Genomic DNA, 170586 nt, shown 5'->3' with positions numbered 1-170586 from the left:
CGACGTGACGACATGGAAGCTCGTGGCCGGCGTCGACGGTCTTCTGCACGAGAGCGAGGCCGGCGTTCTGATCGGTGGGATCACCGCCCAATATGGAACCGCTTCGTCAGACATATCCTCGATCTTCGGCACAGGCTCGATCGCAGCCACCGGCTACGGCGTCGGCGGCACGCTGACCTGGTACGGCAACAGCGGCTTCTATGTCGACACCCAGACGCAGGCAACATGGTATGACAGCGATATCCGCTCGGCCACGCTCGGCGCACTGGCCGATGGCAACAATGGCTTCGGTTATGCGCTGAGCATCGAGAGCGGTCAGAAGATCGCGCTGTCCAGCAAATGGTCGCTGACTCCGCAGGCGCAGCTTGCTTATTCCGACGTCCGCTTCGACACCTTCACCGACCAGTTCGGCACCAGGGTGTCGCCCGGCAGCGGCGACAGCCTGGTCGGACGTCTGGGCCTGTCGGCAGACTACGAGGACCAGTGGGCCGATGCTGCGGGGCAGGTCAGCCGCACGCACATATACGGCATCGCCAACCTCTATTACGACTTCCTCGACGGAACCGATGTCGACGTCTCGGGCGTCAAGCTGGTCAGCCAGAACCAGGCGCTGTGGGGTGGTGTCGGCCTCGGCGGCTCGCTCGACTTCGCCGACGGCAAATACGCGGTCTTCGGCGAGGCGATCGCCAAGACCAGTCTGGAGAAGTTCGGCGACAGCAACTCCATCGGCGCCAAGCTCGGCTTCAGCGTGCGCTGGTAGCTGCGAGCCCTGCTGTAGGCTGATATATTGCCAGCCAAAGATCCGGGGCGATGCACGCTCGCGGACCGGTGTTTGATAGAATGGACAAGAACATGAATCGGAAGAATTGGGGCAGAAGCATTCTGCCGGTGGCCACCGCGCTGTTGGTCATGGGCTTTGCCATCTCGGCGTTCGCGCAGGAGGCTGGGCTGCCGGGGGGAGCAACCTCGCTGAGGGAGGGGCATGGCGACTGGACGGTGTCCTGCAACATCACCACGCAGAACGGCGCCGCGGCCAAAGCCTGCGCACTCTCGCAGGAGCAGACAGACGCCCAGTCGCGCCAGCGGGTGCTGGCCATCGAATTGCGTCCCAACGGCGAGACTGTCCAAGGAACGCTGGTGCTGCCGTTCGGCCTCGCGCTGGACCAGGGCGTGACGCTGCAGATCGATGACGGCGCCACGCTGCCGCCGCTCCGCTTCCGCACCTGCCTTCCCGGCGGCTGTCTCGTAGACCTGAGCTTCGAGGGCGACACCTTGGCGGCTCTGCGCAACGGAACCAGCCTCAAGGTCAAGGTCGTCGCCGATGGCGGCAAGGAAACCAACCTCGCCCTCTCGCTGAAAGGCTTCCCCAGCGCGCTCGACAGGACAGCCGCGCTGCTGAAGTGAGCCATGACTAGCGCGTCGAAGCGTGTCTTGAAACGTCAGGGCGGGTAAGCGGGTAAGCTGTCGGGCTAAACGATCTCTGAGCGGTCCGAAGATGTACTGCCGCGCTGCCTCATCGACCTTCTCAGCGAGCGCGCGTTGCTGCTGATTGACGGAGGGCAGGGCGGCGATGTCCGCTTCCAGCGGGACATGCAGATCAGCTTTGTACATGCCGATGTCGATGTCCTCGGAGAACCGGCGCACCAATCCATACGCCTTGCTCAGGCTGGTGCCGCCCTTGAAATATAGACCAACCGGATCGTTCGGCCGGCGGTTGAACAGAAAATCGAGCACCCAGCAGACGTAGAGGTCCTTTTCGATATTTGGCGCTTGGGTGCCCAAATGGGCGGCGACCGTCTCGAAGAGCGTACGGCGTTCGTCGACGCTCGAGGGCAGGATCTCAATGAACGTCTTCTGCATGATCGCCCTTCGTGGGTTCTGAGTTCGGCGCGCTTTCGGTTTGATCCTCGACGATCCTGCGCGTGATTGTCTCCACCAGCGGATACATCCACGCGGGGACCGCATGAATGTTGTCGCGCAGGTCCTGAGCGATCTTGTCTCGATCGGGATTGCGCGACAGATGTCGGATGATCCCGTTGACGGCCCATCGAAGCTCGATCGTTCATCCCGAAACCACGTCAGCGCCTGGATCACGCGCATGGCGGGCCGGCCGGCCCAGAATGCCGTCTTTGCCGAGATGCGTTTGAAGTCGAGTTTGTAGATGACCGGCCTGGTCGCCAGCGGATCGCCTGCGCTCCCTTCGATCTCGATCGTTCGCGGATAGGTGTCGGCATAGATCGTCGAGCGCGCCGGGACGGCTGTCGTCAGGCCGAGGTCGTTCGCAGCGGTCATCCCATCGACCAGCACGCGCAGCTTGTCGCGCCGGGCGATAGCGTCGATGAACGAGGCGCGGGGCGGAAACACCATCTTGCCGGTCAGCTTGCTGACGCTGGGTTTGTCGTAGAGGCCGCGATAGGGCCGGCGGATGTCACCCCGCAGGGTCAGCCGTTGCAGCGCCTTCTCGACGGCATTAGGTGTCCCAATGTCGAAAAAGTCTGCGCGCGACTCGGCCTTGAGCAGTTGCGACAGGATCGGAATGGCGGCTTCAAACGCTGGCGCTCCCTGTTCGGTGAGTTCGCCCACAGCTTGTGCCATGCCGTGCATCTTCAGGCTCCGGAGCATGATGACGATTGCGCCGCTGGCAGGGTTATGACGCATGGCGCACCTCCAGGGCCTTCCTCAAAGCATCGTAGCGTTCGACATTTGCTTTCGGCTCATTGGTGAGCGTCAAAGCCTGGGGAGCGCTGATGGTCGGGGGCGTGAGCGATTTGCCGTCGACGAGCCGATGGAGAAGGTTCAGCACATGGGTTTTGGTTGGAACGCCGGCCTCCAACGCCATCTCCACGGCCAGGAGCACGGCCTGCTCGTCGTGTTGCAGCACAAGTGCCAGGATCTCGACCATCTCGCGATCGCCGCCCGGCTTCTTGAGCAAATGCTGCTGCAACGACCTGAATGCATCGGGAAGTTCGGCAAAGGGTGCTCCGTTGCGTAGGGCGCCTGGCTTGCGCTGAACGACAGCCAGATAGTGCCGCCAGTCATAGATCGTCTGCCCTGGCCGATCATGCGAGCGATCGATGATGCGGCGATGCTCGCAGACAGTCAGACCCTCCGCAGCGACAACGACACGATCCGGATAGACCCGAAGGCTCACGGGCCGATTGGCAAAGGACGCCGGAACGCTGTAGCGGTTGCGCTCCAGATGCACGAGGCAGGTTGGGGAGACCCGCTTGGTGTATTCGACGAAGCCGTCGAAGAGACGGGACGCCGGCATGAGAGCCTGGGCTTCCTCAGCCCAGATATCGGCAATGGTGCCGCGCATTTTGCCATGCGGGGTCTTGTGCCAAAACTCTTGGCATCGAAGCTCCAGCCAGTCGTTCAGGGCTTCCAGGGATGGAAAGCGTGGAATCGGTTGAAAGAACCGATGACGCGCATCCTGCACATTCTTCTCGACCTGTCCCTTCTCCCAGCCGGACGCGGGATTGCAGAACTCAGGCTCGTAGAGGTAGTGGCTGGCCATGGCCATGAAGCGGACATTGACGTCGCGCTCCTTGCCGCGGCCGACCTTGTCGATCGCTGTCCGCATATTGTCGTAGATGCCGCGCCGGGGAACGCCGCCAAAGACACGGAAGGCATGATATGGGCGTCAAACAGCATCTCATGCGTCTGCAACAGATAGGCCCGGACGATGAAGGCCCTGGAGTAGCTGAGCTTGGTATGGGCCACCTGCAGCTTGGTGCGTTCATGGCCGATGATCGCCCAGTCCTCGGACCAGTCGAACTGGAACGCTTCACCAGGATCAAACGAAAGCGGCACGAATGTCCCGCGCCCTGTCGTCTGTAACTCCCTCTGCAGATCAGCCTTCCACTCCCGAGCGAAAGCCGCAACACGACCGTATGACCCGTCATAGCCAAGGCTCAGCAGATCGGCATGAAGCTGCTTGATCGTGCGTTTCTGTTTGCGGTTCTTTTTGGCCTCCGTCCTCAGCCAGGCTGACAAGCGGTCGGCAAATGCGTCAAGCCTGCTCGGCCGCTCTGGAACCTTGAACTTCGGCTCCACCTCGTCCACCCGCAGGTATTTGCGCACCGTATTCCGAGACAGGCCGGTCCTGCGGCTAATCTCTCGGATCGATAAACGCTCTCGATAATGCCAGCGTCGGATCACGCTCAATAATGCCATGTCGATCACTCCGTAATCCCCGCTGAAAAAACGCAGGGTAAGGATCAAACATGGGTCAATTCTCGGTGGAAATATCCTGGGTTGCCGGGTCAGTTCTCAGTGGCAATCAACAGGTCCGTAATTCCGAAGAAACCGGATCCAGTTGTTGGCCGGCATGCGCTATCCCCCCACGACTGCCGCCTTGCGCTGACGACCGTCCTGGAATTCCAGCGCAGCCCCATGAAAATCAGTCAGTTGCAGACTACTGTAGAACTGGTGAAACGCAACAATACAACCCCAATGCTGGCGCGGGTCGCTTCTGAGGAGCCGGCTAGAAAGCGTGTGACGATGATTCCTGAATCGGCCGGAGCCACTCCCTACGGAATTTTCCTACTGGCAGATGACTACCTGTCTGCCGCTAAGCTCGCCTTTCGAGATCCAAGAATAGGCACAGGGCCTGTGAGATTGATGACCTACCATGCGGCTGAGCTCTTCCTAAAAACCTACATGCGTTCCGCGGGGGAAACCGTCGATGCCTTGCGGGCCTTGGGCCATGACCTCGAGAAGATGGTCATTCGCGCCAAATCGTTGGGTTTGAAGTTGCCCGCGCAGATTTTAGCCCAATCCCGCAAGCTGTCGGCAAATAACGACTACGTACGGGCGCGCTACGTGGTGGTCCGAGAACCGACCGACATCTCCGACCAGAGCGTTCTTCGATACTGCCAAACGATCAGGTCGAGCGTCATCGAGGCGCTCAATATGGACGAGCAAGGTGTGCCCCAGGGAGAGCATTGGCTTGGCGCTCTGCCAAGTGACTACCCGATACAAGCGCCAACGGAGGCGCCATGACCAAGTAGTGTCGACGAGAAGGCCCATCGAGGTTTCCCAGAACCGAGCACCTGGTTCAAACGTGAGCAAGCCATTGTCGATTGCGGCGCGTGGTCAAACATGAGCGATAGCAAGCCAACTTCGAACGGAAACGATCGTCCCGGCGCGGCGGCGGCATTTCCGTATGACCGCATGACGGTCGAGCGTTTTCGAAAGACATTTCCGCGCGCCCGCTGGAACGATGATCTGAAGGCGTGGTTCGTCCCGGGAAAACCGCGGCGCGGCGTTTCGATCGATGGCTCGAACTGGAGCGTTCGCAGACGGAAACGCATGCCGACATCCAAGGCCGCGACGCCTTTGTCTTTGATCCCATTGCCTCGAAATATCTTCGGCGCCTTGATAGTCATTTGGAAGTGGTGACGCCCCATTCCCGCACTGTCGTTGATGAGATGCGCCAGGTGCCGTTTGCCTCCTGGGATGCCGATCGCCGTGTGTGGACGGTCCCCTACCGGTCATATGAGGCCCTGCGCCGGCACTGGAGTCGCATCGAGGAGGCTGCCAAGCGAAACGAGCCGGACGAGCGCAAAAAACGCCGAGAAGCCAATCGCGGGTCTGCAGAAGAACGGGCCGCACGTGTGCGCGCCACCGAACGCCGCCGCCGCCGCTATCCGCTCGATCCGGAGAATCTGCCGCCCCTTGGTCGGCCGGTGATCACGTCGACCTATGGGGTAGTCGTTTTCGTCGGTTGCGATGGCGAGCCGGTCGATCCAGAGGTCATTCGCACTTCCTACGCCGATATCCCAACCTCGGCCGACAGCGTTTGGGGGCAATGGCGCCCGGCTACGCTGGCGGAACTCGTGAAAACTTGGCCCTCGCGTGCCGGATCCAACATTGATCACGGGATCTGGAGGCAGCCCATGATCGAGGAGTTGCGCGTGGCAAGAAAGACTGCCGCCAGCAGGGAGCGACAACGCTCTAGCACCGGCGCCTAAGCGTGGTTGTTCAGGTCACGCTCGATCTGTTGTGCCGAGGCGAGAATTTCATCGAAGCTCGGCGGTGCGCCGAAGATCATGGCGGTTGTGTGGCGTAGTCGCGCGCCAGCGCATCGACCATCTTGGGCACTGGTTCGATCGCAAAGGTTCCCGGCACTGCCGATGCGAGATCATAGTCTGACCGATCGAAAAACATGCGCGCATGACGCACGCAGTCGGCGCCGAGATCGTGGTCGGCCAGCGCGGCCTTGCCGGTTTCCGACTGCATGAGACAGTGCAGGTCGTAGTAGTGGCGCGAAACCCGCTGCCCCGCCTGCCGCAATTCACCGCGCCGCTCATACCAGCGACGCAGTCCATGAGCGATCACTACCTTGTCCCAGAAGGTGCGCGTCGCTTCGATCGTGGTGACGTCCGGGACGGCGAGCTCAATGCCGGCTGTGTCACCGGCCACATAGGGCGTTATCGTCAGCGGCCCGTGGGGATCGAGCGCTGACTTTGCGCCGGATTCGAGACGTATCGCCGGTCGGACATAAGCCCCATCGCGCGGTTCCACCTCGGGATACCAAAGCAGCAGGGTCTGCCCATCAGGATCGGCATCGTCAATTTCCACGCGACCCGCCCCGTCGGTCACGTCCGCCAACTGGGCGGCGAGGAACGCATTGAGCGGGCCGGTAATATAGGCGCGACAGGCATCTCGGATCGCGTCCAGTTTGGCGCGGCGCTTCTTGTTTGACAGCGCTTCGAGCTCTTCGACCGACGCCGGCTCCTCGAGGTCATCACGGAACACCGTGACGTCGATATCCTCGGAAAAGCGCTTGATGAGGTCATAACCCTTCGACAGCGACGTGCCGCCCTTGAACAGCAGCCGCGGCTCTCCTGCCGGCCGTTCGTGATAAAGCGCATTGAGCGTCCAGCAGACCCAGAAGTCCTTTTCGACGTTTCCGACCGGGGCGCCAATACGGTTTGCCGTGGCGAGGAATAGATCGAGCCGGTCCCGCGGCGGTGCGGCAATAATCTGACGGTAGGCGGCGGTCGTCATGGCTTGCCCTCCGGCCCAGCGGTTGAGCTGAGGAGTTGGCGCAGGAACTCCTGCATCCAGATCGGCACGGCGGAAAGACCGGCGCGCAGATCTTCGCGGATCGCCTCACCGTGCTTGGGATCGGAAAGCAGGCGGCGCAATATGGTCGCGATCCGCTTGCGCTCGCTGTCCTGGGTCAGCATGTCCTGCATCCAATGTAGCGCTTGGACGACCCGCATCCCCGGCCGATCCGCCCAATAGAGACGACTCGGCGCGGCGTATTTGAAGTGGATTTCCTGGCTGCCGAGTTTGATCGGCTTCAATCTCGCATCGACCAGCACCTCGATCCGCGCTGGTACGGCCGTCGTAAGCCCAAGATCGTTGGCGGCCGTCATGCCATCGATCACGGCGCGCGCGTTGTCGCGGCGTGTCACCGCCCGGATCACGGCGCGATAGTCCGGCACGGTGGCGCGACCGGTCAGAGTATTGGTCCGCGGGCGGTCATAGAGACCGCGGTCGATCCGGCGAAGCTCTTGAGCCGCAGCCAATCGCTGCAGGGTCTTGTCCACCGCGGCGCGCGCGCCGAGATCGGCGAAGTCGCCCGGGGTCCAGACCTCCTCCGGCTTGGACTCGATGCGCGCGAGCACGCGGGAGCGAATATCGGTGTCGTCTTCAACCGGCGTCATGTCCGAAATATGCGACAAGTTTCGGACATAGGCAAGAGGATGACGTCCGAAGAATGCTACAAACTTCGGACACGCGAACTCTGGAGCCACAGTCGCTCAAACTCGGCTACTCAAGCTCGATCCATGCCGGCGCATGATCGCTCGGCTTCTCCCACCCACGCGTTTCAACATCCACCCCCGCACCGCGAAGCTTGGGCGACAACGAGGGACTGACCAGCAGATGGTCCATTCGCAAGCCAGAACGCTTGTCGTAGCCGCCGCCGTATGAGTGATTCCAATACGTGTAGACTCCTTTTTCAGGATGGATGCGCCTGACCGCATCGATCCAGCCATCCTCGAGCATCTCGGCATAGGCTTGGCGACTCTCGGGAAAGTAAACCGCATCGCCGATCCATCGTCGCGGGACGACGGCATCAATCGGAGTTGGGACGACGTTATAGTCGCCGCACAGCACTGTCAGCGCGCCCTCCTGGAGAAGAGTTTGGCCGTAGCCGATCAGACGGTCGAACCAGCGCAACTTGTAGTCAAACTTGGGACCCGGGGCGGGATTTCCGTTTGGCAGGTAAAGACAGCCGACAACGAGCCCGCTGACCTCCGCCTCGATATAGCGGCTATGGCTGTCGTCAGGGTCGCCAGGGCTGATCTGTGATCGGGACGCTGTCCATGCCTTCCAAGGATGACAGCGTCACACCCAGCAAGCGGATGCCCTTCACGACCGGGAACAGGTCGGCGAGCATGGTCTGTGCCACCTCAAGCATTTCATCGGCGCCCAGCACGAGCCTTGGAAGGGTACGGCCGCGTGTTACCTGCTGGAAATCGGTGAACTTAACCTTCAGCGTCACCGTCCTGCCGGAGAGGTGCTTGGCCTCGCAATGGCGCCAAACCTTTTCGGTCAACGGTGCCAGCTCGGCGCGCGCCGCATCAAGGGCGAAGATATCGACCGCAAAGGTATCTTCGGCGCCGACGGATTTCCGTGGACGGTCGGCCTGAACCGACCGCTCATCGATCCCCCGGGCGATCTGATAATACCAGATTCCCGACTTGCCGAAATGTTGCTGCAGGAAAGCCAGCGGCTTCTCGCGCAGATCGCCGCCCGTCTCTATGCCCAACCTCTCCATCTTCGCAGCCGTCGCCGGGCCCACGCCGTGGAACTTCTTTACCGGCAGCCTGGCCACGAAGTCGGGCCCCATCGTCGGCGTGATGAGCGCCTGGCCGTTGGGCTTATTGAGGTCGCTCGCAATCTTCGCCAGGAATTTGCAATAGGAGATCCCCGCCGAGGCATTGAGCCCGGTCACCTCCTTGATCCGCGCGCGGATCAGCGTTGCTATCTCGGTTGCAAAGGGGATGTGCTGCTTGTTTTGCGTTACGTCGAGATAAGCCTCGTCCAACGACAGTGGCTCAATCAGGTCCGTATGCTCGGCGAAGATCTGGTGAATCTGTCCCGAGACCGCCCGATAGACGTCGAACCGCGGTGTGACAAAGATGAGCTCCGGGCAGCGCCGTTTGGCGGTGACAGAGGGCAGTGCCGACCGCACCCCAAAGGTGCGCGCTTCGTAGCTTGCTGCCGCAACGACGCCACGAGCGGCTGAACCACCAACCGCCACCGGTTTGCCTCTGAGCTCCGGATTATCGCGTTGCTCGACCGAAGCGTAAAACGCATCCATATCCACGTGAATGATCTTGCGCAAAACGGCCGGACCGGTCGGCGCCTCCACATCCCGATTACCGTCCCCGACCGCATTCACTGCGCACACTCCGAACATGCCATGCCGTCAGACTGCAACTCGATCGAGCGCAGTCTGCGATCAACTCTCGAAGTGGCGCAACGAGTCGGATTGACTCATGAGGGCCAAAGAGAACAAATAAGGAACATACCAGCCCCGAAATCCATTGGGAAGACTGTTTGAGAGTGATTTGTCCATGGGTCAGCCGGCCGCAAGCCCTGCCATCGCTGCGCTTCGGGAGCAAGTCGCGCGCCTCGAAGGCGGACCGGCGCGCAACCGTGCAACGCTTCCTTTCGGCGTGCCGGCAATCGACAAGGTGCTACCGGGAGGAGGGCTGGCGCTTGGGGCGCTGCATGAGGTTGCTGGTGGCCGTAATGGGGCGATCGATGGTGCGGCGGCGGCGCTCTTTGCCGCCGGTATTGCCGCCCGTACCAAGGGCAAGGTGCTGTGGTGCGTCACCCGGCAAGATCTTTTTGCCCCCGCGCTCGCCCAGGCGGGGCTGCTGCCTGGTCGCGTTGTTTATGTCGAGGCCGGCGACGAGGCCGCGGTGCTTGCCTGTTTCGAGGAAGGGCTTCGTCATTGCGGCTTAGGGGCCGTCGTTGCCGAACTGGCCCGTCTCTCCATGACCGCCTCCCGCCGCCTGCAGCTTGCCGCCGAAACCACCGGCGCCATCGGCATCGCTATTCGCCGCTGGCGACGTCAAACCGAAGCGACCGATTTTGGACAACCCACCGCCGCGGTCACCCGCTGGCGGGTCACCGCGCTCCCCTCCCGCCCCTTGCCGGTCCCCGGCGTCGGCCGCGCTCGCTGGCAGCTTGAGCTGATCCGGGTCCGGGCTGGAGAAAGCGCCGATTTTGAAGTGGAAGCCTGCGATGCCAAGGGTCGTCTCGCTCTATTTTCCAGCCTGGCCGACCGATCGCCTGCGACGCGCACTGGGCCAGTCCGCGCCATCGGCTGAAACCCCGATCGTCATGCTAGGCCGGCAGGGAAACCGGCGGCTCGTGCTGGCCGCCGATGGCGCCGCCCGCGCGGCCGGTCTGCGCGTCGGCATGCCGGCAAGCAAGGCCCAAGTCCTGCTTCCGGGGCTGCAGAGCTTCGATCTTGATCCGGCGGGTGACGCAGAAGCTCTCGATAGAATGGCGCTCTGGTCGCTGCGCTACGCGCCGATCGTCGCCGCCGATCCACCCGATGGCCTCATCATCGACACAACCGGGACCGACCACCTGCATGGCGGTGAGGAAGCCATGCTTTCGGGACTGGTATCGCGCATAGCTGCCTCCGGGATCGAGGCCCGCGCGGCCGTAGCCGATAGCTGGGGCGCTGCCCATGCCTGCGCGCGGTTTCTCGCTCGCCCGACCTTCGTCGGGCCGGCCGGCCAAGCGGTGCGATCGTGCGTGACCTCCCTATCAGCGCGCTCCGTCTTCCCCCCGACATCGTCGATGGTCTCCATACACTGGGTTTCGAGCGGATCGGTGAAATGGAGGCGGCGCCGCGTGCCTCTCTCACGCTACGGTTCGGACCGGAGCTCGGCCGCCGCCTCGACCAGGCCATGGGCCGCCGTAGCGAGCCCTTCGAGCCCATCCGCTCAGCCGAATTGGTCGCGGTTCGTCGCGCCTTCGGCGAGCCGATCAGCGCGGCCGAGACGATCGCCCGCTATACCAGCAAGCTCGTCTTGATGCTCTGCGAAGTCCTCGAGGCCAAAGGGCTCGGCGCGCGCCGGCTCGACCTGCTGTTCCATCGCGTCGACAATCACCTCGAGGCAATTCGCGTCGGTACGGCGGTGCCGGTACGGGACGTCAAACGACTGACGCGACTTCTGACCGACCGCATCGAGACCGTGGACCCCGGCTTCGGCATCGAACTGATGACGCTGACCGCAACCCTCGCCGAGCCCTTCGGCGCTAAGCAGATCATCTCTTCGCTGGTAGAGGAGCCGGAGCCCGACATCAGCGATCTCATCGACGTGCTTGCCAACCGGATTGGCGAGCAACGCCTCTATCGCTTCGCCCCGGTCGAAAGCGATGTGCCCGAACGCTCCGTCCGGCGCATTGCCCCGACCGCCCCCGATGATGGGATGAGTTGGCCAGGCGAATGGCCGCGCCCGCTGCGGCTGCTCACCCACCCCGAGCCCATCGAAACCATGGCCCTGCTGCCGGATCACCCGCCGGTCTGGTTCAGTTGGCGGGGCATCCGGCGCCGGGTCACACGCGCCGACGGGCCCGAGCGCGTGTTCGGCGAATGGTGGCGGCGCGATGCCGAAGTGATCGCAGTCCGCGATTATTTCCAGGTCGAGGACGAGGCCGGTGACCGCTTCTGGATTTACCGCGCCGGCGATGGAGAGGATCCCGAGACCGGCTCACATAAATGGTTCATGCATGGAGTCTTCGCATGACCACCCCGCGCTATGCCGAATTGCAGGTGACCAGCCATTTCTCGTTCCTGCGCGGCGCAAGCTCTTGTGAGGACCTCTTTGCCCAGGCGGCGGCGCTCGGCATCGAGGCGCTGGCGGTTGTTGATCGCAATTCTCTCGCTGGCATTGTCCGCGCCCATCAGGCCGCCAAGGACACCGGGGTCAGGCTTATCGTCGGCTGCCGCCTCGATCTGGTCGACGGCATGTCCCTGCTCGTCTATCCGACTGATCGCGCCGCCTATTCGCGCCTGTGCCGGCTGCTGACCCTGGGCAAGAAGCGCGGCGGCAAGGCGAAATGCCACCTCGAATGGAGCGATCTGGCTGATTATGCCGAGGGCCTGATCGCTGTCCTTGTTCCCGATCGCGCCGACGACACCTGTGCCCTGCAATTGCGTCGCCTGCGGGAAACCTTCAGCAATCGCGCCTACCTGGCGCTGACCTTGCGCCGGCGACCCAATGACCAGGTGCGGCTGCATGAGCTTTCCAACCTCGCGACCCAAATGCAGGTGCCGACGGTGGTGACGAACGACGTCCTGTTCCACGAACCCGGCCGTCGCATTCTGCAGGACGTGGTGACCGCCATTCGCCAGAACATCACCATCGACGAGCTGGGGTTCCGGCGGGAACGCCATGCCGACCGCTATCTCAAGCCGCCCGAGGAGATGGCGCGGTTGTTTTCGCGCTACCCGGAAGCGCTCGAGCGGACGACCGAGATCGCCCGGCAGTGCCGGTTCTCGCTCGACGAACTGGCCTACCAATACCCCGAAGAGAAGATGCTGCCGGGGCTGACCGCCCAGCAGGCGCTCGAGCAGCTGGCTTGGGAAGGCGCGACCCGGCGCTATCCCGAAGGCGTGCCCGACAAGGTGTTGGGGCTCATCAAGCACGAACTGCGCCTGATCGAGATCCTGCAATACGCGCCGTACTTCCTCACCGTGAGCGCCATCGTGCAGTTCGCGCGGAGCAGGAATATCCTTTGCCAGGGGCGAGGCTCGGCCGCCAATTCCGCCGTCTGCTATGTCCTAGGCATCACCAGCATCGATCCCGAGCGCAACAATCTCCTGTTCGAGCGCTTCGTCTCGCAGGAGCGGAACGAACCCCCTGATATCGATGTCGACTTCGAGCACGAGCGGCGCGAGATCGTCATGCAGTGGGTCTATGAGACCTACGGGCGAGACCACAGTGCGCTGTGCTCGACAGTGATGCGCTATCACACCAAAGGCGCCTGCGTGACATCGGCAAGGCTCTCGGCCTTCCCGAGGACGTGACGAAGATGCTGTCCTCTCAGGTCTGGGGTCACGGCGAAGGCATCGACGAGACGCGCGCCCGAGAGCTCAATTTCAACCTGGCCGATCGCCGGCTGCGGCTGACGCTCGAACTTGCGCACCAATTGGAGGGCACGCCGCGGCATCTGTCGCAGCATCCAGGCGGCTTCGTCCTGACCAATGACCGGCTCGACGATCTCGCGCCGATCGAGCCTGCCCGCATGGTCGACCGCCAAGTGATCGAATGGGACAAGGACGATATCGACATCCTCAAATTCATGAAGGTCGACGTCCTGGCGCTCGGGATGCTCACCTGCATGAAACGCAGCTTTGACCTCTTGGCCGAGCACAAGGGCGTGACCCTCGACCTGGCCACCATCCCGGCCGAGGATCCGGCGACCTATGCCATGATCCGCAAGGCGGACACGATCGGAGTGTTCCAGATCGAGAGCCGCGCCCAAATGTCGATGCTGCCGCGGATCCAGCCGCGCACCTTCTATGACCTCGTCGTCGAGGTCGCCATCGTGCGGCCCGGTCCAATCCAGGGCGACATGGTCCACCCCTATCTCCGGCGCCGGGAGGGCAAGGAGCCAGTCGAGTTTCCAACCCCTGAGCTAGAGCGCGTGCTCGGCAAGACCTTGGGCGTGCCCCTGTTCCAGGAACAGGCCATGCAGGTCGCCATGGTCTGCGCCGGCTTTTCCGCCGGCGAGGCCGATCAGCTGCGCCGCGCCATGGCCACCTTCAAGCACACCGGCGGCGTCAGCAAGTTCAGGGACAAGCTGATCGGCGGGATGATCGCCAATGGCTATACGCCGGAATTTGCGGCCACCACCTTCAAGCAGCTCGAAGGTTTCGGCAGCTACGGCTTCCCCGAGAGCCATGCGGCCAGCTTCGCGCTCATCGCCTATGCGTCGAGCTGGATGAAATGCCACCATCCCGATGTTTTCTGCGCCGCGCTGCTCAATTCGCAGCCCATGGGCTTTTACCTGCCGGCCCAGATCGTGCGCGACGCCCAAGCCCATGGCGTCGAGATCCGACCTGTCTGCATCAATGCCAGCCGCTGGGACTGCACGCTTGAACCGATTGGCGAGGAGGGACGCTTCGCCGTTCGCCTTGGTTTGCGCCTGGTCAAGGGACTGGCCAATGTCGACGCGGCCGCCATCGTAACGGCCAGGACCGACGATCCCTTCGCCTCGATCGACGATCTTTGGCAGCGCGCCGGCGTGCCGGCGGCCTCACTCGTGCAACTGGCCGAGGCCGATGCCTTCCGTCCCAGCCTCGGCTTGGCGCGGCGCGAAGCCTTGTGGGCGCTCAAGGGACTGCGCGATGAGCCCCTGCCGCTGTTTGCCGCCGCTTCGGCGCGTGAACGGCAGACCGTCTCGGAAATTCACGAGCCTGCCGTGGCGCTACGGCCGATGACGACCGGAAGGGAAGTTGTCGAGGACTATGGTCACGTTGGTCTCACCCTACGCAATCATCCGCTGTCTTTCCTGCGGGCTGACCTTGCCCGGCGTCGCATCGTCACCTGCACGGAGGCGATGCAGGCACGCGACGGTCGCTGGCTTGAGGCGGCGGGCCTGGTTCTCGTCCGCCAGCGACCCGGCTCGGCCAAGGGCGTGATGTTTCTGACCATGGAGGACGAGACCGGCGCGGCCAATGTCGTGGTCTGGGTGAAGGTGTTCGAGAAGTTCCGCCGGGTGCTGCTCTCCTCCTCGATGCTCGCTGTCCGGGGCAAGATTCAGCGTGAGGGCGACGTGGTGCATCTCGTCGCCCACTCCCTCACCGACCTTTCGGGTGAACTCGCCAGCGTCGGCAACCGAGAAGCGCCCTTTCCGCTCCCGCATGGCCGAGGCGATGAGGCCCATCATGGCGGCCCGGGCCTTGATCCCCGCAGCCTGCCGAAAGGGTTCAGGCCTCGCGATCTTGCCGACCCGACCTTGGTCGTCGAACCGATCAAAGTGAAGACACGCGATTTTAAGTAGATCGTCGCCTGGCTTTGGATGCACGTTTGGGGCCTTCCGCGATCAAAACGCCACAATGCATGGGGCAACATGGCCAAGTCGTTGGCCCACATCGACGGCACAGGATATGCTCGATCTCCAGGAGATAGTCATGGCTGTGCCCGCCGAGATCGAGACAGTAATCCAAGCTCTGGACCAAGGGGGTCCGATCGCTGCGCAGGATATTGAAAATGCGCTGACCAAGGCCAGGGCAGAACTTGGTGAGATTGGTGAGGAGGCTCACAACAGCATCTGGGGCGAGATTGTCGCCTGGTCGCTGATGACCGACGCATGGTCGTCAGAACCTTGGCGATGCTACTTTGGACCGGTCGGGCAGGGGAGAAATGAGGACGGGTCTGCCGCTTATATTCCAGACGTGACCGCGGTTAGCGGCCCGATTTTGGATGGTTGGATCGCTCGCGTCGCTGATTTGAAACATCCCGTGCTCAGGGCACGCTATGCCGATCTCTGCTGGGAGCTCGCTCGGCGGATCGCCGGCAGAAAACCAAGCTTCCATCATGCGCTCGCGGCGATCAACTCCTACCTGGAATCGGTGGAAAGCCATCTCACCGCCGATTTCTATCATCAGATGGCGCAAGTCTTGCGGGCGTTCGACCTGGCGCTTTCCATCAAGAACCTTGAGCTGATCGTCAGGGCCCGCGATATGCTTTTACGTCTCCATGACCGCGCGGTCGCTGGTGAGGGCCTATGGTGGAAGTCGTTTGACCGGCTTATTGGCGAGCGAAACGCCGAATTGACGGATGACCATCGTGCTCGGCTCGTCCAAAGCCTGGAAGCGTTGGCCGAGAGGTACGCCAACAAGAACGATCCACAGGTCTTTAGCCCGTTCCAGCTCGATGACATTACCCGCCGCTTGGTGACCTATTATCGCCGGAAGGGCAGCCGAGCGGACGTGCATCGCTTGAGCGAGTCGCTGGGGCGAGCGTTCGAGCACGCCGCTTCGCTGGGCAACGCCATGCAGTCGTCGTCGAGTCTTCAGTCTGCCGAGAACGCTTACCTTGACGCGGGGCTCGCTGACGACGCCAAAAGGGCCAGGATAGGTCGTGCAGCCGCTATCCGGCAGTCCCAGGCGGAAATGCAGGAATATTCATTCTCGAGCACCATTACGTTCGACGACATGGACGCCTTCCTGGCTGGCCTAGTCGTTGACGATCCGCACACCACCTTTGTGCGAATAGCGGACCACTTCCTATGGCGCACTGCTGAACTTGAGAAATGGGTCAGGGACCTGGCCGAGCATGCGCCTGTGATGTCGATGATCTCGATGCAGATCATGACGGGCGACCACGTGGCTGCCCACATCGGCGGCGTTGAGGACGATTTGGACGGCCGTGTTTGCCATCAGGCAGTTCAAGACATCCAGTACCGCGCGATATTTCTGCAGGAAGCTCTCACCAGAGCGATCGAGAAGCATAACCTGAACCCCCACCACTTCACGACATGGGCAGGTCGCACCGATCTGTTTGATGATCTGACCTTCGTGCTCGAGGGTGTCGGCGCCTGGTTCGCCGGCGATTATGTGAAAGCGATCTTTGTGCTCACCCCGCAGGTTGAAACGGCGTTGCGCAAGCTCACTGGCAACCTGGGTGAAGCTGTCACACGCAAACACCCGACGATGCAGGACCGAGAGGTGGCCATCGGCATGGGAGAGATCCTGGGGAATGCAAAGGTGAAGGAGGCGCTGGGGCCCGACCTGCTTCTTTTCTTCAAGGTTCTGTTCTCCGATCCCCGAGGGCTAAACTTGAGGAACTCGGTCGCGCACGGACTGCTCGAACGAGGGCTGGTCAACTCCGTCGTCGGGGATCGCCTCATCCATACGCTACTGGTCCTGGGACTGTGGTCGGACATCGCCCGCTACCGAAACAAGAAGGAAGAGGCGTCGTCGATTGAAGAAGCACCAGCGAAATGAATCGGTGTTGCGTCAATGCTCTCTATGGTGATGAGGGACGAGCTAAGAGCCGCTGGAGCAGGCCGCTTATGATGACCAGTGCCTTCTCACCGAGAGAGTTCCTTCGATGCCGCCAAGCGGTTCTGGTACATTTCTCCACTCTCATGGCTTCTCGGGTTGATCTGGCGTTCCCCGACGACATGGGACAGGCGATGACCTTGACGGGTGTGCCTCTGTCGTTCTCGACCATCCAAGTTGGCGACACAACCCCTCAGATGCAGGGACGTGGCGGTGCTGAGGGTAGCGTCGGCATGTTGGTCGATATTGGGCCCGGAACCCTGATTCACTCGGTATCTTCGGGCGATAGCGGAAGCAGTCTGCTGGGCCCACTTGAGCTTCCGCCGACTGAGCAAAACTGCATCGACTCGATCGACAAGCGAGCAACCAGCAACGAGTGGCACGTTCAGGATTACGTGCCAGTCGGGATATTCGTTCTGCCCCCCATTTGGGTTCGGCAGATATTTGATGTGGATGGTGCCAAGACGCCGGTTGAGGTGCAATTGGACCTTGCTCAGGCAATCGCACCGTTCGGCGCTCGTCGCATCTTCAGCGCCAATACAAAAACATTTCTTGAATACGATCGTGGCACCGGGCAATGGCTAGCCGTTACCTGCGACCAAGCTGGAGCACGACCACCTGCCGGTCGTGATAGGGCTCGATGTCGGGTCCCGGCGAGGTGGTCAGCATTGTAAAGCTCACCGGGTGACTGCCCTGTGCCTCCCGCCACAGCCCTGCAATGGCGAGGAAAGGCGCGCCTGCCAGCGTAAACCGGTGCTTGGTCTTGGGATATTTCTTGCCCGTGAATTCGAAGAAACCTGAGGCCGGTATCAGGCACCTGCCGCTCTTGGAGAAATCGCGGCCCTCAGAGCGAAAATTGAAGACTGGGCCGCCTTTGGGCCCATTGGGCGCAAAGCTGAAGTTCATCGGCACCATCTCGATCCCGTTGCCGGCGGCGCGCATCACTGGCGCCATATCGTTGATCCGCACCAGATCGGATTGCGGCAGGTCGAGCTCGGTCTGCTGCGTCGGAATCCCGAGTTCGAGATCCTGCATCATCTGGCTGTATTCGACCCAGCGGACGTGTTGTTCGTAAGCGTTGCACATGAGCAGAATGATAGTGCACGGACGAAGCATTTTCGAGGGGTGGGGCGTCCTCGCTGAAACCGGGCTGTCGGCCAGCCGAAGCCCCGCTATGCGATCTTCGTCCTTCGGGCATTCATCCTTGACATAGGCGCCGTGATCTTCGGACCCGTCCCGAATTTCGACTTAGTCATCGAGAGCGTCCAACGGCAGGAAACCCCTGTTGACTTGGCCATGAACCTGACATCTTGCCTCTCGCGTGTTCGCCATTTGTGCTCCTACAGTCGCATAATTGGCAGTCTGGAATTTGCCAAGTAGGCGTCGCACGAGCCTTTTCTGACATCCAGTCTGAGCATGCGGCGAACCGCATTTTGGCGCGCAATCCCCGCGGGGCCATTCACCGCTTCAAAGCAGGCATCATGGATAACCACGCTTAAGATCGTTGCTGTGCACTATAAGCCAGGCACACGGCGAATGATGGCCAGCACAGCCATCAAGCTACAGGCAGTTGCGCCAATAGGGTATCCCTTAGCAGAATGAAGGCTTCGGCTTGTGGTATATTACCGCAGCACCCCACGAGGTAATTCACGGATATTTGTCCACTGCCCTTGTTCCAAGTATCAGCCGAAGCTCATAACACCGTTGGCTTACCTGCAGGTTCCTTTCAGCTCGCCTGCCTGGCGGAGGGTGTTACGTGGCGCGGCTTTTGGTCGTTGAGGATGAGCGCGTTCTGGCGCGGCATATCCATGTCACGCTGGAGCGGGCGGGCTATGCGGTCGACATCGTCGATAGCATAACCGACGGTATGCATGCTCTCGGCGCGGCCGCCTTTGATCTATTGGTTCTCGACAGGCAATTGCCGGATGGTGACGGCTTGCTGTTACTGGACTTTGCCCGACAAACCAAACTGGCCATTCCAGTGCTGTTCTTGACGGCGCGATCGAGCCTCGCCGACCGCATCGGGGCGCTCAACCGGGGGGCGGACGACTATCTTTGCAAACCTTTCGAAGGCGCCGAACTTGTTGCGCGTGTGGCTGCGCTGCTGCGTCGCCCGCGCGAGGTAGTCGCCTCGACGGTTGAGGCCGGAAACATCGTCCTCGACAAGGCGACGCATTCGGCGTCGGTCGGCGGCAAACCGCTGATGATTGCGCGAAGGGAAAGCATGCTTCTCGAGCAACTGGTCTGCCGCTCCGGCCAGGTCGTCACCCGGGAAATTCTGGACGCCAAGCTTTTCGGCTTCGGCGACAGTGCCTCGCCTAATGCGATAGAGGCGAGCGTCTACCGGCTGCGTACCGCACTCGGCAACCTGGGGGCGGACCGGCAGATACACACTGTCCGCGGCATCGGGTATTGCCTTGCGCCTTAGCGAGCGCCTGTTTGGCTCGATCGGGTTTCGCCTGAGCCTGCAGCTCTCGCTGCTGTTCGTACTCTTCGCGGCGGCTTGCGCCTTGCTGATCGGCTATCAGTTGTCCAACATCGACGAGACGGCGAGGTCGCTTCGTCTGCAGCGCCAGGCGGGTGAAATTAGTCAAGCCTTCCGCCTTGGTGATGGAACAAGCCCTGCCGTACACTTGCCCGCGGATCGCATGGCTCCTTATCAGGGCGATGCACCGACTTTCTTATACGCACTGCGTGATGGAGCCGGCAATATCATCATGACTTCCTCGGCGGCTATGCAGAACAGGCTCGGGCTGCAGTTTATCCGCCAGCTGCCCTTTGGCGAAACCGACACGGAAGGCAGGGATGGGCTCAACAACGCCTTCTACTTCCTGGTGCGGCCGCTGAGTGCGAAGGGTGAGAACCTGGTTCTGATCGTCGGGCAGCATTCCTCGCCGATAGACGCGCTGCTGCGTGACGTGGAGTGGCGGTTGCTGACCGGGACACTGCTCGCGGCCATCCCGATCTGCCTTATTGTGTTCGGGGCGAGCCTGGCCATCGTCCGTTCCGGCTTCGCGCCGGTGCGAAGGCTATCGCAGGCAACCGACAGGATCGGACCAGGCGATCCAGAGGCGCGTATCGCGGAGGCCTACCTGCCGGTGGAGTTGCGCGGCCTCGCCGAGGCTGCGAATGCGGCGGCGGGCCGGCTGCAGCAGGCCATTACCAGCCAGCGCCGGTTCACCGCGGATACGGCGCATCAGCTTCTGACGCCATTGGCGCTACTGTCTGCCCGGATCGAGCAAAGCGCGGTGCCCCACCCGGATCCCGGTCTGCGCGGCGACATCATGCGCATGCAGAACCTCGTCAGACAATTGCTCAACCTGTCGCGGCTTGCCGCAGTGCCGCTGCCTCAGGAAAAAGTAGATCTCAGGACAGTTGCCAAGGATGTCGTCGCAGCCATGGCTCCCCTCGCCATCGCGGAAGGCAAGAGCCTCTCCTACGAGGCGTCCGAAGCACCTTGCCTGACGACGGGGGACGCGTCGGCGATCGGCGAGGCGCTTGCCAACGTCATTCGCAACGGTCTCCGCCACACCGCGCTCGGCACCTGTGTCGAAATAGCGGTCGAATTGCCCGCCGTCATCGCTGTCGCCGACAAAGGAGACGGCATAGCCGAGGCCTATCGGCAACGCCTGTTGGAGCCGTTCTTTACAACCGAAGCCGACAAAGGTGGCTCGGGCCTCGGCCTGGCTATTGTCGACGAGATCATGCGCCAGCATGGCGGCGCCGTGGAGGTGGAAAATCGTCTGGAAGGCGGCGCCCTGTTCCGCCTGAGGTTCAAAACTGCATAGAAATTTCACGGCAGGCGAGTTCGCCGAGCATCGGTTGACGCTGAACCTACACAATAAAGTTCATGGAAAGATGCGTATCGGCCGAAGTTCGTCAGGTTGCCGTCAGGTTCTTTTTGTAGAGTGACAGTGCTAGGACGCACACCGACAATTCTGGCCTCCTTGACTCATGGATTGCAGCATTACCTTGAGACAGCTCACAATGATTGATCCGGCAAAGCGGACGATAATAACCCTGGCTGCGGCTTGCGTAGGGATACTGATTTTTATTCCTTCGTCACCCTCTAACGCAGGAGAGTTCATTATCACCCCCCAATTGACATGTGGAGCGCTGGGAGATTCTGCCGCAAAGCAACAGGAATGGGAAAATGACGCCGCCTTAGGCAAGGCGGCAGCGCTCAACAATCTCGGATTTATGTACGTAATGGGTTGCGGCGTGAAGCAGGACGCCCAGCGCGCAAGGAAGTATTTCGAGCAGGCCGCCGACAAGGGCGACGCGCAAGCAGAGCACAATCTAGGATACCTCTACGACAGAGGCGTTGGCGTGGCTCAGAACAGCGCTCTCGCTTTTGCCTGGTATACCAAGGCAGCCGCCAAGGGATTTGCCCAATCGGAATTGAGCCTGGCCACAATGTATCAGATCGGCCAAGGAATACCAAAGGACCCAGTTAAGGCCGCCGAGCTCCTCCGTCAGGCAGCGGACCAAGGGCTTGCCGCTGCCCAATATCAGCTCGGTGCGGCCTACGATAGTGGCGAAGGCGTTGGGCGAGACTATGCGCAGGCGATGTTGTGGTATCAGAAGGGGGTAGCCCAGAACGATCCCACGGCGCTGGCAGCAATTGGCTATTTGTATGAAACCGGTCGGGGTGTCCCACAGGACTTCACCGCTGCCATGCACTGGTATCGGGCTGCTGCAGCGATAGGCAGTCCTATCGGGGAAAACAATCTAGGCGGACTTTATGAGAACGGGAAAGGCATCGCACCCGATGCCGCACAGGCCGCCATTTGGTACGCGAAGGCAGCGGCGCAAGGACTGCCTCCGGCCAATGTGAATCTTGGTGGCCTCTATGCAAGTGGCCGGGGGGTGTCGCAAGATTATCGGCGCGCTACCGAACTCTTCTCGATTGCAGCTCACAGCGGGGATGCAAGCGGTGAGTTTTATCTCGGGGTGGCCTACTTAACCGGCAAAGGTGTGGGGCAAGACTACGCCCTCGCTCGCTATTGGCTTGAGAAATCGTCAGAGCAGAACAACTCGTTGGCGCAGTATGATTTAGGTATTGTGTACTTAAAAGGGATAGGAATAGAAAAGAATTTTGACAAAGCAATAAATTCGTTTGAGCAGAGTTCCACTAATGGCAACAGCGACGCCCAAACAGAGCTTGGTGTAATATTTGAATATGGCATAGGAGTAAAGCAAGATCGCTCAAAAGCTATGACTTTCTACAAAATGGCCGCAGACTCCGGCAACGAAAAAGCGAAGTCTGCACTTAAGCGCCTTTCCGACTGATTACAAGAAGTTGTTTTCGTTACCACAAGTTCACCGCGACGGAGGAAGTTATGGGAAAGTTTTCATTTGGCGTCGGGGTGGCAGCGGATGCTAACATAGATGGTCTCGGGCCCTCCGCCCAGCAGGAGGTTAACGAAGATGGGACCGAAGGCGAAATCGGAGGAACTGGTCCCGGGATAGAGGCGTCCAGCCCTCCGGGTACTCCACCCACTCCAAGTATAAGCTTGGGTGCAATCGAGGGTGCTGGATTTGAAGTACAAGTTGGTTCGGATGGTAGTGTCAAGGTCTCGCCTGGGGTGGGGTTAGATGAAGGGCTAGGACCCTTGAATATCGGGTTGAAAGCTTATGGTTATGTTCAATATACTCCTGATCTCGATCTCGTTGATACTCCCCATGTATATCGAGAGCCTGACCCGGTTGCAAAGTATCCTGATTGGACATTCGGCACCCCCATAGACAATCCCAACGATCCGAATCTCCCCGACACAGAAGACCCATTTTCGTCGAACTATGACGCCAATAATTTAGGAGGCGCTGCCAACAGCACTGCTGCTGTCGATGGCGCTAACTATGGCTATAGCCCAGGCTACGGCGTCGGCGCGGCCACCCCGGCTGACACTGGTTCCACTCGCTACGATGGTAATTTTAGCGAAGATGATAATGCGGCCGCTGCCGCTGCCGCAGCCAATGCCGCGGCGGTCGACGCCGAAACGAGAGACGCGCTCGACGGTGCGCTCTCCTACTCGGCGCCCGCCGACAGTACGATGGCCGACGCCGGCGACGGAAGTACTGACGACGGCAGTAGCGGCACCGACAGTACCACAGGTAACGACAACGGGGACCCGAACGATGGGCCAGGCAGCGACAATGGTGGTGAAGAGGACGCCCCGATCTTGCTTGACCTGTCTGGCAAGGGGATCAAGCTCACGGAGCTGAACCGCTCAGATACATTCATGGATACGACGGGGTCTGGGCTTTCGCACAGAACAGCCTGGGCTGGGGCGGGGACGGCGGTGCTGTTCTACGATCCGAACAACCTGAACAAGATCGTCGACAAGAACCAGTACATTTTCACGCAGTGGGATCCGACCGCCAAGGACGACATGCAGGCGCTGCGGGATGTCTTCGACAGCAATGGCGACGGGGTGTTCAATGCCTCTGACACCAAGTGGTCGCAGTTCAAGCTGATGGTCACCAATGCCGATGGGAGCACGACGGTGGAGACGCTGGCGCAAGCCGGGATCACGTCGATCAACCTGACCGGGGACACGACCGATATCCAATATGCGGATGGCTCGGCCATCACGAGCGAGACGACGTTTACGAAGAGCGACGGCACGACGGGAACGGTGGCCGCCAGCAGTCTTGCATATGATGCAAGTGGCCATGCGGTCAGTACCAGCACCAATACATCGACGGTGGGTGGCGTCACTACCACGGCGATCACCAATACCGGGACCAATGCCGACGGTTCCGTCGCCTTCGTGGACGTGCAGACGACGGTGGTGAATGGCAGCAGCGTGACCAGAACCACAACCTATGACGACAACGGCGATGGGGTCATAGACCGGAAGCAGGTGATCGCCACGACGGTGGGTGTCTCTGGCAACACAACGGAACTGTGGACCAACTACAATGGCGGCGGTACCAAGCTCTCGGCGGTGCAGACGGTGACGTCGGCCGATGGCAAGACCATTACGATCTCGCGGGATGCAACAGGTGGCGGCTGGTTCGGCCAGTTGGAACTGCAGGCCACGGCTGGCGACGGCTCGCGCACCGATACGATCACCAATCTCAATGCCGATGGCAGCGAAATCAACAAGAGCACGACCAGCTATTCGGCCAACGGCCTGACCAAGACCGTGGCTACCGACATAGACGGCAATGGCACCACCGACCGGACTGTTACAGACAGCCTTGTGGTCAACGGCGACGGCTCGCGCAACGAGACCGTGACCACCACTTCGAATAATGGATCGGACCTGGGGACGGTGTGGACGGCCACAAGTGTGAACGGCAAGTCCCAGACGGTTTCGACCGACTATATGGGAAGCGGTACAGTGGATCGCGTTGTCGACACCGCAATCACAATCAATGCCGATGGAACTTCGACCTCCACACTTCAAAACTATGGTGGCAACGGCAGCTATATCGATGGTCAGACCGTCACCAAGAGCGCCGATGGACTGTCCACCACCACGGTGCAGGACCTCAATGGCACGCATGGCGCGGACCGTACCACCACCGACACGATGACGCTCAATGCCGATAGCAGCCGCGACGAGGTGGTGACTGTCACTTCGCTCAATGGCAGCCTGGTCAGCCAGATCACCACCCATTTGGGCGCCGACCAGATCAGCAAGACAGTCTCCATCGACGGCATGGGCATTGGCCACGCCACGAGCACCGAGACGGTGAGCATCAACGGTACGACCGGCGTCAAGACCGACACGACCTCCAACCTGGCCGCCAATGGCTCGCTGCTCAACCAAAGTGTGGTCACCACCTCGTCGGATGGCTTGTCCAGGACCACGACAACGGATGTGAATGGCGATGGCGCCATCGATACCAAGGTAACCGATGTCACGGTCAAGAACGCCGATGGCAGCGCCACGGAGACCATTGGAAACTATGCCAGCAATGGCACCCTACTGGATCAGACCATCATCACCACCAGCGCCGATGGCCTGACAGTGACCACGGCCACTGATGTCAATGGCGACGGGATGACCGATACCACGGTCAAGGACCAGAAGGTCAACAATGCCGACGGCTCGGTGACAGAAACGGTGACCGAGACCAGCGCCAATGGCAGCCTGCTGCATCAGGCGGTGACGGTGACCTCGGCCGACCGGCGCACGCAAACGATCACCGACTATGGCGTGCATACGGTGAGCGGAACCAATACGGCCTATGTCGATGAGACCGAGTCCATCACCACGGCTTCCAGCGGGACGGTGACGGATCTCACCAGTCGGTTTGCCATCAATGGCAGCCTGGTCAACCGGGTTGAGACGGTGACCTCCGCCAATGGGCTCACAACCACCACCAATATTGACGCGACCGGCCATGGCAATGCCTGGGACAGCACGACAACTGAGACCACGACCTACAATACGGACGGTTCGATCGGGACCGACCAAGCGGCCTGGGCACCCAATGGCACGCTGCTCGATCGTGCCGATACATCTGTGAATGGCACCGGAACGTCGAACAACGCCACCAAGGACGTTAATGGCGATGGCAGCAACGATCTCGATACCAAGAGGTCAGAAACCTATTCGACGAATGGCAGCCTGACCACCACCGTTGGCAACTACAATGGTTCAGGATCGACACTGCTCGACCAAACCCAGACTCTGATCTCCGCGAACGGTCTGAGCAAGACCATTAGCCATGACTTCAATGGCGATGGGACCATCGACCAAACCACGACCTACAATCTGCAGTACAATGCCAATGGCAGCACCACCGAGACTGTCACGGACTACACCGGAATGAGTTCCGGCACGGTGCGCGATGTTAGCACCACCACCGCCAATGTCCTGGTGTCCGGCGTCGGCCGGCAAACCACGACGACCTTGCAGTCCAAGGGCTCGGTGCCGTTCTATTCCACCGACACTGTGACCCCTTTGGCCACCGGCGAGGTCGACGAGATCGTGCAGATTTATGCCTCACAGGGTGGCGCCCTGCTGCGGCAGGCCAAGCAAGCGGTAAGCGGCAACGATCTGACCACCACGCTCTATACCGATGTGAACGGGGATGGCACCTGGGACTTCTGGAAGACCGACACCAAGACCATCGATGCCGATGGCAGCGCCACGGACACGGCTTCACTGACTAACGCCGGTGGCCTGGTCTCGGAGAAAGCCACGACCGTCTCCGGCAATGGTCTTTCAACCACCACGTCCTATGACCAGAATGGCGCGGTCAGCGGGGGTGCCGCGGTGTTCAACAAGGTCGTCACCGATGTGACAGCCGTCAATGCCGATGGCAGCGAGACGGAAACCGTTACCGCCAAGGCCCAGAACGGATCGACCGAGACCCAGTCCGTCACCACCACCAGCGCCGACCGCCTTACGGTGACCACCAACCGCTATCTCGATGAAACGGGAACGATCACCCATCTGGACCAGTCCGATGTCGACCAGACCAATGCCGATGGCTCGCTTACCGAAACCTTGACCAGTTGGGGAACCACTGCCGTGCTCCTCAGCACGATCGTGACGGCGACCACCGCCAATGGTCTGGCCAGCACCATGACCTACAAGAACGGGTCAGGGACGGTCACCGATACCCAAAGCACCACCAAGACCCTCAACACCGATGGCAGCGCGACCACAGTCTTCAGCGACAATGATGTGGTGGTTTCGGGCACGACGCTCGCTACATCCCGCACCACGAATGTGAGCGGCAATGGTCTCACATCCACCACGTCCCTGACGCTCAGCGGCCGCTTGAACTCAGCCATGGCCGCAAGCACCACCGCCTCGGAGACCAGCAGCACGGTGATTGCGGCCACCGGTACTGAAACCACCACCGATGCCGATACGGTGGGTGGCACGGCAGCTGACACCGAGACCATCACGGTCTCCGGTAATGGTCTTTCCACCACCACGTCGCTGCAGCAGCAGGGCGCGGCCAGCGCCCTCTATACAGACCAGAAGACCATCAATCTCGACGGCTCCACCACCGAGACCGAGACCTATTACGACCAAAGCGCGCTTAGCGTGATCCTGGCGCAAACCACCACCAATGTGAGCTGGGACGGGCGCACTACCACGACGACGACCAAGAGCGCCTATGATGGGTCCGGGCAGACCATCACCGCCGATGCTGCCGATCTGGGGGAAGGGGATTCTCCTCCGGCCACCTATACGCCCAGCTTTGCCACACCCTACAATCTCACAACGGATGTCTATGTTCGAAATGCCGACGGCACGACGACCGAGACCAGGAGCGGTACTGGTGCGTTTGGGGCTCCTGCTTACGAACAGACCTTCAATTGGTCGACCACGGCCGATGCCGGACAACTGCTCGCAATCACCGACCAGGACGCGCGTGGCCTGACGGTCAGCCAGAGTGCGCAGGAGGTGTCGGCCGCGGGCTTGAATACTGGCTTTGCCTTCGACACGACCGGGCTTGAATCGAAATCGACACTGACCACGGCAGCCTCGGATATCAAATCCGGATCCAGCCTGCCGGGCTCCATGCTGGCCACCGACATTATAGGTTCCGCCGCCACAGTGCTCAATGTCGATGGCAGCCAGACCACCACGACACAAAGCGCTTTCGGCAACAGCTTCAGCAATCTTCGCCAGAAGATCCTCACGACGGTCAGCGCCAATGGGCTGGTGACCGTCAAGCAGGTCGACAATGATGGGAATGGCGTCGTCGAACAGGTTGACACCACAACTGTCAACCCGGATGGCTCCTCCACCACGGTTGACAACTACTACAGCAATACCACGGGGCCGGGCGGAGCGGTCACCGGCAGCAATACTTACACCCGCAGCGCCAATGGCCTGATCACGACCCTGGTCGCCTCGACCGGCATAACCGATACCACGGCGGGCTTTGCCAATGCCTATGGCAGCTATCAATGGTCGCGCAGTGTGACGGCGGGCAGTGTGGCCGCCAGCAACGGTTCGGCCTCCGGTTGGTCAACCCACAGCATTGACGCCAACGGCATGGACACCTGGACGATAAATGATGGCCTGGGCGATGCTCAGAAAACCATCACCATCTCGGTGGGACTTGAAAACCAATATATCGCCCAGGCGAACGAATTGTACCGCGTGATGATGGGTCACGCGATGGACGATTCTGAAACCCAATACCTATCGGAATACATCACCAACGGCGTCTTCAACGAAGAACAACTGGCCTATAAAATCTACCTCGACTCACCAGAATATCACGCGAACTTCGCTTTATGGCAAACCTATCAGGGCATAGCCGGCTATATGAACAGCCCTATTCCATTCTATGAAAACGCTTTCGGTCGACTGCCAACGGCAGAAGAAATGGCCAATACGGGGTATTATATCGCGCAAGAAAACTCCCAAGGCGTTCAAGGCATTTCTGACGATTGGGCACAAGCCGCCGTGCAGGTGGCTCAGTATGCGGCGGACTACGATTTCAACACTAGTCGCACCGCCACGGATCCCAATGTCAGCCTGCTCTTTGCCGGTGCGGGTACCAGTGCGACCTCACCCAACTGGATCAGTCCCGGTTCAAGCTCGATCCAGGTCGGAACCGCCGGCACTTATTCCTATTCGCATGACTTCATTGTCGACATGAACGCGACGTCTGGTAACGCGGTGGCGATGACGATCAATGGCAGCGACGATCTCGTCCAGATACAGGGAGAGGGCGGCAGCGTCACCATAAACGGCTTCAACGATTCGGTGGAAGTCATGGGATACACGGTAACGGTGACGGCCTCAAATGCCGATGTTCTGCTTGATTACAACAGCATCGCTACGGTGACCGGCAATTATGACCAGATCGCCCAAGCCGGGCCGTCGAAACTGACGCTTAATGTGGGCTCCACGAACGACGTCATCGCTATTGGTGCTGGACCGTCGGGCTTTGGGGACTATCCAAACAGCGATACTTATTCGACCACCATCGCCTCGAATGCTTCCATCACGCTCGCGGCCGGCGCCGCGGACGTGCTGACCGGTTCGGGCAACCAGATATCGCTCGCCAACAGCGACACGTTGACGGCTTCAAGCAATACGATTGCCATTGCGGCGGGTACCACCGTGACGCTCACCGGCAGCAGCGACACGATCAATGTCAGCAGCGGCTCGGTCATCAACTTCGGAGCGAGTTCAACCGACACTTTGTCGACCACGGGTCTTACGCTCAATCTGACGAACGGCGATGTGATCACGGCGAACTCAGAAGCGATCGGTGTCGCCGCATCCGCCACAGTGACGGTGACCGGGTCTGGCAACACCATCACCCTCGCGAATGGCGCCAAGCTGACGGCTTCAAACGATGCAGTTTCAGCTGCTGCCGCGGCGTCGGTAACGGTGACCGGGAATGGCGACACGATTACCGGCGGCAGCGCCGCGGTCATTAATCTCGGTGCCAGTTCGACCGCTACGGTCGCAACGACGGGCTTGACCGTGAAGTTGGCGGCGGGCGACAGTCTGGCGGCGTCAAGTGACACCGTCAGCGTTGCAGCAAGTGCCACTGTTACCATTACCGGCAACAGCGATACGATCACGGGTGGCAGCGGCACGGTGATCAATCTTGGCGCCAATTCGACGGATACGGTGTCCACCACCGGTCTGACTGTGAAGCTGGTCGGAGGCGACAGCCTGACAGCGTCTTCCGACACTATCAATGTTGCCGCCGCAGCCTCCGCAACGGTTACCGGCAACAGCAACACCATCACTGGCGGCTCCGGCTCGGTCATCAATTTCGGAGCCAGTTCGACCGACACCGTCTCGACGACAGGGCTCGCCCTCAATCTCGCCAACAGCGATACGATTACCGCGAGTTCCGACACCGTGGGCGTGGCGAACGGATCGACGGACAAAGTCACCGGCAATTCGAACGTGTTCAACGTGGGCTCCAGTGACATCCTGACGCTGTCCGGCACATCCGAAACTGTTCAATATGGCACTGTTACGGGCGCGGACACGCTGAGCGGTTTCGCCTCCAGTGACATCATCCAGCTCTCTCATCTCGACTTTGCCAACTGGACGGCATTGCAGGCCGCAATGACTCAATCGGGTTCCAACACAGTGATCAGGCTCGATGCCAGCGACACGATCACTTTGACAGGAGTGACCAAGACAAATCTGACCTCGAGCGAGTTTCGCTTCGCCTAGATCTCAGACGGATAGGGGATTGGAGCGACTATGAGGGTCGGTTTGGCACGGGAACAGAGCTGTTCCTCCCCTGCAGGGTTGCGCGCGTGGGCGACATCCCGGCGCGGGCTGGTCTTCATTTCAGTTTGATCTGTTCAAGGCGGGTTTGATCCTGTGAAGCATGCTGACGCGCCCGAGCCTGGTACTGCTTTCGATATTGGCTTGGCCAATCTCTGCTTGATCGCAGGTTACTACCGCATCCCTGCCGATCAGAGCCAGCTGCGCCACCAATTGGCACTCTCGGTTCCTTCTGAGCCTGAGGATCTGATCCGCGGCGCCAAGCTGCTGGGTCTGAGGGCCCGGACTGTGAAACTGGCCAGGGCGGAGCGCCTAGGAGCCATTCCGTTGCCCGCCGTGCTGTTCCTCAAGGACGGAGGCAGCGCGGTATTGGCGGCTGCTTCGGAAAAAGGAAAAGTGCGGCTGGTCGATCCATTGCGCCGTTCGGCCCATGAGGCAGAACTCGAGGAGGCATTTGAGCTTTCCACAGGCAAGGCGCTTCTGGTCACCCGCAGACTGGGAGGTGCTGGCAGCGATCCCGACCATTTCGGGTTCTTCTGGTTTTTGCCGTCGCTGTGGCGCTACCGCAAAGCTCTGACGCAAGTCTTCACCGCCTCGCTCTTCATCCAGTTCTTCGCGCTGATCACGCCCCTATTCTTCCAGCTAGTGGTCGACAAGGTACTGGTACACAAGGGGGTTTCCACCTTGACAATGCTAGTGGTTGGCCTTCTCACTTTGGGACTATTTGAATCTATCCTGCAATTCCTTCGAAGCTATACCCTCAATCATACGACTAACCGCATCGACGTCGAGTTGGGACGGCGGCTGTTCCACCATCTGTTTCGCCTGCCAGTTGGCTATTTTGAAACACGACCCGCCGGCCAAACGGTAGCGCGAATGCGCGAACTGGAAACTATCCGAAGCTTCCTGACGGGGCAGGGGCTGACGGCGGCGCTGGATTTCTTGTTCACCCTCGTCTTCGTCGCCGTTCTCTTTGTCTATTCCAGCACTTTGACGTTCGTCATTCTCGCTTCCGTCCCGGTCTACCTCCTCATTGCCCTGCTGCTACGACCGCTTCTGCGGCGTCAGATCGATGAGAAATTCAACAGGGGGGCAAGATCCCAGCAGTTCCTGGTCGAATCGATCGTTGGCGCCCAGACGCTGAAGGCGGCCAGCGTGGAACCGATGATGCAGGCGCAATGGGAGGAGCGCCTTGCCTCTTATGTCAGCACCTCGTTCGATGCGACCGTGACAGGTTCTCTGGGCCAAGGGCTGATCCAATATGTGAGCAAGGCGGTCAATGCGCTGATCCTGTTCCTTGGCGCTAGCGAAGTGATGTCTGGCAACATGTCGGTGGGTGAGCTCATTGCTTTCAATATGATCGCGGGCCAGGTGGTTCAACCCGTGTTGCGGCTTTCGCAATTGTGGCAGGACTTCCAACAGGTCCAGGTGTCGGTGGCAAGATTGGGGGACATTCTCAATGCCCCACCCGAGCCCAGCCCGCAGAGTGTGCTGACGCTCCCGCCCATTCGCGGCCACATCGAGTTCCGAAATGTCACTATGCGCTACCGTCCCGATGCGCCGGATGTTTTGCGTAGCATCACACTTGGCATTGCAGCCGGTGAAGTAGTCGGGGTTGTCGGCCTTTCAGGCTCCGGAAAATCCACACTGTCCAAGATGGTTCAGCGTCTCTACAGCCCGGCTAGTGGGCAGATTCTCCTGGACGGCGTCGATATTGCTCAGCTCGATCCTGGCTGGCTGCGTCGGCAGATCGGTGTGGTGTTGCAAGAGAATGTCCTCTTCAACCGCACCATTCATGAGAATATTGCGCTCAGCGATCCTGCGATGCCGCGTGCCCAGGTAATACAGGCGGCGTGTCTTGCAGGCGCGGACGAGTTTATCGCCCAGCTGCCCCAAGGCTATGACACAATGATCGAAGAGAGAGGTGCTAATCTCTCTGGAGGGCAGAGGCAGCGCATAGCGATTGCCCGGGCCCTTTCCACGAATCCGAGGATATTGATCCTGGACGAGGCCACGTCGGCTCTCGATTACGAGAGCGAGCGCATAATTCAGGACAATATGCGGGCCATCGCGCAAGGGAGGACGGTGCTGATCATCGCCCATCGCCTAGCGGCCTTGCGACCCTGCAACCGAATTGTCGGCATGGCCAAAGGCGAGCTCATAGAGAGCGGCACGCATAGCCAGCTCCTGAGCAACCCAAAGGGGCTGTATGCGGGGCTCTGGGCGCTGCAAATAGAGCAGGCAAGACCAGCATGAAGCGCAATCTGGTATCGGGGGCCAAGGAGAGGACCGGTCAGACGCACCAGTCAGGGCAAATCAGGGGGCGTGACCTGCAGTTCCTGCCGGCTGCTTTGGAGATTCTGGAGACACCGACGCCGCCAGTGGCAACCACCTTCATGATGACCATCTGTGCCTTTGCGGCGGCAGCCATTCTCTGGTCCTTCATCGGCCATCTCGATGTAGATGCGGTTGCCCCAGGCAAAATTGAGGCTTTGGGACATGCCAAGGTCGTTGAAGCTATCGATCCGGGCAAGCTTGCTTTCATCCATGTGGAGCCTGGATCAAATGTTCATTCCGGTGATCTTCTTGTGGAATTCGACCCCGCTGAGAGCCGGGCAGAACTCGACGCGGCGCAAAGCGAACTCTACGCAGCCCAGGCTGAGATAGTCCGCAGGCGCTTCGCCATCGGACAGGTTCAGGGATTGGCGGTGAAGTTGCAGGCTGATTCGGACCAAACGGCGCCCGCCGCTGCTTTGGTTCCAATCATTCAAACCTCAGCAGATGTGGGATGGACGGCCCCTATTCCATCGGAGACCCGTCAACGGGAGCAGGCTGTGCTTCAAGCCGATTTTGCGGTTTTGGCCTCGACATTGGAAAGTCTCGACAAGCAGTCAATGGGCAGACACGCCAGCCTGACACGCCTGCATATGAGTATCGCCCATGAGAATGACCTGATTGAAACCCTTTCGCAGGCCGCCGCAATGCGCCAAGAGTCTGTGGTTAGGGAGGTCGATAGCAAGATCAATCTTTATGATGCCCAAGCGGAGCTGGAGAAATCTCAATCACAACTGGCTTCCGACACAGGCCAGCTGGCAGAAGGACAGGCGGCGCTTGACGAGACTTCCAGTGACAAGCGCAAGGCGGTGGAACAATTCCTAGCCGATTATGCCGGCAAGTTGGCTGACGCCGAGAAGCACGGCGATGACGAAGCCCAGGCCGTCAACAAAGCCGAAGCGCAGTTGGCGCACACAAGACTTACCGCGCCGGTCGACGGGATCGTTCAAGATCTCGCCGCCACCACAATCGGCCAAGTCTTTACCACCGGCCAGCAGATCATGACGATAGCCCCCGCCAAACCCAGCCTCCAGGTGGAGGCCTTGGTTCCCAACACCGACATCGGATTCCTGAAACTTGGCCAGGGCGCTGTTATCAAGGTAGATGCATTCCCGTTTACCCGCTTCGGCACAGTCCGCGGTCATATCGTCCGGATCGCTGCGGGAGCCGTTGAAGAACAGGAGGCCAAGCGGCAGTTGGCCGACGCCGTCGCAGCGGCCAATGAGGCCACATCTTCCGCCGGTGTATCGCCTGGGTCGGCCCCAAGCTTTGTGTTCCCCATCACCATTGCACTGGATCAGAACAGCATTGCCGTCGACGGCGCCGATATCCCGCTCGCCTCCGGCATGAGCGTGGTCGCCGAAGTTCGTACCGGCGAGCGCCGCATCATCGATTATCTGGTCTCGCCTTTGTCTAAAATTTCCAGCGAGGCGTTCAAGGAGAGATGATGTGGCAGCAGCGGCAGCACGCGTCTCCAACTCCTCACCAACACGAGGTCCATTCGATCCGCCAAACGTGAGCCAGAGAAAATACTGACAGTACGTTCTGCCTGCTCCATCGACACCAGCCGGAAAGCTCTATCCCATGAGGTCTAACAAACTTGCTATCCTCCTCACCTTGGCCGGCTTTCTAAGTCTGGGCCTTGCATCTCTTGCGAATGCCGATCCGTGTCCGTGGCGACTGCATATCTATTTCGGCCAAGAGACCACCGGCAGCGCAATGGCGCATAGCGGCCAACAATGCGTATTCCCTGTCTACGCCCATGGCAGTAGCTACTCGAGCCTGAAAATTATTTCCGCTCCTCAACACGGCGTCACTAAGGCCACGAGCCGATCAAGCTTCACTTATCAATCCGAAAGTGGTTACAAGGGCACCGACACCTTTGTTTTCGCCGTTACGGGAAAGAGTGCCGCGCGCTCGGGTACCTCGAAAATCACGATGAACATCAAAGTTGACTAAGCCGCGGTCAACTCCGGTACTTGATTGCGCTGTCAGGTGGTTCATGAAAGGCCCAGTCTTGTGGCGAATCTTTCCGTAAGCGCGCATTTCCGTGCCTTTTCAGTCAGTGCTAGTCTAAATTACGGAACTGCGGAGTGAATGGCAGGCCAATGACGTCAGAAACGTTCAACGCCCTTCTTCGAAAGTCGCATACAAGGGCAGCCTGGAATTGCCAGTAGTTTGTCTCAACCGCCTCTCTGCGCTGCGGTCCCTGCCTCGATTCTTAACTGCTCCATTCGGTGGCGGCAGATTGATTCAATGCGATCTATGAGATCCGAGACGCGTTCTGCAAGCCACTGAAGCGCTTCATCCGTGATTGCGAAGTGCCGCGAATAGCGCGCCTTGACATAGGCCTCATTGAGGATGTTGAACCACGCAACGAAACGCTGTTGCTCACGAGGCCATGCTTCGGCCAGTTCTTGGACCTGATCCTCGGCGAGGCTGCGCAGGAATTTTATGTTGTGAGAGGCGGGGCTGTAGTTCGTCAGCACCAGCAACAATGCCGCATAGGCTTGCTCGATCGACTGATGAAGGAGGAACGCGCTCTCCTTAAGCCTCCCCTTGGTAGCGAAGAATTCCGCACCCTCGGCAAACGTTCTAGCCTGAGGAAGACGCTCCGCAACATAGTCCCCTGCCAGCCGAAAAGCCTCCGCAGGGCCTGAAGGCACGGGATTGGCGAGAGGCTCTTCGTCGAGCTCGTAAAGGACAATCCCGTCCCGACGGATATCGACAAAGAAATACTGCCCTTCGCGCAGTGCGGTGTTTACCTCGCGGCGTGAGTGCACGATGAAGCTTACCGGAGTGTCGATCTCTCGCATCAACCGGTCGGCTGCTGCCTGCCAGTAGCTGGCGAAATCGGTAAGCTTTCGATTGTTGACCACCACCAGGAGATCGAAATCTGAACGGTAGCCTTTCTTGGTATGCGGCTCGTCGACCCAGTCGCCACGGGCGTAGGACCCGAAGAGGATGATCTTCAGGATGCGGCCGCGCTTCTTGAAATCGGCCGTTCCGCCTTTTAGCGCGTCTTCGAGCTCCTCAAGAAGGACCTCGACAGTCCTGGTCAGCTCACGCTGCTTTGGCGGTGGGAGATGATCGATGCTGGATTTCATAAACAAGGGTCGGCTGCCTACTACATATGCATAGCCGGGGAAAGCTACGAATCCCCATAATGATCCACCGGATCATGTGAAGCAACGCTAATGTCATTTTTGTATTGTGATGATTTTGTTGCGCCTATGTGAAGAGCATTGCAACGCGCAAATTCTGCAATGGACGATCCCGTTTTTCCTGGCCCGGGCGACTTTCATCCGCGCTCCGTTCTCGTGGTCCCCGACGAAGCCCAGAACTGCCTCGACTTGGCCGCCGGCGACAAGCCGCCGTGCTATGGCCATAGTCGGCGATAAGTCCGTTGCGGTACCAGTAGATGGCCTCCTCTGCGGCGCCGGTGCATTCCGTTGCGGCTGAAATCACTTTCACCACCTCGCGCATCCGACCCTGCAGTCGATCCAATGACGGGCTACGGAGCGTGTTGCGGTGAACATCTGTCAATCGCGCCAGGTTGGTCAATTTTACCCCCAGCGCCTGCGATAGGTGCTTCGAGGCGATATGGGGCGTGCCGGGTTCCTGCAAGCTATAGATGAAACCTGAGAGCTCTTTCGATTGCGCGAGCCGTGCGTGGGTCACGACAAATCTCCGAATGTTCTCCTAGGCACGACATATCCATATTTCAGTTCATAGCAAGTGGACAGCGCTAACACCTTGTAGGGCATTCAACGCCTACCCATTATTGAATTGATGGTACCGGGCGCAACGCGCCGCATGTCGTCGGTAGAAGTCCGCCTGTCTAGCCAGCGTCTCGTGATGTTCGACTGCCGGCGGCCAGACGTGACAGGCTGCCCATTGAAGTTATCAGGACGAATGCCGTGCGGCACACCTTGCCGGGGGCGGTCTGCCCCGCGTCCCGCCTGCGTCGGCGCTATGCTGACGCTCCTTAGGCCGCCCTGTTAAACCGGTCTCGGCGTCACGAACCGGCCCGACGATGAAATGACAATGTCCGTGCGGCGGACATTTCATCGTCTGCGCTTTGTACGCCCTCAGTTGCTTGGGCCGCTGCGCGGCGCAGCCGACACCGATGGAGACCTCCTGGGAGGAATGCGACGCGTTGAGATCTTAAAAGTTGCTGAAGGCGGCCGGGATTTGTGTCGGGCCAAGATAGCGTGGTTTGGTGAATCCAATACAGTATTCTATATCACAACTTTCTGGTGATCATTATGCTATATCGTTCGATTGACAGAGACTGAGGAGGTCGGTAGATATAATATCCTGATCACTTTGCCCTTTTGATCCGGATTCTACATCATGGCCTACCAGAGCGAAAACCTGATCGCGCAAGCGCGCGAAATCCGCGAGGCATCCCGCGTCAGTCAACGCGCGCTCAGCGAGCGGGCTGGGCTGACGCAGAGCCACATTTCCCAAATCGAGAGCGGCAAGATGGAGCCGGGACTGTCGAGCTTCATCGACTTGACCCGCGCGCTTGATCTCGAGGTCATGCTTGTCCCGAAGAAGCTCGTGCCTGCCGTGTTGGGTCTGGTGAAGGCCCAGGCAACGCCCGACATGCATATCCATGCCGGTCAGCCAAACGACAAGCGCTTTGCCCGTGCCGAGCGCTTGGTCAAGAAAATGAAGCACCTTTACGGCAGCTCAGCCGACCTCGATCGCATCGAGGATACGCTTCGGTTTCTGCGGCGGGTGAATCTCAGAGATCAAGAGATGCAGTTGGTGCGCGAGCTGATCGCCCGCCTTGAGCGCTATCAGGCGAGCGCCCAAGCAGCACCTGTTGTGCGTGACATCGCACAGAACCTGCAGCGCCTGCGCAACTCGATCGCCCACCCCGCTCCGTCGGAACCACGACCCGCCTATTCGCTGGATGATGGAGATGCGGATGCCTGATGTCTCGGTTCTGGATGTACGGCTCTACGATGAGTCTATTGGCACGCTGACCCACCTGCAGGGCGATCGGACGATCTTTGCGTTCAACGAAGCCTACGTCGAGAATCCGCATCGACCGACCCTCAGCCTGTCGTTCAAGGATGACCTGGGCGGCCTCATTACCAAAAGTCGACCTACGCAGCGGGTGGTGCCGCCGTTCTTCTCGAACCTTTTGCCGGAGGGCGGCCTGCGCCGCTATCTCGCTGAGCGGGCCGGGGTCAATCAGCAGCGCGAATTCTTCCTGCTCTGGGTGCTGGGGCTCGACCTGCCCGGAGCACTCTCGATCCATCCCGCGGCCGGTGAAGGCCTCCCACCTGGTAATGAGGAGGATCTTCCGAAGAACGCCAAACCCAATGCGCTGCGCTTTTCGCTCGCCGGTGTGCAGCTCAAATTCTCCGCGTTTCAGAACGCAGGGAAGGGCGGCGGCCTGACCATTCCCGCCGAGGGCGTCGGCGGATCGTGGATCGTTAAGCTCCCGTCCCAGCAGTACACCGGCGTTCCGGAAAACGAATTTTCGATGATGACGATCGCCGGAATGATCGGCATGGAGGTGCCCATCATCAACCTGGTCGATCTCGATGCAATCGCCGGCATTCCCGAAGGAGTGGGTGAGTTAAGAGGGCAGGCGCTTGCTATCAGCCGCTTCGACCGATCCGGTGACGGTCCTATCCACACCGAAGATTTCGCGCAGGTGTTCGGGGTCTTCCCGGACGACAAGTACAGGCGTGCAAATTACGCCAACGTCGCGCGCGTGATCGGCACCGAAGCGGGCAATGGTGGCGCGGCCGAGTTCATTCGCCGCCTCGTGTTTAGCGCGCTGATCGGCAATGGCGACATGCACCTCAAGAACTGGTCGCTGATCTATCCGGACCGGCGTTCGGCCGCGCTCTCGCCGGCCTATGACCTGGTGTCGACCATTCCCTATATTAAGGGCGAGGACACGGCTGCGCTTAATTACTCTCGGACCAAGAAGATGGCCAAGCTCGATACCGATGAGCTTCGGCATCTGGCGGCCAAGGCACTTCTGCCAGAAAAGCTTGTCGTCAACACCGCCGCCGAAACCGTCCGACGATTTCGGCAAGTCTGGGAGGCTGAGAAAACGCATCTTCCTCTCGCCGATACCGTCGTGAAGGCAATCGATGCGCACGCTCCGACCGTGCCACTATTTAGCGAACTCGCATGATCAACACACGCCTCGGCACGCCGTCGCCTTGAGAGCATTCGATCTGGGCTTTCTATCGGGTCTCCGAGGGTTTAGGTAAGCCTCTTCTATGTTTTGCGCGTCTGAATGTAGGGTGTGCCGCAGTTTTCAGTCTCGAAGTTGTGCATCGGCGAATGGGTACCGTAAAAATAAAACGCAGCAGCGCGCCGCGCTCAAATTTGGCATCATCTGACGTTTGTCCGGGGACATCGATTTGCCTTCCCGCCTTGCCGAGGAGCATGGGCCATCATATCTGGACCCCCTCCGTTGCCCAACGCTGTCGGGTTTTGCTAACGAGGCTTTGACCTGGTCGCTGTGGTTTGAACGAACTGGACTTCAACAGAGCTGGCCTGAGCTTCGGTTCCAGCCGGGAGAGCGCCTGCAATGGCATTTCGATTTGTTCATACGGCCGACATCCGTCTCGATTCCCCTTTGCGCTCACTTGCGCTGCGCAATCCGGAGCTTGCCGAGTTCGTCGGGGATGCCAGCCGCCAGGCGTTCACCGCGATCGTGAATGCCTGGAGGAGCGTGTCGACGCTCTCGTTGTTGCCGGCGATCTTTACGATGGTGACCAGACCTCGATGAAGACGGCACGTTTTCTGGCCTCGCAGATGACGCGCCTGCACCAGGCCGGCGTCAGGGTCTACATGATCCGCGGCAACCACGACGCCATGTCGCGAATTGCGAAGCAGCTAGTCTCGCCAGACACGGCGACCATCTTTGGCGGTCGCTGCCAATCCGTGATCCAGCCTGGCGCTGGAATGGACGTCGCGTTCCATGGGTTGAGCTTCGCCAGTCCGAAGGCGCCCGAAAGCCTGCTGCCCCCGGCCCACGGGAGGGAGCTGTCAACATCGGCATCGTGCACACGAGCCTGGCCGGCTCCCCAGGCCATGACGTCTACGCACGCGAGCACGCTCGTTATGCCAGGGATTCCTCAGGGGAGAGATATCAACGAAGCCGGCGAGAAGTCGGTCACGCTGGTGACCATTCGCGATGAGCGCTCTGTCGAGATTGAGGAGAGGCTCACTAGTGTCGCGCAGTTCGAGCGCGTGAGCGTCGACTTGACCGGGGCGTTGGGAATGGAGCGAGGCCATCGCCCGCATCCGATCAGGGCTTGATCAATGTTGGTTGTCGCCGAAGCCGAACCAGATCCCGCTACCTTGTTGCCCTGGAGCTTGATCTTTCGACTCCCGCTGTCGGAGACTCGGGAAATGTTGCCGATCCAACCTTGGAACTCGCTCAGTCAATGCGGGCCATACGAGCTCGACTTTATCGAACCGACGGCATTTCGGCATCCTCCGGGGCCGTGCCGCCCGGCGACGCGCTTCGCCTGGGTCGAGACCGTGGTCCGAGACCCCAGCTAGGCTTTTTGCCCGTAGCTCGCCCGAGGTGAGTGTCCGAAAAGGGCATGAAGCTGCCAGTCCGCTTCCGGCCCCAAAGTCGCCGGACTGGAATGCGCCTGAAGTCGGGCGTTGAGGTCGGCTTTGCATCTGCCCGAAAGCAGACATTCCCGACGACCACGGGCTTATTTTGGTTGACGTCGTCAAGGCGCCGGTTCATGGCTGCCCTCAGCAGCACGCCGGACGGATCGCGAGATGACCACGCCCTTCCTCAGTCGAGTCGCCCATCCGGACCATCTCAGCGCGGCAGGTCAATTTCATCGCCTCGCGTCCAAACAAACTCGGCGGGCGCGGCTATGTCACTTAGACCGTGGACGGAATGCGCCGACCGTCGATGTTGAACAGATGGAGCTGCGTCAGGTCCGGCGCGAGGAAAACATGCTGACCTGGCGCTACACGAATCCGCTCGCGCAGCAGTGCGCTTAGCGTGTTGTTGCCGGCTTTGGCAACGATCAGGGTTTCCGCGCCGGTCGGCTCGACCACTTCGACCACGGCCGGCACACCGCTGTCGGCCAGCCTGAGATGTTCGGGCCGGATGCCCCACGCGAGGGCAGTTTCCGTCTTTTCGAATAACGGCAGAGGGAAAACCGTGCCGTCGCTGGCGGTAAAGCCCTCCGCTGTGGTGCTGCCCTGCAAAATGTTCATCGACGGCGAGCCGATGAACTGTGCAACGAACAGATTGGCCGGCCGATCATATAGGTCGAGCGGGGCGCCAACCTGTTCGACGACACCGCAATTCATGACGACGATCTTGTCGGCCATGGTCATGGCTTCGACCTGGTCGTGGGTGACATAGACGATGGTGGTTCCCAGGCGCTGGTGCAGCGCCTTGATCTCGGAGCGCATCTGCACCCGCAGCTTGGCGTCGAGATTGGAGAGCGGCTCGTCGAACAGGAAGACTTTCGGGTCGCGTACGATGGCGCGCCCCATGGCGACACGCTGGCGCTGGCCGCCGGAAAGCTGGCGGGGATAGCGCTCCAGCAGATCTTGCAGTCCAAGAATCGTGGCGGCGCGCATGATCTTGGCGTCGATGTCGCCCTTGTCGGTCTTCTTCAGCGTCAGGGCGAAAGCCATGTTCTCGCGGACCGTCATATGCGGGTAGAGCGCATAGTTCTGGAATACCATAGCGATATCGCGCGATTTTGGCGCGATGTCGTTGATAACCTTGCCGTCGAGCGCGATCTCGCCGGCGCTGATGTCTTCAAGGCCGGCGATCATCCTTAGCAAGGTCGACTTGCCGCAACCGGACGGCCCGACAAGGATGACGAACTCGCCCGCCGCGATTTCCACCGACACGCCGTGGATAACCCGCGCCTTGCCATAGGCCTTATCGACACCCGATATGGTTACCGCACTCATTGGTGTTTTCCCTCAAAAAGAGACCTTATCGCCGCCCTTGAGCTGCAGGATCTGCCGCGCCTCATCGGGGGTGGCGACCGAGGCGCCGAGCCCCTCGATGATCTGGCGAACCTTCTTCACTTGCTCGGCGTTGGATTCTGCCAGCTGGCCCTTGCCGATCCACAGCGAATCCTCCAGCCCGACGCGCACATTGCCACCCAGCGCGATGGCCTGGGTGGCGATCGGCAATTGACTGCGGCCGGCGCCCAGCACGGACCAATGATAGTCATTGCCGAACAGGCGGTCGGCGGTGCGCTTCATATGCGCGACGTCCTCCGGATGGGTGCCGATGCCGCCCAGTATGCCGAACACGCTCTGGACGAAGAACGGCGCCTTGACCAGGCCGCGCTCGACGAAATGGGCAAGCGTATAAAGGTGGCCGATGTCGTAACACTCGATCTCGAAACGCGTGCCGTTTTCCGAGCAGGTGCGCAGAATGTGCTCGATGTCACCAAAGGTGTTGCGGAAGATGCGGTCGCGGGAGCCTTCCAGATAGGGGCGCTCCCAATCATGCTCGAATGTCTTGAAGCGCTCCAGCATCGGATAGAGTCCGAAATTCATCGAGCCCATGTTGAGCGAGGCAACCTCCGGCGCGAAGGTCGACGCCGGCTTGACCCGCTCCTCGACGGTCATCGTCGCGGCTCCGCCGGTGGTGATGTTGACCACGCAGTCCGAGCGCTGCTTGATCACTTTCAGGAAGGGTGCGAAGGCTTCGGTCGACTGGTCGGGCCGGCCATCGGCGGGATTGCGCGCATGCAGATGGACGATGGCCGCACCCGCCTCGGCCGCGCCGATCGCGGCATCGGCGATCTCCTGCGCGCTCACCGGCAGATGCGGCGACATTGACGGCGTGTGGATCGAGCCGGTAACCGCGCAGGTGATGATGATCTTGTTCTGGTTCGCCATTTCAAAGGATCCTGTTTGACGCGCGCCTATTTAACCGCGCCTTGGGTGATGCCGGAGATGAACTGCTTCGACAGCACGATATAGAGCAGGGTGATCGGCAGGGCGGCCAGCGTCAGCCCAGTGAACAGCACCCCCCAGTCGGTGGTGAATTCCCCGACGAAAACCGTGAGGCCCTGCGGCAGCGTCTTGAACTTGTCCGACGTGATCAGCACGAGCGGAAAGAAGAAGTCGTTCCAGATCGGCACCGCATTCTGGATTGCGACGATGACCAGGGCCGGGCGCGCCAGCGGCAGCATGATCGAGCGCATGATGCGAAATTCGCTGGCGCCGTCCATGCGCGCCGACTCCTCCAGTTCGCGCGGCAAGGTCCTGAGAAAGCCGGTCATGATGAACACCGCGGAGGGAATGCCCATGGCAACATAGACCAGCACCAGGCCGGCATAGCTGTCGACCAGGCCAAGCGAATCCAGCTGGATGAACAATGGAATGATCGCCAGTTTCAGCGGCACCGTCATGCCGCTCAGGAAGAACATCAGCACCAGCGCGCTCAGCCTGAACTGGTAGCGGGCGATGGCATAGGCGGCCATGGTGCTGAACAGAAGGATCAACGCTACCGCGGCCAGGGTGATGCCGAGGGAATTGGCGAGGTAGCGGACGAAGTTGGTTTCGCTCCACACACGCTCGGCATTGGCCAGCGAAAAGTGCGCGGGCAGGGCGAAGGGCGAGCTGAAGATCTCGGCATTGGTCTTGAAGGACGACATCACCATGACGAACAGCGGATAGATCATAATGATGGCGTTGATTGCCAGCATCAGCTGGATGGCGCCGTTCTTCAACAGCTCGCCGCGTTCCCTGGTGCCGACCGCTGCGCTCACAGTTCGATCTCGCGACGGCGCAGATAGCGAAGCGCGATTGCTGTGACGCCGGCAACGATGATGAACATCATCACGGCCAGCGCGCTGCCTTGGCCAAAATCCTGGATGCCAGTCGTCGTCGAGCCGAAGGCGGTGCGGTAGAAATAGAGGCCGAGGACATCCGTAGCGCCGCCGGGCGAACCAGTGAGGCCGGCCATGACATAGGGAATTTCGAACCAGTTGAAGCTGCCGATGAAGGTCAGGATGGTGACGATGGTGACGCTCGGTGCAATGAGCGGCCAGATGATGCGCGTCATCAGCACATAGTCGCCGGCGCCGTCGAGACGAGCGGCCTCGATCACTTCCTTGCCGACGCGCTGCATGCCGGCGAGCAACACCAGTGTCGGGAAGCCGAGCCAGTGCCAGACATTGGCGAACAGGACGCTGCCGAGCGCGGTGTTTTCATTGCCGAGCCACGGGATGGCGCCGATGCCGACAAGCGCCAGCGTCTGGTTCACCAAACCAAACAACGGATGCAGGAACAGTTTCCACAGGAAGCCGACGATGACGGCCGACAGCACGACAGGCAGAAAGACGATGACCTGGTGGATCCGGTGACCGGGCAGCGCCTTCAGCAATGCGTAGGCAAGCAGGAAGGCGGTGCCGTTCTCGAACACCATCAGGGCCACGAAGGCGATGATGTTGTGTTTCAGCGCATTGTAAGTCCAGCCGCTATAAGGCTGTTCGAACAGCACCTTGCGGAAGTTTTCGAAGCCGATGAATCCGGTCGGCTGCAGGCCGTTGAACTCATAGAAGGCAAGGCGGAAGGCCGAGAGCAGCGGCCAGAGCACGAACAGCACCATGACCACCAGGGCCGGTGTCAGCAGGGACGCGATCCAAAGTGACCGGCGCCACGGAAAGGCTTTTTTCGTGTGGCGCCGGCCGCTGTTCATGTCACTTGCCCTGGAAAGGCTTGTACCATTTGGCGAGGCCGTTGGTCAGGTCGGCGGCCAACTGGTCCGGGGTGATCGAACCCGACATCATCTTGGTGATGTCGCCCTGCAGCAGCTCCGATCCTGTCGGCTTCTCGAAACGGAAGTAGACGACATTGATATGCGGCATGGCGGTTTCGTTCAACTTGGCGACGTGGGCAAGGAGCTCGTCCTTGATGACGACGCCCTTGATCGGCGAGATGTTGCCGAGCAAGGCGGAGAACTTGTCACCGAACTCCTTGGTGCCCATCCAGTTGACCAGCTTGAGCGCGGCCTCCTTGTTGGCCGACTTGGCGTTGACGGCATAGCCGCCGTCGAAGAACTTGGTCACCTGCGGCGTATCGCCGGCCTTGGCCATGGGGGGCGCGACGAAGTCCATGTTGATGGCCGGGTTCTGGGTCCGATAGCTGGCGATATCAAAGCTACCGCCGGCCAACATCGCCGCCTTGCCGCTGATGAACAGCTGGCCGGCGGTGTCGTAGTCAATGCCTTCGAAACCGGGCGGCATGTAGTCGCGCAGTTCGAGCAGCTTGCCGAGGGCCGCGACATAGCGCGGGTCCTTGAAGGTGGTCTTGCCCGATGTCAGGTCGCTCACAAAGTCCTGGCCGAGGAACGGGTTGGTGAAGATGGCCACGAACATCTCGTTGAACCAGCTGGTGCCCATGCCGTTGGCCAGTGGGTAAATACCCTTGTCCTTCAGCGCCTTGCTGACGGTGATGAACTCATCCCAGGAGGTCGGCGGCGTCAGTCCGGCCTTGGTGAAGACGTCCTTGTTGATGAACAGGCCGAGCGTCTGCGAGGCGAAGGGCAGGGAATAGACCTTCTTGTCGGCGCGGTAGGTGCCGGCTACCAGCGCATCGGCGGGCTGGTTGGCGAGCGAAGGCACCGTGGTCAGATCCTGCGGCTCGAAATAACCCGCCTTCACGAACTGCTCCAGCCAACCGTAAGCGTGGGTGTGGATGACGTCGCCGCCCTTGCCGGCGGCCAGCGCCGTCGAGACGATGGTCGGATAGTTCTCGTCCGGGAAGGACTCGAACTTCACATGGATGTCCGGGTTGGCCTTGGTGAAATCGGCGAAAAGTTCGTTGTAGGCGGCCTTGTCTTCCTGGCGCCAGGTCCAGAACGAGATGTCGGTGGCATGCGCCACGCTGGCTGCCAATCCCCATGCCAAAGACGCGGCCGCGAGAGCCAGCCCAATCCTTCTCCTGCTCATGTTGCAATCTCCCAATCGCGCTTGATGCGCTTTTTACGACGATTATCAAATCATAGTTCTTGCCGTCTGGAAAGATAGTTTGTAAAGTTTCCTAACTAATTGGGATCGGACGCGGCAACCTCGCTTCGTCCCGGCTTGCGCGATGGCTATCGGTGACCCAGAAGATCATTGCAGGCGTTGATATAGGCGGCACCAAGACACGCATCATGGCGTGCCTGGGCGAGCGCATGATCGCCGACGAGGTGCTGGTGACGGAGAGCTGGCGCATTCGCCAGATGGAGACCGATGCCGATACGCTGGCTGGGATCGTTGCCGGGTTGTGCGGCGGCGTCGCCCCCGCTGCGCTAGCCGTCGGCGCGCATGGCTGCGACACGGATGAACAGTGCCTTCGTTTCCAGGCGTTGCTCTCCGGCAGGACCGGCGGTGCAGTGCAGGTGGTCAACGATGCCGAGCTGATGGTTCCCGCCGCCGGCTATATCGATGGCATCGGCGTCGTCTCCGGCACAGGCTCCATCGCGGTGGCACGGACAGTCGATGGCAAGATGCTGGCAGCCGGGGGCTGGGGCTGGATCCTTGGCGACGAGGGCAGCGCGCCGGCCCTGGTGCGCGAGGCGGCCAAGGCGATCCGCCATAGCCTCGACCGGGGCAAGGATGGCGACCCGCTGATCGCCGCGCTGATGCGCGAACTCGATACCGACGACCAGACCAAGCTTGGCATCCTGCTCAATGAAACACGCGGTGCGGCGGTCTGGGGCCGTTACGCCAATGCCGTGTTCGACGCGGCGTTCGCCGGCTCGGCTCTGGCTGTCCGGGTCATCAGGGAAGGCGGGGCAGGGTTGGCCGCATTGGTCGAACTCTTGATCGACCGCGGCGCCAATCCCGCCCTTGTCGTGGCTGGGGGCGGTGTCATCTCGGAGCAGCCAATGCTGATGGCGGCATTCGTCGAGGCCATGGCAAAGGTCTCGCCGTCGAGCCAGATCGTGCTGCTGCGCGAGCCGCCGGTGCTCGGCGGCGTCGCCTTGGCCCGGCGGCTGCTCGTCGGCCAGGGGCTATCCTCGCACATTGGAGTTGTTTGAATGATGAAGCGTATCGGCTATCGCCCGGCGGTGGCGCGCCAGACGGAAAGTCTCGAGATTGGCCGACGCTCGGTAGCAGAGGCGCTGGAGAGCCTCGATCTCGCTACCTTTGTCGGCAAGACGATAGGGCTTGCCGGCATCGGCGCCAGCTATCAGGCGGCCCTCGCCGGCGCGCTTTATCTGCGCGCCTCCGGCATCAGGGCCTTCGCCTATACGCCGACCGATCTCTATGGTCGCACGGACGCGGCCGCCGATGCCTTTATCGCGCTGTCAGCCTCCGGGCAGAGCCGCGAGATCTCCGATGTCATGCGCGAGGCGTCGGGCTCGCCGCGCCTGGCGATCTGCCGTGGCAGCGACAATCCGCTGGCTGATCTGACTGGCGCGGTGCTCGCCACGGATTCGGGCGCCGACAATGGCGCCAGCTCGACCGGCTATACCGGGACCTTGCTGGCACTTGGCATGCTGATCGACCGGCTGGCCGGCAACAGCTTCGACTGGACTCGTTTGCCCGGCGCGGTCGCCACCCTTCTCTCCGGTGCGGAACACGTTGCCGGACAGGCGGCACGGCTGCTGCAGGGCAGAACGTCGATCGATATCGTCGGTGCCGACACCGGCTTCGCCAATGCCGGCGAGGCGGCGATGCTGGTCCGTGAGGCGGTCCGCGTGCCGGCCTCGGGATGGGATACCCTTAACTATCTGCATGGACCGATGGAATCGCAGGATGCGGCGACCGGATTGATCGCCATCGGCGATGGCCGCGAGGTCAAGATCGCGCAGGACATGTCCGGCTTCGGCTGTCCTTCCGCGCTGGTGACGAGGCGCACCGATGTCGCCGGCGCCGAAATGCTGGTGGTGATCTCCCTTCCGACCCTCGGCAACGCCATGGCGGACGCCATATTGGAAATCATCGCCATCCAGCTTGTCGTCGGCGACATGCAGGACGCGGCCGGCCTTACCGACATCACTTTCCGCTATCGCCAAACCGACACCAAGCTTAAGCCGTGGTCGCCGACGGAAGTCTGACGTCCCTATCCGGACAGGTGGAAATTGCCAAACCGGCTAGCAATGGGGCATTGAGAGAGGAATACGGCTTTCGAGTCGGGGCGGTGATCGCGCTTTCTCCGACTGAGACAGGATTTCAGGCAAAGGTCGAACGGCTGAGATGGCGGCTGCGGAAATCCCCAATCTGACCGAGAGCGCCCGCGCCGTGCTGCGCCTGCTCGCTTCGCATGGGCCGGTGACACGGCCGAAGCTCGGCGCCATGCTCGACCTGTCGAAGCCGACCATGTCGGCCGCCGTGTCGGAACTGAGCACGCTCGGCCTCGTTGCCTCCCGCGGTCTGGAACGCGGCGCCATTGGCCGCACGGCGACGATCTACGGCATCGGTCCGGGTGCGGGCTACGCGATTGGCATCGATGTCGGCGCCGCCCAGGTGCGGGCGATTGCCTATTCGATGGACACACAGAAGCTTGCGTCGGCGGAAGAACCCATTCCAGACGGCAAGGCCGGCGATGCCGACCAGGTGGGCGCCATCGTCCTGTCGGTGGCGCATGCCACAATGGCCAAGGTCGGCAAGAGTTTTCGCGCGCTGCGCGCCATTGCCGTGGCAGTGCCGCGCATTGTCTCCAACGATCGTTTCGATCGCCCTGGCGGGCCGTCCGCAGTGCTTGGCCTGCTGCGCCGCAGCATCGCGGTCCCGATCATACTGGAAAACAACGTCAACTGCGCGGCCATTGGCGAAATGCATTTCGGCGCCGCGAAAGGCCACCAGACCTTCGCCTTCCTGCAGGTTGGCGTGCGGGTCGGCCTCGGCTTCATCACCGAGGGGCGTCTGTTTCGCGGCGCCGGCGGTGCGGCCGGCGAAATTGGCCGCATGCCGTTCCCGTGGTCAGCCAGCGAGACGCCCTATCGTGAGGGGCTCGAACATTATCTCGGCTCACGGGCGCTGATCGAGCGCTGCCGTGCCGACTGGCCCGCCGGGGAGGGCGCACCGCCGGACTCGGCCAAAGGTCTGTTCGCGCGCGCGCTTGAGGGGTCACGGCCGGCCATGATGGCCGTCGAGCGTCATGCCGCCGATATCGGCAGGCTGGCGGCCGGCTGCATCGGCATGCTTGACCCCGGGTTGATCGTGCTTGGCGGCGGCGTAGGCCGAAACCCGTTGATAACGGAAAGCGTTGGAAACGTTGCGGCGGAACTCGCATGGCCCACACGGATCGCCGTCAGTTCGCTTGAAGATGGCGGCACGGCGCTGGGTGCCATGAAACTGGCCGTCGACTACAGTCTCGGACTGATGTTGCGCGAAGGCCGCCATCCGGCTGTCGTTCTGCCGCCATTGTCCGGGTTGCAGGCGGACGCAAGGGATAGTTGAGGAGAAGGCAGGCGCGGAGCGCCTGCCTTCGATGCGGGATTACGCAGTGCCCATACGCGGCCGCAGCGACTTCGCGCGTCCGGGAAGCCACGGCATTGACCTTGGCGGTTGCCTTGGGGGATGCTTCGGTGACCGCGTCAGGTCCCTTTGGAGACGCCTTCGATGCGGATGACGTCGATATCGGTCATACCGACAAACCGAGTACGCTGGGCAGGTGAGGAACGGCATGGTCGAATTGGACGGCAGCGCCTTTGGAATAGATTCCGCCGGAATCCAGCACGAATAGACCTTCTTGCCGGTGAGGCCCTTGGGACCGTGCTCGCTATGGACGAAGCTCTTGCCGGAGCGGGGGTGCCCTTGCCTGGCGCTAACCCGCGATACGGGGCAGGCGGTCATTTCGGCGCGAATAGGAATGTATCGGTCCGTGAGATTGGTGAGCGCTAGCGCGCTATCATCGAGGTCGTCGCGGAAAACATCGAGCCGGTAGCCAACTGCGTGGGAGATCGAAAAGGCCTTGCGCCTGCAACTTACCTCAAACAAGAGGAGACAATTCACATGAAAGCCATCGTAGTGACGGACCAGGCTGCGGGAATGGCCGGAATGACGCTGGTGGAGCGGACCGAACCACAGGCGGCCATAAACGACGTCGTGGTACAGGTTCATGCGGCGGGTTTCGTCAACACTGAACTGGAGTGGCCTTCGACCTGGGCGGATCGGGCCTTCCGTGACCGGACGCCGTCGATCCTCGGCCATGAGCTGGCCGGAGTGGTCACTGCACTGGGTTATGGCACGACGGGGCTGTCAATCGGTCAGCGGGTGTTCGGCCTATCAGACTGGCATCGCGACGGCACACTTGCTGAGTACGTCGCCATGGAAGCACGCAATCTCGCGCCATTGCCCAGTGATGTCGACTTCGAGGTGGGGGCCAGTCTGCCGATCTCGGGCCTGACGGCATGGCAGGGCCTGTTTCAGCACGGCCACCTTCAGTCAGGACAGAGCGTGCTCGCGCATGGCGCCGCCGGCGCCGTCGGCTCGGTGGTGACGCAGCTTGCGCGGGAGGCCGGCGCCTATGTCATTGGCACCGGTCGCGCCGCCGATCGCCGGAAGGCGCTCGACTTCGGCGCAAACGAATTTGTTGACCTCGGGAACGACGCCCTGGAAGACATTGGCGGCGTCGATCTGGTGTTCGATGTCATCGGTGGCGATGTCCAGAAGCGGTCCGCCGCGCTGATCCGGGCCGGAGGAACGCTTGTGACAGTCGTCGGCCCGACGAATATTCGACCAGCAGATGGCCAGGCGATCGACTTCGTCGTCGAGGCTGATCGCGCGCAGCTATCCGAAATGGTTCACCGAATTCGGGACGGAAGACTGCGGACGAACATCGGCAAGGTCTCAGCCCTGGGCGATGCCGTGGACACGTTCAACTCGGCTGAGCGGCGCACGGGGAAAACGATCATCCGCGTCCGTCCGTGAGGACTCGGGGAGAGAGCGCGTTCTCCCGCACGCTTTACCTCGCCGCAAGAGGCTCGGAACAGGTCCGAGTTTAATGTGCAATCAGAACCGCAAGCTAAGATCGATCTTGGTGCCTTGGTCGACCACGCTGCCGCCGAACTCCGCGGAATAGGAGAAGCCGAGCGTCGCGTTGTCCGACATCTGCATCTCGATGCCTGCGTCGATCACCGCTGCGTCTCCGGCGATCGGCACGCCGGCGATAGTGAAGGCCTCGCCACCGGCGAAGGCCACGGTTGACAGGGGCGTGGTATCGCCAAAGGCATGACGCCAGCCGAGCATGGCGCGTGCGGTGGCGCTGACGTTGCCCAGCATCAGTTCGGTCGAGCCGCGCAAGCCGAGCGTCGTGAAGGTGGCATCCATGGTCGAGCCGGTGCTGGTCAGCGCCGCCGGGCCACCGGTCTCGGTGAAGTCGTCGCTGTGCACGCCGACATAAGCGAGGTTGGCGAACGGCTCGAGCTTGAAGCCGTTGCTGATATCGACCTTGTAGGCGAGTTCGCCAAAGACTTGCGCGATGCCGGCATCGTAGTCGGACGACAGGCCATCGGCAAAACCGTTGAACGCAATGGAACGATGTGTCGATAGACTGCTCCAGCTATATGCGGCACCGCTGCGGAAGGCGATGGCACCCCAATTGGTGCCGCCATAGAGGCCGAGATGGTAGCTGTCGGCGTTGCCGGAGGAATTGCGGTTGCCGGCATCGAAGGAGGAATGGCTGTACCCGCCGAGCAAACCGACACGCCAGCCGCCCACCAGCGTGTCGGCGCCAGCCAGCAGGCCGCCGGTGGAGCGGTCGAGGGCGGCGGCATTGCCGTCGCCATCGGTCTTGCCCCAGGAGCCAAAGGCCTGGCCCCAGACGGCGAACCGGTCAGTGTCGGCGGCAGCCATTTCGAGACCGCCTTCGCCATAGGTCATCACCGGCAGCGCGGCGGAGCCGGCATCCCCGAAAGCGGCACGAATGCGGCTGTTTGCGGCGTCGCGGACAAAGCGGCTGTCCTCGACTAACATGCCTTTGGCGGATGCGACGATCTCGCCCGACAACTGGTCGAAGGCATCGCGGGCGGCCGCCACCGTCGGCAGCACTACGATAGCGTCATGGATGGGATTGCCACTGCCCACGCTTTCAGCGCCATTGCCTGCGGCGATCTGATTGAGCGTCTGACCCGCATCGGCGAAATCGCGCACCTTCGTCACATCGAGATAGGCGTTATCGGCGTCGTAGCTGTCCGTCATCGACAGGAACGCGGTGTTGGTGATGCCGGTGATCGAGGCGAACTCCGTGCCGCCGAGGCCGCCAGCGGCGGTCAGCACCTTGAATTGCCCCACACGGGGGCCGTTGACGCTAATCGCCAACGTGGCCCCGCTCAGATCGGCCACGCCGGTCACCCTGGCGAACGACGACGTCACGGGATCGACGAACACCTGGTAAATGCCACCGTTAAAGTTGAGATCGCCGGAAACCGTAACGAAGCTTCCCGGCACGCCCGACCCCGGCGCGAACACCCCACCGCTAATGAGAGCGTCGCCGACTGCGCCGGTTCCCTTCAGTGCCCCGCCTTCATTGACGGTAATCAGCGACGATGATCCGAGCGAGCCATTTACGATTAGCGTGCCGCCATTGACATTCGTCGCGCCGGTGAAGCCCGAACTGTCGGCGGTCAGCATGGTGGTGCCGCTGTAATGGTCAAGGCTGTGCGTGCCGACACCAGTGCTGGCTAGGGCTGCGGAGAATTCGTAGGCGGCGCCGGCATGGTTGAAGACCAAACTGCCGACGCCGTCGCCAAAATTCAACAGCGCGGCATCCAGCGTTCCCGGTGCTGCGGCCGGATTGCCCGCCGCTGCCCCGATCACAAGCGTGCCGGTGCTGGTAGCGTGGTCAGCTATCGAGACCGCGCCCGCGCCGCTGGTGCCCACGCGAACCGTTCCGCCATCAGAGATAGCGAGTACGCCGGTGCCGGCATCACCGACATGGAGCTCAAGAGAATTCTCCCACAGCGCGCCGGCCCCCGAGACCATTCCCCCACCAATGCCGCCACTGTTGGTGCCGATATAGCCAGACTTGTTCTTGACGGTGCCGCCCGCGCCGACATTGAGCGCGCCGGTTCCGGAAACGCCAACAATGAGAATGTTGGAATTCTGCCACAGCGCACCTGCTCCCGCGACCGTCATGGTTCCATTGCCGGTGCCTGCCTGACCGATATTACCAAACGTACTCTTGACGGTGCCGCCCGCCCCGATTGTGAGGGCGCCAGTGCCCACATAGCCGACACGAAGACCCGTGGAAATGTACCACAGCGCGCCTGTCCCCGCGACCGTCGCGAGCCCATCGCCGGTACTGCTTGTGCCGATATAGCCATCCCCGCTCTTGACCGTGCCGCCGGCCCCGACACCAAGCCCGCCGGTGCCGTTATTACCGACATTGAGATCGAGAGAACTCTCCCATAACGCGCCTGTCCCGGCGACTGTCACAGTGCCGTTACTGGTGCTACCGGTACCGATAAAGCCGTACGTATTCTTGACCGTGCCACCTGCGCCGACGTTGAGCGCGCCGGTTCCGGAAAAGCCGACATTGAGAGCGTGGTAATTCTCCCAAAGCGCGCCCACACCAGCAACCGTCGCAGTGCCACTGCCGGTGCTGCCGGAGCCGATATAGCCATAGCGGTTCGTGACCGTGGCGCCCGCCTCGACATTCAGCGCCCCGATGCCGTCATGTCCCACGTGAAGATCGTAGGAATTTTCCCAACGCGCGCCAACGCCTGAGACCGTTGCCATGCCATTGCCGGTGGAGCCCCAGCCTATGTAGCCATAAGTATTGGTGACGGTACCGCCCGCCGCGACATCGAGCGTGCCGGTGCCATGATTGCCGACACTGAGTTCCTGGGAATTCTGCCACAGCGCCCCAGCCCCTGAGATCGTTGCGGTACCATAGCCGGTAGTGCCCCAGCCAATATAGCCATACGAATTCTTGACCGTGCCATCCGCCCCCACATTGAGCGTGCCGGTCCCGGAAATACCCACACTGAGTTCCTGGGAATTCTCCCACAGGGCACCCGCGCCCGACACAGTTACCGTACCATTGCCGGTGCCGCTGCTGCCGATATTGCCGAACCCGTTCGTGACCGTGCCACCCGCCCCGACGGTGAGAGCGCCGACGCCGTGCGTACCAACGTAGAGATCACCTGCGACGTGCAGATCAGGCGGAGCTGTCACGGTCGTATCGTCGATGATCATCTGGGCGATGGCGGATGTTGGCGCGAGCGCCGCCGCGACCGCCAGCACCAAACACCAGCCGTGACGTCGCCCATAGACGCTTGGCCAGCGGACCATCCATGCGTCCGCAGGGTGGAGGATGCAGCCGTACCCCTCGCGCATAGTCTCGTCGGCCATTTGATGCGATCTCCGATTGAGAAAAGAACCTGGCTTGCAGCAATGCGTCTGAGGCGGCCCGCTATGGCTTGACCTTCCCAGGCTCGACGACGAGTGACGGTGCCTTGGGTGGAGGACCGGAGCCGGCGGGCTTGACCGGAACGGCAGCAGGCGTCTCCGGGGCTTGCGGGCCGCCTGGCGTGAGGTTGACCGAGACGCCGTAGATTTTCCATTGCCGGTTGACGGGCTCAAACAGCAGCTCGAAATTTACCTTTAGCGGAGCTGACGGGAAGAAGCCCGCCATGTGCAGCATGCCGTTCCGTTCGATCTGCGGCAGCAGGGTCAGTTGCGGCTCGAGCACCGCGACGGCGCTGAAATCGAGCCCCTGGTTGCGCTGGCTGGCGAAGATATCGCCGAGCTTGGCAGCACTGTTTGCCTGGAAGTTCGGCGAGCCGAGATCGCGCAGCACGGTGTAATTGCCGGTCTTGTTCGCCTGGTCCAAGGCCAGCAACGCACTCCTTGTCAGAATCAGCACACCATTGCGATCGATGTCGGCGGCCTGAGCCGCCTTCTGGCCGACGCGCTTTTCCTTGGCCTGCGCGTGGGCGGGGAACGGCGGCCCAGCGATCGTCGCGAGTGCCAGAATGGCGCCGGCAACGATCGCCCCCCGCCCAAGACAGCTTGGCCGCACGCCGGTCCGCCATATGCGTGCGATCGGCACTGTCGAAGCCAAGGTCAGTTGAGGGTCCAGGACGCGCCGAGGCTGACACCGACATCGCCATGGTTCGTGGTTGCCGAGATCGCGCTGTTGAGGCGGAAGTCGAGGCTCGGGTTGTAGCCCAGTCCAAGCGCCAGGCCCGACTGCCCCTTGAAGTTGCCGAATCCGCCGGCAAGTGACAGCTTGCCAGCACGATCGTCATAGCGCAGTCCAGCTGTCGCCAGCGCCAGGGCTGTTCCGGCCCGCGCCTCGGTGCGGTTCTCGCTGATCTGACCGCCGAGATGCTGGAAGCTGGATTCCAACGCGCCGACCCGTCCATCGAGCTGCGCGATGTTGGTGGTGTTGGCGGTGACCCGCGTGTCGAGACCGGAAATCTGGACGGTATTTACAGCGATAGCATCGGTGTTGCTGGTGATCCGCCTCTCGTGGTCGGCAAGCTCGGTCGTGTTGTTGGTGATGCGCGTCTCGTGATCGGCGAGTTCGGTGGTATTGGCGGTGATCTGTGTTGTGTGACTGTTCACTGTGGTGTTCAGAGCGGTGATGTCGGTGCTGTTTTGGGCAACCTGGGCCGGCAGGGCCTCAAGCGTCGCGGTATCGAACGTCGAGGCTGCGAGGTTGCCGCTGCCATCCGTCGTCATCAGATAGGTCTGGCCGCCTTGGGCATCTTTGCTCGCCTGCGAATTGACGCCTGCCAGCGTATAAGTGTTTCCGCCGGTGCCGATCGCCACCTGGTTGTCGCGGGCGGTTGATGTGCCTTGGCCGAGTGCGGTAGAGCCTGTAAAGTTGGCTGTCGAGCCGGCGCCCAGCGCGGTGGCATTCAGGGCATTTGCGGTTGAATTATGGCCGAGTGCGGTGGCTTCATCTTGGCCCGAGGCACCCATGCCAGCTTCCGCACCCATCCCCACGGCCGTGTCACCGCTGCTCAATATGCCGGGAGCAAACCCCGCTTTCGCGTAGGCACCAAACGCGGCCCCTTGGGCCCTGGCACCCGCGCTATAACCAACAGCGGAACCTTCTACACCGGCCACCGACGCATTCGGGCCGATTGCGACGCCGAACGGGTCCGGAGTGAAGGCAAATCCCAGTGGCAGATTTGTATCATCGCCGCAGGCAAGGCTGTTGGCATTGCCGCCGTCGTGGCCGCCGGCGCACTCGCCGGCCGACGCATCCTCTAGAGCGAATGTCGCGATGACAAACCCCATCGAAGCAACCAAAGCCATCGTTGAAACCCGATAGCTTCGGTCAGGTCGCTGCGTTACCGCAGCTCCGCCCAGAATGCCCGTCAACGCTCGAATGTCCATGATAGCCCCCGATTCCAAGTCCCCGTTGAGACCGGAAGAGCCGATCCGAGGACATCCATGGCGGGAGCTTTGCCGGGCGACTGCTGCTTTGCCTACCTGTCATATGGCAGGGGTGTGGGCATTTTTTTCCGCCTGTTGCGCCGGAACTTCGGGTTGGCCCTCACCTTTGGCGGCCGAGGGGCGTGGCACTTTTGAGCAGCGCGACGAGCTGGCTCTGCTGGCTTGTTCCGGTCTTGCGAAAAATTTGCTCCAGATAGTAGCGCGCGGTCGTGGGTTGAATGCCGCAGATCAACGCTGTCTGCTTCAATGACTTGCCTGAGGTGAGCGTCGCGGCAAGTCGGGCCTCGGCCGGCGTCAGATCGAACAGGCCGTTCAGCACACTCGGCGACGGCACCATGTTGCTGGCGCTAACCGCTGTCGCGGCTACCAGGATGTCGCCACCTGAAAAGATGTCGTGCGCCGCTCGCCGCAACGGTACCAGATGAATGACCAGCCCAGGCTCTTCCTCCTTCGCTGGGATGGGGATCGAGCGCACGACCTGACTGTGCCTGTTGTGAGTGATTGCTTCCTGAAAAAGCGCATTGGCGACTGTGTTGGTGAGTGCCATGCCTCCCTGAGCGGTAGCGAGGACAACCGACCCCATGTCTTCCAGAAGGGCATTGGTGGTCAAGGTCCGCCCCGACGCGGTCAGCACCGCCGCAGGCAACCCGATAGCGTCCAGCGCCGAAACGGTAGCCTTGGCTTGTTCCATTCCCAATCGCGCGGACACCAAGCCAGCGCGCGCAAAATGCGGACGAAGCAGGTTGAGCCGGTCCACCGAGGCCTGATCTGGAATGCCTTGGTCGGTCCATCGCTGGAATACAAACGTTACCAGTTCGCCGGTCGGCATTGAAACCGCTGAACAGAGGTGAGCGCCAATTCCCGCCGCCCGCAGCCGCATCCGCACCGCATCCTGTTCGATTTCTTCCTCGCTCATGAAGGCTTCGACATGGACGAAGCTCGATGGGTTCATGTCGTACATGCGCATGACGCCAGGAGACATTTTCCAGTTGTGACCGATCAAAAATTCTTCAAACAGGGGCCGGATCTGGTCGTAGGCGGCGTTTTGACCCAAGGAATTGTCGCTTATTCTGCCGCGTGTTGGAGAACTATCGCTGATGACGAAAATAGAGCCGCTGACTAAGCTCAAAATGCCGCTGGCCGCCTCGAGGACGCCGGCCCACAGATCGGGGATAAAAGCAGCCTCGTAGATCTCGTCTGTAAGATCATCGAACATCGGCCTTACCTTTTTCGGGCGAGCGTCAGGGATGGACAACCGCACTCGTGTCAACCGACCCTCCTCCGAACATGCCACGCTTAAACCTGTGGTCAACCAGAAGATGTTCTTGAGCGGAAGTATTGTTAGCCTGAAGGCCGATACCGGGCAGCATTCTCCTCACCGCCGCACGATTGCAGGCGGCTCTCCAAACACGATCCGGCCACGACCAAAAGCAGAGTGAAGGAGGCCGACGCGGTGCCTGAGAGCTACTGCGCCCGCCATGCGACCCGCAGGACCACCAGGCGCTGACAGAGAGCGAGGGCGACGCCGTCAATGTGATGGCTCGATTCGCTATCTGCCCCAACAGGGAATACAGTGCCTTGGTCGTCTGTGACGGTTTCCGGCAATCGGACGCTTGGAAGTGAACATCATGCTTTCGCCCCGAACAGGGGGAGCATGAGCACCGTCCGATCATATCTTCTCAAAGTCGTTCACTACTATGAGAAAGCTCTGTCCATCCAAGATAGGGCCATCGAGCGAGAGCGGGCAAAGGGTCGCCCTGTGGAGCAGGACCAGCGCCTGCTTGAGAGCATTCGCGAGAGCATGAAGAGGGCGCTTGAAGCACTCCGGCGCGTCGAGCACCGTTAGGCGCGCCCCGCGTCGAAAGGAGTCTCTCTCCTAAAGACTGAACGTGTATTCGAAGATGTGGCCTCGCTTCTCGTCGGCCACCCTGATCCAAATCTGCTCGGTCGTGCGCAATGTCACGTCGCGCTCCGTCGCTTCGCGTGCGGCTCTGATCGGCGTCGTTGCGTTGACGACGTGAGTGGCGGTGACCGTCTCTCCGTCCATCTCTTCGACCTGATATTTCGGCACCCTCAATCTCCCGGAGCATCCATTCCGATGCGCAACGTGAATCCGTGCCCTTCGTTGCACTGCGCAGGAATTCCCAGGTTTGGAACCATTTTAGCGCAAGCTGATTGAATCGCGTTGGTAGCAATCGCGGGGCGCGAGGTGCCGCAATATCGGGTTGAGGTCATGGCGGCCGGATTGGTTGTGTCGTCGAGCATGGTCACTGCCCAGCTACCGTTCAAAGCGGCAGAGGCACACATCGGCCAGCCCGTCACATTCAGGCGACAGGAAGAAAACTGGTTCCGTGTCACCGAGATGAAGGGCGAGAAACGAACCTTTGCTTACGTTGCCCGGATGAGGACTACATGAGTACGCGCGGCGTCAATTTCCTCGACAAGTGGCTAAGCAGCAATGTGTCTGGCATGGCCAGTTCAGACGTGCTCTCCGTCGCCGAGGCGATCCAGAAGCTTTTTGCCGACGGAAAGGCAATCGGGATCAGCAGTACCGAGATCGAGGAGGAGACCGGGAGCGTCTATGAAGCGGTGTCCGATGCCATCGTGCATCATGATGCTGGTCTTCTGGACTGAGGAATTCGCAGGTCGACACGCGGTGCGCGCTCTCGCTTCTCTGTACCAATCCGTACGCGTAAGCGCAGGTGAGGAACAAACGCGACGCACCTATGTTCGAGGGGCATGGCGCTCTATAATTTCGACCTGAACGACAACGGAACTCTATACCCGGACACCGAAGGTACCGACCTTCCGAGCCTGGAAGCCGCTGAAGATGAGGCATCACGGGCGCTGATAGAAATAGCAAGGGGCCGGATGCCGGACGGCACATTCGCAGAGGTCGCCCTGCATGTCGGTCTTCAATCACAAACCGGTGAGCGCCGAACGAAGCGGACGGCGGCGCGCTCACGGCGTCGCTGTCAAGTTCATGAAGAACTGATCCGAATTTCCCCAGCAGAAATGATTTTTGCCGCCTGCGAAGCTTACCCCTTGTCGACCCGTCGGAGAGCTTTGAGCGCGACTTTCAAGCTCTCTCGCATGCTCTCAAATATGGTCTCGTCCTGCTCCACGGGCCGACCCTTTTCCCGCTCATGCTCGACGATCCGGTGCGACCGCAATTGAATATGGTCTCATCGCGCGTTGATCGCGCTTGCCATCATTACCGGTGCAGGCGCGCTTGGAAATTCGGTCAACACCAAGTTCACCAAGACCGGCAAACGTTGAAGCGCAGCGGGTCTTAATCCGCGTGTCTCCTCGGCCAATCCTAGCTCGTAGTAACGGGTGAGGCGCCGCGGACCATCACCGAGTCGCAAGATTCCCGCCTTGGGCTCAGACATTGACCGGGATTCAATGAACGCGGGCCTGCCAGCTATTTCAGCCGTGTCTTCCGTCAGCAGACCGGCATAACGCCGACCCATCTGAGGCATCCGGACCGGACGGAGGCGAATGCGTTGCCAATTCAGCTCGGCAAGCTCGGCATCTATGCCGATGGCCGGATCAATGATGGCCGGCCGTTACGTTACCGCGATGACCTTGCCCGTTGCATCAAGGCGACACAGGACTTTCGCCTGTCGCAGTTGTACGCCACCCCGGAGCGCATACTTTATTCGCACCTCGATCGGCGCCGCCAGACCAGCGTTGCGTTGGCGCATCGGGCCGCCGCTGACGGCGGATACGCGCACGGCGCCAAGCGGCGTCGCGGCAGACGCGATAGCCGCGCGGCACGCATTCACAACTTTGGGCGGCGTGCCTGGCTCCGCTTTCAGCGACACCAATGGCGCAAAGGGATAGCCCACCTGAGATCGCCCAGGTTCGCCACCACGTGTGCTGAAAGGCTTCAGGAGGGATGGGAGGCTGACAGCGGTTGTTGCGCTTTTCGCGGAGAAAACCGCGAGGTTGTGGGCGGGCGCGGTGTCCGCAGTGCCCGACGTTGCTGTGCCGGCACCTGTCGAAACGCCTGCGCTGGTGGTTCCCGCAGTGTCACCAGCCGAAACGCCTGCGCCGACTGACCCGGTGCCAGCGTTCGCGGTCGCGCCAATGCTTGCGCCACCCACACTTGCCGACGCGCCAACGCTAACGCCGCCTGTACCCACTGACGCGCCAGCGCTTGCGCCTCCCGACCCGCCGACACTTGTACCCACCCCAGCGGAAACGCCTTGCGAACCGACGCTGACTCCAGCGCCCGCGCCAAGGCCGCCGACCTTGCCACCTCCACCGACATCGAGGGCCGCTGCTGGTCCGGCGGCGGCTACGATCATCAAAGCGGCTGCCAGGTATTTGCCCATTTCGGAAACCTCTGCGGCATGCGTTAGCGCCAGCTTAGATGCGCTCCTGGCCATCGTCATCTAGCCGGGGTCGGAAGCAATGCATCGGGGAGAGTAATCGTTGTCGCCACCAGAACCCGCTTCGGCGATCTTGCAATCTTTGCTTTGTTTTTGTCCTGCAAACCTGTTTGACGGGCGGGTTGGCCATTACGGCCGGCAAGGGAAACTGTGGTGGAACGCGTCCTCGGCGCGTGCTCGATCTGCGCCGTGCGGCGCGCGATTTGCACCTTGACAAGGTCGATCGCCTTTCGCGCGGCGGTAAGGACAACCGACATGTCGGTCACTTTTTGACGCTCTTGCTCCAATGCGGCGCTCAAGTCGGCAGATGTGTGCCTTGCCGCGTCTCTTTCTTGACGGGCAACGTCGACATCACTTGCGGCCGAAGCGGCGCGCGCGCGTTCCAGGTCCAATGCCTCGTTGGCATGCTTTGCAGCAGCGACAGCCAACTGGAGGTCGGCGGCTCGCTCGGTCACAGCCAAATCTGCGCGTCTCGCATTGGCATCGCCGACCTGACGGGCCATTGCGAGTTCGTGTTCGGATTGTTCGACCTTATCCCGCTTTTCGGCAAGCGATTGATTTGCCACGGCCAGCGACGCTTCCATTGCGTTGCGTGTTTCGTTCGAGGAAATGACTTGTGCATTCAAGCCTTTGATGACGCGCCGCGCGGCCTCCAGATCGAGCTTGAGAGCTTCGTTGGTTTGGTTCGCCTCATTCAAGGCGTTTGCTTGCTCCGCTGAGGTGCCGGCCAGCACTCTTGCCTGCGCGCTTGCTGTACGCTCGGCGTGCTGGCTCTGGACCAACTGGGCCTTTGTCGACGCCAGTTCACCTCGCGCAGCAACGATCTGCTGCTGCATTTCGGCGCCATTGTCCGTCGGAGATATCAGCGCCAAGAGGAAGATGCCTCCGGGAACGGCGCTCCACCTCCAATGGCGGATGCTGAAGCGAACCCACGCCGGGCGAATATCGAACTCCTCATAATCTTCATGTGTGGGTGTCACTGGGCACGGTCCTCTGTCTACTAGGCACCCCTCGCGGTGCTCAAGAAAAACGCCATAATGGATGCGCGTGCGTGAATTAGGGTTATTTTCGTTGCAGCAGTCTGCCTCATGTTGGAGCGAATCAAAAGCCATGAATAACTTGCTTTTTTTAGAATTGTTCCGGCCGTTTATACCGTATACGTCTTCTGACGTAGAAAGCATCGTTCAAATGGACTAGGTATCCTGCCTGGTCGCCTCGGAACGGAGCTTGTCGGCGCTATGACCAATGTCGGACGGTCTAGGCGAGATTGCGCTCCGCGTCATTCGTTGCGCGGGCCTTCACCGAGAGCCGTGGTCGGGTCCCATGCCCGGTGGTGTTCTATTCCGACAAGCACACGGTGTTTCGGGTGGCGTCCCTGAGTCATGGAGTTATAAGAGAAAAGCGTTTTTCTTATAACGGAACCGACGCATGAAGGCGATCGATGGCGCGCTGACCGAGGCGCTGCGCCAGGGCCTAGGTGACCTCTGCGCTGATCGGCGCCTGCTGGCCGGAAAGGTCGGGACAGCGTCGCTGCGTTCATAGCGTCGACCAAGCGATGCCAAACTCGCCGAGATCGGTACGTGCGCACATCCAACATCAATCAGTGGGCTCAGATCTCGGCAGGCAAGCGACGTTCTGTGGACATAATTTCCCAGGCATCATCGGTTGGCGGATCAAGCCGTCTCCCGCACGAAATGCGTGGGTGAAACAGCGTTCATTGCTAGGCGTATCGGAACGAAATCGATTCCGCGTAGCGCGCTTGGAATCTCGTCTGACATCGGCTCTCGTCCAACCGATCGTTGTGCCGGATCAGCAACCGGAACCGTTGAAAGCAGCTTGCGGGTATAGGGGTGCTGCGGGTTGCCGAAGACCGAACGACGGTCGCCGATTTCCACGATCTCGCCCAGATACATTACGGCAACCCGATGTGCGATGCGCTCCACCACAGCCATATCATGGCTGATAAAGAGGATCGCGATGCTCATATCGCGCTGCAGGTCCATCAGAAGATTGATGACCTGCGCCTGGATCGTCACGTCGAGCGACGCGACCGCTTCATCTGCAATGAGCAGGCGAGGATCAAGCGCCAGCGCCCTGGCGATGCAGATGCGCTGCCGCTGCCCGCCGGAAAACGCATGTGGATAGCGGTCGAGATACTCAGGGGGCAGATGCACTTTGGCAAGCAATTCTGCTGCTCTTTTCTGCAGCGCACCGCGTGGTGCAATGCGGTGGACGCGCATGGGATCGGTCAGCGCCTGCCCGATCGTCATGCGTGGGTTGAGAGACGAGAACGGGTCCTGGAAGACCATTTGCACTTCGCGCCGAAACCGCGCGAGCGCCGCTCGCCGCGCACCGACCATCTCATTGCCATCATAGCGAATGGAGCCCGACAGGGGCTTGTCCAATTGCATTATGCTGCGCGCCACCGTCGACTTGCCGCATCCGGATTCTCCCACCAGCGCCAGCGTCTCACCGGGCAAAATATCGAAGGAAACGCCCTCCACGGCATGAACCCTCCCGGTGACGCGGCCAAAGGCCCCACCTTTCAGGTCGAACCGGGTTATAAGGTCGCGGACTTCGACCAGGGGCTTGCGGTCCGTCGCTTGCGACCCGGCGCTCATGCTGCAGCCTCAGGCTCGGAGGCTTCCGCATCGCATAAGACGAGCGGGAATTTTTCGGGCGCATCCTTGTCGGCCATGCTACCCAGTCGCGGCACCGCGGAGATCAACGCGCGAGTGTAACGATGGCGGGGAGCCGCAAAGATTTGGCCCACGGAATCCGACTCGACGATTTCCCCTTTCAACATCACGCAGACACGGTCGGCGATTTCGGCGACCACGCCCATGTCGTGGGTGATGAAAAGAACCGACATGCCGATCTCACGCTGCAGGGCGCGCACGAGATCCAGTATCTGAGCCTGGATAGTCACATCAAGCGCGGTTGTCGGTTCGTCGAGGATCATTAGCGAGGGCCGGCACGCCATGGCAATGGCGATCATGACGCGCTGGCGCATGCCGCCAGACAGCTGGTGCGGATACTGATCGAGCCGTCGGGCAGCGTCGGGAACGCGTACCAGCTTGAGCATATTCAACGCGATGTCGCGCGCTTCGCGCGGTGACTTGCCCTGGTGGCGAATGACCACCTCAGCGATCTGGTCGCCGATGGGAAACACAGGATTTAGGCTCGACATCGGGTCCTGAAAGACAATCGAGAACTCGAAGCCGCGAAGGCGCTCCATGCGCTTCTCCGAAAGCTGCGTCAGATCGGCTACCTGGCCATCCTTCAACCGCATTAGGACCCGCCCTGCCGTGATCCTGGCGCCGTCATATTCGGTGAGTCGCATGACCGTCATGGCGGTTACGGATTTGCCCGAGCCCGATTCACCAACCAGTGCCAGCGTCTCACCGCGCCGGATCTGAAAGGAAACTCCTTGAACTGCCCGTACAGCCTTTGTCGCGCCCGCCCCAAAGCAGACTTCGAGGTTTTCGACCGACAGGACAACATTGTCGGGAAGGTTGGCTGTGGCGGCGGACTTGGCTGTCAAAAAAATGGGCTCCACGTGCAAACGCTGATCCACATCGAACGCGGTGAGCTCGCGGGCTGTCAATAGGGCCACTCGCCGGCGGGCCTTGTGAGCAACCCCACCGGAAGGCCTCCGGGCGTTTTCGAGCACGACGCCAGCCTTACAATGTCCGGCTTACAGCCGTGCTGCGCAGCGTTATGCAATTTCTGCATGTGTCCATCGGATTTCGCATTATGTGCGAGATCGGTTCGTTCAACCGTCTCAGCGCATGGTGAGTGTTGGATCAAGTGTGTTGCGCCCGCGCGTTTGCTCGGCGGTCCGCAGGAGATATTTCCAAAGCGCGTCGCCTTCTCTATTGCGCGCGCCGACGCGACGAAAGATCCTGATCTCGATCTCCAGCGACATCTGCTGACCGCCGATCTGCACTAGTTCGCCGTGGGCGATCGATTTCTGGACGCAGATCTGCGGCAGCCACACGACGCCTTGTCCCGCGATCGCCATCTGCTTGAGGCCTTCGGCAAGCGACGACTGGTAGACGATGCTGAGATTGAGAGGGCGGCGCCAGCGGGACTGGATGAGCGAGATCAGCTTTCCCAGATAGCCGTCGCTCCAGGAATAGGCGAGATATGGAATGACGGTCCCTTCGGGCACATCGATGTCGAAGAGCGGCGCTCCGTCTTGGTCGACACCTGAGACCAGAACCAAGCGATCCTTGCCGATCTGCAAGGATTCGAACGGGCCTCCCTCAAGCACAGGCGGACCGTCGGGGTGATCGTAAGTGATGGCAAAGTCGCACTTGTCCGATGACAGATGTTCGACGCATTCCAGAAAGTCGCCAGTGTGCATGCTGCTGCGGACCGGCGCATTGGGCATGTCCGGCTGGCTGATCCACTTGGGGAAAAAATAGATAGCCAGCGTATGAAGTGCTGCGAAGGTCAGGAGTCTTGAGCTGGCGCCCGCGGCGTTGCGGCAATCGGTGCGCAGCCGATACATGTCACGAACCATTTCCTGGCAGCGCGGATAAAAAACGTTGCCCGCGCTGGTGAGACGCACCGGGTATGTGCTGCGGTCGACCAGTTCAATGCCGACCCATGCTTCCAGCGACTTGATGCGCCGGCTGAAGGCAGGCTGCGAGATGTTGCGGGACGCCGCCGCGGTCGAAAAATTCCGCGTTGCGGCGATCTCGAGGAAATCTTCAAACCACGCCAGCTCCATGATCAGCCCCATGCATTATTCGCATAACTGATCCTATCTACGCATTGGACACCAGCGCAAGGCTCCTCCTACCTTCCCTCGCAACGATAAAAAACGACTCGGGTCGAAAAGGCCCTAGGCCAATTGTGGGAACAACACCATGAAAATGAAACGCGCCCTGGCCATAGCCTTCTGCATGGGAATTGGCGCTGTTGCGGCGCCTGCCGCGGCAGAAACCAAAAACCCCGGAACCTTCGTTTTCCTTTGGACCGATGACGTTCAGTCCTTCGATCCGGCCTATATCGCCAATACTCCGAGTTCGTACGGCGTATTAAACGTCTACAGCCGCCTGCTGAATTACAACGGCTCCCAGATTTCCGAGTTCGTACCTTCACTGTCGTCGCAAGTGCCCAGCCTCGAAAACGGCCTGATCAAACAGAATGCCGACGGCTCGGTCAGCTATACATTCCCGATCCGCAAGGGCGTCCACACCCACAAGGTCGGCATCAAGGGAGACGACGGCAAAATCACCTGGCAGTATTTCGACGGGCTGAGCGCAGAGCAGAAGGCCAAGATCGAACCCGGCTTCGGAGAGATCACGCCCGAAGACGTGCGCTACTCGCTGCTGCGCGCCATTTTCATGGGCCAGTCCTGGATGTCCAACGCCATCACCGAAGTGGTGACGGCCAGCAAATACACAGACGTCGCCAAATGGGTCGAAGCTGAAGGCAAGGTCTCGGATATCAAGGCTGCCAGCCCTGAAGCGCTTCGAAAGGTCTATGACGAACTCGCTTCGCAGATCACCGTCGAGGGCGACAATGTCACACTGAAGCTGCCGAAATCCTTCCCTGCAACGCTTGGCGTCCTAGCCTTGCCGTTCGGCGCCTCGATCGTCGACAAGGAATGGGTCTCCTCCGTCGGAGGCTGGGATGGCAATGGCGACACCTGGAAGAAATACTACCGCCCTGAACTCGGCGACGATCCGCTGTTTGCCGAGGAAAACGGCTCCGGTCCGTTCATGCTCGATGAGTGGGACAGGACGGACCGCCGCATCACACTGAAGCGTTTCGACAATTATTTCATGGGGCCGGCTTCGCTCGAGCGCGTGGTCATGCGCACCGTTCCGGAATGGACGACGCGTCGCTTGCAATTGCTTTCGGGCGATGCCGATTTCGTCGCTACACCGGTGGAATTCCTGGACGAGCTCAGCAAGACCGACGGGGTCAAGGTCATCGATGGCCTGCCCAAGGTTTTCAGTCGTGGCCTCTATTTCGCCTGGCCGATCGACGATGCCGACAACGCCGCCATCGGCAGCGGCCAGCTGGACGGCAACGGCATTCCCCCTGACTTCTTCTCCGACATCGATGTCAGGCAGGGTTTCAACTATGCTCAGAACTACGATGCGCTGATAAAGCAGGCGCTGCTTGGCAAAACCGTGCAGGCACGCGGCCCGACCGTGCGCGGCATCATGGGCTACCGTGCGGACTCGCCGATCTACACCTACGACCCGGCCAAGGCCGCGGAGCACTTCAAGAAGGCTTTCGGCGGCAAGCTGTGGGATACCGGCTTCACCTTCACGGCCTTCGTGCAGGAAGGCACGCCGCAAGGCACGGCCGCGCTTTCGGCGCTCCAGCAGGGATTGCAGCGCATCAACCCGAAGTTCAAGATGAAGATCCAGTCGCTGCCCTGGTCATCGATCTCCGACAAGCTCAACAATCGTGAGAAGCCCGCCGCACCGCTAACCTATATGGGCTGGGGACCGGACTATTCCGATCCTGGTGGTCCGCTTGGGGCTGCAACCTACTACCTGTCGCCGACCGGACTCGTCGGCGGCATGCTGGGCCAGGGCTACCGCGACCTGATGGCGGAAAAGTTCAAGCCGCTTCTCGACCAGGCCTGGGCCTCGAGCGATCCGGCCGTGCGCGAGCCGATCTACGCCAAGCTGCAAGAAATGTCCTACGACTACGCCACCACACAATTCCTCTGGGAGGACTTCGGTTACATCGTCACCCGCAGCAACATCGACGGCTACGTCCACAACATGATCCTGTACGGCGCCTGGGACTTCTATCCCGTCAAGAAAAAGGCCGACTGAGTTTCGCGTCTGCCGGGCGGCATCGCCCGCCCGGCAGACGATCCATTCCTCATGGCTCGGATGCTGATGTGCTGAACTACGCCTTGCGGCGGCTCCTGATGTTGCCCTTCGTTCTGTTTGCCCTGTCGCTGATGCTTTTTGCGCTGCAGATGTCGCTGTCGCCAACGCAGCGGCTGGCCGCCTACGCTCCGTCGCCGGACTTCCTGAAGGGCGGTCAGGAGAGCATTCGCAAGATGATCGAACAATACGGGCTCAACGACCCCTTCTACCTCCAATACGGACGCTGGATCGGCAATGTCCTGACCGGCAATATGGGCTGGTCCGAGACCGCGCGCCAGCCCGTCGCGCATGCCCTGGCGTCGCTCCTGCCGGCGACGCTGGAGCTGGTCCTGCTGGCATTCATTCCGGGGTTCCTGCTTGCCATTTATCTGGGATCGCGGGCCGGCATCCATCTCAACCGCTGGCCGGACCATTTGATCCGCATCTTCACCATATTGGGCTGGTCGTTCCCGGTGTATGTCTTCGGGCTCCTGATGCTGCTGATTTTCTATTCGGCGCTCGACTGGTTCCCGCCGGGCCGCCTCAGCCAATGGGCGCAGGCTGCCGTCACTTCGCCGGGCTTCACCCGCTACACCGGCGCGAACACGATTGACGCGCTGCTCAACGGCAATCTGGCAATCTTCGGGGATTCGTTGAGGCATCTTGCTGCCCCCGTGATCACGCTGACTTATGTCAACCTTGCCAACATGACGCGGGTGATGCGCACCTCGATGCTGGAGACCCTGCGCCAGGATTATGTCCGGACCGCACGGGCAAAGGGCATGCCCCGGCGAGTGGTGGAGCTGCATCACGCCCGGCGCAACGCGCTCCTTCCTGTCACGACCATCGCAGGCATGGAGCTCGCAGCCATGATGGGCGGCGTCGTCATCACCGAGACCATTTTCGACTATGCGGGCCTTGGCCAGTTCGCGGCCAAGACGGCGGCCAATCTGGATTTTCCCGCAGTGCTTGGCTTCGGCCTCTATTTTGCGGTCGTACTCGTGGTGCTGAACCTTGCAGTCGACCTGATCTATCCCTTGCTTGATCCAAGGGTGAAGACGCGATGAGGGCGCTTGGCTATCTGAAGCGCAATCCGATGTCGCTGGTCGGCGTGCTCCTGCTTACAGCCTTCGTGCTGGTAGCGATTTTCGCACCTGTCCTTGCACCGCCCCAGGAATTCCAGATGTCGGTCTACGACACCCCGCGCGCGGGCTTCCTGGCAACCCCGCAGCCGCCATCGCCAGAAGCGATTTTTGGGACGACTGAAGGACAGTACGACATCTATTACGCCGTCATTTGGGGGACCCGCACGGCCTTCAAGATCGGCCTCGGCGTCGTTGCCATCTCCGTCCTGATCGGAACGGTCGTAGGGTCGATCGCAGCCTTCTACGGCGGTGTCGTCGAAGAGGTGTTGATGCGCATCGTCGACGTCTTCATGGCGGTGCCATTCCTCATCGCCGCAATGGTGCTCACTGCTCTGCTGGGGAAGGGCCTTGGCCCGATAACGGTCGCGCTGACGACCTTCGGATGGATGGGCTATGCGCGTGTTGTGCGCAGCGAAATCCTGCGCATCCGCGAGATGGATTTCGTCAATGCGGCCAGATGCTATGGCGCCGGCGACTTCAGGCTGATCGTGTTCCACATCCTGCCCAACGCATTCTTTCCCGTGCTCGTCCTGGCAACCATGGCCACCGGTTCAATGGTGCTCACTGCCTCAGCGCTCAGCTTCCTCGGCGTCGGCACGGAAGAGGGCTACGCCGATTGGGGGCAGTTCATCGCCTACGCCCGCAACTGGATCGTTGGACAACCCGGCAATCCGTTCCAGTACTGGTATACGCTGGCCTTTCCAGGCGCCGCGATCTTCCTGTTCGTGCTGGCATGGAACCTAGTCGGCGATGCGTTGCGCGACATTCTCGATCCCCGCCATACAGATTGAAAATCAGGGAGTATCTTTCCGTGTCTTCGCTTTCCCCCAGCGCCATCGAGCTTCTCGAAGACCTTATCCGCCATGAGGTGGAGGACAAGGCGATCCCGTCCATCTCCTATGCCCTTGTCGACAGGGAAGGTCTGATATCGCAGGGCCACATACAGCGGCATGATCGTCACTTCGACATGAAGAGCGATACGTGTTTCCGCATCGGCTCGATCACAAAGACCTTTACATCGGTTGCCATCATGCAGCTTGTCGAGAAGGGCCTGGTCGACCTTGATGTCGATGTCTCGGAATACCTGCCAGGATTCCATCCGGTCAATCCGTTCGCCGGCCGCGAAAGCGGACCGCACGGTTCTCAGATAAGCCTGTCCAAGCTGTTGAGCCACACTGCCGGTATCGTGCGCGAGCCCAAGAGCGGCCACTACCTGGATTCGCACAAGCCGCCGCTCGCCGACACAGTCGCCGAACTTGCGACGTCGACGTTGAAGCAGGACCCCAGCACCGGCATCATGCACTATTCCAATGCCGGCATTGCAATTGTCGGCATGGTGATCGAGCGTGTGACGCGAAAGAGCTATTCCGACTACATCACCGAAAACATCCTCAAACCGCTGGGCATGAAGGACACGTCGTCCGGGATGGCTCCGGGCATCCGCGAAAGGCTGGCGCCCGCCGACATGTGGACGCTGGACGGGGATAGTCCAGCGCCGGTGTTCAACCTCGGCGGTTCGCCTGCCGGCAATATTTTCTCCACCACATCGGACATGGCCAGCTACACGCAGTGCCTGCTGCGCGGCGGCTTTGCCCCCAATGGTGATCCCATCGTCAGTCCCGCATCGCTGCGCAAGATGTGGACCCCGATCGGCAAGCGCCCTGAAGGTCACAACAAAGACCTGAACGGTTATGGCCTCTGCTTCGGCGTCGGCGATATGGACGGATGGACGTCCGTCGGTCATGGCGGCGCCGTTTATGGTTACGCATCTCAGATGATGCTTTTGCCCAGCGCCGGTTTCGGTATCCTGATCTTCGCGACGCTTGATTTCGCCAATCAGATCGCCTCGCGGCTGGCCAGCGACGGCCTGCGGATCGCACTTGCCGATCGCGGCATGGGACGCATGCCGTCTCGCAACCAGAACCCGCCATCCATTACGCAAGATCAGTTCGCGGCGCTGCCTGGCCTCTATCGCCAAGAGGCAAGCGGCGAGGTGGTTGAGGTCAAGAACAAGGACGGTAAGCTCTATCTGATGGGCGAGGGCGTGCCGCTTCAGATCCGCCCGGTCTCGGGCAATGACTTTGTCATCGACGGACGCATCTATGGGCGCGGCGCCGACTACGCGCATATGAACCTGTCCTTCTCCAAGGCGAACGAGCTGACCTGGAAAGGAGCCAATTGGTCGCGTGTCGACACGCTTCCTGTCGAAAAGGTGCCGCCCGAGATCGCGCCGCATCTGGGCGAATACGGACCGGATTTCAACATCACTTATCTCAGCTACAGCCACGGTCAGTTGAAATGCCTGATCGAATATTTCTGCACCCATAGATGCGAGCCGGTTGATGCTGGCCGCTTCCGCATGCACGGCCTTCTCTACGAGGAAGAGATCCTCGAACTGGACGCCGTCGACGACAATGGCCGCCGGGGCATTCGGGTCGGGCCGATGTTCCTGGTGCGCCGGCAGGCTGAAATGGCGGCCTGAGGAACAGACACTGAGCATGTGAGGTCGGGCCATGTGAGGTCGGACCTTGCGAAGCGCGTGTCATGGACCGCACGGCCGGCAAGAAATACAGACGCCGCGTGAGCGGCGACACGACGACCACTGCGAAATCGAAAGGCAGGAACATGAAGGTCTTCATCAGCGCCGACATCGAAGGCACGGCGGGCATTACCAACTGGGACGAGGCGCGCAAGGGCAATCCCGACTATGCGGAATTCCGCGAGCTGATGACCGACGAATTGGTCGCAGCCTGCGAAGGCGCCAAAGCGGCAGGCGCTACCGAAGTCGTCGTCAAGGACGCCCACTCGACGGCCCGCAACCTCATCTTGTCCAGGCTTCCCGACTATGTGCGCATCGTGCGCGGCTGGAGTGGACACCCCGATGCGATGATGTTCGGCATTGACGAAAGCTTCGATGCCGCTCTCTACACGGGTTATCACAACAAGGCCGGAACCGACACGAACCCGCTGGCACATACGTTGACCGGCACCGTGTCCAGAATGCTAATCAACGGGGAGGTGGCGTCCGAATATACCCTCAATGCGCACTGCGCTGCTCGTTACGGTGTGCCCTCGGTCTTCCTGTCGGGCGACGCCGGCATGTGCGGTGAGGCAAGGGCACTGGTGCCCGAGATATCAACGGTTGCGACCAGCGAAGGCTTCGGACCGGCCACGTCCTCCCTGTCGCCGCAAGGCGCCGTCAAGGCCATCCGCGGGACCGTGGAAGCCTCGCTGTCGCGCGATCTGTCGAAATGCCTGCCGAAACTGGCCGACAGGTTCGAACTCATAGTCGAGTATACCACGCCGATCGAAGCTTACCGGGGAAGCTGGTATCCCGGCATCGAGCACCCTGCGGCGCGCACGCTTCGCTTCGAGGCAGACAATTTCTTCGACATCCTGCGCGCCATACGGTTTGTCGTGTGAACCAACAGGGCGCCGTGACAAGGATTTTGATCAGAAATAGGTCTTAACCGCACCAATGATGTCGTAGTCGTCATTGACGAGGAACAGCACATCCCATTTGTCGAACGTCGTGCAGGGATGAGAGATGCCGAGGCCGATGCGGTCGCCAATCCGCACAGCCGCCGCGGCGGGGTAGTGCATATAGGCGTGCTGGTCGTTGCTGGCAAAAATCTCGCATCCGGTCAATGGTTCGGGCAACCCGCCGCCGCGCGAAATCAGAAGCGGGGCGGGCAGGCCGGAATCGGTACCGAAATCGCGCTTGCCGGCGGTCAGTATGGCAAGGCCAGGCTCAGGACATGACTGCACATGGGCCCACACTTCCAGCGCATTGACCAGTCCGACAGGCTCTCCGGTCGCGGCAAGAATGCGCTGCTGCTCGGCTTGGTAGACGCCTGAATCATGGCTGACATAGCAGCCACTGCGTGTGACGATCTGCGCGTTGCTGCCGGCCAGGCCCTTGACCACGACATCATAGAAGGAGGAGCCGCCGGCGGTGACGATTGGCGGGGTGCGTTCGAAAAGACCTTCCAGAACGCAGCTGTCGAAAAGAGTGACGATCTCGTCGATGAAGGTGCTGACCGTATCGGCGGGGCCGCCATTCCCAGTCCTCAACAACCCTTCGAATGCCTCGATGCCGCAGAGCTTCAGTTCCGGCGCTGCACGGCTCGCGCGCGCTATTTCGAGTGCGGTCTCATTGTCGCGGCACCCCGTCCTGCCGCCCGCATATCCGCGCTCGACCAGAACCTGGATAGGAGGAGCCTTCGCCCCGCCCCGCCCGACGGCTTCGGAGGCTGCCCTGACGCCATCCAGGCTGTCGACCAGCATGAAGAAATCGAAGGCGGGCGACGCGGTCAATTCGGCAACCAGGATGTCGAGCTCGAGCCTCCCGATAAGCTGGTTGGCCAGCACAATGCGATCGATGCCGAAGCGGCGGCAGACTTTCAGTTGATGGAGCGTGGCTACCGTGACACCCCAGGCGCCGTCGCGCAGCTGGCGCTGCATGATCTGCGGCGCCATGGTCGTCTTCACATGCGGTGCGATGACCGCATTGCGCTTGCCGACAAAGGTCTGCATCCAGCGCGAATTGTGATCGAGTGCCGACTCCCGGACGATGGCCGCAGGCAACGGGACATCTCCACGGACAAGGTTCCAACCCATAGATCCTATGTCCAGCAGACGCGCCGAAACGCCTGGTGGAATGCCTTTTGTAGTCTCGTCGAGGATCAGATCGTCCAGTGGGTCCAGGTTCATTGGCTTTGCGCTCCCTACTGCGCTCCTGGCGGGTGAATTTCCGGCGCCATCGGCCGGCTCGCGTCTTGTTTTCCGCCTTCAAGGTGCTTGCATGAATCATACAATGGTTTGATGATGAGAAAAGACTTTTTCTTAAACGAAAGAACGGAAAGAGGGCACGATGCGGATTTTCATAGCCGGGATGGATACGGAGACCAACACCTTCGCGCCCATTCCCACGGGCTACAATAGCTTCGAGGAAATGGGGATCGCGCGCGGCGACGCGACCAGCAAGGCGCTCAACGAGCCTTCATGCCAGCTGTTCGTCTGGCGCCAGCGCGGCGAGGAAGATGGGCATGAGATCATCGAAAGCCTTTGCGTGTGCGCCGAGCCTGGCGGCATCACCATCCGCAACGTCTACGAGCAGTTCCGCGACGAGATTCTGGCCGAGCTGAAGGCAGCCATGCCCGTCGATTGCGTCCTGCTTGCCTTGCACGGAGCGTTTGTAGCGGAAGGTTATGACGATACGGAAGGCGACTTTCTGGCCCATGTGCGCGCCGTTGTTGGCCCCGACATCCCCGTTGGCGCCGAACTCGATCTGCATTGCCACACAACTCGGCAGATGGTCGACAGCGCCACCGCGATCGTCGCCTACAAAGAGTATCCTCACACCGATATCATGGACCGCGCCGGCGAGCTCTACCGCATCATCGTCGACACAGTGGAAGGCAAGGTTCGGCCGGTCATGGCGCTCTACGACTGCCGCATGATAAGCACCTTTCGGGTGCAGGAGGAGCCGATGCGCGGGTTTGTCGATGCCATGACCGCAGCCGAGAAGGAGGACGGCATCCTGTCTGTCTCTCTCGGGCACGGCTTCCCTCACGGCGATGTCGAGGATGTCGGCGCCAGGATGCTGGTTGTGACTGACGGCGACACGGCGCTGGCCGAAAGGACAGCGCAGAAATTCGGCAGACAACTCTTTGCCCTTCGCCACGAACTCAGCCCTAACTTCCTCGGCATCGACGAGGCGCTCGATCTCGCGCTCGCCGAGCTGGAAGGGCCGGTGGTGATTGCCGATGTGTCCGACAATGCCGGAGGCGGCGCGCCTGGCGATTCAACCTACATCCTGCGGCGACTGGTCGAGCGCGGCATCACGAACGTCGCCAGCGCCATGTATTGGGACCCGATCGCCTACCGCTTCTGCGTCGAGGCAGGCGTTGGCGGAACCATCGACCTTCGCGTCGGTGGCAAATGCGGCGTCTTTTCCGGTATGCCGGTGGATTTGCGCGTTACCGTGAAGGGCCTTGGACGTGACCTGACGCAGCGCTTCGGCACCATGCCGTGGCCGCTCGGCGACGCTGTCTGGGTCACGACAGACAGTGGCATCGACCTGGTCATCAACACCGTGCGCACGCAGGTCTTCCATCCCGAATGCATGACCGCACTTGGCCTTGATCCCGCACGCAAACGCATCATCATCGTGAAGTCGAACTATCACTTCCAGGCAGGCTTCGCCCCGATCGCCAGGCGCATCCTGTTTTGCGCGCCGCCCGGTGCGACCCAACCGAACTTCGCATCCATACCCTATACGAAGCTCAAGACGCCCTACTGGCCCAAGGTAGAAGACCCGTTCGCCACAGAGGCGGCTTAAGCCGTCGCATCGCTGGGGAAGGCCGGACGCGGCGCTGAGCGCGGCCGGCCCATCCCGTGGACGTTTGTGACGAGGTGACAACGCACCTTTCGCAAGCCGTCGGCCGCGACCAGAAGCTGCGGCTGCTCGCAGCCGGCCGTCGCAGACGGGCATCGCTCCCGAAAGAAGCAACCGGTCGGCAGCGTGCGGTTGCTCGGCAACTCGCCGGCGCGCGGTGCAATTGAGGCCAATGGACGGTCGAAACGCGGAACGGCATCGAGCAGCGTCCTGGTATAGGGGTGGCTTGGCGCATCAAGCACGTCGAGCGTCGGACCTTCTTCAACGATCTGGCCGAGATACATGACGGCGACACGATCGGCCACGTGACGCACCAGCGACACGTCATGCGAGATGAGCACATAAGAGAGCTTGCGCTGCGCCTGCAACGACAGCAGCAGATTGACGATCTGCGCCTGCACCGACACGTCGAGCGCGGAGGTCGGCTCATCGAGGACCAGCAGCGCCGGTTCGACGGCGAGCGCCCTGGCAATCGCGATGCGCTGGCGCTGGCCGCCCGAGAACTCATGGGGATAGCGATCGACGTGTTCCGGCCGCAAGCCGACCGAGACGGCGAGTTCGCTCGCGCGGTCGATCAGTTGCTTGTTTGCATAACCACCGCGAATGTGGAGGGGCTCGGTGATCAGGCGCCAGACGGGGAGGCGCGGATCAAGCGAGGATTGCGGATCCTGGAAGATGATCTGGATCTGGGTGCGCCGTGCCCGATCGCGTTCCGTCCCCCTGAGTTTGACCGCGCCCGCGGAGATATCGGTCAGACCCAGGATTGCCTGGCCAAGCGTGGTTTTTCCACAACCCGATTCGCCGACAATGCCGATCGTCTCGCCTTCAGCCACACTGAACGACACGCCGTTGACGGCATGAACGTCGGAGCCGCCGAACCAGCCCGACGTGACGCGGTAGCGGACTTCCAGGTCTTCAACGGAGAGGAGAGGCGGCTCGGTCACGCGGATTGCGTCTCCTCGATACGGCGCCAGCAGGCGGCGCGCCGGGCAGCACCTATCGCGGCAAGCGGCGGCACCGCCTTGCAGCGTTCATCGGCTTCGCGGCAGCGAGCTTTGAAAAGGCAGCCAGCGGGCGGGTCAAGCAGGTCGGGCAAGGTGCCCAGGATTTGTTCCAGCGGCTGTTTGGGTGCGACAAGCCCCGGCAGGCAGCGGATCAGGGCGCGCGTATAGGGATGCGCTGGCGCTGCCAGCACCGAGGCGGTCGTGCCTGCTTCCGCGACCCGTCCAGCGTAGAGAACGTAAAGGCGGTCGCAAAGCTGCGACACCACGGCCATGTCGTGCGAGATGAAAACAACCGCCGTGCCGGTGCTTGCCGCCTTGTGCTTGATGAGGCTCAAGATCAGCGCCTGCACGGTGACATCGAGTGCCGTCGTCGGTTCATCGGCGATGATAAGCTTTGGTTCGCACGAGAAGGCCATGGCAATCAGGACACGCTGCCGCATGCCCCCGGAAAGCTCAAACGGATAGGCCTGCATGATGCGTTCAGGCTCGCTGATCAGCATGTCGCGCAGCAGGCCTATGGCTTTGCTAGTTGCGGCCTTGGCGTCGAGGCGCTGGTGACGGCGGATGATCTCGACGATCTGCTCGCCGATCCGCCGGGTCGGGTTCAGCGCATTCATCGGTTCCTGGAAGATCGTCGATACAAGCTTTCCGCGCACATGCTGGAGCTCGCGTTCGCTGAGCTTCATGGGATCGTTGCCAAACAGCCGGATGCCGCCAGCGGTGATGTGCGCGCTGCCCTTGGGCAGCAGCCGTGTCGCCGCCATCATAGTCACCGACTTGCCGCAGCCGGACTCGCCGACAATGCCGACAATCTCGCCGGCGCGGACATTGAGGCTGACGCCATTCAGCGCCTTGATCGGCCCGCGAGAGGTGCGGAACACAAGCGACAGATCGGAGATTTCGAGCAGGACATCGCCAGACGGTTCGCTCATCGTCCACCCAGCCTCGGGTCGAGCATGTCGCGCAATCCGTCGCCAAGCAGATTGAAGCCCATGGCGCTGATCAGGATGGCGAGGCCCGGAAAGGTGATATACCACCACTGGTCGAGGAAATAATTGCGCCCGCTCGACACCATGGATCCCCATTCTGAAGTTGGCGGTTGTGCACCGAGCCCGATGAAGCTGAGGGCTGCCGCCGTCAAGATGGTGCCGCCAAGGTCAAGCGTTGCCTGGACGATAATAGGCGATAGCGCGTTGGGCAGAATGTGCCAGCGCAAGAGATAGGCAGGCGAGGCGCCAAAACTGCGCGATGCCTTCACATAGGTGCGGTTGCGCAAGGACAGCGTCTGCCCGCGCGCCAGCCTGACATAGGCGGGCACCCGTACCACGGCAACGGCCAGCATGGCGTTGAAGAGGCTTGGCCCCAATGCCGCCGACAGTGCCATGGCGAGGATCAGTGCGGGCAGCGCCAGGAAGACATCCATCAACCGCATGATGGCGGTGTCGACTATGCCGCCGATGACGCCGGAGAGGCAGCCGATGATCGAGCCGATGACGGTCGAAAGAATGACGATGGCAAAGGCGATGCCGCAGGATGCACGAGCTCCGAAGAGCACCCGCGAAAACAGGTCGCGCCCGACCTCATCGGTGCCGAAGACATGCTGCAGGCTTGGCGCGGCAAGCCTCGCCGACAGCGAGATCTTGTCGGGCGGATAGGGTGCCAGGAGAGGCGCTGCGATGATGACGAACAACACCACCAGCGCTATCGCAGCGCCGACCAGGGTGAGGGGACTTCCCTTCACGCGGTACCACAAGCGGCCCTCGCGAAACCGCGATACAGCCTGCCGCGGTGCGCCGATCCCATCCACCGCCATCAGCCGAGTTCCCTGATCTGTGGATCGAGCATCATATAGGTCAGGTCGACCGCCAGATTGATCAGCACGTAGCCCAGCGAGGCAACGATGGTGAAGCCCATGATGGCTGGAAAATCGAGCGTCTGGATGGACGATACGACGTAGCTGCCCATGCCCGGCCAAGCAAAGATCGTCTCGGTCAACACCGCTCCATAGAGCAGGTCGCCGAAGGCCAGACCAAGCAGCGTCACCGACGGGATCAGGGCGTTGGGCAGTGCGTGCCGCAGGATGACCGCCGAACGCGACAGGCCGTTGGCACGTGCGGTCCTGACATAGTCCTCCTGCAGGACGTCCAGCATCGAAGCCCGTATCTGACGCGTGATGATGCCCAGATTGGCGAAGGCAAGAACGAAGGCCGGCAGGACGAGATGATAGAGCGAAGACCAGAAGGCCTTCATATTGCCGGCTACAAGAGAGTCGACCAGGAAGAAGCCGGTGATGCGCACTGGGGCCGCGATGCCAAGCGTGATACGGCCGCTGCCGGGCAGGATGGGTATCTTCACATAGAACAGCAGAATGAGAGCCAGTCCAAACCAGAATACCGGCATCGATATGCCGGCAACGGAAACGACGCGCGCTGCCTGGTCGATCGGACCGTCCTTGTAGATCGCCGAAAGCACGCCGAGCGGCACGCCGATCATGATCGCCATCACCAGCGCGGTGATGCCGAGCTCAAGTGTGGCGGGCAAAAACAGTGCGATGTCGCCGGCAACCGGACGTCGTGTGCGCAAGGACTGGCCGAGATCGCCCGACAGGAGCTGCCTGACGTAAATGACAAACTGCTGGGTGACGGGTTTGTCCAGGCCAAGGTCCTGGCGCACATGCGCCAGCGTTTCGGCGGACGCCTTGTCCCCGGCAATCAGCTGTGCCGGGTCGCCGGGGATCAGATGCGAAATCGTGAACGTGACGACAGCCACACCGGCCACGACGAAGACCAGCAGGACCAGGCGCCGAAGGATCGTTGAGATAAGCGGCATACCTTCGGCGCCGATTTCTTATTCAGACTTCGACATATCGGCGATGTTGTAGACTTGGATCAGCATGGGATTGTAGACATATCCCTTCACCGAGGATCGCATGGCGAAGATGTCGTTCTTCTGGAACAGAAGGACGTAAGGCGCATCCTCGTTGGTGATCTTCTGCGCGTCGATATAGAGCTTCTCGCGCTCCTTCTGATCGACCGTCTGGAGCGCCTTGGTGATGAGGTCGGTGACCTTCGGGTTCTCGTAGAAGGCGCGGTTGCCGGGTGCGCCCATCTTGGTGGGATCGAACCAGATGTTCATGAACATGAAGGGATCGGCGAAATCGGGCGTCCAGGCGCCGGTCGCGATGTCGTAATCGCCCTTGGCGACCAGCTCGCGCTTGGTCGTGTCGGCGACGTTCTTCATGTCCAGCGTGACGCCGATTTCGGCGAGCGAAGCCTGTAGCGCGAGACCCACCGGCTCCCACGCGGAGTCCGCCTGCGAATAGGTGTAGCTGATGTGCAGATTGGAAACACCAGCCTCGGCAAGCAGCTGCTTGGCCTTCTCCAGGTCATAAGTGTACTGCATGCCCTGCGGGTCATGGCCCCACATGCCGTCCGGGACAGCCCCGCGCATCTGCTCGGCCTGGCCCTGCATGACGCCATCGACGAGGCCCTTGTAGTCGGCGGCATAGGAAATGGCCTGACGGACCTTCGGATTGTCGAAGGGCGCCTTCTTGTTGTTCAGATAGAGGTAAATGACATAGAGGCTGGGATTGCTCTCGATGGCCACCCCCGCGCTCGTCTTCATCGCCTCGGCCTGATCGACCGGAACCTGGTCGATGAGATCGGCGTCGCCGTTCTCCAGCTGCAACCGGCGCCCCGACATCTCGCGCACGATCTTGAAGATGACCTGCTTGAACGCGGGAGCCTTGCCCGCAAAATGCGGGTTGGGATCGAGCGTGATCTGCTGGTTGCGCTCCCAGCTCGCGATCTTGAAGGCCCCGCTGCCGGCGCTGTGCTCGGCCAGCCAAGCGCGCGCATCGTCACCATTGACCGCGTGGTCCTGCGCTTTCGGATTGATGATCGAGCCGGCCGACGTGGCGAGCGCGGACAGGAACGGCGCAAATGGCGCCGACAGTTCGAATTTCACGGTTTGCGGGTCGACGACGACAACATCTTTGACGGTCGGGAACATGTCGCCAGGGCCAGCTGCCAGCTTCCTGACGCGGTCGAATGAATATTTGACGGCCGCGGCATCGACCGGCGAGCCATCGTCGAACATGTGTCCCGACGCCAGTTTGAACGTCCAGCTGAGATTGTCGGGCGCAATGGTCCAGCTCTCGGCAAGCTCGGGAATGACGTCGGTCTTGGCGCCGTCGTACTTCACCAGACGTTCGTAGGCCGGAAAGATCAGCGTATAGCCGTTGTTGGAGACCTCCACACCTGGGTCGGCGGTGGGCGGATCCTCGGCCTTGTCGATAACCAGAACATCCTTGTCGGTGGCCCAGCCCGGTGCGGTGTGGGTGAAGACGGCCAGCGCGGCGAATGCCGCAAGGGTCGGCAGGCGACGTAACAACATGATGCGCTCCCCTCGAGCTTGTGTTTTGCACCTCGACGGGATGGCCCGAAGGATGCATTTCGCACACGCTAACATCCGCATTCGGGATGGCAAGCCGATTTTTCGGATAGGAAAGATATTTTTCTAATTAGCCAAGTGTCATTTCAGCTTCGCGGGGCTGCTGGCCGTCATCGAGCCGCATGCCTTGGACGCCCTTGATCAATGTCTGCTCCGATTGGCCAGATGCCGATGTGCACACGCATAGGATCCGGGCAGGCTTGTCGCCGACGCTGACATAGGCGTGCCCCATGGTGCTTTCGAAATAAACCGACTCTCCGGTCTTCAACCTCAGTGTTTCATAGACATCGGTATGCAATTCGACTTCGCCTTCAAGAACGTATGTGAACTCCTGACCGGGATGACTGATCAGTTCGCCGAAGGTGTCGATGCTCTGCTGGGTGATTGCTCCCAGCATCGGGATCATCTCCTTGCGCGACAGCTCGGTGCATAGGAAACGGTAGACATAATTGGGGGTTTCGACGATCCGGCCGTCCTCGATCCGGCTTACCGCCCGCGCGCCGTGAGCTATGGGAGATGCGCTGGCCTTCTTGACGCCGAAGAGTTCAGTTATGTCGACCTTCAGCCCTTGGGCAAGCTGAAGCAGCTTGTCATAAGTCAGCGACATCTGATTGTTCTCGACTTTCGACAAGGTCGAGATGGCCAGGCCCGACATCTGGCTGACCTGCGTCAGCGTCAAGCCTCGTTCCCGCCGCAGCTCTTTGAGGCATTCCCCCAGACTTGGCTTCGAATCGCTCATGGCGCACCCCTTTTTGACGTTGGCCGCACTTTAGGGTTGAGACCGGGCAAAGTCGACTCGCAGGCGATGACGCATTTATCATAGGAAAGATATTTGACCGATCGGAAATCTTCTGCTTGGTTGCCGGCGCTTGGTTTGAGAGTGGCAATGCAGGACGTTCTTATCATCGGCGGCGGCATGGCTGGCGCTTCGGCGGCCTTCTTCCTGGCGTCTGGTAGTCGAGTGACCGTGCTTGAAGCCGAAGCCCATTGCGGCATGCACACGACAGGACGTTCCGCCGCCCTCTTCAGCGAGGGCTACGGGAACGCCGCCATCCGCGCCTTCACCCGCGCCAGCCGCCAGTTCTTACTTGAACCGCCCTCCGGCTTCTGTGATGTCCCTTTGCTGACTCCTCGCGGCGTAATGGTCATCGGCACGGACGCGCAAAGGCCAAGACTGCAGGCGCTGTTTGCCGAGACGTCCACGGAATCGGCGGCGCCCTTGGACTGGCTTGACACCGACGCTTCCCGATCGGTCATTCCAATCCTGCGACCTGATTACATCGGGTCTGCGTATCTCGATCACTCGGCGATGGACATCGATGTCGACGCTCTTCACCAAGGCTTTTTGCGGGGCGCACGCCGTCACGGCGCGCGGATCGTCACCAACGCACGGGTCGAGGCGATCGAGCGTGTCGGCGGCACCTGGATTGTGACGACCCCGGTCGGCGTCTTTGACGCGCGTATCCTTGTCGACGCCGCCGGCGCCTGGGCGGACCAGGTGGCTGCCATGGCCGGCGCCACGCCGCTTGGGCTGGTGCCGAAACGACGAACCGCGATGCTTGTCGATGCGCCGCCCGGCGTCAACGCCAGGGATTGGCCAGGCGTAATCGATGTCGACGAGATGTTCTATTTCAAACCATCTTCGGGAATGCTGTTGCTCTCGCCAGCCGACGAGACGCCAAGCGAAGCTGGCGATGCGCAGCCCGAAGAGATCGACATCGCCATCGCGGTCGACCGCATTCAACAGGCCGCTGACCTGCCGGTAACGCGCATCTCACGCAGTTGGGCCGGATTGCGGTCATTCTTTGCCGACAAGACGCCGGCCGTCGGATGGGATAGCCAAGTTGAAGGTTTCTTCTGGCTGGCCGGACAAGGCGGCTACGGCATCCAGACCGCTCCCGCGCTCGGTCAGCTGACCGCAGGGCTGGTGGCCGCGAGCGCCATGCCTGACACATTTGCTGTCGAAGGCGCCGACCCCGACATTTTGTCACCCGCGCGCCTTCGAGGAGCAATTTCCGAATGACAATCGACGCCACCATGTTGCCGGACACAATACCGCGACCGGGTTTTGTCAAGCCTACTTCTCTGGAGCCGAAGCCGATCAGCGGCGATCAGTAATTGCCGTCGTAATAACGGTCGTCGCAGGGAGCGGTGTAGATGCCGCGGCGATCCTGGTAGCGGCACATCTGTTCGCCGCGGGGCTGCGGGGTGGTGGCGGAACCTACGACGGCGCCGAGCAGCGCGCCGCTGGCCGCGCCGATAACCGTGCTCTTGGTGTTGCCACCGATCGCCTGACCGACGAGGGCGCCACCGGCGCCGCCGAGCAGGGCGCCGGTGGTGGCGCGCTGCTGGCCTTCGGTCTGCGTTTCGCAGCCGGCGAGCGCTGCGGTCATGAGGACGGCCAAAATCGCTTTCTTGAGTAGCATCTGAAGAACCTCCTTTGAGGCCACGCGGGCCGATGACCAGCCAAGTGAGATTGCATTGCGGCGGAACGGCGGCGCGCCTTCTCACCAAGTGATTCAAGGTTTCCCGGTAATTGAAAGCCATGGTTTCTAAAGCGGAAAGCTGGCCGGACGGACGCTTCGACCCAGTATTGACTGGAATTGCCATGCGGTACGCGCTAGATTTTCCGTTCGTCCTGATGGTGCTAGGCGATGGACAAGGTTGCTGCGGCTCGCGAACCTCCCAAGGAGAGGCGCAGAGTGCGCGCGGCCCAATACGTACGAATGTCCACAGAGCACCAGGCTTATTCCCTTGAGAATCAGAAAGATGCGATCCGCGCTTATGCCGAGCTCATGGGGTACGACATCGTCGCAACCTATGCAGACCCCGGACGTAGCGGGTTGCACATGGAAGGCCGGCCCGGCCTTAAGAAGCTGCTGTTCGACATTGAACACGGACTGGCCGACTACGAGACGGTCGTCGTCTACGACGTCAGCAGATGGGGCCGGTTCCAGAGCGTCGATGAAAGCGCTTCCTACGAATATCGATGTCAGATGGCGGGCGTGCGGATCGAGTTTTGCGCCGAGCAATTCGCGAACGATGGCACCGTAGGATCCGATGTCCTCAAATCCATAAAGCGTAGCATGGCCGCAGAGTACAGCCGGATGTTGTCACAGAGGGTCTTCTCGGGCCAGGTCAGGATGGCCCGCATGGGCTTCCACGTCGGCGGCATCCAGGGGCTCGGACTGAGGCGCCTTATGGTCGACCAGTTCGGACAGCCCAAACTCATCCTCGCCCGCTATGAACACAAGAACTTCCAGACAGACCGGGTGATCATCGTACCCGGGCCACCGGAAGAGATAGCTACCGTTCGTTTGATCTTTCGCCTGTTCGTCAGGTCCCGCAAAAGCGAGCCTCAAATCGCAAAATATCTGAATGACCGGGGAATTCTCAACGACTTCGGTCGGCCTTGGAAGACCCACAGCGTACGCCGCGTCCTGACCAATGAGAAATATATCGGCAACAACGTCTGGAACAGGCGCTGCACGAAGCTGAAAACCAAAGTTGCGTACAATCCCCCGGAACAATGGGTCAGAGCGGACAACGCCTTTGAGCCCATCATCAGTCGTCAATTATTCGACAGAGCCCAGCAAATATTGAAATCGCTTTATCTCCGCATGAGCGATGAAGAGATGCTGGCAGCCCTGCGAAAGCTCCACCAGCGGCATGGGAAACTGTCATGGGGCATCATCAACGCAGCGCCCGAATGCCCGTCGGCCTATCGCTACAGCGCCCATTTCGGAGGTCTGCTCGGCGCATACAAGCTGATCGGTTGCCTGCCGCCCAGAAAGTCTTATTTCATCGATATTGGCGCGCGGCTCAAGGCTATCCGCCATGGCGCGTTGGAAGACCTCAAGGTCGCGATCGAACAGGCAGGCGGCCGCGCTTCCCAGGATCCTGAAACGGAGAACATCCGCATCAACGGCGAGTCGACTGTAGCACTCGCAATCGCCAGGTGCCGCGTTTCGCATTGCGCCTTCCCGCGCTGGTCTTCGAGGGCCGTTCGAGAAGCCAAGTCGGATATTTTCGTCTTGATCCGAATGCAGCCAGGCAATCTGACCATTCGCGACTACCTGATTGCTCCGATGAATGAAATTGCCGGGTTCAAAGGAGATTTTCATGTCAACGATGGAATGAAGCTGGATGCGTTTCTTTTCCCATCGCTGGATCCGCTCGTTGCCCTGGCTGAGCGAAAATTCGTCGGGAACGCCACATGAAGGAGCGCCGCAAGGTTCTGGGCCTGGAAGCGGCCGACCGGCTTTTGCAAAACAGCCGCACAAGACACGCGGCGCTTTTGGAAACGATGCACGAGCCCAACAGATGGTTCACCGGTCCCTGGCTGTGCAAGACCTATCAGGATGAATGCCGAAGAACGCGGGACATGATCGCCGAAGCGACTATCTCCCGGAAGCTACTGGAGACGATTGCCGAGGTGTTTCGATATCCGATCAAACAGGAATCCTTTCGTCGCCTGCTGTCGGCCGAAAGCCTGGCTTCTGTGCCGAAGGCCCTGATCGAAGGACCTACCTTGAACCTGCTTGTGGAGAGTCCCGCGCCAAGGCCGTTGGTCAATGGTGTTTCTCCCGAAGTCATCGAGCTATTGCAGGATTGGAGGGTGCCGCCCCAAGTCTTCGCGTCCTTGCGCAAGATGGTTCCGGAAAGGCAGCTCAAAGCGGCAAGGCTCATGATTGCCCTAAAGAGAGTGAGCTTCCACTATGCGCAGCTCCTCTCAACGCTTACCCCGGCGTCGCAGTTGGTTGACCCTTCCAGGCCGAGAAAGAAGTTTGTCGGGGTGACAGCCGACGATCTTGCCATCATGGAAGGCGAACTTGAGTTGTTGAACGAAGAATTCCTCTACTGCGCCAGCCTTCGTGGCATGTGGGCGCTGGAGTTGACGGCGGCGAGGCTATATCTCGACCGGCTCTTGGACAATGGACGGGTGGTCAGACACCTTGCGCGGGATTTCCCGCAGCATCTCGCAAGGTTTCAAACGGTACTGGACATTCCAGCCGGTCAGGAAGCTTTGACGAGCCAACCAGGAAAAACCGGGTTAAGGCGCCCCCATTTTGTCTTCTGAGTTGTCAAGTCGATGACCTTCTCGCAACACCCGCAGCTTGAAAGTGGTATCGCATCATGGGTTACGGGGCGCCTGAGCTTGACTGCAATGGCAACACATTCGAGCATCGGGCTAGAGAAGAAGTGGCAGATAAGAGGTCTCCTGCGCCCCCTGCTGCTTCCTGAGGAGAACCTCAGTGGAGCCTGAGGGGGTGCTGATCAACCGTCACTCACTCCATGTCCGGCACGTCGCCTCCTACAAAGAGTGTTGTCGGCTCACCGTATTCACCAAGCGAAGGGTTGGCATCGCGTGACCACGCAATGACCCCAGCATGTTTTCCCGCCAATCCCTTTGCGGTCCTAATCGCGCGATCCTCGGTCTGCTGCTCGGCTGGCCCAAACACAGGCTGAAGGTCGCCTGTCTCATCGCGGTCGAAGGCGGTGACGACGATTAGTTTCGGTGCCTTGTGCTGAGGCTGTAAGTTATCCGGCATGAACGTCATCTCTCCGTTGGACTAGAAGCCGGTTGAAGTTGAGCGGTGCAGGGGGGAGAACCTCAGTCATCTCGAACAGTGGCACTGTGGCCGTGGAGGCTTCCGGCTCTGCCGTCTTCTGCTTGGCCTTGAGGTCTGTGATTTCCTCGTCGCGGCGCGCAATTCGGCTTTCTAGATTTGCAATGCGCTCCGTTAAGAAATAGCGTCCGACGACAAATCCTCCGCCGCCAAACAACGCGGCAAAAGTAGCGAACGCTACTGGGTTAGCGATAACCAGCGCCGTGTTGCCGCCAATAAAAGCGATAAGGTCGTGCATCGAGCGGGGTCCCTCATCCAAGCACGGGTGGCGTAGGGTCAAAGCTGATTGCCACCAGCCCAGGATGCCGATGGGCGAGGGTGAGGATTTGGGTTTCCAGCTCATAGTTGTAGGCCATGAGCGCCTTCACGGTCTCAAGAGGGCTCTCGTAGCGGCCTATAAGCTTCTCCGCTTCGGCATGTAGGTCGGCCTTGGAATCGGAATCGAGATGCATCGTGGCCATCGCAATATCTCCTAACGGGCTGCCCTGCGCTGTGCAGTGAGTGCATCAAGTCGTTCCTGAAGGTGCCCGTTGAGCACGATCATTTCCTTAAGCGCCTTCATCACATCACCCTTGTGCACGGCAATGAAATCCTCGGCATGGGCCTGGAGGGCAGCCTCCTGGCGGCTATTCAATGCACAATGTGGTCCATGCCGATCACTCCAAATGTTCCAAGCTTGCAGTGAACAGAAAGAGAACAAAAATGTCAAGAGCGGATTGACCAGGAGAGGAATGAGTTCCTATTTTGGGGTCATGCCTGACACTGGTGGAACACGAAAGCGTGGTGGCGAGTGGAAGCTCAGCAATGCCCATGAGACTGGTCAACTCGTGCTTGTCAGATGCGGGCTTGTAACGTCAAACGTTGGTATCAGCCGAGTGACCTGAGGGAATCTTTGGGGACATCGAGGCCGAGCTGGTCGGGAACAAAATGAGCTGCAAGCGATGCGGCAAGAACGAGTACATGCACGCCGAGACGCAAAACCTGTCGGCTCGGGAACGGCAGGACATCCGAGTTAGGCGACTTGCCGATATTAGGATGGCACGGCACCCGAAAGCGGCCCCAACCCGGACGTCAGACGGTTCTACAATTGGCCATCGACTTCTGGCAAGTGCGCCATAGCGCGTCAGCACGACTCCAAGTGTGCTACTTTTTGAACGGAAGCTTTGCGCCTCTCATATACGTTCAGGGCAGCAAAGCACTGATCCCAAAACCGGTCATCGATGAGCGAGCGGGAACTGCAACGCATTGAGTGTTGTCCAGGGTTATAGAGCTACGGATGACCGCGTTACAACCGTTTCGTGCGACCCGATTCTTCTCTGTAACCATCATGCAGCAGCGCGGCTGAAGCGGTTGATCATGAAATCGTCGAGCGGCGTTTCGCAACGGTCGGTCGCGATGAGCTCGGCCATGGCGTCGCCCACGCCCGGACCAAGCTGGAAGCCATGTCCGCTGAAGCCGAAGGCGTGGAACAGGCCTGGCGTCGTTGCCGAGCGGCCCATGACCGGCAGCATGTCCCTGATATAGCCCTCGCAGCCGGACCATGTACGGATGACCGCGACCCGCGCGATTGCCGGCAACAACCGCGCCACGGCGCGCAATTGCAGGGGAAGGCGCATGGGATCGGCGGCCGCATGGCCGGGTTCGAGGTTCACCGACACCCTTTCGGCGGCGCCGCCGAAAACGATGTTGCCCCGCTCGACCTGACGCAAATAGGCGCCATGGTCCTTGTCGCGCGTCCAGATGCCGACCACCGGCAGAATCCGATGCGGCAGCGGCTCGGTCACACCCATCTGCGGACCGCGGGCGTCGAGCGGGACCTCTTCGCCAAACTGTGCGGCAATGCGCGCGCCCCAGGCTCCGGCGGTGTTGAGCAGGCACTCGGCGGCGAATGCACCCTTCGAACTGGTGACAAGGAAACCAGAACCCGTGTGGGTGATCTTCTCGACCTCAGCTCCCTCGATGATTTGCGCCCCCAGTTTGCGGGCCGCCTCGGCAAAGGCGGGTGCGATCAGCCGTGGATTGCCGCTGCCATCTTGCGGAGAAAACGACGCTCCGATCGAGTAAGGGCCGAGACCGGGAAACCGGGAACGGATCTCACGCGGGCCGAGTTCTTCCAGCTCGAGCCCCCACGGCCGCGCGGCTTGGGCATAGGCCCGCATATCGGCAAGGCTTCCTTCATCGAAGATCAGCCGGATATGGCCGGTGGCGCGGAACTCGACGTCGCGGCCAAGCATCTCTTCAGCCTCGCCCCACAGCCTGAGCGAGCGGTCGGCCAGCGGAAGCTGGGACAGATGGCGCCCCGTACGCCGGATGTTGCCGAAGGAGGCGACGGTCGCCCCGGTGCCGATCCGCTTGCGCTCGACCAGCGTCACGCGCGCGCCGCGCCTCGCGAGGAAATAGGCCGAAGCCGTCCCCATCAGTCCACCGCCCAGCACGATCACGTCCATGGTTATTCCTTGTGCGGAGCGGATACTCCCTGAAGACGCCGATCTTGTCGGCACCGCTTCATTGCGTCAAAGATGAGTTTGGACAACAGCCATAAGCCGAACCTATGGAGTGGCAATGCGGGCCCGTCAGCTCGAAGTGTTCATCGCCGTCATGCGCGCGGGCACCGTGACCGCCGCGGCGCGGATGCTGAACATTTCCCAACCCGCTTTGAGCCAGATCGTGATCCACACCGAGGACGAACTCGGCTTCACGCTGTTCGAGCGCGTCAAGGGCCGGCTGCGGCCGACCCCGGAGGCGCTCGAGATCTTCGCCGATGCCGAGCGGCTGTCGGCGGGGCTGGAGGGCTTGCGCCGCAAGACCACCGACCTTCGGCTGGGCCGGACGGGGCTGGTGCGGGTCGCGGCCTCGCCGCCGCCGTCCATGGCGATCTTGCCGCGCGCCTTCACCAGCTTCCGGGCGCAGCATCCCGACATTTTGCTACGGTCCCACATGGCGCCGGTCGCCGCGATCATCGACATGCTGCGCGCCGGCGATGCCAGCCTCGGCGTCGCCATGGACGACCGCCTGCCTCCCGATATCGACGCGGAAGTGATCGGCAGCGTCGGCTTCTCATGCCTGCTGCCCACGGGGCATGCGTTGGCCGGGAAGACCGAGCTGACGCTCGCCGATCTCGCCGGCGAAGAGTTGATATCCTATCGCGCAAACACCCGTCCCGCCGACGAACTGACCCACGCTGCCCGCGCGCAGGGTGTGGTGCTTTCGCCGTCGCTCGAGATCGACGTCTCCATCTCGGCCGTCGGCTTCGTCCAGGCCGGCCTGGGTGTCGCGCTCGTCGACGCGCTGCTGCCATGGCACCAGTTTGCCGGGCTTGCCGTCAGGCCGCTCGCGGCGGGGCCGGAATTTCCGATCGCGCTGCTGACCTCGCGCACCCGGGCGCTTTCGCGGGCCGATGAGATGATGCGCGAGCAAGTCCGCGCGGCCTGTTCCGCCGTGCTGGGCGGTGACAGAGCAAGGGCATAAGCAAGACTTATAGTCCCGCTCGTCATACGTCTTGGACCCTGGCCATCCTGTCGTGTCAGCTTTGGTTGGCAGACAGGAAGGGACGCATCATGGATGGTGCCATCGTGGCGGACGAGGCGAGCAACGAAGCCGACTGGAAGGTCGGCGTCGATATCGGTGGCACATTCATCGATTTCTGCGCGCTCGAAGCAAATTCGGGGCGCGTCGCCTCGCTGAAAGTGCTGACGACGCCGGAAAATCCGGGTGCCGAACTGATGACGGGCCTCACGCTTCTGACCGAGCGTGAAGGCTTTGATCCTGCCCGCATGACGCGCTTCGTGCACGGTACGACCGTTGGCATCAACACCATCATCCAGCGCAAGGGCGCACCGCTGGCACTGTTCACCAATGCCGGCTTCGAGGACGTCATCGAACTGGCGCGGCTGCGCATGCCGGACATGTATTCGCTGTTCTGCTCGCGGCCGGACCCGCTGATATCGCGCGACATGGTTTTCGGCATTCCGGCCCGCATGCGTGCCGATGGCAGCGAGTCCCGGGCGCCGGACATGGCGGCGGTGGAAAGGGCGGTGGCGGTGGCGAAAGCGAACGGAGCGCAAGGCATCATCGTGTCCTTCCTCCATTCCTGGCGCAATGCCGCTCAGGAAGCTTCGGTGAAGGCGAGGATCACGCGTCTTGCGCCCGACCTGTTCGTCTTCTCCTCGGCCGAGGTCTGGCCGGTCATCCGTGAATATGAGCGCAGCTCGACCGCCATCCTCAACGGCTATGTCCATCCGCGCGTCTCCGGCTATCTGACGGCGTTGGAAGAGCGGCTGAAGGACCACGGTGTACCCGCCCGCCCCATGCTGACCAAATCGAATGGCGGGCTGATGAACGCTGCCGAAGGCAAGCGCGCCTGCGTGAACATGCTTTTGTCGGGGACAGCCTCCGGTGTCATGGGCGCCTCGTGGCTGGCGCGCCAGGCCGGAGAGGACAGGATCCTGACCCTCGACATTGGCGGGACCTCGGCCGATTTCGCGCTCATTATCGATGGCGAGCCGCAATTCGGCACCGGCGAACTGATCGGCGAATTTCCGCTCCATATCCCCTCCGTGTCGGTAAGCTCGATCGGTGTCGGCGGCGGCTCGATCGCCAGTGTCGATGCGCAAGGTGTGCTGCGGGTCGGACCGGAATCGGCCGGTTCGACGCCAGGACCGGCGTGCTATGGTCGTGGCGGCGAGAGGCCGACGGTGACGGACGCCATGGTGGTGTGCGGATGGCTCGGTCACAGCGAGATGGCCTATGGCCAGTTGCGGATCGACACCGGCCTGGCGCATCGCGCGGTCGGCGAGCTTGCCGCCCGGCTCGACCGCCCCATCGAGCACACCGCGCAGGCGATCCTCGACATCGCGGTGTCGGAGATGTTCGTCGAGGTCGAGAAGCTTGCCTCGCGCGCCGGCGTGGACTTGCGCGATTTCACGCTGATGCCCTTCGGCGGCGGCGGGCCGATGCTGGGCGCATTCCTTGCCCGCGAACTCGGCATGAAGCGCGTCATGGCGCCCCGCCGGCCCGGTGTGGTGTCGGCGCTGGGCGGACTGGTGGCGGATTTGCGCGGTGACTTCATTCGCACCATCTTCAGCCCGCTGTCTGGCGTGGCGCTTGCCGGAATTCGCGAAGCCTTCGAGGCGTTGGCGCGCGAGGGCCGCGACTGGCTCGCGGCGCAGGGGCACGATGCGGCGGCGGAGCTCAGTCTCACCTGCGACATGCGCTATGTCGGGCAGAGTTATGAGATCGAGGTCGTCCTTCAGCCGGAATGGCTGGCGGAGGGCAATGTGGCCGCCATCGCGCAGGCCTTCCACCTCACCCATGAGCGGCTCTACGATTTCCACGACCCGGAGGGCGGGATCGAACTTGTGAATGTCCGGCTATCGGCCATAGGCGCAGGGCCGAAACTCTCCTTCCCGGAAATCGACGAGGTCGATGCTCTGGCCATTCCGGCGCGCCGGCTCTCCGTCTACACGGGAGCGAGCGTCGAGACTGTCGACCTCCACGACCGGCAAGCCCTCGTGCCGGGAAGCATGTTTCACGGGCCTGCCGTGGTCGTTCAGGAAGACACCACCTTTGCCATTCCCGCGGGAGCGCAGGCAAGGGTCGACCGCCTTCTCAACCTTTTGCTGACCTTCCCGGAGTGATGCCTTGTTTGACCGGACAAACCTTCAGGTTCTGGCGAACCATGCCCGCGCGGCCGCAGAGAACATGGCGCACACGCTGCACCGCACCGCGCACTCCGCCTTCGTCAAGGAGACGCAGGACTTTACCGTGATGCTGATGGACCGTTCAGGCGCGACCTTCGCCGTGCCGATGGAGCTCGGCGCCACCTGGTATCCGGGGCTTTCGTATCACCGCGCGATCGCCATGGTCGATGACTACCGGCCGGGAGATATTGCCTTCACCAACGATCCCTATTCCGGGCACGTCGCCACGCACGCGCCCGACACGCATCTTTGGAAGCCGGTCTTCGTCGATGGCGAGATCGTCGCCTGGACCGGCGGGCATATCCACAACACCGATATGGGTGGCGCCGTGCCGGCTTCGCTCAGCCGGGCGCTGACCGAAATCCATCAGGAAGGCATCCGCTTTCCCCCGATGAAGCTGGTGAGAGAGGGCGTCTTCGACGAGACGATCCTGCGGATCATGAGCACCAATGTGCGCAAGCCCGACCTCAACATCGGCGACATCAAGGCGCTGGTCGGCGCGCTCAACACCGGCGAGCGCAAGATCCAGGCAATGGTGAGGAAGTTCGGCAAGGCAGGCTTCATCGAAGGCGTTTCCGCTCTTCTCGACCAGGCGGAAGCGCAGGCGCGCGACGTGCTGCGCTCCATGCCCGACGGCACATGGGATTTCTGCGACTATGCCGATGAGGATTCCGTCGAGGCCAATCCGTGCCGGCTGAAGCTGACGCTGACGATCAAGGGCGACGAGGCGGTGCTCGACTTCACCGGCTCCGATCCGCAGCTCGGCTCCTCGCTCAACGTGCCTTCGGGCGGTGACCCGCGACACACCATGCTGCTGGTTGGCGTCTACTACGTGCTCTACACGCTCAACCCGAAGATCCTGCTCAACACCGGCCTTACCCGGCCGTTTACCTGCATCACGCCCCGGGGCTCCGTGCTGAACCCGGTACACCCCGCCGCCGTGGGAATGCGCTCGCTCACCTGCGCCCGGCTGCGGTCGGTTATCTTCGGCGCCTTCTCGCAAACGGTGCCGGAGCGCCTGCCAGCAGCTCCGGCCGGCAACAACTGCATCGTCAATGTCATGACCACGGACGAGCGCACTTACCGGACCGTCATCACGGCGGTGAATCCCGTGGTCGGCGGCGGCGGGGCGATGCCGCATCGCGACGGAACCAATGGATCGGGCGCGGATGCCGCCTATCTCAAGAACACGCCGATCGAGATCACCGAGACCGAGACCCCGGTCGAATTCGTGAAATACGGGCTCGCCAGGGATAGCGGCGGGGCGGGGCGTTGGCGCGGCGGGTTGGCGACCGAAATGGCCTTCCGTGTCTTTGCCCCCGATTCCAGGATCACGGCGCGCAACCGCGACCGCAGCTTCTTTCGTCCCTGGGGCGTGCTGGGCGGCAAGGCGGCCGGCCTGTCGGACATGATCGTCAATCCAGGGACCGAGCATGAGCGGCGGCTGGGCAACATCGACACCACTGTGCTGCAGCCCGGCGACGTGCTTGAGATACGCTCCGCCGGAGGCGGCGGGCGCGGCGATCCGCATCAACGCGAACCCTGGCGGGTCGCGCAGGATGTGCGGCGCGGCTATGTCTCGCCGGCTGCGGCCGAGCACGGCTATGGCGTGGTCATCCGCGGCGGCGAGATCGACGAGCAGGCAACGGGGCAATTGCGCGCGCGGCAGGCGCCTGCCGCCGGCCATTTCCATTTCGGTCCGGAGCGCGACGGCTACGAAGCGCAGTGGACGCCGGCCGCCTATGACCGGCTCACGGCCATACTGGGAGATTTGCCGATCCACTGGCGGTTCTTCACCAAGACGGAGATCTTCCGCCGCATGAAGGGGCGTTCGGGGCCGGCAGGCGTCCAGCAGGCGTTCGACGCTGTTTGCGAACGGTTCCCGGAACTGCCTCGTCCTGGCCCGGTGCGAGAGGCGGCTGAATGATCACCGACGGCCGCATCGTCCGGCTCGCCGAATTCGGGCGGGCGCAGCTGCATTTCTTTCTCGACGGACAGATGTGTAGCGCATTGGCGGGCGACACCGTGCTGACCGCGATGCTGGCATCAGGACACGCGCTGCGAAAATCCGAGTTCGGACCCGAGTGGCGCGCCGGGTTCTGCCTGATGGGAGCCTGCCAGGATTGCTGGATATGGCAGGACGAGGGATCGCGCATCCGCGCGTGCTCGGCCCCGATCACCGAAGGCATGCGGTTGCGCACAACGGAGCCGGAGAGCTGGCCGTGAGCGAGACCTCGCCGCGGATCGTGATCGTCGGCGCCGGTCCCGCCGGCATAAGGGCCGCGGCCATGCTGGTCGAGGCAGGGCTCCACCCGGTGGTGATCGATGAAGGGCAGCGCGCGGGCGGGCAGATCTACCGCCGCCCACCTGCCGGGTTCGTCCGCACGCCGGAGCAGCTCTACGGGTCGGAGGCGGCGAAAGCGGTCGCACTGCATGCCCTCTTCGACCGGCTGGCCGAAGAGGGGCGCCTCACCCATTGCGCGGCAAGCTCGGTCATCGCCTTGCAGGAGGGGCGGCTGCACGTGTTGGGGGAGGGCGGCGTACAGCTGGTCAGCTATGACCGCCTGATCCTTGCGACGGGCGCATCCGACCGTGTCGCTCCGGTCCCGGGCTGGCAGAGTGCCGGCGTCTACAGCCTTGGCGCGGCGCAGATCGCGCTGAAGGCGCAGGGCGTGGCGCTGGGGCAGCGCATCGTCCTGATCGGATCGGGGCCTTTGCTGACGCTGGTTGGCGCCCAACTCGTCAAGGCTGGAGCGGATGTGGTGGCGGTGCTCGACACCTCTTCCCGGCGCCAGCAGATGCAGGGACTCTGGGAACTTGCCGCCCGGCCGCTGGTCGCGCTGCGCGGTCTAGCCCTGCGGGCGAGGCTCGGCGGCCGCTATCATGCCGGCGTGACGCTCGAACGGATCGAGGCCGACGGCAAAGGTGTCACCGCGATCCGCTGGCACGACGCCGGCGGCAGGGAACATCTCACGCTATGCGACACGATAGGCGTGGGCTGGCACTTGCGGGCCGAGACGCATCTCGCCGACCTGGCGGGATGTGCCTTCATTTATGACGAGAAGTGGCGGCAATGGCTGCCAAAGACCGATGAGATGGGCCGCGCCGGCAACGGAGCCTATCTTGCGGGCGATGGAGTTCGTCTTCTGGGAGCAGACGGCGCGGAGATCGCGGGGCGTCTTGCCGCGGTGGCGTGCCTTGCCGATCTCGGATTTCCAGCGCCCTCCACCGCGTCCGATTTGCGCAAACTCGCACGGCTCGAACGCTTTGCCCGCGGCCTGGCTCGCGCCTTTCCCTGGCCGACGGCGATGGCGCGGGCACTCCCCGACGACGCGGTCGTCTGCCGCTGCGAGAACGTGACCGCCGCGGCCCTACGCCAGAGCACTGATTTCGGCGGTACCGAAGCCAACAGGGTGAAATCGCTGTCGCGCGTCGGCATGGGGCGATGCCAGGGGCGCTATTGTCAGCTGGCCGCCGTCGAACTCATCGCGGCGCAGACCGGCTGCACGCCTGGCGCTGTCGGTCGGTTCCGCGGGCAAGCGCCTGTCCGCCCGGCGCCTATCGGCGCCTTTCTGCGGGACGGCTGATGCGATTCTGGGCCGACCTGGTATGTCTGCCTGTATCACGTCTAAAAGTCGGCGACCTTCCCCCAAGACGAAGCGTCGAAGCGCCTGGGATCATAGGATTGCGGATCGACAATCGGTTTGGAGCCGGTCATCAGATCGGCGACGAGATGCCCGGCGCCGGGTCCGATGCCGAAGCCATGCCCCGAGAACCCGGCAGCCAAAAACAAACCCGGAACGATATGGATCTCGCCAATGGCAGGCACACCGTCGGGCGTGCTGTCGATGTAGCCGGCCCAGGTCGCGCTGATCCTGGTCTGGCGCAGTGCCGGCAGCAGCTCGAGCGCCCGGGCGTGGGCCAGGCGGATGGTCGCCTGGTCCGGAACCGGGTCGAGGATGCGCACCCGCTCCATCGGTGTCGGCTGGTCGAGCCGCCAGTGTCGGAGCGTTTCGTGACCCGAGCGCATGCCCTGCAGGCCGCCAGGCGCGAGGCTGCGCCACCGCTTCAGGAACATCGGCAGGAACTGCGAGGAGAAGCGCAACTGCTGCGGCGTAACGTCCACGCGCCCGCGTCCGCTTATGGCGAGCGTGTGGCCGCCGTCGCCGCGACGCGTGACCGAGATCCCTTTCGTGTGCAGCGCATCCGGCAGACCTTCCGCGCCTGGCGAGACGGACAGAATGGACGAGCGGATCGACGCCTGCGGAAAACGGAAACCGAACTGCCGGCAAAAGGAGGAGGCCCAGGCACCGCCGGCCAGCACAGCCATCTTGGTCCGGATCGTTCCGCTTTCGGTGACCACGCCGCTCAGGCGGCCGCCTTCGGTCTCGATACCCCGCGCGGCGCAATTCTGGTGCACGGAGCCGCCAAGCTTGAGGATGGCGCGGGCGACCGCGGGTGCTGCCCGCGACGGATCGGCGGTGCCGTCGGTGGGCGAGAAGACGCCGCCCTTCCATGTCCGGCCGGTGGCGCGGCCCCGCTCGCAGGCCTCGGTGCCGTCGAGCATATGCGTCGTGACGCCAGCCGTTTTAGCGAAGTCACGCCAGCGCACCCAGCCGGCCAGTTCCGCATCGTCGTTGCTGAGATAGAGCAGGCCGCAGCGGCGAAAGCCGGTGTCTTCGCCAGTCTCTGCCGCAAAGCTGCCCCACAGGTCGATGCTTCTTGTCGCCATCGGCAACTCGCGCGCGTCGCGGTTCTGCTGGCGGCACCATCCCCAGTTCCTGGAAGACTGCTCGGCGCCGATGCGTCCCTTTTCGACGAGCGCCACTTTCATGCCGCGCCGTGCCAGGTAGTAGGCCGCGAAGATACCGACGATGCCGCCGCCGATCACCACCGCGTCCGCGTTCCGTGGCAGGTCTCCGGATGTCTCGATTTTCTGTAGGGGTGCGCGCATGGTCTCTCTGCCTTGACGCGCCAATTTAACGCGTTGCGCAGGCAGCCGCTGCCGCAGTTGCGGCCGAAGCAGAATTTTATTCCGGCAACGCAGTCAAAATCGGGAACCGCTGCGTTTCAAAGCGCTCTCCGCTTGGATGGACAGGCCAACGGGCTGTGGTAGTGTCAATGTCTATGAGCAAGGCAGCATTTTGTGCTGCGGCATGTTCTGCGGAGACGACAGTGAAACTGGATCGGATCGATATCAAGATTCTGTACGAGTTGCAGAAGAATGGCCGCATCACCAACGTGGAACTGGCTGATCTGGTGCACCTGTCGCCAAGCCCGTGCCTGATGCGGGTCAAGAGACTGCAATCGGAGGGCTACATCGAGGGCTATTCCGCGCAGATCAATATCGGCAAGCTCGGCCAGACGCTGACCGTGTTCACCGAAATCACCTTGAAGAACCATCGCCAGGTGGATTTCGCCCGCTTTCTCGCCGTGGTTGAGAAGATCGACCAGGTCATCGAATGCCACCTCGTGTCGGGTGGCTACGACTATCTGATGAAGTTCGTGACCGCCGGCATCGCCGAGTACCAGACCATCATGGAGCGGCTGACCGACATGGATATTGGCATCGACAAGTATTTCAGCTTCGTGGTGCTGAAGTCGCCGATCGTCAAGGCGCACATGCCGCTGCCCAGCCTGTTTCCGAGGTAGTCCGCGGCGACCGCGCCGCGCTTGTCGCCTGCGGCCCGCTACAAGGCGTCCGGCCGCAATATCGGGTGCAGTGCCTTCAATTCGGCTTGCATCTCGGCAATCATCCAGGCGCGGATATCGGAGACGACAGGCCGTACCGGCCTTGAGCGCGGCGCTATCAGCTGATGGATCCGACCCGTCTTAATCTGCCTGTCCGAGGCCGGGACAAGGGTTCCCTGAAGCAATGCCCTTGAAACGTTGCTGAGCCAGCCGAGCGCCACGCCTTCCCCGTTCATCGCGGCTTGAAGCACGACCGCGTAGTCCGAGAATTCGAGCCACTTTGCCCTGCTGGTCTTGCGGTCCGCCACACTGCCCCAGGCGTCCAGCCACTGCTCCTTGGCGTCGGTCAGGTGAAGCAAGGCATGACCTTCCCCGGTTCCGGCATGGATCAGCCGGCCGTGGGCCGACAAATAGGATGGGCTGCACACCGGAACGATGATCTCCGGCGAGAATGCCCAATGGTGATAGTGGGTGTCGTCATCAGCCAGGATTCTCGTGGCAAGGTCGACAGTCTCGGCGGGTCCTCGCAGAACGCCCGCGATCAGTTCGAACCTCAGGTCGACGTCAGGAAACCTGGTGTTGAATGCCCCTAACCTCGGAACGAACCAATAGGTTGCCAGAGAACTCGAAAGGGAAAGAGTCACCACCGGCTTTGCAGCACTGTTCTGCTTGATCCTGCGGATCGCCTCCGCAATGCCGTCAAATCCCTCCCGCACCGCCGAATAGAGGGCACGTCCGTCCGGGGTCGGGGTCAACCCCGCAGGACTCCGCGTGAAAAGAGCAACACCAAAATCGGCCTCGAGCTGGGCAATGCTGCGGCTGATCGATGGTTGCGTGACGTTGAACTCGCGCGCCGCTGCCGTGAAGCTACCCGACCGGACAGCAGCTTCGAAGACAAGCAGTCCGCGCGCGGAAGGAACGAGTTTTGCGAAACCAGCCATACGCCCAGCGTATAGCCACCCCAACAATTTACAAGCTTTCTACGATCTCGGAAATGGCGAAGTATAACCCTGATGAATGGGGGAGCAGGACGTGAAGGCAGCGGCATCTCAAGCGGGCAGCACATCCAGCGATCCTCTGCTTCAGCCGTTTCGGCTCAAGGGTCTGACGCTGCGCAACCGCGTCGTCAGCACCAGCCATGCCTCGATGCTGGACGATGGCGGCCTGCCGCTCGAGCGCTACCAACGCTACCACGAGGAGAAAGCGCGCGGCGGCCTGGCGATGACCATGGTGGGCGGCTCGGCCATGACGTCGCCCGACTCGAGCTGGGGCGGCGGTCAGCTGGACCTCTCGACCGACCGCATCGTGCCTCATCTCCAGTCCCTGTCGCAGCGGGTGCATCGCCATGGCGCTGCCATCATGTGCCAGGTCTCACACCTTGGCCGGCGCGCTACCGCCTATGCCGGAAACTGGCTGCCGCCGGTGGCGCCGTCACGCGTTCGCGAGACGCGGAACCGGAATTTTCCAAAGGAGATGGACGCCCCCGACATCGACAGGATCATCAAGGATTACGCCAGTGCCGCTAGGCGCTGCGTGGACGGCGGTCTGGACGGCGTCGAAACCGTCACCGGCGGCCATCTGATCGGGCAATTCCTCTCGCTCAGAACCAACAGGCGCACGGATGGCTTCGGCGGCTCGCTGGAAAACCGCGCACGCTTCGGCCTGATGGTTCACGAGGCGATCCGCCGCGCGGTGGGCGACGACTTCGCTGTCGGCATCCGGTTCGTGATCGACGAGGCGGTCGAGGATGGCTCGGATTTCGAGGAATGCCTTGCCTTCGCCAAGCTGTTCGAGCGGGAAGGCCATATCGACTTCTTCAACTGCATCTTTGGCCGCATGGACACCGATCTGTCGCTGGCTGAGCAGAACATGCCCGGCATGTTCAGCCAGAGCGCGCCGTTCTTGCCGCTGGTCGGACAGTTCAAACGGGAAACCAGGCTGCCCGTGATCCACGCCGCAGGCATTCGGGACATAGCGACGGCCCGCCATGCCATCCGCGAGAACCTTGTCGACCTGGTCGGCATGACCCGAGCGCATATTGCCGACCCCCATATCGTCAACAAGGTGATGCGCGGCGAAGGAGAACGCATTCGCCCGTGTGTCGGCGCGTCCTACTGCCTCTACAAGAAGGTGCAGTGCATTCACAACCCGGCCAGCGGCCATGAAACGATCATCAGCCATACCATCATGCGGGCTGAAACGCCGAAACGGGTGGTCGTGATCGGCGGTGGCCCGAGCGGGATGGAAGCGGCAAGGGTCGCCGCCGAGCGCGGCCACAGAGTGAGCCTGCTCGAAGCTGGGGCGCGGCTTGGTGGGCAAGTGCTCATCGCGGCCTCGGCGTCCGATCGCAATGATCTCATCGGCATAGTCGACTGGCGCGTAGACGAACTCGCGCGGCTTGGAGTGGAAGTCCGTCTCAACACCTATGCGGACGCAGAAATCGTCATTGCTGCGGAACCGGACGCGGTCATCGTCGCCACCGGCGGCGTTCCGGATATGGAACGGCTGGAGGGTGCTGAACATTGCGACAGCGTATGGGACGTCCTGACCGGGGTCGTGCCGGCGAAGGACGATGTGCTGATCTACGACGAGACCGGACGCCAGGCCGCAATTTCCTGCGCCCTGCATCTCGCCCAACACGGGCGCGTGGTCAGCCTGGCCATAGCGGACGACACGCTGGCGATCGAGACGCCCTATCCGGACCGGGTGAGTTTTCGCAAACGCGCCTCGGAACGCGGCATCCGCGTCGTCAGCGATATGCGTCTGGTCAAGGCAGCGCGCCAGGGCAACGGCATCGCCGCCACGTTCCGGCATGAACTCACCGGTGCGGAAACAGAAATGACGGCGGCCCAACTCATTGTCGAGCGCGGCACCGTGCCCATGGAGGATACCTACCAGGAACTGCGTGCGCGCTCCGCCAACAACGGCGTCACCGACATAGCGCTGATGACGGGAACGGCAACGAAGCGGGACAATGGTCCGCAAGCTGCCGGATCGTTCGTCTTGCACCGCATTGGAGACGCAGTGGCCAGCCGGGACATCTACTCGTCGATCTACGAGGCCTACCGGCTCTGCTCGCAATTGTAGATGGGGCCATGAAACTCGATCGGATCGACATCAAGATTCTGTACGAGCTGCAGAAGAACGGCCGCATCACAAATGTGGAGTTGGCCGAACGGGTCAATCTCTCTCCCAGCCCCTGCCTGATGCGGGTAAAGAAGCTGCATGCCGAAGGCTATATCGTGCGCTATTCGGCGCAGATCGACATCGCAAAGCTGGGGCGGACGCTCACCGTCTTCACGGAAATCACGCTCAAGAACCATCGACAGATCGACTTCGCGCGTTTCCTTGCCGCCGTCGACAAGGTTGATGCGGCCGTCGAATGCCACCGCGTTTCGGCCCGCTACGACTATTTGATGAAATTCGTGGCCGCCGGCATCGGCGAGTATCAGGAGATCATGGAGCGGCTGAGCGACATGGATATCGGCATCGACAAGTATTTCAGCTTCGTGGTGCTGAAATCTCCCATCGTCAAGGCGCACATGCCGTTGCCCAGCCTGTTCCCGATGTAGTCAGAGCGGCTCACCGTTTCCGTAAAATGCTGAGCGGCTCTAGCGATGGCCGTATTGGCTGACGAGCTCAGGATCGCGGACGAGGCCATCGAGCCACGTCGGATCGAGCTTCGGCACGGAGGAGAACAGAAGCTTGGAATAGGGGTGGGTGGGCGCCTGCAACTTGTCGGGCGTGATCTGCTCCACCCGCTGCCCATTATACATGACCATGATTTCGTCGCAGATCGCTTCGACGACGGAGAGGTCGTGGCTGATGAAAATATAGGAAAGGCCCAACTCGCGCTGCAACTCCTTGAGCAGTTCGATCACGGCGGCCGCGACCACCGTGTCGAGCGCCGAGGTGATTTCGTCGCAGATGATGAGCTTGGGGTCGGCCGCCAGAGCGCGCGCGAAGTTCACGCGTTGCTTCTGGCCGCCCGAGAGCTCCGACGGACGGCGATAGCGCAGGCCCCTCGGCAGGCGAACCATGTCGAGCAGTTCGTCGACGCGCTTCGAGCGCGCCTGTCTGTCGAGCCCGTGATAGAAGGCCAGCGGGCGGGAGATGATGTCCTCCACCGGCTTGGCTGGATTGAGCGCGGTGTCGGCATACTGGAACACGATCTGCATCTCGCGCAGCTGGTCCTGGCTGCGTTTCCCCGCAGTGCGCTCCAATTCCTTGCCGTCGAAGACGATGTCGCCGGCCGCCGCCGGATGGATGCCGGCGATGACGCGCGCCAGCGTCGATTTTCCGCAGCCGGATTCGCCGATGACGCCGAGATTGCGTCCCTTCTCGACGACTAGGGTGACGGAATCGACAGCGCGGATAATCGGCAGTCCGTCACCCCGCACCGCGCCGTAGCCGGCGGTCACATTGTCGATACGCAGCAGCTCTTTCGTCCCGGCATCCGCGTCCGCATGCGCTTGCCGCGGTTTCGGCTCGAAGGCAGCCAGCAGTTCGCGCGTATAGGGGTGCTGGGCAGCCGAAAGTATCTGAGCCGTGGTGCCTGTCTCCTGCACTTCGCCGCCCTTCAGCACGACGATGTGGTCGGCGATCTGGGCGACGACGGCGAGGTCGTGGGAAACGTAGACCCCCGCTATTCCGTCCGCCCGCATGACCGACTTGAATGCCTTCAGCACGTCGATCTGCGTCGTAACGTCGAGTGCCGTCGTCGGCTCGTCGAAGATCATCAGCTTGGGATCGCCGATGAGCGCCATGGCCGCCGACAGCCGCTGCAATTGCCCGCCCGAAACCTGGTGCGGGTAGCGCGCGCCGATCCCTTCCGGATCCGGCAACGACAAGGCCCGGAACAGCTCGACCGCGCGCTTGCGCGCCTGCTCGGGCGACATCAGCCCGTGGATGCGCGTAACCTCGATCACCTGCTCCATGATGGTGGACGAGGGGTTGAAGGAGGCGGCGGCACTTTGCGGAACATAGGCAATGTCGGTGCCGCGCAACCTGGCGCGCTGCTTTTCGGAAAGTGCCGCCATGTTCTTGCCGTTGACATTGATTTCGCCGCCGGTAATCCGGCAGCCAGGCCGCGCATAGCCCATCAGCGAGAGCGCGATCGTCGTCTTGCCGGAACCGCTCTCACCGATCAGGGCGACGATCTCGCCATCGGCGATGTCGAGGCTGACGCCCTTGATGATTTCGACGACACGACCGGCGTCGGTCGTCGCCTCGATCCTTAGGTTCCTGACCTCGACGAGATTGGTCATGCGTCCCTGTCCCTGATCTTCTGCGGCAGGTTGTCGATCAGCAGGTTGACGCTGATGGTGAGGCTGGCGATCGCCAGCGACGGAATGATGACCGCGGGCGCCGCGAAGGGCAGGCCGCCGATGTTCTCGCGCACCAGCGCGCCCCAGTCGGCGAGCGGCGGCTGCAGGCCGAGCCCGAGGAAGGACAGGCCTGAGAGCAAGAGCACGATGAAGACGAAGCGCAGGCCGAAGTCGGCCAGAACCGGGCGCATGATATTGGGTAGGATCTCGGACCCGATGAGATAGGCGGTGCTTTCGCCGCGGACGCGAGCGACGGTCATGAAGTCCATGCTGTTGATGTTGACCGCGAGCGCCCGCGCGAAACGGTAGGCGCCGGGAATATAGATGACGGCGAGCGTCAGGATCAGCGCCGGGATCGACGAGCCGACAGCGGCGACGACCACAAGGCCGAACAGCTTGCTGGGGATGGAGTTCATGGCATCGAGGAAGCGGCTAAGGCAGCTGTCGAGCCAGCCGCGGGTGACGGCAGCGATCATCCCCAGCACGACGCCCGAGAAGCAGGCGATGGCGACGGCTGCGAGCGATATGCCGACGGTGTAGCGCGCGCCCATCAGCACCCGCGAGAGCATGTCGCGGCCCAGATAGTCCGAGCCGAGCCATAGGCCCTGACGCATCGGGCCGAAATAATCGTCGTCGACGATATCGCCGATCGAATGGGGAATGATGTAAGGCGCGAAGATGGCGATCAGCGTCCACGCCAGGATGACCAGCGCGGCCACGACGCCCACGAGATTGTAGCTGTGGCCAAGGAATGACCGTCGGGAAGCTGCCACGCGCGCCATCGTCACCTGAGCCTCGGGTTGGACATGATGGCGATGATGTCGGCGACGGTGATGAGCAAGAGATAGCCAAGGCAGAAGATCATCGCGCAGCTCTGGATCAGCGGCAGGTCGCGGGTCGCGACGGCATCGACCATCAGCTTGGCGATGCCGGGATAGTTGAAGATCGTCTCCACGATGATGACGCCGCCGACCAGATAGGACAGCGACAGCGCAACCGCGTTGACGATTGGCCCGAGCGCATTGGGGAGTGCGTGCTTGAGCACCATGCGGCCGCGTGAGGCGCCTTTGAGAAGCGCCATCTCGACATAAGGCGTGGAGAGCGTTTCGATCACCGCGGCGCGGGTCATGCGGATCATCTGGGCGGAGATGACGAAGGTGAGCGTGATCACCGGCATTGCATAGATGCGCACGAGGTCGGTCAGCGTATGCGCCTCATTGACCGAGGAAAGCGCTGGCAGCCATTTGAGATAAACGGCGAAAAGCAGGACCGCCAGCGTGGCGACCATGAATTCCGGCACCGAGATGACGCCGATCGAAAGAATGGTGACGGTGCGGTCGTAGAGCGAGCCGCGCAGCATGGCGGCGGTGATGCCCAGCGTCAGCGCCAGGGGGACCGAGAGCAGCGTGGTGATGCCGGCGAGCTCCATGGTGTTGATGAAGCGCCCGCCGATCAGTGCCGCGACCGGCATCTCATTGGCATAGGAGGTGCCGAGATCGCCGTGGAGCAGGCCGAGAAGCCAGCGCAGGAAGCGCAGGATTGCCGGATCGTTGAGATGCATGGCCTGCCGCAGGCCGGCGACGGCTTCGGGTGTCGCCGCCTGGCCGAGCAGGATCGACGCGGTGTCGCCGGGCAGCATGCTGGTGGCGAAAAAAACGGCGAACAGGACGATCAGAAGCGTGATGACCGCGATTGCCAGCCGCTTCAACACGAGGTTTAGAACCCCAGACGTCATGGAAGCGCTCCTGCGGTTGCCTTCGGCCAAGCCATGTTGCGCAATAAGTGCCAGGGACCGGCTGTCCGGTCCCTGGCAGGCGCCTCTCAGGCTTCGAGCCAGAGATATTCCGCCATTGCGTAGCCCATCATGCCACCGAGCGGGTTCGCCTCCAAACCCTTCACCTTGCTGGAGAGGGCATCGACGTTGGAAATGTAGGCTGGGATGATGGTGCCGGCCTCCTCGGAGACCATGGTCTGCATCTGGCCGTAGATTTCCTTGCGCTTGGCCTGGTCGAGCGAGCCGCGCGCCTCGATCATCAGCTTGTCGAACTTCTCCGACTTGTACTGGCTTTCGTTCCAGGGCGCGTTGGAGGCGTAGAGCAGCGAGAACAGGATGTCCGGCGTCGGGCGTGGATTGATGTTGCCGAAATGGACCGGCGCCTTGAGCCAGTAATTGTCCCAGTAGCCGTCGGACGGGACGCGCTGGACATCGAGCTTCATGCCGATATCGGCACCGGCGGCTTGGATGATCACCGCCATGTCGATCGACGAGGTCGCGGCATCGGAGGCGACCACGGGGATGGACTGACCGAGCAGGCCCGACTTCTGGAAGTGGAATTTGGCCTTGTCCGGGTCGAAGCCCTTCGGCTTGAGGTCGGCATTGTGGAAGATGTTCGCCGGTGAGACGGGCTGGTCGTTGCCGACTTCGCCAAGGCCGCGCAATGCCGATTTGACGATCTGCTCGCGGTTGACGAGGTATTTCATGCCGGTCACGAAGTCGGCCTTGTTGCCGGGATCCATGTCGAGCCGAATGTTGAGGTCGGTGTAGTTGCCCGAGGTCGTCTTCGACAATTCGAAGCCCTGCTGGCCGCCGATGAGCTTCATCGCGCGCGGATTGATCGAGGCGGCGAAGTTGATATCCCCGGAAAGCAGGGCGTTCACGCGGGCGCTGTCATCGCTGATGGCGATGAATTCGAACGAGTCGAGGTAGGGCTTGCCGGATTTCCAGTAGTTCTTGTTCTTGGTGACGACCGACCGCACGCCTGGTTCGAACGTTTGCAGCACAAAGGCGCCGGTGCCGTTGCCTTTGGAGAAGTCGGTGGTGCCATCGGCGATGATCATGAAGTGATGCAGCGCCAGGATGGTCGGAAGGTCGGCATTCGGATCGGCGAGCGTGATTTCGACCGTGGACTTGTCGACGGCCTTGAAACCGGTCATCTGCGCGGCGATCTTGGCGACCTTGGAACCGATCGCCGGATCGAGATGGCGCTTCATCGAGAAGACGACGTCGTCGGCGGTGAGGGCCTTGCCGTCGTGGAAGGTGACGCCCTTACGCAGCTTCACCGTCCAGGTCTTGGCGTCCTTGCTGTCGAAGCTTTCGGCCAACTCCATCTGCGTGACGCCATCCTTGTCGAGGAAAGTCAGGCGGTTGTAGAGCGAGCAGCAGCGGACATAGTCGGTCGACAGCGACGCCTTTGCCGGATCGAGCGTGTCGGCGGTCGAGGACGACCAGCCGGCGGCCTTGAAGCTGCCGCCGGAAACCGGCGTGGCGGCGACGGCATTAGTGGCGCGGCCAAGCACCATGCTGCCCGCGGCAACCGCGGCGCCGCCGGCCAACAGCATCTTGAGGAGTTCGCGGCGGCTCGCGCCCCGCCGAATGGCATTTTCGACCATGGCATCGTCTGCGCTGGTCCAGTTCGTGATCTTGTCGGTCATATCATTCCCCTTTCTGTTTGTTTTCCGGCTTGCTCGTCTTGACGCGGCTTTCCGGGCTTGGGCTCAGGTTCGTTGCTTCAGGCTTTCCCGTACGGCCGACGCCAACGCGGCCATTGAGGTGAAGTGGTAGTCCGGCACGGTGAAGCGCTCGGGCTCGATCGTGCCGCCATAGCCCTTCTGGGCATGCCGGCGCTCGATCCAGCAGTTGGTCAAGCCAAGCGCCCGGGATATGCCGATATCGTGATACTGGCTTTGCGCGACGTGCAGGATGTCATCCTTGCTGTCGCCCCTTGAGGCGACGAAATCGAAGACCTTCTGGAAAAAGGCCGGGTCCGGTTTTTCCATGCCGGTATCGTCGGCCGTGAAGGTGGCGAAGAAGGGCGATCCGAGTTGCTTCTCGAAATGATCGAGCGCCCAGCGCCGGGCATTGGTCATGGCGATCAGCCTGTGCGATTTCGCAAGCTCGGCCAATGCCGCCGCGCTGTCAGGAAAGCCTTGCCAGACGCTGGCGGAGTCCCGCAGGCGGATGCCGTATTTCTCCTCGGCCGGCAGGCCGAGCCGTGGCGCGATGACCATGTAGACACGTAGGAGATCGTCGGGAAACAGGCTCGCATCGGGCATGTAGCGGGCCTGCCGGTAAAGGCTCAGCGCTTCCTCACCATCGAGCGAAACGCCGGCCTCGGCGGCGATTCCGGCCAGGCAGGTCGTTATCCCGCCTTCGAAGTCGATCAGCGTGCCGACGACATCGAAGGTCATGTATTTGAATTCGCTAAAGCCCCTGGCCAAGACTGGGTCTCCTCTGCGTACGGCCGAATTGCATGTGTTGAACAGAACAAAATTCCGTGCTGTCCGGGGCGTCGGCCTTTTTCGAAGGCCCGGAAATCCAAGCTTTCTGGCCTTGTCTTATAAGCAGTCTGGCACTTCCCCCGCGCTGGATTCGCCGAAAAGGCGCGAGGGGGCGGCACAAAATTGCGAAATCATCTACCCCGGCGCTATTTCAAAACACGGGGTATTGGTCTGCCGTCATGCCAGGGCCTGGCGATGTCGGGATCGTCCAGTGTCTGGTCGAGCGTCCGGCGCGTGCGCTCGATGATCGCATCGATGTCGCCGTCGGTGCAGCAGAGCGGCGGTGCATAGCCGATAACCCCATGCGCAAAGGCACGGATGATCAGGCCATTGTCCCATGCCCTGTCGAAGACGCGCCGCGCCGGCATGGCCGACGCCGGAAGCGGTGTCTTCTTCTGCTTGTCGACCACCAGTTCGATCGCGGCAAGCATGCCGCGGCCGCGCACATCGCCGACGAGCGGGTGGTCCCTCAGGCTCTCCAAGCCCGCCATCAGGCGAGCGCCGGCCTTGATGCCATTCTCCAGAAGGCCGTCTTCATAGAGCTTCAACACTTCGAGCGCGACGGCGGCGCTGACGGGATGAGCGGAATAGGTGTAGCCGTGACCGACCGCCGAGGAGCCGGCGCCATCGGCGATGACGTCGTAGACATGATCGGCCATGAACACGGCGCCCATGGGAACATAGCCCGAGGTCAGCCCCTTCGCGGTCGTCATGAAATCGGGAACGATGTCCTCATCGGCACAGGCGAACAAGGGTCCCGTGCGGCCGAAGCCGGTGATCACCTCGTCGGCGATGAACAGGATGCCGTACTCCCGGCAGAGCTCGCGCATCGCCTTGATCCAGCCTTTCGGTGGAACAATGACGCCGCCTGAGCCCTGGATCGGCTCGGCATAGAAGGCAGCGACCCGCTCCGGCCCGATCTCCTCGATCTTGGCCTTCAGCGCGGCGAGTGATGCGGCGATGATCGCGTTCCCGTCCTCGCCCACCGGGTTGCGATAGGGATAGGGGGAGGGGATCTTGTGCTGCCATTCGAAGGGAATGCCGAAACCGGCGTGAAAGGCGGGCAGGGCGGTCAGGCCCGCGCCGACCACCGACGAGCCGTGATAGCCCTGCTCGATGGAAATGAACTGGTCGCGCTTTGGCTCGCCCCTGGCATTCCAGTAGTAGCGGACGAAACGGATCGTGCTATCGACCGCGTCCGACCCGCCAAGTGTGAAGAAGACGTGATTGAGATCTCCGGGCGCGCGCTCGGCCAGTTCCGAAGCGAGCCGGATGGCCGGCTCAGAGCCGAGGTCGAAATAGGCGGTGGCGTAGGGAAGCTCGCGCATCTGCCGGGCAGCCGCCTCGACGATGCTGTCGTGGCCGTAGCCGGCATTGACGCACCACAGTCCCGCGAAACCGTCGAGAAGTTGCCGGCCGGACGCATCGGTCACGGTCGCCCCCTTCGCCGATTTCAAGACGCGCACGCCTTGCGCCTCATGACCACGGTATGAAGAGACCGGGTGGATGAGATGGGCGCGGTCGAGTTCGATCAGGGAATTGGCGAGCATTCTATCCTCCGGACTAGCCCAGCGCCTGGTTGGCGAGGGCGTAAACTCTTGGCCATGCCTGTTCCATGTCCGTCTTGGGTGGACGGTCCATGGCCACGCCACCGCCGACATGGGCGAGGCCGATGTCCTCCAGCCAGCCGGCGATGCCGGTCCCGCTGCCGGTATCGACGCGCAGGAAGGCGCCGGGACGTGGCGCGGCAAAGAAGCCGATCAGGGCCTTAGCCTCGTCGGTGCTTCCCGCGATGACCGGACCGATCACCTCGCCCCGTCCGAACGGGCGGATGGCGGCATAGGCCTCGATGGCACCGTTGCGGCGGATGACGGCGAATTGGCCGCGCTCCGCCAGCGCATCGATGAGAGCTTCACGGTCGGCGCCGTAGGCGTCGCGGTCCAGCGCCTTGATTTCCGGGAGATCGGCGGTGTCCGCAACTTCCACGCCGTCGGGCGCACCAAGCTTGGCAACGCTGCCCTGATGTTGCCGGATCGTACCGGACGGCACGAAGCCGAGCTTTTCATAGAGAGGAATGCCGTCCGCTGTCGCGACGAGCCGCAACGGACGGTCGCCGGCAAGGGCGAAGGCCTGATCCATCAGCCGGCGACCAAGCCCCTTGCCCCGCACAGTCCTGTCGACGATCACCATGTTGATCATGGCGCAATCCATGCCATAGGGCGTTACCAGGATGGTTCCGGTGACGCGGCCCTGGTCGTCGAGCGCGACCGCACCGTTCGAGAGCTGCAGCGCCATCTGCCAGTCCTGCGGGCGATGCGGCCAATTCTCCTGGCGAGAAAGCGCTACGGCGCCCTCGATATGGTCCGGCCCGAAGGTCTGGAGTTCGATCTCGCCCTGCTGCATGAGGCATCCTTCCGTTTAGTGCCCAAGTCTCGGCCATCGGCGCGCCGCAGATCATCTGAAGGCATCGGCTTCGGCGGTATCTTTCGCCGTAGCGCAAGTGGTGCACCGCATCTTGTGCTGGCACTGGCCGCGGCGGATGCGTTTCACGCCGATCGCGGCGCCGCGATCGGCACGCCAGATGCTACAGCGTGCCAAACCAGCGGGTGGATACGGAACTTTCTGCTTTCGGGAGGGCGATTTCGGACAGGTGGTCGCCACCGGCGGCCCTATGATGAAATACATCCCAGCGCGGATGTGCTTCCACCGGAGATCGACGGACATGGCTTCCTTCAGGCCCAAATACATCACCTTCGACTGCTACGGCACGTTGACCTTTTTCCAGATGGCGGAAGCGGCGCGCGATCTCTATGGCAGCCGGCTCGATGAGCCGCGCATGCAGGAGTTCATCAAGAATTTCGCGGCGTATCGGCTCGACGAGATCATGGGCGACTGGAAGCCCTATGCCGATGTCGTCCACAATGCGCTCGAGCGCGCCTGCAAGCGCAACGGCGTTGCCTTCAGCGCCGACGATGCCAGAGTGATCTATGAGCGCGTCCCGACCTGGGGGCCGCACGCCGACGTTCCGGCCGGCCTGGCGAAGGTCGCCAAGGAAATTCCGTTGGTCATCCTGTCCAACGCCATGAACGCGCAGATCATGTCCAATGTCGAAAAGCTTGGTGCGCCGTTCCATGCCGTCTACACGGCTGAGGAGGCGCAGGCCTACAAGCCTCGTTTTCAAGCCTTCGAGTATATGTTCGACAGGCTGGGCTGCGGCCCCGAGGACGTTCTTCACTGCTCGTCCTCTTTCCGCTACGACCTGATGTCGGCACACGACCTCGGCATCAAGAACAAGGTCTGGGTCAATCGCGGCCACGAACCAGCCAACCCGTATTACGGCTATGTCGAAATATCGGACATTTCGGGTCTTGCAGGCGTGGTCGGTCTCTGAAACAGGCGGATTCCCGATGAAGTTCGTCTCCTACTGGCACGACACCGCCCCTGCCTTTTCCGGCGGGGCGCAAGGCCCGGTCGAGGGGCACTACGATGCCGCCGTCATCGGCGGTGGCTTCACCGGTCTCGCCGCCGCGCGCCAATTGGCGAAGGCCGGCGCCAAGGTGGTCGTGCTGGAGGCGGAGCGGGTGGGCTGGGGCGCATCCGGCCGCAATGGCGGGCACCTCAACAACGGCCTTGCCCACGGCTATCTCTCCGCCAAGGCGGAGCTCGGCAAGGACCGCGCAATCGCGCTCTACCGGGCGCTGGACGACTCCGTCGACACCATAGAGGCGCTGGTCGCGGAGGAAGGCATCGACTGCAATTTCCGCCGCGCCGGCAAGCTGAAGCTCGCCTCCAAGCCGCAGCATTTTGCATCAATCGCCCGCAATTTCGAAGCCCTTCACGCCGAGGTGGATCCGGACACGGCGCTGCTGTCGGCGGCGGATCTCAAGTCCGAGATCGGTTCACCCTTCCACGGCGCGATGCTGTCGAAGAAGAGCGCCATGATGCATATGGGCCGCTATGTCGCGGGTCTCGCCACTTCAGCCGCCCGCCACGGCGCCGTGATCCACGAGAACGCGGCGGTGACGGGCCGCAAGCAGGCCGGCGGCAGGCATGAGCTGACCACCTCGCGTGGCCGGATCAGCGCCGACAATGTGCTGGTGGCGACCGGCGCCTACACGACGCCTGATTTCGGCTATTTCCGCCGCCGGATCATCTCCGTCGGCAGCTTCATCATCGCCACACGGCGTCTGAGCGACGCCGAGATCGCCGCCACCATGCCCGGCAACCGGACATGCGTGACCTCGATGAACATCGGCAACTACTTCCGGCTTTCGCCCGACAGGCGCCTGATCTTCGGCGGCCGCGCTCGCTTTTCGGCGACATCGGACCAGCGCTCCGACGCCAGGAGCGGAGAGATCTTGCGGGCAGGCCTCGCGGCGATCTTTCCGCAGCTGGCCAAGGTCGAGATCGATTATTGCTGGGGCGGGCTGGTCGACATGACCAAGGACCGCTTCCCGCGCGCCGGCTACCATGACGGTGTCTGGTTCGCGATGGGCTATTCCGGCCACGGTGCGCAGCTTTCCACCCATCTCGGCATGATCCTGGCCGATGCCATGCTCGGCCGCGAGGACCGCAATCCGATGAAGGGGCTCGAATGGCCGTCCATTCCCGGTTACTCCGGCAAGCCCTGGTTCCTGCCGATGGTCGGCCTCTACTACAAGGCGCTCGACCGGATTCAGTGATCGCCGGTCTGGCCCGGCTTGGGCAAAAAATTGCCTCAGCTGAGCCCGCCGATGTGAAAGCTCTTCATCTCGAGATACTCCTCGATGCCGGCCTGCGCGCCCTCTCGCCCGAGGCCGGACAGCTTGACGCCGCCGAAAGGGGCGACCTCGATCGAAACCGAGCCGGTGTTCAACCCCACCATGCCGAACTCCAACGCCTCGCCGACGCGCCAGGCGCGTTTCAGGTTTTCGGTGTAGAAGTAGGAAGCAAGCCCGTAGGGCGTGCCGTTGGCCAGCGCGATCGCCTCCTCTTCCGTCTCGAACCGGAAAAGCGGCGCGACCGGGCCGAACGTTTCCTCACCAGCAAGCTGCATCTCTTTCGTGGCGCCGGTCAGCACCAGCGGCGCGACATATTGAGGACCGTCGGGCAATGCCGGCTTCTCGGTGATGATCGCAGCACCCTTGGCGAGCGCGTCCTCGACGTGGCGGTTTATCTTCTCGACCGCTGCCATGTTGATCATCGGCCCGATGGCGACGCCGGGCTGCGTGCCCGGTCCGACCGTCATGGCGTTGACGCGGGCGGATAGCTTGGCGGCGAAGGCTTCATAGACGCCGGACTGGACGAGGATGCGGTTGGCGCAGACGCAGGTTTGGCCGCCGTTTCTGAACTTTGAGACGAGTGCACCCTCGATCGCGAGATCGAGATCGGCGTCGTCGAAGACGATGAAGGGCGCGTTGCCGCCGAGTTCGAGGCTGAGCCGCTTCACGCTGTCGGCGGCCCCACGCATCAGCAGCGAGCCGACCCGCGTCGAGCCGGTGAAGGAGATCTTGCGGACGGCCTCGTTCGCCATGATTTCGTTGCCGATCTCCGTGGGCATGCCGGTGACGATGTTGATGACGCCAGCGGGGATGCCGGCGCGTTCGGCAAGCACGCCGAGCGCCAGCGCCGAATAGGGCGTGAACTCGGATGGCTTGATCACCACCGTGCAGCCGGCGGCCAGTGCCGGCGCGACCTTGCGGGTGATCATCGCATTGGGGAAGTTCCACGGCGTAATGATGCCGCAAACGCCAACCGGTTCTTTCAGCACGATGATGCGGCGGTCGGAGGTGGGTGAGGGGATGGTGTGGCCATTGATGCGGCGCGCTTCCTCCGCGAACCATTTGACGAAGGCCGCACCGTAACGGATCTCGCCTTTGGCTTCGTCCAGCGGTTTGCCCTGTTCCGTCGTCAGGATCAGCGCGAGATCGTCCAGATGCGCAAGCATCAGGCCATGCCATGCCTCCAGCAGCGTAGCACGCTCGGCGTTGGTTTTCTTCTTCCAGTCCCCATAGGCGGCAGCCGCGGCCTCTATGGCCGCACGCGTTTCCGGACCGGCCATGTCGGGCACCGTGCCGATCGCCACCTGGGTTGCCGGATCGATGACGTCGACCGTCCTGCCGGAGCCGGCAGCAACCCATTCGCCGCCGATCAGGCCGGCTTCGCGGAAGAGGCTTTTGTCTCTGAGGTTCTTCATCGGATACGACCTTGCAATCAGGTGAGCGCGGCGACGACGGCGGCCGTGATGGCCTCCGTCCGGTCCTTGCCGGGAATGGTGCCTATGCCTCTGGCGGTTGCAGCCTCGACCCCCTTGATGACGCGGTCGGCCGCTGCCTTTTCACCGAGATGATCGAGCATCATGGCGCCGGACCAGATGGCGGCGATCGGATTGGCGATGCCGAGATGGGCAATGTCGGGCGCCGAGCCGTGCACCGGCTCGAACATGGATGGTGCCGAGCGGCCGGGATTGATGTTGGCGCAGGCGGCATAGCCGAGCCCGCCCTGGATTGCCGCGCCGATGTCGGTGAGGATATCGCCGAACAGGTTGGAGGCAACGACCACGTCGAGACTCTCCGGCGTCATGATCATGCGCGCGGCAAGCGCGTCGACATGATAGCTGGTGACTTCGATATCAGGATAGTCCGCGGCCAGCTTTCGCGTGATCTCGTCCCAGAACACCATCGAGTATTTCTGCGCGTTGGACTTGGTGACGGAGGCAAGTTTGCCTCGCCTTGCCCGCGCCTGCTCGAAGCCGAAGCGCAGGATGCGCTCGACGCCGGCGCGGGTGAAGATCGAGGTCTCCACGGCGACCTCGTCCAGCGTGCCTTGATGCACGCGCCCGCCGGCACCAGAATATTCACCTTCGGTATTCTCGCGGATGCACAATATGTCGAAGTTCTCCGCCCGCAGCGGTCCCGTGACGCCCGGCAGCAGGCGATGCGGCCGGATGTTGGCGTACTGCACGAACGCCTTGCGGATCGGCAGCAGCAGACCGTGTAGCGAGACGGAATCCGGCACTTCCGCCGGCCAGCCGACCGCGCCGAGCAGGATGGCGTCGAAGCCGCGCAAGGTCTCGATGCCGTCCTGCGGCATCATGCGGCCGGTCTCCTTGAAGAATTTGCAGGACCAGGGGAACTCGGTTCCGGTCAGCGCAAAGCCGAAGTTTCCGGCCACCGTTTCCAGCACCGTCCAGGCGGCGGCGGTCACATCGCTGCCGATGCCGTCACCGGGGATCAGAGCAATCGAATAGGACTTCATCGGCATCTCTCTAGAGGCTGATCAGGACGCTCTTGGTCCTGCGGTTGGCGAGATAGGCCTCGCGGCCGAGATCCTTGCCGATGCCGGAGCGCTTGTAGCCTCCGGTCGGCAGGATATGGTCGCGCGAGCGGCTGTAGCGATTGACCCAGACGGTGCCCGCCTCAAGCTTGCGCGCGAAGCGAATGGTGCGGGACAGGTCGGAAGTGAACAGGCCGGAAGCCAGCCCGTAGGTTGGATGGCTGGACAGCGCCAGCGCCTCTTCCTCGGTCTCGAAGGTCTGAATGGTCAGGACCGGGCCGAAGATTTCCTCGACAATCGCCGGATTGGCCTGGTCGACATCGGCGATCAGCGTCGGCTGGTAGAAATAGCCGGGGCTGTCCATGACGCCGCCACCGGTCAAGCATTCGCCGCCGGCGTCGATCGCGGCCCGCACGATGCAGTCGACACGCGCCCGCTGCCGCTCCGAGATAACAGGCGAATATTGCGTTGCCTCGTCCCAGGTCGGGCCGGGGCGCACAGCCTTCATCCTCTCCAGGATCGCGGCCGTCAGCCTGTCGGCCACGCTCCTCTCGACGATCAGGCGTGTGCCGGCGACGCAGGCCTGGCCGGCATTGAAAGTGACGCTGCCGGCGACGGCCGTTGCCGCCTTGTCCAGATCGGCATCGGCAAAGACGATCAGCGGGCTCTTGCCGCCGAGTTCCAGCGTCATCGGCTTGACGCCGGTGCGGGCCACGTTCTCCATGATTGCCGATCCGGCGCGGGTCGAGCCGGTGAAGCTGATCTTGGCGATATCGAGATGGCCGGTCAGCGCCGTGCCGGTCGTCGGACCGTCTCCCAGCACCACGTTTATGAGCCCTGCCGGCAGGCCCACTTTGACGGCGAGTTGCGCCATGTAGACTGCCGAAAAGGGCGTCATTTCCGATGGCTTCAGCACGACCGCATTGCCCGCGGCCAATGCCGGACCGAGCTTCCATCCGGCCATCGAGATGGGAAAATTCCAGGGCGTGATCGCGCCGACCACGCCATAGGGCTCGCTCATGATCATGCCGAGAGTGGCGTCGTCTGTCGGCACGAGCTCGCTGCCTTCCTTGTCGGCGAATTCGGCAAAGAAACGGATCTGCTCGGCGGTTATCGCGATGTCGCCGGCAACGAGCTGGCCGACAGGCCGGGTGGAGCACAGCGCCTCGATCCTGGCCAGCATTTCGGCTTCCGCTTCGATCAGGTCGGCCCAGGCCTGGAGTGCCTTCGTCCGTTCGCGCGGCCGAACGCCGCCCCAGTTGCTGGACTTCAGCGCCGCGTTGGCGCTTTCAACGGCACGGTCGACCATGTCGACGCCGGCCACCGGGCAAGCGGCATATGCCTTGCCGTCCGACGGTCGGTGCATCTCGATCGCACCCTCGGCCGCGATCAACTTGCCGCCAATGAAATGGCCGACGGGAAGGGAGACGGTATCCGGGTCGAAGCTCAGGCCCATGGCACCCACTCTGGAATATTCTGCAGGAGCCTAGCGCGGGCTCTGGCGCAGCATGCACCGTTCGACGATCGGTCGCGGATGATTGTTGTGTGCCGGCGATGACAGACGGCAAAATCTGTTGCGGAGGCCGGCGCCTTCGCGCTCCCGCTACCCCACGGTTACGTAGATCTTGCGGACCGTTTCGATGGTCTTCCAAATCCCGGTGAAGCCAGGTTTCATCACGAAGCTGTCGCCGGCGCGGTAGGTCACCGTTTTGCCGCCGTCGGGCGTGATTTCGATCATGCCGGAGAGGATGTGGCAGAACTCGAAAGTCTCGCCCTTGATCGAGCGCGTTTCGCCAGGCGTCGCCTCCCAGACGCCGGTATGAACGAGGTCGCCCTTGGCGACATCCTGAGCCCAGGTCTTGAAGGCGGGGTTGCCGGAAATCAGCCGTTCGGGCAGCGCCCCGGATTCGCGCGGCTGGAAGGCAGGGCTGGTATCGACGGTCTTGAGCAGGGACAAGGGATAGGCTTTCATGTTGAAATTCAATAGCCGCGCGACCGGTCGACGAGCCCGATGGGGTCAAGACCGGCGCGGTAACGCTTGATGTTTTCGACAACGGCCTGTGCGGCGCTGGCGGGCTGGGTGACGCTGGCGACATGCGGGGTCAGAATGATCTTCGGATGCGGCCAGAACGGATGGCCCGCCGGCAGCGGTTCGGGATCGGTGACGTCGATCATCGCCGCCGAAATGTGGCCGCTGTCGAGTGCGGCGACAAGGGCTTCCTGGTCGAGCTGCGGCCCCCGGCCGGTGTGGACGAGCGCCGCGCCCTCGGGCAGTTTCGCAAACAGGCCGGCATCGAGGAAACCCCGCGTCTCCTCGGTCAGCGGCAGCAGGCAGATCAAAATGTCGCTGGCCGCAAGCATCTCGTTCAATCCGGGCTCACCATGATGACAGGTCACGCCCTCGATCCGCCGCGGCGAGCGGCTCCATCCTGCAAGTGGGAAGCCGAAGGGCTTCAGGCGATCGAGGACGGCTTGGCCAAGCTGCCCGAGGCCGAGCACGCCAACCCGACGCGACCCGGCCTCCGGCTGCGCGATATCGGCCCATTCGCGGGCGCGCTGCTGCGCCAGATATCCAGGCAGGTTGCGGTGGAGCCCGAGCACGGCAAGCGTCACATATTCCTGCATCATGCGCACGATGCCTTGCTCGATCATGCGCACGATCTTCACCTTCGCAGGCACCGCATCAAGGCGAAACTGGTCGACGCCGGCGCCGATGGAGAACAGGATTTCCAGGTTCCTGTAGCGGGCGAGATTATCCGGCACGGTCCAACTGATCAGGTAACGCACGGTGTCGGGATTGACCGTTGCGGCATTCGTCGTCAAGGGGACGTCCGGCAGGTCTCTCGCGAAGGCATCGGCGAAGACCGCCCCGCGGCGCGCATCGGAATTGAACAGGAATGTCATTCCAGTTCCCTTTCAAGCCGCGCAGCGGGCGCCCAGCGCTTCGATCAATCGCTGGCAGGCGGCAAGTTCGCTGGCAAGGATGTATTCGTCCGGCTTGTGGGCGCGGTCGATGTCGCCGGGGCCGCAGATGATCGCATCGAGCCCGGCGGCCTGGTAAAGTCCGGCCTCCGTACCGTAGCTGACGGCGGCAAGCGGCACCTCGCCGGTCAAGGCGTGCAGCAGTCCAGCGAGTGGCGCGTCCGGCGGCAGCGCCATCGCCGGATAGGCGCTCATCGGACTCCACTCGATGCGAAAGCCATCCGCCGCGAGAGCCTCTGCGCGTGCCCTCACAGGCGCCAGCAGGCTCGCCGGGTCGACGCCAGGTATGGCGCGTGCCTCCAGGTCCAGCGTGCAGGTTTCGGGGATGATGTTGACCTGGTGTCCGCCCGCGACGACGCCAGCTTGCAGCGAGGAGTAGGATGGCTCGAAGGCAGGGTCGAATGGACCGTGAGTCAGCCGTTCGGCCTCGTTCACGGCCGCGCCCAGCACAGCGGCCATGGCATGGATGGCGTTGAGGCCGAGATCGGGTCTTGAGGAATGCCCCGCACGTCCCTTGATGGATACGCGGGCGGCTGCCTTGCCCTTGTGGCCGCGCACGGCGTGCATGCCGCTCGGCTCGCCGACGATGACGCCGAGCGGCTTGGCGCAAAGTTCGGGAAGGCGGGCGATCAAATGCGGCACGCCGCGACATCCCACTTCCTCGTCATAGGAGAAGGCGAGGTGGATGGGCCTGGCAAGGCGCAGTCCCGCAAGCCTGGGAGCGGCCGCGAGTGCTGCGGCAAGAAACCCCTTCATGTCCGTGGTGCCTCGTCCGTAGAGCCGTTCGCCCTCCTTGCGCAGCGCGAAAGGGCTCGAGCTCCATTGCGGCTCGCTGGCGGGAACAACGTCCATATGGCCGGACAGTATGTAGCCCGGGCCGTCGGCAGGGCCGATCGTCGCGAAAAGATTGGAACGATCGCCTTCCGGCCCTGGAAGCACGGTGACCTGGATTCCCTGTTCCGCGAGATAGGCCTCGATCCAGCCGGCGACGTCGCCGTTCGGCCTGCCGGCGACCGATGGAAAGGCGACGAGACGATCGAGGATGTCGAAGACGTCCATTCCAGCCCTCAAACGTTTCGGATTGGCCGGGATCGGTGCCGTCGGCCATATGCTGCCAGATTTCCAAAGAGGATGCGTGCGTTCTTTCGCGATTGCGTGCCGAAAGCTGAAATGTTTCAGTTGAATCTTGCGTTGCTGCGCGGCTTTCGAGCAAATCGTATCGGTCTGCTCGTTTAGCGTTGGCGGCAGAGGGTGGCCATCGGTGCGTGGCGCTCTGGTTGCGGAAATCTTGCAGGGGCATGGAATTGAAGCCGTCCGGAAGCTTGAAAATCGATACCTTCTCGATGCGGATTGGCAACATCGAAGACGTCGAACTGGACCGTTTGCACGCGCTCTCGCTCTCCGTGGGATGGCCGCATCGCGCCGAGGATTGGCAATTCGTGCGTGAATCGGGGCAGGGGTTGGTGGCGCTCGATGAGATCGGCCGGGTTCTCGGCTCGGCCATGTGGTTCGCGCATGGTACCGATTTCGCCACCGTGGGCATGGTCATCACCTCACCGCGACTCCAGACGCTGGGGGCGGGGCAATGGTTGATGAAGCGGGTCTTCGACAAGGTCGTCGGCCGCGACTTGCGCCTCAACGCAACGCGCGCGGCAAGGCGGCTCTATCTCTCGCTCGACTTCCAGCCGGAGAAGACCGTTTATCAATGCCAGGGAATCGTCCGTGCGCAGACGACAGTTGGGCAGGAAAATACCCGCGGCGAAGTCCGGAGTTTAGTCGAAAATGATATTCCCGCCGTGATCGCGCTCGACGCGGCAGGGTTTGGCGTGAGGCGGGCGGCGCTCATCGAGAAGCTTTTGGCACACTCGGCCGGCTATGGTCTTTTCAAGGGCGATAAGCTGAACGCATTCGCGCTCTGCCGGCCGTTCGGACGGGGCCATGTCGTGGGGCCGGTCGTGGCGGAAAGCGACGCCGACGCCGTGGCGATCGTCCGGCCGCACGTGGCCGACCGTGCGGGGTCTTTCCTGCGTATCGACACCCACATGGACAATGGCGAGTTCGCTGCCTTTCTGTCGCACAGCGGAATGCCAGTTTTCGACACGGTGCTCACCATGTCGCTGGGCAAACACCTCTCCGATTTTGGCATCGACGGCGCAGTTGCACCGGTGACCTATGCCCTCGCCAGTCAAACTCTTGGGTAATTCAGTCTCCCCCGAACCGTGCACTTAGGGACTCGTGTCCAGCGAACGGCAAGTGCTACAGGGAGCCGCTCATCGCATAAACCGAGCCAAAGGCGAGCGATCACTGACGAGTTTGGAAAGGGCGGGCAGGAACTAATGCACCAAGCCGGTTGATACCGCCGGATCAGGAAAACCGACTGGGGCCGTGCACCTCGAGTGCGAGCTTACGATTGGGCCTGAGCCGCGCGAATGGCATTGTGGCAGCGACACATGAATGGCCGCACCTACAGGTCGGATATATGGCCGCACGAATCAGGAACTGCAAAAGCCGAACGAACCCCTAGCCAACGGAGAGCCGTACGTCAGACGGTTCTACAATTGGCCATCGACTGGGGTTCCTTGAAGCTTTTCGAACTTTCTGTCTTGCGGCTGCCGTCGAGATGCGCGCGCTTCTGAAGGAGGTCGGGGTGTCTGGATCCGCTGTGGTGCAACCTTGATCCAAGCATCTATGGGGGTTCGAGTCGGTAGAGCGCTACCGCCAATACAGCGCTGCAACCGAGTTCGTCTGTTGAATGCGGCGCTCAATCCCATCGGGGAATATACGTACTGGGTTTGGGTGCCCCTTCCAGGACGTGGCGAACAGCTTCATGTTGCTTCCGGCCCGCATCGCACTGATCATTGACCGATCTTTAGCGGCGTTCTGAAGCCAGGCCTGTTATCTTGCGTGAACATTGAGAAGCGCTGGTCTGCGATCACGACATTGATATCCGACCCTGGCTTGAGCCGATACCCCATGATTGCCTCGGGCTGTTCCTCGACCGGTGTGCGCGAGACCGTTACAAAATTTTCGCCATGATCGACACGGGCCGGCAGTTTGGAAACGGGGACACTCAAGACATAGCACCTTGTCGTGTCGGCACGATAAGAATAGACGCCCCAAGCGCCGTGCCCCGAGAGGAGTCTTGGGGCAGCCTGCACCCAAGTGGAAGAAACCAGCAAACATGCGATCATCGCTCCAACTGATTTGATGCCCATTGTTCCTCCAGCTTGCAGCGCCATAGTGTCCCCGAGGCTTTTCGCCTAGCAAATTCGGCTTCCGGCTCTTCCAGGGTTCGTGACTGCCGTCAGCTTGCCGTCCTAACGATTCACAAACTGGTGAGTGGAAGGCTCCGGCCCGCAACAGGCAGCACGTTGTTCATAAGATAGGGGGCGCTCAACAATCCGTCCTCTGGAATGCTTGCCTGTGATCGTCCGCAAGCCACTCGACCCGTGCGGGTCGCTTCAAAGCACCTCGCCGGGATAGACACCCCACATACTGATCTGCCTGATGAAGCCGGATTTGGGACCCAGTGCAACAGCACACCATCGTCCGTCGCATCGGGTCAGTTTTACCCGCACGCCAGGCTGCAGCCAGGCAACAACCGAACTGCCATTGGACGGTTTGTCGCGCAGCGCAACGTTGTCCTTGGCCCAGGGCTCGACAACGGCCGCCCTGCGGGCTGACAGGAGCGATTCATGAATCCATCCGCTGGTTTCGTCCCAGTCTCTGACCCGTCGCCAATTGTCATACTGTTGGTAGATTTCCAGCGGCATCCCCGGGCGCAGAAGGATCCATTCAACTTGATACCCCATGCCAGGCCCGACACGAAGGTTGGCTGATGACGCTCTAAGCGTGGCAAAGCGAGGCAGAACGAGAAGATTAGCCTTGGAGCGGAGACCAGTCGCCGTCGCGGATCCTGCGAGCGATGCAGCTATCAGAATGAACCGAGCGAGAGAGATAGACCAGTGATGCCCGGCCTTGCTGAGGACGTTCGGGCCGAGATTCACCGTCGACTTCATGCAATCTGCCACGGAATGTGGAACGGCAATCTCGCATAGCAACAAACGAGAGCGTTGATTGCCGGACGCCGTCCTATGCTCTGTAGAGGCCAACTGAGGTTCGAGGCGAGCTGGATTTCAATGCCGTGAGAAGATGCAGGATCCGTCTTTCCAGGTAGTGTCCAGATCGGCCACCGCAGTTCAAGCCACCGTTGAATTCAGATCAGGTTTACGGATTGCGACATGCGCCCGTTGAGGTTCTCGCCAGCAGACGACGTATGGCATCATCCCTTCGTCTGATCCTCAGACACGGTGCTCGTCGGAATCGCGTCCAAGGCGACCAGTTTTTCCGCGCACAGATCAGCGGCGCCCGGTGCATCCTTTTTTATTCCAGAGAATTTGACCCAGCCACCGTCGGTAATGAAACCGTCCCTCTGATAGGAAGACGTTTCCTTCAGCTTGGCCAGATTTTGGCTCGCGTCGGACGCCGTGATAAACTTTTGGACACAGAGATTGGCGGCCAGTTCTGCCCTGGCTTTTATGGCTGAGGTCTTGGCCATTTCCGCCGCAGTTCCTGCCAGGGTCCAGCCGCCGGCAGTGAATCCGACGATGATGGTGAGGACCATCGCGCCTACCGCTGACCAGAACCAGAGCGTCTTGGAAGGCCGATATCTTCGAATTGTTGCGACATTTCTGGTTCTCCGTCTTGTTTGTTCTCTGTGGACTGGGATCCAAGCCAACCCGCCCAGGTCGTCAAAAGCTTACTGCTGGCTGTCCAGCAGGTGGAGGGGCGGGGCATCTCACCGGCAGAGCTTCCGATTTGTCTGATGCACAATATACTTAGTATGGGCGGAATCTATTCCACGCCGGTCGCAAGTTTCTGAAGGCAAGATGCTGGCTGCTCATTTTATCAGCCTCCTGATCTCTTCCTGTGGCGTTGCGCTACAGACGGAAACTTCGAAGGGAGCCCGATGTCGCGGACTCGTGGGTCAGGGCGAGAACCGCAATCGGCACAGCGGTAGCTATGCGCAGCAAGGGCCGGTCTACCACCTTGGCGTCAACCGGCCGCTGAACTGTCGATGTGCTTGCCCCCAAGTTTGGCTCTCCGGGTTTCGCCGTCACCAGTACCCTCTTCGACACACTCTGTCCGACAGGGGCGGAGGAGCTCACATCTCGCCCACGGCCGTGCCGTCACCGTTGGCCACCATCGCCGCAATTTCCCGGCAGGCATCCAAGTCGCTTGCTTGACCGAGCGCCTCCAGAGGAGCGCGAACGCGCAGCCATACGGCGTCCCCGGTTCGTTGGGCCAGAACCGCCTTCACCGCTGGCACGACGGGCAGCTTAAGGAGCTTGCCAAGCAGGTCGTCGATCAAGGGATCGTCCTCACCGCGCACGAGTTTCGCCAGCAGGGCCGGTGCGAAATTGGCCACCCCGCTGATCGCGCCGCTGGCGCCCTGCCTGACCGCTCTCGCCAGATGGCCTTCATGGCCGACGAGTACAGCGAGGTCGCGATGCTCGGCAAGCAGCGCCGCCGTCTGCTCCCAGTCGCCGCTGGAGTCCTTGACCCCGGCGATGGCCTGCGGAAAGGCGACGCGCAGGCGCGCGACCAGTTTCGGGCCGATCCGGACGCCGGTAAGGGCCGGGATGTTGTAGAGGATGACGTCGCGGGCGGCCGCGCCGGAGCGCTCCAGCACCTCGCTGATCCAGCGATAGCTGCCTTCCTCCGTTGGCTGCTTGAAATAGAAGGGGGGCGTCAGCAGGATGCCGCCGCAACCAGCCTCAAGTGATCGCCGGACGTGGTCGCCTGCGTCCTGTGACGACGGCCCGTAGACACATTCGATCAGCCTGTCGGCGTGGATGCCGGCCGCGGCCGTTCTCTCGTAGAGGGTCGCACGGACCGTGGCCGAAATCGACACGCCTTCGCCGGTCGTGCCGAAGGCGGTCACCACCCGCATACCTTGTGCCAGCAAGTGTCCAGCGTGTGCGACGAAGCGGGGCCAGTCGATTGCGCCACTTTGCTCAAACGGTGTTGTCAGCGCCGCGCTGAGGCCGATCTTCTTGCGCATGGGATGGTCATCGGACACAGGTTTTATCCTTAATTGGTTGGCGGGATTTCGAGGAGCATTCGGCGTAAGGATGAGAGATCGGCCGGCGCCCGCCCGGTGAAGATACGGAAGGCTTCGATGCCTTGGTGGAAGAACAGCTCGAAACCGCTGAGTACCTTGACGCCCGCCGCTTCGGCTTGTTGCTTGAAGATCGTGTCGACGGGTGTGTAGACGGCATCGAACGCCCAGCGCTGCTTTCCCAGCAATTGCGGCCGCACCGGAGAGCCCGGATGTCCGTGCATGCCGAGCGGCGTGCAATTGACAATGCCTTCCGCGCCGCCTATCGCCGCATCGACGTCAACGCGTGAGGACGTCGCGACGGCGCCTTTCGAGGCGGTCGCGATCGCGGCGGCAAGCGAGTGAGCCTTCTCGGCATCGCTGTCGACGACGGTCAGGGCCTCGGCGCCGAGCGCCAGCAGCCCGAAGGCCACGGCCTTGCCGACACCGCCTGCTCCGATCAGGCCGACGCTGCCCGGCGCCATGTCGCCAAAAGCCTCGCGGTAGGCGGCTATGAAACCGGTATGGTCGGTGTTGTAGCCGCTTGAGCCCCGCGGTCCGAACACCACTGTGTTGACCGAACCTATACGTCTGGTCAGGTCGTCGTGTATGAGCAGCCTGGAGGCCACGATCTCCTTGTACGGATAGGTGACGTTCACGCCGCGAAGGCCGTCGTCGCGGCAGGCGTCGAACACGGCGTCGAAGTCCTTACCCATCTCGCGCGGGATGAAGAGGTCGTAGCTGACGTCCAGGCCGCTGAGGCGGCCGGCGAGACGATGCAGGTCCGGCGAACGCGAGCGCTTTATGTTGTCGCCGATCAACCCAAGCCTGACCGCGTCGGTCAGGCCGGCACTTCGGCGATCGTGCGGAGCCGTGCTCATCCCTGGTATCCGAACTGCCTTGGCAGCCACAGGACGATTTCCGGAAACAGCATCATCAGCAGCAGCGCAACGACCAGCACGCCGATGAACAGCCAGATCTCGCTGATGATTTCGCGCAGCGGAATGCGCGTCGTCGCATTGATGACGAACAGCACGACCCCATAAGGTGGTGTAATCAGCCCGATCATGGTGTTGACCACCACCACGACGCCGAAATGCACGAGGTCGATCCCAAGCAGCCGGCAGGTCGGAATGAACAGCGGTACGATCACCAGGATGATCGTCGATGCGTCGAGCAGACAGCCAAGCAGCAGCAGCAGCACGTTGACCATGAACAGGAAAGCGAGCGGGGATATGTGCAGTCCCTGCAGCGAGGCTGCCATGTGGGCTGGAATGTTTTCGCTGGCGACGATGTAATTGAAGATCAGGGCGCCGCCGATGACCAGGCCAACGGCGGCGGACGAGCGTGCGCTTTCAGAAAGGATGGCATAAAGCTTCCGCCAGCTCAGCGCACGATAAAAGACAGCGGCCAGTACCAGCGCATAGGCGGCCGCGACGGCGGCCGCTTCGGTCGGCGTGGTCGCGCCGCCATAGATGCCGTAGAGCAGGATGACCGGCATAAGCAGCGCCGGAAATGCATTGAGAGTCACCTTCGGCAAGGCTCGCAGAGGCACGGCTTCCTCGACCGCGAAATCGCGCTTGCGGGCGACCCACGCGTTGACGCCCATCAGCACCGCGCCCATCAGCAGGCCAGGCAGGATGCCGCCGAGGAACAGGAAACCGATAGAGGCATCCGAAACCAGCGCGTACATCACCATCGGAATCGACGGCGGGATGATCGGCCCAATGGTTGACGCGGCGGCGGTGATAGCGGCGGCGTAGCCGCGCGGATAACGACCGTCCCTGGTCATCATTTCGATGATGATCTTGCCCAGCCCGGCGGCGTCGGCCACGGCCGAGCCCGACATGCCTGAAAAGATCACGTTGGCGACGACATTGACGTGCCCGAGCCCGCCTCGCATCCGGCCCACGATCGCCATGCAAAACCGCAGCAGCCGCTCGCTGATCGTGCCAGCGTTCATGATGTTGGCGGCGACGATGAACAGCGGCACGGCCAGGATAATGAAGCCGTCATAGAGCCCCTGGATGATCTGCTCGGCGGCAAGCCCCAGATCCTGACCCTTGACAGCAAGGTAGACGATCGCCGCGACGATCATGGAATAGGCGACTGGCGTGCCAATTCCAGCTAGAACGAACAGCGCCAGCAGGCAAAGAGAGAAGGCGGCGGTCACAGCGGCGTCGCCTCCTCATGCGGCTCGGGCGCGCCGCCGCGAGCAAGTTGCCATACGCGCAGCGCGTAGCGCACGATCACCGCGACGGCGAATAGCCCATAGACGCTGAACACGACGTCGAGCCGGATGCGCAGCGTGGCACTTTTCTTGATCTTATAGAAGGCGATGTAGTCATATGTTGCCGGCAGCGCCGCTAGGAATCCAGCGATGATCGCCGCCGCCGAAATCAGCGCGAAAACGCGCTGGGTTCGGCGGCTGGCAATCAGGTAGAACAGGTCGAACGTAACGTGGTCGCGCTCGGTGAGCACGAATGCCGAACTCCAGAACACCAACCACAGCCAGGTCGTCAGACACACTTCCAGTGTCCATCCGAGCGGGTCGTTGATCACGTAGCGCGTGAATATCTGCAGGATGAAGGCGATGAACATGGCGGCGAGAAGCGCCACCGCCACGTTATCGGCCCGCGCCTGCAACCAGCGGATGGTTGCGGACATCGGTCTTTCCGGCTCAGAGGGCGTTGATCTTGTCGACCATGCCTTGCGGCCAGTCCTTAGCGAAGTCGGAGTCCAGATAGGCCTTCTGCACATGTTTGCGGAACGCGTCGACGTCGGGCGTGTAGACTTTCAAACCCTTGTCCTTGAAGAACTGCTCGAGTTCGGATTCCAGCTTCAGCTGCTTCTGCCGTCCGGACTCGGCTGCGTCGTCCGCCGCCTTCTGCACCGCCGCCTGCCGATCCGGTGCCAGCCCATCCCAGACCTTCTTGGAAAAGGCGAGGTAGTTCAGGTCCACGAGGTGGCTGGTCAAGCAAATCTGCTTGGTGACCTCGTAGAATTTGGAATCCTTGTCGGATGGCAGGGGATTGTCCTGCCCATCGATCGCGCCGGTCTGCAAGGCTGTGTAGATTTCGGTAAACGCCACTGGCACCGGATTGGCGCCCAGCGCCTTGCCAAGAAACTGCCAGGCATCGGTTCCGGGCATTCTGAGCTTAACGCCGGCCAAATCGTCCGGCGTCTTGATTTCCTTTTCGATGCGAAGGTTCAATTGGCGGCGGCCGAGATACATCACCGTCAACAGCTTGACACCGAGTTCATCCTCCACCTTTTTCTTCATCGGATCCATGAAGTCAGCCGCGAAAACCTTTTTTTGGTGCTCGGCGTCACGATGCAGATAGCCGGCGGTGAAGATCCCCCATTCGGGATAGAGCGAGGCGAGTTCCTGCGCCGAGGTGATCGACATTTCCAGATTGCCACGGGCAATTGCTTCCAGTTCGGTGCCTTGCTTGAACAGTTCGGCGTTCCAGTGCGGCTCAAACGTGGCGAAGGCGCGCACCGCTGGGGCGAACACGCTGGTCAGCGCCACCGCGCGCTGATCGCCCGGTGTTGCCGGTGACGATAGCCTCAGTGTGATCTTGTCTTCCGCCAGGGCGTCGCCGACCTGTGAGCCACACATGGCGCCAGCAACGGCGAAAGCGGTTGTGCGGAGAAATCTGCGGCGATCGAAAGTGGCAGTGGTCATGCTTTTCCTCCCTGAACTGCATGTCGGGCGACGTTGTGCCCAGCAATCGAGCATCGCACGACAGCCTTCCTCGTTCAACCCACGTAGCGGAGGACGCCAGATATTCGCCATTTTGTATGACGATCTCTGGCGCCCCGCAGGGGAGCAGTCTCCCGCACCGCCAGTGGCCTGACAGCACTCGCCCAGCGTGAGCAGCTTCAAGGTTCTCAGGAGGGTCGCGACAGCATGACAGACGTATGGCATTTCGAGAAATTCATGATATTCCTGCCAAATGCTTATGAACGCTTCCGACGCGACGATATCGGATACCGCCTATCGGCAGATACGGGCCGACATAATTTTTGGCCGCCTGGTTCCCGGCGAGAAGCTCAAGCTCGAAAGGCTGAAGGGCCTCTACGGAGCCAGCGTCTCAACCCTGCGGGAAATACTCAACCGTTTGGCCTCCGATGGGCTCGTGGTGGCAGAAGGACAGCGGGGCTTCGAAGTCGCGCCGGTCTCGCCAGAGGATCTGAAGGAAATCGCGGCGCTGCGGCAACTGCTTGAATGCCACGCAATGGAATTGTCCTTCGGCGCCGGGGATGTGGAATGGGAGGGTAAGGTGGTTTCGGCCCACCACAAACTGCATCAGATGGAAATCAGGATGATCGGTGGAGACCGGTCGGTAACCAAGGACTGGAAACGCTACGACTGGGAGTTCCACCAATCGCTGATTTCCGCCTGCGGGTCTCGTGCGCTCATGGAAACGCATGCCGCGGTTTTTGACAAATATTTGCGGTATCAGATGATATCGCTGACCTTTCGTGGGCAAATCGCGGCCGACGAACACAGACAGTTGCTGGAGGCAGCGTTGGCCCGCGACGTGGCGACGGCGCAGATGGTGCTGCGCCGGCATGTCGAGGCGGGCGTCAAGCATGGTTTGACCGCCTGAGCGCAATGCTTTGCGGCAGCCACACCGCGGCTCATCCCGTTGGTCGTCCGCAGAGATCGGCGCATCTATAATCGCGGTCTCATGTACGCGCCATACTTCCGGTGCGACCTATGTGTAGGCCCGATACAGATTGCCTCGCGCCTGTTCGCACGGCATCGCCGACGAGCAAATTTCCAGCACCGAACAATAATGCTCCGCAATATGGTCTGTGAACACGGGTCAGAGCCACCCCGAGTGGTGCCTACCCTCGGAACTCTTCAACGGGATAGCGAGTGGCGGCACAGGACGATCGAGCACGCCTGAAATCTTCGAAAAATGCGGCGCACCAAACGCACCAAAGTGCAATCCTGGCGGATGCTCTCCTCAGGCTAAGGCTCCTTAGAAACTCGTTCTTCTCCCGCAGCTCACGAGGACGTCGACGATTTCCCGGCGAAGGTCAAAGTCGCTGCGACCAGTCGGATGCGTCCGCCTGCACGAACAGGTAAATGCCGATGGCCAGCAACATCGCCAGCATTATCCAGATTATCAGTTTCGAGATGTTCACAGGCGTCAGATAATAGGAATGGCGCCGCGGCAGCAATTCACATTTCGAGGCTTGGAGCATTTGAGGGATCAGATTGCACGATCGCGTTATCGCTCTTGATCGGCCTCTTTTTTTAGCGTTCCCTGATGCGTTGTGACGAGATCGATATTCGAAACGATATTCGCTGTCGCTGCTGGGGTCGCCCTGTCGACTGCACTCGGCTATCTCGCCTATGCTTGGCCGGGCGATGCCGTGCCCATGCTGGAATGGCTCGCCAGTCCGTTTACATTCAGCACCCTTCTGTGGGCCGCGCTCGGGGCGATGTTCGGGCTCAGCGCCTTGCAATTCCAGCGAGGCCGGACAGGTGTCAGCCGCAAAATGCGGCGCGACGAGCGGGAAACACCATAGCGGACAGGAGCCTGCTGGAGATGCGGAGACGCCGGTGAACAGCACGCGCCTATCGCGCTGGGAAACATGGTCACCGGGTGCCCTCAAAAGTTCTGCGCTTGTGTAGCTGAGGGTGCGCGAAGGGCGGTGAAAGCGCAAACCACGGGAATCTGACGACGTGGGTGAGAGCGAGAACTAAGCCTCGCCCGACCCTCGGCCCAACGACACGCCGGTTCTCGAGATCTCGTATTTCACGAATCCGCTGTGCTGTTGGAGCTGGGGCTTCGAGCCTCAATTGAGACGCTGGATGACGCCCCGGGAAGCTGAGGGCGCCACAGGCAATCCAGACGGCACGATGGCCAGCAAAGCTGCGTTTCCCTAGCACGCGCTGCGCGTTCCGCCGCTCGCGTCGAGCTTCCGCCGCTCACGCGATGGTGAAGCCGCGGCTGGAACATACCGGCTGAGCTCGGGTTAGCGACATGCTTCGTGCCGCAAGACGCCCCCGAGAGCGATCGCTTAAGAAACGTCGCAGGAACGTTCATGAAAACCCAGCAACTGCCGAACATCAATCATCGCGGCCCGCTCATCGTCATCGCGGCGGCGGCCCTGGCGTGCGCAATCGCGTTCTACTACTTCGCCACCCCGCTCACTGGGGTAACGGGAACCCCAGGAGCGATGCTTGTGCTCGTTGCCAGCCTGGCGCTTGCGCTGGATGGCCTCGTGTTGCGCTTCAAAGGAAGTGGTGTCGTCTTCACTCTGGCCTGGATCTTGGGCCTTCTAGGAGCACTCGGCACGTTCGCTGCCGCCATCTTTCTCCATGCTTGGTGGCTCGTGGCGGCAGTTGCCGTCGTGCTGGCCGGGCTGTTGATCACCCTGGGTTTCCGTCAGACCAACATTCAGGACCCGTCCCGATGAGAACTGCCATCTTCCGCTTGAGCCTGGCATTTGCCGTCTCCCTGTTGCTGGGGCTGGGCACACATTCCGTCTCTGCCCAGAATGACAACAATTCACCCGCGTCACAACCGGGCGGCATACCGGATGCCGGTAGACGCCCGAACGACACGAGCGGAGGCACCAGCCCTTCGGCCGGGGGAGCAGGCTCGCCGGAGGAGGCGACAACAGCCCCGCTCCCTGCACCCAAGCCAATCCCGCTGATCCCGCCGCAGCCGACCTGGAACAGCTTTCACGGCCAGCTCAATGGCCAGAAGTACTCGCCGCTCACACAGATTACCGCGGACAACGTCGGTTCGCTCCGCAAAGTATGGGAGTTGCACACTGGCGATATGTCAGACGGATCGGGCGCATTGCCACCGTCGGTCTGGTCCGCAACCCCCATTTTCGCCAATGACACCCTTTATATCGGGACCCCCTTCTACGGGGTGCTGGCGCTCGATCCGGGAACAGGGGCGATCAAATGGAAATTCGAGTCCAAATCCACTCTCAAGGCCTTGACACAGCCAGCCTTGAAGAACCGTGGCGTTGCTTACTGGCAGAGCAAGAATCCCGTGGCGGGCGAGGGCTGTCAGAAGATCATCTATCTGGGCACCATGGATGCGCATCTCTTTACGCTCGATGCCAATACCGGACAGCTCTGCAAGAAATTTGGCTCGGGTGGCGTGTTGGATGTGAACCAGTGGAACGACGTCAACGCCAAGTACCCGCTTTCGCTGTTGCAGCCGCCCACCGTGGCGGGCAACCACGTCATCATCGGCTGGGCTGGCAAGGATTGGGCCTATGCCGAGGCTCCTCCTGGGACTGTGTTCTCGTTGGATCCTCAGACGGGCGTGCGACAGTGGTCGTTTTCGGCGCTGCCGGCGCAGATCGCAAAACGGACCGGGACCGCAAATGTCTGGACGGCAATGTCCGTGGACGAAGGGCTCGGACTCGTGTACCTGCCGGTCTCCAGCCCGTCGCCGAATTACTGGGGCGGCAATCGTGCCGACCCGATACCGCTTGCGACGTCCACCACCGCACTAGATCTTGAAACCGGCAAGGTCGTCTGGTCACGACAGTGGGTCCATCACGACATCTGGGATTACGACATCAACTCGGCGCCTACGCTTATGGACATCACCGTGGCGGGCAAACAAATTCCTGCCCTCATGCAGGCGACGAAGATGGGCTTTCTGTTCGTCGTCGACCGGCGCACCGGAAAAGACGTCTGGCCGATCGATGAACGCCCTGTACCGGGCGGCGACGGCAGCGTCCAAGGGGAAGTCTACGCTCCCACTCAGCCGTTCCCGACCAAACCCGCACCGCTGCTGGACCAGTCCAAAAAGCCACCCATCTGGCGAATAGCTGATGTCGTCGGTCTGGGCGAGTGCTCCCGCTTATGGGACAACCTCTCCTATCGTGGCATGTACAGCCCGCCGACACACAAGGGCGAGGGCGTGCTGGCCTACCCGGATTCGGCGGGCGGAGTGCAATGGGGCGGGGTCGGTTTCGATCCAAGCACCCAAACGGTGGTGGTCAACTTCTCGCATGTCGTCCAATCCATCAAGCTCTATCCGCGCGATGAATACCAACGGCTCGCCGGCGATTCCGGCAATGAGCAGGGCTACTATCCGCAAGAGGGCGCACCGTACGGCATGTCGCTGCACAACGCTCTCAACTGGCTTGGCATGCCGTGCTGGGCACCCCCCTTCGGAGAAATCGCCGCCATCGACATGACCACCGGCGACGTCAAATGGCGGCGGCCGATGGGAGCATCGCAGAAGTGGGGCTTCTATATGCCTGAATCCCTCGGCTCGGTGACGATTGGTGGCCCCGCCGTGACGGCGGGTGGCTTGATATTCATCGGGGGTTCGATGGACGCGAAGGTGCGCGCCTATTCTCTCGCGAACGGACAGGAACTGTGGTCCGACATCGTCCAGGCGCCCGCGGTGGCCAATCCTGCGGTGTACGAGTACCGCGGCCGCGAGTACGTGGTGTTCGTGGCCGGCGGGAACACCATTCTGAAGGACCAGGTCGGCGATCAGGTTGCCGCTTATGCCCTTCCCGGGCCGTGATGTCCAACGCCACCACCGGTAAAGCTCTGGTCGCAGGTCCGGTCGCTGCCGCTGTGACTGTCTTGCTCCGGATGCACCATCGGCCACATCCAGGAAGCTGCGAAGGCATACTTCGAATGAGAGTTGGGAATTGCCAAAGCGCAAAGGCGTCCTCGTGCATGCGAGGCAAGGGCGAAGTCCAAGGGGGCACCTGGCAAAGGGTCGATCGCGCTGCACCGGTCATCGCACGAGCCGTGGCCACTCTGTCGGTCGCCTCCGGATCTGCTCTGGTCACATCTCCCTTCAAACTACGCGAACTTCTTCGCACCGGCGGTTCCACTGGGGCCTCATAGCCCTAGTTGTCCTGATTAGACCTTACCTGAGGCCGCCATGAACGATCTTCCAATCCTCACCCTGGGGATGATCCTGCTCACCGCTTCTTTGGTGGCGATGATCTCCAGACGGCTGCAACTTCCTTACAGCGTCGGGCTAGTTGCGGCAGGTATAGCCCTTGGCTTCATGCCCGGCGTCGTCGAACTTCCCCTCAGTCGGGATTTGATCTTCACGGTCTTTTTGCCGCCGCTGATATTCCAGGCGGCACTTGCGATTGAATGGCGTCATTTTCGCCTCAACCTGCCGGTCACGATTCTGCTCGCTTTTCCCGGGGTCGCAATTGCCGCCGCAGTGGTTGCGGCTGGCATGCATTTGCTGCTCGGATGGACTTGGATCGGATCGGGGCTGTTCGGCGTGCTGATAGCGGCGACGGATCCGGTGTCGGTCATCGCAGCCTTCAAGGAAATGAAGGTTCAACCCCGCCTGGCTCTGCTTGTCGAATCGGAAAGTCTGCTCAACGACGGCGCAGCCGCAGTTGGCTTCGGCATCTTGGCCGCAATCGCGGCAGGCACCGAGTCGACGCCCCTGAACGTTGCTGGATCGCTGGTGTGGACTGTCGCGGGTGGGATTGCCTCCGGTGCGGCAGTGGCAGCTCTGCTCCTTCTGATCGCCGGCCGGACCGAAGACCATCTTGTTGAAATAACCCTGACGACCATCGCGGCCTACGGTTCGTTTCTGCTTGCGGAGGACCTTGGCATGTCGGGCGTGCTGGCTACTCTCACCGCAGGCTTGATTGTCGGGAACGTCGGCTGGAAAGGCGCTATTTCCGCCAATGCCAGAAGTCACGTTCTGGCGTTCTGGGAGTACGCGGCCTTCCTGGCAAATTCGATCGTGTTCATCCTGATCGGCGGCCATGAAGCCCATCAGCCGTTTGGGATATTCGCAGGCACCTCGGCGGTCGCCGTCATCCTCGTGCTGGTTGGTCGGACCTTGGCCATTTATCCTTTCTGTGCCCTCCTTGCTGCGACGCCCCTGAAGGTGGATGCCAGCTACCAGCACATTTTGGTCTGGGGCGGTCTGCGCGGCGCCCTCGCTCTGGCCCTGGCGCTCGCACTTCCTGAAAACGTCGCCGAGCGCAGTCAAATAATCGTTGTCGCATTCGCAGTCGTTGCCTTTTCCATCTTTGTCCAAGGCTTGACCATGCCGTGGCTCATCAGACGAATGGGTCTGACCGCCGAAAGCGCGGGCAGCCGGTGAACAAGTCGACGGCGGTGTGGGGTTCTCGGCTGTTGAAGGCGCTGTGCTGTCACCAGGGCTGAAAAGAGTTGCCGCTCGGTTGCGTCCGGGCTGCACCGGGCGTGCGGGCGCATGCTTGTCCACCAGTCCGCCATGCACCGTTTTGCGAAGCGAGCGCAGCGCCCTGTTGAGCGTGAAGCACAACAATCAAGGGTGACGCGTTCAACCAGCGCAGCGACCGGTCCCAAGCTGATCCGTCACGCCGAGCGCGACGGATGTCGTGTGGGCCTGACGATCTCTCCCTACTGCGCAGCTGCTCGCAGAGGCTGCTTGTGAGGGTCTGCCGGGCGCAATGGCGCTGCGTGGTCCCGGTTGCGGGACCTAATTCCAGTCGCGCCTGCGGTCGCGGACGACCAGGAAGACCAGATCGCGGCAGCTAAACACCAATGTAGCGTTGCAAGAGGTCGGGCTGCGCCTTGATCTCCGCGGCAGGGCCTTCGTGGACGATATGACCGTTGTTGATGATGTAGACGCGCTTTGCCAACGACAGCGTTGCAGCCAGGTTCTGTTCGACCAGAACGAGGGTGTGGCCGGCCTCGGCCAGCTCGCGGCAGGTGCGAACGAGATTCTGTACGATGACAGGTGCAAGGCCCTCGAATGGCTCGTCGAGCAGGACGATTTTCGGGTCGCGAACAAGAGCGCGGGCGATCGCCAGCATCTGCTGTTCGCCGCCCGAAAGATCGGTACCCCGGCTGCCGCGGCGCTCTTTCAGCCGTGGGAACATCTCGTAGATGCGCTCGAGCGGCCATCTGTTGTCGGCGGTCAATCCAGCCAGGATGATGTTGTCTTCAACGGTCAAGCTGCCGAAGATCCGGCGATCCTCGTGGACCAGCTGCATTCCGCGTCGAGCTATGCTGTGTGCCTTCCTGCCGGCCAGTTCCTCACCATCGAGCTTTATACTGCCCGTACGCGGGCTCACAACACCCATCAGGCTCTTGAGCGTCGTCGACTTGCCGGCGCCGTTCCTGCCAAGAAGCGCGATCACCTCGTGCTTTTCAACACGCAACGACACGTCGAATAGAATGTGGCTGTCGCCGTAGTAGCTGTTCAGCCCGGCGACCTCGAGCAGGCTCATGCTACCTCCTCGTGGATCCCGCCGAGATACGCTTCCTGCACCTTTGCATTGGCCTTGATCTCCTCTGGCGTCCCTTCCACGAGGACGCGGCCCTCCTGCAGCACGGTCACCCTTTCGACCAGTTCGAACAGCGAATCCATGTCGTGGTCGATGATGATCATCGTGCGGCCGCGCCCGATCGACTTCAGCAGCGCAACCGTCTCAATGCGCTCTCGTGGGCTCATCCCGGCAAGTGGCTCGTCCAGCAGCAGCAGGCTGGGCGAGGTTGCCAGCGCCAAGCCAATCTCGAGCCGGCGTTTCTCGCCATAGGCAAGTTCGGACACTGGGGTCTCGGCCCGCTGCGTGAGGCTGACCAGCGCCAGCGTACGGTCGACCTGCACTTGGAGACCTGGGATTTTGTCGATGTTACGGAACAGGTCGAGCCTGAATCTGCCGCGAAGCTCGCCCAAGGCGGCGATCCTAAGGTTATCCCTAACCGTCAGCCGATCAAAGAGCTGGTTGATCTGGTAGCTCTTCGCCAGCCCGAGCTGGCACACATCCGCTACGCCCAAAGCGGTGATGTCACGGCCCTGGAACAGGATCCTGCCAGATGTCGGCGACACCTCTCTGGTGAGCATCTTGAAGAAAGTACTCTTGCCGGCTCCATTTGGCCCGATGATGCCCCGCACCTCACCTTGCTCAACGCTGAAATTGATGTCGCTGTTGGCCAACAACCCGCCGTAGCGCTTACTCAAACCAATGGCCCGAAGGACCGGTCCGGCCGCGGAGTCTGTGGGGCGGTGTATTGTCGGCATCAGCTCCGCGGGGGAGGTGGAGGTAGAGTGGTTGCCCGCGGGGACTGCGCCTGACACCTGAGCCGGCCGCACGGCTTTTTTCCCCCCTGTGCCCAATTCATAGACGTCGATGATAGCGCCAACGATGCCTCGCCTGAGAAAGCAGACGAGCAGCACGAACACGATGCCAAGCACCAGCTTCCAGATCGCGCCAAGATGTAGCGTGTTCTGGAAATAGTCGCTCAGAAAGAGCCACACCGTGGCACCGACCAACGGGCCGAACAGGGTTCCAGCGCCGCCTATTGCGGTCTGCATGACGAGCTGGCCGGAGGTGTCGAACATGAAGGCTTCGGGCGGCATGAAGCCTTGCATGACGCCGAGCAAACCGCCGGCGAAGCCGGCATAGACCGCGGCGATTACGAAAGCGGCATGTTTGTAGCTGTGGATGTCGTGGCCCAGCGCCGCGGCGCGTAGCGGGTTGTCGCGGATCGCCGAGAGGATCGCCCCGACGGGCGAGCGCACGATGCGCAACGCGATCATCAGGCCAACGAAATACCAGATGGCCAGAAAGATATACATCGTCCAATCGGTATTGAATTCGAGTGTGGTGAAGCCAAGGTTGAAACTCGGGGTCGGCACGCCGGGCAGGCCATTTTCGCCGCCGGTGTAGGCCGACAGCGGATTGAATTCCACGAAGAAGAACACCTCCGAAATCGCCACCGTGATCATCGCGAAATAGATGCCTGTTCGCTTCAGCGCGACCAGTCCGACCAGGTAACCGACGACGCCCGCCACGATGGCACCGATGCAGACGGACGCCAGCACGTGGGGAAAGTCCATCTCGGTCATCAGGTAGGCCGCGAACATGCCCCCTGTGCCGAAAAAAGCGGACTGGCCGAAAGAAAGGAGCCCGGTGTAACCGAAGAGAATGTCGAACCCCAATCCGAACAAGCCCCAGATCAGAATGCGGTTGATGGTCGCCGGCGCAAAGCCGAGATGCGGCAGGACGAAGGGAGCAACGACCAGCGCCATCGCCGTCAGCACCTCGACCAGAAACGGATTCTTGCTGTTCATAGGCACACCGGTCACTCACGGCCCGCCGTGCCGAACAGCCCATACGGGCGCAGCACCAGGACGAGAGTCATTGCCACAAAAAGCATGACATAGGCGTATCCCGGGTTGAACATTGAGGTGATGGAGATGATCTCCCCGGCGATCAGGCCGCCAACCACGGCGCCTGGGAACGATCCTACGCCGCCGATGACGACGACAACGAAGGTCTGCACCAGGATCGACTCCCCGACGTCCGGCGCGATCGACACCACTGGCGCGTTTACAATGCCGGCAAAACCGGCCGCCATCGCCCCGATGCCGAACACCAGCGTGAAGATCTTGTAGACGTCGATCCCAAGCGAGCTGACCATTACAGCGTCCTCAATACCGGCGCGCACGATCATGCCGATGCGGGTGCGGTAGAGGACGAAGTAGAGCGCGAGCAGCGCAACGGTGACGATAGCCAGCAAGGCCAGGCGATATGTCGGATACATCATGAAACCGAGTGGCGTGATGCCGACCAGCGATCCAGGCGGAGGCACGGACTTGGACAGGCCGCCGAAGAAGAAGCGCACCGCCTCGACGAAGACGATGCCCAGGCCGAAGGTCACCAGTAGCTGATCCTCATAGGGTCGGGAATAGAAATGCCTGATGATGAGTTTCTCCATAAGGAGGCCGACCAGCATGACAAAAAGCGAACCGGCGACCACCGCGACGACATAGGAGCCGGTATAATCGTAAGCGACGTAACCGGCATAACCGCCCAGCATGAACATCGCGCCATGTGCCAAGTTGAGCACGCCGAGCGTCCCGTAGATAATGGTGAGGCCGGAGGAAATAAGGGCCAGGAGCGCGCCCAACACCAATCCATTGAAGCATTGCGATACGAAATTGGCCCAGTTGATCACGCTGCCGCCCGCCGTCTGAGGTTAAGGAATAGTCCGTGCCGTCGTTGCCAGGACGAGCAATTGACAACCTAGACGTTGTTCGTCCGGATTTCACGAATAGATCGCGGGCTTGCACTAGCGCTGCTGCAGGGATGCGACTCGCCCAGCCTTCTCCGTGCTTCGTGCTCGCAAGAGCCGTCAGGCTACCTCAGGTGTAGTCCCCGAGTTGACAGCCGAAGGCATCGGGCTTCTGCATCAGACCTTCGCCGGGCACGATCTCGACGACGTCCCAGAAATCCTCCTCATTCTTCATGTCCTTGGCGGCCTTGCCGCGAACGATGACGACGGGACGAATGAGCTGGTGATCCTCTGCGCGGAACTTCACGTCGCCGACCATCGATGGGAAGGTCTCGCCCTTCTCGTACTGCTTGATCACGTCCGGTGGATAGAAAGTTCCTGCTTCCGAGACCATGCGTGCCCAGATAGCGAATTGCATGTAGCCGTTCTCGGCGCCCCATTCGGGCCGGTAATTGTACTTCTTCTGGAAAGCATCGACGAAAGCCTTGGCCAAGGGGTACTGGTCTTCCATCGTCCACCAGAAATCGGTGGCCGCAAACACGCCTTCAGTCAGCTCCGCCCCGACTTCCTTGGCCAGGAATGGGATTTGGTACGGAATCACCATCTTCATGTTCGGCGTCAGGCCGAACTGCTTGGCCTGTTGGACCGACAGCACGGCGTCGCGGCCCCAGTTGACGTTGACGATGAACTCGGCGCCGGAATTGGCAATGTTGGTAAGATACTGGCTGAAGTCCTGGGTCCCGAGCGGCGACACCTGGTTCGTCACCATCTGCCAGCCGCCCTGCGATGTCAGATAGTCGTTGACGGATTTGGTGACGGTGTGGCCGTAGGTGTAGTCGGGCGTCATGAACGCGGCCTTCTTGCCCTTTCCGAAATTCTTCAGCAGCACCGGACCGATGGCGTTCGCGCACGTCTCGCCATAGACGCACTGGCGGAAGGAGTAACGCGCGCAGTCCTTGCCAGTGGTGTCATTCGAGCCGGAGATGGCCACGAGGTACAGGATCTTTTCGCGCTGGGCGAATTTGTTGAGTGCGACGGCCACCGCCGAGGACGTGGAGCCCGTCATGGCGACGATCTTCTTGTCGTTGATGAAAGTCTGCTGTTCCTGCACGGCGTTGTTCGGTTTGGCGGCTGAGTCGGCGACGACCAGTTCCACCTTCTTGCCCAGTACCCCTTTCTCGATCTTAGGCGCGATCTGTTTGAGCAGATCGTTGCCTTCGTTGATGTGCTCGATCGCCAGCTGCATGCCCTTGAGTTCATCCTCGCCCTGTACCGCATAGGCGCCCGTGCGCGGGACAGAAGCGCCGATATGGACGGTGTCGCCCTGCGAACCTACCGGCCAAGTGCCGAGCGCGGGCTTGTCGTCGGCGGCAAAGGCCGGGCGTAGAAATGAAGCTGGCAGTATAATGCTGCCGGCAACGCCGGCGCCGGCCTGCAGCATGGTGCGCCGGGACAGGCCGGCCGATTTATGGTCATTGAATTGCATTGCATGTTCCTCCCTTGGCCAAGCGCTTCTGGAGCACTCGTTGCTGCCCGGGCTCGGGCAGAAATCGGATCGCATTGGCATTCGCAACCGCACGAGAGGTTCGGTCAATGCAACTTTGGTTGGATGATTTGGATTAATGATCTAGATTAACAAGCCACCGCAAATTGCTTCGGCAGATGGAACTCTCACCGCGCGGACGTGGAATGCCCCTAAACGGTCACGCAGTGATGGCCAGACTGACGCAGGCCATGAAACTTGGGGCAGCTGACCTCGCCAGTCTTGAAGCCCTCTTCGAGCGAGACGTTACCGTCGGGAAGCGAGAGGAACTCGTCATCCACGGCTCGCCCTTCCGCAGCTTGTGCTTTGTCAAAGACGGATATGCAATTCGCTACAGGGTGCTGCGAAGCGGAAGGCGTCAAATCCTCAAGCTCATCCTCCCGGGTGACGTCATCGGATTTCCGGTCAGCTTTTTCGATCGGTCCACCTATACCGTCGTGGCGCTCACCGAGATGACCTGCACGGTCTGTTCGCTCGAATCCTATATCCTCCTGTGCTACGAGCAACCGCAATTCGGACTTGTTCTGAGTTGGCTTGCCGCGCAGGAAGCAGCAGGCTATGCCGAGCATATCGTCAACATTGGCCGGCGCAGGCCGATAGAGCGCTTGGCCCACCTCCTGCTCGAACTTCATGAGCGCCTTTCGCAGGTCGGACGTGCCACCGAAACACGCTTTGATCTCCCGTTCTCGCAGGAGATCATGGCCGACGCCCTCGGGCTGAGTGTGCCGCATCTCAATCGCGTCATGCAGCAGTTGCGCGTGCAACGACTGATTACGACCGACGCACGTCGCATCGAATTGACGGACGCCACCGCTCTGCAAAGCCTAGCCCAGTATGAACCGCTAGGCCTCGCCCCGATCGCCCTGCCGGATCGTCTGAGCTAAGTGCTGGCTGCCGGGGCAAGTCGCCAGCCATGTAGACACGCGTGGGCCGCAGCCGCGCAATACCAATATTGCGTCGCGCAAGCAGCTTGATTGGAAGCCTCTGGTTGAGCTGTTTGTCGTGGGCCAGGCGCTTGGCACGGTCGCACTAAGATCTGGGCTGCCTATAGGCCTTGTATGTTAGATATGTCAGAGCGTATGATCCTGTCGAGAAACTGGGCAGGACGGTTTGAGGGACGAAACGACAGCGCTGCTTTCCGACGCAACCCCGCCGCCACATGATGGTGGGGGTCGCAATGCTTTCGGCTTTTCCGGCAGTGCGCAGAAAATTGCGACTCTCGTTCATCGACGCCTGCGCGACGACATCCTGTCGCTTGCGCTCAAGCCCGGGACGGTCGTTTCGGAAAATGAGCTTTCGGCTGTCTACGGCATCGGGCGAACGCCAGTCCGGGAAGCACTGTTGCGCCTATCCGACGAAGGCCTGGTCGAAGTCGTGCCGAAGTCGGGGACGCGCGTTACGCGGATTCCGGCGTCACGGCTGCCTGAAGCTATCCTGGTGCGCAAATCGCTGGAAGACATCACCACCCGGGCCGCCGCCGAATGCGCCAGCATCAGCGATCTTATGGGCTTGCGCATGCTGATCCAGCGCCAGCGGGAGGCCGCCGAACAGGCAAATGAAGCCGCCTTCCATGCCGCGGACGAGGCTTTCCATGCACAGATCGCACGGGCGGCAGGTTATCCCGGTATCTGGGTGCTGGTCCAGCAGGTGAAGGCGCAGGTTGACCGCTATCGCCGCCTTACCTTGCCGCAGAAGGGGCGCATGGCGCGCGTCCAGAAGGATCATGAAGCCGTGCTGGCCGGACTTGAAGCGCGTGATTGCGCCGCCGCCGCCGCGGCCATGGCCGCGCATATCGACCAGCTCAGGCTCGATATCGGGGCGATCCGAAGTCTCTATCCGGACTGTTTCACAGACGAGACCGATGCCGGCCGCAGGTCGGACATGAGGGAGAGCAGCGGCCGATAGGCGAGGGTGTCCGCACCGAATTGGTTGAACACAGGGAGGAACTGTCATGATCAACAGACTTTTCAGGCTGGCCGTCGCCGCTTTCGCGGTGCTTTCGGCATTTGCCACCGGGCCGGCATCGGCCCAAACCGTGCTGAAATGGGCGCATGTCTACGAGACCGGCGAGCCCTATCACATCCAGGCCCTATGGGCCGCTGACGAAATCGCCAAACGCACGGACGGCCGATACAAGATCGAGGTGTTCCCGGCCTCGCAGCTGGGCAACGAAAACCAGATAAACGAGGCGCTGACGCTTGGCACGGTCGACATGATCTACACTGGCGTCGCCTTCGCCGGCTCGATCTACGGTCCGCTGTCGATGACCAATGCCCCGTTCATCCTGCGTGATTTCAACCACTGGAAAGCCTATCGCGATTCACAGCTCTTCCAGGATCTGGCCAAGGGCTATGACGACAAGACCGGACACCACATCGTTTCGCTGACCTACTATGGCCAGCGCGACGTGACCGCCAACAAGGAGATCAAGGAACCGGAGGACATGAAGGGCATGAAGCTGCGCGTACCGCCGGCGCCACTGTTCAAGATGTTCACCAAGTCGGTCGGCGCCAACGCCACGCCGATCGCGTTTTCCGAGGTCTATCTCGCTCTGCAACAAGGCACGGTCGATGGCCAGGAAAATCCGCTCCCGACCATCATGGCCAAGAAGTTCTATGAAGTGCAGAGCCATATCATGCTGACCGGTCACATCACCGAATCGCTGGTCACCATCGTCGGTGGTCATGTCTGGAGCGCGATGAGCGACGAGGACAAGAAGATCTTCACCGACGTGCTCAAGGAAGCCGCTTCACGCTGCACCGACCAGATCCGCACCCAGGAAAACGAGCTTGCCGACAAGTTCCGCGCCATGGGCAAGACGGTCGTCGACGTCGACCGCGAGGCCTTCATCAAGGCGGCGCAGCCGCTGCACAACGATCCCGACTCCGGCGCGGTCTGGACCAAGGAGCAGTACGACGCCCTGCAGGCGCTGAAATAGTCGCTGATCCCGCCCCCGGGAGGCGGCCTCGCCTCCTGGTCTGCCGGCCGTAAAGCCGCGGCATAGGAAGAAGGACACCGCCATGACGGAAGAAGGCCTGGACGGCGCGCGCATTCGTGTCTCCGAGGAGGAGCCCGACCCTCCGATCGAGCATCATGTCGAGGACTGGCTTGCCTTCGCCATCTTCTGGGGCATGGCGATCATCGTCTTCCTGCAGTTCTTTACGCGCTATGTGCTGAACAATTCGCTGGCATGGACCGAGGAGATAGCCCGCTATCTGCTGATGATCATCACCTTCGTCGGCGCGGCGGTCGCCATGCGGCGGGGCACGCACATCTCCGTCGAGGTCGCGCATATGTTCTTGCCCGCACCGGTCGTACGGGTGCTGAGTTTCATCATCGACGTGCTGGTGCTCGGCTTCGTCGGACTGCTGTGCTGGTTTTCCATCTCGATCACGCGGCTCATGCAGATCCAGACCATGACCGTGTTTCCATGGCCGATGAGCATCGTCTACGGCGGCATCGCCATCGGCTGCTTCCTGATGCTGTGGCGCGCCACGGGACGCCTCATCGCCGGCGCCAAGCGGGGTTGGCGTCCCGACCCTAACCGCTCAGAACTGATCATCGACTAAGGGGCGAACAAAAACATGTGGCTCCTGTTCCTGGCTTTCTTCGCCCTGCTGCTGATTGGCGCCCCGATCTTCGTCGCCCTCGGCGGCGCCTCGCTGGTCTACACGGTGTTCCTGTCCAACATCCCCGATTTCGTGGTGTTGCACCGCATGGCCGGCGGCGTCGATTCCTTTCCATTGCTGGCGGTGCCGTTCTTCATCCTCGCCGGCAACCTGATGAACACGGCCGGCATCACCAACCGCATCTTCGACTTTGCCGCCTCCGCCGTCGGCTGGCTGCGCGGCGGGCTTGGCCATGTCAACGTCGTCGCCTCGATCATCTTTGCCGGCATGTCGGGCACCGCGGTGGCCGATGCCGGCGGGCTCGGCAACATCGAAATCAAGGCGATGCGCGACCATGGCTACGACCATGAGTTCTCGGTCGGCATCACCGCCGCCTCCTCCACCATCGGCCCGATCATACCGCCGTCGCTGCCGATGGTGGTGTTCGGCGTTATGGCCAACGTGTCGATCGGCCAGCTTTTCACCGCCGGCATCATTCCCGGCCTCGTCGTGGCGGTGGCGCTGATGCTCTATGTAAGCTGGTACGCACGCCGCAACGGCCTGGGCCGCGACCAGTCGTTCCGCTGGCGCGCGCTTGGGCGTGATTTCATTCGCGCTATTCCCGCATTGCTGACGCCCGTCATCATCATCGGTGGCATGACGTCGGGTGCCTTCACGCCGACCGAAGCGGCAGTCGCCGCTTGTGCCTGGGCGCTGATCCTGGGCATTTTCCTTTACCGCTCGCTCACCTTCCGCCAGTTCTACCGCATCACGCTGGAGACCATAGAGACGACCGCAAGCGTGCTCATCATCGTCGGCGGCGCCTCCCTGTTCGGCTGGGTGCTGACCACCACACGGGTGACGGAACATGTGGCCGCCGGGTTGCTCTCGATCACCGACAACCCGCTGCTGCTGCTGCTGATCATCAACATTATCCTGCTGGTCGTCGGCTGCTTCATGGAAACCATTGCCGCGATCTCGATCCTGGTCCCGATCCTCATGCCGGTGGTCAGCCAGGTCGGCATCGATCCGGTCCAGTTCGGCGTCATCATGGTGCTCAACCTGATGATCGGCCTGCTGACGCCGCCGGTTGGCATGGTTCTGTTTGTCTTGTCGCGCGTCGGAAAGCTGTCGTTCGATCGCACTGTGATGGCGGTGCTGCCGTTCCTCATCCCGTTGCTGATCGTCCTGGTGCTGGTTTCGGTCATCCCGCAATTGACGCTGTGGCTCCCGACGATGTGGTATCGATGACCTGTCCGATAGGCGGCTCGCCATGGTCGCGCGTTAAACGAATGTCGTATCGCCCCTCTTGCCCCGGAGCGCTTGAACTCCAGTTTCGATGACGCTACCAGCCTCAGGCTCGTTGCCGATGGCATAACTAAAAGACGCATTGGGAGGAGACACCATGTCAAACAGCATGCTTCATCTGGCCGGCGCCTTGCTGGCCGGCGCGGTTCTCGCATTCTCATCGGGCGCGGCATCCGCGGACGACATCGTGCTTGGCGCATCGGTGCAGTTGACCGGCGCCTCGGCCAATACCGGCCGCTATTACAAGGACGCCTACGAGTTCGCGATCGACAAGATCAACGCCGCCGGCGGCGTCACCGTGGGCGGCGAGAAACGCAAGCTGGCGCTGAAAATCTACGACAACCAGTCGGATGTGAATTTGAGCGTGCGGCAGTACACGCAGTTGGTCTCGCAGGATAAGGTCGCCCTGCTGCTCGGGCCGTTCGCCTCGAATTTCGCGCTGGCCGATTCGGCCGTCTCGGAAAAGTACCAGATACCGATGGTTCAGGGCGGCGGCGCATCCGACCAGATTTTCTCGCGCAAGTTCAAATACATATTCGGCACGCTGGCGCCGGCGAGCAACTATTTCGGCTCGACGGTGAAAATGCTGAAGGAACTCGACCCGGCACCGAAATCCGTCGCGCTTCTCTATGCCGACGACGCTTTCGATGTCTCGGTAGCGGATGGCACGCGGCCATTGCTGAAGGATGCGGGGCTGACGATCGCCATGGACGAGAAATACAGTTCCAACGCCAGCGACTTCAATTCGCTGCTGTCACAGATCAAGAGCAACGGCGCCGAGGTCGTCCTGGTCGCCGGCCACGAAACCGAAATTCTCAATTTCGTGCGCCAGGCGAAAAGCCTCGCCGTCGCGCCAAAGCTCTACTCCTTCACCGTCGGCGTGCCGAGCGAGGATTTCCGCAAGGCGCTGGGCGCTGACGCCGACTACGCCTTCGGCATGACCGCCTGGCTGCCTTCGGCGGAACTGAAGGACAAATGGTTCGGCGATGCCGCTACCTTCGCCAAGGACTACAAGGCGAAATACAACTACGATCCAGATTACCACGCCGCGTCGGCCGCGGCCGATGTCGAGGCACTGGCACAGGCGATCGAGGATGCCGGAGGCACCGACCCCGCCAAGGTGCGCGATGCGCTCGCCAAACTCAACCTCGACAGTCTCTACGGCAAGATCGCCTTCGCCGATAACGGTCAGATCGACCTGTCCCAGACGGTGATCCAGGTGCAGGGAACGGAGCTCAAGGCGATCTATGGCGCCAACGGTTTCGTCGAGAAACCGAAATATCCGATGCCGGCCTGGGACAGGCGCTGACCTTTGAGGCCGGGCTAAGGGGAATAGCGTGGATCTGCTGGCGCAAATCCTGATCAACGGCATCCTCCTGGGCGGCCTCTACGCCATCATGGCGCTCGGGCTCGCCCTTGTCTGGGGCGTGCTCAACATCGTCAATCTGGCGCATGGCGCCTTCATCATGCTGGGCGCCTACCTGTCCTGGCATCTCTACACCTATCTTCGCATCGACCCTTTCCTCGGCCTGCCGATCACGGCCATCATCATGTTCGCACTCGGCTACGCGGTGCAGCGGGCCCTGCTCAACCTTGTGGTACGCGGGCCGATGTTCAACACGTTGCTGATCACCTTCGGGTTAGAGGTGGTGCTCACCTATCTGGCACAGCTTGCCTTCTCCGCCGACTTCCGCACCATCAACCCGCCCTATGCCGGCAACTCGATCGCGCTCGGTCCGGTCGTACTGCCGCAGGCGCGGCTGATGGCGTTCGGCGTCGCCATCGTGCTGACGCTCGCCATGTGGGCCTTCCTGCTGCGCTCCAGGCTTGGCCGCGCCATCCGCGCCACCGCGCAGAACCTGACGGCGGCAAGGCTTTACGGCGTTGAGCCGCGTCACCTCTATGCCGTGACCTTCGGCATCGGCATCGGGCTTGCAGGTGCTGCTGGCGGGCTTTACGGCACGGTGTCGCAGATAAATCCCTATATCGGCGCGGCGTTGACCGCCAAATGTTTCGCCATCTCCATCATCGGCGGACTGGACAATCCGTTCGGAGTCCTGGTCGGAGGGCTGTTCCTCGGCATCATCGAGTCACTGGCGGTGCTCTATATCGGCGCGACTTTCGCCGACGTGGCAAGCTTCGGCGTCCTGGTCGCCGTACTGATCGTGCGGCCAAGCGGCCTGCTGGGCAAAACCGCATGACCGCTCTCCGTATAGTCATCGCGTTGGTCGTGATCGCCGCGCTCGCCGCCGTGCCGTGGTTCGGTTCGGACGTGCTGGTCCAGTTCGGCATCAACGCGCTGCTGCTGGCTGTTCTGGCGCAAGGCTGGAACATCATCGGGGGCTATGCCGGCTATGCCTCGTTCGGCAATTCGGTGTTTTACGGCCTCGGCAGCTACGGCGTCGCCATCGCCATGGTCCAGTGGCAACTGCCCTTCGCCGTCGGGCTGGTGTTCGGCGTGGCACTGGCCCTCGTCTTCGCTTTTCTGCTCGGCCTGCCGGTGCTCAGGCTCAAAGGCCATTATTTCGCGATCGCGACCCTGGCGCTGGCGCAGGTCATGATCGCCATTGTCTCCAATATCGAATTGGCCGGCCAGAATATCGGCCTCGTGCTGCCGCCGCTCAACAACGACCCGTTGTTCTACGAACTGGCGCTCGGGCTGCTGGTGCTGACGACGCTGACCATCTTCTGGCTGACACGGAGCCGCTTTGGTTTCGGGCTGATCGCCATCCGGGAGAACGAGGAAGGTGCCGCCGTCATGGGCGTCAACACGACGCTCTACAAGGTGCTCGCCTTTGCCCTCTCCGGCATATTCAGCGCGCTCGCCGGCGGCATCCACGCCTACTGGATCACCTTTCTCGATCCCGAAAGCGCCTTCGACATCAGCCTCAACGTCAAGATGATCATCATGGCCGTATTCGGCGGGCCGGGCACCATCCTTGGCCCTGTCGTCGGCGCCTTCACCCTTTCAGCGGTGTCGGAATTCCTCTCGAGCGAGGTGACCAGTGTCGCCGGCCTTTTCTTCGGCATCGTGGTGGTCGCCGCCGTGGTGCTGATGCCGCGTGGGCTGGCCGACGTGGTGCGTCGTTTCCGCAAGTCGGGATGGCGCTATTTTATCGAGAACATCCGGGCGCACCGCATATGAGCACGATCCTCCAAATCAGCCATGCCACGCGCCGCTTCGCTGGGCTGATCGCCGTCGACGATGTCTCCTTCACGCTCGACGAAGGCGAAATCCTCGGCGTCATCGGGCCCAACGGCGCAGGCAAGACGACGCTGGTCAGCCTGATCAGCGGCACGCTGGCGCCAAGTTCCGGCGATATCATTTTCGCCGGACAGTCGATCGCCACACTACCTGCTTACCGGCGCGCACGGCTCGGCATCGGCCGCACCTTCCAGATCATGCGGCCCTTTCCCGGCCTGTCGGTGCTGGACAATGTCGCCGTCGGCGCGCTGTTCGGCCATGGCGGCGGCGAAGCCGATCTCGACCGCGCGCGCGAAAAGGCCCGTGGCTACCTCGATTTTGTCGGGCTTGGCAAATCGGCCGATCAACGCGCTGACGAGCTTGGCGGTCCAGGACGTAAAAGGCTGGAACTCGCCAAGGCGCTCGCCATGGAGCCGACGCTTTTGCTGTGCGACGAAGTGATGGCGGGATTGAACCATGTCGAGATCGACGAGGTGATCGACGTGATCCGCAAGGTGCGAGATCAAGGCATTTCCATTCTGGTGATCGAACATGTCATCAAGGCGATCAAGAGCCTGTCGGACCGGCTGCTGGTGCTGCACCATGGCGAAAAGATCGCCGACGGCGCGCCGGATGCGGTGCTCTCCGACAAGACGGTGGTGGAGGCCTATCTTGGCAAGAGGCGCGCATGAATGCCGTGACGCACGACGGGCATGGGCCGCTCTTGAAGGTTACCGACCTTGGCGCCGGTTATGGCGGCATGCCGGTGCTGCGGAACGTTTCGCTGGAAGTGCACAAGGCCGAGATCGTCGCCCTGGTCGGCGGCAATGGCGCCGGCAAGACAACACTGCTTCGCGCCCTGTCGCGTGTCATCGCCGCCACCGGAGCGATCGAATTCTCTGGCCGTGATCTGGTGCCGATGACCTCGGACGAAGCGTTTGCGTCTGGGCTCGTGCAGGTGCCGGAAGGCCGCCAGCTGTTCGACCGCATGACCGTCGAGGACAATCTCTTGATGGGCGCCTACCGGCGTATCGACACGGCGGTCGTGGAACGCGATCTCGCGCGCATGTATGGTCTCTTTCCCCGCCTCGGCGAACGTAAGAAGCAGCTGGCCGGATCGATGTCGGGCGGCGAACAGCAGATGTGCGCCATGGCGCGCGGACTGATGGCGGCACCCGTCCTGCTGATGATCGACGAGATGAGCCTTGGCCTGGCGCCAGTCGTGGTCGAACAGTTGATGGCGGTGCTGGCAACCATCCGCGACGAGGGTGTGACGATCCTTCTGGTCGAGCAGGACGTGCATCTGGCCCTGTCCGGCGCCGATCGCGGCTATGTCATGGAGAGCGGCCAGATCGTGCACCGGGGCACGGCCAAGGACCTGATTGACGATCCCGAAGTTCGCCGCGCCTATCTGGGACTTTGATCAGGCATGTTGGGTCCAGCGTTCAAGCGTCCCGCTTCATTCGCTGCGTCGAGCAACTCGGCCTTGACTGCTCGGATTGGGCATCGGCCAATGGCTATGATTTGCTTTGACCTTGACCCCAGCGATGCCCGGCGGAAGTCAAGAGCGCGCGCTATCAGCGCGATTGCCGGGGAACGTCGATGACGAAGTCACGGCAGAGCGCAGCCGCAAAGAAAAAGCCAGGCGGCGCCACCCGCTCGCAGGTCCCGCAATCGTCACGCGAACAGGAAAAGGCGCAACAGGCCCCTAAGGCGAAACGGGAGCGAGAACGGCGTGTGCTCGAGCAAGGCCACCCGGCCGTCGTACGCAGCATCGCTGACGCCCTCACCACCAAGGACATCAACCTCTACTACGTCGTCGCCCCGGATGCGCAGATACCGCTGAGTGATGAGCACGGGTTCGGGCTCTATTTTCATGATTGTCGTTTCCTCGGCGGCTATGAAATGTTGCTTGCTGGAGTGGCCCCCATCGTGTTGGCCTCGACTGCAGAGAAGGGCCACATCGCGCTTTTTCAACTCACCAATCCGGACTTGCACGTGGGGCAGGGGACTTTGATCCCGAAGGAAGAGTTGGGCCTCCGCTGGGAACGGGTTCTGGATGCCGATCAAACGCGCGTGCGCGAGACCATCTCATTCCAGAACTTTGGCCATAAGGCGCACCACTTCTCTTTTACCCTGGGCTTCCGCGCGGGTTTCGAAGACATATTCAACGTGCGCGGGTTGGTGCGCGAGACGCGCGGCAAACCCGAGCCGCCGCGCTGGAGCGGCGGCAAACTCCAGTTCGTATATCATGGCGCCGACGGCTTTCGGAGAACGACGGCAATCGCCTTCTCCCCGCCACTTCACGCCAGCCATGACACCACCGCCGAGTTTAGGATCAGGATCTCCCCAGGGGACACCCGGACCATTTCGGTTGGAATCGAGCTGACCGAAACCTGCGAGAAGCCGGGGCACAATGATCCCGAGGAGCAGCCGAATGGAGCAAGGCAAATGGGCCTTGCAAACCTGCGAAATGGGTCCGAGCAGCGCCTGGAGCAGCATACAAACTTCATCAGCGACAGCTTGCTTTTGAACAACATCGTTGATCGCTCCCTGCGCGACCTCGGAATTTTACGGTCGCGGCTGGGGCGCGACGAGTATTTTGCCGCAGGAGTGCCTTGGTTCGTGGCGTTGTTTGGCCGCGACAGCCTGATCGTGGCTCTCGAAATGCTCGCCTTTCAGCCGCACATCGCCGCCCAGACACTGCGCCTCCTTGCCAGCTACCAAGGGCAGCGCGTGGACCGTTGGCGTGACGAAGAACCAGGCAAGATTCTTCATGAACTGAGGGTCGGGGAATTGGCCAGGGCGGGTGACATTCCCCATTCCCGCTTCTACGGCAGCGTGGATGCGACCCCGCTGTTCCTTCTGCTGTTGGGCCGATATGTGACATGGACAGGAGATCTTGAACTGTTCAGGGCGCTGCGAAATCCCGTAGAGCGCGCATTGGGGTGGATTGCCGAGGCGTCGGACAGCAACGGCTACGTGGCGTATCGGAGCGCTTCGCGGAAGGGCCTGGTCAACCAGGGCTGGAAAGATTCCGGGGATGCCATCGTGCGCGCCGACGGCAGCATCGCGCAGCCGCCGATAGCCTTAGTGGAGGTGCAGGGCTACGTTTTCGCAGCTTAACGCGCGATGGCCGACCTCTTCGAGCGCGAGGGTGAGGTCGATCGCGCCAGGCAGCTTCGAAGCGAAGCCCACAAGTTGCGGACCAGGTTCAACCACGACTTCTGGAACGAGGATCTTGGATTGTTCGTGCTCGCACTCGAGAAAGGAGGGCATCAGGTGGCGGTGGTGTCCTCGAATCCCGGACATGCGCTGTGGACCGGCATCGCAGACCTGGACAAGGCCCAAAGATCGGTCGCACGACTGATGCAGGACGATATGTTTGGGGGCTGGGGCGTGCGTACCCTCTCGACCAGAGAGCGGCGCTACAATCCAGTTGGTTATCACCTCGGAACCGTCTGGCCGCACGACAATGCCTTACTAGCGGCCGGATGCCGGCAGTATGGCGAGGACACGGCGTCGTTGCGGGTCTTCACCGCCATTGCAGAGGCGGCGATGCATTTTCGGCATCAAAGGCTTCCCGAAGCCATTGCGGGCTTTGGACGGGAGGATTTTCAGGTACCTGTTCACTATCCCGTCGCCTGCCATCCCCAGGCGTGGGCGGCAGGAGCCGTACCCTTCCTCTTGACCACCTGTCTTGGGCTGCAGCCGGACGCCTTCTCCCGGAGTTTGCGGATCGTACGACCGCGCCTTCCCAGCTTGTGGACCGCATCGAGCTGCGTGGCTTGCGCGTCGGTGGAGAGAGCGTCGATCTGGAATTCACGAGGATCGCCGATGCAGTTACGGCGAAGGTGCTGCGGGTAAGCGGCGATCTGGCCGTCCACATCGAGGGATAAGCTAATTAGTACCCGGTCGGCTGGAGCACGGACACAGCTCTCACTGTGCTTTGTTTCAGGCTCGAAACTGATCCTGACTCGGGGTCCCACTGCCATCGTCCGCAGTCGTCCGTCCCCGCACCCGCTGGACGATCTCACATAGGTGAGAACGGTCGACCTCGATAACCAAGCGACGGCCAGCGCCCCTCAGCAGGTCGCGCCCCCGGTCGGCTGTAGGCGCCGGTCGCGCCATGCACGACGATGCTCTGCCCCGCCTTAAGAAGGCCATGCAGGAAAAGCCGGTCTTATGTAGCAAACCCCAAAGGTGCAGCGAAGCTATTTGGACTTGGCGTCCTTCGGGACGATGGTGAGCTTTGGCGCGTGGGCTTCCCGAATGATTTTGGCGGCTTCATCTGTCGTGATACCGCACTTCCGAGCGTAGTAGGCGGCTTCCGTTTCAAGCTCGCCTTCCGTCGGGATATCAATCACCTTCTTTGCTCTGTTCTTGGCCTTCTTAGCCATAACGCGAATCATACCACAAAACGATGCGCCCCGAACGTGGCGGCGTGGCGATTGTTCCGTCCGTTACCTCCTGATGATCCAATCGACCAAGGCAGTTTCAACGCGCTCGCACCCGGTAAACTCGTAAACGAGGCTTTGAGCGAGGTCGCGCCATTGAGCCTCCGGTGCCTTCATTTCCAAGACCAAGTCCTGAAAGACCTTGCGCAGAATGTCGGCATCGAATGCGGACACGCGGTGCTGTTCAACGTCTCCGTGCGCCTCGTCTATCTTGCGCTGGCGAAGGCGTTTTAGAACTTCGCGTGATGCTGCGATTGCGCGCCGAGACTGGTCCATATCGCGGCGAAAGGCGGCTCTCCCGGCCATGGAGCCTTGCCGTCGCAGGAAGCTGGATTCAATAGCTGCCTGCGCCGTCTCGGTATGGCTATCAACCACAGCTACCTCCCCAATAGCTAAGGTTGTAATTTGCGCCTTTCGGAAGCGAGCATCAAAGGGATTCAACGTACGGTTTGATACGAAGGGACGGGGCGGTTATTCGGCAGGAACGCCAGGAATGGCGTCGTGAACTTCCGTAACGATGTAGCCTTTCGGCTCGCCAGCCAAATACTGAACGTGAACGTCAACGACAAAGGTGCTTGTCATCGAGTTTGCATCTCTGGTGATCTGGCCCTTGAGGTCGGTAATGGAGGACTTCCGAACCCAGACCGGCAGCGCTTTGTCCGAGATTGAAGGGATAACGCATTTGTCGCCAGTGCGACCTTTCTCTTTGTCGGGGCTGCGATTGGCTTTGTCCATGAACAGCATCACTTCGCGCTTGATCTGGTGATCCGTTGTCCCAGCGAGTCCGGCCGTGCCGTAGCGCTGGGCTACTCTTTGACCGCGCCGGTCATTGACGACACATAATGCTCTACGAAGAAGGAATAAAGGATCACCACCGGCAGCGAGCCGATCAGAGCGCCGGCCATCAGCGAACCCCATTCGTAGACGTCGGAGCGGACGAGCTCGGTCAGCACGCCCACAGGCACGGTTTTGTTCTCGGACGACTGGATGAAGGTGAGGGCATAGATGAACTCGTTCCACGACAGCGTGAAGGCGAAGATACCCGCCGAGATCAGCCCTGGCACCGACAGCGGCAGCACGATCTTGGTCAGCACTTGCCAGCGGCTGGCGCCATCGATGAGGGCGCACTCCTCCAGTTCGAAAGGAATGGAGCGGAAATAGCCCATCAGCAACCAGGTGCAGAAGGGCACCAGGAAAGTCGGATAAGTCAGGATCAGGGCGAAGGGTGTGTCATAAAGCCCGAGATTAAACACCATCACCGACAGCGGAATGAACAGAATGGATGGCGGGACGAGATAGGCGAGGAACACGGCCAGCCCGACCTGGCGCGAGCCGGAAAAGCGCAGTCGCTCGATCGCATACGCAGCCAACACCGCGGCGATGAGCGAAAGCACGGTAGCGGCGACCGAGATGATGGTGGTGTTGAGCAGCCAGCCCGGATAGGAGGTCTCGAACAGCAGGTAGCGGATGTTCTGCAAGGTCGGGTGAACCACCCAGAACGGGCTCGATGTATCGTAGCTGGTCATTTCCGCGTTGGGTTTGATTGCGGTGATCGTCATCCAGTAGAAGGGGAAGAGCAGCACGATAACGAAGATCGCCAATGGAAGGTAGACGGTCACCACGCGCCGCGGCATGCTTTGCAGGTAGGTCATGCCACCGTCGTCGCCGCTGGCGGGACTCGGTTTGCGGTCGATCAGCGCCATCTCAATCTCCGCCGCCTTGCTGCCATCTGCGCCGCTGAAGGCCGAAATAGCTGAACAGGATCGCGCCTAGCAGGAACGGGATCATCGCCACCGCGATCGCTGCGCCTTCACCGAGTTGCCCGCCCGAAATGCCGCGTTGGAAAGAAAGCGTCGCCATGAGATGTGTGGCATTCACCGGGCCGCCGCGCGTCAGCACATAGATGAGCTGGAAATCGGTGAAGGTGAACAGAACCGAAAAAGTCATGGTGATGGCGATGATCGGCGTCAGCAGCGGCAAGGTGACATAGCGAAACAGCTGCCAGCGACCCGCGCCGTCCAGCGTGGCGGCTTCGTAAAGCGATTGCGGGATCGTCTGCAGGCCGGCAAGCAGCGTTATGGCGACGAAGGGAATGCCACGCCAGACATTGGCGGCGATCACCGAAGCGCGCGCGTTTTGCGGATCGCCAAGGAAGTTGATGTTGTGATCGATGAGGCCCATCTGCATGAGGGCCCAGGAGAGGATCGAGAACTGCGAATCGTAAATCCACCAGAAAGCAATCGCCGACAGCACCGTTGGCACCACCCAAGGAAGAAGCACCACGGCGCGGAAAAAGGATTTGAACGGTAGGTTCTCATTGAGCAGCAACGCCAACCACAGGCCGAGGGCGAACTTCAGGATCGACGCGCTGACCGTGTAGAGAAGCGTGTTGAACACGGACAGCCAGAACACGCTGTCATCCCAGAGATATTCGTAGTTCTCCAGGCCGATGAAGACGCCCGGCCTGCCGATGCGGGCATCCGTAAAGCCGAGCCAGACGCCGAGCCCCAGCGGATAGGTCAGAAAGACCAGCAGCAGCACCACTGTCGGCAGCATAAAGCCAAAGCTGAGCAGGCCACGGCTTTCCGCAACTCGCGACAAGAAGGAGGGGCGGGGTTGGACGTCGGCGGTTGTCACGGCCATGAAAGGCTCCTGTGGCGAGTATCGAGCGGCAGCAGTCCTTTCGCTTTCGTCGACTGCTGGTGCGCGGACCCCTTGGTCCGCGCTCTCTCCTTATGGGCGCCTGCATTTCGGCGCACGTCGCGACGCATGCCGGGGCCGACCCGAAAAATCACAAGCGTCTTCTCCCGCGAACGGAAGAAGTGGTCCAAACTACACCCGGTAATACCGGTTGGCGCGCTTCTCGGCCTCTTCCATTGCCTCCTGCGGCGTCGCCCGACCAGTCACCGCCTTGGCGAACATGTCGACCAGCACGTAGTCGGCCATCGTCGCGGCGGACGCGTAGCCGAGTGGCCCTGCGTAGCCGTTGTTGCGCAGCGTTGCTGACGCTTTGGCATAGGGCGCATAGTTTGGGTCGGCCTTCCAGATCGGATTGTCGTCGTAGGCCTTCAACGTCTGGCAGCAATAGCCGGAAGAGCCCTTGATCCATTCCGACATCTGCGGTTCCTCGAACATGAACTGCAGATAGGCCTTGGCCGCGTTCGGATAGGGCGTGTAGTTGAAGATCACCGCCGAGGTCACCTGATAAAGCTCCACCGCCTTGCCGATCGGACCGATCGGCAGGCTAGCGGTGCGGATGTCCTTGGCCATTTCAGCCAGCTTGGGATCCTTGTCCTTGTTGATCCTGGCGGTTTCATAGGCAGAGATACCGTTGGCGATGACGGACAACTCGCCGGCCAGGAAGGCGCGGTTGTTGTTCACGTCGAGCCAGCTTTCGGTGCCGGGGATGAAGGTCTTGTAGAGCGCCTGAGCATATTCGATCGCCTTCATCGTCTCGGGACTGTTGATCACCACCTTGCTGTTCTCGTCGACCATCTTGCCACCATGGCTCCACAACAGCCAATGAGCGTAGTTGTTGCCGTCACCGACGCCGTGGCCATGGGTGAAGCCGGCTGGGTGGCCTTTGGCCTGCACGGCCTTGCACAAATCGAGGAAGCTGTCGGTGTCTTTCGGGAACTCGGAGAAACCGGCCTCCTTGACCCAGCTCTCGCGGTAGACGATGGCGTTGCCTATGGTGGCCAGCGGCAAGCCGATGAACTTGCCGTCCTTGGTGGCATAGGTCTTCGGGCCCTCGTGCCAGCCGCCATACTTCTTGCCCAGATAATCTCCGAGGTCCGTCACATCGAGGAGCTTGTCGGGATATTGGAAGGGATCGTCGAACCAGACGAACATCAGGTCGGGGCCCGAGCCGACATTGGCCGCGACCGCCGCCTTGGGACGAATGTCCTCCCAGCTCTCCTTGTCGACGCGCACCTCGACACCGGTGGCATCGGTGAATTTCTTCGTCAGCGCCAGCCAGGCGGTCTCATCGCCCTGGACAAAGGGCGACCAGCGAAGGAGCCTGAGCTTGGCGCCTTTTTCGGGTGTGTATTTCGGCGCATCCTGGGCAAAGGCTGGCGTGCCAAGCAGGCGGTTGCCGATTGCTCCGGCAGCCGCCGCACCGGCGCCGGTTCGTATCACGTCGCGTCTGGTGAATCTCATTGCCATTTCCTCCTGTTTTGATTGGCTGAGCTCGGCATGTTCAAAGCCGGCGGCCTGTCTCTGCGTCAAAGAGATGGATCAGGCTTGGCTCGGCGGCAAGCTTGACGGTGTCGCCCGGCTGGAACGGGTGGCGCTCCCGGAAATTCGCGACGATCTCTTCACCGCCAGGCGCGCGGCCGATGATCTGCAACTCCGACCCGGTCGGTTCGACGATCGAAATGGTGACGGGGAAGCCCTGGTCGGAAAGGCGCAGATGCTCTGGCCGGATGCCAAGCACCACCGGACCGTTATTCAGCCCTTTTGGCGCCTGCGGCAAACTCATGGCGATGCCGCCGCTGCCTTCGAAGCCGCCGGCGCCAATGCGCCCTGTCAGCATGTTCATGGCTGGCGAGCCGATGAACATCGCTACGAAAAGATTGTCGGGACGATCATAAAGGTCGAGCGGGCGCCCGATCTGCTCCACATTGCCGTCATGCATGACAACGATCTTGTCGGCCATCGTCATCGCCTCGATCTGGTCGTGAGTTACATAGACGGTGGTGGTCTTCAGGCGCTGGTGCAGTTCCTTGATTTCTGCACGCATCTGAACGCGCAGCTTGGCATCGAGATTGGAAAGCGGCTCGTCAAACAAAAACACCTGCGGGTCGCGCACGATCGCCCGGCCCATGGCCACGCGCTGCCGCTGCCCGCCCGAAAGCTGCCGGGGATAGCGCGACAGCAGCGGCGTGAGGTTGAGAATCTCCGCGGCGCGCTCGACCTTGGCATCGCTCTCCTGCTTCGAGACACGCTTCAACATCAGGGAGAACGCCATGTTCTCGCGCACCGTCATATGCGGATAAAGCGCGTAATTCTGGAACACCATGGCAATGTCGCGCTCTTTCGGCGCTACCGTATTGACAATGCGCCCACCTATGGCGATCTCGCCGCGCGTGATGCCTTCGAGGCCCGCAATCATGCGCAACAGCGTCGACTTCCCACAGCCCGACGGGCCGACCAGCGTGACGAACTCGCCGTCTTCTATGTCGATGCCGACGCCATGCAGAATCTCGGCGGCACCGAAGGATTTGTAGACATCGCGGATCGCAACGGATGCCATCGATTTCCTCCCGAGCGATGCGACGCCCTGCAAGGAAGACGTCCACTTTACTACGCAGCTTCCAGTCTTGCCGCGTCCTCCATCTGAACTGGTAGCGCTACCAGCGGTGCGTGTAAAGCACCGCCGGACATCTCCCGCAGCCTGATGCCCCTGCTGCCAGCAAGTACTCGGCGACACCTGCGACTTCACGCAAACTAAGTCAGTTTGCCGGCCCTCATGGAAAGCACCTGAGGAAGCTTATGTTCCATCATGCGTGCCTCGGAACCTTACAAGCCTCTCGAAGAAACCGCTTGTTTTGGCATAAAGGCCCTGCGAGAGTACCAGAATGCATTGGATAGGAAAGATGACCGCCGGCTTTCGAACTAGCCGATGCGACGGCAAAATTGATACGCCCGAATTTGGGCCTTCGATGCCGACTGGGGGAATGCTTGGGCTAATACAGAACGTTCAATCACGACGCGAACCTGTGTTCGCGATATCGTGAAGCTTACGCCTGATCAGGATCGCAAGCCGATCATCGTCGCTGAAGACGTTCGCAAGACCTATCAGTCCAATGATGGCCGTTCACACCTTGCGCTTGCCGGGGTCACCACTGCAATCGGGCATGGCGAGGTGCTCGTCATCTTCGGGCCTTCCGGCTCCGGCAAGAGCACATTCCTTCGCACGATGAACGCTCTTGAGAGGATCGATTCCGGGCGGATCGTCATTGATGGCGTTTCGCTTTCTGAACCCGGGGCTGACCTCAACAGGCTACGCGCCGACGTGGGTATGGTCTTCCAATCATTCAATCTGTTCCAGCACCGAACGGCGCTCGACAATGTCGTTTTGCCGCAAACCGTGGTGCGTCGCCGTTCACGGACGGAAGCGTTGCGTCGGGCACATGAGCTGCTCGACAAAGTGGGCATAGATGATCGCGCGGGGCACTACCCCAGCCAGCTGTCCGGTGGACAGCAGCAGCGCGTGGCCATCGCCCGCGCTCTGGCCATGGACCCCAAGGTGATGTTGTTCGATGAGCCGACCTCGGCGCTGGACCCGGAGACCGTCACCGGCATTCTCGACCTGATGAAGGTTTTGGCATCTGAAGGGATGACGATGGCGGTGGTTACCCACGAGATGGGCTTTGCGCGTGAAATCGCCGACCGCATGCTGTTCATGGACGCCGGATTAATCATCGAGGAAGGCACCCCTCAGCAGATTTTCCACGCGCCAAGGCAAGAGCGGACAAAGGAGTTCCTCAATCAGATACTATGATGTTGGACAATGTCAGATCGCAATCAACAAGGAAGAAAAGGGAGAGAGAAGATGAAGAAGAGTTTCAATACCAGATTGACCGGAGCAGCCGCGACCTTGGCCGCGATGCTGGCAGCCTGGTTCACGCTAGCGAGCGTGGCGCACGCCGACGAAATGGATGATATCCTGAAGCGGGGCGAATTAGTCGTCGCCGTCCAGACGCAGGGTCCGCCGGTCAGCTTCGTCGATAAAAAGGGCGAGCGCACCGGCCTTGCCGTCGAGTTCGCCAAGCAGATGGCTGCCGATCTCGGCGTGAAGGTTGTGTTCCAGGATTACGACTGGAAAGGCCTCATTCCGGCGCTTCTGGCTGGCAAGGCAGACATGATTGCCGGCGATATGACCCCAACCCCGCAACGGGCGGCGCAGCTTTTGTTTTCCCGGCCGATGTTCTTCAACGACACGCTGGCCTTTGCCGCCAAGGACTCCCAGTACATGACGTGGCAGGACCTCAACAAGGAAGGTGTGACGGTGGCGGCGCTGCAAGGCAGCACGTATGCGGATGCGGTGACCAAATATCTGCCGAAGGCGACGCTGAAGGTGTTTGCAGGCGGCGGCCCGGCGGTAGCGCAGACCCTCACCATGGGGCGGGTCGACGCGATGGTCGGCGGGCAGGACTATAATTCGTATGTGCGTCAGTTTGAAAATCTCAAGCCGCTCGAAGGCATAATGACGCGTGAGCCGCTGGCCTTTGCCACCCGGCCCAACGCTTTCCACCTCAAGATGTGGCTGGACAACTATGTCGAGCTGAAGACCGCCGACAATTCGCTGCAGACACTGCTGGCCTATTGGTGGACCTCCGATGCCTGGGAGAAGGACCACAAATAGGGCTTTCTGAAACCGATCGACGCGGTGATCCTGCGCCGCGTCGATCAAACCCCTTCTGCCCACAGCCTACATCCTGACTAGGTCGCCGAGGCGGTCAAAGCCCTGAGCTCCAATGCGGAAACCGGATGAACTGGGTCCTCGATTTTTACAACTATCGCATCGTCGAGCAGTATCTCGGGCGCTTCGCCGAGGGTCTTGAAAACACGCTTGTCGCGGCGGCTGTCAGCCTCATCGCCGCCGTCATCCTCGGCACGATGTTAGCGCTTTGCCGCATGTCGAGCCGCGCAATTCTGTGGCGCCCGGTGGCCGGCTATGTCGCGTTCATTCTGGCGACCCCCCTGCTGGTGCAGATCTATCTTATCTATTACGGCCTGCCCATCCTGGTTCCGGCAACTGGCCGCTGGAGCGAACTGACGCTCGGCATCATGGCGTTGTCGCTGCACAATGCCGCCTACATGAGCGAGATCGTGCGCGGCGGCATCGCGTCGGTTTCGCGGGCGCAGATCGAAGGCGGTAAGGCAGTCGGCATGTCCTATCTGCAGCGGCTGCGGTACATCGTCCTGCCGCAGGCGTTCGCCAATACCCTGCCTCCCCTGCTTGGTCAGACCGCGGTGCTGATCAAGGACACCTCGCTTCTTTCGATCATCGCGGTTTTTGATTTCCTCAGTGCCGGCCTGTTGCTGAATAGCGAAAGGGTGCGGCCCAACGAGAGCTTCCTCACCATAGCCGCCGGCTATCTCGTCATCTACGCCGTGATGCTGGGTTTGTCATGGACGGTCAAGCGCTGGCTCGCCGGCCCCGCATGGAACGCCGGGAGGTAGCAATGCAGCATTATCTCGACATAGTCGTCGCCATCCTGCCGTTCCTGTGGACCGGTTTCGTGCAGACGTTCTGGGTCTCGCTCATCGCAATCGTCGTCGGCTCCGTGCTGGGCTTCCTAATCGGCGTCGTGCGAAGCCAGCGGGTGCCGGTGTTCCACCAGCTTTTCGGCCTCTATATCCACATGCTGCGCGGAACACCGTTCCTGGTGCAGCTCTACGTCTTCTATTTCGTGCTGCCCAACACTGGCATTGACGCGCTGCAATGGAGTTCTGAGATGGCGGCGTTCGTCTCGCTCTCGGTCTATACCTCCAGTTATGTCGCCGAGATCGTGATGGGGGCTATCGACGCTGTTCCGAAGGGACAGTGGGAGGCTGCCACCTCGCTAGGTTTCAAGCGCGTCCCGATACTCGCCCTGGTCGTCCTGCCGCAGGCCTTGAAGCTGACCGTACCGCCGATGAGTGGCGTCTATGTCAACATCATCAAGAACACAGCCATCCTTTCGGTGATCGGCATCTCGGAGCTGACGCGACAGGGTGAGATTTCGATCATGCGGTTTCCGCGCGACGTGCTTTTCATCTACGGCGTGATCGCACTGGTTTATTTCGCCTACTGCTACCCTGTCCTGCGTTTCACGCGTTGGGCGGAGCGTAAGGTCGGCGGCACCCGTTTCATCAACCTCGATTGAGCCAGCGTGGCCAGCGGATCCAATGACGCCCTATGTCGATACCTACTACGGACGCACGCTCACAGCAGAGACTTCATACCCCGTGCTGTCTGGCCGGCATGACACCAGCGTCTGCATCGTCGGCGGCGGCCTCGCCGGACTAACGGCTGCGCTCGAGCTTGCCCGCCGCGGGCTTTCGGTGACGGTCCTTGAGGCGCGCCGCGTCGCTTGGGGTGCGTCGGGCCGCAACGGAGGTTTCGTGTCTCCGGGCTGGGCGGCGCCCGGCGACCAGATCAGTAAGCGCGTCGGTACCGACCATGCCAGGGCCCTGTTTCGCCTTTCGATGGAGGGCGTCGCGATGGTCTCCGACGCCATCCGCGATCTGGCCATCACCGATGCGCAGGTCATTCACGGCATCTTGCGGGTATCGCGTTACGAAAATAGCGAGGCACTGAAGGCTCAGCGTGACGAACAGGAGACTGAGTTCGGCCGCCAGTTGCGCTTGCTTTCCCGCGAGGAAGTACAAAGCCTGCTGCTATCGAGGAAGTACCATCAAGGGCTCCAGGACGACGCCTCGTTCCATTTCCACCCGCTGAATTATGCCCGCGCGCTGGCGCGCGAAATTGTTCGGCTCGGCGGATCCGTTCACGAGGATACGCCCGCGGTCTCTGCCGATCTCGCAAGCGTGGAAAAAAGAGTTCGCACGCCCGAAGGCGAAGTACGAGCTGCGAGCGTCGTCTTTGCCGGCGGTGGCTATACCGACCGCGTGCTGCCGGCTTTGCGCCGCGCCTTCCTGCCGATCGCCACATACGTCGTGCTGAGCGAACTGGCGCCCGAACTGATCGCGACCGCGATCCGCACGCAATCAGGGATCAGCGATGGCCGGCGCGCCGGCGACTACTACCGCGTGGTTGACGGCAAGCTGCTATGGGGTGGACGCATAACCACGCGCACCACCGACCCGCGCGATATCGCTGCCGTGATCCGGCGAGAAATGATCGCGACCTACCCCCAACTAGAGAGCTTGAAGGTCGACGTGGCATGGTCGGGACTGATGGCTTACGCAAGACATTTAATGCCGCTGATCGGACCGGTTATGCCGGGCGTGTGGGCGTGTACCGGGTTCGGCGGCCATGGTCTCAACACCACCGCGATCGGTGCCCGGGTGGTCGCCGAGGCAATTGCGGGCGAGAGCGACCGCTATCGCGCGTTTGCGCCTTTCGGTTTTTTGTGGAACGGCGGCCTTTTCGGCACTGCCGCTGTCCAAATGACTTACTGGGCCTATCAAGGCATGGACCTCGTCCGCGAACGCCGCTCAATGCGCGTTGCTTAGGCGTTTCAGAAGCGGTCAGGCGAATATGGCGCGGGGTCGATATGGGGCCGACTGGCGGTGACGAGTTCGGCGATCAGTCGTCCCGTCGAGCCGCCGCCGATCATACCCGTATGACCGTGGCCCGTCGCGACGAAGAGCGAGCTATGTCCCCGCACCTGGCCAATCGCCGGCACGCTGTCAGGCAGGGAGGGGCGAAAGCCCATCCAGATCGTCGGCTCTCCGCCCTTCAGATCGGGAAACAGCGCTCGAGCGTGAGTGAGCAGGATTTCGGAACGCCGTTCGTCAGGTGGGGCTTCCAGGCCGGCAATCTCGACCGTGCCGGCAAGACGGAGGCCGTGTTCCATCGGCGACAGCGCGAAACCCCGGTTCTTCATCTGGACCGGCATCGGCAATTCGATCGATGGGGAGGGGATCATCAGGTGGTAACCACGTTCCGTCTCGAGCGGCAATTCGGCACCGAGCGGCTCGAGCAAGCGGTTCGACCAGGCGCCAGCGGCGACGATCACGGCGTCCGCCTTTCGGTTGGCCGTGTTCGTCATAAGCGTGTAGCCACCTGCTTCGCGAGGGATGATCTTCAGCACGCGTTCCGCTTCGAACACGCCGCCGGCTTGCCGCACCCCGTCAGCAATGGCCATCACCAAGCTATGTGGATCGATTGTATGGGCGTTGTGGGGATAGAGGAGCCCGCGTTTTGCAATGTTTGAAATACCCGGCAGCAAGCGCTCCAAATCCGAGCGAGACAACGATTCGGTGACGACGCCTTGCCGCTCGTTGATTTCAGCAGTGATGCGGTCGGAGAGACCACGGGCCTCGCTTTCCCAGATCTGGATACCGCCTACCTCGCGGATCAGGGCTGCGAACGTTGGACCGCCGATCAAATCACGATAGCATTCGAGGTTGCCCCTATGAAGGTTGCATAGGGCGTCTGCTGCCCTATTCACGCGGTCCATCCGTCCGGCCCGAATCCATCTGAGCAGCCAAGGCGCTGCCTTCAACGCGTAGCGAGGCCTCAAAACCAGTGGTCCCAACGGATCGGTGAGCCAGCCTGGCACTTGCCGCAGCATTCCAGGGATGGCCACAGGCACGTTGCAATCGTGCCTGACCATTCCGGCATTGCCGAAAGACGTCGCGGTGCCGGGGGGCAACGGGTCGAGGACCGTGACGCTCAGACCTGCCCGCTTCATATAAAGAGCTGCGCTGACGCCGACGATGCCCGCTCCAATAATTGCCACTTCCTTGCCCAATTCCGGCATGTAGACGTTCACCTAATTTTGAATTTCAAGCGCACGAACGTAAATTCAGGGCCGGTTGTCAAGCATGGACGGCAGGTCCGCCGCCTTCGGGACAGCAATAGCGGAAGGGGCAGGGCGCTTCGCGAAGGGCGAGAAGTTTGAGACCGGTTGTCGTACCGATGTTTGTCCACGTCCCGAACGCCCCAAAGGCAGAATGCGTCCGCCGCGGCGAAGAGTTCAAAACTGCAAAACGGATCGGAACATCAGAGCTCTCTAACGGTTCTATCTTGGTCGATTTCCAAGGTAGAGGGGCGGCCGTGTCAGCGTTTGAATTCGTCTATTTTTCTGGTTTGACGGCGAGTGATCTCCTAGGCGGCGTTGTCTCCTTGTTGGCCTGTTGTGTGCTCTACAACGTTATCGCAGAGGATCGTCCGCACCGGTAGCGCGGGAGCCGAGCGCCTGGCCCGCTGGCTCCGCTTTTCATGCCGCCGTGCGGGAACAGTACTCTTCGGCTGGTTCGAATGACGACAGCTCCCACGCTGCTGGTCAGGTCCACAAAGACCTGACCGGCCCGCTTCGCCGCCAGTGAGGCGGGCCCACAGCATGGCAATCAGGCCTGCCCTAATCTAGAAACCCGCTGCCGAAAGGTGGCGAGTTCTTTTTTATCTTTCCCGGTTGGGAACAGCGGACGCGAGGCAAGTTCGGGCGAACGCGGTCGGGGTCCCTTCGCTGCTGGCCAACGCGGCGGTTTCAATCAGCGGCCCAGATTGTTCGTGCATCCCACCTATTGGCCAGGGTCGAATTTCACCTTTGAACAGGATTGTCTCCGCCGGCCCTATCGGATTCGTGATCCGCCTCTCCAGCACTTCGACAAGTGTCCGCCCAACCGCGGCCATGTCGACGGAATGAACGTCAATTTTCGCCGGCAGGAAGCGTGCCAGCCGCGTGCTGTCACGAGTGACAATGTGGACGTCGCTCCCCGGCGCAAGACCTCTTTTGCCAAGAACATGTAGCGCCCCCAGAAGGCCCAGTTCGTTGGCGCATGCCAGGCCCGTCGGCGGATCTGACGACGCCAGCAGGCGATCGAACCAGGCCGCGCTCGATTCCATGGTGAACGTGCCATGGCCGATCAGCGATTGGTCGACCGCAATGCCGGCCTCGGCAACCGCTCTTGATAGCCTGCCAGACGCGTCGCGCTCGCCTGGTCTTTCGGCACGAGAAGTTGCAGCGCTATACGTCGGCAGCCCTTGTCCATGAGCCGTCGGGTCGCGTCGTAGGCGATCTGCTCATTGTCGATATCGACATAGGGATAGGCGATGTCCAGATCGGGTCTGCCGAAGGTGACGAACGGTATCGCCTGGTCGAACAATAGCTTGACGCGCGGATCGCCCGAGACCATGCGCGTGATGATCAGTCCGTCCGCGGTGCGCGCCTGGAGCAGGCGGCGCATGCTTTCGACAGGATCGTCGCCGGGCGTGGTGGAATATATGGAAAGGCTATAGCCCGTTTGCCGCGCCGCCAGCGTCATGCCCTCGATCAGGGGAAGCTTGGCCAGATCGGACAGGTAATCGCTCGTCTCCATCGGCAGCACTGCGGTCAGCGTCATTGTGCGTCCGGTTTTGAGCGCGCGACCGTGATGATCCGGCACGTAGCCGACGCGCTTCGCCACCTCCTTGACCCGCGCCGCAGTCAAGGGGCCGAGAAGAATGCAGGCCACCAGCGTGCCCAGCGACAGTTCAAGGGTAGTGGCCAGCGCCGACCATGTCAGCCCGCTCGACAGCACCTTCTCGTAATTGCCGACGGAGTATTCGCCCGCCGTCGTCAGGAAGGATTGCCGGACGATCGAGAGGAGCGGCAGTATCGCCGCCAATCCAACGATGAAAAGCGCCGGAAGCGACAGCGAAAGGAAAAACCGCCGCTCGCGTCGGCCGTCCGCGGCAAGCACGGGATCGGCGGCGATGGTCACGCAATCGCTCCCGGAAGCGCGTGAACTTTCTCAGGCGGCGCATAGACGGTCATTCCAGGTGACGACCAGATCCGCTTCGCCGTCTTTCAGCAACTGCGCCGACTGAGCTCCCGAGGTCCACCATACCGAGACGCTTGGCTTGATCGCCTCAAGCCGCTTGATGGCGCGCTGCAGGCCTTCCGGCGTGCTGAGCACAGGATAGACGTCCGCCGGCACCACGCCGTCGGAGAGCAGTGCGATCTCGATCAAGTCCTGCGCATTGGCGCGCAGAGCGCGACGGTTCGGGAACTTGGCGACATCCCAGAACTCCGCCCAGGTCTTCGGAGGGTTCTCGCCAAAGGTCTTGGTGTTCCACGACATGACGGTGCCGTAGGAATCGAACGGGTGCTGGCCATCCCGGTCGCGTGCATTGTGTTGGCGCCCGCTCTTGCCCGCTTTGACTGGAACCAGGTTCAAGCGGCGCGCAGCCTGGGCGCCGACTGGGCCAGAGCCATCGGCGGCATCATCGTTCCGCAACTTCAAATAAGCCTGTTGTCGGCGACATTGATGGCCTTCCTGACCTCGCTCGACGAGTCTGTCATTTCGATCTTCGTCGCCAGTGGCCGCAACAGCACGCTGCCGAAACTCATGTTCCTGTCGCTGCGCGACCAGATCGATCCGACCATCGCGGCGATCTCGACATTGTGGACCGCCATTGTCGTGGCCGTCATCCTGATCGTTACCCTTCGTCAAAAATCCTGACGAGACCGAAACCATGCCAATCAATCCTATCGCAGCCGATCATTCGACAGACATACCCAAGGTGGGGCTGGCGATCATCACCGGCTCGGCAAACTGGGGACTTGCCTTTCCAGAGGATGCCGAAGTCGACGGCGTGCGCACCTTGCAGCGCGATATGAGCTTTGAGACACCCTTTGGCCGCACCGACAACTGGAAGCTCATCGAATTCGATGCCTCAATTACCGCCGAAGGCAAAACGAAACAGGCGCTGTGCATGTATTCGCACGGCAACCCCCGCCACCATATCGACCATTCCTGCCATCGCCGGGCGTTCTGGGTGTTGATGAGCGCGGGTGTAAGGCAAATCCTGGCCTGCTCGACCATTGGCGCCGTCACAAGGCGATCAAGCCCGGCGACATGGTGGTGCCCGCCGATATCATCGAACTGACGCAGACCCCGTTCTCACTGCTTCCTGGCCGCCAGAGGTTCGACTGCTCCGGCAAGCAGATCGTATGCCCAAGGTGCGCGGCCGTTCTGGTCGAAACCGCCCGCCGTCATTGGCCGCCCAAATGCCGCGTTCATGGCATCGAACAGCAACTGGTGGCGGCCCACTGTTACGGGCCGCGGCTGACAAGTCCGGCCGAAGCCCTAGCGTTTCGAAGCATGGGGGCCGATGTGCTCAACCATTCGATCGCTCCCGAAGCGACTTTGTCGCGCGAGATCGGCGCGTGTTTCGTGCCTCTTGCGTTCGTAACGGCGGGTTTCAACGACTATATGGACCGCAATCGCCAGGAATTGCTTCAGGAGGACGTGTTGCCGAACCTCTCGATGCTGGCATCGCGAGTTGCGCTGGAAACTGCCGCAAGATTACCGGCCGATCCGGAGTGCTCATGCCAGGGCTTGAAGTCGCCACAACCCGCAGAACGCCTTACCCGGTTCTGAGGCAGCGAGGGCGCTTGGCTGGTCACTTACGAGGTGCGCGCATAGTGAACACGGTCAGATATCTCGGGGTTGACGTCGAGCACTGTCAGAGCTGTCGTTCGGCCGTGTCGGCCGACCGTTTTCGATATCGCTGCAACCGCGCTGCGACCTCCCTCATGGGGTGGAAAGCGTCTATCTGGCGGACTAGACTTAGCGACCATGCTGGAACCGCTGGGATCGAACCTATGGATTGCGGAGGGCGGAATCGTCTCGTTCAAAGGATTCGATTATCCGACACGCATGGCCGTAGTGCGCCTTGCCGATGGGGGGCTGTGGTTGTGGTCGCCGGTCGAAAGGACGGCTGCGATCGAGGCTGAGATTCGAGCGCTGGGACCTGTTCGGCATATAGTCAGCCCCAATAAGCTGCACTATCTGTTTCTGGGCGAGTGGCAGGCCGCATTCCCGGGCGCGAATTTATGGGCGACGGCAGCGACAATTGCCAAGTGCAAGGAACTCCGCTTTTCCGGGGTCCTCGCCGACGATCCGCCAGCCGAATGGAAAGGACAGATCGACCAGTTCTATTTCAACAATTCGCTCTTCATGGACGAATTGATCTTCTTGCACCGCGCATCGCGCACCGCCATCATCGCCGACCTCTCGCAGACCTTCAGCGAGGCGTTCTTGAAACAACATTGGCCTTGGTGGATGCGGCCAATCGCAAAACTTTCGAAAATGGTCGAAGGCTGGGGCTATCCGCCGATCGACTATCGGATCAGTTTCCGCAGCCGTGCAACCGCGCGTCCAAAGATTCGTGAGTTGATCGGAAAACATCCTGAGCACGTCGTCGTGGCGCATGGTGAGGTTGTCAGGACGGGTGGCGAAGCCTTTTTGCGGCGTGCCTTTTCATGGCTGCTCCAGTAGGCCCAACGTCGGCGATTGGACGACGCGAATGGCAACTATCCGCTGATCTTGCACAATAGTAGACAGTCGTCTTCCTCGACGACGATGCGATAGAGCTGACGCGTGCTGATCGGCTTCATCGCGTGCTGCCCCGGGAACAGCCAGCCGTCGCGGTGCATCACGCCCTGCTGCCGCCCAACTTTCCACCACTCACGCAGAAGCGTGAGCAGATCCTCCGAGAGCATGGTGTTGCGATACCGCCCGCCCTTGCCGCGCTCGACGCGCAGCAGCATGCGCTCGCTGTCGACGTCGGCGACCTTCAGCATCGACACCTCCGCGACAGGCAGGCCGGCGCCATAGGCGACCGAGAGCGCCGCCTGGTGCTTGAGGCAGGTGGTGGCGTTGAGCAACCGGGCAACCTCGTCGCGGCCAGCACCACGGGCAGGTTACGCGGATGCGCCAGCCGGACGAGCCTGCGCGCCAGGTCTGGTCGATCGAGCGTCTGGGTGAAGAAGAAGCGCAGGTGTCCGGTGACCGCCGAAGGAATGTCGCCAGGCGTCCAATGTCGCGGAGATAGTTGCGCTGCGTCTCTCGTGAGAAACGCCGCATGTTCATGTCGTTGATCAGCCACTGGCACAGCGGGCTGATCGCTGCATCGAGAATGGGATGGTGCATGGTCGGGCTCCTTGTTGAAGAAGCCTGTCATGCTCTGCCCCCGCAGGATGACGCTCAATGAGGCGCGGCGGCAGGTTCGGACGCTTTACCTCAACCGCTCGCCCCATCCCGCGCAGCGGGTTCGTTCTCCGGCCCCATTTCAGCCGCTCAAGCCACGGCCTGTGCACCAGTGATCTCGACAAGCGATCCGCACATGAACTGGGCTTCGTCCGACGCGAGGAAGGCAACGAGTGCTGCGACTTCCTCTGGCTTTCCAATCCGGCCGAATGGGACAAGCCTGTCGAGATCGGCAATCGTCCTGCCGGAGCGCTTAACGCCGGCCTCCAGCATCGGCGTGTGGATCTCACCCGGACACACGGCGTTGACGCGGATCTTGTGCGGCGCGTAATCGCGGGCGAGGTTCTGCGTGAAGGACGCAACCGCGGCTTTCGTCACATTGTATGCGATATGGTTGGGCGCGGGATGCAGCCCCCATTGCGATGCGGTGTTGACGATCGCGCCACCGCCACGCTCGATCATGTGCGGCAGCACGGCCCGGCAGAGGTAGAACATCGAGTGCAGATTGACGTCAAAGCAGGAATGCCAGTCGCCTTCGGTCAAAGTGAGCAGGTTGCCGCGCCGGTTGATGCCGGCGTTGTTAGCAAGAATATCGATGCGCCCGTTGATGCGCAGGACATCCGCAACCAGATCGGCGCAGGCAATGGCGTTGGAAATATCGGCTCGGATTGCGCGCGCCTTGCCACCTTTGGCGGAGATGTCTGAGGCCACGGAACCAGCCGAGGCCAGGTCCATGTCGGTAACCGCGACAAAGGCGCCTTCATCGGCGAGGCGATGTGAAATCGCCGATCCGATCCCGCCACCGCCACCCGTGACGATGGCGACCTTTTGTTCGAACCGCTTCATTTCAAACCTCTTGGATCCTGAAAGCATTTCATCTGATGTAGCTGGCGCCGTTGACGTCGAGCGTTGCGCCGCTGAGCGAGCGTTGCGAGGAGCGCAGCGCAAAGCTCACCAGCTCGGCGATTTCGGATGGCTCCGCCATCCTACCGATTGGAATATCGGCGACCGCCACTGCTTCGCCAAAGCGCGACACGAATTCCCTAGCCATTTCCGTCCGCACCCAGCCTGGCGCGATCGCTATCGCCACAATGTTGTCGGCGCCGAAACTGCGGGCGATCGATCCGCGCGCCATGTCATCGCGGCCTTTGAGATCGCGCTGCAGGATGCAAAGGGTAAGAGTCTCGGCATTCCCGTCCATGAACTGCTCGGCGGCGCGCAATCGGACTCCATACAAATCTATGGTTCAGGCGGGTGTTGCGACCAGAAACACCAGTTCATGCGCGAGATGGACATGCTCGGATCGCTGGGGATCGAGATCTACAAGATCCGTTCGGTCAAGCGCGACGTCCTGCGCACGGCGTGGGTTCTGGACGAAGCAGGTCGATTACGCGGCATCAAGGTCGGCGTCGACATGTGCCAGAATCTGGCCGATCCGCCACAGGCGGTCGAGGACGTCGTCGCCTTCGTCGAAGCCGTGCATGCGCTGACCGATCAGCGGATGGTCTTCGTCGAGGAAGCTCTGGGCCCCGACCAGCCCGATGCGTTCCGCGAACTTCGCGGCCGCATCGACGTGCCGGTCTGCGGCGGCGAGATCGTCACGACGCCCAGGGAAATGATAGAGCGCATCAACGCCGATGTCTATGACTTCGTCCAGCCCGACGCCTCGGTGATGGGCGGCATTTCGGCTGTCATGGATGTCTTCGAGGCCGCAAAAGCCAAGGGAACCGATGTGGTAGTGCACGCGTGGGGCGGTGCCGCCGCGATCATGGCCAGCTATCACGCCGCCTTCGCCGCGGGCGGAAAGCTGGTCGAATATCCGATGCTGTATTTTCCGCTCGGCGCCGAGATGATCGGCGACCAGGGATGCATCGAGGGTGGCCGCCTGATCCGCCCAACCGCGCCGGGACTCGGTCTTAGGCTCACTCCCGAAATGGAAGCGCGCTATCCTTTCGACGAAACAGCTGTCTATTCCTGTGTGCTCACGGACTGGGGCCCGCCGCCCGACAGTTATTGGCGAGATTGATTCATTAGCTTCGCCACCTTGGGAAGACTAATTTAGCCGGCTGTGACACCCCCATGCCATGTGGCGGTGAAAGCATGATCGCGACGGGGCGCTTCGTGTATATCTTGCGCCGCCAGTCGCGCCGTTGCGCCTGAACTGTACGGAGAGTGCGATGGCAGAAGCATCCGTGTGCGCTATGTGTGTGGCGCGCGCCGGTTGCCAACAACGCGGGACCATACGGAACGGTACGGGAAGAAACTTTGTTTTCGACTCACGAAAAAGCAATTAAATCAACGACATTGGTGCCTCCCTCCGGATCCCGGAGTGGCGATTGATTCTGGAACAAAAAATCGCCACATGGTGAGCGGTGATGGTACTTTCAAGGCGATGTGGGCACGCTATCGAACGCTGCAAACTGTGAGGAATCGCCCGATTGGTCTCGAAAGTTGGTGAAACCTCAAACATTTTTAGCAGCGATTTTCCCTTTGAAATCAAAAGCGTAACTTTTTGACGGTCCATAGGTCGGCGCTGTACGTCACAAATGCGAAAAGCCAAGCTAGATCAATGGCCTAGCTGGGTCGGAACAATCGAGTGGGAGTGACGGGTACAAACGGCGGCAATAGCGTAGTTTCGGCGGCGACTTTCGCAGCCATAAGAA

The 170586-nt window shown here is 61.5% G+C and carries 140 protein-coding genes and 13 pseudogenes; 73 read left to right on the top strand and 80 right to left on the bottom strand.

The window, feature by feature from the left end; genetic code table 11:
• Both LB564_RS28870 and LB564_RS28865 read left to right on the top strand, forming a co-directional pair.
• The coding region (locus LB564_RS28870; RefSeq protein WP_224542491.1) for an autotransporter outer membrane beta-barrel domain-containing protein at window positions 1-760 on the top strand (760 nt) is incomplete at its 5' end.
• Between the two features lie 50 nt (window positions 761-810).
• A complete protein-coding gene (locus LB564_RS28865) occupies window positions 811-1404 on the top strand; it encodes an invasion associated locus B family protein (protein WP_318012865.1) in 594 nt (197 codons plus the stop codon).
• 54 nt (window positions 1405-1458) lie between these two features.
• Here the strand turns inward: LB564_RS28865 and LB564_RS28860 are convergent.
• The 3 pseudogenes from LB564_RS28860 to istA form a co-directional block, all read right to left on the bottom strand.
• A pseudogene (locus LB564_RS28860) lies at window positions 1459-1860 on the bottom strand (nucleotidyl transferase AbiEii/AbiGii toxin family protein); the annotation flags it as partial.
• A gap of 279 nt (window positions 1861-2139) precedes the next feature.
• A pseudogene (locus LB564_RS28855) lies at window positions 2140-2658 on the bottom strand (DUF6088 family protein); the annotation flags it as partial.
• Window positions 2648-4176: pseudogene (gene istA, locus LB564_RS28850) on the bottom strand (IS21 family transposase). The pseudogenes LB564_RS28855 and istA, both read right to left, overlap by 11 nt.
• Before the next feature lie 219 nt (window positions 4177-4395).
• Between istA and LB564_RS28845 the strand changes: the two are divergent.
• Both LB564_RS28845 and LB564_RS28840 read left to right on the top strand, forming a co-directional pair.
• Window positions 4396-5004, top strand: a complete 609-nt coding sequence (locus tag LB564_RS28845; protein WP_224542490.1) for a HEPN domain-containing protein — start codon at window positions 4396-4398, stop codon at window positions 5002-5004.
• A 99-nt stretch (window positions 5005-5103) separates the two neighbouring features.
• Window positions 5104-5975: pseudogene (locus tag LB564_RS28840) on the top strand (hypothetical protein).
• On the opposite strand, the pseudogene LB564_RS28835 reads toward LB564_RS28840, so the two are convergent.
• The 4 genes and pseudogenes from LB564_RS28835 to dinB form a co-directional block, all read right to left on the bottom strand.
• Window positions 5972-7014 (bottom strand): annotated as a pseudogene (locus LB564_RS28835) (nucleotidyl transferase AbiEii/AbiGii toxin family protein). The pseudogenes LB564_RS28840 and LB564_RS28835 sit on opposite strands and share 4 nt — an antisense overlap.
• Window positions 7011-7679: a DUF6088 family protein gene (locus LB564_RS28830; protein ID WP_224542489.1), complete on the bottom strand. Its 669-nt coding sequence runs from the start codon at window positions 7677-7679 to the stop codon at window positions 7011-7013. The pseudogene LB564_RS28835 and the gene LB564_RS28830 overlap by 4 nt, the downstream one beginning before the upstream one ends.
• Before the next feature lie 106 nt (window positions 7680-7785).
• Window positions 7786-8283 (bottom strand): exodeoxyribonuclease III, encoded by a 498-nt coding sequence (locus tag LB564_RS28825; RefSeq protein WP_318012864.1) that lies wholly within the window; start codon window positions 8281-8283, stop codon window positions 7786-7788.
• Window positions 8284-8302: 19 nt separating this feature from the next.
• Window positions 8303-9424 carry a DNA polymerase IV gene (gene dinB / locus LB564_RS28820; RefSeq protein WP_224542488.1) on the bottom strand — a complete coding sequence of 374 codons (1122 nt, stop codon included), beginning with the start codon at window positions 9422-9424 and terminating at the stop codon, window positions 8303-8305.
• A gap of 175 nt (window positions 9425-9599) precedes the next feature.
• Here dinB and LB564_RS28815 point away from each other — a divergent pair, with 175 nt between their 5' ends.
• The 5 genes and pseudogenes from LB564_RS28815 to LB564_RS28800 all read left to right on the top strand — a co-directional run bounded on the left by LB564_RS28815 (window position 9600) and on the right by LB564_RS28800 (window position 17005).
• Window positions 9600-10361 carry an ImuA family protein gene (locus tag LB564_RS28815; RefSeq protein ID WP_224542487.1) on the top strand — a complete coding sequence of 254 codons (762 nt, stop codon included), beginning with the start codon at window positions 9600-9602 and terminating at the stop codon, window positions 10359-10361.
• Window positions 10276-11795, top strand: a pseudogene (locus LB564_RS28810) (Y-family DNA polymerase). Before LB564_RS28815 ends, LB564_RS28810 begins: the two are co-directional and overlap by 86 nt.
• A pseudogene (locus LB564_RS28805) lies at window positions 11768-14494 on the top strand (PHP domain-containing protein). Before LB564_RS28810 ends, LB564_RS28805 begins: the two co-directional pseudogenes overlap by 28 nt.
• A 119-nt stretch (window positions 14495-14613) precedes the next feature.
• Window positions 14614-15057 carry an OB-fold nucleic acid binding domain-containing protein gene (locus LB564_RS31805; protein ID WP_411961796.1) on the top strand — a complete coding sequence of 148 codons (444 nt, stop codon included), beginning with the start codon at window positions 14614-14616 and terminating at the stop codon, window positions 15055-15057.
• A 130-nt stretch (window positions 15058-15187) separates the two neighbouring features.
• Window positions 15188-17005, top strand: a complete 1818-nt coding sequence (locus LB564_RS28800) for a DUF4209 domain-containing protein (protein WP_224542486.1) — start codon at window positions 15188-15190, stop codon at window positions 17003-17005.
• 660 nt (window positions 17006-17665) lie between these two features.
• On the opposite strand, the pseudogene LB564_RS28795 reads toward LB564_RS28800, so the two are convergent.
• Window positions 17666-18148 (bottom strand): annotated as a pseudogene (locus LB564_RS28795) (SOS response-associated peptidase family protein); the annotation flags it as partial.
• A gap of 670 nt (window positions 18149-18818) precedes the next feature.
• On the opposite strand from LB564_RS28795, the gene LB564_RS28790 reads away from it, so the two are divergent.
• The 7 genes from LB564_RS28790 (at window position 18819) to LB564_RS28760 (ending at window position 34554) form a co-directional block, all read left to right on the top strand.
• The gene (locus LB564_RS28790; protein WP_140707468.1) at window positions 18819-19490 is read left to right on the top strand and encodes a response regulator transcription factor; all 672 of its coding nucleotides are present in this window, start codon (window positions 18819-18821) and stop codon (window positions 19488-19490) included.
• Window positions 19480-20850 carry a sensor histidine kinase gene (locus LB564_RS28785; RefSeq protein ID WP_140707470.1) on the top strand — a complete coding sequence of 457 codons (1371 nt, stop codon included), beginning with the start codon at window positions 19480-19482 and terminating at the stop codon, window positions 20848-20850. Before LB564_RS28790 ends, LB564_RS28785 begins: the two co-directional genes overlap by 11 nt.
• A gap of 199 nt (window positions 20851-21049) precedes the next feature.
• Complete coding sequence (locus LB564_RS28780) at window positions 21050-22354, top strand: tetratricopeptide repeat protein (protein ID WP_181173741.1); 1305 nt, start codon at window positions 21050-21052, stop codon at window positions 22352-22354.
• A 323-nt stretch (window positions 22355-22677) separates the two neighbouring features.
• Complete coding sequence (locus LB564_RS28775) at window positions 22678-30204, top strand: beta strand repeat-containing protein (RefSeq protein WP_224542485.1); 7527 nt, start codon at window positions 22678-22680, stop codon at window positions 30202-30204.
• A 153-nt stretch (window positions 30205-30357) separates the two neighbouring features.
• Complete coding sequence (locus LB564_RS28770; protein WP_140707476.1) at window positions 30358-32517, top strand: type I secretion system permease/ATPase; 2160 nt, start codon at window positions 30358-30360, stop codon at window positions 32515-32517.
• Window positions 32514-34043, top strand: coding sequence for an HlyD family type I secretion periplasmic adaptor subunit (locus LB564_RS28765; RefSeq protein WP_140707478.1), 1530 nt, complete (start codon window positions 32514-32516; stop codon window positions 34041-34043). The genes LB564_RS28770 and LB564_RS28765 overlap by 4 nt, the downstream gene beginning before the upstream one ends.
• A gap of 136 nt (window positions 34044-34179) precedes the next feature.
• A complete protein-coding gene (locus tag LB564_RS28760; RefSeq protein WP_140707480.1) occupies window positions 34180-34554 on the top strand; it encodes an Ig-like domain-containing protein in 375 nt (124 codons plus the stop codon).
• A gap of 224 nt (window positions 34555-34778) precedes the next feature.
• Here LB564_RS28760 and LB564_RS28755 read toward each other — a convergent pair whose 3' ends face one another.
• Complete coding sequence (locus LB564_RS28755) at window positions 34779-35702, bottom strand: nucleotidyltransferase and HEPN domain-containing protein (protein WP_140707866.1); 924 nt, start codon at window positions 35700-35702, stop codon at window positions 34779-34781.
• Window positions 35703-35900: 198 nt separating this feature from the next.
• Window positions 35901-36276: pseudogene (locus LB564_RS28750) on the bottom strand (hypothetical protein); the annotation flags it as partial.
• A 675-nt stretch (window positions 36277-36951) separates the two neighbouring features.
• Here LB564_RS28750 and LB564_RS28745 point away from each other — a divergent pair.
• The 3 genes and pseudogenes from LB564_RS28745 to LB564_RS28735 form a co-directional block, all read left to right on the top strand.
• Window positions 36952-37542, top strand: a complete 591-nt coding sequence (locus LB564_RS28745; RefSeq protein WP_140707481.1) for a helix-turn-helix domain-containing protein — start codon at window positions 36952-36954, stop codon at window positions 37540-37542.
• Window positions 37535-38764: a type II toxin-antitoxin system HipA family toxin gene (locus tag LB564_RS28740; protein WP_140707482.1), complete on the top strand. Its 1230-nt coding sequence runs from the start codon at window positions 37535-37537 to the stop codon at window positions 38762-38764. Before LB564_RS28745 ends, LB564_RS28740 begins: the two co-directional genes overlap by 8 nt.
• A 402-nt stretch (window positions 38765-39166) precedes the next feature.
• A pseudogene (locus LB564_RS28735) lies at window positions 39167-39852 on the top strand (metallophosphoesterase family protein); the annotation flags it as partial.
• A gap of 633 nt (window positions 39853-40485) precedes the next feature.
• Here LB564_RS28735 and LB564_RS28730 read toward each other — a convergent pair.
• The 5 genes from LB564_RS28730 to LB564_RS28710 are packed head-to-tail and all read right to left on the bottom strand — an operon-like array spanning window position 40486 to window position 45545.
• Window positions 40486-41541: an ABC transporter ATP-binding protein gene (locus tag LB564_RS28730; RefSeq protein WP_140707484.1), complete on the bottom strand. Its 1056-nt coding sequence runs from the start codon at window positions 41539-41541 to the stop codon at window positions 40486-40488.
• 12 nt (window positions 41542-41553) lie between these two features.
• Entirely contained in the window at window positions 41554-42486 is a 933-nt protein-coding gene (locus LB564_RS28725) for a 3-keto-5-aminohexanoate cleavage protein (protein WP_140707485.1), read from the bottom strand.
• 26 nt (window positions 42487-42512) lie between these two features.
• A complete protein-coding gene (locus LB564_RS28720; RefSeq protein ID WP_140707486.1) occupies window positions 42513-43361 on the bottom strand; it encodes a carbohydrate ABC transporter permease in 849 nt (282 codons plus the stop codon).
• Window positions 43358-44293, bottom strand: coding sequence for a carbohydrate ABC transporter permease (locus tag LB564_RS28715; RefSeq protein WP_140707488.1), 936 nt, complete (start codon window positions 44291-44293; stop codon window positions 43358-43360). The genes LB564_RS28720 and LB564_RS28715 overlap by 4 nt, the downstream gene beginning before the upstream one ends.
• 1 nt (window position 44294) lies before the next feature.
• Window positions 44295-45545: an extracellular solute-binding protein gene (locus tag LB564_RS28710; RefSeq protein ID WP_140707490.1), complete on the bottom strand. Its 1251-nt coding sequence runs from the start codon at window positions 45543-45545 to the stop codon at window positions 44295-44297.
• Between the two features lie 152 nt (window positions 45546-45697).
• Between LB564_RS28710 and LB564_RS28705 the strand changes: the two genes are divergently transcribed.
• The 3 genes from LB564_RS28705 (at window position 45698) to LB564_RS28695 (ending at window position 48989) form a co-directional block, all read left to right on the top strand.
• Window positions 45698-46621: a BadF/BadG/BcrA/BcrD ATPase family protein gene (locus LB564_RS28705; RefSeq protein ID WP_140707492.1), complete on the top strand. Its 924-nt coding sequence runs from the start codon at window positions 45698-45700 to the stop codon at window positions 46619-46621.
• Window positions 46622-47644, top strand: coding sequence for an SIS domain-containing protein (locus LB564_RS28700; RefSeq protein WP_140707494.1), 1023 nt, complete (start codon window positions 46622-46624; stop codon window positions 47642-47644).
• Between the two features lie 139 nt (window positions 47645-47783).
• Window positions 47784-48989 carry an ROK family transcriptional regulator gene (locus LB564_RS28695; protein ID WP_140707496.1) on the top strand — a complete coding sequence of 402 codons (1206 nt, stop codon included), beginning with the start codon at window positions 47784-47786 and terminating at the stop codon, window positions 48987-48989.
• A gap of 58 nt (window positions 48990-49047) precedes the next feature.
• On the opposite strand, the pseudogene LB564_RS28690 reads toward LB564_RS28695, so the two are convergent.
• Window positions 49048-49337 (bottom strand): annotated as a pseudogene (locus LB564_RS28690) (NAD(P)H-dependent oxidoreductase); the annotation flags it as partial.
• A gap of 207 nt (window positions 49338-49544) precedes the next feature.
• Here LB564_RS28690 and LB564_RS28685 point away from each other — a divergent pair.
• Complete coding sequence (locus LB564_RS28685) at window positions 49545-50462, top strand: NADP-dependent oxidoreductase (protein WP_224542484.1); 918 nt, start codon at window positions 49545-49547, stop codon at window positions 50460-50462.
• Between the two features lie 81 nt (window positions 50463-50543).
• On the opposite strand, the gene LB564_RS28680 is transcribed toward LB564_RS28685, so the two are convergent.
• From LB564_RS28680 to LB564_RS28655, 6 genes are all read right to left on the bottom strand, one after another.
• Entirely contained in the window at window positions 50544-53885 is a 3342-nt protein-coding gene (locus LB564_RS28680; RefSeq protein ID WP_140707500.1) for an autotransporter domain-containing protein, read from the bottom strand.
• 61 nt (window positions 53886-53946) lie between these two features.
• Window positions 53947-54579, bottom strand: coding sequence for a hypothetical protein (locus LB564_RS28675; protein WP_411910173.1), 633 nt, complete (start codon window positions 54577-54579; stop codon window positions 53947-53949).
• Between the two features lie 20 nt (window positions 54580-54599).
• Entirely contained in the window at window positions 54600-55883 is a 1284-nt protein-coding gene (locus LB564_RS28670) for a YadA-like family protein (protein WP_140707502.1), read from the bottom strand.
• Between the two features lie 160 nt (window positions 55884-56043).
• Window positions 56044-57159, bottom strand: coding sequence for a helix-turn-helix transcriptional regulator (locus LB564_RS28665; RefSeq protein ID WP_224542483.1), 1116 nt, complete (start codon window positions 57157-57159; stop codon window positions 56044-56046).
• Window positions 57160-57819: 660 nt separating this feature from the next.
• A complete protein-coding gene (locus LB564_RS28660) occupies window positions 57820-58014 on the bottom strand; it encodes a hypothetical protein (RefSeq protein ID WP_140707506.1) in 195 nt (64 codons plus the stop codon).
• Between the two features lie 2 nt (window positions 58015-58016).
• The gene (locus LB564_RS28655; protein ID WP_224542482.1) at window positions 58017-58208 is read right to left on the bottom strand and encodes a hypothetical protein; all 192 of its coding nucleotides are present in this window, start codon (window positions 58206-58208) and stop codon (window positions 58017-58019) included.
• Between the two features lie 147 nt (window positions 58209-58355).
• Between LB564_RS28655 and LB564_RS28650 the strand changes: the two genes are divergently transcribed.
• The 3 genes and pseudogenes from LB564_RS28650 to LB564_RS28645 all read left to right on the top strand — a co-directional run.
• A complete protein-coding gene (locus LB564_RS28650) occupies window positions 58356-58577 on the top strand; it encodes a DUF768 domain-containing protein (RefSeq protein ID WP_140707508.1) in 222 nt (73 codons plus the stop codon).
• Window positions 58578-58682: 105 nt separating this feature from the next.
• Window positions 58683-59120, top strand: a complete 438-nt coding sequence (locus LB564_RS31800; RefSeq protein WP_411910167.1) for a DUF6894 family protein — start codon at window positions 58683-58685, stop codon at window positions 59118-59120.
• Window positions 59101-59239: pseudogene (locus LB564_RS28645) on the top strand (Flp family type IVb pilin); the annotation flags it as partial. The gene LB564_RS31800 and the pseudogene LB564_RS28645, both read left to right, overlap by 20 nt.
• Before the next feature lie 273 nt (window positions 59240-59512).
• Here LB564_RS28645 and LB564_RS28640 read toward each other — a convergent pair.
• Window positions 59513-59794 carry a hypothetical protein gene (locus LB564_RS28640; protein WP_224542481.1) on the bottom strand — a complete coding sequence of 94 codons (282 nt, stop codon included), beginning with the start codon at window positions 59792-59794 and terminating at the stop codon, window positions 59513-59515.
• A gap of 360 nt (window positions 59795-60154) precedes the next feature.
• Between LB564_RS28640 and LB564_RS28635 the strand changes: the two genes are divergently transcribed.
• On the top strand, window positions 60155-60310 hold the full coding sequence (locus LB564_RS28635; protein ID WP_224542480.1) for a hypothetical protein: 156 nt from the start codon (window positions 60155-60157) through the stop codon (window positions 60308-60310).
• A gap of 29 nt (window positions 60311-60339) precedes the next feature.
• On the opposite strand, the gene LB564_RS28630 is transcribed toward LB564_RS28635, so the two are convergent.
• From LB564_RS28630 to LB564_RS28615, 3 genes and pseudogenes are all read right to left on the bottom strand, one after another.
• Entirely contained in the window at window positions 60340-61320 is a 981-nt protein-coding gene (locus tag LB564_RS28630; protein ID WP_140707514.1) for a hypothetical protein, read from the bottom strand.
• Window positions 61321-62013: 693 nt separating this feature from the next.
• Window positions 62014-63884: pseudogene (locus tag LB564_RS31795) on the bottom strand (ABC transporter ATP-binding protein).
• 240 nt (window positions 63885-64124) lie between these two features.
• The gene (locus LB564_RS28615) at window positions 64125-65090 is read right to left on the bottom strand and encodes a LysR family transcriptional regulator (RefSeq protein ID WP_224542478.1); all 966 of its coding nucleotides are present in this window, start codon (window positions 65088-65090) and stop codon (window positions 64125-64127) included.
• A gap of 127 nt (window positions 65091-65217) precedes the next feature.
• On the opposite strand from LB564_RS28615, the gene LB564_RS28610 reads away from it, so the two are divergent.
• The 5 genes from LB564_RS28610 to LB564_RS28590 all read left to right on the top strand — a co-directional run bounded on the left by LB564_RS28610 (window position 65218) and on the right by LB564_RS28590 (window position 71759).
• Window positions 65218-67152 (top strand): ABC transporter substrate-binding protein, encoded by a 1935-nt coding sequence (locus LB564_RS28610; protein ID WP_224542477.1) that lies wholly within the window; start codon window positions 65218-65220, stop codon window positions 67150-67152.
• Between the two features lie 68 nt (window positions 67153-67220).
• The gene (locus LB564_RS28605) at window positions 67221-68258 is read left to right on the top strand and encodes an ABC transporter permease (RefSeq protein ID WP_224542476.1); all 1038 of its coding nucleotides are present in this window, start codon (window positions 67221-67223) and stop codon (window positions 68256-68258) included.
• A complete protein-coding gene (locus LB564_RS28600) occupies window positions 68255-69127 on the top strand; it encodes an ABC transporter permease (RefSeq protein WP_140707518.1) in 873 nt (290 codons plus the stop codon). The genes LB564_RS28605 and LB564_RS28600 overlap by 4 nt, the downstream gene beginning before the upstream one ends.
• 20 nt (window positions 69128-69147) lie before the next feature.
• Complete coding sequence (locus LB564_RS28595; RefSeq protein WP_140707520.1) at window positions 69148-70818, top strand: serine hydrolase domain-containing protein; 1671 nt, start codon at window positions 69148-69150, stop codon at window positions 70816-70818.
• Between the two features lie 143 nt (window positions 70819-70961).
• Complete coding sequence (locus LB564_RS28590) at window positions 70962-71759, top strand: M55 family metallopeptidase (protein ID WP_140707876.1); 798 nt, start codon at window positions 70962-70964, stop codon at window positions 71757-71759.
• A gap of 30 nt (window positions 71760-71789) precedes the next feature.
• On the opposite strand, the gene LB564_RS28585 is transcribed toward LB564_RS28590, so the two are convergent.
• A complete protein-coding gene (locus tag LB564_RS28585) occupies window positions 71790-73049 on the bottom strand; it encodes an amino acid deaminase (RefSeq protein ID WP_140707522.1) in 1260 nt (419 codons plus the stop codon).
• 160 nt (window positions 73050-73209) lie between these two features.
• On the opposite strand from LB564_RS28585, the gene LB564_RS28580 reads away from it, so the two are divergent.
• Window positions 73210-74679, top strand: a complete 1470-nt coding sequence (locus LB564_RS28580) for a M81 family metallopeptidase (RefSeq protein ID WP_140707524.1) — start codon at window positions 73210-73212, stop codon at window positions 74677-74679.
• Here LB564_RS28580 and LB564_RS28575 read toward each other — a convergent pair.
• The 6 genes from LB564_RS28575 to LB564_RS28550 all read right to left on the bottom strand — a co-directional run bounded on the left by LB564_RS28575 (window position 74676) and on the right by LB564_RS28550 (window position 80931).
• Window positions 74676-75680, bottom strand: a complete 1005-nt coding sequence (locus LB564_RS28575; protein ID WP_140707526.1) for an ABC transporter ATP-binding protein — start codon at window positions 75678-75680, stop codon at window positions 74676-74678. The two genes, LB564_RS28580 and LB564_RS28575, sit on opposite strands and share 4 nt — an antisense overlap.
• On the bottom strand, window positions 75677-76672 hold the full coding sequence (locus tag LB564_RS28570) for an ABC transporter ATP-binding protein (RefSeq protein ID WP_140707528.1): 996 nt from the start codon (window positions 76670-76672) through the stop codon (window positions 75677-75679). Before LB564_RS28570 ends, LB564_RS28575 begins: the two co-directional genes overlap by 4 nt.
• A complete protein-coding gene (gene ddpC / locus LB564_RS28565; RefSeq protein ID WP_224542475.1) occupies window positions 76669-77553 on the bottom strand; it encodes a D,D-dipeptide ABC transporter permease in 885 nt (294 codons plus the stop codon). The genes LB564_RS28570 and ddpC overlap by 4 nt, the downstream gene beginning before the upstream one ends.
• Entirely contained in the window at window positions 77553-78569 is a 1017-nt protein-coding gene (locus LB564_RS28560; RefSeq protein ID WP_140707532.1) for an ABC transporter permease, read from the bottom strand. Before LB564_RS28560 ends, ddpC begins: the two co-directional genes overlap by 1 nt.
• A gap of 18 nt (window positions 78570-78587) precedes the next feature.
• The gene (locus LB564_RS28555) at window positions 78588-80135 is read right to left on the bottom strand and encodes an ABC transporter substrate-binding protein (RefSeq protein ID WP_140707534.1); all 1548 of its coding nucleotides are present in this window, start codon (window positions 80133-80135) and stop codon (window positions 78588-78590) included.
• Window positions 80136-80262: 127 nt separating this feature from the next.
• Complete coding sequence (locus tag LB564_RS28550; protein ID WP_140707536.1) at window positions 80263-80931, bottom strand: helix-turn-helix domain-containing protein; 669 nt, start codon at window positions 80929-80931, stop codon at window positions 80263-80265.
• Between the two features lie 93 nt (window positions 80932-81024).
• On the opposite strand from LB564_RS28550, the gene LB564_RS28545 reads away from it, so the two are divergent.
• Complete coding sequence (locus tag LB564_RS28545; protein WP_224542474.1) at window positions 81025-82215, top strand: NAD(P)/FAD-dependent oxidoreductase; 1191 nt, start codon at window positions 81025-81027, stop codon at window positions 82213-82215.
• An 88-nt stretch (window positions 82216-82303) separates the two neighbouring features.
• Here LB564_RS28545 and LB564_RS28540 read toward each other — a convergent pair whose 3' ends face one another.
• A complete protein-coding gene (locus LB564_RS28540) occupies window positions 82304-82618 on the bottom strand; it encodes a YMGG-like glycine zipper-containing protein (RefSeq protein ID WP_140707538.1) in 315 nt (104 codons plus the stop codon).
• A 228-nt stretch (window positions 82619-82846) separates the two neighbouring features.
• On the opposite strand from LB564_RS28540, the gene LB564_RS28535 reads away from it, so the two are divergent.
• Window positions 82847-84412, top strand: a complete 1566-nt coding sequence (locus LB564_RS28535) for a recombinase family protein (RefSeq protein WP_140707540.1) — start codon at window positions 82847-82849, stop codon at window positions 84410-84412.
• Window positions 84409-85272: a plasmid partitioning protein RepB C-terminal domain-containing protein gene (locus LB564_RS28530; RefSeq protein ID WP_140707542.1), complete on the top strand. Its 864-nt coding sequence runs from the start codon at window positions 84409-84411 to the stop codon at window positions 85270-85272. Before LB564_RS28535 ends, LB564_RS28530 begins: the two co-directional genes overlap by 4 nt.
• A gap of 208 nt (window positions 85273-85480) precedes the next feature.
• Here LB564_RS28530 and LB564_RS28525 read toward each other — a convergent pair whose 3' ends face one another.
• From LB564_RS28525 to LB564_RS28510, 4 genes are all read right to left on the bottom strand, one after another.
• The gene (locus LB564_RS28525; protein ID WP_140707880.1) at window positions 85481-85744 is read right to left on the bottom strand and encodes a hypothetical protein; all 264 of its coding nucleotides are present in this window, start codon (window positions 85742-85744) and stop codon (window positions 85481-85483) included.
• Entirely contained in the window at window positions 85734-86060 is a 327-nt protein-coding gene (locus LB564_RS28520; protein WP_140707544.1) for a hypothetical protein, read from the bottom strand. Before LB564_RS28520 ends, LB564_RS28525 begins: the two co-directional genes overlap by 11 nt.
• A 13-nt stretch (window positions 86061-86073) precedes the next feature.
• Window positions 86074-86283 carry a hypothetical protein gene (locus LB564_RS28515; protein WP_140707546.1) on the bottom strand — a complete coding sequence of 70 codons (210 nt, stop codon included), beginning with the start codon at window positions 86281-86283 and terminating at the stop codon, window positions 86074-86076.
• Window positions 86284-87147: 864 nt separating this feature from the next.
• Entirely contained in the window at window positions 87148-88269 is a 1122-nt protein-coding gene (locus LB564_RS28510; protein ID WP_140707550.1) for an NAD(P)/FAD-dependent oxidoreductase, read from the bottom strand.
• A 115-nt stretch (window positions 88270-88384) separates the two neighbouring features.
• On the opposite strand from LB564_RS28510, the gene LB564_RS28505 reads away from it, so the two are divergent.
• The 5 genes from LB564_RS28505 (at window position 88385) to LB564_RS28485 (ending at window position 95108) form a co-directional block, all read left to right on the top strand.
• The gene (locus LB564_RS28505) at window positions 88385-89290 is read left to right on the top strand and encodes a LysR family transcriptional regulator (protein ID WP_224542473.1); all 906 of its coding nucleotides are present in this window, start codon (window positions 88385-88387) and stop codon (window positions 89288-89290) included.
• 89 nt (window positions 89291-89379) lie between these two features.
• Entirely contained in the window at window positions 89380-91458 is a 2079-nt protein-coding gene (locus LB564_RS28500; RefSeq protein WP_140707554.1) for a hydantoinase/oxoprolinase family protein, read from the top strand.
• 4 nt (window positions 91459-91462) lie between these two features.
• On the top strand, window positions 91463-93448 hold the full coding sequence (locus tag LB564_RS28495; RefSeq protein ID WP_224542472.1) for a hydantoinase B/oxoprolinase family protein: 1986 nt from the start codon (window positions 91463-91465) through the stop codon (window positions 93446-93448).
• Entirely contained in the window at window positions 93445-93747 is a 303-nt protein-coding gene (locus tag LB564_RS28490) for a (2Fe-2S)-binding protein (RefSeq protein ID WP_140707558.1), read from the top strand. Before LB564_RS28495 ends, LB564_RS28490 begins: the two co-directional genes overlap by 4 nt.
• Window positions 93744-95108, top strand: coding sequence for an FAD/NAD(P)-binding oxidoreductase (locus LB564_RS28485; protein WP_140707560.1), 1365 nt, complete (start codon window positions 93744-93746; stop codon window positions 95106-95108). Before LB564_RS28490 ends, LB564_RS28485 begins: the two co-directional genes overlap by 4 nt.
• A gap of 41 nt (window positions 95109-95149) precedes the next feature.
• On the opposite strand, the gene LB564_RS28480 is transcribed toward LB564_RS28485, so the two are convergent.
• Window positions 95150-96475, bottom strand: a complete 1326-nt coding sequence (locus tag LB564_RS28480) for an NAD(P)/FAD-dependent oxidoreductase (protein ID WP_140707562.1) — start codon at window positions 96473-96475, stop codon at window positions 95150-95152.
• 221 nt (window positions 96476-96696) lie between these two features.
• Here LB564_RS28480 and LB564_RS28475 point away from each other — a divergent pair, with 221 nt between their 5' ends.
• Complete coding sequence (locus LB564_RS28475; RefSeq protein WP_127327820.1) at window positions 96697-97173, top strand: Lrp/AsnC family transcriptional regulator; 477 nt, start codon at window positions 96697-96699, stop codon at window positions 97171-97173.
• A gap of 38 nt (window positions 97174-97211) precedes the next feature.
• Here the strand turns inward: LB564_RS28475 and LB564_RS28470 are convergent, their stop codons facing one another.
• Entirely contained in the window at window positions 97212-98153 is a 942-nt protein-coding gene (locus LB564_RS28470; protein ID WP_140707564.1) for a LysR substrate-binding domain-containing protein, read from the bottom strand.
• A gap of 76 nt (window positions 98154-98229) precedes the next feature.
• On the opposite strand from LB564_RS28470, the gene LB564_RS28465 reads away from it, so the two are divergent.
• The gene (locus tag LB564_RS28465; protein WP_224542471.1) at window positions 98230-100299 is read left to right on the top strand and encodes an NADH:flavin oxidoreductase; all 2070 of its coding nucleotides are present in this window, start codon (window positions 98230-98232) and stop codon (window positions 100297-100299) included.
• An 8-nt stretch (window positions 100300-100307) separates the two neighbouring features.
• Window positions 100308-100784 (top strand): Lrp/AsnC family transcriptional regulator, encoded by a 477-nt coding sequence (locus LB564_RS28460; protein WP_128308402.1) that lies wholly within the window; start codon window positions 100308-100310, stop codon window positions 100782-100784.
• Between the two features lie 39 nt (window positions 100785-100823).
• On the opposite strand, the gene LB564_RS28455 is transcribed toward LB564_RS28460, so the two are convergent.
• The 7 genes from LB564_RS28455 to LB564_RS28425 all read right to left on the bottom strand — a co-directional run bounded on the left by LB564_RS28455 (window position 100824) and on the right by LB564_RS28425 (window position 109220).
• On the bottom strand, window positions 100824-102479 hold the full coding sequence (locus tag LB564_RS28455) for an ABC transporter ATP-binding protein (protein WP_140707568.1): 1656 nt from the start codon (window positions 102477-102479) through the stop codon (window positions 100824-100826).
• Window positions 102476-103321 carry an ABC transporter permease gene (locus LB564_RS28450; protein ID WP_140707570.1) on the bottom strand — a complete coding sequence of 282 codons (846 nt, stop codon included), beginning with the start codon at window positions 103319-103321 and terminating at the stop codon, window positions 102476-102478. Before LB564_RS28450 ends, LB564_RS28455 begins: the two co-directional genes overlap by 4 nt.
• A gap of 2 nt (window positions 103322-103323) precedes the next feature.
• Complete coding sequence (locus LB564_RS28445) at window positions 103324-104274, bottom strand: ABC transporter permease (protein ID WP_140707572.1); 951 nt, start codon at window positions 104272-104274, stop codon at window positions 103324-103326.
• An 86-nt stretch (window positions 104275-104360) separates the two neighbouring features.
• Complete coding sequence (locus tag LB564_RS28440) at window positions 104361-105971, bottom strand: ABC transporter substrate-binding protein (protein WP_140707574.1); 1611 nt, start codon at window positions 105969-105971, stop codon at window positions 104361-104363.
• A 63-nt stretch (window positions 105972-106034) separates the two neighbouring features.
• Window positions 106035-106727: an HAD-IA family hydrolase gene (locus tag LB564_RS28435; protein WP_411910172.1), complete on the bottom strand. Its 693-nt coding sequence runs from the start codon at window positions 106725-106727 to the stop codon at window positions 106035-106037.
• A gap of 236 nt (window positions 106728-106963) precedes the next feature.
• A complete protein-coding gene (locus tag LB564_RS28430) occupies window positions 106964-108367 on the bottom strand; it encodes an aspartate aminotransferase family protein (RefSeq protein ID WP_140707578.1) in 1404 nt (467 codons plus the stop codon).
• 13 nt (window positions 108368-108380) lie between these two features.
• Complete coding sequence (locus LB564_RS28425; RefSeq protein WP_140707580.1) at window positions 108381-109220, bottom strand: GNAT family N-acetyltransferase; 840 nt, start codon at window positions 109218-109220, stop codon at window positions 108381-108383.
• Window positions 109221-109539: 319 nt separating this feature from the next.
• Here LB564_RS28425 and LB564_RS28420 point away from each other — a divergent pair, with 319 nt between their 5' ends.
• Together LB564_RS28420 and LB564_RS28415 are read left to right on the top strand one after the other, a co-directional pair.
• Window positions 109540-110208 (top strand): haloacid dehalogenase type II, encoded by a 669-nt coding sequence (locus LB564_RS28420; RefSeq protein WP_140663699.1) that lies wholly within the window; start codon window positions 109540-109542, stop codon window positions 110206-110208.
• A 16-nt stretch (window positions 110209-110224) separates the two neighbouring features.
• Window positions 110225-111499: an NAD(P)/FAD-dependent oxidoreductase gene (locus LB564_RS28415; protein WP_140707582.1), complete on the top strand. Its 1275-nt coding sequence runs from the start codon at window positions 110225-110227 to the stop codon at window positions 111497-111499.
• A gap of 35 nt (window positions 111500-111534) precedes the next feature.
• Here LB564_RS28415 and LB564_RS28410 read toward each other — a convergent pair whose 3' ends face one another.
• The 6 genes from LB564_RS28410 to argE form a co-directional block, all read right to left on the bottom strand.
• On the bottom strand, window positions 111535-112992 hold the full coding sequence (locus LB564_RS28410; RefSeq protein ID WP_140707584.1) for an NAD-dependent succinate-semialdehyde dehydrogenase: 1458 nt from the start codon (window positions 112990-112992) through the stop codon (window positions 111535-111537).
• Window positions 112993-113009: 17 nt separating this feature from the next.
• Entirely contained in the window at window positions 113010-114053 is a 1044-nt protein-coding gene (locus LB564_RS28405) for a tartrate dehydrogenase (protein ID WP_140707586.1), read from the bottom strand.
• A gap of 10 nt (window positions 114054-114063) precedes the next feature.
• On the bottom strand, window positions 114064-115527 hold the full coding sequence (locus LB564_RS28400) for an aldehyde dehydrogenase family protein (RefSeq protein ID WP_224542470.1): 1464 nt from the start codon (window positions 115525-115527) through the stop codon (window positions 114064-114066).
• A gap of 147 nt (window positions 115528-115674) precedes the next feature.
• Window positions 115675-116028 (bottom strand): cupin domain-containing protein, encoded by a 354-nt coding sequence (locus LB564_RS28395; RefSeq protein ID WP_224542499.1) that lies wholly within the window; start codon window positions 116026-116028, stop codon window positions 115675-115677.
• Between the two features lie 23 nt (window positions 116029-116051).
• On the bottom strand, window positions 116052-116975 hold the full coding sequence (locus tag LB564_RS28390; protein ID WP_224542469.1) for a 2-hydroxyacid dehydrogenase: 924 nt from the start codon (window positions 116973-116975) through the stop codon (window positions 116052-116054).
• 12 nt (window positions 116976-116987) lie between these two features.
• Window positions 116988-118112, bottom strand: coding sequence for an acetylornithine deacetylase (gene argE / locus LB564_RS28385; RefSeq protein ID WP_224542468.1), 1125 nt, complete (start codon window positions 118110-118112; stop codon window positions 116988-116990).
• Between the two features lie 239 nt (window positions 118113-118351).
• Here argE and LB564_RS28380 point away from each other — a divergent pair, with 239 nt between their 5' ends.
• Window positions 118352-119254, top strand: a complete 903-nt coding sequence (locus tag LB564_RS28380) for a GNAT family N-acetyltransferase (protein ID WP_224542467.1) — start codon at window positions 118352-118354, stop codon at window positions 119252-119254.
• Between the two features lie 654 nt (window positions 119255-119908).
• Here LB564_RS28380 and LB564_RS28375 read toward each other — a convergent pair.
• The 8 genes from LB564_RS28375 to LB564_RS28340 all read right to left on the bottom strand — a co-directional run bounded on the left by LB564_RS28375 (window position 119909) and on the right by LB564_RS28340 (window position 126841).
• Window positions 119909-120268: a hypothetical protein gene (locus LB564_RS28375; protein WP_140707596.1), complete on the bottom strand. Its 360-nt coding sequence runs from the start codon at window positions 120266-120268 to the stop codon at window positions 119909-119911.
• A 246-nt stretch (window positions 120269-120514) separates the two neighbouring features.
• On the bottom strand, window positions 120515-121072 hold the full coding sequence (locus LB564_RS28370; RefSeq protein WP_224542466.1) for an SH3 domain-containing protein: 558 nt from the start codon (window positions 121070-121072) through the stop codon (window positions 120515-120517).
• A 263-nt stretch (window positions 121073-121335) separates the two neighbouring features.
• Complete coding sequence (locus LB564_RS28365) at window positions 121336-121677, bottom strand: hypothetical protein (protein ID WP_224542465.1); 342 nt, start codon at window positions 121675-121677, stop codon at window positions 121336-121338.
• A 540-nt stretch (window positions 121678-122217) separates the two neighbouring features.
• Window positions 122218-123117, bottom strand: coding sequence for a dihydrodipicolinate synthase family protein (locus LB564_RS28360; RefSeq protein WP_224542464.1), 900 nt, complete (start codon window positions 123115-123117; stop codon window positions 122218-122220).
• A 29-nt stretch (window positions 123118-123146) separates the two neighbouring features.
• Window positions 123147-124034: a shikimate dehydrogenase family protein gene (locus LB564_RS28355; protein ID WP_224542463.1), complete on the bottom strand. Its 888-nt coding sequence runs from the start codon at window positions 124032-124034 to the stop codon at window positions 123147-123149.
• Window positions 124031-125326 carry a TRAP transporter large permease gene (locus LB564_RS28350; protein WP_224542462.1) on the bottom strand — a complete coding sequence of 432 codons (1296 nt, stop codon included), beginning with the start codon at window positions 125324-125326 and terminating at the stop codon, window positions 124031-124033. The genes LB564_RS28355 and LB564_RS28350 overlap by 4 nt, the downstream gene beginning before the upstream one ends.
• Entirely contained in the window at window positions 125323-125820 is a 498-nt protein-coding gene (locus LB564_RS28345; RefSeq protein WP_140707608.1) for a TRAP transporter small permease, read from the bottom strand. Before LB564_RS28345 ends, LB564_RS28350 begins: the two co-directional genes overlap by 4 nt.
• Window positions 125821-125833: 13 nt before the next feature.
• Window positions 125834-126841: a sialic acid TRAP transporter substrate-binding protein SiaP gene (locus tag LB564_RS28340; RefSeq protein ID WP_224542498.1), complete on the bottom strand. Its 1008-nt coding sequence runs from the start codon at window positions 126839-126841 to the stop codon at window positions 125834-125836.
• A 271-nt stretch (window positions 126842-127112) separates the two neighbouring features.
• On the opposite strand from LB564_RS28340, the gene LB564_RS28335 reads away from it, so the two are divergent.
• Entirely contained in the window at window positions 127113-127769 is a 657-nt protein-coding gene (locus tag LB564_RS28335) for a GntR family transcriptional regulator (RefSeq protein WP_140707610.1), read from the top strand.
• A gap of 436 nt (window positions 127770-128205) precedes the next feature.
• Here the strand turns inward: LB564_RS28335 and LB564_RS28330 are convergent, their stop codons facing one another.
• Window positions 128206-128745 carry a hypothetical protein gene (locus tag LB564_RS28330; protein WP_224542461.1) on the bottom strand — a complete coding sequence of 180 codons (540 nt, stop codon included), beginning with the start codon at window positions 128743-128745 and terminating at the stop codon, window positions 128206-128208.
• Between the two features lie 474 nt (window positions 128746-129219).
• Between LB564_RS28330 and LB564_RS28325 the strand changes: the two genes are divergently transcribed.
• The 3 genes from LB564_RS28325 (at window position 129220) to LB564_RS28315 (ending at window position 133256) form a co-directional block, all read left to right on the top strand.
• Window positions 129220-129594: a hypothetical protein gene (locus LB564_RS28325; RefSeq protein WP_224542460.1), complete on the top strand. Its 375-nt coding sequence runs from the start codon at window positions 129220-129222 to the stop codon at window positions 129592-129594.
• Window positions 129591-131687 (top strand): pyrroloquinoline quinone-dependent dehydrogenase, encoded by a 2097-nt coding sequence (locus tag LB564_RS28320; protein ID WP_224542459.1) that lies wholly within the window; start codon window positions 129591-129593, stop codon window positions 131685-131687. The genes LB564_RS28325 and LB564_RS28320 overlap by 4 nt, the downstream gene beginning before the upstream one ends.
• Window positions 131688-132056: 369 nt before the next feature.
• On the top strand, window positions 132057-133256 hold the full coding sequence (locus tag LB564_RS28315; protein WP_224542458.1) for a cation:proton antiporter: 1200 nt from the start codon (window positions 132057-132059) through the stop codon (window positions 133254-133256).
• 415 nt (window positions 133257-133671) lie between these two features.
• On the opposite strand, the gene LB564_RS28310 is transcribed toward LB564_RS28315, so the two are convergent.
• The 4 genes from LB564_RS28310 to LB564_RS28295 form a co-directional block, all read right to left on the bottom strand.
• Window positions 133672-134370 (bottom strand): ABC transporter ATP-binding protein, encoded by a 699-nt coding sequence (locus LB564_RS28310; RefSeq protein ID WP_224542457.1) that lies wholly within the window; start codon window positions 134368-134370, stop codon window positions 133672-133674.
• A complete protein-coding gene (locus tag LB564_RS28305; RefSeq protein ID WP_224542456.1) occupies window positions 134367-136217 on the bottom strand; it encodes an ABC transporter permease subunit in 1851 nt (616 codons plus the stop codon). Before LB564_RS28305 ends, LB564_RS28310 begins: the two co-directional genes overlap by 4 nt.
• 11 nt (window positions 136218-136228) lie before the next feature.
• Entirely contained in the window at window positions 136229-137104 is an 876-nt protein-coding gene (locus LB564_RS28300) for a branched-chain amino acid ABC transporter permease (RefSeq protein ID WP_224542455.1), read from the bottom strand.
• Between the two features lie 187 nt (window positions 137105-137291).
• The gene (locus LB564_RS28295) at window positions 137292-138647 is read right to left on the bottom strand and encodes a substrate-binding protein (protein ID WP_224542454.1); all 1356 of its coding nucleotides are present in this window, start codon (window positions 138645-138647) and stop codon (window positions 137292-137294) included.
• 227 nt (window positions 138648-138874) lie between these two features.
• Here LB564_RS28295 and LB564_RS28290 point away from each other — a divergent pair, with 227 nt between their 5' ends.
• The 12 genes from LB564_RS28290 to LB564_RS28235 all read left to right on the top strand — a co-directional run bounded on the left by LB564_RS28290 (window position 138875) and on the right by LB564_RS28235 (window position 150671).
• The gene (locus tag LB564_RS28290; RefSeq protein ID WP_224542453.1) at window positions 138875-139588 is read left to right on the top strand and encodes a Crp/Fnr family transcriptional regulator; all 714 of its coding nucleotides are present in this window, start codon (window positions 138875-138877) and stop codon (window positions 139586-139588) included.
• Between the two features lie 226 nt (window positions 139589-139814).
• Window positions 139815-140609, top strand: a complete 795-nt coding sequence (locus LB564_RS28285; protein ID WP_224542452.1) for a GntR family transcriptional regulator — start codon at window positions 139815-139817, stop codon at window positions 140607-140609.
• Window positions 140610-140655: 46 nt separating this feature from the next.
• Window positions 140656-141642: a sialic acid TRAP transporter substrate-binding protein SiaP gene (locus LB564_RS28280; RefSeq protein ID WP_224542451.1), complete on the top strand. Its 987-nt coding sequence runs from the start codon at window positions 140656-140658 to the stop codon at window positions 141640-141642.
• A gap of 82 nt (window positions 141643-141724) precedes the next feature.
• Window positions 141725-142273 (top strand): TRAP transporter small permease, encoded by a 549-nt coding sequence (locus LB564_RS28275; protein ID WP_224542450.1) that lies wholly within the window; start codon window positions 141725-141727, stop codon window positions 142271-142273.
• 15 nt (window positions 142274-142288) lie between these two features.
• Complete coding sequence (locus LB564_RS28270) at window positions 142289-143563, top strand: TRAP transporter large permease (RefSeq protein WP_224542449.1); 1275 nt, start codon at window positions 142289-142291, stop codon at window positions 143561-143563.
• Window positions 143564-143717: 154 nt separating this feature from the next.
• Entirely contained in the window at window positions 143718-144929 is a 1212-nt protein-coding gene (locus LB564_RS28265) for an amino acid ABC transporter substrate-binding protein (RefSeq protein ID WP_224542448.1), read from the top strand.
• A gap of 28 nt (window positions 144930-144957) precedes the next feature.
• Window positions 144958-145821: a branched-chain amino acid ABC transporter permease gene (locus LB564_RS28260; RefSeq protein ID WP_224542447.1), complete on the top strand. Its 864-nt coding sequence runs from the start codon at window positions 144958-144960 to the stop codon at window positions 145819-145821.
• Window positions 145818-146765: a branched-chain amino acid ABC transporter permease gene (locus LB564_RS28255; RefSeq protein WP_224542446.1), complete on the top strand. Its 948-nt coding sequence runs from the start codon at window positions 145818-145820 to the stop codon at window positions 146763-146765. The genes LB564_RS28260 and LB564_RS28255 overlap by 4 nt, the downstream gene beginning before the upstream one ends.
• Complete coding sequence (locus LB564_RS28250; protein ID WP_224542445.1) at window positions 146762-147496, top strand: ABC transporter ATP-binding protein; 735 nt, start codon at window positions 146762-146764, stop codon at window positions 147494-147496. Before LB564_RS28255 ends, LB564_RS28250 begins: the two co-directional genes overlap by 4 nt.
• Before the next feature lie 5 nt (window positions 147497-147501).
• Window positions 147502-148227: an ABC transporter ATP-binding protein gene (locus LB564_RS28245; protein WP_411910171.1), complete on the top strand. Its 726-nt coding sequence runs from the start codon at window positions 147502-147504 to the stop codon at window positions 148225-148227.
• Between the two features lie 179 nt (window positions 148228-148406).
• A complete protein-coding gene (locus LB564_RS28240; RefSeq protein WP_224542443.1) occupies window positions 148407-149930 on the top strand; it encodes a glycogen debranching N-terminal domain-containing protein in 1524 nt (507 codons plus the stop codon).
• 6 nt (window positions 149931-149936) lie between these two features.
• Window positions 149937-150671, top strand: coding sequence for an amylo-alpha-1,6-glucosidase (locus LB564_RS28235; RefSeq protein WP_224542442.1), 735 nt, complete (start codon window positions 149937-149939; stop codon window positions 150669-150671).
• 347 nt (window positions 150672-151018) lie between these two features.
• On the opposite strand, the gene LB564_RS28230 is transcribed toward LB564_RS28235, so the two are convergent.
• From LB564_RS28230 to LB564_RS28200, 7 genes are all read right to left on the bottom strand, one after another.
• The gene (locus LB564_RS28230; protein ID WP_224542441.1) at window positions 151019-151204 is read right to left on the bottom strand and encodes a hypothetical protein; all 186 of its coding nucleotides are present in this window, start codon (window positions 151202-151204) and stop codon (window positions 151019-151021) included.
• A 63-nt stretch (window positions 151205-151267) separates the two neighbouring features.
• Complete coding sequence (locus tag LB564_RS28225) at window positions 151268-151636, bottom strand: hypothetical protein (protein ID WP_224542440.1); 369 nt, start codon at window positions 151634-151636, stop codon at window positions 151268-151270.
• Window positions 151637-151732: 96 nt separating this feature from the next.
• On the bottom strand, window positions 151733-151996 hold the full coding sequence (locus LB564_RS28220) for a hypothetical protein (RefSeq protein WP_140707634.1): 264 nt from the start codon (window positions 151994-151996) through the stop codon (window positions 151733-151735).
• Between the two features lie 71 nt (window positions 151997-152067).
• Window positions 152068-152964, bottom strand: a complete 897-nt coding sequence (locus LB564_RS28215; protein WP_140707636.1) for a carbohydrate ABC transporter permease — start codon at window positions 152962-152964, stop codon at window positions 152068-152070.
• A 1-nt stretch (window position 152965) separates the two neighbouring features.
• Window positions 152966-153904, bottom strand: coding sequence for a carbohydrate ABC transporter permease (locus LB564_RS28210; protein WP_140707638.1), 939 nt, complete (start codon window positions 153902-153904; stop codon window positions 152966-152968).
• A gap of 189 nt (window positions 153905-154093) precedes the next feature.
• The gene (locus tag LB564_RS28205; protein ID WP_224542439.1) at window positions 154094-155422 is read right to left on the bottom strand and encodes an ABC transporter substrate-binding protein; all 1329 of its coding nucleotides are present in this window, start codon (window positions 155420-155422) and stop codon (window positions 154094-154096) included.
• A 40-nt stretch (window positions 155423-155462) separates the two neighbouring features.
• Window positions 155463-156518, bottom strand: coding sequence for an ABC transporter ATP-binding protein (locus LB564_RS28200; RefSeq protein ID WP_224542438.1), 1056 nt, complete (start codon window positions 156516-156518; stop codon window positions 155463-155465).
• 480 nt (window positions 156519-156998) lie between these two features.
• On the opposite strand from LB564_RS28200, the gene LB564_RS28195 reads away from it, so the two are divergent.
• From LB564_RS28195 to LB564_RS28175, 5 genes are all read left to right on the top strand, one after another.
• Window positions 156999-157769, top strand: coding sequence for an amino acid ABC transporter ATP-binding protein (locus LB564_RS28195; RefSeq protein WP_318012861.1), 771 nt, complete (start codon window positions 156999-157001; stop codon window positions 157767-157769).
• A 105-nt stretch (window positions 157770-157874) separates the two neighbouring features.
• Window positions 157875-158633 carry a transporter substrate-binding domain-containing protein gene (locus tag LB564_RS28190; protein ID WP_224542496.1) on the top strand — a complete coding sequence of 253 codons (759 nt, stop codon included), beginning with the start codon at window positions 157875-157877 and terminating at the stop codon, window positions 158631-158633.
• A 125-nt stretch (window positions 158634-158758) separates the two neighbouring features.
• Window positions 158759-159454 (top strand): amino acid ABC transporter permease, encoded by a 696-nt coding sequence (locus LB564_RS28185; protein ID WP_224542437.1) that lies wholly within the window; start codon window positions 158759-158761, stop codon window positions 159452-159454.
• Window positions 159455-159456: 2 nt separating this feature from the next.
• Entirely contained in the window at window positions 159457-160140 is a 684-nt protein-coding gene (locus LB564_RS28180) for an amino acid ABC transporter permease (RefSeq protein ID WP_224542436.1), read from the top strand.
• Window positions 160141-160162: 22 nt separating this feature from the next.
• Window positions 160163-161452 (top strand): NAD(P)/FAD-dependent oxidoreductase, encoded by a 1290-nt coding sequence (locus LB564_RS28175; protein WP_224542435.1) that lies wholly within the window; start codon window positions 160163-160165, stop codon window positions 161450-161452.
• 5 nt (window positions 161453-161457) lie between these two features.
• Here the strand turns inward: LB564_RS28175 and LB564_RS28170 are convergent, their stop codons facing one another.
• The 4 genes from LB564_RS28170 to LB564_RS28155 all read right to left on the bottom strand — a co-directional run bounded on the left by LB564_RS28170 (window position 161458) and on the right by LB564_RS28155 (window position 165106).
• The gene (locus tag LB564_RS28170; protein WP_224542434.1) at window positions 161458-162717 is read right to left on the bottom strand and encodes an NAD(P)/FAD-dependent oxidoreductase; all 1260 of its coding nucleotides are present in this window, start codon (window positions 162715-162717) and stop codon (window positions 161458-161460) included.
• Between the two features lie 629 nt (window positions 162718-163346).
• The gene (locus tag LB564_RS28165) at window positions 163347-163928 is read right to left on the bottom strand and encodes a substrate-binding domain-containing protein (RefSeq protein ID WP_224542495.1); all 582 of its coding nucleotides are present in this window, start codon (window positions 163926-163928) and stop codon (window positions 163347-163349) included.
• Window positions 163814-164650, bottom strand: coding sequence for a hypothetical protein (locus LB564_RS28160; RefSeq protein WP_224542433.1), 837 nt, complete (start codon window positions 164648-164650; stop codon window positions 163814-163816). The genes LB564_RS28165 and LB564_RS28160 overlap by 115 nt, the downstream gene beginning before the upstream one ends.
• A 30-nt stretch (window positions 164651-164680) precedes the next feature.
• On the bottom strand, window positions 164681-165106 hold the full coding sequence (locus LB564_RS28155; RefSeq protein ID WP_224542432.1) for an extracellular solute-binding protein: 426 nt from the start codon (window positions 165104-165106) through the stop codon (window positions 164681-164683).
• Between LB564_RS28155 and LB564_RS28150 the strand changes: the two genes are divergently transcribed.
• The 4 genes from LB564_RS28150 to LB564_RS28135 all read left to right on the top strand — a co-directional run bounded on the left by LB564_RS28150 (window position 165035) and on the right by LB564_RS28135 (window position 167212).
• Window positions 165035-165391 carry an ABC transporter permease gene (locus LB564_RS28150; RefSeq protein WP_224542431.1) on the top strand — a complete coding sequence of 119 codons (357 nt, stop codon included), beginning with the start codon at window positions 165035-165037 and terminating at the stop codon, window positions 165389-165391. The two genes, LB564_RS28155 and LB564_RS28150, sit on opposite strands and share 72 nt — an antisense overlap.
• Before the next feature lie 13 nt (window positions 165392-165404).
• The gene (locus LB564_RS28145) at window positions 165405-165818 is read left to right on the top strand and encodes a hypothetical protein (protein WP_224542503.1); all 414 of its coding nucleotides are present in this window, start codon (window positions 165405-165407) and stop codon (window positions 165816-165818) included.
• Window positions 165788-166312, top strand: a complete 525-nt coding sequence (locus tag LB564_RS28140) for a hypothetical protein (RefSeq protein ID WP_263491320.1) — start codon at window positions 165788-165790, stop codon at window positions 166310-166312. Before LB564_RS28145 ends, LB564_RS28140 begins: the two co-directional genes overlap by 31 nt.
• Window positions 166313-166510: 198 nt before the next feature.
• Entirely contained in the window at window positions 166511-167212 is a 702-nt protein-coding gene (locus LB564_RS28135) for a DUF4336 domain-containing protein (RefSeq protein WP_224542430.1), read from the top strand.
• A gap of 35 nt (window positions 167213-167247) precedes the next feature.
• Here the strand turns inward: LB564_RS28135 and LB564_RS28130 are convergent, their stop codons facing one another.
• The 3 genes from LB564_RS28130 to LB564_RS28120 all read right to left on the bottom strand — a co-directional run bounded on the left by LB564_RS28130 (window position 167248) and on the right by LB564_RS28120 (window position 169058).
• Entirely contained in the window at window positions 167248-167601 is a 354-nt protein-coding gene (locus tag LB564_RS28130) for a tyrosine-type recombinase/integrase (RefSeq protein WP_224542429.1), read from the bottom strand.
• Window positions 167602-168013: 412 nt separating this feature from the next.
• On the bottom strand, window positions 168014-168769 hold the full coding sequence (locus LB564_RS28125; protein ID WP_224542428.1) for an SDR family NAD(P)-dependent oxidoreductase: 756 nt from the start codon (window positions 168767-168769) through the stop codon (window positions 168014-168016).
• Between the two features lie 28 nt (window positions 168770-168797).
• A complete protein-coding gene (locus LB564_RS28120) occupies window positions 168798-169058 on the bottom strand; it encodes an SDR family oxidoreductase (RefSeq protein ID WP_224542493.1) in 261 nt (86 codons plus the stop codon).
• Between the two features lie 144 nt (window positions 169059-169202).
• On the opposite strand from LB564_RS28120, the gene LB564_RS28115 reads away from it, so the two are divergent.
• Window positions 169203-169949 carry an enolase C-terminal domain-like protein gene (locus LB564_RS28115; RefSeq protein WP_224559223.1) on the top strand — a complete coding sequence of 249 codons (747 nt, stop codon included), beginning with the start codon at window positions 169203-169205 and terminating at the stop codon, window positions 169947-169949.
• The last annotated feature ends 637 nt before the right edge of the window (window positions 169950-170586 follow it).

Source organism: Mesorhizobium sp. ES1-6, from assembly GCF_020164775.1.
Lineage (GTDB): Bacteria > Pseudomonadota > Alphaproteobacteria > Rhizobiales > Rhizobiaceae > Mesorhizobium.
Note: the sequence above shows the minus strand (reverse complement) of the source record. Positions and strands in the feature narration are given on the sequence as shown.

What these genes read in the sequence shown, in the direction of transcription:
- LB564_RS31800 (WP_411910167.1), top strand. Translation starts at nt 58,683, where the DNA reads ATGGCGCTCTATAATTTCGACCTGAACGACAACGGAACTCTATACCCG.
- LB564_RS28440 (WP_140707574.1), bottom strand. Translation starts at nt 105,971, where the DNA reads ATGACCGACAAGATCACGAACTGGACCAGCGCAGACGATGCCATGGTC.
- LB564_RS28205 (WP_224542439.1), bottom strand. Translation starts at nt 155,422, where the DNA reads ATGAGATTCACCAGACGCGACGTGATACGAACCGGCGCCGGTGCGGCG.
- LB564_RS28560 (WP_140707532.1), bottom strand. Translation starts at nt 78,569, where the DNA reads ATGCCGCTTATCTCAACGATCCTTCGGCGCCTGGTCCTGCTGGTCTTC.
- LB564_RS28740 (WP_140707482.1), top strand. Translation starts at nt 37,535, where the DNA reads ATGCCTGATGTCTCGGTTCTGGATGTACGGCTCTACGATGAGTCTATT.
- LB564_RS28390 (WP_224542469.1), bottom strand. Translation starts at nt 116,975, where the DNA reads ATGACATTCCTGTTCAATTCCGATGCGCGCCGCGGGGCGGTCTTCGCC.
- LB564_RS28295 (WP_224542454.1), bottom strand. Translation starts at nt 138,647, where the DNA reads ATGCAATTCAATGACCATAAATCGGCCGGCCTGTCCCGGCGCACCATG.
- LB564_RS28380 (WP_224542467.1), top strand. Translation starts at nt 118,352, where the DNA reads ATGGAATTGAAGCCGTCCGGAAGCTTGAAAATCGATACCTTCTCGATG.
- LB564_RS28450 (WP_140707570.1), bottom strand. Translation starts at nt 103,321, where the DNA reads ATGGCGCGCGTGGCAGCTTCCCGACGGTCATTCCTTGGCCACAGCTAC.
- LB564_RS28310 (WP_224542457.1), bottom strand. Translation starts at nt 134,370, where the DNA reads ATGAGCCTGCTCGAGGTCGCCGGGCTGAACAGCTACTACGGCGACAGC.
- LB564_RS28550 (WP_140707536.1), bottom strand. Translation starts at nt 80,931, where the DNA reads ATGAGCGATTCGAAGCCAAGTCTGGGGGAATGCCTCAAAGAGCTGCGG.
- LB564_RS28325 (WP_224542460.1), top strand. Translation starts at nt 129,220, where the DNA reads ATGAAAACCCAGCAACTGCCGAACATCAATCATCGCGGCCCGCTCATC.
- LB564_RS28185 (WP_224542437.1), top strand. Translation starts at nt 158,759, where the DNA reads ATGAACTGGGTCCTCGATTTTTACAACTATCGCATCGTCGAGCAGTAT.
- LB564_RS28270 (WP_224542449.1), top strand. Translation starts at nt 142,289, where the DNA reads ATGTGGCTCCTGTTCCTGGCTTTCTTCGCCCTGCTGCTGATTGGCGCC.
- LB564_RS28360 (WP_224542464.1), bottom strand. Translation starts at nt 123,117, where the DNA reads ATGCGCAAGAAGATCGGCCTCAGCGCGGCGCTGACAACACCGTTTGAG.
- LB564_RS28140 (WP_263491320.1), top strand. Translation starts at nt 165,788, where the DNA reads ATGGTGGTGCCCGCCGATATCATCGAACTGACGCAGACCCCGTTCTCA.
- LB564_RS28180 (WP_224542436.1), top strand. Translation starts at nt 159,457, where the DNA reads ATGCAGCATTATCTCGACATAGTCGTCGCCATCCTGCCGTTCCTGTGG.
- LB564_RS28670 (WP_140707502.1), bottom strand. Translation starts at nt 55,883, where the DNA reads ATGGACATTCGAGCGTTGACGGGCATTCTGGGCGGAGCTGCGGTAACG.
- LB564_RS28700 (WP_140707494.1), top strand. Translation starts at nt 46,622, where the DNA reads ATGATGAAGCGTATCGGCTATCGCCCGGCGGTGGCGCGCCAGACGGAA.
- LB564_RS28490 (WP_140707558.1), top strand. Translation starts at nt 93,445, where the DNA reads ATGATCACCGACGGCCGCATCGTCCGGCTCGCCGAATTCGGGCGGGCG.
- LB564_RS28525 (WP_140707880.1), bottom strand. Translation starts at nt 85,744, where the DNA reads ATGCCGGATAACTTACAGCCTCAGCACAAGGCACCGAAACTAATCGTC.
- LB564_RS28725 (WP_140707485.1), bottom strand. Translation starts at nt 42,486, where the DNA reads ATGGCGAACCAGAACAAGATCATCATCACCTGCGCGGTTACCGGCTCG.
- LB564_RS28530 (WP_140707542.1), top strand. Translation starts at nt 84,409, where the DNA reads ATGAAGGAGCGCCGCAAGGTTCTGGGCCTGGAAGCGGCCGACCGGCTT.
- LB564_RS28765 (WP_140707478.1), top strand. Translation starts at nt 32,514, where the DNA reads ATGAAGCGCAATCTGGTATCGGGGGCCAAGGAGAGGACCGGTCAGACG.
- LB564_RS28715 (WP_140707488.1), bottom strand. Translation starts at nt 44,293, where the DNA reads ATGAACAGCGGCCGGCGCCACACGAAAAAAGCCTTTCCGTGGCGCCGG.
- LB564_RS28230 (WP_224542441.1), bottom strand. Translation starts at nt 151,204, where the DNA reads ATGGCTAAGAAGGCCAAGAACAGAGCAAAGAAGGTGATTGATATCCCG.
- LB564_RS28125 (WP_224542428.1), bottom strand. Translation starts at nt 168,769, where the DNA reads ATGAAGCGGTTCGAACAAAAGGTCGCCATCGTCACGGGTGGCGGTGGC.
- LB564_RS28465 (WP_224542471.1), top strand. Translation starts at nt 98,230, where the DNA reads ATGGGGGAGCAGGACGTGAAGGCAGCGGCATCTCAAGCGGGCAGCACA.
- LB564_RS28580 (WP_140707524.1), top strand. Translation starts at nt 73,210, where the DNA reads ATGCGGATTTTCATAGCCGGGATGGATACGGAGACCAACACCTTCGCG.
- LB564_RS28865 (WP_318012865.1), top strand. Translation starts at nt 811, where the DNA reads ATGCACGCTCGCGGACCGGTGTTTGATAGAATGGACAAGAACATGAAT.
- LB564_RS28370 (WP_224542466.1), bottom strand. Translation starts at nt 121,072, where the DNA reads ATGAAGTCGACGGTGAATCTCGGCCCGAACGTCCTCAGCAAGGCCGGG.
- LB564_RS28755 (WP_140707866.1), bottom strand. Translation starts at nt 35,702, where the DNA reads ATGAAATCCAGCATCGATCATCTCCCACCGCCAAAGCAGCGTGAGCTG.
- LB564_RS31805 (WP_411961796.1), top strand. Translation starts at nt 14,614, where the DNA reads ATGCAGGCACGCGACGGTCGCTGGCTTGAGGCGGCGGGCCTGGTTCTC.
- LB564_RS28510 (WP_140707550.1), bottom strand. Translation starts at nt 88,269, where the DNA reads ATGGACGTGATCGTGCTGGGCGGTGGACTGATGGGGACGGCTTCGGCC.
- LB564_RS28220 (WP_140707634.1), bottom strand. Translation starts at nt 151,996, where the DNA reads ATGGACAAAGCCAATCGCAGCCCCGACAAAGAGAAAGGTCGCACTGGC.
- LB564_RS28405 (WP_140707586.1), bottom strand. Translation starts at nt 114,053, where the DNA reads ATGAAGTCCTATTCGATTGCTCTGATCCCCGGTGACGGCATCGGCAGC.
- LB564_RS28555 (WP_140707534.1), bottom strand. Translation starts at nt 80,135, where the DNA reads ATGTTGTTACGTCGCCTGCCGACCCTTGCGGCATTCGCCGCGCTGGCC.
- LB564_RS28335 (WP_140707610.1), top strand. Translation starts at nt 127,113, where the DNA reads ATGCTTATGAACGCTTCCGACGCGACGATATCGGATACCGCCTATCGG.
- LB564_RS28500 (WP_140707554.1), top strand. Translation starts at nt 89,380, where the DNA reads ATGGATGGTGCCATCGTGGCGGACGAGGCGAGCAACGAAGCCGACTGG.
- LB564_RS28420 (WP_140663699.1), top strand. Translation starts at nt 109,540, where the DNA reads ATGGCTTCCTTCAGGCCCAAATACATCACCTTCGACTGCTACGGCACG.
- LB564_RS28515 (WP_140707546.1), bottom strand. Translation starts at nt 86,283, where the DNA reads ATGGCCACGATGCATCTCGATTCCGATTCCAAGGCCGACCTACATGCC.
- LB564_RS28535 (WP_140707540.1), top strand. Translation starts at nt 82,847, where the DNA reads ATGGACAAGGTTGCTGCGGCTCGCGAACCTCCCAAGGAGAGGCGCAGA.
- LB564_RS28430 (WP_140707578.1), bottom strand. Translation starts at nt 108,367, where the DNA reads ATGCTCGCCAATTCCCTGATCGAACTCGACCGCGCCCATCTCATCCAC.
- LB564_RS28610 (WP_224542477.1), top strand. Translation starts at nt 65,218, where the DNA reads ATGAAAATGAAACGCGCCCTGGCCATAGCCTTCTGCATGGGAATTGGC.
- LB564_RS28470 (WP_140707564.1), bottom strand. Translation starts at nt 98,153, where the DNA reads ATGGCTGGTTTCGCAAAACTCGTTCCTTCCGCGCGCGGACTGCTTGTC.
- LB564_RS28830 (WP_224542489.1), bottom strand. Translation starts at nt 7,679, where the DNA reads ATGACGCCGGTTGAAGACGACACCGATATTCGCTCCCGCGTGCTCGCG.
- LB564_RS28665 (WP_224542483.1), bottom strand. Translation starts at nt 57,159, where the DNA reads ATGTTCGATGATCTTACAGACGAGATCTACGAGGCTGCTTTTATCCCC.
- LB564_RS28505 (WP_224542473.1), top strand. Translation starts at nt 88,385, where the DNA reads ATGCGGGCCCGTCAGCTCGAAGTGTTCATCGCCGTCATGCGCGCGGGC.
- LB564_RS28255 (WP_224542446.1), top strand. Translation starts at nt 145,818, where the DNA reads ATGACCGCTCTCCGTATAGTCATCGCGTTGGTCGTGATCGCCGCGCTC.
- LB564_RS28135 (WP_224542430.1), top strand. Translation starts at nt 166,511, where the DNA reads ATGCTGGAACCGCTGGGATCGAACCTATGGATTGCGGAGGGCGGAATC.
- LB564_RS28250 (WP_224542445.1), top strand. Translation starts at nt 146,762, where the DNA reads ATGAGCACGATCCTCCAAATCAGCCATGCCACGCGCCGCTTCGCTGGG.
- LB564_RS28210 (WP_140707638.1), bottom strand. Translation starts at nt 153,904, where the DNA reads ATGGCCGTGACAACCGCCGACGTCCAACCCCGCCCCTCCTTCTTGTCG.
- LB564_RS28570 (WP_140707528.1), bottom strand. Translation starts at nt 76,672, where the DNA reads ATGAGCGAACCGTCTGGCGATGTCCTGCTCGAAATCTCCGATCTGTCG.
- LB564_RS28115 (WP_224559223.1), top strand. Translation starts at nt 169,203, where the DNA reads ATGCGCGAGATGGACATGCTCGGATCGCTGGGGATCGAGATCTACAAG.
- LB564_RS28680 (WP_140707500.1), bottom strand. Translation starts at nt 53,885, where the DNA reads ATGGCCGACGAGACTATGCGCGAGGGGTACGGCTGCATCCTCCACCCT.
- LB564_RS28235 (WP_224542442.1), top strand. Translation starts at nt 149,937, where the DNA reads ATGGCCGACCTCTTCGAGCGCGAGGGTGAGGTCGATCGCGCCAGGCAG.
- LB564_RS28320 (WP_224542459.1), top strand. Translation starts at nt 129,591, where the DNA reads ATGAGAACTGCCATCTTCCGCTTGAGCCTGGCATTTGCCGTCTCCCTG.
- LB564_RS28400 (WP_224542470.1), bottom strand. Translation starts at nt 115,527, where the DNA reads ATGGGCCTGAGCTTCGACCCGGATACCGTCTCCCTTCCCGTCGGCCAT.
- LB564_RS28425 (WP_140707580.1), bottom strand. Translation starts at nt 109,220, where the DNA reads ATGCAGCAGGGCGAGATCGAACTCCAGACCTTCGGGCCGGACCATATC.
- LB564_RS28445 (WP_140707572.1), bottom strand. Translation starts at nt 104,274, where the DNA reads ATGACGTCTGGGGTTCTAAACCTCGTGTTGAAGCGGCTGGCAATCGCG.
- LB564_RS28760 (WP_140707480.1), top strand. Translation starts at nt 34,180, where the DNA reads ATGAGGTCTAACAAACTTGCTATCCTCCTCACCTTGGCCGGCTTTCTA.
- LB564_RS28355 (WP_224542463.1), bottom strand. Translation starts at nt 124,034, where the DNA reads ATGAGCACGGCTCCGCACGATCGCCGAAGTGCCGGCCTGACCGACGCG.
- LB564_RS28815 (WP_224542487.1), top strand. Translation starts at nt 9,600, where the DNA reads ATGGGTCAGCCGGCCGCAAGCCCTGCCATCGCTGCGCTTCGGGAGCAA.
- LB564_RS28480 (WP_140707562.1), bottom strand. Translation starts at nt 96,475, where the DNA reads ATGCGCGCACCCCTACAGAAAATCGAGACATCCGGAGACCTGCCACGG.
- LB564_RS28730 (WP_140707484.1), bottom strand. Translation starts at nt 41,541, where the DNA reads ATGAGTGCGGTAACCATATCGGGTGTCGATAAGGCCTATGGCAAGGCG.
- LB564_RS28175 (WP_224542435.1), top strand. Translation starts at nt 160,163, where the DNA reads ATGACGCCCTATGTCGATACCTACTACGGACGCACGCTCACAGCAGAG.
- LB564_RS28650 (WP_140707508.1), top strand. Translation starts at nt 58,356, where the DNA reads ATGAGTACGCGCGGCGTCAATTTCCTCGACAAGTGGCTAAGCAGCAAT.
- LB564_RS28520 (WP_140707544.1), bottom strand. Translation starts at nt 86,060, where the DNA reads ATGCACGACCTTATCGCTTTTATTGGCGGCAACACGGCGCTGGTTATC.
- LB564_RS28745 (WP_140707481.1), top strand. Translation starts at nt 36,952, where the DNA reads ATGGCCTACCAGAGCGAAAACCTGATCGCGCAAGCGCGCGAAATCCGC.
- LB564_RS28265 (WP_224542448.1), top strand. Translation starts at nt 143,718, where the DNA reads ATGTCAAACAGCATGCTTCATCTGGCCGGCGCCTTGCTGGCCGGCGCG.
- LB564_RS28365 (WP_224542465.1), bottom strand. Translation starts at nt 121,677, where the DNA reads ATGGTCCTCACCATCATCGTCGGATTCACTGCCGGCGGCTGGACCCTG.
- argE (WP_224542468.1), bottom strand. Translation starts at nt 118,112, where the DNA reads ATGGACGTCTTCGACATCCTCGATCGTCTCGTCGCCTTTCCATCGGTC.
- LB564_RS28190 (WP_224542496.1), top strand. Translation starts at nt 157,875, where the DNA reads ATGCTGGCAGCCTGGTTCACGCTAGCGAGCGTGGCGCACGCCGACGAA.
- LB564_RS28290 (WP_224542453.1), top strand. Translation starts at nt 138,875, where the DNA reads ATGGCCAGACTGACGCAGGCCATGAAACTTGGGGCAGCTGACCTCGCC.
- LB564_RS28585 (WP_140707522.1), bottom strand. Translation starts at nt 73,049, where the DNA reads ATGAACCTGGACCCACTGGACGATCTGATCCTCGACGAGACTACAAAA.
- LB564_RS28240 (WP_224542443.1), top strand. Translation starts at nt 148,407, where the DNA reads ATGACGAAGTCACGGCAGAGCGCAGCCGCAAAGAAAAAGCCAGGCGGC.
- LB564_RS28780 (WP_181173741.1), top strand. Translation starts at nt 21,050, where the DNA reads ATGATTGATCCGGCAAAGCGGACGATAATAACCCTGGCTGCGGCTTGC.
- LB564_RS28800 (WP_224542486.1), top strand. Translation starts at nt 15,188, where the DNA reads ATGGCTGTGCCCGCCGAGATCGAGACAGTAATCCAAGCTCTGGACCAA.
- LB564_RS28410 (WP_140707584.1), bottom strand. Translation starts at nt 112,992, where the DNA reads ATGAAGAACCTCAGAGACAAAAGCCTCTTCCGCGAAGCCGGCCTGATC.
- LB564_RS28600 (WP_140707518.1), top strand. Translation starts at nt 68,255, where the DNA reads ATGAGGGCGCTTGGCTATCTGAAGCGCAATCCGATGTCGCTGGTCGGC.
- LB564_RS28375 (WP_140707596.1), bottom strand. Translation starts at nt 120,268, where the DNA reads ATGGGCATCAAATCAGTTGGAGCGATGATCGCATGTTTGCTGGTTTCT.
- LB564_RS28460 (WP_128308402.1), top strand. Translation starts at nt 100,308, where the DNA reads ATGAAACTCGATCGGATCGACATCAAGATTCTGTACGAGCTGCAGAAG.
- LB564_RS28315 (WP_224542458.1), top strand. Translation starts at nt 132,057, where the DNA reads ATGAACGATCTTCCAATCCTCACCCTGGGGATGATCCTGCTCACCGCT.
- LB564_RS28540 (WP_140707538.1), bottom strand. Translation starts at nt 82,618, where the DNA reads ATGCTACTCAAGAAAGCGATTTTGGCCGTCCTCATGACCGCAGCGCTC.
- LB564_RS28345 (WP_140707608.1), bottom strand. Translation starts at nt 125,820, where the DNA reads ATGTCCGCAACCATCCGCTGGTTGCAGGCGCGGGCCGATAACGTGGCG.
- LB564_RS28455 (WP_140707568.1), bottom strand. Translation starts at nt 102,479, where the DNA reads ATGACCAATCTCGTCGAGGTCAGGAACCTAAGGATCGAGGCGACGACC.
- LB564_RS28145 (WP_224542503.1), top strand. Translation starts at nt 165,405, where the DNA reads ATGCCAATCAATCCTATCGCAGCCGATCATTCGACAGACATACCCAAG.
- LB564_RS28685 (WP_224542484.1), top strand. Translation starts at nt 49,545, where the DNA reads ATGAAAGCCATCGTAGTGACGGACCAGGCTGCGGGAATGGCCGGAATG.
- LB564_RS28655 (WP_224542482.1), bottom strand. Translation starts at nt 58,208, where the DNA reads ATGCTCGACGACACAACCAATCCGGCCGCCATGACCTCAACCCGATAT.
- LB564_RS28590 (WP_140707876.1), top strand. Translation starts at nt 70,962, where the DNA reads ATGAAGGTCTTCATCAGCGCCGACATCGAAGGCACGGCGGGCATTACC.
- ddpC (WP_224542475.1), bottom strand. Translation starts at nt 77,553, where the DNA reads ATGGCGGTGGATGGGATCGGCGCACCGCGGCAGGCTGTATCGCGGTTT.
- LB564_RS28305 (WP_224542456.1), bottom strand. Translation starts at nt 136,217, where the DNA reads ATGAACAGCAAGAATCCGTTTCTGGTCGAGGTGCTGACGGCGATGGCG.
- LB564_RS28615 (WP_224542478.1), bottom strand. Translation starts at nt 65,090, where the DNA reads ATGGGGCTGATCATGGAGCTGGCGTGGTTTGAAGATTTCCTCGAGATC.
- LB564_RS28710 (WP_140707490.1), bottom strand. Translation starts at nt 45,545, where the DNA reads ATGAGCAGGAGAAGGATTGGGCTGGCTCTCGCGGCCGCGTCTTTGGCA.
- LB564_RS28200 (WP_224542438.1), bottom strand. Translation starts at nt 156,518, where the DNA reads ATGGCATCCGTTGCGATCCGCGATGTCTACAAATCCTTCGGTGCCGCC.
- LB564_RS28340 (WP_224542498.1), bottom strand. Translation starts at nt 126,841, where the DNA reads ATGACCACTGCCACTTTCGATCGCCGCAGATTTCTCCGCACAACCGCT.
- LB564_RS28845 (WP_224542490.1), top strand. Translation starts at nt 4,396, where the DNA reads ATGAAAATCAGTCAGTTGCAGACTACTGTAGAACTGGTGAAACGCAAC.
- LB564_RS28695 (WP_140707496.1), top strand. Translation starts at nt 47,784, where the DNA reads ATGGCGGCTGCGGAAATCCCCAATCTGACCGAGAGCGCCCGCGCCGTG.
- LB564_RS28120 (WP_224542493.1), bottom strand. Translation starts at nt 169,058, where the DNA reads ATGGCGCGCGGATCGATCGCCCGCAGTTTCGGCGCCGACAACATTGTG.
- LB564_RS28280 (WP_224542451.1), top strand. Translation starts at nt 140,656, where the DNA reads ATGATCAACAGACTTTTCAGGCTGGCCGTCGCCGCTTTCGCGGTGCTT.
- LB564_RS28435 (WP_411910172.1), bottom strand. Translation starts at nt 106,727, where the DNA reads ATGACCTTCGATGTCGTCGGCACGCTGATCGACTTCGAAGGCGGGATA.
- LB564_RS28415 (WP_140707582.1), top strand. Translation starts at nt 110,225, where the DNA reads ATGAAGTTCGTCTCCTACTGGCACGACACCGCCCCTGCCTTTTCCGGC.
- LB564_RS28215 (WP_140707636.1), bottom strand. Translation starts at nt 152,964, where the DNA reads ATGGCGCTGATCGACCGCAAACCGAGTCCCGCCAGCGGCGACGACGGT.
- LB564_RS28275 (WP_224542450.1), top strand. Translation starts at nt 141,725, where the DNA reads ATGACGGAAGAAGGCCTGGACGGCGCGCGCATTCGTGTCTCCGAGGAG.